Here is a 225557-nt window from a genome sequence, read left to right as displayed (position 1 = left end):
CTGGGCCTGGCCGACGTCGTGGGCCACTCCTCCGGCTGGATGGGATCGGCGTACCTCAAGGCCGTGGTCAGGCTCGACGCCCTCGTCGGCTCCGTCATGGCCACCATTCGCGACACCGACCGACTGCGCCGCTCGACCGTCGTGATCGTGACCTCCGACCACGGCGGGACGCCCGGAACGAAGTCGCACGAGGACCCGGCCAGGGTCGAGAACTACCGGATCCCGTTCGTCGTCTGGGGTGTCGGTGTGGACCATGCCGGCCTCTACACCCTCAACCCCGACTTCCGGGGACCGGGCACCCGGCGGCCGGGATTCGCCGATCCCCAGCCGATCCGCAACGGCGACCTCGCCAACCTCGCCACGCGGATCCTGGGGCTCGGCCCGGTGCCGGGCAGCGTCTGGAACCCGCGCCAGCGACTGACCTGGCACCGCTGAGATCCGTGGCGGTCAGCGCCGCAGCTCGGAGAGCGTCGGCCACGGGTTGAAACGACATCCGTTCAGTCCCTTGGACTGCTGCATCATCACGGGCGCCAGCGCGCCGCGGCGCCCGCACCCGACATGGCCGCGGCCGAGCCAGTGGCCGGTCTCGTGGTTGACCACCATGTGCCGGTAGTTGCGCAGCGAGCCCCGGGCGCGGTTCCACGCCGGCGACGCGTGCTTCCAGCGTTCGACGTTGATCACGACATTGCGCCCGACCCGGCACGACCACTGCGCGCTGCACGCCGAGGAGAAGCGGGGCAGGTGGCCCGCCTGCGAGATCCACAGCGTGAAGGCACCGCCGCTGCGGACCGGCACGAACACCACGCCACGGCCGCGCCAGCCCCGGGCGTCCTCGAAGGTCTCCTGGGCGAGAGCGCGGAACTGCCGCACGGTGGCTGCACCCACGCTGCCCTTGACGCGCACGGCGTAGCGGACGGTACGACGCGCGTCGACACGGTGGCGGATGACGGCCGTGCGGGTCAGCACCGTCGTGGTCGCGTGGCCGGGGGCGCTCACCGTCACCCGGACGGCGAGCTGGTGACCGACGTCGTTGGGACGGATCTCGTGGCGGGCCGTGGTCGCGCCGGTGATCGCACGGTCACCGCGGAACCACTGGTAGCGGGTCGCGGTGGGCGTCGGCGACCACGAGCCCGGGTCGGCGACCAGCTCGCTGCCGAACCGGCGGGTCCCATCGACGCTCGGTGCGCTGACCTGCGTCAGGACGGGGAGCTCGTCGGCGACCGCCGACGGCGTGGGGAGCGCCGGGGCTCCGAGCACCGTCGCGAGCAGGGCCACCAGGCCGAGAGTGAGGCGTCGCATGTCCCCATCCGAACACGCAGGCGCGCCTGATCCAAATGTGGATCAGGCCCAGAGCTGGCCCTCGAGCCGGTCCTCGGCCTCGTCGATGGTGCCCTCGTAGGCACCGGTCGAGAGGTACTTCCAGCCGCCGTCGCACACGACGAAGGCGATGTCCGCGACCTCGCCCGCCTTGGCGGCCTTCGCCGCCTGGCCGAGCGCGGCGTGCAGGATCGCGCCGGTGGAGATGCCGGCGAAGATCCCCTCGAGCTCGAGGAGCTCACGCACCCGCCGGACGGCGTCGCGGGGTCCCACCGAGAAGCGGCTGTCGATCAGCTCGGCGTCGTACAGCTCGGGGACGAAGCCCTCGTCGAGGTTGCGCAGGCCGTAGACGAGCTCGCCGTAGCGCGGCTCCGCCGCGACGATGCGGACGTCCGGCTTGGCCCGGCGGAAGAAGCGGCTGACACCCATCAGCGTGCCGGTGGTGCCGAGGCCGGCGACGAAGTGGGTGATGGAGGGCAGGTCCTCGAGGATCTCGGGACCGGTGCCCTCCTCGTGCGCGAGCGCGTTGGCCGCGTTGCCGTACTGGTAGAGCATCACCCAGTCGGGGTGCTCGGCGGAGATCTGCTTGGCGACGCGGACGGCCTCGTTGGAGCCGCCGGCGGCCGGGCTCGACACGATCTCGGCGCCCCACATCCGCAGCAGCTGGCGCCGCTCCTCGGAGGTGTTCTCCGGCATCACGAACACCGTGCGGTAGCCCTTGAGCTTGGCCGCCATCGCGATCGAGATCCCCGTGTTGCCCGAGGTGGGCTCGAGGATCGTGCAGCCAGGCCGGAGCAGACCGTCCTTCTCCGCCTCCTCGATCATCTTCAGGGCAGGGCGGTCCTTGATCGAGCCGGTCGGGTTCCGGTCCTCGAGCTTGGCCCAGATCCGGACCTGCGGAGCGCTGGCGTCGCTGTTGAAGGGTGCCGACAGTCGCGGCAGCCCCACCAGCGGGGTGTTGCCGACCGAGGCGAGGTGACTGTCGTAGCGAACCATCTGTTCAGCCGGATCAGCGGGCGCCGCCGGCGACCGCCGGCAGGATGACGACCTGGTCGCCGTCGGCGAGGGTCGCCTCGAGGCTGCCGATGAAGCGGACGTCCTCGTCGTTGATGTAGACGTTGACGAAGCGGCGCAGCTCGATGCCGTTGCCCTTGTCCTCGACGAGGCGGTCCTTGATGCCGGGGTGGTTGGCCTCGAGGGAGTCGATCAGCGCGGTGAGCGTCGAGCCGTCGGCGTCGACAGCCTTCTCGCCACCGGTGTAGGTGCGCAGGATGGTCGGGATCCGGACCTCGATGGCCATGTCAGCTGCTCTCCTCTGAAGGTGCGACGGCGTCCACGATCGTGACCTCTTCCTCGGTCACTGTGCCGTCGATGATTCTGTAGGACCTGAACTCCACGGGGCCGTCGTTATTCCCGTGCGCCTGCGTGCTGACCAGCACGTAGTGGGCGCCCGGCTCGCCGGCCAGGTTGATGTCGGTCACGCTGGGGTACGCCTCGGTGGCGGTGTGCGAGTGGTAGATCACGACGGGTTCCTCGTCGCGGTCGTCCATGTCGCGGTAGAGCTGCAGGAGATCGGTCGAGTCGTACTCGTAGAACGTCGGACTGCCGGCGGCGTTCACCATCTCGATGAAGCGCTCGGGTCGATCGGTCCCGATCGGGCCGACGACCATCCCGCACGCCTCCACCGGGTGGTCCCGACGGGCGTGCTCAACGATGGCGTCGTACGTCGCCTGGTCGATCTGCAACACGCGATCCAGCGTATTGCGTCCGATGCCCGAACCGGGCATCGGGTGGGCCGCTCAACCGGCGGCGACGCTCTTGGCGCGGATCCGCTCCGGGGTGGGCCACCGCACGTCGCGGACCCAGCCGAGCTTCTCCAGGAACCAGATCACCCGGGCCGAGGTGTCGAACTGGAAGCGCTTGACGCCGTGCCGGGCAGAGGTCGGGTCGGCGTGGTGCAGGTTGTGCCACGACTCGCCGCCCGACGGGATCGCCAGCCACCAGACGTTGCCGGAGAAGTCCCGCGAGGCGAACGGCCGGTCCCCCAGAGTGTGGCAGATCGAGTTGATCGACCAGGTCACGTGGTGGATCAGGCCGATCCGTACGACGGTGCCCCAGAAGAACGCGGTGAGCGCACCCTGCCACGACCAGGTCAGCAGGAAGCCGAGCAGCGGCGGCAGGAAGATCGAGGTGAGCACCCAGACCCAGAAGGTCCGCGAGATCCGGACCAGGTCACGGTCCTTGGCGAGGTCGGGGGCGTACTTCTCGATCGGCGTCTGCTCGGGATCGAACAGCCACCCGACGTGCGCCCAGACGAAGCCCTTGGTCAGGCCGCGCAGGCTGTTGCCGTAGCGCCACGGCGAGTGCGGGTCGCCGTCCCGGTCGGAGTACTTGTGGTGCTTGCGGTGGTCGGCGACCCAGCGGATGACCGGGCCCTCGACCGCCATCGAGCCGAGGATCGCGAAGGTGATCTTCACCGCCCGGTTCGGCTTGAACGACTTGTGGGTGAAGAGGCGGTGGTAGCCGACCGTGATGCCGTGCAGCGTCAGGGCGTACATCGCCACGGTGATGACGATGTCGCTCCGGCCGAGCCAGCCGCCCCAGGCGATCGGGATCGCTGCGGCGAACGCGATGAAGGGCACCGCGATGAACAGGCCCAGGGCGAAGCGCTCGGGCCACGACTGGTGGTCGCCACTCATGGTGGCGCGGAGGGGGGCGGGCTCGGGTCGTTCGTCGATCGCAGTCATCGATTGCTCCAGGTGCGCGGTCGGCCAGGCGGGCTCAGGCAAGCCTAAATCGTGGCTCGTGGCCCGTCACCGGGGGTCTCACTTGACGGCGAGGACCAGCGTCTCCTGGAGGAACCCGAGCCACTCGTAGATGTGGTGGGCCTGCCCGCGCGGGTCGTCGTCGGGCAGCGAGTACCAGTAGTCCTCGTCCCCCTCGGCGACCTCGAGCCGGGTGCCGAGAGCCAGACGCAGGTCGGTGAGCGAGCGCATCCAGGTCATCGCGTGCTCCTGGTCGAGCTCGACGTCGATCATCAGGTCCTCGCCGGTCGGCTCGGGCGGCAGTCCGGCTTCCTCCAGCACGTCGATGATCGTGCCGGCAGCTCGTGACTTGCCGTCGCGCAGCTGGCCCTCGGTGAAGCGCCGGAACTCACCGGCCGACTCGTCGTCGTCGCGGTAGGCGCTGGGGAACAGTCGGCGCAGGACCGGGTCGTCGGGCTCCGTCGTGGGACCGGAGAAGTCGAGCATCGCCTCGAGCGGGTCCCGCTCGACGGCCACGATCGCCGACTCGTTGTGCAGCAGCTCGACGAGCTGTGCCGCGAGCGAGCGCAGCAGGTCGGCCTCGAAGACCGTGAAGGTCGCAATGGCCTGCTTGGACCGGCGGTGCCGGACGAATCCCGAGGTCACTCACTCCGCCTTCGACAGGGTGGCCCAGAGGCCGTACTCGTGCATGGCCTGCACATCGCGTTCCATCTCCTCGCGCGAGCCGCTGCTGACCACCGAGCGGCCGTCCTCGTGCACCTCGATCATCAGCTTCTCGGCCTTCTTCTTGCCGTAGCCGAAGTGCTTCTGGAAGACGAAGGTGACGTACGACATGAGGTTCACGGGGTCGTTCCACACCACGGTGACCCAAGGGGTGTCGGCCACCGTGATCTCTTCGGGAGTGAGGTCCTGACGGACTCCCCGGTCAACCTTCTCGGGACTCGCGGTCGTCACGACTCCATGGTGTCACAAGGCCGCTGAGGACTCAGGAGCACCACTTGTCGGCAAGGGTCGTGACGACGTTGAAGTTGCGGTTGGTCGCGACGACGGACAGTGCCTTCTCGTTCCTGTAGGGGTCGACACCACCGGCTTCGTAGCCCGGACCGAGCAGCACGTGCGCGGCGCGACCACGCACGACCACCGAGTTCACCTCGTCGCTGCGGGCCTCGACGGCCGCCACCAGATCGGCGGCAGGCTCGTCCTTGAGCAGGTAGACGTAGTGCCGCTCCAGGTCGGGCCGGGCATCGGTGAGCTCGCGGGCATCGGCTGCGATGGCCCTCAGCTCCGCCTGGGTGAACACGATCGTCGGGACGGCGAACCCGATGTGTGCCTCGTAGGCCCTCTCCAGGGCCTCCTCCACCTTCGCCCGCGAGCGCAGCGTGGTCGACAGCCGCACGTTGCCGGTGTTGATGTGGGTGAGCACGTCGACACACCCGGCGGCCTCGGTCGCCGCGATGATGTCGGCCTTGGGGAACTTGCGGGTCGGGCCGAGGTTGATGGCCCGCAGGAAGGCGACGTAGGTCGGCATGGGACCAGTGTCGCGGACCTCAGAGGATCATGCAGGTGCTGGAGGCGTACGCGACGAGGGTGCCCTGGCCGTCGTACAGCTTCGCCTCCGCGAGGGCGGTACGACGTCCGCGCTGCAGCACGGTGCCGACGGCGCGCAGCCGGCCGGAGTCGACGGTGACCGCCTTGAGGAACTTCACGGTGAGGTCGAGGGAGGTGTAGCGCTCCCCCACGGCGAGCGTCGAGTGCACGGCGCACCCGCAGGCGGAGTCGAGCAGGGTCGCGTAGACACCGCCGTGGACGCTGCCGATCGGGTTGTAGTGGCGCAGCTCGGGATCGAGCCCGAAGATCGCGGTGCCGCGCTCCGGGACCTCGAAACCGTCGAACCCGAGGGTCTGCGCGATCGGCGCCACGGGCAGCTTCCCGTCGATGATCGCGTGCAGCTGCTCGTAACCGTCCAGCGTCGAGGGGTCGACCTGGGTCTGGATCGCGGACTCAGTCATGGGTGCCATGACACCAGTCGCAGGCTGGGTCTGTCAATGAGACCCAGGTCGCTCTATGCTGGCCCGATGACCACCACAGACGCCATCGCGGCCCCTGTGGCGCCGCCGTCGCCCACCGCGCTGTCCTGGTCGGTCGACAACTGCACGCTCGGCCGGGCGATGGCGATCCTGGGTGAGCGCTGGACCGTCGTGGTTCTGCGCGAGGTGTTCCTCGGCGTCCGGCGCTTCGACGACATCCGCCGGCACGCAGGGGTCCCCCGCCAGGTGCTGACCACCCGGCTCGCCACCCTCGTCGAGGAGGGCCTGCTCCAGCGCGTGCCCTACCGCGAGAGCGGGACCCGCACCCGTCACGAGTACCGGCTCACTGCCAAGGGCCTCGAGCTGCAGCCGATCCTGCTCGCGATCACCCAGTGGGGCGATCGTCACCTCGCCGACCCGGACGGCCCTCCGACCACCTTCGTGCACCGCGAGTGCGAGCAGCCCGTGCACGTCGAGGTCCACTGCGCCGCGGGCCACCACGTCGACGACCCGCGCCAGGTCGCCACCCGCCCCGGCCCGGGAGTGAAGGCCTTCACCGAAACCTGAGGCGTCAGGAGGTCTTGCGGATCGACCACTCGCGGATGCGGTCGATGCGCTTCTGGAGCTGCTCGCCGTTGGCCACCGCCGCTGCCGGACCGCCGCACTCCTTGCGCAGGGCGGCATGGGTGATGCCGTGGGCCTGCCCGGTGCGGTGGTTCCAGGACGCGACCAGTCCGTTGAGCTCGCGGCGCAGCACTGCGAGGTGCTCGTGCGTGGTCACGTCGGCGAGCGAGTCGGCGGGCCGCTCCTCGGCCTCCGGCCGGACGCGGGTACGACGGCGGTCCTCCTGCCGTTGACGCAGCAGCGAACGCATCTGGTCGGGCTCGAGGAGCCCGGGGATGCCGAGGAAGTCCATCTCCTCCTCGGAGCCGACATGGACCTCGCCCTCGTGCCCGAACTGCGCGCCGTCGTAGAGCGCGTGGTCGAAGCGGGCCTCGGAGCCGAGCGCCTCGAACGGCAGCGCGTCGAGGTCGTCGGAGGCGGCGTCGCCGGCATTGGCCTCGGCCAGCAGGTCGTTCTCGGCGGCGAAGATGTCGCCGTCGTCGTTGACCTTGCGCTTCAGGACGTGGTCGCGCTGCGCCTCGAGCTCGGCGGCGTAGGAGAGCAGGTTGGGCACGGAGGGAAGGAACACCGAGGCGATCTCGCCGCGGGTGCGGGCGCGCACGAAGCGGCCGACGGCCTGCGCGAAGAACAGGGGCGTGGAGGTCGTCGTGGCCCACACGCCGACCGCCAGACGCGGCACGTCGACGCCCTCCGACACCATCCGCACCGCGACCATCCAGCGCGAGCCGTCGTCGCTGAACTGCGAGATCTTCTTCGACGCGGCCTTCTCGTCGGACAGCACGACGGTCACCGACTCGCCCGAGATCTGCTTGAGCAGCTTGGCATAGGCGCGGGCGCTGTCCTGGTCGGAGGCGATGACCAGGCCACCGGCGTCCGGGACGTGGCGGCGGACCTCGGAGAGCCGCTTGTCGGCGGCGGCGAGGACCGACGGGATCCAGGACCCACTGGGGTCCAGCGCGGTGCGCAGCGCCTGCGAGGTCAGGTCCTTGGTGAGCGGCTCGCCCAGCGAGGCGGCCACCTCGTCGCCCGCCCGGGTCCGCCAGCTCATCTGGCCCGAGTAGGCCAGGAAGAGCACGGGCCGCACGACGTGGTCGGCCAGCGCCTCGGCGTACCCGTAGGTGTAGTCGGCCACCGACGTCGGGAAGCCGCCCTCGCCGGGGGCATAGGTCACGAACGGGATCGGGTTGATGTCGGAGCGGAACGGCGTCCCGGTCAGCGCGAGACGGCGGGCAGCGGGCTCGAAGGCCTCACGGACGCCCTCGCCCCAGCTGAGCGAGTCGGCTGCGTGGTGCACCTCGTCGAGGATCACCAGCGTGCGGAACCGCTCGGTGCGGATCCGCATCGCGAGCGGGTTGACGCCCACGCCGGCGTAGGTCACGGCGACGCCGACGTAGTCGCTGGCGATCTTGCCGGAGCCGGCGGAGTACGTCGGGTCGATGGGGATGCCCGCGCGCGCAGCGGCCTCGGCCCACTGCATCTTCAGGTGCTCGGTGGGCGCGACGATGACCAACCGGTCGATCACGCGGCGGCCCAGCAGCTCGGCCGCCACGGTCAACGCGAACGTGGTCTTGCCGGCGCCCGGGGTCGCGACAGCGAGGAAGTCACGCGGGTTGCGGGAGAGGTAGTCCTGGAGCGCGGCGGTCTGCCAGGCACGCAGCGATGGTGCCGTGCCCCAGGCTGCCCGCTCCGGCCATGCCGGACCGAGCGAGGTCATGCGTCGGGACCGGACCCGTCCTGGGGAATGCTCTCCCAGATCTCCTTGCAGTCCGGGCAGACCGGGAACTTCTCCGGCGCCCGGCTCGGGACCCAGACCTTCCCGCACAACGCCACCACGGGAGTGCCCATGACCATGGCCTCGGTGAGCTTGTCCTTCTCCACGTAGTGGGAGAACCGCTCGTGGTCGCCCTCGTCGGTCGGGACGGTGCGGCGGTCCTCACGGACATCCGTGTCTGTCGAGAATCCGATCGTGGTCACAGGAGCACTCTAATGGCCACCACTGACATCCACGTCCTCCGGCAGGCCGCGCCACACGATCAGCGCCACCACGAGCGTGATCAGGGCACCGGCCAGACCCACCGCCCCGAACGCATCGGCGTACGACGCGAGCGCGGCCGACTCCGCCGAGGTGCCGAGCGCTCCCGAGATCGACTCGACCGCCTCGGGCGCGGCGTCAGCAGGGAGTCCACCGCGGTAGACCAGCCCGGCCAGGCTGCCGAGGACGGCGATGCCGAGCACCCCGCCCACCTCGTAGGACATCTCCTCGACAGCAGCCGCCGATCCCGCCTGGTGGATCGGGGCCGAGCCCATGATCAACGCCGAGGCGAGCCCGAGCGCGGCCGTGCCGAAACCGACCAGGAGGAGCGCCACCGCCACACCGGCGTACGGCAGCGGCCGCGGGAGCAGCCACAGCGTCGCCAGGCCGGAGGCCAGCACGAGGAGCCCCGCGACGATCACGTTGCGGGCGCCGAGCCGGGCGGCGACCGCCGGGGCGAACGGCGGACCGATCAGGCCGCCCAGCGCCATCGGGAGCAGTGCGACCCCTGCCACGAGCGGGGTCCACCCCTGGACCAGCTGCAGCCACTGGGAACCGACGAAGAGCAGCGCGATCATCACGGTGCTGCTGACCAGCGCCGTGAGCACGCCGGCCCGGAACACCGGGTTGGCGAACAGTTCCACCGCGAGCATCGGCTCGTCCTGGCGGAGGCAGCGACGAACGAAGACGACGAGCAGCGCGACGCCGCCGACGAGGGCCACCACGCTCGTCGGGTCGATGCCCTCCTTGCCGAGGTGCTTGACGGCGTACACGGCGGCGACCATGCCGCCGACGGACAGGAGCACGCCCGTCGCGTCGACCCGGCCGGGGCGCTCGGACCGGCTCTCGGGAAGCAGCGCACGGCCGGCAAGGAAGGCGACGACCATGAGGGGGACGTTGACGAGGAAGGCCGCGTGCCAGCTGAAGGCACTGAGCAGCGCACCGCCGACGATCGGGCCGATGGCGCCACCCACGGCTGCCGTCGCGGCCCAGAGGCCCAGTGCGAAGGCGCGCTCGCGGGCGTCTGGGAAGAGCGCGCGGATGAGCGAGAGGGTCGCCGGCATGATCATCGCCCCGCCGACGCCGAGCAGCGCACGGATCGCGATGACGTCGCCCGCCGAGCGGGCACCCAGTGCGGCGAGGGAGGCGAGGGCGAAGATCACGAAGCCGGTCAGCAGCATCCGGCGACGCCCCCACCGGTCCGCGAGCGCGGCCACCGGGACGAGCAGTCCCGCCAGGACGAGCGAGTAGACGTCCACGATCCACAGCTGCGCGAGCGCTCCGGTCCGCAGGTCGGCACTCAGGTCCGGGAGCGCGACGTTGAGCACCGTCATGTCCATCACGACGACCAGCAGGCTGGCGGCGAGGACGGCCAGGCCGCCCCAGCGGCGCCTGCCGAGCACCGGCGCCGGATGGGCGTGCAGGGCGCTCATCGGGCGACCGCGCCGGTGAGGAAGGTCGAGTGGACGAGGTCCGCGGCGTCGCGGCGGGCGACGTCGCCGGCCACGAGTGCATCGCGTACCGCGACGAGCAGCCCGTGGAGCGTGTGGCCCAGCCAGCGCGCGGAGACGTCGGAGCGCAGCACCCCCGCCTCCTGCGCGGCGGCGTAGAGGGCCACCTCCTCGTCGAAGTACGCCTCGGCCCGCTCCTTGAGCGCGGGGTCGTTGATCACGGTCGGGTCGGTGAGTGCGATGCCGAAGGTCTCGGCGTCCTCGACGTACTGGCCGACCAGCTCGACGAGGCAGCTGCGGATCCGCGCAGCGTCACCGGAGGCCGCAGCCTCGGCCAGGCCCGCGATCGCCATGCCCTCGGCCCAGCGGTCGAGCGACCGCAGCCCGATCTCGCGCAGCAGGTCCTCGCGACTGGCGAAGTGCCGGTGCACGGTGGCGCGACCGACCCCGGCCGCCGTGGCGATCTGCGCCATCGAGGCAGTGGGATCCGTCGTGAGCAGCCGCTGCGCTGCACTGAGAACGGTGTCGCGGGTGTGTGCCATGCCAGCCTCCTGTTGAGACATCAATGTCTCACATGAGACTCCAATGTCTCAAAACAGCGAGTCGAGCAGCGCTGCTCAGTTCAGCTCGGGGTCACTCGGCCGGGTCGCGTGCAGCGCGAGGTCGCCCGGCTGTCGCCGCAGCACCTGCCGGCGCAGCTCCCGGGCATCACCGCCGAAGACGTCGTCGACCTCGCCCGGGACGACGTACCAGCTGCCCTCGGCCACCTCGTCCTGCAACTGCCCGGCGCCCCACCCGGCGTAGCCGGCGAAGATCCGCAGCCGGTCCACCGTGCCCTGGACGAGCTCGAGCGGGGTGTCGAGGTCGAGCAGGCCGACCCGCCCCCACAGGGCGTTGAAGCCGGCCGCATCCTCACCACCGGGCATCGCGAGCGCCACGGCCAGCGCACCGTCGGTGGCGACCGGGCCGCCCTGGAAGAGCACCTCCGGCTCCTCGACGACGTCGCCCCAGTCGCCCAGCACCTCCGAGACGGGCAGCACCGACGGGCGGTTCAGCACGACGCCCAGCGCACCCTCTTCGTTGACGTCGAGGAGCAGCACCACCGTGTCGGCGAAGTTCGGGTCGAGCAGGCCGGGAGTGGCCAGCAGCAACGTGCCGGGCGCGATCTCGCCGGACGGGAGTGCACTGGACATGAGCCCATCATCGCGCACGGAACGACCCCGGTCCCGACGCTGGGAGGGAGGGTGCGTCGGGAACGGGGCCGAGAACCGTGCCGGTGGTGCCGGGGATCAGGCAGCGATCACCGCGCGCAGGCGCTCCAGGAGCGTGCCGCGCACGGCGGGCTCCTCGTAGGCCGCCTCGGGCGTGATGACGGGGATGCCGCGGTGGAGCAGGCGGGCCCGCTCCTCGATGGCGGCACCGGTGCGCAGCGCAGCCTCCTCGCTGAGCAGGCTGGAACGACCAGCCATCACGGCGAGCAGGTAGTGCTCCTTGTCCGCGGCGGTGGCCATCGCGTTCGCCATGGCGTCGTCGAGCGGGTGGGCGCTGTAGTGGTCGATGATCATCCGCACGCCGGCGAGCTCGTGCGCGGTGTTGCTCCAGGCCACCGTGACGGCCTCGTCGAGGTCGACGGGCTGGTGAGCCAGCATCTGCTCGATCTGGCCGGACAGACGGGTGTGCCACTTCAGGGTGAGAGCGGCGAGCAGGTCGAGCTCGTCCCGGAACGTCTCGGCAACGCCGGGGACGTCCATCGGGAGCAGCCCGTCGCGGCGCACCGATGAGGTGGCGACGACGGAGCGGAGGGTCTCGCCCCGGTTGTGAAAGGCCTTCCAGGTCATGGTCAGCTTCCTTGTCTTCGTGGGCGGTTGTCGGGTCTCGGGAGGAAGATGGGGGTCCCGACATACCGCTGGTACGTACTACGAGTATGGCGCAGACTCCGGGTATGCCAAACGGAATGACACCGTGATCCCGCCCACCCGCAAGGGGTGACCGGTGTCACCCCCGAAGCGGCCGGGTGCCTATGCTGAGGCGGTGGCAAAGGCGACGGTCTCCAAGCTGGTCCCGAAGGTCCCCGGGGTCCCCGGAGCGAGCCGTCGCGCGGCCTACTCCGCCTCCACCAAGCGGGCACTGGTCGACGTCGCCGAGAAGCTCTTCGCCGAGAAGGGGTACGCCGCCACCTCGCTGGACGCCATCGTGTCGGGCGCCCGGGTGACCAAGGGCGCGCTCTACCACCACTACTCCGGCAAGCAGGCCCTGTTCGAGGCCGTCTTCGAGCGGGTCGAGCAGGAGTCCTCCAAGAGGATCCAGAAGGCGCTCCGCGCCGAGAAGGACCCGTGGCAGAAAGCACTGGACGGGCTGCGGTCCTTCCTCGACGTGGTCCAGGAGTCGCGCTACCGCCGGATCGTGATCCAGGACGGCCCGGCCGTGCTGGGCTACGAGCGCTTCCGCGAGCAGGAGGAGCGCTCGACGTACGCGAACATCGTCGAGATCGTCCGTGCCACCCTCGACGCGGGCGACTGGGAGCTGGACGAGCCCATGCTCCAGACGTTCTCGCGGATCTTCTTCGGCGCGATGTCCTCGGCCGGTGAGTCCGTCGCGACCTCGGAGGATCCCGAGGCCGCCGCGCAGCGGGTCGAGGGAGCGATCGGCTTCCTGCTCGCCGGCGTGCAGAGCCTGGTCGAGCAGGGCCTGGGCTCGCCGCACGCCTTCAACGGCATCGCGGCGAAGCAGCCCGAGGGCTGACGGGCGCGCTCGGCGCGCCCGCCCTCACCTCACTTGCCGAAGAGGACCTCGCCACCGGCGGAGTCCACCGGGACGAGCTCGATCCAGACCTTGCCCGCGGGCACGGTGAGCTCACCCTCGGCAGTGGTGAGGGTCAGCGCGGACTTGAGCTTGTCCTTGGACCACTCCCCCTCGACGACTTGGCCGTTGTGGAAGAGCTGGGCCGCGCCGCCGCCGCGGAAGCGGCTCTCGGGCACGAAGTTGCCGGCCGGGTCGCGATAGCCCGCGTCGACCACCTCGACGCGCAGGACGAGCACGCTGTCGGGCTGGAACCGGTCGCCCTCGGCGGCGTTGGAGTTGGTGTTGACGTAGCGGCCGCCGCGGAACTTCCAGTTCGTGGTGTGGCTGCCGAAGTGCGCGGAGATCGACGACGCGGGGGCGCCGGCCGGCAGGTCGGCGGCCGTGCCCCAGGGCAGGTAGTCGGCCGGACGCTCGTCCTTGCCGTCCTCGACCGCCTTGGCGACCTTCTTCAGGCTGGTGAAGAGGTTGTACGGCGCGCTCCGTCCGCTCTTGCGGTAGAAGCCGGGGCCGCCCTCCTGGAAGAACTTGATGCCGGCCTTGTTGATCCGGTCGATCGTGACGCCGGCCGCACCGCTGGTGGTGATCACGCCGCCGACGGGCGAGACGATGCCGATGTCGCTGGCCCGCATCGAGCGCACCGGACCGACGTCGCCGGGCAGCTTGGAGTAGTAGAACGCCGCGAGGCGGGTGATGCCGCCCTCGACCAGCTCCTCGACGACCAGGTCGGCCTTGCCGAGACCGACCTGCGGCGAGCTGCTCGTGGAGTTGTCGATCTTGGTGACCAGCACGGGGTGGTCGAGCGCGACCGAATCGCCGGCCGCCGCCTCGATTCCGGTGAGCGGCCAGATGGCCGGCTCCTCGGGCGTCGGGGTCGCCTCGGCGGGGGTGTCCCCGCTCTCCGGCTTGTCCTTGTCCTCGCCCCCACCGCAACCGGCGAGGACGAGGCTCAGCACGACGAGCGAGGCGGGCAGGGCAGAGCGAAGGGAGGTCACGCGCACCCGGACAGTCTGGCCCAGCGATGCCGTGGACGACGGAGCCGCCCCCGCGTGTCGCGGGAGCGGCTCGTCAGGCTTTGCCTTGCGCGGTGCGTCCGGAGGTCAGGTTCCTGACGGGTCCGGCGCGTGCGATGCCAAGGCGGCGGCGCGCAGGCGACCTTGGAGCGAAGCGGTCGTCAAGCGCCGCCAACGCAGGCAGCGTGCGTGCCGGGCGCGTCAGGTGCCGAGGGAGATCCCGCCGTCGACGTAGAGCGTCTGACCGGTGATGTAGGACGACTCGTCGGCCGCGAGGAAGGTCACCGCGGCGGCGATGTCCTCGGGGAAGCCGACCCGGCGGACCGGGTTGGCCTCGGCGTTGAGCTTGCGGAACTCCTCGACGTCCATCTTGAGACGGGCGGCGGTGGCGTCGGTCATCTCGGTCGCGATGAAGCCGGGGGCCACTGCGTTGACGTTGATGCCGAACGGGCCGAGCTCGATGCCGAGGGTCCGGGTGAAGCCCTGGATGCCCATCTTGGCGGCCGAGTAGTTGGCCTGGCCGCGGTTGCCGAGCGCGGAGATGCTCGAGATGTTCACGACCTTGCCGTACTTCTGGTCCACGAAGTGCTTCTGCGCGGCCTTGGTCATCAGGAAGGCACCCTTGAGGTGCACGCCCATGACCAGGTCCCAGTCCTCCTCGGTCATCTTGAACAGGAGGTTGTCGCGGGTGATGCCCGCGTTGTTGACCAGGACGTGGATGCCGCCCAGGTCGGCGACGATCTTCGCGATGGCGGCGTCGACCGACGCGCCGTCGGAGACGTTGGCACCGACGCCGATGGCCTTCGCGCCGTCGGCGAGGGGCAGCTTCGCTGCGGCCTCGGCTGCGGCACCCTCGTCGAGGTCGACGATCGCGATGGATGCGCCCTCCTCGGCGAAGCGGGTGGCCGTGCCGAACCCGATCCCGCGTGCTGCTCCGGTGATGACGGCGACTCGCCCGTCGAAACGACCCATGGTGCGTACCTCAGCTCTTTCAGCTCGGATCCAGTTCGGTCGGAGCCTACGACGCCAACACGGCGCGCAGTCGGGCGGCGTGCTCCGTGGACTCCCCCGCGGCGTACTTGGTGCGCGGCCAGAAGAAGCCGCGCAGCCCGTCGCCCTTGGTCCGGGGCACGACGTGCAGGTGGAGGTGCGGCACGGACTGGCTGACGATGTTGTTGATCGCGACGAAGCTGCCCTGGGCGCCGAGGCCCTCGACGACGGCGGTCGCGATCCGCTGGGCAGCGCCGAGGAAGGCGTCGCGCTGGGCCGCCGGGAGGTCGGGCAGCGTGACGACGTGGTCGCGGGGCACCAACAGGACGTGCCCCTTGAACACCGGGCGCCGGTCGAGGAAGGCGACCAGGTCGGGCTCCTCGAGCACCAGGTCGGCCTCCGCCTCACCGGCGATGATCGAGCAGAACACGCAGTCGGGCACTCCCCCAACCTAGTGACAGACCACGTCCGCGCAACCGGGGACGACGATCGGGCGGCTGCCGCGCGGCACGGCGTCGAAGTGCTGGCTGTCGTTGGTGCGATAGGTCCACCGCAGTCCGCGGGCCATCATGATCCGGACGACCTGGTGGCTCGACGTGCGCCACGCGACGCGGGCGTGGGAGTGCCCTCGCCACCACGTGTTCGGCACCCAGCCCTGGCGTGAGCGGTACGGGTTCTCCCAGGTGTTGACGTCGAGCGAGCGGCCGTAGCTGTGCGGGCTGCGCACGCCACGGCGACCGACCACCCACCGGCAGTTGAAGACCGAGGTGTTGCCTGCGGCCATCGAGGCGTGGTCGTCGGCCCCCTGCAGCCGCTTCGACCAGCCGAACCGGTCGACGCGGTACATCGACCGGATCGGGATCCCGGCGTGATAGAGGTCGGTGAGTGCGGCGGCGATCTGGCGTACGACGCTGGCCGCGGCCACCACCTCGCCCTGGCGGCGGTAGCCGCTGTAGTCCCAGTAGTTGATCCGCAGCAGGCGCAACGCCGAGCGGCCGACAGGGCAGCCCTTGTGCCAGCTGCGCCCGACCATGCTGCGCCACACCGCGTCGGAGATGGTCGAGATGCGCGGAGCCGCACCGGCGATGGTGGCGCGGGGCTGGGCGGGGAGGCTGATCCGCGGGCGGGGTGCCGCCTCCGACAGCACGACGGGCCGCCCCGGCGGAAGGTTGTCGATCTCGTGCACCCCGCTGACCGACCTCGCAGCCGTCGGGGTCCCCAGCGACAGCGCCCGCCAGCGACTGTCCGAACGGGCCCGGACGTCGATCACGACCGAGCCGTCCTCGCCGGTCGTCACGGTGTTGGTCGTGACCCAACCCTCACCCGAACGGCGCTGCAACGACACCTTGCCGACGACCGGCTCGCCCGTCGCGGTGTGCCAGGTGATCCGCAGCGGGATGCTCTGCTCGTCGACCACCCGGTCGGGTCCCGACAGCGTCGTGACGGTCGGGGTCAGCGGCTCGCCGGCGCGAGACGAGGCGGACGGGACGAGCAGCAGCCCGGCGACCAGTGCCACCACTACGGTCGACGGGAACGGACGGCGCAGGAACGAGAACAGCGGAGCGGACACAGTGCGTCCATACCCGACCCCGCCGTCGACAGTCCCTCAGCCCAGGTCGTCCACCCAGGCGTCACGGGCACGCACGACGATGCCGGGGTGGTCGGCGAAGAGCGCGTCCACGCCGGCGTCGAGGAAGGCCCGCGACTCCGCGGCGAGGTCGCCGTGGGCGTTGGGGTCGGTGCCGATGCGGAAGTTCGTCGCCATGAACTGGTTCTCGGCCCGCAGCGTCCACGTGACCACCCGGAGGCCGGCGTCGTGGGCGTCGTCGACCAGCGCCGTCGGTGCACCGGTGGCCCCGGCGGAGTCCCGGGGCAGGATCAGCGCCTTGTTCGGGGCCACCCAGTCGGCGTACGACGCGATGTCGGCAAGACCCGACGGCGTCACGAGATCGGCGTAGGTGGTGCTCGCACCGGCGGCCTTCAAGTCGTACGGCGCACCCGCGGCGTCGACGAGCTGGGCGAGCGGCACCCGGGTCATCCGATCGAGCTGGCGCAGGTTGGTGGTCTCGAAGGACTGGACCACGACGCGGGCGTTGCGGCGATCCAGGCCGTGGCGCCGCAGGGTGCGGACCAGCGGCTCCTCCAGCGAGAGGCCGATGGAGTCGAAGTACGTCGGGTGCTTGGTCTCCGGGGCGATGCCGATCCGGCGCCCGACGCGACGCGACTCGGTCCGCACCAGCGCGATCACCTCGTCCAGCGTGGGGATCTGGAAGCGACCGTCGTACGCGGTGTTGTCGGGACGCACCTGGGGCAGCCGCTCCTCGGCCCGCAGGGTCCGGAGCTCGCGCAGGGTGAAGTCCTCGGTGAACCAACCGGTGATCGGGGAGCCGTCGACGAGCTTGGTCGTGCGGCGGGCTGCGAACTCGGGGTGCTCGGCGACGTCCGTCGTGCCGCTGATCTCGTTCTCGTGGCGCGCGACGAGGACGCCGTCGCGGGTCGCGACGAGGTCGGGCTCGACGAAGTCGGCGCCCATCCGGATCGCCAGCCGGTAGGCCTCGAGCGTGTGCTCGGGGCGGTGGCCGGACGCGCCGCGGTGGGCGATGACGAGGGGCTCCGCCTGACGGTGGTGCCCTCCCGTCGAGTGGCCGTGGCCCGAGCCGTGCCCCGAGCCGTGTCCGGGGCCGGCGTGGGCGGGCACGGCGGTGGCCGCGAGGGACAGGACGACAGCGCTGGCGGTCGCGGCCACGAGGGCGCGGGCGACCGGGATCTTCCGAGAGGTCATGACGGCAGCCGACCAGCCCCGGGTGTCGGGAGGGGAAGGGCGAGGTGAACGCCGGTCGGCGGTTGCCCTCCTCCGGGGGTACGACGTCCGGGGCCGCACCCGGAGAATGGGGCGGTGTCCTACTGGCAACGCACCGCTCCGCACACCTTCACGCCCTCCGAGCACGTCGGTGGGGCGTGGGACCTCGCGACCCAGCACGTCGCACCTGCGCTGGGCGTGCTGGCGCACGAGGTCGAGCGCGACCAGGCCGAGCGGCGCAACGGCGAGCTGGTGATCAGTCGCCTCTCCTACGACATCCTCGGCACCGTGCCGATCGAGTCGGTCGAGGTGGAGGTCGAGGTGCTCCGGCCCGGCCGGACCATCGAGCTCGTGCAGGCCACCGCTCGCCACGGCGGACGCGCGGTCGTGATCCTCCGCGCCTGGCTGGCGGAGCCCTTCGACACGGCGTCCCTGGCCGGGACCGACCTGGCCCCGATCCCCGGCCCGGACGAGCTGCAGGCGTGGGACATGGCGGCCCTGTGGCCGGGTGGTTTCATCGCCTCGGTGGAGGTGCGCCGCAAGGAGATGGGGCCCGGACGCTCGACCTGCTGGGTGCGCACGCCGCACCCGCTCGTCGCGGACGAGCCGGTGAGCCGCCTGGCATCGGTGGCCGGTTTGCTCGACATCTGCAACGGCGTCGCGGTCCGTGCGGATCCGACCGAGGTCACCTTCCCGAACCTCGACCTGACCGCGCACTTCCTGCGCTCGCCCGGCGAGGGCTGGCTCGGCCTGGACACGACGGTGTCCTTCGGTGCAGGCGGCCTCGGCGTCACCAGCACGGTGATGCACGACGAGCAGGGTCCGGTCGGCACGATCGTCCAGACCCTCACCGTCCGCCCGTAGATTGGAGTCATGCGCGTAGCCATCGTCGGGGGCAACGGCCAGATCGCCCGCCTGTTGCACCCCCTCCTCCTCGCCCAGGGGCACACGCCCGTCGCACTGGTCCGCAGCGAGGGGCAGCGTCCAGCCCTCGAGGACCTCGGCGCCGAGGTGCGCCTGCTCGACATCGAGTCCGCCAGTCCCGACGACTTCGACGCCGCCTTCGCGGACTGCTCGGCGGTGGTGTTCAGCGCCGGCGGCGGTCCCGACGGCAACCTCGAGCGCAAGCGCACGGTCGACCTCGAAGGTTCACTGAAGACGGTCGATGCCGCCACCCGGCTGGGGATCCGTCGCCTGGTCCAGGTGTCCGCGATCGACGTCGACGAGCCGGTCTCCCCCGACGCGGGCGAGGTGTGGGCGGCGTACGTCGCCGCGAAGCGCGACTCGGACGCGGCGGTCCGGGCCAGCGACCTGGCCTGGACGATCGTGCGGCCCGGGCGGCTCACCGACGACGCTGCCACCGGGCTGGTCGCCCTCGGACCGGACGTGGCTCGCGGAGAGGTGACCCGCGCGGACGTGGCGGCCGTGGTCGCCGAGGTGCTGGACCGCCCGGACACGGTCGGGCAGCAGTGGAACCTCGTCGGCGGGGACCTCTCCGTCCCCGAGGCGATCGACGCAGCGGCCACCGCTGCTCGCTGAGGGGCTCAGGGGTTCAGCGGCTCGACGCTGCCGACCCGCAGCACCCTGACCTCGAGCTCGTCGACCCCCTCGACGACGATCGGCCACCGCCGCCCCGGCGTACGGGGTGGCGGTGGCCGATGGTGCGCCCGTCAGGGCGCGGTCCGAGAGGGGCAGAGCCAGGCGATCAGGTTGCCCTGCTGCGCCCGTTGAAAATGGAGACTCCTCCGGGTCCGACCAGCAGGCCGAGCACGATGAGCACGATGCCCAACACGATGCTTCCCTGGACGAGCATGACGATTCCGACGATGACGAGGACCACTGAGGCGATCCACAAGAGCGTGCCCATTGTTGTTCTTCCTTCCCTCGGCCCCGGCGTGCGGGGATGTCAGGGAGGTACCCGCATCCGCCGTCGACAGACCCCTGCGGACACGGCCGAGGACAGGCCGAGAACACCAGAGCCTCCCCGGCTGGCCGGGGAGGCTCTGGTTCAAGAGGGCTGGAGCCGACGTGAGCGCCGGCCCGGCTGTTGTGTGGAGCTGCGGGGAATCGAACCCCGGTCCTCGAGCGTCGAGCCAGGTCTTCTCCGGGTGCAGTCAGTGATGGCGTTTTCTCGGCCCCGGCGCTCGCACAGACACGTCGCCGACAGGCCCAGCCGGGTTTGAGTCCCGCGTCACCCTCCCGGCGAGAGTGACGCAGCAAGTCTCCTAGATGACGTCTGGATCCGGGACGGAGACGGATGCCCGGTCAGACGCTTCGATCACTGCTCAGGCAGCGAGAGCGAAGGAACTGCGATTGGTGTTGGCAGTTATAGGTTTCCAGCGATCGTTTACGAGATGACGCTGGCTTCTCGACCCGCTTCTCCTGGAACAAACGTCCCAAGTCGAAACCGATCAGCCCCTCTTGAGTTGTGACGACGTCAGTCTACCGGTCGGTCCCGACACGGCACCATCCAGATTCCCGCGGGGGCCTCAGAGACCGAAGCCGGCCAGCCAGGCAGCGACGACGGGGATGTCGACGCGCTGGTAGCCGTCGATGTAACGGCAGTTCGCGGTGTACCCGTACGACGTCACGCCGACGACCTTCCCGTTGAGCCACAGCGATCCGCCCGAGTCACCGAAGCAGGTGCCGCCGGTGCCGAAGGGATCCTTCTCGTTGCCGTTGGTCTGGATGATCTGCGGGGTGATCTTCTGGCCGGGCATCACGACGTAGCGACGGATCAGTGGATAGCTCTGCGGCGTCGGCTTCTGCGGGCCGGTCGGCGCCTGGCGGACCTCGGTGCCGTAGCCGACCGCGGTGAAGAGGGTCTTGCGCGGGTGCTTGATCGCGTCGGCCGCGCCCAGGTCGGCCATCGGAGCCGGCGCGATGTCGAGGATCGGCTCGTCGAGCACGATCACGCCCACGTCGTTCCAGTTGTCGATGTCGGTGAAGTCGCTGTACTGCGGGTGCGTGTGGGCCGTGCCCGAGTGGTAGCCGGCGGCCGCCAGCTCCGCGGAGGTGTAGCCGGCGGCAGGGTCGGCGGCGACGGGCAGCGGCGACGGAGGAGCCTCGGCGATCACGCTGTCGAAGGTGACCAGGGTCTGGCCGAGGGTGCCGGACGTGCAGTGCGCGGCGGTGAGCAGCACGGTCGGGCTCACCAGGGTCGCCGAGCAGCGGAACCGGCCGGTGGCGTCGTAGAACGCGATCAGGCCGACGTTGGGGTGGGTCTCGCCATCGGGAGTACCGCCGGTGCTGGCACTCGCGGGCGCGACGAGGCCGAGGGCTGCGACGACGGTCGCGGCGAGAACGAGAAGACGAGAACGCATGGGGGTTTCCTCCGAGGGTGGACGATCTGCCCAGCCCACCATGTGGATCGCCCGCGAGGAACCCCTCTTTTGTGAGGATCTTGCGGTTCGGCTCCCGATCTGCCGCAAGGCCTGCCGTCGATGCCGAGGAACGGCGTCAGTCGCGCATCCCCTTGAGACGGCGGCCGATGGCCTCCTCCTTCTCACGGTCCGCGGTGCGCTCGGCGATGGCGTGGCGCTTGTCCCACGACTTCTTGCCCTTGGCCAGGCCGATCTCGATCTTGGCGCGACCCTTGACGAAGTAGAGCGACAGCGGGATGACGGTGTGCCCCTTCTCGCTGACCTTGCGCTCGATCTTGTCGATCTCGGCACGGTTCAGGAGGAGCTTGCGCTTGCGCCGGGCGGCGTGGTTGGTCCAGGTCCCCTGGGCGTACTCGGGGATGTGGACACCGTGCAGCCACGCCTCGCCACCATCGATGTCGATGAACCCGTCGACCAGGCTGGCGCGGCCGAGCCGCAGCGACTTCACCTCGGTGCCCTGGAGGACCATGCCGGCCTCGAAGGTGTCCTCGATGTGGTAGTCGTGGCGCGCCTTCTTGTTGGACGCGACGATCTTGCGCTCGACAGCGTCCTCCTTCTTCGCACCCGACTTGTTGGCCATGTCCCCATTCTCTCAGGACCGTGCAACGGGTTTGGTCAGAGGTACTGCGCGGGGTCGACCGGTTCGCCGTTGCGCAGCACGGTGAAGTGCAGGTGGCAGCCGGTGGACCAACCGGTGCTGCCCGAGTAGCCGACGGTCTGGCCGCGACGGACCCGCGCCCCCTGCCCGACGGCGTAGCTCGTCAGGTGGTTGTAGACGAGGGTGATCGAGGCCCCGTTCACCTTGCCGATCGCGACGTACAGGCGGTTGCCGTAGACCTCGTCGTAGTAGCGGCTGATCACGGTTCCCGACTCCCCCGCGACCAGGCGCGCACCGCAGCCGGTGCCGAAGTCGATGCCGTTGTGGAGGCCGTAGTAGCCGTAGATCGGGTGGATCCGGTAGCCGAACGGCGAGGTGACCGGGCCGGGGCCCGGCTTGGCGAGCAGTCCGCCGGTGCCGCCGTTGTAGCTGCCGCCCTGCTGGCGGGAGAGGGCGAGGATCTGGCGCTTGATCCGCGACTCGCGGGCCTCCAGACGACGCAGCGCGGCGCGGTCGGCAGCACGGGCCCGCACGACGGCCGCACGGGCGCTGTTCGTGCTGGTGACCAGGGAGGCGACCCGCGCCTCGGCCGTCTCTGCCTTGGTGACCAGGCGGGCGATGGAGGCGACGTTCTGGTCCGCCTCGGTCTTGGCGGTGGCGACGTTGTCGCGGGCGGCCTCGACCTCGGCCTCACGCTCGGTCAGCAGCTGCTCGGCGAGCATGAACTCGTCGAGGGCCTGCTGCTGGCGACCGGTGATGACGTCGTTCGCGGTCTGGTTGAGCAGCACCTCCTCGATGGAGTTGCCCTCGGCGTACGACGACAGGAGGGCCAGCCGCGGGTCAGCGGTGGTGGCCATCGTGATCATCGTGTCGCGGCCCTCCCGACGCTGTCCGGCCACCTGCACCTTCGCGTCGGCGAGCTCGGCCTTGGCCACCTCGAGGGCCTGCTCGGCACTCACCAGCTTTGCGGCCAGCGCCTCGGCGCGGGTCCGGGCGTTGGCCAGATCCGTGCGCACGGCGCCGAGCCTGGTCCGGGCGGCGCTGAGCTTGCCCTGCGCGGCCTTCAGCTCCCTGGAGATCTTGGCGACCTTGGCGCTCGCCTCGTGGATCTCGTCCTTGACGCCCGAGATCTGCCCGCGGACCTGGTCCTGCCGGTCCTCGAGATCGTCCCTGTCGTCGGCCTGGGCCAGCGGCACGGCAAGGCCGGCCACGGCGACAATGACGGCGACAGCGGTCACCAGCCATTGGGGATGAGCCCACACGGGCAGCCGATCAAGGGCACGGCGGAGCCTGCGGGCGCTGGGGAAGTAGCGCACGGGTGACACCTTCAGTGTTCGGGGAAGAGAACAGCACGACCGTAACTGCCGGGAATCAGACTTTGACGTATTTCCGGGTCAGCAGGAGTGTCGGGACCAGCGTCAGGGCCGGACCGAGCAGGACGATGCCGGGCGGGAAGACCCCGATCAGGGACTGGGCGTAGTCGTCCCAGCCGACCCAGGGCAGGAAGTTCACGTGCTCGGCGAGCCCCTTCTCGATGCCCCAGTACTGGAAGGAGGCGAGCGAGCCGGCCGCGAGCGCGACACCGACGATCGCGGTCACCAGCGACTCGAGCAGGAAGGGCAGCGCGATGTAGAGCGTCGATGCTCCCACCAGCCGCATGATGCCGATCTCCCGGCGCCGCGCGAGCGCAGCCAGCCGGATGGTGTTGGTGACCTGCAGCAGGGCGGCGAGGAGCAGGAAACCCGAGCCGATCCACGATCCGTACTTGAGCACCTTCATGATGCCGAAGATCTGCCCGAGCGCCTCGCGCTCGTCCTTGATCACCGAGACGCCGTCGAGTCCCTCGAGGGCGCTGATGATGCCGTCGGCGTTCTCCGGGTTCTCCAGGGTCACCCAGTAGCCGGCGGGCCAGGTCTCCGGCGACACCACCGGGTCCGGACCGCTGGACGCGGCCTCGGAGATGATGCCGGAGTCCTTGGCGTTCTGGAAGCTGACCTCGCTGGAGAGGTACTCGAAGGACTCGACCTCCTCGTTGCGGTCGATCTCCGCCTCGATCCGCTTCTGCTGGGCCTCGGTGACCTCGCCGCTCGCGCAGTTCTGGTTGCCCTGGCGCAGCGTGGGGTCGTCGACGGTGCAGAGGTTGACCAGGATCTTGAGCTCGTCGCCGAGCTTGTTGGCGGCCAGGTCGGCCTCGCGCTGGATCAGGATCCCGACGCCCGCGAGCGACAGGGAGACGAACAGGGTCAGGATGACGGCCAGGTGGGCCGAGAGGTTGCGCCGCAGGCCGGTGCGGAGCTCGGTGAAGACATAGCGCAGCTGCATCGCTCAGCCCTCCTGGTTGTCGAGGTGCTGGAAGCCGTAGCTGCCGGCGGCCTCGTCGCGGATGACCTTGCCGTGCTCGAGCTCGATCACGCGCTTGGTGAACTGGTCCACGATGCCGTGGTCGTGCGTGGCCATCACGACGGTCGTACCGGCCTGGTTGATGTCGGCGAGGAGGTTCATGATCCCCACGGAGGTCTGCGGGTCGAGGTTGCCCGTGGGCTCGTCGGCGATGAGGATCATCGGCTTGTTGACGTAGGCGCGCGCCACCGCGACGCGCTGCTGCTCACCACCGGACAGCTCGTCGGGCATCCGGTCGGCCTTGTCCTTCAGCCCCACGAGCTCGAGGGTCTCGGGCACGACGCGGTTGATGTCGCGCTGGGACTTGCCGATCACCTGCTGGGCGAAGGCGACGTTCTCCGCGACGGTCTTGTTCGGGAGCAACCGGAAGTCCTGGAAGACGGTGCCGATCTGGCGGCGCAACCGGGGGACCTTCCAGCCCGCCATGCGGTTGATCTCCTTGCCCGCGACGTAGACACGACCCGTCGTCGGACGCAGCTCGCGCAGGACCAGCCGCAGCGCCGTCGACTTGCCGGAACCGGACGTGCCGACGAGGTAGACGAACTCTCCCTTGTCGATGTCGAGGGTGACCTGATCGAGCGCAGACTTACCCGGACCTGCATAGCGTTTGGTGACCTTTTCGAATCGAATCACTGGCCTGACGGTACGCGACGGACCTGTACGACCTGCGCAGGGCCGTGGCTCGGTGCGTCGGCCTCAGGTCCGTGATCTAAGGTGACGGACGTGTCGACGGTCCCGCGTGCGCTGGCTCTCTCAGCGCTCCTGACGCTGGTGCCGGTGGGCATCGGCGTGGCGGTGTCCGAGGACCGTACGCCGACGCGGGAGGTCGCCGCCTACGAAGGCACCGACCTCGCGGACTTCGACACCACGGCAGCGGTCGTGCAGCGCGCACCCTTCTGCGAGCTGGTGCCTGCCCAGGCGGTGTCTGCCGCACTCGGCGTCGAGGCGGAGCCCACGGCCTACGGGAACGGCGAGGAGTCCGAGGCACTGCCGAGCGGCGACGTGGCCCACGAGTACGGCTGCCTGTTCAACGCCGGACCGACGGTGGGCAACGCCCGCGCGTGGGTCTTCGCTCCCCCGGTGACCACCGCCCGCGCCGAGCAGCTGGTGACGGCCTCACAGATCGAGGGCTGCACGACCGAGACCGGGGCGCCGGCCTACGGTGCGCCCTCGCTCGCCCTGACCTGCGCGACGGGGGACCTCGTCACCGTCTCCTACCGGGGCCTGTTCGGTGACGCCTGGCTCGCCTGCAGCCTCACCCTGCCCGCCGCCGAGGCGGGCCAGGACGCAGCAGCCCGCGCGGGCCGTTGGTGCGTGGCGGTCGCCGAGGCGGCCTCCGTCCTGCCCTCCTGATCGAGCCCCCGAGGATCGGGACCGGGTCCCGCCTCAATTGGATGCCGCCGGTGCCGATCAGGCGTTCATGCTGCAGTCGCTGCGTGGGGGCCTGCTGGGCCTGACGGTCCTGGTGGTGGGAGTCGCCGGACTCGCGCTCCCTGCTGCCGCCGAGGACACCGGAGCGGCTCCCGCCGACGAACCGATCACCTTCGTGCGCGACCACTGGACGGCGCCACCCGAGACGGCCAGCACGACGTCGGCGGCGACGGTCGCGTCGGCGACCGCACTGGCGTCGTACGGCCCGGGCGAGGCGTTCTCCCTGCACAGCCGGGCCGGCGCACCTCGCACGCTCTACCTCGACTTCAACGGCGGGACCCTCCTCTCCTCGAACTCCTGGCTGCTCAACGGGCTGACCAGCCTGCTGTTCCCGGGCTGGACCATGGACGGATCGACCTCCTTCTCCGACGCCGAGCGCGCCGTCGTGATCGAGGTGTGGGCCCGGATGGCCGAGGACTTCGCGCCCTTCGACATCGACGTCACGACCCAGGAGCCCGCCTCCGGCGACCTGTGGCGCTCCGGTTCGGGCGACACGAGGTACGGCGCCCGGGTGGCCTTCACGTCCGGGAGCGGCGTGCAGGACGGCCTGTGCGGCGGCAACTGCGGCGGCGTCGCGTGGATCGGGACCTTCTCCACCGTGACCAGCGGCGAGACGCGCAGCCCCGCCTGGGTCTTCCCGAGCGCGCTGGGCAACCGGGCCAAGAGCATGGCCGAGGCGGGTTCGCACGAGGCGGGCCACAACCTCGGCCTCCAGCACGACGGCACCTCGACGTCGGGCTACTACAGCGGCACGTCCCTCTGGGGCCCGATCATGGGAAGTCCCTACTCGGCGAGCGTCAGCCAGTGGTCACGCGGGTCCTACGCCGGCGCGAACAACCAGCAGGACGACCTCTCCGTGGCGCAGTCCCACGGCCTGCCCCTGCGATCCGACGAAGCAGGGAACACGCCCGCGACGGCCGTCGACCTCTCCACGCTGCCCGGGGGCAACGGCGTCGTCAGCAGCACGGCCGACGAGGACTGGGTCAGCGTCAGCGGCTGCTCGGGCACCGTCACCGCCCAGGCCACGCCGACCGCCCTCGGACCGAACCTCGACGTCGGACTCGAGGTCCGCACCGCCTCGGGCGCCCTGCTCGCGTCGTCGGCACCGGCCACCACCCGCACCTCCTCCGGCACCAGCGGTCTCGGCGCCTCCCTCTCACTCCCCCTGACGGGCGGCCCGTTCCACGTCGTGGTCTCGGGTGTCGGGTCGGGTGCCGGCGGCACCTCCGGCTGGTCCAGCGGTGGGTACGACGACTACGCCAGCCTCGGGAGCTACCACCTCGCCGTCACGGGTTGCCCGGGCGCCGCAGAGCCACCCGTCGACCCGCCCGTCGACCCGCCCGTCGACCCGCCCGTCGACCCGCCCGTCGACCCGCCCGTCGTGACCCCGCCGGTCGTCGTACCGCCGCCCGTGACCCGGCCGGGGACCCCCGCCCCGCCGCGGGTCTCCCCCGGCACCCGCGGGGGCCGGCGCACCCTGGTCGCACGCTGGAGCCCGCCGTCCTCGACGGGCGGCGCGACGATCAACGGCTACGTCGTGGTGGCCCACCGGTTCAGCTCGACGGGCCGTGTCGTGGCCACCGTCACCTCGCGGGTGCTCGGCTCGACGGCGCGGCGCCTCGAGCTCACCCTGCCGCGCGGGCGCTGGGCGGTGCGGGTCAAGGCCCGCAACCGGATCGGCTGGAGCGCGCCCAGCAGGGCGTCGGCACGGACCTCACCCCGCTGAGCGACGATCACGAAGGCTTTACCTATCTAAGTCGATCGAGTTTACTGTCTTTGTGCAAAAGGGGCTCGACGACACCGAGGGACGCTTCACGCTCCCCCGCTGGGCATGGCGCAGCGGCGCCGTCACCATCGCGGTCGTGCTGTTCGTGACGGGCGAGTCGGTCGCCGCGATCGCGGCCGTCGTGGCGTTCTCGGTGGCCGAGGTCGTCTTCGACGCGGCGGAGCTGGAGCGGGACTAGCGCACGTCGTCCGGGGTCGCCCTCGTCGTCCTGCGACGGTCCCACCACGCCCAGCAGGCCATCACGACCACCACCAGCAGACCGCCGGCGATCTCGTCCACGACGTAGTGCTCGGCGTAGTAGACCAACGCGAACAGCATGCTGGCGGGGTAGAGCAGGACCGACCAGCGCCAGCGGCTCCGGAAGTGCGACACGACCCACCAGGCGATGAAGATCGCGAGGGCCGAGTGCAGTGACGGCATCGCTGCGACCTGGTTGCCGATGGAGGAGAGGTCCTGCTGCGTCGTCGTCTGGACGGTCGGGGTCACCGAGCGGGATGACGCCGTCAGGTCGAACCAGCCCCGTCCGGTGATCCGGGCGACGTCGTTGGTCAGGTAGCCGTCACGCGCGGCCATCCACGGCGGTGCCATCGGGTAGAGGATGTAGCCGGCGACCGAGAGCAGCATGATCGCCAGGTAGCGCCGCATGTAACCGATCCACGCAGGGCGGTTGCGCTTCCACAGCACCGCGCCGATGGCGAGGGCGGCGAAGAAGTGGGTGTAGTAGACGGTGGTCAGCACGACGTCGTACCAGCGCGGCGCCAGGGACTGCCGGCACGGCACCCCGCACAGGTGCGCCTGGAGCCACTCGGTCGGCAGGATGCCGCCGAACAGCCAGCGGTCTGCCTCGATCGGCCAGGTGAAGCTCACGCTGAGGATCCCGAGGTTGTCCGAGACGCCGCGGCTGTAGAGGTAGAGCAGCAGGACGGCGAACGGCGGCCACCAGTCCCGGAGGAACGCCAGGTGCTCCTTGACCGGACGCCGCACGTCCCAGGCGACCGTCGCGAGCCAGAGGATGATCACGACCTGGTAGCCCTGCCGCGGCAGGCCGTTGGTCTGCATGTAGGCGACCAGAGCGACCACGAAGGCCACGACTCCAGCGACGCGCGCCAGGTCGATCGAGCGCACCTCTGCCCGGGCGACCTCCGCCTCACCACCCGTCATGACGACCTCACGGGACCGAAGGGTAGCTCCCTAGTTGCCGTCGGCCTTGTCCGCTCCCCGGCGCCAGCGGATGCCGGCCTCCAGGAACCCGTCGATGTCGCCGTCGAAGACCGCCTGCGGGTTGCCGACCTCGTAGCCGGTGCGGAGGTCCTTGACGATCTGGTACGGGTTGAGGACGTAGTTGCGCATCTGGTCGCCCCAGCTCGCCTGCACGTCGCCCTTCAGGTCCTTCTTGAGCGCGGCCTCCTCGGCCTTCTTCAGCGCGAGGAGCTTGGCCTTCAGGACCACCATCGCCGAGGCCTTGTTCTGCAGCTGCGACTTCTCGTTCTGGCACGAGACCACCACGCCCGTGGGCAGGTGCGTCAGCCGGACGGCGGAGTCGGTGGTGTTGACCGACTGGCCACCGGGACCGCCCGAGCGGAAGACGTCGACCCGCAGGTCGTTCTCGTCGACGTCGATCTCGTCGGTCTGCTCCAGCACCGGGATGACCTCGACCGCGGCGAAGGAGGTCTGGCGGCGGCCCTGGTTGTCGAAGGGGCTGATCCGGACCAGGCGGTGGGTTCCGGAGTCGACCGACAGCGTGCCGTAGGCGTACGGCGCGTGGATCGCGAACTCGGCCGACTTGATGCCGGCCTCCTCGGCGTAGGAGACGTCGAAGACCTCGACGGGGTACTTGTTGCGCTCGGCCCAGCGGGTGTACATCCGCATCAGGGTCAGGGCGAAGTCCGCGGCGTCGACGCCGCCCGCGCCGGCGCGGATGGAGACGATGGCCTCGCGCTCGTCGTACTCCCCCGACAGCAGGGTGCGGACCTCGAGGCCCTCGACCGACTTCTTGACCCGCGCCAGCTCGGCGTCGGCCTCGGCGAGGACGTCGGCGTCACTCTCCTCGGCGGCGAGCTCGGCGAGGACCGCGAGGTCGTCGATGCGCTGGTGCAGCTGGCGGAACCGGTCGACCTGCCCCTGGAGACCGGACAGACGTCCGGTGACCTTGGTGGCGTTGGCCTGGTCGTCCCACAGGTCGGGGGCAGCGACCTGCTCACCGAGCTCGACGATCTCGCGCTCCATCGCTTCCAGGTCCAGGACCTGCTCGATGGTGTGCATCGTCGCAGTCAGCTGCTTGATCTCGGCGTCGTAATCGGGTCCAGCCACAAGGAGCAAGGCTACGTCCACCTACCACCGGGCGACCAACCGCGGGTCCATCGGAAAAAAGTGAACCCAATTCATGAAATCTTGGTGTGGTCTTCTTCACAGTCTGCTTGACTCCCGCTGACTCCCTCCGCCACATGGGCTCCCCCGCCCATTTCTCTCGGGTGGCATCCGACCACTGACGGGACGGATGACGCATGCTCCCTGCGCCGAACGACCACCCCCTGCCCACCCACCACCGCCACCGGGCGACCCGCGCCGCGCGCGAGTTCCGTCGCCGCATGGCCTGGCTGAGCGTTCTCGCGACCATCGTCGCGACGCTCGTCGCCTCCGGCGCCACACCTGCTCGCGCGGCCCAGGCCTCCGGCGACGAGGTCCCCACCCTGAGCACCGGGTGGTCCTGGACCTACGCCACGGTCTTCAACTACTCGGCCGACGGCACCAACGTGTCGATCAACGAGAACGTCACCTACACCGTCGCGGGGGTGGAGAACTACCAGGGACAGCCGGCCTACAAGCTGAACCTCACCGGCACGATCACCGGCGGAGGCGGCTCGGTCGCCGTCGACGGCGTCGGCAACGCGACGCTGTCGAACTTCGGTGGCACCGTCAGCGGCACGCGCTACATGCGTCGCTCGGACTTCGCGCTGCTGAAGGAGACCCAGTCGCAGGCGCTGACCGCCAAGGCGCAGGTCTCGATCATCTCCACGAACATCACCGCCAACATCAGCCTGTCGATGGACCCGCAGCGCGGATGGCGCCTGCTCCAGTTCCCGACCGAGGCCGGCAACTCCTGGACCAACGACGTCGACGTCGACTACACCGGCGGCTTCACCTATGACGCCGGCTCGCTCGGCGGCACCGGTGCCTCGGACTTCGCCGGTCTTCTCGAGTTCGACGGCACCACGACCGTCGCGAACGAGAACCTCGTCGTCCCGGCTGGCACCATCAGCACCCGCCGCGCCCTGACGCAGAGCGCGGACGGCCAGACCCGTACGACGATGTGGTACTCCCCGAACCACCGCAACGCCGCGCGTCTGCTGCTCGAGATCCCGCTCGACGGCGGGTCACTGACCCTCGACCAGAAGCTGTCGTCGGCGAGCACGCCGACGCCTGCCACCACCCTGACCAGCACCGTCACTCCGTCGCTGACCTGCGCCGGCGGTGACATCTCCATCGCCGGCAAGCTCAGCAGCGGCACGGCTGGCGTCCCGGTCACCGTCGCCCTGGACAGGTCGCCGCTCACCGCGGGCGCGACGTCCACGACCACGACGACCACCACCGCCGGTGGCAACTACACCGCCACCCTGCAGGCACCTGCCGAGGCCGACGGCTACCAGCGCTCCGGGATCCGCGGCAGCTGGGGCATCGTGACCACCGCCGGTGGCGCCTCCAGCACCTCGACCGTCGTCGTCACGCCGAAGAACTGCTCGACCATCACCTACACCGGTGACACGAGCACCCCGCAGGGCACGAACGCCACCGTGTCGGCCAAGCTCGTCGACCTGACCGGTGAGAGCGTCGCCAACAGGACGATCACCTTCGCGTTGTCCGGTGGTGCCACCACCACCGCGACGACCAACGCCGCAGGTGTCGCCGAGACCACCATCGCCGCCGCCGGTCCGCCGCGCAGCGCGACCATCACGGCGTCGTACGCCGGCGACGCCGGCCTGGAGGCCGCCTCGACCTCCACCGCCTTCACCGTCGGCACGGTCGCGACGTCCACCACCGTGGTCGCCGACCCCGCCGTCGTCACCGTCGGTGACCCGGTCCGCTTCACCGCCTCGGTCACCCCGACGCACGGCGCGACCCCGGGCGGCTCGGTCCAGTTCAAGGTCGACGGTTCCGACTTCGGTCCCGCGATCGCGCTCACCGGCGGCTCCGCCACGAGCCCGGCGCTCTCGACGCTCGGCCTCGGCGACCACCTCGTCGTCGCGGTCTACTCCGGCACCAGCGACCACGCCGGCAGCACCTCGGCCGCGGTGACCTTCCGGGTCCGCGAGCCGCTCAAGGCGACCACCACCACGTCGACGGCGAGCCCGACCACCACCGTCTACGGACAGGCGGTCCTGCTCGGCGCGACGGTCACCACCGCGACCGGAACGCCCACCGGCGAGGTCGTCTTCACCGTCAACGGCGACGAGGTCGGCCGCTCCGGCCTGGCCGCCGACGGCTCCGCGGAGGTGTCCGTGGACACCCTCGCGGTCGGCAACAACCCGGTCGTCGCCACCTACTCCGGCGACGACGTCTTCGGTCCGAGCTCGGCCTCCCCGCGCGGCGTGGCCGTCAGCAAGGCCGCGGTCGACGTGGAGCTCTCCGCAACCGACGCCAGCACGGTCACCGGTGAAGCCGTCGGCCTGACGGTCGTCGTGGCCGCCGAGGCCCCCGGCGGCGGAACGCCCGACGGAACGGTCCAGCTGCTGGTCGACGGCAACCCGAGCGGTGCTCCGGTCGCCCTCACCAACGGCTCGGCCACCTTCGCTCCGCTCACCTCGCTGACCACCGGTGCGCACACCCTTGCGGCGTCGTACTCGGGCAGCGCGCGCTACCTGACCGGCTCCGACCAGGTCGAGCAGGACGTCACCCAGGCCGACACCAGCATCGCGCTGGTGGCGAACCCGACGCCGTCCCTGCAGGACCAGGAGGTCCGCCTGACGGCGAGCGTGGCTGCGGTCAGCCCCGGCTCGGGTTCCCCGACCGGCACGGTGACCTTCTACGCCGGCACCGACGTGATCGGCTCCTCGCCGCTCGGCGGCACCGGCCCCGGCAGCACTGCGACGCTGGACGTCTCCGACCTCGCGCCGGGCGGCTACCAGCTGAGCGCCCGCTACGCCGGCGACGCCGACTACCGCTCCAGCCAGTCCGAGTCGGTCAGCCACACCGTGATCGAGGGGACGGCGGTCATCGAGACGTCGACCGTGCTGTCCTCGAGCACGAACCCCTCGACGTACGGCGAGCTGATCACCTTCACGGCCGAGGTCGAGACCGGGGACGGGAGCGCGCCGAACGGCACGGTCCAGTTCTCCGTCGACGGGTCGGACTTCGGTGACCCGGTGGCCGTGAACGGTGACGGCGTGGCGGAGAGCGCGACCCTCGCGTCCCCCGACCCCGGCGACCACCTCGTGATCGCGGCCTTCACCCCGCAGCCCGGCTTCTCCGGCAGCGGTGACCTGCTGACGCAGACCGTCGCAGCGGCCGGCGTCGACGTCGAGCTGAGCTCGTCGAACCCCGACGCCGAGGTCGGCGAGGACGTGCGGTTCTCCGTCGACGTCACCTCGCAGGTCCTGGGCACCGGGACGCCGACCGGGTTCGTGCAGTTCTCGGTCGACGGTCAGCCCGTCGGCGATGCCGTCGAGCTGGTCGACGGCTCGGCCTCCAGCGCAGTGCTCGACGACCTGGCGCCCGGTGACCACACCGTCACCGCGCTCTACTCCGGCGACCTGCACTTCCAGCCCGAGCTCGCCGAGCTGGCGCAGTCGGTGGCGAGGGTGGCGACCACCACCACCCTCACCATCTCGCCCACCACCGTCACCTACGGCGAGACCCTGCGCCTGACGGCGAAGGTCACCTCCGCCAACGGCAGCCACGGCGCGCCGACGGGTGCCGTGCGGTTCCTGGCGAACGGTGCCGAGATCGGCAGCGTGCCGCTGCTCCTGCCCATCGGGCCGAGTGACGGGCTGTCCAGCACCGCGACGCTCGAGACGGCTGCGCTCCCCGCGGGGACCTACCAGCTCCGCGCCGTGTACGCCGGCAACCCGATCTGGGACGGCAGCAGCTCCGCCAACGGCAGCATCACCGTCGCCAAGCGGGCCACGGCCGTCAAGGCAGATGCGGCCGTCGTGTCGCTGACGCCCCTGGGCCTCCCGCTCGGACTCCTCCGCGCGACGGTCACGTCCGGCGGCGGACCGCTCGCGGGTGTTCCGGTCGAGTTCAAGGTCGGCACGAAGGTCGTCTGCACGACGGCGACCAACGGCTCCGGGACGGCGTCGTGCAACGGCGCCACGCAGCTCCTGGCGCTGATCCTGAACGGCGGCTACACGGCCACCTTCCTCGGGGACGCCAACCACCTCTCCTCCACGGCGCGCGGCGCCATCCTCAAGTGAGTCCGGTCATGATGAAAGGAACTCTCGTGCGCAGACTGATCGCCGCCATCGCGGCGCTCGCGGTGGCCCTCGGCCTCCCCGTCCTGCTGGCGTCGTCGGCCGCGGCCGACATCACCGGCCCCGCCGCCAACGCCGTGCTCCGCGGCAACGCCACCATCTCCGCCGGTGGCGCCTCCGACGGCACCGCCTGCCTCGCCGGCAGCGGTCCGCAGACCACCCTGCAGCTGATCAACAGCGGTGGGACCGTGGTGTTCGAGAGCGTGCAGGGAGGGACGGGCGCCAAGACCGTCACCTTCGACACCCACGCCTACACCAACGGCGCCTACACGGCCCGGGCGATCGAGCGGAAGCGCTCCGGGTTCCTGTACTGCACGAACAGCACCACCACCACCAACCGGTCGGTCACGATCGACAACATCACCCAGCTCGCGTACTCGGGTGCCACGGAGGGTGCGCAGAACACGTCGGTCACGGTGAGCGCCACGCTCACTGACCCGAACCTCGCCGCCTCCGTACTGCCCAACCGCTCGGTGAGCTTCACGCTCGCCGGGGGTGCCACGGTCAGCGCGACGACCAACGGCAACGGCGTGGCCACCGCCTCGCTGCCCGTGTCGGGCCCGCCGCGCACCACCACGGTGACGGCAGCCTTCGCCCAGACGACCTTCTACCGTGCCTCGAGCACCACGACCGAGTTCACCGTGCAGAAGAACCCGTCGACGACGACCGTGCTCCAGCCGGCTCCGGTCGTCCACGGCGAGGCCGTCTCCTTCACCGCCCAGGTCACCCGGGTCAACGGCACCAGTGACCCGACCGGGACCGTGCAGTTCACCATCGACGGCAACGACCACGGCGCTCCCGTGGGTGTCGTCAACGGCTTGGCCACCTCGTCGTCGATCGACTCGCTGAGCACCGGCAACCACGCCATCGGTGCGCGCTACAGCGGCGACGGCAACCTGCTCACCAGCAACGCGAACACCGCTCAGCTGAGTGTCGGCAAGGCTCCGACCTCGACCGTGCTCACCAGCAGCGGCTCCCCGACCGTGAGCGGCGAGGCGGTCACCTTCACCGCCACCGTCGATGTGGTGGCACCGGGCGTCGGCAACCCCGGCGGTGCGGTCCAGTTCACGATCGACGGCGAGCCGTACGGCACCGCCGTCGCGCTCGACGGCGACCACGCCGACCTCACCATCAGCAACCTCTCGCCCGGCAACCACGACGTCGTGGCGACGTACAACGGCAACGGTGACTTCGCGGCGAGCAACTCGGCGGCGATCACCCACGGCGTGAACCGCGCGGACACCACGGTCGCACTGTCCACCTCCAACCCGGACGCCGTCGCCGGCGAGCCCCTCACCTTCACCGCCGAGGTCGACGTCGTCGGCGCCGGCGCCGGTGAGCCCACCGGCACGGTCCAGTTCTCGGCCGATGGTGACCCGATCGGTGCCCCGGTGCCGCTCAACAACGGCACCGCGGTCTCCCCGGCGACCGGTCTCGACGCGGGCGACCACGTCATCACCGCCAACTACGAGGGCGACACCCGGTTCGCCGGCGCCTCGGACACCCTCGGGCAGGAGGTCTCCGCCGCCCAGACGACGACGACGGTGAGCAGCTCGCCGAACCCGTCCGTGGTCGGCCAGCCGGTCACCGTCACCGCGACGGTGACCCCGGTCAGCCCCGCCACGGGTTCGCCGGTCGGCTTCGTCCAGTTCGAGATCGACGGTGAGTCGAGCGCGTTCGTCGAGCTCGAGAACGGTTCGGCGGAGCTCGTCACGAGCACGCTGGTCCGGGGCTCGCACCAGGTCAAGGCGCGCTACCTCAGCGCCGACCCGAACTTCGTCACCAGCACCTCCACCGTGGCCAACCACACGGTGAACAAGGCCGCGACGAAGACGACCGTCACCAGCTCCTCGCCGGTGTCGGTCACGGGCCAGCCGGTGACCTTCACGGCGACCGTCGGCGTGATCGCTCCCGGCGCGGGTTCCCCGTCGGGCACGGTGACCTTCACCAACGGCACCACGGTGCTCGGGTCGGCCCCGGTCAGCTCCAGCACCGGCGGCGTCGCATCGATCACGGTGGACAGCCTCGCGGTCGGCCAGCACGCCATCGAGGCGACGTACGACGGCGACGACAGCTTCAACGGCAGCAACGGGTCGGTCGCACAGAAGGTGCAGCGGGCGCAGACCTCCGCCGTGCTGACCTCCTCGGTCAACCCGTCGCAGTCCGGTCAGGGCGTGCGCTTCACGGCCCGGATCGCGCCCGTCGCGCCCGGCGTCGGCACTCCCACCGGAACCGTCCAGTTCACCGTCAACGGCGCGAACCTGGGTTCTCCGGTGACGCTCGTCGACGGTGAGGCCCTCAGCAACGCGTTCAGCTCGCTGTCCCCGGGCTCCTACCGGATCGGCGCGAACTACAACGGCGATGCCCGCTTCGTCGCGAGCACCGGTGTCCTCGACCAGGGCAACGGCCAGAACGTGACGAAGGGCGCGACGTCGATGACGCTCGAGTCCGCGACGCCGAGCGCTTCCCACGGCCAGACCGTGAGCTTCACCGCCACGGTCAAGGCGGTGGCCCCGGCCACCGGCAAGCCCACGGGCGTGGTCCAGTTCTGGAAGGGCGGGACGCTGCTCGGAGCGGTCAGCCTCACCCCGGCCTCGGCCGCGGTGACCAGCACCGCCTCCTTCTCCACGGCGGCACTGGCTCCCGGACAGCACGAGATCCGCGCGGTCTACCTCGGCAACTTCAACTTCGAGGGCCACGTGGCGACGACGACCCAGTCGATCGGCGCCTCGGACACCGTCACCGGCATCGACTCGGACGCCAACCCGTCGACGTACGGCGGCACGGTCACCCTGACCTCGACCGTCGCCAACGCGTCGCCCGGACTGGGTGCCCCGAGCGGCACGGTGACGTTCAGCTCCGGCGACGACGTCCTCGGCAGTGCTGACCTCGAGACCGCGGACGGCGCCACCACGGCCTCGCTCGAGGTCGAGGGGTTCGCGGCCGGCAGCCACGAGATCACCGCGTCGTACTCCGGCGACACCAGCCACTCCCCCAGCACCTCCCCGGTGCTGGTCCAGGTCGTCGAGCGGGCCCAGGCCACCCTGGTCGCGCACGACGTCGCCGACGCCCCGATCGACAACTACTCGCGGGTGGAGGCCACGCTCACCGGTCTCGACGGCGAGCCGCTGGTCGGGCAGGCGCTGGTGTTCACGACGGGACCGGTCCTCAACGGCAACGTGACGTCGGTGTGCACCGCGGTCACCAACGCGTCGGGCTACGCCAAGTGCGACGTGCCGCTGCGGACGTTCGCGCTGATGCTGCAGGGCTTCGAGGTCCGCTTCGGCGGCAATGACAGCTACGCACCTGCCGTCGCCGTCGGACTCTACGAGGACCCTGAGGACTGAGCCTCACCCTCACCGTTCCACGCACGCAACAGGCCCCGGTCGATTCGACCGGGGCCTGTTGCGTTCGGTGGGCACCACCGTGTCGGTGCCTGTCAGCGGCGGATCTTCACCGTCTGGGTGTTGCGCGTCGCGGTGGTCCACCCGGTGCGGGTGTAGGTCACCTTGACGGCGATCCGGTCACCGGCCCACCTGCGCAGGACGCGCAGCTTCGGGCCGCTGGCAGCGATCCGGCGGCCGTTGACGTACCACGCGTAGGACACCGACGGAGCCGGGCTGACGGTGCCGACCCGTACAGCGAGGACCTTGCCCACCCGCGGGGTGCCGGTCAGCCGCGGTCCGGACCGGACGGCGAACGCGGCGCGCACGACCCTGGCCGTGGCGGCCGAGGTCTTCTGCGCCGCGAGGAAGCCGTCCGCGGTCACGCTGACCCGCAGGCTGATCCGCTTGCCGACCATGCTCGGCGCGACCTTGAACCTGGTGCCGCTCGCCCCCGAGATCGCCTTGCCGTCGGCCAGCCACTGGTAGGACGTGGTCGCCGGAGTCGGCGTCCACGTGCCTGCCGAACCGCTGAGGGTCAGGCCGACCTTGGCCGTGCCGGAGATCCTCGGCGCGGCGACATTGACGACCGGTGCCGGGTCGACGACCTCGGCGCACGGGAAGGTGCCCGCCCGCAGCGAGTGCCCGTCGGTGTCACCGTCGTCGGCCCACAGGACCGTCCTGGTGCCCTCGGTGCAGGACGACTCCGGCGCGAGGGCGAAGCCCTCGTTGTTGAGGTTCGGCATCCCGACCGGACGGTCGTACGCCGCCGTCACGCCGAAGGCACCGGACTCGAGGGCCAGGGTGACCGAGACACCGTCGCAGCTGTCGTCGCAGATCGCCCAGAGCTGCTCCGCCGTCGGGTCCCACACGACGTCCATGACGCCGGGAGGACCAGCATTGGTCTTCAGCTGCGGGTCGATGGTCGCGATCAGGTGAGCGGACTCCTGGACCGCGCTGGTCTGGTCGAGCGCCACGACGTACAGCAGACCGGTGCCCTCGACGGCGACGACGTACAGGCCGGTGCCGTGGTCCGGGTAGTCGGTCGGGTCGTAGGCCTGACTGGTGCTCTGGTCGACCAGCCCGCCGCTGGTGAGGTGGCCGTCCGGGATCCAGGTGATGCCCTCGAGGCCGAGGTTGGCGCCGAGGCTGGGCAGGATCGCGTTGAGGGACCACTCGTCGGTCGCGTTCATCGACGTCTCGGGCTCGTAGCGCAGCACCGCGTTCTTGCTGACGCCGCTGACCTCGTTGTTGCGCTCGGTCGCGAGGTAGACCGCACCGTCCGGGCCGAAGGTGATGCCCTCGGAGTCCGGGGAGCCGGTGCCGTCGTTGTACTTCGGGTTGCGACCCGGCGCCCAGCCAGCGGCGGGGACGTAGGTGTCGCCGTCCTTGACCAGCTTCGTCAGCGTGCCGGCCTTGTTCTGGGAGACCCAGACGGTGTTCGCGTCGGTCGGGTCGAAGACGAGTCCGCTCGCGTCCTGGTTGAAGGTGCCGGCCAGGTCAGCGACCGTGACGGACTGCGAACCCGGCCAGGCCTGGGTGTCGAGGCCGGGGCAGTCGTTGACGGCACCGGGGGTGGGGGCGACGTTGTCGACGAACGCGCCGACACCGTCCTTGCACCGACCGTGGGTCTGGGTGGCATGGGCCGCCCAGCTGGACGAGTCGATCAGCTTGGCGCTGGGGTCGAACAGCCGCACCGCGTCGGTGCCGCCGAGACCGGCCGCCAGCGCGGTGACGACGAGGTGGCCGTTGGCCGGTACGACGGTCGCTGCCGGGAGGGTGGTCGGGTCGACCTCGGTGCTGTCCTTGATCACCCAGCCGGCGACGTCGATCGGCGCGTCGGAGAGGTTGACGAGCTCCACCCAGTCAGGCCCCGAGGCCGCGTCGTTCGACTCGATCTCGTTGACCCGGATCGGGCTGCACGCGTTGGCCGCACCCTTGGTGGCCACCGTGGTGGTCTGCCACTCGCCGGTGCCGTCGGCGCAACGGCCGTCGGTGGTCGCAGCGTGGCCGCCGGTCCAGCTGTGGGAGTCGACGACCGTCGTACCGTCGGCGCGGAAGAGGGTGACGGAGTCGTCGACGCCGAGGCCGAAGCCCGGCGGCGGGAACTCGGTGTAGAGCCAGTGGAAGCCGCCCGCGGCCAGGATCGTGTTGTCCGGGACCACCGCGAACGGGTGGTCGTCAGCGGAGTCGCGGAGCTTCCAGCCGGAGATGTTGACCGGGGCGTTGCCCGTGTTGGTGATCTCGACCCAGTCCCCGACGGCGTCGCCGTTGGACTCGATCTCGTTGAGCTTCACCGTGTTCGGGTCGGAGGCACCGCCGCAGGCGTTGGCTGCCCCCTTCGTGCCACCCTCGGTGAGGGCGAAGTCGCCCGTCCCGTCGGGGCAGCGGCCGTACGTCGTCAGCGCGTGCGCTGCCCACTGGTGGGAGTCGACGAGCGTCACGCCGTCCGGCAGGAAGAGGCGCGCCTGGTCGGCTGCGCCGAGCCCGAAGTCCGTGGAGCCGGTCGCGACGTCGGTGTCGACGGCGAGGTGGCCGCCGGCAGCGAGCGTCGTGGCGGCGGGGACGGTCGCTGCCGAGGTGTTGTCGTTGTCGCGCAGGATCCAGCCCGACACGTCGACCGGAGCGGCGCCGGTGTTGACCAGCTCGATCCAGTCGGTCGTGTCACCGTTGGACTCGACCTCGTTGATGTTGACCGCGTCGATCTCGGCCGGCAGCGGGCAGGCGTTGGCCGTACCGAACGTGCCCTCGCCGGTCGCGACCACGGCGCCGACCAGGTCGGGGCAGCGGCCGTACGTCGTCGTGGCGTGGGCCGTCCAGGTGTGCTCGGCGATCAGCGTGGTGCCGTCGGCCCGGAAGAGGCGCGCGGAGTCCGCGCCGCCGAGGCCGAAGGCCCCGACCGGACCGGTCTTGGCGGCGTTCTCCGTGACCACGGCGACCAGGCCGCCGGCCGGGACGGTCGTGGCGGCCGGGATCGTCACGGCATGCGTGTCGTCGTCGTCCTTGACGACCAGGCCCGAGACGTCGAGCGCAACGCCGGTCGGGTTGCCGATCTCGATCCAGTCACCGTTGACGGTGTCGCCGTTGGACTCCACCTCGTTGATGACCAGGTCGTCGACGGATCCGCAGTCGTTGGCCGCACCGAGGGTCTCGGTCGTGGCCTGCACGAACTCTCCGGTCCCGTCGGCGCAACGCGACCACGACGGAGCCGAGTGGCTGGGGAAGGTGTGGGCGTCGACGAGCGTCGTGCCGTCGGCGAGGAAGACCCGCGCCGCGTCACCGTTGCCGAGGCCGAAGCCGTTGGTCACCCCGTCGACCGGGATGGCGAGGAAGGAACCGGGCGCGATCGTCGTACCTCCCGCGATCGCGAGGGTACGGGCGTCGTTGTTGTCCTTCAGGATCCAGCCGGACACGTCGACCGGCTGGTCGCCGATGTTCGTGAGCTCGATCGAGTCCGGGGACGTCGCGCTGTTGGTGATGATCTCGTTGACCTTGATGTCGGTCGCGGCGGCAGAGGCCGGCGCAGCGACGAGGGTCGGGACGGCGAGGGAGATCGGGACGAGGCCGACAAGAGCGGCCAGGGCGGCACGAGTGCCGCGGTGTGGGATGCGCACGGGTAGGCGTTCCTCGGTGGGTGCGGCCGGGCCCGAGCGCCGGCGGGGGCTGGTCAGAACGCTCTGCACCCTCGCGACCCCGAACGAACCGATGGTGAACCAGCGGCCAACGCCGAGGGACTCCCCGTCGTATTCGGTGCGGCGGAGCCGCCGCCTACTTCCACTCGACGCTGGCGAGCATCGACTCGATCAACGCGTCCGCATCCGGCCAGTCGGCCGGGAAGTCGATGTCGATGTTGACCTGGTAGCCGTTGTGGAAGCCACCGAGCACGACGGAGCGGTAGCGGTCGTCCTCGCCCTCGAGGACGAAGAGCTCGACGCCCTGGATCACCCGGTTGGCGACGCGCTGGGGGCTGGTGCGCTCGATCGCCTCGTTCTCCTCGGCGATCTCCGCGTCCCGCTCGAGGTCCTCCGAGGTCGTCGCAATGCCGCTGACCCGGACCTCGAAGAGTCCGTCGTCGCTGTCGAGGGACGCGCCCATCAGGGTGCCGAGGGTGCGGACGTTCCAGTCGGGACTCGCGAACAGTCGCATCCGCAGGTTGTTCGACTCGAGCTCTGGTCCGGTGGCGGGCTCGGCCGACGGCTCGCCGGGGTCGCCGGACGGTTCACCGGTCTCCGTGCTGGCGTTCGACGACGGGTCGGACGGACCGGTTGCCGGGTCGTCGTCGCCGCACGCGACGAGGCTGGTGGCGAGGCTGGCGGACACCACTGAGGCCAGCACCAGACGAGGAACCCGAGACCACATCCGACGTACCCTTTCTCCCGATGACGCGTCGTCAGGCTAGCAAGCCGATTCGATGAGTTTGGGATCGCACCTCACGGGGGAAACGACTGGCTGGCCCCCTGTTACTCGGGAACGTGAAGGACGGATCGCATGTTCGAGTTCACCAAGCTGCTCGACCCCGTTGCCCTCGGCGCTGCCGCGGGTGCCGAGGGTGGGAGTGGCGCCTCCGGTCTCGCCATCGTCGAGGAGGAGGTCAACAAGACCATCAAGGCCCTCACCGAGGAGCTCGCCGTGATCCGCGAGAGCTCCTTCCAGCAGGAGGGCAACATCGCGACCGCCTCCTTCGGCCAGGGCAACGAGGCGAACAGCCTCGCCACCGAGCACGCCCGCGCCCACGGTGTCGTGGTGCTGTCCCTGGAAAAGGTCATGACCGACCTCGAGACCTTCCTCGAGTCGATCCAGGAGGCGAAGCGCCTGATCCGCGAGTCCGACGAGGACGCCGAGGTCCGCCTCCACAGCGTCCTGGTCCGGACCGAGGACCTCGACCTGGGCTGGACCAGCACCGACGGGAACCTCCCCGACGCCGCCAACGAGCCCGAGGGGACGGACGTCTGATGACCGGCCAGCACCTGAACGAACTGTTGCACCGCGTGACCGGCATGGCGCGCCAGGACGTGGTGACCTCGCAGACCGCGTGGAGTGACAACGCCGAGGCGCTCCTGAACGTCGCCAACCGCCTGGACCGCGCGGGCGACCGGATGAAGGACGGCTTCGGCGACACCGAGATCGCCCTGGCTGCCCGGGCGGCGTTCAAGGATGCCGCGACGAAGATCAAGAAGCGCCGTAAAGAGATGAACGACGCCGCCGGCGCCCTGACCAACGTCATCGACGCCATGCGCGAGGCCCAGTCCGCCGCGAAGGACGCGCCCCCCGAGCCCGGAGCCAAGCCCGAGATCAAGTCCACCACCGGTGACGAGAGTGACGAGATCACGGCGCTGAAGATCTATGCGGGCCAGATGAGGAACTTCAACAACCGCGTCACTGCCTACGGTGATGCCGACACCGCCGCGCAGGCCAAGGTCCGCGCGCTCATCGAGAACTACAACGAGGCCGTCACGATCCTGGGCCGGATCGAGAGCCCGGTGGACTCTCCCGGACCGCAGAACCCCGGTCCCGGCGGTCCCACCGGACCGGGCCCGAGCCCGGTGCCGACGGGGACCGGCCGCCCGCCCCGTCCGCCGCACCTCATCCCGGTCGACCCGACCGATCCCATCGACCCCATCGACCCGGTGGACCCGATCGACCCGGTGGACCCCGTCGACCCGGTGGACCCCGTCGACCCGGTGGACCCCGTCGACCCGACCCCGGTCGGACCGACCGGCCCGGTCGGTCCCACCGGCCCCGGCATCAACCCCGGTGTCATCGGCGGGCTCGCCGGTGCCGGACTGCTCGGCGGCCCCGGCCTGGTCAACGGTGTCCGCGGTCTGCTCTCACGCGGCGGCCTGGGCGCCAGCCCCGGCGCCATCGGCTCCTCGACCCGTGCAGGAGGACCCGGCTCACTGGGACGCTCCGGTGCGACCCCCGGAAGCCCGGTCTCCCGCGGTGGCGGCGGTCGTGGCGCCGGCGGTGGTGGTGGCCGAGGAGTCGCGGGCACCCCGGGTGGCCGTGGCGGTCGCGGCGGCCAGGGCGGCCGTGGCACCGCAGGCGGCGGCACCGGCGGACGCGGCGGCAGGAAGCGTGACCGCGAGGACGGCAGCGACCGCGACCTGTTCGACGACGGTCAGGACTGGATCGACGACGAGGGCGCCGCTCCGGGTCTGCTCGACTGACCAGTCAGCAGGTCAGCGCCGCGAGTGCGGTCAGCGCGCAGCGGCGCGCGCGAGCAGGCGCAGCAGCGTGTGGGCGATCGCGTTCGAGGGAACGACGCCGATGAACCCGATGACGGGGACCTCGAGCGAGACGGTGTACTCGACGCGGGTGCCGCCTGCGACCGGGCTGAGCAGGACCTCGCCGTGGTAGTTGCGGAACGGGACCCCTCCGACAGCCTTGTAGCCGAGGCGCTCCCCCGGCTCGAAGGCCGTGACGAGCTCGACGATCGCCGGCATCGGACCCGGCGCGGAGATCCGGCGTACGGCGCCGACACCGTTGCGCTCGGGGGCGCCTTCCTTGTCGAGGGTGACCGTGACGCCGGGGCCCCACGAGGACATGCCCTCGTGGTCAGCGAGCACCGACCAGACGTGGTCGACGGGCTTCTTCACGACAGTGGTGGCGGTGGCGCGCACAGGATCTCCTCGGTTCGGCAGCGCGGGTATCGGCAGCGCAGACAGTGTGGCACCGATGCGCGGGCCTACTCGGCGGGATCCACGACGGCGGATCCGACGGACCGCACGGTCGGGCTGTCCGGCGCGCCCGGCAGTCGCAGGGGCAGGTCGACAGGGGCGACCAGCTCGACGACCACCCGGTCGCCGTCGACCCGGACCACTGCGCGCAGACCGGGGTGGTCGGCGTGGGCGTCGACGGCCCAGAGGTAGGACCGGACTGCCTGCTCGGCCTCTGCGCGGGAGATCGCGAGGTCCCCGTCGGCCAGCCCGCCGTCGTACGCATCGCTGCCCTGGGCGCCGAGATCGGCACCCTGGAGGGCTGCGCCGTCGGCGAGCTCGTCGAGCCGCTGCCGGGCGAGGTAGGCCGCGCTGGCGTCGACGACGACCGCGACCAGCAGCAGGATGATCGCCATGAAGGCGAGGATCAGCGGCATCGAGCTCCCCCGCTGGCTCCTCACCGGTCGATCTCCTGGTAGCGGCCGATCGGAACCGTGTGGTCGGCGCTGAGCCGGAAGCGCGGCGTCCCGCTGCCGAGCACGTCGGGCAGCAGCGGGAGCGTGACGGCGGAGTCGATGCGCACGGTGATGACGGAGGTGCCGCTGTGGCACCGGTTCGGGTGCGGCGTGCACGAGATCGTGACGCGCACCGGCACGTCGTCCAGGCCCTGGTCCGCGAGTGCCTGACGCGCCACCGCCGCCGCCCGCTTCTCGCCGGCGGCGTCGCTGGGCGCGAGGGCATAGGCCCGGGCGGCGGCCCGGGCGGCGCCGCTGACGCCGAACGAGCCGCGCTGCACCTCGAACACCGAGAGCACGATCCACAGCAACGGGAGCAGCAGCACGATGCTCATCCAGACGATCTCGACGAGCCCGCTGCCCCGCTCGTCGCGCGGCCGACTCATCGCGGCCTCTCCTCGACGGCACGCCCGGAGACGGTGAACTCGACCGACGGACCGCCGATCCCGAGTGCCGGCACCTCGGCGTGCACGGTGATCTCCACGCCCGGCGCCCCGTCGACACTCACCCGTCGTACGACGACCTCGCGTGCATAGCGCTCCCCGACGGCGTCGATGATCTGGGCGCGGGTCCGGGCCACGCCTTCCGCAGGTCCCCGGTCCGAGGTGGCCGCCAGCCGGGCGCCCTCCGAGGCGGCGGCCGCGAGCGTCGTACGGACGTGCAGCACCAACGCGACCTGCAGGATGCCGAGCACGATCGGCAGCAGCACGACGAGCACCAACGTGAAGTCGACGAGCGCCGATCCGCGCTGGTCCCGGCGCCGCGACGGCGAGGTCACCTCACCGAGTTCAACGCCGACTGGAGGATCGACACCAGCTGCGGCTGCGCGACACCCCACAACCCGACGCCGATCGAGATGGTCATCACGGTGATCAGGACCCAGCCCGGCACGTCGCCGCGCTCGTCGCGCTGGGCTCGGCGTCGACGCAGGACGAGGCGCAGGAGCTGGAGCGGTGGGGTGTGGTGCACGGTGGATCCTTCCCGAGAGGTGCGAGGTCAGTAGCTGAGCGAGAGCCCGATGAAGCCGGGCCAGAAGGCGAACAGGACGGTCACCGGAAGGATCAGGAAGACCACCGGGATCATCATGAAGATCTCCTTGCGTGAGGCCTGTTCGATCAGTGCGCGGCGGCCGGCCTCGCGCACGTCGGCAGCCTGGGCGTGGAGCACGTCTGCGAGGGGTGTGCCCCGCTCCACGGCCACCGCGACGCCATGGGCGAAGCGCGCCACGACGGCGACACCGGTGGTCGCGGCGAGCCGGTCGAACGCGTCGGCGACGGGCTCACCGGTTCGGATCCGGGCCAGCACCTCGGCGAGCTCGCGGGACAGCTCGCCTCCGCTGCGACGGACCACGCGGTCCAGCGCAGCGACCGGGGCCTCCCCTGCGGCGACGCTGAGGGCCAACAGCTCGGCCACGGTCGGGAACTCCGCGACGATGGCCGTCTCGCGCGCCTTGACCTGCGCGCTCAGCCTGTTGTCGCGCAGGAGGACGCCGACGGCGAAGGCGCCGACGCACACGAGAAGGAGCGGGAGCGGGTTGCCCGGTCGGGTCCAGGTCCGGAGCAGTCCGTACGACGCAGCCACACCGAACCCGACAAGTCCCCACACCACCTGCTGCACACGGAACTCGTGCACGCTCACCTCGAGTCCCGCGCGGGCGAGGCGGCGGCGTACCGAGGGTGCGCCCCCGACGACCCGCTCGACCACCTCAGCACCTCGGCGCAGAGCCGGGCCGAACACGGCGACGAGCGTGGTGGCGGGGGCGAGCGGCAGCGGCGGGCGTTGCGCCGTGGCGAGATCCCGGACGTACGGGAGGACGCGCGCCTCCAGGTCAGGCCTGCGGATCGCAAGGATCCGGGCGACGACCAGCGCCACCCCGGCCGCCGTACCCAGACCCAGCAGGCCGCCCCACACCACCGGACTCATCGCAGGATCCGCCGCTCGACCGGCAGTCGGCCGAGCCGCATCATGAGGCGGTAGGCGAGGACGCAGAGGATCGCGCCGACGACGAGGACGACGGCCCCGGCAGCGGACTGGTAGCGCTCGATCACCTCGCGCTGGGTGGACATCACGAGCAGCACCACCCACGGCGCACCGGCCGCGACCCGGGCGCCGTTGACTGCCCAGGACTGGCGGGCCTCGAGCTCGGCGCGGGTGCGCTGGTCGTCGCGGAGGTAGCCGGACAGGTTGCGCAGCAGTCGACCGAGCTCGCCGCCGCCGACCTCCCGGGCGATGCGCAGGCCCTCGACCACCCGGTCGCCGACGGGGTCGGACAAGCGGTCCTTGAGCCGGTCGAGGCAGTCGCCGAAGCGACCGGAGACCTGGTAGTCCAGCGCGAAGGCGTCGAAGGCCGGGCGCAGCGCATCGGGACCGCGGACCGCGAGCGCGGCGACCGCATCAGGCAACGACATGCCGGCGCGGACGGCCGACGCCAGGTCGTCGACCGCCTCGGGCCACACCTCCGCGAACTCCCGTTGGCGGCGTCGGGCCCTGCCCCGGATGATCGCGATCGGCAAGTAGCCAGCGAGAGCGCCGAACACCGCGGCGATCGGGACAGTCCGGGTGACACCGAGGACGACCACCGCTGCTGCCAGCGCCGCACCGACACACAGCAGGGCCAGGGAGCGGGGCGCCACCTCACGCAGCCCTGCCTCGGCCAACAGGTCGCCGGTCGTGCGCCCACTCCCCCGGGCCGACGTCGGCGTCGGCGTACCCCTCGGGGAGCGGAACGCCGACCAGATCAACAGGCACCCCACGCCGAAGCCCAGGCCGATCAGCGCTCCCACGGCCGCCTCACCGGACCTCGTTGAGCAACCGGACGACGTCGATGCCGATCCGCTCGAACTGCTCGATCCGCGGAGGGAGGCCGATGCCCCGCTGCAGGCGGGAATCACGCCACTCGAAGACGGACTCGGTCTCGATGACCTCGCCCTCCATCCGCCCCGGCACCGCGACGATCTCGACGACCTTGCGGGCACCCCGCGGGTCGAGCTCGAGATGCACGACGAGGTCGATCGACGCTGCAACCGTGGGCACCACGAACCGTGCCGAGATGTTCTCGCCGGCAAGCAACGGCAACGTGCAGGCCTTGGTCAGTGCTTCGCGCGCGCTGTTGGCGTGCAGGGTGCACATCCCGGGCAGCCCGGCGTTGAGGGCGAGCAGGAGATCGAGGCACTCCTCGGCCCTGACCTCCCCCACGATCAGACGACTCGGACGCATCCGCAGCGACTCCTTGACCAGGTCACGCAGCCTGATCTCGCCCGTCCCCTCCAGACCTTCCTGGCGCGTCTGCAGGGCGACCCAGTCGGGATGCGGGAACCGCATCTCGAACACCTCCTCCGCGGAGATCACCCGCTCCCCGCCGGGGATCGCGGCCGCGAGACAGTTGAGCATCGTGGTCTTGCCGGCCTGGGTCCCGCCGGTGACGAGCACGTTGAGTCCGGCCCGCACGGAGGCCTCGAGGAACTGGGCCGCGGCCGGCGGCAGGGTCCCCAGCTCGACGAGCTCGGCGAGGCGCGTAGCACGCACGACGAACTTGCGGATGTTCACGGCGGTGAAGCCCCGGGCGATGCCCCGGAGCACGACGTGCAACCGGTGGCCGGCCGGCAACATCGCGTCCACGAACGGTCGGCTCAGGTCGATCCGACGACCGGTGGACTTCAGCATCCGTTCGACCAACTCGTTGACCTGCGTCTCGGTCAGCACGAGATTGGTCAGCTCGTGACGGCCGTGGCGGGCGATGAACACCCGGTCCGGACTGTTGATCCACACCTCCTCGACCGTCGGGTCGTCGAGGAACTGCTGCAGCGGACCGAAGCCCGCGACCCGCGCCACGAGCTCGGCCACCAACCCCTCGGCATCGGCGACCGGCGCGACCACTCCGGTGAGGCTGCGCTCGTCATGCGCACGCACCAGACCGGCCGCGATGCGTCGGACCGCGGCGACCTCGCGTTGCGGGTCGATCGCCTCGCGTCGTACGGCGACCCGGAGCTCTTCGTCCAGGCGCGCAACGACCTCGTCGGACGCAGGTGCGGACACGACAGGTTGCAACAGGGCCATGGCGACTCCCCCGAGTGAGACGTGCTGTGGCTGAGGGAACCGTAGGGCACGCCGCGGATCCTGAACAGACCCATCGCCGCGTTCCTGTGGAGAACCGGACGCACATCCGGGAACGCGGGGTGGTCGAGTTCAGGCGAGGTGGCGGCACTTGCTTGGCCGTGATCGGCCGACTGAGCGCACAAAACTGCCTCTGGGCACACGTTGTTTCGTGTGCCCAGGGGCAGTTTCACCGCCTAAGCGGTGAAACTGCCGCCGAGCGTCAGTTCAGCACCACGATCGCGACGTTGAGGGCGGTGGCGAAGGCGACCCAGGCGACGTACGGGACCAGCAACCACGCCGCGGGCGGCGAGGGGCGTCGGAAGACGGCGATCGTGGCGAGTACGGCGACCAGCAGGACGACGATGTCGACGAGTGCCCAGACGTAGAGGTCGGCAGCGAAGAAGAGCGGCGTCCAGGCCAGGTTGAGGAGCAGCTGTCCACCCCACAGTGCCAGCGCTCGCGGTCCGGCGTCGGCACGCCAGGCGAGCCAGCCGGCGACGGCGATCATGACGTACAGGACCGTCCACACCGGGCCGAACAGCCAGGACGGTGGGGCGAAGGGTGGCAGGTCGAGGGCGCGGTAGGTCTCCGAGGACGAGCTGGCGGCGAGGCCGCCCAGGACGGCGACGGCGGCGACCGCCGCGAGAAAGGGGAGGAGAGTCAGCCAGCCGGCCGGGTGTCGGGGGACGGTGGTGGTGGACATGCTTCGAGTGTGCCTCGCCTAGGGTGAGGACGTGCCAGCCGACGACGGCGCGACGCGCGCGATCCTCGATCGCTGGATCGCGTCCGGGGGTCACTGGACCGTCCTCGCGGAGAGCGGGGACCGGGTCACCGTCGGGCTGCTCACCTGTGACGGCGGCGAGGAGATGGACCGGGTCGTGCTCGGCCGCGACGAGCTCCCGCAGGGGCATCGCTGATGGCCGCCTCTGGCCGTACCGGCGCCCTCGTGCTCGCCGGTTCGAGCGGCCGGGTCGACGAGGCCCGCGTCGAGGTCCTCACCGCAGCGGGCGTGGTCGCGGAGTCGATGCGCTGGTTCGGCGGACCGGGGCAACACGCCGGGCCGTGGGAGATCCCGCTGGAGGGCTTCCTCGAGCGGGTCGCCGACCTGAAGCGCCGTTGCGATCGCGTGGTCGTGGTCGGCACGTCCTTCGGCGCCGAGGCCGCCCTGCTGACCGGCGCCCACTCCGACGACGTCGACGCCGTGGTCGCCTTCGCCCCCTCCGACCTGGTCTGGGCGGGCGTGACCGGCGGGGGCCGGGTGACGTCGCACTGGACCCTCGACGGGACGCCCCTGCCGTTCGTGCCCTTCGACGAGACCTGGGTGGCCGCCGAGGAACCGCCCGCCTTCCGCGACCTCTACGCACGCTCCCGCGAGCGGTTCGCCGACCTCGTGCCGGACGCGACCATCCCCGTCGAGCGGATCAACGACCTCCTGCTCGTCGCGGGTGGTGACGACCGGGTGTGGCCAGCGCTCGACCATGCGCGCGCGATCAGTGCACGTCGTACGACGGCAGGGCTGGTCACCACCATCGTCACCGATGCGGAGGCCGGCCACCGCACGGTCCTGCCCGGTGAGCCGGTGGTCAGCGGCGGCGTGCGGATGCAGCGCGGCGGCACCGAGATCGCCGACCGGCGGCTGGGCGAGGCGTGCTGGCCACAGGTTCTCGCCACGATGGGGAACCCGCACCACTAACCTTGGGCGGGTGTCCGACGCCACCACCAGCAGCCAGGCGTCCCTCCGGCTGCTCGGACCGATCGAGGTCCTCGACCCCGGCGGTCGCTCGGTCGACATCGGCTCGCCACGGCACCGCGAGACCCTCGCCGCCCTCGCCGTGGACGCCGGCCGGGTCGTGTCCACCGACACCCTGCTCGACCGGGTCTGGGGCGAGACCGGTCGCGGCGGCACGCTGGCCAACCTGCAGGCCGTCATCTCCCGGCTCCGCTCCCGCCTGCGGGAGGCCGACGTACCGGCCGAGATCGTCACCGCCCCGCCCGGCTACCGGCTCGAGATCACCGGCGACGTCCTCGACGTCACCCACCTGGCCAGCGGGATCGACCTCGCGCGCACCACGCTCGCGGCCGGCGACGTCACCACCGCCGAGCAGCACCTGAGCACCGCGCTCGGGTGGTGGCGCGGCGAGCCACTCGCCGACGTCCCCCAACCCTTCGCACGGGCCGAGGCGATGCGCCTCCAGGGGCTGCGGCTGACCGGAGAGGAGCTCGCCGCCGAGCTCGACCTCCGCCTCGGCCGCCCCGCGGCGGCCGTCACCCGGCTGCAGGAGCTCGCGACCCAGCACCCGCTGCGGGAGTCCGTGCGCGGCCAGCTGATGCGCGCGCTCTACCTGGCCGGCCGACAGGCCGACGCCCTGGGCGAGTACGACGCCCTGCGCACCCAGCTCGTCGAGGAGCTCGGCGTCGACCCGGCGCCAGCGGTGCAGCGGCTGCACCAGCAGATCCTCGAGCAGGACCCCGCGCTCCGCCCGACCACCGCGTCGGCTGTGGCCACCCCACGCGTGCCTGAGCCACGACGCTCCACGGTCCCCTCCACCGACCTGCTGGGCGAGCTGATCGGGCGCGAGCGCGACATCGACTACCTCGTCGACCTGCTGCGGGCACCGACCTCGCGCCTGGTCACCGTGACCGGCGTGGGCGGGTGCGGCAAGACCCGGCTCTCGCTGGCGGTCGCGACCGCAGCCGATCCGCTGTTCGTCGACGGCGCCACGCTGGTGCCGCTGGCGCCGCTGCGCGACCAGTCCGCCGTGATCCCGGCGATCGCGCGGGCCGTCGGTGTCGCCGAGGGCGGGGACCCGTTCGCCGCCCTGCTGGACCTGCTCCGCGACCGCGACCAGCTCCTCCTCCTCGACAACGCCGAGCACCTCATCGACGCCTGGCCCGAGGTCGCGACCCTGGCCGCCGCCTGTCCCGGACTGCGGATCCTGGTCACCAGCCGGATCCCGCTGCGCGTCCGCGGCGAGGTGCTCTTCCCGCTCACCCCGCTGGATGCCTCGGCTGCGGCGCAGCTGTTCGCCACCCGCGCTGCAGCCGTCGCCCCCCGCTCCCCGATCAGCGCGGACGACCCCGACGTCGGCCTGCTCTGCCACCGCCTCGGCGGCATCCCGCTGGCGATCGAGCTGGCCGCCGCCCGGACCCGGCTGCTCACCCCGGCCGCGATCCTCGCCAGGCTCGACGAGGTGATGGCAGCCGAGGGCGCGCGCGACCTGCCGCCACGACAGCGCACCATGCGGGCCGCGATCGACTGGAGCTTCGAGCTCCTGTCCCCCGCCGAGCAGGCGGCCTTCCCCCGGCTCGCGGTCTTCGTCGGCGGCTTCACGATCGATGCCGCGGCCGCCGTACTCGCCGACCTCGACGGTGCCACCAACGCGCTGGCCCTGGTCGACGCCCTCGTCGAGCAGTCGCTCGTCGTCGCCGAGCCGGGTGGCGCGAGCGGTCCGCGGTTCCGGCTGCTCGAGCCGGTCGCGCAGTATGCCCTCACCCGGCTCACCCCGGCCGCCGAACAGGCGGCACGGGATGCCCACCTGCGCCACTTCGCCGATCTCGCCGCCCACTACGAGCCGTCGCTGCGCGGCGCAGGCACCGTCGAGACACTGGCCGTCATCGAGCTCGAGCACGCCAACCTGGTCGCCGCGATGGAGTGGTCCATCGCTTCCGGGCAGGCCGACCGCGGCGGCTGGCTCGGCTGGCACCTCTGGCTGTTCTGGTGGGTGCGGGGCGCGCTGCGCGAAGGACGCCGGCTGATGGAGGCGGTGCACGCCCACGCGACCGACGACCTGGTCCGGGTCCGGGCCGGTGCCGTGTCCGCGGCGATGGCCTTCGCCCAGGGCGACCTCGACTTCGCCCGGGACACGTGGATCGCCAGCTCCGAGCTCGCCCGCTCGATCGGTGACGCCGAGGGCCTCCCCTACGCCTACGGCGGGATCGGGTTGGTCGCCCTCGCCGAGGACGACCTCACCACCGCGGCCCGGGTCAACGCCGAGACCATCGAGCTGTGCGAGGTCGCGGGGCTCGGCGGCGAATGGCTGTGGACCCTGTCCCACGTGTGGCTCGGCACCGTCGAGCTGCTGCGCGGCGACAGCGTGCGCGCCGCCAGCCTGGTCGACACGGCACTCGAGGCCGGCCGCCGTCGCCACGACCCACTGGCGGTGTACATCGCGCTCTTCACCGCCATCCAGGTCTCGCTCGCCCGCGGCGACTTCGCCCGCGCCCGCACCCAGGTCGCCGAGGGCGTCACCCTCAGCCAGCACACCGGCGACCACGCCAACCTGGCCTACCTGCTCGAGGCGCTCGCGGTGATCGAGTCGCTCGACGCCGACGGGGACCTCGCCCGGGTCGGCGTCCTGCGCGGTGCGGCCGGACATCTGCGCGCCGGGACCGGCGGCAACGTCTACGGCTACTACCGGCCCGACGAGACACTGATCGAACAGGCCGAGGTGACGGCACGCGCGAGCCGCGGGACGTCGTACGACGACGACGTGGCGACCGGGCGCGAGCTGGGCCTCGGGGCGATGCTCGACCTGGCCAGGTAGGTCCCCGGACAGCGGTCCGCAAGCCAACCCCAAGGCTCCCGCAAGCGCCCGCGGACAGGGTCGGCACATGACCACCGACCCCCGACACTGGCTGCCCGCGGACTGGGCCCACCCGACCCGGGTCGCTCTCGACGAGCGCCACCACCTCCGCCCGATGGGCCCCGCGGACGTCGACCTCGACCTGCCCGCCGTGCACAGCTCACGTGAGCGGCTCTGGTCCGTCTACGGACAGGCCTGGGGCTGGCCGCCGGTCCAGCTCACCCGCGAGGCCGACATCGACGACCTCGCCCACCACGCCGCAGAGATCGCGGCCCACGAGTCCTTCCTGTACGGGCTCTTCGACACCGGCGAGACCGTCCTGCTCGGCTGCCTGTACGTCGACCCGCCCGCCAAGGTCGGTGCCGACGCCGACATCTCGTGGTGGGTCATCGACGACCTCCTCGGCACCCCGCTCGAGGCGCGCCTCGACGCCTTCGTCCCCGGCTGGATCGCCGAGGCGTGGCCCATGGTCCAGCCCCGCTACGTCGGCCGGGACCTGAGCTGGGCCGAGTGGCTGGCGCTGCCCGACCTCGTGCAGGAGAGCGCATGAGCCCCCGGCTGCTCGCCCGCCTCGCGGGCGGTGTCCTCGCCGCCGCAGTGGGCGTCGTCCCCCTCGTGGTCGCCGCCCCGGCCGACGCCGGCCAGGTCGGCATCACCCTCAGCATCAAGGGTGCCGGCTACATCCAGGTCGTCGAGGGGTCGCTCGAGGACGGCGCGTCAATCAACTGCGACATGACCGCCAACCGGGACCACCGCGTCGCCCTCACCTGCCCGCGGATCCGCAACGAGGAGCCGTTCGAGGCCTGGGTGTGGCTGCGTCCGCTGACCGTCTACTCCCCCTCGTCCTGGGAGTTCGCAGGCTGGACCGGCTGCGACCAGACGCGGGTCCGCAACGAGCGCACGGAATGCGGCCTCGCGTCGCCGGCCTTCGGGAGCGTCGAGAAGCATCCCGTCGCCTCGTTCCGCGACGCCCAGGCGCCGACGGTCACGAACCTCGACGCCCAGCAGGACAGCGACGGCCGCTTCACCTTCACCTGGCAGTCGCAGGGACACGTGCTCTCGGAGTGCCGCATCGTCGGCCAGCCGTACGAGACGTGCTCCTCCCCGGCCCTCAGGTCCCTGCCGGAGGGCACCCACGAGTTCCAGGTCCGCGCCCAGGACGAGTCCGGCAACCTCAGCAACGCACCGATCGTCTCGGTCGCCGCAGTCGACACCGTGCTCTGGCAGAGGCCCGCCTACATCTCGCGCGAGCGATCGGCCACCTTCTCGTGGTCGACGAACAGCGCGACGTCGTACGACTGCTCGCTCGACGGGGTGAGCATCGCCTGCACGGCCGAGGGGTCGGTGCGCCTCGACCACCTCGGCGAGGGCTGGCACACGTTCATCGTCCGGGGCCGCAAGGGGGGCTGGTCGGACCCGACACCGTCGCGCTGGGACTGGAAGGTCGACAGCATCGCTCCCGACACCTCGATCGTCGGAGGGCCCGCCGAGGCCAGCAGGACGTCGTCGACCACCGCGACCTTCGAGCTCTCCGCGTCCGAGGCTGGCGTCGAACTCAGCTGCCGTCTCGACGGTGCCGCGCTCCCGTGCCCGGGGCGCTCGCTCACGATCGCCGACCTCGCGCCAGGGGCGCACACCCTGTCGGTGACCGCCACGGACAACGCGGCCAACGTCGACCCCACCCCGGCGACCCGCTCATGGACGGTCGACACGACCGCACCGGACACGACTCTCACCGGCGGTCCGGCCAACGGCTCCGTGCTCACGTCCACCTCCGCGTCGTTCCGGATCGCCAGCACGGAGGCGGGCGCCCGGACGAGCTGCACCCTCGACTCGAAGGCACGGACGTGCGTCCCCGGCCTGCTCACGCTGAGCGGACTCACGCCGGGCACGCACGACCTGCGGGCACGCTCCACCGACGTGGCGGGCAACACCGACGCGTCGGCAGCAGCCCGCTACTGGACGGTGCCCGTCCCGGCCCGGTCCCTGGTCCGGTCCTCGGGCTGGAGCCTGAGCAACCTCTCCAACGCGTACGCCGGCAAGGTGCTCACCAGCACCCGCAGGAACGCGTCGCTGACGCTCACCGTCCGCAACGCCCGCAAGATCCACCTCGTCGCCGGCGGCGGCACCAGCCACGGCTCCGTCCGCGTGTACGTCGGCAGTCGGCTGGTCAAGACCGTCTCCCTGCGCACCAGCAGGACCGTGACGAAGCGAGTCATCCCGATCACCGCCTTCAGCAAGGCCTGGACCGGCAAGGTCCGCATCGTCGTCGCCACCACGGGCCGCACGGTGCGCATCGAAGGCATTGCAGCGCCCACGCGCTGAGCACTCCCCTCCCTCCCCTGAAAGGAACACCACAGCCATGCGACGAAGCAGGCTTGCCGCGCTCGCGGCGACACTCCTCACCACCGCAGCCCTGGCCAGTGCCTCGGCCGCGCCCTCCCACGCGGCCGAGAGCGAGTGGCAGGACGGCTACTCCGACTCCGACACGATCATCAACTGCTCGACGAGCACCCCCGGTGTCGGCTTCAGCGCACAGACCGGATGGCGCTCGCCCACCGGCCAGGTGCCGAAGGTCGGCGAGAAGTTCTACCTGCGCGGCTACATCGGGCTGGTCAGCCTGCCGTGCAGCGACGTAGGTCTGACGATCCCGGAGGTCCTGGCGCCCGCCGGTGTGGAGTTCGTCGAGGAGCCCTTCATCTGGGGCATCTACAACGCCGGCTCGCCCGGCACCCTGACCTCGGGTGGCGTGGACTTCTTCAACGGCGTGAACGGCGGCGTGGCGATCACCCGGGCGGGCGACGAGCCGTTCCGCCTCAAGCGGGGCCAGATCCTGGAGTTCCAGTTCCCCGTCCGGGCGACGCGTGAGCTCAAGGGCACGGCGACCCAGGCGCCGACCTGCCTCTCCCGACGTGAGGGCGACGCTCCCTGCCCGCGCGCGCAGTCGGGCGACCACCTCCAGATCGCGTTCAACGTGGGCGGCCACGGCGGCGACAAGTACTACGTCACGCCGTACGTCCCCCTGTTCGCAGCAGCCGCCGGGTCCGGTGGGGGCGACACCACCCCGCCGCGGACGAGCATCTCCGGCGGTCCGGCGAACGGCTCGATCGTGACCTCGTCATCGGCTGTCTTCACCCTCGGCTCCACGGAGTCGGGATCGCGGATGACCTGCACCCTGGACAGCCGCGCCCGCACCTGCGCGACCGGTCGGCACGCGATCTCCGGCCTCGCGCCAGGCACCCACCTGTTCCGCGCGAAGGCCACCGACCCGGCGGGCAACGTCGACCCGACCGGCGCGAGCCGCTACTGGACCGTCCCCGTCCCGGCGAAGTCCCTCACCCGCTCCTCGGGCTGGTCCCTCGTCTCGGCCTCCAGCGCGTACGGCGGCCGGGTCCTGGCCACGACCCGCAAGAACGCCTCGGTGTCCTACAAAGTCCGCAGTGCCCGCAAGCTCGCCCTCGTCGCCAGTGGCGGGACGACCCACGGCACGGTGCGGGTCTACGCCGGCAGCCGCCTGCTCAAGACCGTGTCGCTGCGCACCAGCCGCTCGGTGACCAAGCGGGTCATCGCGATCACCACCTTCAGCTCCGCCTACTCGGGGACCGTCAAGGTGGTCGTCACGACCAGCGGCCGGGCCGTGCGGCTGGAGGGCATCGCGGCGCCGACGCGCTGACCTGCCTGGTCCGCCCGAATTGTTGCGGTTTGGTCCCAAACCGCAACAATTCGGGCCCTCGGCATGCGGTTTGTGACCAATCGAGAGCTTCCGCGCAGCGGCGGTCGTACGTCGAGGAGGTCGCCCGCGACCGTCTCGAGACGCCCGCAACCCGCGCACCCGCTCTCACCGGAGCAGTCCCTGCACCGAGGCCAGAGGTCTCGAGACGGTCGCTGCGCGACCTCCTCGACCAACGCAGCCCGATCGATCAGCCCGCGACGGTCACAACCGCGCACGTACGACGTCGCGCAACGCCTGCTCGGGATCCACACCGGCCGCGCGGGCCTCGGCCACCAGGGCCAGCAGCCGCTCCCCCACGTCCGCGGCGCCGGGATCGGGTGCGGCCGGTCGCCCGGCTCGCTCCAGCCGGTCGAGCACCTTGTCGGCGTACAACAGGGCGGGCAGTGCCGCGGGGATGCCGTCGTCCAGCGGACGGTCGGTGCGCTCGGCCTTCTCGGCAGCCTTGGCCCGCTGCCAGAGGTCGTTGACGGCCGCCGCGTCGAGGCCGCCGCCGACTCCGCCATCACCGCTGACGTCTCCGACACCGCCGAAGACGTGCGGGTTGCGCCGGCGCATCTTCGCGGTGATCCCGCGGGCGACCGTGTCGAGGTCGAAGTCGCCGCGCTCCTCGGCGATCACGGCGTGGAAGACGATCTGGAGCAGCAGGTCGCCGAGCTCCTCGGCGAGGTGGGACCAGTCCCCCGTGTCCTCGCCGCCGTCGACGGCCTCGACCGCTTCGTAGGTCTCCTCCAGCAGGTACCGGACGAGCGAGCGGTGGGTCTGCTCCTGCTTCCACGGGCACTCGGCCCGCAGCTGCCGCATCACGGCGACGAACTCGTCGACCGTCCCCATCTCAGGTGCCGGGCTCAGGAGCCCGGCTGCACCTGCGGCGCTGCGTTCACCGGCGGGCCGCAGCGCTGCGTGGCCGGCAGGGCCGCGATCTGCTCGGCCGCGAAGGGCGGGTTCTTGACGGCGTCCTTCGCCTCGCCGCTGACCGCGATCGAGAGCGAGTCACCGACGAACAGGTCGGTCTCGGTGTCCAGGTGGCCGAAGACCGGGTTGAGCTCGAGGTCGTTGTCGGCGAGCCAGGCGTCGACCTCCTGGTAGCCACGCGCGGCGGCGGTCTCCTGGTCGGCCGCCTGCCCGGTCTCCTGCTGCACGAGCTGGGCGCCGATGGCCAGGAGCGGGTCGTTGACCCGCAGCTGCACCCAGGTCAGCCACTCGAAGGAGTCGTAGGCGTCGTCCTCGATGGTGCCCAGGCTCGACCAGGCCCGCTCCACGAAGTCGCGCTCGACCTCGTCGGCCGGCAACGGGACGCCGTAGTCACCGGCGATGGCCTCGACCGCGATCGCCTGCGCCCACAGCCGGGTCAGGTCGGAGCGCACCGAGGCCTTCGGGACGGCGGAGGCATCGGGGTTGCCGGCGAGCAGGTCGCAGTAGTCGGTGACCGCGCTGTCGATGGTGCGGAGCTCGAGGGACTGTCCGTCGACCTCGGCGGCGACACCCGGGTGGGCGTCCTCCTCGGCCACACCACAACCGACAAGGGAACCGGCAAGGGACACAGCCACCGCACCTGCGATGACGGACGGCAACACTCGACGCACGTTCTACTCCTCCGGGATCGGTCAGGTCTGCGCTGGGTCGATGACCGAGTCGATCACCAGTCGCGCCCATTCAAGCAGGGCGACCCCCTCGATGGGGGTTCCCGTCTTCCCCGGGATGCCGGGACGCGGCACCAGGATCGACTCGAGCTGGTGCTTGACGATCGACTTCGGGTAGAGACGGTTGAGCCTGATCGTGCGCGACTCGGGCAGCACGACCGGGTGGAAACGGATGTTCTTGCCGACCGTCGTCACCTCCCGCACCCCGGCCGTGCGCACGCGGGCGCGGAAGCGCGCGACGAGCAGCAGGGCCGTGACCTGCTCCGGCGGGTCGCCGTAGCGGTCCTCGAGCTCGGCGATGATCTCGTCGACGTCGGCATCGGCACGGACTTCGGCGAGACGCTTGTAGATCTCCAGCCGGAGCCGTTCGCTGGGGATGTAGTCGTGGGGCAGGTGGGCCTCGACCGGGAGCTCGATGCGCACCTCCTCCAGCTGCTCGGGAGCGCCGCCGTCGTCGCGGAAGTCCCGGACCGCCTCGCCGACCAGGCGGACGTAGAGGTCGAAGCCGACGTCGGCGATGTGGCCGGACTGCTCGCCGCCGAGCAGGTTGCCCGCTCCGCGGATCTCGAGGTCCTTCATGGCGATCGCCATGCCGCCGCCGAGGTCGGAGTGCTGGGCCAGCGTCGCGAGGCGCTCGTGCGCAGTCTCGGTGAGCGGCTTCTCCGTCGGGTAGAGGAAGTAGGCGTAGGCCCGCTCGCGGGAGCGGCCGACACGACCACGGAGCTGGTGCAGCTGGCTGAGGCCGAGGGTGTCGGAGCGCTCGATGATCATCGTGTTGGCGTTGGACACGTCGATGCCGGACTCGACGATCGTGGTGCAGACCAGGACGTCGAAGCGCTTCTCCCAGAAGTCGAGCATGACCTGCTCGAGCTGGTGCTCCCCCATCTGGCCGTGCGCGGTCGCGACCCGTGCCTCGGGCACCAGCTCACGGATCCGCGCCGCGGCCTTCTCGATCGAGGTGACCCGGTTGTGGATGTAGAACACCTGGCCGTCGCGGAGCAGCTCACGGCGTACGGCGGCGACGACCTGGCGGTCGTCGTAGCCACCGACATAGGTCAGGACCGGGTGCCGCTCCTCCGGTGGGGTGGTGATCGTCGACATCTCGCGGATGCCGGTGATCGCCATCTCCAGGGTGCGCGGGATCGGCGTGGCGCTCATGGAGAGGACGTCGACGGAGGTGCGCAACCTCTTCATCGCCTCCTTGTGCTCGACGCCGAAGCGCTGCTCCTCGTCGACGATGATCAGGCCGAGGTCCTTGAAGCGGGTGTCCGCGTTGAAGAGCCGGTGGGTGCCGACGACGATGTCGACACTGCCCTCGGCGAGGCCGGCCATCGTCGCGGCCGCCTCCTTGTCGGTCTGGAACCGGCTCAGCGGCTTGAGGATGACCGGGAAGCCGCTCATCCGCTCGCTGAACGTGTCGAGGTGCTGGTTGACCAGCAGCGTCGTCGGCACCAGGACCGCGACCTGCTTGCCGTCCTGCACCGCCTTGAACGCCGCCCGGACCGCGATCTCGGTCTTGCCGTAGCCGACGTCACCGCAGACCAGTCGGTCCATCGGGACGGTGCGCTCCATGTCGGCCTTGACCTCGTCGACCGTGGTCAGCTGGTCCGGCGTCTCGTGGAACGGGAAGGCGTCCTCCAGCTCACGCTGCCACGGGCTGTCGGGACCGAACGCGTGGCCCTTGGTGGCCTGCCGCGCGGCGTACAGCTTGATCAGCTCGGCGGCGATCTCGCGGACGGCCTTGCGCGCCCTGTTCTTGCGCTTGGTCCAGTCGCCGCCCCCGAGCCGGTCGAGGCTGGGCTGCTCGCCACCGACGTAGCGGGTGACCTGGTCGAGGGTGTCGGCCGGCACGAACAGCCGGTCCGCCGGGCCGCCCCGCTTGGAGGGGCCGTACTCGAGGACGAGGTACTCGCGCACCGCGCCCTGCACCTCGCGCTGCTTCATCTCCACGAACCGGCCGACACCGTGCTGCTCGTGGACGACGAAGTCGCCGGCCTTCAGCTCGAGCGGGTCGATCTGGCGCTTGCGCCGCACCGGCATCGACCCCTTGTCGCGGGTGCTGGCCTTGGTGCCGACGATGTCCTCGCCGGTCAGCAGCACCAGTCGACGCGACTCGTCGACCAGGCCGTGCCCGAGCGCACCGCAGGTGACCGTGACGACCGCCGGGTCGATCTCGTCGCCGGGCTGCACCTCCTCGACGAAGCGGGCCGGGACGTCGTGCTCCCCGAGGGCCTCGACCATCCGGTGTGCAGGCCCGTGGCCGGCGTGGACGACGACGACCCGCATGCCTGCGGTGCGCCAACGGGCCATGTCGGCGAAGGCCTGGGCGACGTCACCGCGGTACGACGGTGCCGGCTGCGCGCTCGACTGGCCAGAGAAGTCATCGCCCTCGTCGAGGCCGAACGGGCTGAAGGTCCACCAGGCCTGCCCGCGCTCGCGGGCGTGGCTCCGGACGTCGCCGAGCGACTGGTACGACGCCGCCTGCAGGTCGATCGGGGCCTGACCGCCACTGGCCGCGGTCGCCCAGGACGCGGCGAGGAACTCCTCGCTCGTCGCGACCAGGTCGTGGGCGCGGGCCCGTGCCCGCTCGGGGTCCAGGACGAGCACCTTGGTGTCGCGCGGGAGGAGGTCGACCAGCAGCTCGAGCTCGTCGACCAGCGCCGGGATCAGCGCTTCCATGCCCTCCACGGCGATGCCCTGGGCGAGCTTGTCGGTCAGCTCCAGGAGCTGCGGGTGGGTCCGGCCCAGCTCAGCGGCACGGGCGCGGACCTCGTCGGTCAGCAGCAGCTCGCGGCACGGAGGCGCCCACAACCGCTCGACCTTGTCGATCGTGCGCTGGTCCGCCACGGCGAAGGAGCGGATCTCGTCGACCTCGTCACCGAAGAACTCCACCCGCAACGGGTGCTCCTCGGTCGGCGGGAAGACGTCGACGATCCCGCCGCGCACGGCGAACTCGCCGCGCTTCTCGACCAGGTCGACCCGGGAGTAGGCGGCGCCGGAGAGCCCGGCGACGACGTCCTCGAGCTCGGCGGCGTCACCGACGGCGAGCTCGACCGGGACCAGGTCGCCCAGGCCCTTCACCTGGGGCTGGAGCACCGAACGGACCGGCGCGACGACGACCTGCACCGGACCGCTGGCGGCGTCCGTGCCGGGATGGCACAGGCGTCGCAGCACGGCCAGGCGCCGACCGACGGTGTCGCTGCGAGGACTCAGCCGCTCGTGCGGCAGCGTCTCCCAGCTGGGGTAGTGGGCGACCGCGGAAGGATCGATCAGGTCGCCGACCTCGGCGACGAGCTGCTCCGCCTCGCGGGTGGTCGCCGTGACGACCAGCACCGAGCCGCCCGAGCGGGCGAGCCCGGCCACGAGGAACGGGCGCAGCGCCTCGGGACCCGTGAGCTCACCGGTCGGCTGTGACCCGCCGGTGGCAGCGGCGAGGGAGGTCGCGAGGGCGGGGTCGGTCAGGACGGCGTCGGCGAGGCCGGCGAGGCGCACTTCGGGCTCGATTCGGTGAGGAGGACAACACGAGCGCCCCCGGTCGGAGCTGACCGGGGGTGATGCCTCCAGCGTACGACGTCGTACCGACAGCGCCTCCGGTGGTGAGGACCGGCTCAACCGGTGGGGTCGCTCACCCGTCCGACGAAGAGCGGCGCGTGGTGCTCGAGGTCGTGGATGACGAACAGGAAGGGCCGGTCCACGACGAACGGCTCCACGATCGGAGCGCTGGTCTCGGCCATCACGACCGCCGTCGCAGCGGCCGCCTCGGTGCCCTCCTCGTCCACTGCGATGAATCCCTGGTGCAGTACCTCGGAGATGACCAGGTCCAGGTCCTCGGTGGTCATCGGGGTGAAGTCGGCCGTGCCGAAGGCGCTGGGCATGCCGAGTGCGATGAGGAGGTCCTTGAGCGAGGCCGCGGTGCGGAAGCTCCACCGCGGCAGGGTGAGGTCCACGGCCGAGGGCTGCGCGGCCAGTGCTTCGGCGGTGAACCCACCGTCGGCGACGGCGCGCTCGACGGCCTCGAAGGATCCCTCGTCGGGCAGCACCACCGTCATCGCGACCCGGCCGCCGGCGTACGGCAGGACGGCGGCACGCCAGCCCTCCCCCGATGCCAACGTCCCGGATGCCAGTGCCCCGGAGATGTCGGGACGGCGCATCATGTCGGCCTCGACACTCGTGCCGTCCGCCAGCCGGAACGAGCCCTTGGCCGTGAGCCCCTTGTCGAAGGGCTGCTCCCACGGCGCCTTGAGGTGGATCGCGTTCACCAGCACCAGCCGGGTCAGCGGGTCGAGGACGCCCTCGGGGACCAGGTCGACGATCCGGTCCCTGGTCTGCTGCTCGACCCAGTCGTTGATCAGCTGCCGGGCCTGCTCGGTGGCGCCCTCGAAGTCGACACCGAGCAGTGGGGCGCCGTACTCCTTGGCGACGTGGTCGACGAAGGCTTCTTCCCACGCGACGTCGCGCTGCCCGAAGAGCTGGTTGGCGGTGGCCACCGTCAGCTCGGCCTTCGAACCGTCCGCACGCTCGTGCTCGCCGGCGAGGCCGTCGACATGGGCGGTGAGCGCGTTCACGCCCTTGTGCCACCGGTCCCCGAGGTCGCCGGCTCCGAGCACCGCTCGCATCTCGGTGGCGGTCGTGCCGGCGGCACCGGTCAGCGTCATGCCGAGGGCGACGAGCACGGAGTACGGCGAGAGCACCATGTTGCCGGGCTCAGCGGCGACCCCGTCGTAGAGGCCGCCCGCGAGGGCGCGCAGCCCGGTCACGACGTCCGGCACCACGGACGGGTCGCCGGCGGCGCGCTTGAGGTCGGAGGAGACCCGCTGGATGTCGCCCAGGACGTCGGGGTCCGGGCCGTCCTGCACGGCGGGCTCGTCGTCGCCCGAGCAGGCGCTCAGGGTGCCGGCGCCGGTGAGTGCCGCCAGGGAGAACAGGCCGAACCGGAGCGTGTGCCGGCGATCGATCGAGGAGGTGCGCATGGTGCTGTGACGCTGGCGCGGCCCCGCCGGTTCCGTCAAGGCCGCCGGTTCCGTCAGGCCGTCGGTTCCGTCAGGAGGTCGGCGGACCCACCGCGAGCGCGAGACCGGTCAGCGCCGCGACGACCACCAGACCGGCGAGCGCACCGCGCAGCGGGTTGCGCAGCACCCACGCGACGACCTTGTCGGGCGCGGACGAACCGGCACCCTCGGGCAGGCGCCACGTGTCGCCGAGCCAGCCCTTGCGCACGGCCCACCACTCGAGCGGCACGGTCACCAGCGGGGGTACGGCGGCACCCAGGGCGAGCAGCCCCCGACCGAGGGACCAGCGACGGTCGATCCAGACGACGACCGTCGTGACGACATACGCAACGAACACGACGCCGTGCAGCATCCCGAAGATTCGGACGCCGGTCTCGTTCTCGGCCGGGCCGTACTTCAGGAACATGCCGATCAGCAGGCCGGTCCAGGTGATCGCCTCGGCGATGGCGACGGTGCGGAACAGACGGGTGGGGCTGAGGCTGCTCACTGCAGGCCTTCCTCTTGGGCGATCTCGGCCTTCCACTCGCGGAAGGCCTCCTCGGTCCGGCCCTGCTTCCAGTAGGCCGAGATGGACACGTCGGCACGCGGCACCGCGCGCTCGTTGAAGAGATACGGGCGGACGCCACGCATGACGGTCTGGCCCTCGCCGTGCACGAACGCGTGCACGCGTCCCTCGCGCCAGGGCAGTGCGCGGACCGCGTCGGCGAGGGAGGGATGGCTGGCGTCCGAGCGGTGGAGCCAGCTCAGCTCGACACCGGCCGGGCTCGCCACCTCCTGCTGGTGCGCGGGACCGTCGACCTGGAGCACGGCGTAGCCCTGCGCGTCGGCGGGCAGGTCGGCCAGGGACTGGCGGATCGCGGGGATCGCCGCCTCGTCGCCGGCGAAGAGGTGCCAGTCGGCGGCAGGGTCGGGCGCATAGGCGCCACCAGGTCCGCGTGCGGAGATCGTGTCACCGGGCTGGGCTGCGGCCGCCCACGGTCCGGCGATGCCCTGGTCGCCGTGCACGACGAAGTCGACGGCCACGGTGCCGGCTGCGACATCGGGCTCGATGGCGGTGTAGGTCCGCAGCGTCGGCCGCTCGGAGGAGCCGAAGAGGAACTTCACGTAGCGATCGGTGAAGGCGCTGCCCTCGAAGGCGGCGAGCTCGCCGGAGAAGCGGATCCGGACCATGCCGGGACTCAGCTGCTCCTTGCTCTCGACACGGAGCAGGGTGATCGGCTTCGCCGGCTTGGGGGTTGTGCTCACGAAGGCCGAGCGTACCCGTGTGACGCAGCCCACCCGCGTCGTGCTGACGGGCTCAGGAGCCGAAGCGACGCTCGCGCTGGGCGTAGGCGCGGATGGCCCGCAGGAAGTCGACACGACGGAAGTCGGGCCAGTAGGCCTCGCAGAAGTAGAACTCCGACTTCGCGCTCTGCCAGAGCAGGAATCCGCCGAGACGCTGCTCCCCGGAGGTGCGGATCACGAGGTCCGGATCCGGCTGGCCCTTCGTGTAGAGGTGCTCCTCGATGTGCTCGATGTCGATGACCTGCGCGAGCTCCTCGAGCGGGGTGCCCTTGGCCGCGTGCTCGGTCAGCAGGGAGCGCACCGCGTCCGCGATCTCGCGGCGACCGCCGTAGGCGACGGCGACGTTGACGATCATCCCGTCGACGTCGGCGGTGGCCTCGGCAGCAGCCTTGAGTCGCCTGGCCGCATCGGTGGGGAGCAGGTCGAGGGCGCCCACGGGGTGCAACCGCCACCTGCGCTGGTCTGCCAGCGAGTCGACCGCGTCCACGATGATCTCGAGCAGGGGTTCCAGCTCGCCGGCCGGGCGGTTGAGGTTGTCGGTCGAGAGCAGCCACAGGGTCACGACCTCGATGCCGACCTCGTCGCACCAGGTCAGGAGCGGCTCGATGTTGGCCGCGCCGGCACGGTGACCGTGCGCCGTGTCGCGCCCGACCGCCTTGGCCCAGCGCCGGTTGCCGTCGAGCATGACGCCGATGTGCTTGGGCAGGTCGCCGTGCAGGCGACGGAGCATGCGCGCCTCGTAAGCGGGGTAGAGCACCCGTCGCACGCCCCGCTTCCAGTCCGCCACAGGCCGATCGTAAGCCACTGCTGAGGCAACGTGGTGCACGATGAGGGGCAGCAGGTGCACCCGCACCCCACCTTCACGACGAGAGAGGCACCAACGCCATGACCGCAGCCGCTTGGCATCCGGACCCCACCGGCCGCCACGAGCTCCGCTACTGGGATGGCTCCCAGTGGACCGACCACGTGTCCGACCAGGGGGTCCAGTCGACCTCATCCGTGTCCGCCGACGGTGGAACCGCCGGCGCTGCCGGTGGTGGCACTGGCGGTGGCGCCGACCCCGCAGCCGCCAACCAGGGCTACGGCCAGGGTGGCCAGGGTGGCCAGGGTGGCCAGCCGGACCAGCAGTACGGCCAGCAGCAGTACGGCGGCCAGCAGCAGGTCCCCGCCGACGCCTTCGCCGGCATCGCCGGCGACCTCATCGACGGTCGCTTCAGCGAGATCGACGGCAACGGCCCCCAGCTGCAGAACCCCTACCTCCTGCGGGTGCGCATCACCGAGCCGTTCATGGCCCAGCAGGGCTCGATGGTGACCTACCAGGGCAACGTCAACTTCGCCTACCAGGGCGGCGGCGCCGCGAAGTTCCTCAAGAAGGCACTCACCGGTGAGGGCCTCTCGCTGATGCGCGTCGAGGGCCAGGGCGACGTGTTCCTCGCCGACACCGGCCGCAACGTCCACATCCTGCAGCTCAACAACAGCGGGCTGTCGGTCAACGGCAAGAACGTGCTGGCGTTCTCGGCCTCGCTCGAGTGGAACGTGGAGCGGGTCAAGGGCGGCAGCATCGCGGCCGGTGGCCTGTTCAACACCACCCTGCGCGGCACCGGCTGGGTGGCCATCACCACCGACGGCCCGCCGGTCGTGCTCAACCCGGCGGAGGCGCCGACGTTCGCCGACGCCAACGCACTGGTCGCCTGGTCGACGCACCTGCAGACGTCGATCAAGTCGTCGGTGTCAGCGGGCGCGCTCATCGGCCGCGGCTCGGGAGAGGCCTTCCAGGTCGCCTTCCAGGGCCCCGGCTTCGTGATCGTGCAGCCGTCGGAGGGTCCGCAGGTCCCGACCTCTGCCTGAGCAGGGCCCCGCGACCGGTCAACCTCCGATCGGTCACTCGACGGCGGCCGGACGAGCGTGAGATCACGTTCGTCCGGCCGCCGTTGCGTGTGCAACGGGCGGGTACTGTCAGCCCCATGGACCAGGCCGTCGAACCAGCACCCGACAAGGTGCGCGGACGCCTGGACACTCTCGGCGAGCAGATCACCGAGAAGGTGGTCGAGACGGTCGCCGAGCTCAAGCCCAAGCTGCGCGGCTGGTCCCACCTCGTCTCGACGCCCCTCGTCCTGGCCGCGGGCATCGTCCTGATCTGCCTGTCACCCACGCCAGCGACGCGGGTGAGTTCCTCGCTGTACGTCGCGTCCGCGCTCCTGCTCTTCGCGACCTCGGCGCTCTACCACCGCGGGACCTGGTCGCCGAAGGTGTGGACGATCCTGAACCGGCTCGACCACTCCAACATCTTCTTGTTCATCGCGGGGTCCTACACGCCGTTCGCGGTGATCCTGCTGGAAGGCACCGCCCAGGTCGTGATGCTGTCCGTGGCCTGGACCGGCGCCCTGCTCGGCATCGCCTTCAAGGTCTTCTGGCCCAGTGCGCCGCGCTGGATGTCGGCACCGGTCTACATCGCCCTCGGGTGGGCAGCCATCTTCTTCATCCCCGGTTTCTTCCAGGGCGCCACCGACCTGGGCCTCGGCATCGGGATCGCGATCTTCGTCCTGATCGCCACCGGCGGCGCGCTCTACACGCTGGGAGGCCTGGTCTACGGCTTCCAGTGGCCGAACCCCTCACCGCGGGTCTTCGGCTTCCACGAGATCTTCCACGGTTTCACCATCGCTGCCTTCGCGGCCCACTACGTCGGGGTCTCCCTGGCGACCTACTCGCTGCGCTGACGCTCCAGCAGGACCAGCACCTCGGCGTGCGGGGTCTGCGGGAACATGTCCAGCAGGCGTCCCCTGACCGGTGTGTACGACGCGAAGTCGGCCAGGTCGCGGGCCAGGGTCTCCGGGTTGCAGCTGGAGTAGAGGAGGTGGGGCACCCCGCTCTCCTCGAGGCGCCGGGCGAGCTCGTGACCGAGGCCGCGGCGCGGGGGGTTCACGACCACGAGGTCGGCCTCCGACAGCAGCTCGGCGTGGCCGGGCGCGGTGGCGTCACCGACGGCGAAGCCGATCTCGCCGGGCAGCCCGGCCTCGTCGTGGGAGCGCTCGGCGCTGGCGATCGCGTCGGCGCTGATCTCGATCCCGGTGACCGTGCGGCCCGGCGCAGCCAGGTGCAGCGCGAAACCGCCGACGCCGCAGTAGAGGTCGACCACCCGCTGGGGCGCGAGCTCGGCCGTCCAGTCGACGGCGGCCCGGTAGAGGGCCGCGGCGACCTCGGTGTTGGTCTGGAAGAAGCTGCGCGGGCGCAGGTGCAGGGTGATCGCTCCCAGGCGCATCGGGAGCGTGTCCTGCCCGGTGAGCACGATCTCCTGCTCGCCCTCGAGGACGGCGCTGTGCTCGGGCTGGACGTTGAGCGTGAGCACGCGCAGGTGCGGCAGTTCGGCCCGCAGCCACGGGAGGTGCTTGCGGATCCGGGCCTCGGTGGACCTCGAGCGCACCACGATGCGCACCATCAGCTCGCCGTCGGGTGATCCGGTCACCAGCAGGTGCTTCAGCTCGCCGCGCTGGCCGACCGGCAGGTCGCCTGCCACGTCGTAGGGCGTCAGGTCGGCACGGGCCACGAACGCGGCGAGCACCGGCAGCGCGTCGGTCACCACCGGGATGTGCAGACCGCAGTCCCGGAGGTCCACCCCGAGCCCACGTGGATCGAGGATCCCGAGCGTCGGGGCCGCCGCCGATCCGGCGACCACCATCTTCGCCTTGTTGCGGAAGGCCGCGTGGCGGCTGGTGACAGGCTCCTCCCACACCATCGCGGTGGCGCCGACCAGCGCCCGGGTCGTGGCCTGCTTCGTGGCGAGCTGGTCGTCGTACCCACGTCCGAGCCAGGTGCACGAGCGGCACTCACCCGCGTCGAAATGGGCGCAGTCGAGCACTGCGAGACCGGCATGACCCATGGCGTCATCGTAGGCTGCCGCCCGTGGCGTCCACGTTCGAGAAGGTCCAGGCTGCTCCGGTCCTCGCGACGGTGCGGCGCCTGGAGCAACGCATCGAGGCCCGCTTCCCGGGCCGCGGGTTGCACCGCGTCGTGGGCGAGCTCGCCAGCCTGGTGGAGACCGTCGCCTCCTCGACCGCGAGCGTCCGCGGCCGGCGGTCGTGGCTGCGGACCGCATCGCGGATCGGGATCGTGGTGGTCCTGGCCGCCACGACGACCCTGGTCGTCCTCGCCCTGCGGGCGGCCGCCATGGACGCCCCCGACGAGCTCGAGTGGGTGCCGCTCGTCGAGAGCGCGGTCAACGACCTCATCTTCGCCGTGTTGGCGATCTGGTTCCTCTGGTCGGTGCCCGAACGGTTGCAGCGCAACGGGCTGCTCGAGCTCCTGCACCGGCTGCGCTCGATGGCGCACATCGTCGACATGCACCAGCTCACCAAGGACCCCGAGCGGCTGCGCGCGTCCTTCGCCCCGACGCCGCAGAGCGTCGCGATGGACCTCTCCCCCACCGAGCTCGAGTACTACCTCGACTACTGCTCCGAGCTGTTGAGCCTGATCGGCAAGGCCGCCGCGCTCTGCGCCGAGGAGTCCAGCGACGCCGTCGTCCTGGAGACGGTCAGCACCGTCGAGACGCTGACCGTCTCGCTCGAGCGCAAGATCTGGCAGAAGATCGCGGTCCTCAACGCCACTCGGGACCAAGGTCCTGCCTCCTGAGCCCGAGGCCATTGAATCGTTACAACGGCGAAACGTCCGGCGCGACCTCCGGACATGCCGACTGCCTAGAAATGGGGACTCGCACATCCCCCATGAAAGGCACTGTCCTCGCATGCTTTCTCGCACCAACGGGCACCGCGCCATCCGCGTCGTCGCCCTCCCGGTCGCGGCCGTCCTGGGCGTCGGGGCCCTGGCCGTCACCGCACCGGCTTCCGCACTCTCCAGCGTCACCACGGCCAACGGCGCCACGGTCTCCATCAACGATGCCCGCAGGCCCGGCCTGGACACCGGCTCGATCCGCAACGTGAGCGGCTCCCGGATGGAGGGCTTCGGCAACGTGTTCGTGCACGTCGACGCCCCCGCCGGTGGGGCGCCGCGGATGAACGACCAGATGATGCGCGGCTACGGCCTCACCGCCGCCGCGCCGGGGTCGTACCGCTCGACGAAGTCAGTCCGGCTCGGTGACGTCCTGATGACCCGCAAGGTCCAGGTCGCCACCGGCACCAGCACGACCAGCTTCTTCGACACCTTCACCAACGCGTCCACCGAACCGGTCACCATCGAGGTCTCCTTCGGCGGCTCCCTGGGCTCCGGCCTGACCGCGACGACCTCGCCCAACAAGGCCACGGTCTCCGCGTCCAGCAGCAGCGACACGGTCGTCGACAGCACGGACACCTGGATCACGGCCACGACGCCCGGCAACACCCGCCCGACCGGCGTCGTCGTCGGCACCGGGGTCGACGGGCTCGGCGACCAGCAGTCCGACCCCTTCACCACCGAGTACGTGCCGACCGGCAGCCGCGCCAACGACCTCGGCTTCGTCCGTGAGCTCACCATCGAGCCCGGGCAGACCCAGTCGCTGATGCAGTACGTCGTCGTGGGCGCCCTCGCCGACACCAGCCAGATCGCGACCGACACCGCCGCGCTCGCGGCCACGCCGGACCTGACCAACCTCACCGTCGACGAGATCTGCACCCTGCAGAACTGGGACATCTCGGCCTTCGCCGCTGCCTGCGTCGGAGCCGAGCCGCTCCAGCTCCCGGGCGCGGACGTCGAGGTCGAGCACCGTACGGCCGTCGCCTACGACGTGACCGGCAAGACGATCGCCGACCTCCAGGCCGACATGGTCTCCGGCGAGGTCACCTCCGTCGAGATCACCAAGGCCTACCTCGACCGGATCGATGCCTACGACTCCGGCCCGCTCGGGTTCAACTCCTTCATCACCGTCGCGAAGAACGCGGTGGCGCAGGCGATGGCTGCCGACGAGGCGCGGGCCGCCGGCGAGAGCGGCGATCTCCTCGGCGTACCGATCGCCCTCAAGGACCTCTACGACACCAAGGACATGCCGACCTCCGGCGGCACCCTGGCGCTGAAGGACTGGGAGCCGGGCGCCGACGCCTGGCAGGTCGCGAAGCTCCGCGAGGCCGGCGCCGTGATCATCGGCAAGACGAACCTCTCCGAGTTCGCGAACTCCGGTTCGTGGAGCGAGAGCGGCTTCATGCAGACGTGGAACGCGCTCTACCCCTCGAAGTCCTCCTTCGGCTCCAGCGGTGGCTCCGCCACGGCGGTCCGGGCCGAGCTCGCCGCCGCCGCCATGGGCACCCAGACCGGCGTCTCCCTCTACGCCCCCTCGACCGGCGCCAGCCTGTCGACCTTCCGCGGCACCGACGGCCTCACCAGCACCAACGGCGTCATGCCGCTGACCTGGGCGACCGACTACGCCGGCCCGATGGCCAAGTCGATCACCGACATCGCCTCGCTCCTCGACGCGACGGCCACGCAGACCACGGGCAACAACCCCGACGACCTGCTGACCTCACGGGTCGACAACAGCCTGCGGCCGACCGAGTGGAAGAGCGCCCTCAAGGCGAACGCCCTCCAGGGCAAGGTGATCGGCTACGTCCCGACCGCCTTCGCCTCGACGGCGATCGTCGACGACAACGCCGGACAGGTCGCACTCGACGACGCCCGTGCGGCGATCGAGGCCGCCGGCGGCACGCTCGTCGCCCTGGCCACCGCACAGACCGCTCCTGCCGCGCCCTCCGGCAGCTTCCCGACGACCGGCAGCGCCGGCGCCGAGGGCTGGGAGCGCTACATCGCCGAGCAGCGTCCGGGCGTGTTCCCCTACACGACCGAGGAGCTCATGGAGAGCCCCAAGAACCTGCCCTACAACGTCTCCGGCAACTACACCTCGCAGCCGATGGACGACATCAGCGCAGAGAACCTGCTCGCCCGACGGGACGCCTACAAGACCACTGCTGCCGCCTGGATGGACACCGCCTTCGGTGCCGACCCGGTGGACGCCGTGATCTACCCGGGGTTCCTGACCAGCGTCGGCAACAACGACGCGACGTCGGCGGTCTTCAGCTCCGACCGCGCCTCCGGTGTGATCACGCAGACGGCCGGCCTGCCCACCGCGATCCTGCCGATCGGCAAGAACGACGAGGGTCAGTCCAACAACATCCAGCTGGTCGGCCGGGCCTGGGACGACGCCGAGGTCCTCGGCATGGGCTACGCGATCGAGCAGCAGGCAGATGCGGTCACCTCGACCGACTTCGCACCTGCCCTGGCATGGAGCGGACCGGCCACCTCGGTGACCTCCCTCCAGCTGGCCGCCACCGCCACGACGTACGGCCGCTCCACCCGGGCCACCGTCACCGTCGCCTCCGACCCCGCCGCCAGGGGCGCGGTCAGCGTGGAGGTCGCAGGCAGGACCGTCAGCGGCACCCTGTCGGCCGGCAAGGTCACGCTGACCCTGCCCTCGACGATCCCCGTGGGCACCCACCTGGTGACGGCGACCTACGCCGGCGTCACCAAGGTCGCCCGCAGCAGCGCCACGGCGACGCTGAAGGTCGCCAAGGCGGCACCGACCGTCAAGGTCGCCCTGTCGAAGTCGACGATCAAGGTGCGTCAGCGGGCGGTCCTCTCGGTGAGTGTCCTCGGCGTGAAGCCGTCCGGCGGCACCGTCCTTGTGTACGACGGCACGAAGGTCGTGCGCACCGTCAAGCTGGCCTCCACCGGCAGGGCGACGATCACCCTGCCCCGCCTCACCCGGGGCACCCACCGGATCCGCGCCTACGTGGTCGCCGGTGACGAGTACCGCGCCGCCATGAGCAGCCCGGTGACGCTCAAGGTCCGGCGCCGGTAGGGCGCTTCCCCCTGGGGCGCGTCTCCCTAGAGGCGGGCAGCACTGCGGGGGTGGTCGGCGAGCACTTCGCCGATCACCCTCGCTGCTTCGGGATAGGCCGCGGGCTCCGGGCCGGTGAAGGTCAGGCGCAGGAAGGGCCCCGACGGCTCCGCCGGGAACCACTCGTCACCACCGGACACCCACACGTTGCGGGCGGCACAGTCGCGCACCACACGGTCGACGTCGGCACCCTCGGGCAGCCGGGCCCACAGGTGCACTCCCCCGGTCGGCACGAGCTCGACCTCCAGCATCGGCGCGTAGGAGCGCAGGCTGTCGACGAGGAGGTCGCGCCGCTCCCGCAGCTGGGTGCGCAGGCGCTTCAGGTGGCTGGTCCAGCCGGGGTCGGAGACGATCTCGAGCGCGGCCTGCTGCAGGAGACCGCTGACGTACATCGACTCCGCCGCCCGGTCCGCCAGGATCCGCTCCCGCGCAGGGCCTCGGGCGATCACCGCCGCGACGCGGATCGTCGGCGAGACGCTCTTGGTGAGAGAACGGAGGTGGACGACGTGGCCGGCGTCGTCGTGGGCCGCGACGGGTCGCGACACCGCGTCGATGCCGAAGTCGTGGGCCCAGTCGTCCTCGACGAGGAACGCGCCGTGGGAGCGCACGACGTCGAGGATCGCCTCGGCGCGCTCGCCGTCCCACTGTGCTCCGGTCGGGTTGGCGAAGTTGGGTTGGGCGTAGAACGCCCGCGCCCCGGTCTCGCGGAAGGTGCGGTCGACCTCGGCGGGGTCCGGGCCGCCGGCTCCACTCGGGACGGGCACCATCGCCACCCCGGCCTGGTGGGCCGCCTGGATCGCACCCCAGTAGGTCGGCGACTCCACGAGGAGCGGCTGGCCGGCGGCGACCAGTGCCCGGAAGATCGACGAGAGCGCGCTCTGGCTGCCCGGCGCGACGATCACGTCGTTGGGCACGACCGCGGTGCGGTCGGCCGGGGTGATCGAGGCGAGCTCGGCGGCGAACCAGGCCCGCAGCTCGGGGAGTCCGGCCGACGGGGGTCGTGAGGTCGCCGCGGCACCGCGCGCCGCCCGGCCGAGCGCGGTCCGCACCAGCCGCTCGGGCAGCAGGTCCGGGCCGGGATAGCCCGCGTGCAGCTCGATCACCCCGGGCGGGGCGGTCTTCATCGGGCCGGCCAGCTGCGGGATCACCGAGCGCGGGGTGCGCAGGGCCGCGGTCTGCCAGCCGAAGTCGGCACCACGGCTGGGGCGCACGGTCCGCACGAAGGTGCCGACGCCGGGACGGGCCTCAACCAGGCCTTCGGTCGCGAGGCGGCGCAGCGCCTTCTGCACGGTGAGCGGGCTGGCGGCGTACTCGCTGACGAGGGCGCGGCTCGGCGGCAGCTGGGCACCGGCGGGGGCGTTGCGGATCCAGGCACGAAGGCCCGCGACGATCCGGGAGGTGCTATCGTCATTCATGTCAGCACAGAGTAGCGCTATCGCGCCGGAGCGCAACCCGCTATCCCCCGTCCCGGCGGGTGTCACCCGGGCCGGACTCGGCTGGGGACTCGTCGGCGTCACCGCCTTCTCCTTCACGCTCCCGCTCACCCGGATCGCCCTCGAGGGCCTGTCCCCGCTCTTCATCGGCGCCGGTCGCGCCGTGGTCGCCGGGCTCCTCGCCGCGGTCGTGCTGGCCGTGACCCGCCAGGCCGTCCCCGACCCGCGCCAGTGGGCCCGCCTGCTCGTCGTGGCCGGCGGGGTCGTGATCGGCTTCCCGCTGCTGACGTCGTACGCCCTGACCGAGGTGCCCGCCAGCCACGGTGCCGTGGTGATCGCACTGCTGCCGGCTGCGACGGCGGTCATCGCCGTGGTGCGCACCGGGGAGCGGCCCGTCCGCGCGTTCTGGGTGTTCTCGTCCTGCGGTGCCGCGGCGGCCATCGGGTTCGCGCTCGTCCAGGGCGGCGGGCTCACCCAGCTCCACCGCGCCGACGTGCTGCTGTTCGCCGGCGTGGTGCTGTGCGCGACCGGGTACGCCGAGGGCGGCCTGCTCACCCGCGAGATCGGCTCGTGGCAGACCATCTCCTGGGCGCTGGTCGCCGCGCTGCCGGTCATGGTCGTGCTGACCGCGACCAGCGTCGCGCAGGAGCCGCCGACCGGCTCGGTGCGCGACTGGGCGTGCTTCGCCTACCTCGCGACCACGAGCATGTATCTCGGGTTCTTCGCGTGGTACCGCGGCCTGGCCATCGGCCCGATGGCCCAGGTGAGCCAGGTCCAGCTGGTCCAGCCGCTGCTGAGCCTGACGTGGGCAGCCCTGCTGCTGGGCGAGGTGATCACGGCGACCACCTTCGTCGGTGGCCTCGCCGTGATCGTCCTCGCCGGAGCGGCTACTTCTTCCCGCGCCCGTACAGCCCGCGCACGACCTTCGTGAGCTGCTGCTCCTCCTTGGCCGTACGACGGAACGTGGTCAGCGCGATCGCCGGCTTGAACCGCTGACGGGCGATCGCGTGCGGGTAGGTGAACTCGCGCAGTCCGTCGGGGCCGTGGATCCGGCCGAAGCCGGAGTCGCCGACGCCACCGAAGGGAAGCGTCGGGATGCCGGCGAAGGAGATGACGCCGTTGATCGCGGTCATCCCGGCGCGCAGGCGCTCGGCGATCGCCATGCCGTGGTCCTTGGAGAACACCGTGGAGCCCAGCGCGTAGCGGGTGCCGTTGGCGCGCTCGATCGCCTCGTCCATGCTCGCGACCCGGGTGACCGTCACGGTCGGGCCGAAGGTCTCCTCCTGGATCGCGGCCGAGTCCTCGGGCACGTCGACCAGGACGGTCGGCTGGACGAAGCGGGCACCCTCGGGCACCGGGCCGCCGACGAGCGCACGCCCTCCGCGGGCGAGGGCGTCGTCGATGTGGCGGCGGATGATGTCGACCTGGGAGGGCATCGTGATCGGGCCGACCTGGCCACCCGGACCGGCCGTGATCTTGCCCGCCTCGGTGACCAGCTTGGCGAGGAACTCGTCGTACACGCTGTCGTGGACGTAGACCCGCTCGACGCCCGCGCAGGTCTGCCCCGCGTTGGCCGCGGCGCCCCACAGGGCTGCCTCGGCGGCGTCGTCGAGATCGGCGTCGTCGGCGACGATGAGCGCGTCCTTGCCGCCCGCCTCGATCACGACCGGGGTGAGCGTCTGGGCGCAGGCCGCCATGACCCGCTTGCCGGTCGCGGTCGAGCCGGTGAAGGCCACCTTGTCGACGCCCGACGTGGTGAGTGCGGCGCCCGTCTCGCCGTACCCGGTGACGACCTGGAAGACCGGTCGGCCGACGGCCTCACGGAAGGTGGCGGCCAGCCACTCGCCGACGCCGGGGGTGTACTCCGAGGGCTTGAAGACGACCGTGTTGCCGGCCGCGAGGGCGTAGGCGATCGAGCCCATCGGGGTGAAGACGGGGTAGTTCCACGGGCCGATCACACCGACGACCCCGAGCGGGCGGTACTCCACGCTCGCGGCCTGGTTGACCATCAGCAGTCCCGGGGAGACGCTGCGCCGCTTGAGGACCTTCTCGGCGTGGCCGGCGGCCCAGGCGAGGTGGTCGATCGCCAGCGCGGTCTCGAGCAGCGCATCGCCCTTGGGCTTGCCGGTCTCGCGCGACATCAGCTCCGCGAGCTCGTCCATCCGCCGTGCGATGACCTTGCGCCAGGCGACGAGCGCCTTCTTGCGACCCTCGAAGCCCAGCGCACGCCAGCGCTCGGCCTCCTTGCGGGCGCTCGCGACGGCGGCCGCGACCTGGGCGGCGTCATGGATCGGATGGGTGCCCACCACCTCACCCGTTGCGGGGTCGAGCGAGGTGAACGTCGCGGCGGCGTCGACGGACGTGGCGGCAGGGGTGTCGGTGGAGGTCACGTTCCGAACGTTACTGCTGTTCACCGATCAACGAAACGGTGTCAGGTACAAAACGACGCGGATCACATGGGCCAGGGCACAACTCCCAGCTGCGCCGGTCTCAGCTGCAGCGGCCCTCGCCGAGCCGGACCAGCCCGTTGAGGTCCCCCGGCCCGAACTCCAGCTGGCCGACGTTGTCGGCGTACATCAGCTCGTCGGCGGAGTCCACATGGTCGAGCCCGACGAGGTGGCCGAGCTCGTGCAGCAGGATCGCGCGCTGGTGCCCGCGGCCGTTGGCGCTGCGGGAGAGGTCGTCGTACACGTCCTCGTCGAGCGTCACCTGACCGGTGACGTAGCGGTACAGGCTGCCCGAGCGGTACGACTGGGCGACCGCTCCCCCGACGCCGGCGACGTCGCCCGCGAGCTCCTCGACCTCCGAGGCCTGCGCCCAGGCGATGAGCACCGGCTCTCGCCGCCCGGCGGGCACGAACCTCGACTCCCACGAGGGCCGACGGTCGGTCTCGCCGAGGAGCTCGAACTGCAGGCCGGTGATCGCGGAGACCTCGGCGACCCCGTCCGCGACGAACGCCAGCGCCTCCTCAGCATCGCCCGGCGCGCCCTCGGTGTTGACCTCGTAGCGGATCTCGCGGCAGGGATCCCACGTCACCGGGTCACCGGAGTCGCCGGGCTGTACCTGCAGGAAGGCATGGACGCCGCCCTCGGGCACGTCGGCCGGGGTGCCGAGCGGACCCTGGCCGATGCCGAGCGCGCGGCGCAGCGCCGAGAGCTCGTCGCCCGGGCCGGCGAGGACCACGCCAGCGAGGACGAGCACGCTCACCAGGAGCGCGACCCCGGACTTCCAGCGCTCGGCCACACCCCGAGTCTAGGGACGTCAGGAACCGCTCCGGATCAGGTCGGCCGCCTTCTCCCCGATCAGCATCGTCGGTGCGTGCGTGTTGCCGTGCGTCACCTTCGGCATCGCGGAGGCATCCACCACGCGCAGCCCCTCGACGCCGCGGACCCGCAGGTTCGCGTCCAGCACGCCCTCGCCCTCGACGCCCATCCGGGCCGTGCAGCTCGGGTGATAGGTGTGCTCGACCCCGCTGCGGACCGCGCCCTCCAGCTCGGCCCGGGTGCCGTACGACGCGCCGGGGTGGATCTCGTGGTTCGCCCGCCCCCGCAGGGCCTTTGCGGCCATCACCTCGCGCGCCCGCTCGATGCCGTCGAGCATCGAGCGCATGTCGTCGGGGTGCTCGAAGTAGTTGTTGCAGACCAGCGGCTTCCGCTCCGGATCGGCCGAGGCCAGCCTGACCCACCCCTCGGAACGCGCGCCGACCATCGACAGTCCGATGGCGAGCGCCTGGCCGTCGTAGGTCCCGGCACCGTGCTCCCAGAAGTAGACCGGCGCGCCGATCATCTGCATGTACGGCGCATCGTCGGCGACGCTGGTGTGGAAGAAGGCGCCGGCCTCGCCGATGTTCGAGGTCAGCATCCCCTTGCGCCCGAGCAGGTACTTCACCAGCTGCGCGGGCTTCTCGGCGAACGCCAGGTTGTCCTTGTCGCTGGTGTCCCAGTTGACCATGTACATCGGGTGGTCCATCAGGTGCGCGCCGACGTGCGCGTTGTCGACGACGGTCTCGATGCCGTGCTCGGCCAGGTGGGCGGCCGGACCGATGCCGGACAGCATCAGTAGGTGCGGGGTGTTGTAGGCGCCGGCGCTGAGCACCACGTCGCGGCGGGCCCGGATCGTCTGCAGCTCGCCGTCGATGCGCACCACGACGCCGGTTGCCCGCCCGGACTCGATCACCACCCGGTGCACGAGCGCGTTCGGGGTGATGGTGAGGTTCGGCCGCTTGCGATGCGGGGCCAGGTAGCCGTCGTACGTCGTCCAGCGCTGGCCGCGCCGCGTGAAGCGCTGGTAGAGCGAGGCGCCCTCCTGCTGGGCGCCGTTGAAGTCGTCGGTGCGGCCCATGCCGGTCTCGGCCATGGCCTCCACCAGTCGGCGCGATCCCTCCCGCGGGTCGGGTGCGTCCTCGACGTACTGCGGACCGGAGGCGCCGTGGAACTCGCTCGGGCCGCGGCTGTTGCTCTCCATCCTGCGGAAGAGGGGCAGCACCTCGTCGTAGGACCAGCCGTCGGCACCGGCCTTGGCCCAGCCGTCGTAGTCGGCACGGTTGCCGCGGATGTAGATCATCGCGTTCATCCCGCTCGTGCCGCCGAGCATCTTGCCGCGCGGCTGGTAGATCCGCCGACCGTCCAGGTGCGGCTCCGGCTCGGACTCGTAGCCCCAGTCGACCTTGGTGTGGAACAGCTTGGCGAACGCCGCCGGGATCTGGACGTTCATGTTCGGACGGCTGCGACCACCGGCCTCGAGGACCAGTACCGAGACGCCGGGGTCCTCGCTCAACCGACCGGCGAGCACCGCTCCCCCTGAACCGCTGCCCACCACGATGTGGTCGAACTCCCGCATGGCTTTCCCTTCGTCGAGACCTGGCGCCAGGCCCTGGGCGCCTGCCTGTTCCACATCCTGCGCGCGTGGGTGCGCTGCGGGCTTGTGACGGACACCACACCGCTCCCGCTCTTTTGTGCCACACTCCAAGAACCATCGGGCGACGGTGGCCTTGACTGCTGAGAGATGTCACAGAGGCCAAAGGAAGCGGGCGAGGCGGGTGCAGCAGAGCTCGTCCACCGTTGCCCAGCAGTGGCTGCACGACTTCGTCGCGGCCGCGCTCCAGGGCGGCGAGGTCAGGGCCTTCGTCCGGGCCGTCGACGACGAGATCCTCGGCGCCATCCCCGAGCTCGCCGGGGACCCGAGCCTGGTCGAGGAGCTGCACGCCTCGACGCGTGAGCACTGGCGCAACTTCCTGGTCGGCCTCTCCGACAGCCACCGGCTCGCGCTGCCTCCCGCCGCCATCGCGCTGAGCCTCTCGATCGCCCGTCGCCACCTCGACATCAGCATCCTCCTCAAGGTCTACCGGGTCGCGAACAAGGCAACGTTCCGCTACGTCATCGACCACACCAGCCCGGAGACCCTGCCCCCGACGTTGCCGCGCGACCAGGCGCTGCTCACGCTGTGGCTCCGGGCCGAGCAGTGGATCGACGAGTCCATCGAGCAGCTCATCGAGCACTACACCAGGGAACGGGCGAGTCTGGTCGAGGGCGCCCAGGCCCGACGGGGCGAGACCATCGAGGCGCTCGTCGCCGGGGCCGAACCGACCGTCGCCGCCGAGCGACTCCTGGGCCATCGCTTCGCGATGTGGCAGACCGCGCTGGTGCTCTCGGCCCCTCCGAACACCGACGAGGGTGCACCACTCTTCGACCTCGCCGTGCGCGTCTGTCACGCGCTGGGGCTCCCCCGACCCCTCACGACGCTGGCAGGGAGCCGCGAGCTGTGGGGGTGGGTCGCCACCCCGGAGGCACCCGACCTGACGACCGCCTCGATCACCGGCGTTCTCGAGGAGGCGGGCGTCCACCTCGCCCTCGGCCGACCGTGCCTGGGCGCCACGGCCTTCCGCACCAGCCACCTCCAGGCCGTCGCGGCGCAGCGGGTCGGCATGCGCGGGCCGGGTCCCGTCCACAACTACACCGACGTCGAGCTGGTCAGCCTGAGCGGCGACGGCGAGCTCGTCCGGGAGATGGTGCGCCGCGAGCTCGCCTCCCTGCTGACCGGTGCGCGCGCCGACGAGGGCCTTCGTTCGACCGCCCTCGCCTTCCTGCGCGCAGGACAGAACGTCGACCTGACCGCCGAACGCCTGTTCATCCATCCCAACACCGTGCGCTACCGGATCGCCCGCATCGAGGACCAGCTCGGCCACCGGATCGCGTCCCGCGCTGCGGCGCTCGAGCTCAGCCTGTCCTGGCTCGAGGTGTACGGCGTCGACGCACTCACCCCGAACCCGCACTGATTGGATCTGACCATGAACGTCCCGCTCCCGGCCGCTCGCCTGCTCGTCCGCCGCGCCGTGAAGCCCGTCCTCGGCACCCGGCTCACCCCCGTGCGGCAGCGCCAGATGATCAACGCCCTGATGCGGATCGCCTTCCTGCCCCGAGGGACCCTCGCCGAGCGGACGATGCTCGGTGGAGTCCCGACCGAGCGTCTGACCACCCCGGCCAGCGACCCGGCTCGCGCGCTCCTCTACCTGCACGGCGGCGCCTACCTCGTGGGGTCACCGACCACGCACCGCGCGATGGCCGCTCACCTGTCCCACGCGATCGGCGCCATCGGCCACGTCCTCGACTACCGCCTCGCGCCGGAACACCCCTACCCGGCCGCGGTCGACGACGCGATCGCCGCCTACCGCGCACTGCTGGACAAGGGCCTCGAGCCCGGCCAGGTCGTCGTCGCGGGCGACTCGGCCGGCGGTGGCCTCGCACTCGCGCTCGCCCTGCGGGCGCGGGCCGAGGGCCTCCCCCAGCCGGCGGGCCTGGGCCTGGTCTCGCCCTGGGTCGACCTCCGCCTGGGCGGCCTCGACGAGTCGATCGACGACCCACTGCTCAGCCGTGGCTGGCTCGAGCTCGGCGCCGTCTCCTACGCCGGCCAGGACGTCGTACGACCCGAGGTCTCGCCGTTGCTCGCGGACCTCACCGGCCTGGCCCCGATGTTCGTGCACGCCGCGAGCCAGGAGATGTTCGTCGACGACGTCGAGCGCTTCGTCGAGGCCGCGCGTGCTGCGGGCGTCGAGGTGACCTACGAGCGGCTCGGGGGCCACTGGCACGTGACCCACCTGTTCGCGGGCATGGTGCGCGAGGCGACGGGTGTCGTGAACCAGATGGGCGGCTGGCTCCGCGGGGCGCTCGACCGGGCCACCGACCAGCCTGGCGACCAGGCTGGCGATCAGGCCTAGCGCCCCCGCCAGACCGGGTCCCGGCGGGCGAAGAACGCCTGCACGCCCTCGGCCAGGTCCTCGGTCGCCAGCAGGCGATCGAGCGCCGCGTGGCTGGTGGCCCAGTCGTCGGTCTCGTCGCCGTTGATCTCACGCTGCGCCAGCGCGAGCGACTCCCGGACCGCGAGCGGCGCATTGCCACAGATCGTCGCCGCCAGGCCGATCGCGACATCCAGCGCGGCGCCCGGCTCGACGAGACGGTTGACGAAACCGAGGCGCTCCGCACGCTCGGCTCCGATCGGCTCGCCGGTCAGGAGCATCTCGCGGGCCACATTGGCCGGCAGCACCCGCGGCGCACGGAAGACGCCCCCGAAGTCCGGGAGCAGGCCGCGCTTGACCTCCGGGAACCCGAACGTCGCCGTGCGCGAGGCGACGACCAGGTCGCAGCACAGCACCAGCTCGAGGCCACCACCGAGCGCCGGACCCTCGACCGCGGCGACGAGCGGCTTGGGCCGCACCCGCGACATGATCCCGGCGATCCCGCCCCGCTCGGTCGGCGCACCCGGCCCCTCCGCGAGATCGGCGCCAGCGCTGAAGACCGACGGGCCACCGGCCAGCACCGCGCACCACAGCTCGTCGTCGTCCTCGAGCAGGTTGAGTGCCTCGTCGAGCCCACGGGTGACGGCTCCATTGATGGCGTTGCGCTTCGCCGGGCGGTCCAGTCCGATGATCAGGACCCGGTCGTGACGCAGGGTGCGGACAGCGATCTCGCTCACCGGGCCAACCTAGTCATCGAGTCCGTCGGGTGCCGTCAGGCGCCCGGTCGGTCGACCAGGTCGACCAGACGTTGGGGTGCCTGCAGGCAGAAGGAGTCGGTGAGCAGCTCGCCGAGCTCGTCCCAGTCGGTGTCCTCGTCGATCAGCATGCCGACGACGTTGCCGCCCCACTCGGACTTGAAGTAGGGAGCGCCGAGGTGCTGGAAGGCCATCACCTCGTCGGGCTCGGCGCGGAAGACGATCCGGTGGAGCTGGTCCTCGCCGCCGAAGACGTGGGCGACGGTGGCCGTCGTACCACCGACGCGCCAGCGGACACCGGTCCAGGCGTCCTCCTCCCGGCAGTCCGGCAGGCGCCCCAGGATCGCCCGCAGGCGGGCGACGAACTCACCGGGGACATCAGGACGTTGGGCCACGGCAGGAATCTCCCACAGGTCACCGACAACCGTCCCTGCACCCCAGCCCGTCCTGCAGTACGGAGGTGATGGGATGCGCGAGGCTGTCCCCGTGCTCAACGGGCAAGAGGAACCAACGACGGACCACCCGACGTTCGAGGGGTTCGTCGCGGCCCGGAGCCCTGCGCTCTGGCGCAGTGCGTGGCTGCTGACCGGCGACCGGCACCGGGCCGAGGACCTGGTGCAGACGGCACTGATGAAGTGCTGGCGGCGCTGGGACCGGATCGAGCCGGCCGCGGTGGAGGCCTACGTCCGCCGGACGATGGTGACGACGTACACCGACTGGTGGCGGCGACGCTGGAACGGCGAGGTGCCGACCGAGACCCTCCCCGAGGCGGCCGACACGGCCCGCGACCCGGGCGTGCGCCAGGACGTCCTCGTGGCATTGGCCGCGTTGCCACGCGGCCAACGGGCCGTCGTCGTCCTCCGCTACTTCGACGACCTGACCGAGGCGCAGGCTGCGGCGGCCCTCGGGATCAGCGCGGGCACGGTCAAGAGCCAGACCGCCCGCGCACTCCGCACGCTGCGCACATCCGGACTCCTGGAGGCGACCGATGACTGACCAGCTCCGCAACCTGCTCCACCAGGCCGTCCCCGACGACGCGCCCGCCCTCGACGCCCACCACGTGGCCGGAGCGGCTCGCCGCGCCCGCCGCCGTGTCCGCACCGCTGCGGCCGGTGGTGCGGTCGCCGTGATCCTGGCCGGTGCCGTGACGACCGCCGTCCTGACCAGCGGCGAGGAGGACCGGACGGCGAGGGACCCGGGCCTCGACCCGTACGGCGCGCCCGCATGCCCCGCCACGCTCCCCGACCTGATGGAGGCCGAGACCAGCATCGGCAGCCTCGACGGGGTGGCCAGCGTCCGGCTGTGCCCGGACTTCGCCGCCTACGGCGAAGCGCCGCCGGCCGCGGAGCAGAGCGCCCTCCTGGACTCGATGGATGCCCTGGTGGGCGACCTCGACGACTTCGCCGACCGGGTCGCCGCGACCGAGCCCTTCGACTCGATGCGCTGCGCCGCGATCAGCGTGATGCCGAGCCGGCAGTCCCTGCAGTTCACCTTCGACGACGGCCGCACCCTGCTGCTGCCGACGATGACCTGCTCGCCGATCGAGGTCGCGGGCCGGGCCGTGGACGGTCAGTACCTCGGCGAGGCCTATCTCGCGGCGCTCGGTGCCCAGCGGGAGAGCAACCCCTCGACCCGCGCGTACGACGGGCCGCTCGACTGCTCCCCCGTCTTCATGGCCACCCCGGCCCGCCCGGGCCGCGAGCAGATCGTGGCCGCGGTCGGCTGCCGGGGCGACGAACCGCCCGTCGAGCTGACCGGCGCCGCCCTCGAGCGGCTGCAGGAGGCCTGGTCGAACCCCCGGCCGGTCCAGACCTGCACGCTCATCGACTACGGCGTGCGGGTGGTGGCGGCGACCGACCGGGGCGATGTCGTCACGCTGTCGGGCAACGGCTGCCAGACCTTCGACTGGAGTGCGACGTCGCCGGAGAACTCCTTCGACGTGCCGGTGACCTACGCCGACCTCGGCCTCACACCGTGAGCTTGCCGACGTCCTCGGCGTCGCCCTGGAAGTAGGTGTCGAGCAACCACTGGGCGCGTCGACCGCCCCAGCGCCACTGACGCTCCCGACCGCCGGGCAGGTGCCGCAGCACGCGGTAGCGCACGGTGTTGAGCCCGACGAGGTAGGCGTGCGCCCACGGTGGCCGCATCGGCAGGTCGAGCTCGCGCATGCTCTCGGGGCCGAGGAAGACGGTCAGCATCGAGAGCAGCCGCTCGCGCTCGTAGCGGGCCCGCGCTCCCTGCAGCGGCGCCGGCCAGCCGGGGTAGTTGCGGTCCGCCTGGGCCGCGACCACGGCCTGGGCGAGCTGCGGGCCGGCCTCGGTGAGCGGACCCTGGGCCAGCAGCACGTGGTAGTCGATGCGGTGGCGCTCCCACTCGTCGTCGACGAGGAAGTCCTCGTGCACGCCCATCAACCAGCCGACGTACTTCCACAGGTGCATGAGGGCCCGCGACTCGCTGCCGCTGACGGGGACGCCGAGCGCCCGGGAGCCGATGATCAGCACGCCGTCGAAGAGACCGAGGGTGGAGGCCTGGTCGGCCTGGTTGATCGGCAGGCCCCAGGTGGCGGAGTCCCACTTGTCCTCGAAGGCGTGGTTGACCAGCGCGTGCATCAGCCGCACGTGGACGGTCAGCCGCCAGCCCTCGCCGGTGCCGGGGCGCAGTGAATCGGGGTCGGTGAGGCTCGCGCCCCACTTCTGGGTCTCGGCGAGCCGACGCAGGGTCTGCCCGCCGGTCAGGCCGCCCGTCGCGACGAGCAGGTCGGTGGGGCCGCCGAAGCGGTAGCCCCCCACCAGCGACAGCTGGAGCAGCACGTCCTGCGCGTTCTGGCCGAGGCGGCGGAAGACCCGGGCGCCCTCCTCCACGAGCTCGCGGTCCAGCCACTCCGGCTCGGCCTCGAGCACCGCGAAGAACTCCGCGAGTGCGGGCGGCGCGTCCGGGACGGCGGAGATGCCGTGGGCGAGCGCGGTGCGGAACTGCGCCATGTCGACCTTGCCGGGGGTGCCGGCTCGCAACCGGATCGCGTCCGCGAGGCGCCCACCGAGCTCGTCACGCTCGTTCATCGCGCGTCCGATCCGGTCCAACAGCTCCTCGTCGACGTCCTTGACCCGCCCGACGACCTTGAGCGGGCGCCCGAGGCGGCGGTTGCGGTCTCCGCCCGCCCTGAAACGGGTCGGGTACGGCGGTGCGCTGGAGGGTGCGCTGGAGGGTGCTGGGGTGGCGGTGGCCTCGGCGGTCATGCCACCATGGTGACGCGAGCATTCGCTCGCATTCAACTCGCGATCCGAGCCCGAGGTGCCCATGCGCAAGGCCCCGCAACAGGCCCGCTCCCGGGAGATGGTCGAACGGATCGTCCTCTCCGGCCGCGAGGTCCTCGTCGAGCACGGGTACGACGCCTTCAGCACCAACCGGGTCGCGACCGCTGCCGGCGTGAGTCCGGGCTCGCTCTACCAGTACTTCCCCGACAAGGCCTCCATCCTCGACGTGGTCATCGACCGCTACTGGGCCGAGGTGGCCGACAGCGTGGCGGCCTCCCTCGCCGACCGGATCGGTGACGCAGGGCCCGGGATGGTGCGCGCCACCGCCGATGCACTGGTGAGTGCCCTCGAGGCCGACCCCGTGGTGCTGCGCGTCGTCGCCGAGGAGCTGCCCCTCCACCGCAACCGCGAGCGTCGCGCCGCGCTCGAGCGACGGGTCCGGGAGCTCGCCACGACCTACCTCGCGGCCCGACCTGCCGTCAGCCGGCGTCCCTCACCCGCCGCGGCGGCCTGGGTCGTCGTCCTGGCCGTGGAGAACCTCGTCCTGCGCTGGGTGCTCGACCAGCCCGAGACGATCAGCCGGGACGACCTCCTCGACGAGATCGTGGCGCTGGTCGGCGGCTACCTGCTCACCTGAGCCGGTCCTCGCCCGCCGCACGGACCGGGACGGTCCTGCTCAGTCGTGCCGCCCGGTCACGGCCATCGCGACACCGAGGCCGATCATCGACGTACCTCCGACGGCGCCCAGCATGCTGCCCCGGCGCTCGGAGGCCACGAACCACTCACGGGCACGACCGGCGGCCAACGCCCACGTGGAGTCGCACAGGACACCCAGCGCCACCGCCACGCACCCGAGCGTGAACATCTGTGCCGGCACCGAGGCCGCGCCCGCCGTACGGTCGACGAACGGCGGCAGGATCGCGGCGAACATCATGAACCCCTTCGGGTTGCTCACGCCCACCACGAAGCCCTGCCGGAAGGCCTGCCACCCGGCGAGGGGCGCGCGCTGGCCACCGTCGCCGATCCGCATCTCGTGACGGTGCCGGAACGCCTGCACCCCGAGCCAGATCAGGAAGGCGGCGCCGGCGAGCTTGATCACCGTGAACACCACGATCGACTCCGCGACGACGGCACCGAGCCCGAGACAGACCAGGCTCATCACGAGGAAGAGACCGGCGGTGTTGCCGAGCACACTCGCGACCGCGACCCGCTGCCCGTAGGACACCGCGCGACTGACCACGAAGACCACGCTGGGCCCGGGGATCACGATCAGGACGAACGCAGCCAGACCGAACCCGACCAGCTGGTCGACCCCGATCACCACGAGCAGCTCACGAGTCGGAGTCGGTGGGGACCTGGGACTCGGTGGCCACGGGATCGCCGAAGCGGCCCTCGGACTTGGCACGGTCGGCCTTGCGCAGGTGCCGGGTCAGGCTCCAGCCGATCACGGCGACCGAGACGATCAGGAACATGAAGACGGCGAAGCCGATCCACCCCGCGACCACGTCATCGGCCTTCGGCGCCTTCTCCTCGGCGCGGACGAGGGCGGTGACGACGGTGCTGGTCAGGGCGTGCATGGCTCCATTGTCCCAGACCCCGTCCCGGACCCGGCCTCAGGCGTCCGGCGAGACCCCGGCGAACAGGTCGTCCTCGGGCAGCGAGGACGCCACGTGACTGGTCACGAGCTCGTAGTCCTCGGTCGGCCAGACCCGCTCCTGCAGCTCACGCGGGATGGCGAACCAGAAGCCGTCGGGGTCGATCTGGGTCGCATGGGCCAGCAGCGCCTGGTCGCGGACCCCGAAGTAGTCGCCGCACGGCACCAGCGTCGTGATGCGCGCATCCCAGTCCGGCTCCGGCTTCCACTCCGCGAGCCGCTCGGCCCAGGGTGACTCGAGGCCGTGCTCGACCATCGCGTCGTGCAGTGCCTGCATCCGGGGCCGGTTGAAGGAGTGGTGGTAGTACAGCTTGGCGGGCTGCCAGGGCTCGCCCGCGTCGGGGAACCGGGTCGGGTCGCCGGCCGCCTCGAAGGCCGCGACGCTCACCTCGTGGCAGCGGATGTGGTCGGGGTGCGGGTAGCCACCCCGCTCGTCGTACGTCGTGACGACATGGGGACGGAACTCACGGATCAGCCGCACCAGGGGCTCGGTCGCCTCCTCGAGCGGGACCAGGCCGAAACAACCGTCCGGCAGCGGCGGCTTGGGGTCGCCGTCGGGCCAGCCGGAGTCGACGAACCCGAGCCAGGACTGGGAGATCCCGAGGATGTCGCGGGCCCGCTCCATCTCCTGTCGACGCACCTCGGTGATGTTGTCGAGGATGTCGGGACGGTCCATCTTCGGGTTCAGGATCGACCCGCGCTCCCCACCGGTGCAGGTCACGACACGGACCTGGGCGCCCTCGGCGACGTACTTGGCCGTCGACGCGGCCCCCTTGCTCGATTCGTCGTCAGGATGGGCGTGGACGTGCATCAACCGGAGCCCGGATCGGTCGACGGCAGCGGCGGGCGTGGTGGGCATGCGACCCATCGTAGGAAAAGCGGGCATGGGAACATGAACCGGTGAGCCCGACCGACGATTCCCTGACCGGTCGGTACGGCGCCCCGTCCCGCGCAGGACGCCTCGGACTGATCGCCGTCGTCGCCGTGATCGTGGTCGCCGCCCTGGCGATGCTGACCTGGATCACGCTCTTCCACGCCAACCCGGAGATCGCCTCCGAGGAGATCGGTCACGCCATCGTGGACGACCACCTGGCCACCATCGAGGTCCGCATCCAGATCGACGACGGCCTCGACGACCCGACGTGCTCGCTGCGCGCGATCTCCCACGACAAGGCCGTGGTGGGCGAGGCGAGCTTCGTGCCCGACCCCGCCGAGGGCCCGGTCTACGAGATCGAGGTGCGCACCGAGCGACGCGCCACCACCGTCGAGTGGATCGGGTGCCGGGCGCCCGGACAGCCCCGATACCGCTGAGCTTCGCCGGTCGGCGGGTAGACTTCACCGTTCTTGCACCCGTTGGGGTGTGTGACGAGCAGTACAGGAGTTTTTCTTTCATGACGCAGACCGACCAGACCGGTGCCAGCACCGTGTGGCTGACCCAGGACGCCTTCGACAAGCTGCAGGCGGAGCTCGAGCACCTCAAGGGCCCCCGCCGCGCCGAGATCGTCGCGGAGATCAGTGCTGCGCGCGAGGAGGGCGACCTGAAGGAGAACGGCGGCTACCACGCTGCGCGCGAGGAGCAGGGCAAGAACGAGCTCCGCATCGTGCAGCTCACCGACATGCTGCGCCGCGCCGAGATCGGCGAGACCCCTCCGGACGACGGGATCGTCGAGCCCGGCATGGTCGTGACCTACAAGTTCGAGGGTGACGACGACGACGAGGCGGAGTCCTTCCTCCTCGGCGCCCGGGAGATCGAGCCCGACGGCCTGACCGTCTACTCCCCGCAGTCGCCGCTCGGCCAGGCCATCAACGGCCGCAGCAAGGGCGAGACGGTGACCTACGAGGTCAACGGCAAGACCCAGACCGTGACCATCCTGGACGCCAAGCCCTACGAGGGCTGAGCTTCCGGCTCCGAGCCGCTGGTCTCCTCCGTGGGGGCCGGCGGCTCCGGCATTTCGGCCGGCTCCGCCAGCTCGGCGAGGTGCAGCACGACCGCGTTCGCGGCCGCAGCGAGGGGTACGGCGACGAGCGCGCCCGCGATGCCCGCGACGAGCACGCCTCCGGCGATCGCCAGGATCACGCCCAGCGGGTGCAGGGAGACCAGACGGCCGAGCAGGAACGGCTGGAGCACGTGGCCCTCGAGCTGCTGGACGCCGATCACGACGGCGAGCATCAGCGCCGCGGTGACCGGCCCCTGGTCGACCAGGGCCACCAGGATCGCCACGCTGCCGGCGATCGTGGCCCCGATCATCGGGACGAAGGCACCGAGGAACACCAGCACGCCGATCGCGAGCACGAACGGCACGTCGAGCACGGCAGCACCGACGGCGATGCCCACGGCATCGACCAGCGCCACCATGACCGTGGCGCGCACGAACTGGACCAGCGAGATCCAGGCGACCCGACCGGAGCTGTCGACCCGCTCCCGGGCCGCGCGCGGGGCGATCCGGACCAGCCAGGACCAGATCCGTCCGCCGTCGGCGAGGAAGAAGTAGGTCGCGAAGACGGCGATGAAGAACCCGGCGACGACGTGTCCGAGCGCGGCACCGAACTCGGTGACCTGGCTGACCACCTCGCCGTTCTGGGAACGCTCGCGGATCATGTCCTGCGCGCTCTTGATGTAGTCGTTGATCTGCGAGTCGCTCGCGTGCAGCGGGCCCGTTCGCAGCCACTCACGGATCTCCTCGAGCCCCTTGACCGTCGAGTCGGCGAGATCGGTGGCACCGGAGGCGACCTGCTGGCCGGCGAAGGTCAGCAGAGCGCCCACCAGCGCGAAGCCGGTGAGCACGACGAGGAGCGCGGACAGTCCGCGCGGGAAGCCGATCCGGGTCAGCCCGTTCACGAACGGAGCGGCCAGTGCACTGATCAGCAGCGCGACCGCGATCGGGACGGTCACGACGGCGAAGAAGCCCACCACCCGCATCAGCAGGTAGGCCGCCGCGGTGATCAGGAGCAGCCGCCAGGCCCACCCTGCGGCGAGGTCAAGGCCGAAGGGAACCTCGGCACGGCGGAAGTTGGAGGGTCCGGTCGCGAAGCTCGGCGCAGGCCCCTCGTGACGACGTTCCTCGCGCACCTGCGCCCACTGGTGGGCGAACCGGCGGAACAGCCGCTCCTCCCGCTCCTCGAGGTCCGGACCCAACGGCGGGGCCTCGGTGTCCTCCGGCTCGAGGGCGGGCTCGGGCTCGTTCGATCCGTCGCTCGTCACCCGCTCAGGCTAGAGGAACGTGCCCAGCGGCCTCGCCCCGGTTTCCGCGCGATCCCTACTGTCGCGACGCCACGGGCCTGGCGATGATGAGGCGATCTGTCGGCTGGGGTGAGAAGTGACGACCAAGGGGGCGACCGTGCGCGGTACGAGGAGCAGGAACGGGACCGTGGTGACTGCGGTCCTGGCGACCCTTCTGACGAGTCTGGGCATCGTGACGGTGAGCGCCTTCGGCGCACCCGCTGCCCACGCCGGCCCGGTGTGCCAACGGACGTTCTCCAGCGGCCAGGTCGACGAGCCGATCACCGACTTCGGTGACGAGGCCAACCCCGATGCGCCGGGCCTGGCGGTCAGCGACATCGACGTCCCGGAGGACGGTCTCGTGGTGGCCGACCTCAACGTCACCGTCACCATCCAGCACACCTATGCCAGGGACCTGAGGCTGCGCTTGTTCGGCTTCGAGGACACGCCCGGCAATGCTCGGAGCTACGCCGTGCTCGCCGACCAGGCCGGTCCCCCGGGCGACGACGGCGACGACTACCTAGCCACCACCTTCAGCGACGAGGCCCCGACCTCGATCACGGCGGCGTCGGCGCCCTTCACCGGCACCTTCAGCCCCCAGTCGGCTCTGGACGACTTCGACGGCCACCAGGGCGGGCACTACTCGTTGCGCATCGACGACCTGGGCGCGGGCGACCGGGGCGTGCTGGTCGCGTGGTCCGTCTCCCTCACCTACGCCAGCTGTGACTTCGACCGCGACGGCGTCGAGGACCACCGCGACAAGTGCCCGGGCACGCTCGGCCGGACGGCCAGCGGCTGCCCCCTGGTCGCGCGCACCCTCACCTCGACCTACCGCCTGGGCAAGTTCCGGGGAGCACTGTCCTCGCGCGCCACCGGCTGCGAGGCGGCACGCGCCGTCACGATCTGGAAGGTGCGAACCGGCCCCGATCGCAGGATCGGGTCCGCCACCACCCGCCGCGACGGCACCTACGTCCTCACCAGGGCCCGGCGAGCCGGCGTGTACTACGCCGCGGCGCCACGCGTGGTGGTGCCCGGCGTCGCCGAGTGCGCCGCGGACGTGTCGGCGAGGTTCAGGATCCGCTGACCCCGAGCGCCCGGTCGAGGTCGGCGAGCAGGTCCTCGACCGACTCGATGCCGACGCTGAGCCGCACGAGATCGGCCGGGACCTCGAGGTCGGTGCCCGCGACACTGGCATGGGTCATCCGGCCCGGGTGCTCGATCAGGGACTCCACACCCCCGAGCGACTCCCCGAGCGTGAAGACGCTCGTGGCGGCGCAGATGGCGAGCGCCTGCTCCTCGCCGCCCCTCACCCGGAAGGACACCATCCCGCCGTACCTCTTCATCTGGCGCGACGCGACCGCGTGGCCGGGGTGCTCGGCGAGCCCGGGGTAGATCACCTGGCTGACCGAGGGGTGGCCGGACAGGAAGTCGGCGATCCGCTCCGCGTTGTCGCTGTGTCGCTCCATGCGCAGGGCGAGGGTCTTGAGACCGCGCAGCACCAACCACGCGTCGAAGGGTCCGGCGACACCGCCGATCGCGTTCTGGTGGTAGCCGATCTTCTCGGCCAGCTCGGCGTCGTCGGTGACGAGGGCGCCGCCGACGACGTCGGAGTGCCCGCCGGCGTACTTCGTGGTCGAGTGGACGACGACGTCCGCCCCCAGTGCCAACGGCTGCTGGAGGTACGACGACGCGAACGTGTTGTCGACGACGAGGAGTGCTCCGGCGTCGTGGGCCACGGCGGCCAACGCCTCGATGTCGCCGATGGACAGCAGCGGGTTGGTCGGCGTCTCCAGCCAGACGATCTTCGTCTCGCCCGGGCGGATCGCCGCGCGGACCGCATCGGGGTCGGTCACCGGCGCCGGACTGTGGGCCAGGCCCCAGTTGGTTGCGACCTTGTCGAAGAGCCGGAAGGTGCCGCCGTAGGCGTCGTTGGGCAGGACGACGTGGTCGCCCGGGCGGCACAGCGCCCGGATCAGGGTGTCCTCCGCCGCGAGTCCCGAGGCGAACGCGAAGCCGTGGGCCGCGCCCTCGAGCGCCGCAAGGGTCGACTCGAGCGCCGTGCGGGTCGGGTTCGCCGAGCGGCTGTACTCGTAGCCGCCGCGCAGCCCGCCGACGCCGTCCTGGGCATAGGTCGAGGTGGCATAGATGGGCGGGATCACCGCTCCGGTGGTCGGATCGGGTCGGTAGCCGGCGTGGATGGCCCGGGTCTCGAACCCTGCCCCGTCGAGATGCGTGTCGGTGTGCTCGTGCTGGTTGTCGCTCACCGTTCGAGCCTACTCAGGCCGACCACCGAAGCTCACCAGAGCGGTCCCGCGATCGATCACGCTCGCGATCGCGGCGACGTCGTCGAGGACGCCGGAGGCGATGTCGACGATGAGCTGGTAGGCGTCGTCCTCATCCAGGACGACGCGCTCGCCGTTGAGCCCCAGGAACGCGAAGAGCGAGGCAAAGGCCAGTCGCTTGTTGCCGTCGACCAGTGCATGGTTGCGCGCCAGCGAGTGGACCAACGCTGCCGCCTTGTTGTGCAGGAGCGGATAGGCGTCGTCGCCGAAGACGGAGGTCGCAGGGCGAGCCACTGCGGACTCGAGCAGTCCGATGTCGCGGATCTCGACGGCGCCGAGCGTCCGGCGGGCGATGTGGAGCACGTCGTCGAGCGTTAGCAGCCGCACGGCTACTGACCGAGTCGGTCGAGCACGGCGGCCCAGCGCGGCAGCTCGCTGTCGAGCACGGCGTCGAGGTCCCGGCGCTTGCGGGACCGGGCTGCCTCGTCGAGCACCAACTGACGGACGAGCGCCTGCTTCGAGACCCCGCGCTCGGTCGACAGCTCGGCCAGCGCGGCCTCGAGCGCGGCGTCCGTGCGCAGGGTGAAGGCCATGACCGCCATGCTAGCTCCTGTGGGATCAGAGTGATACCACCAGCATGGGTTGCCCCGGCGGAGCGTCAAACGCCTTTCCACAGCCCACACCCGTCACAACACGAGCACTCGCTCGTTTCCGAGGTGTGACCGTCCTCACTCCGTCCCGCAGTCTCACCCGCGTGCTGGCCGCCGCCCTCGGCGCCGTCCTCGCCGTGACCACGCTCGCCGCTCCGGCGCGCTCGGACCACGAGGGCGACCCCGACCCGCTCCGCGGGCTCCTGCTGCCCCCGGTCGACGGGCTGATCGGGCTCCTCGCGCCGCTGCCGATCCCGGCGACGCCGTACACGGGCGAGATCTGCGTGAGCGGCGAGGACGCGTGCATCGACGACGTGATCGTGCGGATGCAGGCCCGCCTGGACGGCCTGCTCGAGGACTGCTCGCACAGCTCGGTGTTCTCGCTCGCCTACCTCCGCGTCACCGAGAACGTCCGCGACGCCGTGCGCGCCGACTTCTTCGCCGACCGCGCGTGGCTCAACCGGATGGACGCCGTCTTCGCCGAGATGTACTTCGACACGACGAGCGCGTGGGAGTCCGGGAAGCGCACCGGCATCCCCGCAGCGTGGCGGATCGCACTGAAGGCCGAGGACGACCGCGCGGTCAGCGGCCTGGGCAACTTCCTGCTCGCGATGAACGCCCACATCAACAGTGACTTCCCGCGGGTGCTCGCCGCGGTCGGCCTCACCGGCCCCGACGGCAGCCACAAGGCCGACCACAACCGCTACAACAACCGCCTCGACAGCCTGTACGTACCGGTGTTCACCGAGCAGGCCGCCCGGCTGGACCCGACCTTCGACGACATCGATGCCGGCACCCTCGACGACACCGTCGTCGGCGTGATCATGCGCGGTTGGCGGGAGATGGTGTGGCGGCACGCGGAGGCCCTCGTGCTGGCGAGGACGCCCTTCCAGCGGACCCTGGTGGAGCGGGAGATCGAGCTCTACTCCACGGTGCAGGCCCAGCTCATCCGCACCGTCTTCCAGGCGAAGCCGGCCAAGCGCGACGCCTGGTGCGCCACGCACGGTTGAGGCTTGCGCGCGCGGAGACAATGGAGGCATGTTCTCCCGCCGCAAGACCGAGATGATCGACCCGGCCGACGCGTTGCCCGGCCGCACCGCCCCCGACTACACCCTTCCCGCCCAGCACGAGGTCCTGCGCACCCCGCTGGTCACCGACGAGGTCCCCGAGGGCCTCGAGGTCGCGGAGTTCGGCCTCGGCTGCTTCTGGGGGGCCGAGGAGCTCTACTGGCAGGTCCCCGGCGTCTGGTCGACCTCGGTCGGCTACGCCGGCGGCACCACGCCGAACCCGACCTACGAAGAGGTCTGCAGTGGCCGCACGGGCCACACCGAGGCCGTCCGGCTGGTCTTCGACCCCGAACAGGTCTCCTTCGCCGATCTGGTCAAGAAGTTCTTCGAGGTCCACGACCCGACCCAGGGCATGCGCCAGGGCAACGACGTCGGCTCGCAGTACCGCTCCGCGATCTACTTCCACAGCCCCGAGCAGGAGCAGACCGCACGCGAGCTGACCACGGTGTACGGCGAGGAGCTCGCCCGTCGCGGCCTCGACGAGATCACCACGGAGATCGCGTCGGCCGGTGCGTACTACTACGCCGAGCCGCACCACCAGCAGTACCTCCACAAGGTGCCGCACGGCTACCGCTGCCACGCCAACACGGGCGTGGCCTTCCCTTCCTAGGGACTCAGGCCGACAGCACCTCGCGGACGTCGACGGCGGCGTGGTTGTCCTCGATCACATCGGCGAGGGTGCGGATCTCGTCGTCGGTGAGGTCGACGCCGACCTCGTCGGCGCCGCGGCGCAACTCGTCGGCGACAGTGCCCTCGGTCGCCCCGTCCTGCCACGAGGTGACCCGATCGGCAACGGCCTGGATTGCGGTCATTCGGTCCTGATCAGTCATGCAGCGGGGGTACCCGACGGTCCGCGGGTGAACCGGTCCGCCGTTGTGTCAGGACCCCGACGGGGGCTGTGTCGGGTGGGCGACAGTGCGCGTCCCGGGCCGCAGCGAGTCTTCTCCCACCGGATCTCCCGGCCCCAGGAACGGAGAACACCATGTCACTCGCCCGCACCCTTCGCACGTCGTCCACCACCACCCGCAGCGCCACGGCGACCACCCGGAAGCGGCGCAGCGCCGTCGTCATGATGGTCGCCGTCATCGGCACCCTGCTGGGCACCCTGCTCGCCCTGGCCCCGGCAGCCAACGCCTCCCCGGTGACCGTCGGACTGCCCGCGACCCGGGCGCAGATCAACCCCGTCTGGCTCAGCGCGCCGCACCACGACTACCCGGCGGTGGACCTCCCCCTGCCGGCCGGGACCACCGCGCGAGCGCTGTTCAACGGCAAGGTCGCCTGGGTCGGCTACCAGGCAGGTGGGTGTGGCTACGGCGTCACCCTCACCGCGACCACTGCTGACGGTCGCAACCTCGAAGCGACCTACTGCCACGCCCGATCCCTGCCGGCGTTGAGCACCGGCCAGCTCGTCCGCGCCTTCGAACCGGTTCTCAGCGTCGGTTCCACCGGTGCCTCGTCGGGTCCGCACCTCCACATCCAGGTCAAGCGCAACGGCGTCAAGGTGTGCCCGCAGCCCGCCCTCCGGGCGGCGTGGGCCGGGACGACCTACGACTTCAACAACGCACCCACCAGCGGCTGCACCTACTAGGGACCAGCACACCGACGACAGCCCCGGGGTCCTCCGACCCCGGGGCTGTCAGACTGGATTCATGGCTGACCTCCCCCGCAAGGCCGCGGCACGCACGGCGCGTCTCGCCGCGCTCCCACTCGGGCACGCCGGCCGCACCATGGTCGGGTTCGGCAAGCGGCTGGGCGGAGCGCCCGCCGAGGCCGTGATGAGCGAGATCCAGCAGCGCACGGCCGAGCAGCTGTTCCGCACCCTGGGCGAGCTCAAGGGCGGCGCGATGAAGTTCGGCCAGGCGCTCTCGGTGCTGGAGTCGGCACTGCCGGAGGAGATGGCGGCGCCGTACCGGGAGCAGCTGACCAAGCTCCAGGACTCGGCACCGCCGATGCCGACCCAGACCGTGCGCGACACCCTCGCCACGGACCTCGGAGCGGACTGGAAGGAGCGGCTGGTCTGGCTCGACGGCGCTCCGACCGCCGCTGCGTCGATCGGCCAGGTCCACGAGGGCCGCTGGCACGACGGGCGCCGGGTCGCGGTGAAGGTGCAGTACCCCAACGCCGGCGAGGCGCTGATGGCCGACCTGCGCACGCTCTCGCGGGCGGCCCGCGCGATCGGCCCGCTCATCCCCGGCGTGGACATGAAGCCGCTGATCGAGGAGGTCCAGGCCCGGGCGGCCGAGGAGCTCGACTACGAGCTCGAGGCCGCGGCCCAGCGCGAGTTCGCGGCGATCTTCCGCGACGACCCCGAGATCGTCGTCCCCGACGTCGTGGCCGTCGGCCCGCGGGTGCTCGTCACCGAATGGCTCGACTCGGCCGGTTCGCTGGCCACGATCATCGCCGACGGCACGCAGGCCGAGCGCGACCACTACGGCGAGATCTTCGCCCGCTTCCTGTTCTCCGGACCCGCCCGCACCGGGCTGCTCCACGCCGATCCGCACCCCGGCAACTTCCGGGTGATCCCCGAGGAGGACGGCTCCCCCGGACGGATGGGGGTGCTGGACTACGGCGCCGTCGCCCGCCTCCCCCAGCGGGGGCTGCCCGAGCCGATGGGGCGGCTGATCACGTTGTGCGCAGCGGGCGACGGCGAGGGACTCATCAGGGTCCTGCGCGAGGAGGGCTTCCTCAAGGACCGGATCCGGATCGACCCCCAGCTGCTCATGGACTACCTCTCGCCCTTCGTCGACCCGACCCTGGTCGAGCGGTTCAGGTTCAGCCGGGAGTGGATGCGCGAGCAGTTCCAGCGGATCAACAACCCGAAGGACCCGGCGTACACCGTGAGCATCAAGCTCAACCTGCCGCCGTCCTACGTCCTCATCCACCGCACCTGGATCGGCGGGATCGGCGTGCTGAGCCAGCTCGAGGCCGAGGCGCCGTTCCGTGCGCTGCTCGAGGAGTACCTGCCGGGGTTCACCCCGCCGGCAGCGGCGACTGCTCCGTGAGGCAGTAGCTGCGACCCAGCGGGTCCACGAGCACGGTCCAGTGCGGGTGGACGGCGAGAACCCGCGCCCCGAGCGCCAGGTGCCGCTCGGTCTCCGCGGCGCGATCGGTCGTGCCCCAGTCGAGGTGGGCGCGAGCCGGGCCGTCGTCCTCACCGAGACGCTGGAGCAGCAGCCGCACCGGCAGCCCCACGGGTGGCACCAGGAAGCGGAAGTCGGCGCAGACCGACGACGCCTGCTCGGCCCAACCGGTGAGCACCTTCCAGAACGACAGCTCGGCGTCGTACGACGCCCGCGGCACGTCGATCGCGACCTGCACGACGCGCGCGGAGCTCCCGTCCGGGTGCGCTGTGGGCGCGGGCACCCGGGACGCGGGGTGGTCCACGAAGCAGAGGACGATCCCGCCGGGTGAGGACATCACGACGAACCCGCGATCGACGATCTCGATCGCCCCAGCGACGGCGGCGGCATCAGCCGCCGCCCTCGGATCGGGCACGTGCAGGTCGAGGTGGACCCGGTCGTCACCGACCCTGCGGCGCTGGACCTTGAGGTAGGAGTCCCCGTCGGGCGGGACCAGGGTCGCGAACTCCTCGGCGTCCCCTCGGGGCGCAGACAGGGCGGACCCCGTCGCGGCCTGCCAGAAGCCGACGCCGGGCTGGTGGTGGTCGGGCGCGAAGTCGAGAAACGCCGTGATCCAGGTCGGGCTCACGAGAGCGAGCCTACGACTCACCACACACCGAGGACACCGCCGCCGATCCGGACGACGAAGGCACTGACGACGAGGATGAAGAACGCCCGGACGAAGCGCGCGCCCCGCGCGACCGCGGTGCGGGCACCGACGTAGCCGCCGACCAGGTTGCAGGCGCCCATCATCAGGCCGACGTCCCACAGCACCGCACCGGTCGGGATGAAGAGGGCCAGCGCCCCGATGTTGGTGGCGAGGTTGGCCAGCTTGGCCTTGGCCGAGGCCTGGAGGAAGTCGTAGCCCATCAGGCCGACCAGGGCGAAGACGAAGAAGCTGCCGGTGCCCGGCCCCAGGATGCCGTCGTAGAGACCGATCGCGAAGCCGACCGCCATCGCGGCGACGAGGTGACGTCGGCCGGCGAACCGCAGGTCGGTCGCGGAGCCGAGGTCCGGTCGCAGGAGGACGTAGGCGCCGACCACCACGAGCGCGGCGAGGACGAGCGGCTCGAAGGCCGCCTTCGGGATCCGGGAGGCCGCGAGCGCCCCGATGAACGCGCCCGCCAGCGCGAGCGCCATCAGCGGCCCGAAGGTCCTCGGGTCGGGACGCAGCCGGCGGTAGTAGGTCACCGAGCTGGCTGCCGTGCCGCAGACGGACGCGATCTTGTTGGTGGCCAGCACCTGGACCGGGCTCGCACCCGGCAACCCCAGGAGCAGTGCAGGCAGCTGGACCAGGCCACCACCACCGACGACGGCGTCGACGAAGCCCGCCGTGAGTGCCGCCAGTGCCAGCAGGGCGATGACGGTCGGGCCGAGGTCAGCCATCGGCCCAGTCGAGGTCCTTCGTGGGCCGGTCGCCGATCTCTCGGGCGACGCCGTCGCTGGTCTCGATGCACCCGGCCGTGATGTGGACCTGGACGACGCCCGCGAAGTCGAAGCGGATCTCGAGGTCCTCGCGGGTCGCCAGCACGATGCGCTCACGCGGCTGCGGGTCGAGCTCCCAGCCGTCCCCGGTCAGCGCCTCCCCCGTGGCGGCCATGGCGTCGTCTGTGGCCATCTCGGCCGGCGCGGCGAAGCGCGCGAACACCCGGAGCTTCACTCCGCGCGGTGCATAGCTCTCGCCGCAGATGGAGGTGGCACGGGTGCCTGCCTCGAAGGCCATGTCCGTCTCGCCGGCGATGTCGTGCAGGACGCCGTCGACCACGTCCAGGGCCTCCTGCTCCAGGGCCTCGAACCTGGACCGGTCCTCCGTGTCCCCGCCGGCACTGCACCCGGCCAGGACGACCATCAGCCCGGCCAGAGGCGCTGCCGCGGTCCCAAGACGAGCCTTCACGTTCACAGGATGCCACCCAGCACGGAGTGCTCCCACAACCACTCGCCGGCCGTGCCGACGCCGTCGAGCACGCTCGCTCCGGTCGAGGCCGCGAGGAGCTCGCTCAGCGTGAGGTGGCCCCCGCCGTCCTCGCCGCGGTGCGGCTGCTCGGTCACGAGGTGGTCGTTGTCCGCGACGACGTGCGCCATGTTGTCGAGGGACTCGTCCTCGAAGTACGACGTGTGGTTGCCCAGCAGGTCCTCGATCCGCAGCGATCCGTCGCCCGTCTCGAAGCGCACACCTCCGAAGTCGTCGGCAGCTGGGTCGTGTCCCAGGGCGCCGACACCGCCTCGATCACCCGAACCGAGCAGCGACACCGGGTCGTGGTCCTTGGACCCCACCCACACGTCGGCGTCGGTCAGCGAGGCGGCGGTGCTCTCCGGCTGGCCCGGGCTGCCGATCAGGATCGCGTCGTCGACCTCGGCGCCGTCCTGCAGGCCGTGCCCGACCGCGGTCGACCCGTAGCTGTGCCCGATCGCGGTCAGATGCGCCCGGTCGCCCTCGTCGGACCCGCGCAGCCCGTCGATGAAGTCGGCGAAGCGCTCACCCCCGGCGTCGGCCTTGACGGTCAGCGCCACGCCGCCGAGGTCCGGGATCTCCCACGGCTTGATCGGATTGCCGCTCGGGGCGTCGTAGTCGAGCCAGTAGATCGAGGACACCGAGCCGTTGTCCTCGTCGAGAGCCGCTCGGTGCAGGTCGTGGGTCTTGTCGAGGTTGCCGTCGGTGCTGGACGTCTCCGAGGTGAGGCCGGGGACGTTCACGGACACGTGGTCGGCCTTGTCCGGGTCGCCGAAGGCGATGGCGACCGCACCGTCACCGGAGTGGCTGCCGGGGGCATAGACCAGCAGGTGCAGCAGCTCGCGCCCGGTGAGCGGGTCGAGCTCGGCACGGTACTCGTCGATCTGCTCCTGGATGTGGGCCGCGTTCTCCGCAGCCGACCTCTCCTCGCCACTCAGCTGCGAGTCGCCGTCACGTTGCGCCCAGTAGTCGAGGTCGCTGGTGAGCGCGGCCCGGTTGGCCTCGTCGCGGTCGCGAGCGGGGATGCCGTTGGCGTTGCCGACGCGATGCGGGATCTCGGTGCTCAGTGCGGCGCGCTGGGCACGAGTGAGCGAGAGCCACCACGCGTTGAGCCGTTCGGGATCGCCCCGCAGGGAGTCGAACCGCTCGACCAGGGGCCCGACATCGACCCGACCCGGGTCCTCGGCCGCCAGCCGTCCCTCGACGAGGGTGTCGACGCCGGCGAGGGCAGCGATGAAGTCGGCCTCGGTGTCGTCGTACCGCCTCACCCACTCCTCGATCTCGGCGATCACCGTGGTCGCGCGGGTCATGAGCCGCTCACCCCGGCGCTGGAGGACTGCGATCTCCGCCTCGGTCGCGGCGCTTCCGGACGCTGTGACGTCGGCGCGCAGGGTGGTCGCGTCGCCGTTGACGGCCCTGCGCTCCTCCTCCAGCCGGAGGCGCAGCGAGGAGAGGATCGTCAGCCGCGCCTCGAACCGGTCGGCCGCCGTGACGGCCCGGTCGAGCGCGGCCTCGGCGTTGTCGAGTCGTCGGGCGAAGCGGGTCGCCGCATGGTCGTGTGCGGCCGCGGTGTCGCCCTGCCACGCCGGGGCGGCGATCCCCTCGGCCCAGCCCTGGACGTCCTTGACGCCGACGGTGACGGCCCGCAGGTCCGTGGCGAAGGTGAGCGCACGGGCGGGGGTGGACTCCAGCGTCCGGAAGGCCGGCACGTGCGCCGGAACGAGGATGACGGTCATGGCTGCCCCGCGATCCCGGCGTCGCTGTGGGCCCAGGGCAACAGGGCCCGGACCCGCTCCGCCTGATCGGCATCGGCCAGCCACACCCGCTGGCCGAACAGCACGATCTCGTCGCTGTGGGCCTGGGCCCGCTCCCCCGCGACCTTGATCTCGTCGACCCAGGGCTCCCGGAAGGCCTCGACCGCTGCCGTCACCTCCGCGGAGAAGCCTGCGATCGACGACTTGTGCAGTCGCCGCCAGTTGCCGTCCAGCTCGTCAGCGGCCTCGTCCCACTTGATCTTGGCCGTGCGCAGCACCTCGAACGGGACGTCCAGTGTCACCGCCATGACCCGGCCTCCTCGAGCACGGCGGCCCGGTCCGGCTCGCTGACGGGCAGCACCCCGGTGGCGATCCGGAGCACGGTCGCCCCCGGCCCCGCCTCGCCCTCGAAGTCGACGAGACCGTTGGTCGCACGCAACAGCGGATGGCCCGCGCGCCGGGTCGGGGCCAGACGCCAGCCCAACCCGTCGAGCACCACTGCGGCTCGCCGCAGCAGGTCGACCCCACCCGCGTCGCCGGGGTCGACCAACGAGCGGACGATCAGGAGGGCGTGTCCATCGCCTCTCGACGCCCACCGGACGCCGGGCGGCCCGGCATCGGGAAGCAGGGGGACCAGGGCTGCCCATGCCTCGCGGGCGAGCTCGACGACCGCACGCACCGCGTCCGAACTGTCGACCGGGGGCTCGTCGGGCTGGCCGGGCTCGTCGGGCTCGTCGGACCCCGGCGGCAGCAGCACCAGGTCCACGTCAGGGTGCCGTCGGCGCACGACCGACCAGAACGGGTCGTCGTCGACGACCGAGGGGTTGACCTTGCGCAGGGGCCCGAGATCCGCGTCATCCATGCACCCTCGGCTGCCCGGTCATGGAATCCGGCAAACACCACGCGGCGGTTGTCCACAGGCGGGCGCACGGGCGTCAGCCGACCCAGAACCCCCGGGAGCCGAAGAAGTCGCCGTACGACCCCGGACCGCCGCCGGACGAACGTCCGCCGCTGCGCGAGCCGAGATAGGAACCGACCACCGCGGCGCCGAGGTCGCCCGACTCGGGAGCGATCACGGAGCCGTCGACCCGGCGCGCCATCGATTCGATGAAGCGCGCCAGACCCGGGTCCTCACCGAGGCGGAAGAAGGTCGTCTGCGCGCCCAGCCGCCGCGCGTTGTCCAGCTCGCGCACCGCGAGCGAGATCGTCATCGGGTGCGGCGGATAGTTGAAGAAGACCTCGCCGCTCGACTCCAGGTGCGAGGTCGGCTCACCGTCGGTGACGATCAGCAGCACCGGCTGCGCGTTGGGGTGCCGGCGGAAGTGGCGGTTGGCCAGGAGCAGCGCGTGGTGGAGGTTGGTGCCCTTCGCCCACCGGGCGTCGAGCGCCGTCAGCTCCTCGATCCGCATGGTCTGCGCGTGGCGGCCGAAGCCGATCAACTCGAGGTCGTCGCCCCGGAACCGAGAGCCGATGAGGGTGTGCAGCGCCAGGGCGGTCTGCTTCATCGGCACCCAGCGACCGTCCATCGCCATCGAGAACGACGTGTCGACACACAGGGCGACCGCCGCCTGGGTGCGTGCCTCGGTCTCCGCGACGTCGACGTCGTCGATGGTCAGGAGCGGCCCGCCGGGCTGACCCGCCCGACGGAGTACGCCGTTGAGGATGGTCTGCGGCAGGTCCCACGGCTCGGTGTCGCCGAACTCCCGGGGCCGGGTGGCACCGGACAGGTCGCCCGCGGCACCGGCCTGGCGCAGCTCGCGCTGACCCTGACGGCCCGACATCCGCTGGGCCACGTCACGCAGCAGCGCCTTGCCGAGCTGGCGCATCGCCTTCGGTGTCAGGCGCAGCTCGCCGTCGAATCCACGCTCCATGGCCCCCGAGTCGCGCAGCGCCTGCTCGAGCTCACGCAGCTTGCGCGCGTCGACCGCCGCCTCGTTGCCGAGCTGGCGGGCGAGCCTGTCGAGGTCGATGTCGTCCAGACGTGCGCCGCCGTAGGACTGGGCGATCTGATCAGCGAGCGCATCGAGGTCCGCGAGGTCCTGCAGCACGCCGGTGCCGTCACCGAGGCCGAGTCCTTCGCCCCCACCGAACTGCTCCGAACCACCCCAGTCCTCCCCTGGCCGCAGCCCCATGAGGTTCTGGTCGAGCCGGTCGAGCTGGTCCATCAACGCCGGGGAACCGAAGGCCTGCGCGGACAGCTCCATCAGCTCGGCGCGCTGCTCGGGCGTCATCGAGTTCAGCATCCGCTGCGCTGCGGCTGATCGCTGGGCCAGCGCGTCGAGGAGCTCGTCGATGTCCTGCGGGTCCTCCGGGAAGTGCTGGCCGTGCTTGCCCATGAACTCCTGGAAGTCCTCCGGGGTGTCCTCGTTGCGGCCGTGCTTCTCCAGCAGGTCGTTGAGGTCGGAGAGCATCTCGCTGATCGCCTCGCGATCGGCCTCGGTGGCCCCCTCCATCGCCTGCTTCATGCCCGCGAAGCGCTGGTCCAGGAGCTCTCGACCGAGCAGGTCCTTGATCTGCTCGAAGGCCTCCCGGGCCTCGCTGGACTGCCAGTCGTAGTCACCGAGCTCGGTGACCGCGGCCGCCGGGGAGTCCGGCAGGTTCTGCATCCGCATCTCGCGGAACGCCCGGTCGGCGTCGTCCATCAGCGCGTCACGGGCCAGCTGCTTGCGCTCCTCGAGCACGGCCTTCTCCAACAGCTCGCGGACCTCGGCGAGGGTGCCGTCGAGGTTGTGCTGCTGGAGCAGCTCACGGCGCCGCTCGGCGACGCGTCGTCCGAGGTCGTCGAGTCCGGCCTGGTCCTCGCCACCGCGCCGCAGGAACTCCCGCATCGCCCGCTCCGGGCTGTAGCCCGCCATGACGTCCTGACCGATGGCGTCGAGCGCCTCGGCGATGTCGACGGGCGGGGCGAGGGGGTCGCCCCCGTCGTACCTGCGGTAGCGACTCATCCGTAGACCGTCTCCGTGCCGGTGGTCCCGGACTGCTGGTCCTTGCCGATCTTGCGGGCGAGGAACAGGCCCTCCAGTGCGAGCTCGATGGCGGCGGCCCGTTCGCCGTCGGTGCGGCCGCCACCCGCTCCGTTGACCCGCTCGCAGACCTGGTCGTAGAGATCCGACTCCCCCAGGACCGGGAGGCCGGCGAGGACGTCGCGGGCGGTGACCGAGCCGCCGGTGATGACGGTGGCGCCCTCCTCGACCGACTCGACGAGCAGCGCGAAGTCCAGGCCGCGGAACCTCTCGCGGACGGTCTCGGCGGTCGCCGTACGCAGCAGGTGGGTGAGGATCTCGCCCTCGCGTCCCTCCTCGCCCGACTCGAACTCGATCTTGCCGCCGAGCACCTCGACGGCCGTCTCCAGGTCGACGACCCGGGCGACCGCGCGGTCCTCGCCCTGGACGGTCGCCCGTCGCAGGGCGGCGGCGGCGATGGTCTCCGCGCCGGCGATCGCGAACCGGGCCGAGACGCCGGAGCGCTGGTCCACGGCGCTGGACTCACGCAGGTTGCGGGTGAAGCGCGCGAGGATCTCGACCAGGAAGTCGGGCACGTCCACGAGGTCCGGCAGCAGGTCGGCCTCCTGTCGTACGACGGCGATCTCCGCCGCGAGGGCCTTCGGGTAGTGCGTGCGGATCTCGGCGCCGAAGCGGTCCTTGAGCGGCGTGATGATCCGGCCACGGTTGGTGTAGTCCTCGGGGTTCGCCGAGGCGACCACGAACACGTCGAGCGGCAGGCGCAGGACGTAGCCGCGGATCTGGATGTCGCGCTCCTCCATCACGTTGAGCATCGCCACCTGGATCCGCTCGGCGAGGTCGGGCAGCTCGTTGATGGCCACGATGCCGCGGTGGGAACGGGGGATCAGGCCGAAGTGGATCGTCTCCGGGTCACCGAGGGAGCGTCCCTCGGCCACCTTCATCGGGTCGACGTCACCGATCAGGTCGGCGACCGAGGTGTCCGGGGTCGCCAGCTTCTCGGCGTACCTCTCGCCCCGGTGACGCCAGGCGACCGGCAGCTCGTCGCCGAGCTCGGCCGCTCGACGACGCGACGCGACGGTGATCGGCTCGAACGGGTGCTCGCCGAGCTCGGAGCCGTCGATCACGGGCGTCCACTCGTCCAGCAGGCCCACGAGCGTGCGCAGGAGGCGGGTCTTGCCCTGGCCGCGTTCGCCGAGCAGGACGACGTCGTGGCCCGCGATGATCGCGCGCTCGAGCTGCGGGATGACGGTGTCCTCGAATCCGTGCAGGCCCGGCCACGGGTCCTCCTTGCGGCCGAGCCGGTCGAGGAGATTGCCGCGGAGCTCGGCACGCAGGGTGCGCTGCTCGTGGCCAGAGGCCCGCAGCGCGCCGACGGTGGAGATGGTGGGTGCCGACGCGGGATCAGTTGTGGTCACGATCTCACGCTACTGCGGGCATGCAACGCCTGCCGGGGTCCTGACGAAGCCCTAGGCTTCGGTCGTGGTCATCGTCCTCGGCGTGCTGTGCGTGCTGTGCGTGCTGCTCGTCGGCACCGTCGTCCTGTTCGCCCGCGATCGGGCACGGCTCCAGCAGGAACTGGTCGACGTCCGTGCGCACCTCGCGCAGATCGAGTCAGACCTCGATGCCGCCCTCCGGCCGGCTCCCCCGAGCAACTCCGCGGAGCGCGCCATGCGCCGGATGATCCGCACGGCGTCGAAGGTCCGCTCCCATGGCATCAGCGGCCTGATCCAGAGCACCGTGGAGGACCTGCAGACCTGGGCGAGCGAGGACGAGCGCGCCGACATCCTCAACATGGCCGCCTCCGACGGCACGGTGACGCTGTTCTTCTCCGACATCGAGAACTCCACCCCCCTCAACGACCGGCTCGGCGACGACACCTGGGTCAAGGTGCTCGCCGCGCACGACCGGGTGCTGCGCACCCGCATCGAGAGGTACCGCGGGCAGGTCGTGAAGACCGCCGGCGACGGCTTCATGGTCGCCTTCCGCGACGCCGAGGCCGCCTGTCGTGCCGCCCTCGGCATCCAGCGCGACCTCCCCCGCGAGGTGACCCTGCGCCGCCACGGTCCGATTCTGGTCCGGATCGGCATCCACACCGGGCAGGTCGTGGCGCGCGACGGCGACTACTTCGGGCGCAACGTCGCCATGGCGGCCCGGGTCGCCGATCTCGCCGCCGGCGGAGAGATCCTGGTCAGCGACGCCGTACGGGAAGCCCTGGACGACGACGCCGCCGTGATCCTCGTGGAGCGCGACACCGTCGAGCTCAAGGGCCTCGCCGGGGAGCACGTCGTGTGGGAGATCCTGCCGCCGGCTCCGTGAGGTGCGCGAAGTGCGCGGTTCTCTCTGCCGAAGTGTCTGGTTTTCTCCATCGAGGTGCGCCCACAGGGGTCACCTCGATGGAGAAACCCACGCACTTCGGCGGAGAATGAGGCGCACTTCGCGGGTCAGCGGGCGAGGATGACCGAGGAGCCGTGGCCGAACAGGCCCTGGTTGGCCGTGATGCCGACGCGGGCGCCCTCGACCTGGCGGCCCGTGGCCTGACCGCGCAGCTGCCAGGTGAGCTCGCAGACCTGGGCGATCGCCTGGGCGGGGACCGCCTCGCCGAAGCAGGCGAGTCCACCGGACGGGTTGACGGGGATCCGGCCGCCGATGGTGGTGTCGCCGGCACGCAGCAGGACCTCGGCCTCGCCGGGCTTGCAGAGCTGGAGGTCCTCGATCCAGTCGAGCTCGAGGGCGGTGGACAGGTCGTAGACCTCGGCCACGTCGACGTCCTCGGGACCGATCCCGGCCTCGTCGTACGCCGCCTGGGCCAGGGACTCCTTGAAGGTGTGGTCCGGGATCCCGGTCAGCGCCGAGGAGTCCGTGGAGAGCAGGGGCATGTCGATGACGGTGTTGGGGAAGGTCGGCGTGACGGTCGAGACCGCTGCGACCCGCACCGGGTCCACGATGCCGTGCTTCTTCGCGTACTCCATGCTGGTCAGCACCACCGCCGCGGCGCCGTCGGAGGTCGCACAGATGTCGAGCAGGTGCAGCGGGTCGGAGACGACCGGGGAGGCCAGCACGTCGGCGACCGTCGACTCCTTGCGGAAGCGGGCGTACGGGTTCTCCAGACCGTGCCGGGCGTTCTTGACCTTGACCTGCGCGAAGTCCTCGCTGGTCGCGCCGTACAGGTCCATCCGGCGGCGCGCGTAGAGCGCGAAGTACGCCGGGTTGGTCATGCCGAGCAGCCGGAAGCGCAGCCAGTCGGGGTCGTTCCACCGCTCGCCCGCGTTCGGGGCGAGGAAGCCCTTCGGCGTGGTGTCCGCGCCGACGACCAGGGCGACCTCGCACAGGCCGGCCATGATCCGGGCACGGGCGGTGTCGATCGCCTGCGCACCAGTCGCGCACGCGGCGTACGACGTCGCGATCCGGGCGCCGTTCCAGCCGAGCGCCTGGGCGAAGGTCGATCCGGCGACGTAGCCGGCGTAGCCGTTGCGGACCGTCTCGCCACCGACGACGAGGTCGACGTCGGCCCACGCGATGCCTGAGTCCTTCAGCGCCGCACGGGCCGCGTGGACGCCGTACTCGGTGAAGTTGCGGCCCCACTTGCCCCATGCGTGCATGCCGACGCCGGCGATGGCGACCTGGTTCGTGCTGCTCATGCGGACACCGGCTTCCAGCGGTAGGTGGTGCGCTCGCCGGACTCGTCGGCATGGAGCGTCTCGATCACGAGCTCGACCTCGGCGCCGACCTTCAGGTCAGCGACGCCGAAACCGTCGGCCACCTGGCCCAGCACGACCAGGCCCTCGGGCAGCTCGACGGCGGCCAGCGCGAACGGCTGGTACGGGTCGGAGGCGGGGACGTACGGCGCCGGGGGCTGGTACTGCGCATCGGTGTAGGACCACACGGTCCCGCGCCGCGAGAGCTCCACGGACTCGTGGGCCTCGCCGTCGCAGGCGGGGTTGCGGCAGTAGAACGCGGCAGCTCCGGCATCGGAGGACACCGGCGGGAACACCACGTTGCGGCAGGTGGTGCACCGCGACGCGAGGAGGTGCGGCTCGTCGCCGGTGGTGAACCAACCGTCGATGACGGGAGTGGCGGTCAAGACAGCCTCCTGAACTAGAACGTGTTCTCATTCTAGCAAGGAACCGGGATCAGCCCTCGTCGGGATCCTGCTCGGGCGGCGGGCCCGGCTTCTTGCACACCACGGAGTCGGCCGGCGTGTAGACGGTGTGGAACTTCTCGGTGTGGTCCACGGCCGACTGGCCGTGCTTGCGGAAGATCCGGGTGACGTCGATCTGGAAGCCGGAGTAGCCCGTGAACGACTCGCAGTCGGCGGTGGTCAGCGTGCGGGTCGCCGGGGGCACGTAGGCGTAGCGGTTCGACGTGCGCGAGTCGATGTCCCAGACCTTGGTGGACCACATCTGCACGGTCACGGTGCCCTGGCGCGAGAAGTTGCTCGGCTCCACCCAGGCGCGGACGAGGACGCCGTACTCGCTGTCGTTCTCGAAGCGCAGGTCGACCGTCGGCCATGCGACGGTGGCCTCGCGCCCGACCGGGTAGCGGTCGATGTAGAACGAGTGCGGCTTGTGCTGGATGTCCTTGAGGCCCGCGAAGAACATCGCGTTGAAGGTCGTCGTCGCCATCTGCGAGACGCCGCCGCCGAGATCCTTCTTCAGGATGCCGTTGGAGATGACGTAGCCCTCGGTGAAGCCGTTCTCGGCGGTGCGCTCCCCCACGATGCCGTTGAGGGAGAACTCCTCACCGGGCTTGAGGAGCGTGCCGTCGACGAGCTTGGCCGCCCGACCGATGTTGATGTTGCGGTAGTCGGCGTGGGGATAGCGCGTCGTGAACTCGGAGATCTTCTCGACGATCTTGAGGTCGCGGGCGTCCTGGGTCGTGAAGTCCGCCTCGGTGACCTCGGCGTCGACCTTGCCGCTGCGCTCGCCCTCGTCGCCGGTCAGCAGACCGGTGAAGACCTCTGCCACCTGGGCGGGGTCGAACTCGACGCCCGGCTTGGCAGGAACGATGCGGGGCTTGCCCTTGGCGATGCGGACGGTTGCGTCGACGGGCTCGCCGTCGGTGGTGACGCCCTTGACGAGCGTGGTCAGCACGGCCTCGTCGACGACAGGGACGAGGACCCCGTCCTCGGGCTCCATCGAGAGGGCCTTGGCGAACTGGCGCGGGGACAGGCTCACGTCGCTGTCGCCGAAGACCAGCGTCACCGGGTGGGCCATCGCCGGGTCCGCGAACTCCTCGACGGCCCTGGCGACGTCGGCTGCGTCGATGTCGGGGTCGGACTTGACGACCTCGAGCGAGACGGCGTCGTCCTCGGTGAGGAAGGCCTCGGTCAGGGCCTCGCGGGCAGCGTCGCGGTCCACCGCGTCGCCGCGGACCGGGTCGACAGTCCTCACTCCGTCGGCACTGAAGGTGACCTGGCCGTCCTTGGGGGCGGTGCCCAGGCCCTTCGAGAGCTCGTCGAGCCTGGTGTCGAGCAGTGACTCGTCGACGTCGACGACGGCATCGACGTCACCGCCACCGGCGAAGTAGTCCCACTGGCGACCGGGACTCCAGCTGGAACCGGCGCCTGCGGCGTCGACCGAGGCCGGGTAGTCGACCGAGAGGCCGAGCTCGGAGGGCTTCAGCGCGGAGCCGTTGGCCTCGCTCCCGGCGAGGGATGCCTTGACCGTCACGTCGATCGGCTGGGTCTCGCGGGACTCGAAGGCCTCCTCGAGCGTGCTGATCGCGGCCGAGCGGGACAGGCCGCCGACATCGACGCCGGAAATGGTGGTGCCCCGCGGGACCTTGTCACCGGCGAGGGCGTGGGCGGCGACGTAACCGCCACCCACCAGGACCAGCAGCACGGCGACGACCACCACGACGGCCTTGCCGCCGGGGCGCTCACGCTTCTCGTCCGGAGCGGGGTCCCAGGTGGTCACGGCAGCCATCCTAGGGAGCGGTACCGACTCCGCCGGAATCGCCGTCGGGAACCCGGCGCCCGACCAGGCCTGTGAATCCGCCCGCGAGGACGACCAGGCCGAACCCGAGCAGGACATAGCCGTTGGCGTCCGAGGAGACGAGGTAGTCGCCCTCGGGACGCTCCGTGGTGGCCCGCCAGAGGACGGCCACCCAGCCGATGGCGAAGCCGAGGCGGGCCGCGCCACCCGGCAGCGCCACCATCACGGCGAGCGTCGTCGCGACCCCGAGCAGCAGCCCCCAGAGGTGGTCGTGGAGCAGGACGGAGCACAGTCCGACCGCAGCGCCGACGACGAGGCCCCCCAGGGCGGCCACGCAGCGCCGGAGGACTGTCACGGCCCCGGGACGACGCCGGAGAAGAGGTCCGTCTCCCAGCCGTTGTCACCGGACGCGTCGCCGGGGGTGCCCCGGACGAGCCGGTACTGCTCGCGCCCGAAGGCCTCCGCGCCGGAGTTGTTGGAGAGCGCGAAGAACGGGCCGTCCGTGGTGATCTGGGTGGCGTGGGCCCGCAGCGCGTCCAGCTTTCGCTCGACGAACTCGCTGGCGTCGACCTCACAGCTGATGTCCGCGTCGGGCCGGAACATCGCCGGCAGGTCGCCGTCGGGGTCCATGCCCTCGAAGGTGGTCGTGTCACCGGCCTCGCGCAACCGGCGCAGGCCCTCGCGGATGCGGCTCTCCGAGATCGCGCCCCAGTAGATCTTGGGGATGTCCCAGGCATCGCCCAGGTCGCGGCGGTACGACGGCGCGGCGGCCAGCTGGGCGGCGTACATCGCGACGCGGTGGGCCTGGATGTGGTCCGGGTGGCCGTAGCCGCCGAACTCGTCGTAGGTGACGAGCACCTGCGGACGGACCTCGCGGATCACAGCGACCAGGTGGGTGGCCGCCTCGGTGAGGTCGGCGTGCCAGAAGGTGTTCTCGTGACCGGTGCCGTCTTCTGGCAGATCGGCGGCGACGGCGTGGCCGTCCTCGTGCCACTTCATGCCCGAGTCGCGGTAGGTGCCGAAGCCACCAAGGAAGCGGTGGTCGGTGACACCCAGCTCGGCCATCGCGGCGTCGAGCTCGCCCTTGCGGTGGAGACCGAGGCCGTCCTCCTTGTCAGCGGCGAGGTGCTCGAGGGCGGGAACGAGGATCTCGCCCATCTCGCCCGCCGTGCAGGTCACCAGCGTGACCCCGTGCCCCTCGGCGACGTACTTCGCCATCGTCGCGCCCTGGCCGATCGACTCGTCGTCGGGGTGAGCGTGGACGAGCAGCAGCCGGTGGGCCGGGGTTTCACTCATGGAGCCGAGCGTAATGATGGGTCCCATGACCCACGCGTTCGGGCGGCAGGCTGCCGCCGTGGCGACCCTGTCGCTGCTCGCCTCCGGCCTGTCGGGATGCGGCCTGCTCGATGGGAGCTCCCGGGTCGAGGAGGCGCTGGAGTACCTCCCCCAGGACTCCGCGACCGTCACCTTCGTGGACCGCACGGCGATCGCTGAACGCATCAGCGAGGGCGACAGCACGCCCGGCACCGGCGACGACGAGGCCTACGGCACCGAGCTGACCCGCTGGGTCGCCGTCATGCAGGAGGCGGGCTTCAGCGACTTCGACGTCGAGTGGGAGGCCTCGGCCACCGGGGCCGACGTCGGGCTCGTCCGGGTCTGGAAACTGACCGACGAGGCCGACTTCGGTGCCATCGCCGACGACCTCGTGGACGCCGGCTACGACCGCTCCGGCAGCGCGGACGTCGAACGCTTCGACATCGAGCTCTCCTCGGCCGATGCCTCGGGGACGTACGGCGGCCGCTACCCCGCGTTCCTGAGCTCGCTCGCCCTGGTGCCGGACGAGCGGCTGGTCCTCTCCGGCAGCGTCGACCTGGCCGTGGACGTCGCCACCGACGACGAGGACTCGCTGGCCGATGCCGGCTCCTTCGACGAGCTGCTCGGGCTCGCCGCGGACGACGACGCGCTCGAGTACGCCGTCCTCACGCTCGAGCCGTCCTGCGGCGCCGGCGGTCGGATGAGTTCCGAGCAGGTCGCCCAGCAGCTCGAGGGCCTGGCCTACCCGGACCGCGGCATGGCGCTCCTCGCCGACCCCGACGAGGGGCTGCGGGCCGTCCGGCTCTTCGGCGAGGAGGACGACCCGGAGAGCGACGCCGAGGGCCTCGATGCGTACCTCTCCGACCGTGCGCCCGCCACGGGTTTCGACGTCGACCTGGACGTCCGCGCCGACGGCGACGCGGTGGTGGCCGAGGCCGACTTCGACGACCGCCGCCAGCTCGTCCGGGCATGGAGCCGGGTCGAGGGGCCGTTCGCCTGCCCGCCGGGCAGGTGACTACACCTCCGGGCGCTTGACCCGCTTCGGCTGGTCGGGGAGCGGCAGGGCGAACCCGGCCTTCGTGGCCGGCACCGCAGGAGCATCGTCCGGCTCGTCGTCGTCGAGCCAGCCGTCGTACATCTCGACGAGCATGTCGAGCTGGATCTCCGGCGCGTCGGTGAGGACCGCCCAGGGGTGGTCCTCGTCGTCGTCCTCGCCGGCGAGCCGCTCGCGCACGACCTCCGCCTCGTAGCCCCCGCGCACGAGCGCCAGAGCCGCGGACCGCGCGTGCTCCTCGTCGAAGAAGATGCCCCTCACGGCTCCATGATGACGCAAGCCCGCTGCGGGCTTCGGCTACGGTGTGCGCCGTGTCCGGACTGCACCTGACGCGCACGGCTGAGAACGGCGCGGAGATCGACGCCCTCGCTGCTGCGCTCGCCCGCGACGGGGGCGGCCGGGTCGGGATCGACGGCCTCATGCCCGACCTCCACGCACGGATGCGCCGTACGTGGGCGCCCCATCCCCGGCTGCTCGGGCTGAAGGTCACCCGCGCACTCACCTGGGAGGCCCACGACCGTCGTGACCACGAGTGGTGGCCGCAGGGCATCACGACCTCGGCGCACACCGGACTCGACGAGCGCCACGGCCGCGACGTCCTCGCGACGTCCTGGTACGCCAAGGGCGACGCCGGGTCGCGGATCAGCATCGTCGACGTCGAGCGCGGCCGTTACGGACACGTCCTGCTCGTGACGCCGACCCTCGTCGACGGACGCCCCGGCATCGCGCCCCTCAAGGTGCACGCCGGCGGCATCGTGTGGCACGGCGACTACCTCCACGTCGCGGCCACCGGCCGGGGATTCGTGAGCTGCCGGATGGACGACCTGATGCGGGTCCCTGCCGGCTCGGACCACGAGACCTTCGGTCACCGCTACGTCCTGCCGGTGCGCTTCTCCCACAAGGGGCACAGCGCCGAGGGCATCGGCAAGCTCCGGTTCTCCTTCTTCACGGTCGACCGGTCCGGGACGGATCCGGCCCTAGTGGTGGGCGAGTACGGCAACAGGAAGCAGACCCGGCGCGTGGCGCGGTTCGCGCTCGACCCCACGACGAAGCTGCCGATCGGCGACGCCGAAGGCTTCGTGCGACCCGAGGTCGACGACCGCGGCGAGCCCCGGATGCAGGGCGTCTCCGTCGTCGACGGCACCTACTACGCCACCCGGTCGCGCAGCCCCTACCGCTTCGGCTCGATGTACGTCGGGCAGCCGGGTGCGTTCCGTGAGCACCGGTGGGCGACGCCGATCGGCCCGGAGGACCTGGTCTTCTGGCCGGAGAACGACTCCTTCTGGTCGGTCACCGAGCATCCCCGCCGGCGCTGGGTCTACGCGATGGACCGCGCGGGCCTGCGGCGCTGAAACGAAACACGCGCGACCCACGACGCGCCTAGGCTGCGGCCGTGATCCTGCAACCCGGCACCGGACCGATCCGCGCGGCGTCGTACCTGCCGGCGGAGCCGGACACCGTGCTGTGGGGCCGCCTCCCCTGCGCCGGTGACGACCCGGTGCTGGTCGTCGAGCCGGGCACCGAGGTCACCTTCGACACCATCAGCCACGAGGGCATCCTCGAGGACCAGGGCCGCGACCCGCTCGCCTTCTTCGCGCGCCACGGCGTGGCCGGGGACGGCGTGCTCGAGGACGCGGTGGCGCTGGCGGCCTCGGCGATCGAGCGCACCTTCGGCGTCGACGGACCCCACGTGGTCTCGCACCCGGTCCGGGTCAGTGGCGCCCGTCCGGGCGACCTCCTGGCCATGACGGTCGTGGAGATGCTGCCCCGGGTGCCGTACGGCGTCGTGTCGAACCGGCACGGCCGCGGCGCGCTGCCCGGGGAGATGCCGGCGGACGGAGAGACCGTGTCGGTCTTCGCGTCGGTCTCCGACGACGGCACCCACGGCCGACTCCCGCTCGTCGACGGCGGCGAGCCGGTGGTGTCCTTCCCGCTCGCGCCCTTCCTCGGGGTGATGGGCGTGGCGACGGCGGAGCGCGAGCGTCCGCACTCCGTGCCGCCCGGGGCCTTCGGCGGCAACCTCGACATCAACCTGCTGACCGTGGGCGCCACGCTCTACCTGCCGGTCCAGGTCCACGGGGCGCTCGCGTACGTCGGCGACCCGCACTTCGCGCAGGGCGACGGCGAGGTGTCGCTGACGGCGATGGAGGCGTCGTTGCGGGCGACGGTGCGCCTCGACGTCGTGGCCCGCGAGGACGCACTGCGTCAGTTCGGCGAGCTCGCCGGTCCGCTCGCGGAGACCGCAGAGCACCTGGTGCCGACCGGGCTCGACCCGGACCTCGACGTCGCCGTCCAGAACTGTGTCCGGGCCGCCATCGCGCTGCTCGGCGCCCGTCACGGGATGGCGCCACACCTGGCCTACGCCTACCTCAGCGCCGCCACGGACTTCGACATCTCCCAGGTGGTCGACGTCGTCAAGGGCGTCCACGCCCGGATCCGCAAGAGCGACTTCCCGGCGCTGCCATGAGCATGTGGGACGAGCGGATCTGGGCGCTGCGCGGCGATCCCCTCCTGCACGGTGCCGACCGTGGTCCGCTGGTCGGCGAGAGCCTCGCGGTCAAGGACCTGTACGACGTCGCCGGGCTCTCCGTCGGTGCCGGCAACCCGACGCGCCTCGCCGCTGCGGACCCGGCCGACACGGACGCGGAGGTCGTCGCAGCCCTCGTGGCCGCGGGCGCATCGATCCGCGGGATCACCCAGACCGACGAGTTCGCCTACTCGCTCGCCGGCACCAACGCCCACTACGGGACCCCGCCGAATCCTGCGGCCCCCGGCCGGATCAGCGGCGGCTCCTCGTCGGGATCGGCATCGGCCGTCGCGCTGGGCGAGGCGTCGATCGGCCTGGGCACCGACACCGGCGGCTCGATCAGGGTGCCGTCGTCGTACCAGGGCCTGTTCGGGATCCGCACGACCCACGGCGCCCTGAGTCGGGACGGCCTGCTCCCGCTGGCGCCGAGCTTCGACGCCGTCGGCTGGATGACGCGCGATGCGTCCCTGCTGGCGCGGGTCGGCGACGTCCTGCTGCCGGGCACCACCACCGATGCCGACCGCCGGCTGGTCACCGTGCCTGCCCTGCTGTCCCTGGCGGATGCCGACGTGGCCGCTGCCGTCGCGGGCTGGGAGCCGGAGTGGGGCCTGCGGCTCCCGGAGGCCTGGCCGCTCGAGGACCTCCCGGCGTGGCGCGACGCCTTCGTCGTGCTGCAGGCGTGGGAGGCCTGGCAGGCGCACGGCTCCTGGCTCGGGGACCGGCTCGACACCCTCGGCCCGGACGTGCGAGCACGGTTCGAGCGGGCTCGCGGCACCACCGCGGACGAGGTGGAGGCAGCACGGGACACGGTCGAGGACGCCCGCGCCACCATCCGCGAGCTCCTCGGCGACCGGATCCTGGTCCTGCCCGCCGCACCGACGGTGGCGCCGGCCCTCGGCCCCGGTCTCGCGGACCGGTTGCAGGCGACCCGCGAGGCGACCCTCACGTTGACCTGCCTGGCCGGCATCGGCGGGCTGCCCGCCGTGACGGTGCCCCTGCGCACCGCCGCGGGCCTCCCCTGCGGCGCCTGCCTGGTCGCCGCACCCGGTCGCGACCGGGACCTGCTCGACCTGCTCATGAATTGACCTGCCTGAAACGATTGTTTCGCTCGCCCTTCACAGGGAGGATCTAGTTTCAGGTCCGAGAGGAGGCAGGTTGCTGATCGAGGAGTTCAACGCATTGCCCGACGCCGAGGTGGCCGCGGCCCTGCGGACCTGTGTCGCGATCGAGTCGTGGGTGGCCGACCTGGCCGCCGGTCGACCCTTCGCCGACGCGGCAGCGCTGCTCGACGCCGGTCGCGCCCAGATCGTGGGGTGGGCGTCGGCCGACGTCGAGACAGCGCTCGCCGACCACCCGAGGATCGGCGAACGACCGACCGGGGCCGGCGACGCAGCTGCCCACTCCCGGCGCGAGCAGTCCGGCCTGGACCCCGCCGATGTCGCACTCGCCGAACGACTGCGTGAGGGAAACGCCCGCTACGAGGAACGCTTCGGCCGGATCTACCTGGTCCGTGCCAAGGGACGCAGCGGTCCCGAGCTGCTCGGCCTGCTCGAGGAGCGGCTCGGCAACGACCCCGTGACCGAGCTCGAGGTCACCCGGCAGCAGCTCGGCGAGATCGCACTGCTGCGCCTGGCCGACCTGGTCGAACCCGAGGAGAACCGATGAGCACCTGCTCCACCCATGTCCTGGACGCCGTCCTGGGCCGGCCCGCGGTGGGTGTCGCGGTCGCGCTCAGCTCGGCCGACGGCACCACCCTCGCCGAGGCGAGGACGGACGACGACGGACGGGTGCGCTTCGAGGAAGACCTCGACGCAGGTCTGGACGCCGGGCTGCACCGCCTCGTCTTCGCGACCGGCGCCTGGTTCGCCGCCCAGGACCGGGCGAGCTTCCACCCGGAGGTCACCGTGGCCTTCACCGTCGAGCACGGCGAGCACCACCACGTGGCCCTCCTGCTCAGTCCCTTCTCCTACACGACCTACCGGGGATCCTGATGGGCGACTACGTGCTCTCCGACCTGCAGCACGGCAAGGCCGAGTGCCGGCTGGTGAAGGTCGACCGGTCCTCCGACACGCACGTCCTGCACGACCTGAACGTGACCACGCAGCTGCGCGGGGACTTCGAGACGGCGTACACACAGGGCGACAACAGCCACGTGCACGCCACCGACACCCAGAAGAACACCGTCTTCGCGCTGGCCCGCCAGCACGGCGTCACGAGCCCGGAGGACTTCCTGCTCGCGCTCGCCGGGCACTGGCGGAGCCAGGAGTGGATCACCGGCACGTGGTTCCACGCCGAGCAGTTCGACTGGGAGCGGCTCCCCGCCAACGGTCACTCGTTCGTGCGGACCGGCGCAGCGACGCGGACGGCCTGGGTGCAGACCTGGGGCGAGGACACCTTCGTGCTCGGCGGGCTGTCCGACCTGGTCGTGCTGAAGAGCACCGGCAGCGAGTTCAACGGCTTCCCGCGGGACAGGTTCACCACGCTCGCCGAGACCGAGGACCGGGTGCTCGCGACGAGCGTGAGCGCGACGTGGCGGTACGTCGGGACCGACGTGGACTGGGATGTCGCCCATGCCACCGTGCAGTCCGCCCTGACCGGTGCCTTCGCGACCACCCACAGCCTCGCGTTGCAGCAGACGATCCATGCGATGGGCGAGGCGGCGCTCGACGCCTGTCCCGACATCGCGGAGATCCGCATCTCCTGCCCCAACAAGCACCACTTCCTGGTGGACCTGGCGCCCTTCGGGCTCGAGAACCCGGGCGAGGTGTTCATGGCCGCCGACCGCCCCTACGGCCTGATCTCGGCGACCCTCAGCCGCGCCACCGCCGACGAGCCCCGGGCCTGGGCCGGGGTCCCCGGATGACCTCCTCGACGACGTACGACGCCGTGGTGGCCCGCAACGTGCTGGTGGACGGCGCGTTCCGACCGGCGACGGTCCTCATCAGCGACGGGCGGATCACCGCCGTCGAGGAGTACGACGCCCGCCGCTCCGGCGCCGTCCTGCACCTCCCCGACACGGCGTCGGTCCTGCCGGGGATCGTCGACACGCACGTGCACGTCAACGAGCCCGGTCGCACCGAGTGGGAGGGCTTCGCGACGGCCACCCGCGCCGCAGCCCTCGGCGGCGTGACGACGCTGGTCGACATGCCACTGAACTCCGTGCCGCCGACGACGACCCTCGAGGCGCTGGACCTCAAGAGGTCGATCGCCGCCGATCAGGCAGCAGTGGACGTCGGCTTCTGGGGCGGTGCTATCCCCGACAGCCTCGGGTCCCTGGAGGCGATGTGGGACGCGGGGGTCTTCGGTTTCAAGTGCTTCCTCGCGCCGAGCGGGGTCGAGGAGTTCCCCGCGCTGGACGCAGCCGGGCTGCGCACCGCACTGTCCGAGATCGCTTCCTTCGACGGCCTGCTGATCGTGCACGCGGAGGACGCAGCCGTCCTCGACGCGGCACCGCACCCGCCGAGCCGCGCCTACGCCGACTTCCTCCTGAGCCGCCCCGACGAGGCCGAGACGGCCGCGATCCGCGGACTGCTGAAGGGCGCCCGCGACACGGGTTGCCGGGTGCACGTGCTGCACCTGTCGAGCGCCCGGGCGCTGGACCTGCTCGCGGACGCCCGCGCCGACGGCGTACCCGTCACCGTGGAGACCTGCCCGCACTACCTCTGCCTGGCCGCCGAACAGATCCCCGACGCGGCCCCGGAGTTCAAGTGCTGCCCGCCGATCCGCGACGAGGGCAACCGGGCAGCCCTGTGGGACGCGCTCGCGGAGGGGCTGATCGACATCGTCGTGAGCGACCACTCCCCCGCGACGGCGGCGATGAAGTGCGCCGGCGACGGCGACCTCCAGCAGGCCTGGGGCGGGATCTCGGGCCTGCAGGTCGGCTTCACGGCCGTCGCCGACGAGGCGCTGCGCCGAGGCATCGGGCTGGAGCGGGTGGCCGGCTGGATGGCGACCGGTACCGCCGACCTCGTCGGACTGTCCGCCAAGGGGCGGATCGCGGTCGGGGCGGACGCGGACCTCGCCGTCCTCGACAGCGCCGTCCCGCTCGCGGTCGACGTACGACAGCTCGCCCACCGCAACCCCATCTCTGCCTACGACGGGCGGGAGCTCGCCGCCTCGGTGACCCACACGCTGCTCGGCGGCGTGCTGGTCCCCGATCGACACGACGGTGCGCGACGAGGCGCACTGCTGGAGAGGAACCGTTGAGATGAGCCACCAGGAGATCGCACCCCCGCCCCGCCTGCTGATGGGCCCGGGTCCGATCAGCGCGGACCCCCGCGTCCTGCGGGCGATGGCCGCGCCGCTGGTGGGCCAGTTCGACCCGTTCATGACGACGACGATGAACGAGGTGATGGGGCTCTACCGGACGGTCTTCGACACCGCCAACGAGCAGACCTTCCTCGTCGACGGCACGTCCCGGGCCGGGATCGAGGCCGCGCTGGTGTCCCTGGTCGAACCCGGCGACCGCGTGCTGGTGCCGGTCTTCGGACGGTTCGGCCACCTGCTCGCCGAGATCGCCGGTCGCTGCGGCGCCGAGGTCCACACGATCGAGGTCCCGTGGGGCCAGGTGTTCGCGCCGGAGGCGATCGAGGACGCCGTACGCGCCGTCCGGCCGAAGGTCCTCGCCTGTGTGCAGGGCGACACCTCGACCACGATGTGCCAGCCGCTCGCCGAGATCGGCGCGATCTGCCGCGAGCACGACGTGCTGCTCTACTGCGACGCCACCGCGTCGCTCGGCGGCAACGAGTTCCGCACCGACGCGTGGGGCATCGACATCGCGACCGCCGGACTCCAGAAGTGCCTCGGCGGACCGTCCGGGTCGGCGCCGATCACGATCTCGCCGCGGGCGGTCGAGATGATCGGTGCGCGCCGCCACGTCGAGGCAGGTCTGCGTGAGATTCCGGGGGGCGAGGACGTGGACGCCGCGCGCGGCCGGGTCATCGCGAGCAACTACTTCGACCTGGCCATGGTGATGGACTACTGGGGCCCGCGCCGCCTCAACCACCACACCGAGGCCACCTCGATGCTGTACGCCGCCCGGGAGTCCGCCCGCCTGCTCGTCACCGAGGGCGTGGACACCGCCGTGGCCCGCCACGAGCGGCACGGACGCGCGATGCTCGACGGAGTCCGCGGTCTCGGGCTCGGGGTCTTCGGCGACGTCGCCCACAAGATGAGCAACGTCGTGGCCGTCGAGATCCCCGAGGCCCTGGGCGCAGCCGGTGGCGACGCCGTGCGCGGCAGCCTGCTCGACGACTTCGGCATCGAGATCGGGACGTCCTTCGGACCGCTCCACGGGAAGGTCTGGCGGATCGGGACGATGGGCTTCAACGCCCGCAAGGACGCCGTCCTGACGACGCTCGCAGCACTCGAGCAGGTGCTCCGCGCCCATGGCGTCGCGGTCCCGCCCGGGGGCGGGGTCGCGGCCGCGCAGGAGGTCTACGCATGACCACCGCCGAGCTCGTCCTCGCCCGGTGCAGCGAGCTGGACGCCATCTCCGCCTCGGAGACCTGGCTGGAGCGCACGCACCTCACCCCGGAGCACCGGGTCGCCAACGCGCTCGCCGGCAACTGGATGCGCGAGGCGGGCCTGCAGGTCCACCAGGACGCCGCCGGCAACATCTGCGGACGCCGGGAGGGCTCCACCCCCGGTCTTCCCGCACTGCTGCTCGGCTCCCACCTCGACACCGTCCCCGACGCGGGCAGCTTCGACGGGATGCTCGGGGTCCTGATGGCGATCGCCGTCGCCGAGCGGCTGCGGGACACGCCCCTGCCCTTCGCGCTCGAGGTGATCGGCTTCAGCGACGAGGAGGGCAGCCGGTTCGGCAAGGCCCTGCTCGGCAGCCAGGCGGTCGCCGGGACGTGGGACGAGGACTGGTGGGACCTGCGCGACCGCGACGGGATCACGTTGCACCAGGCGTTCCTCGAGTTCGGGCTCGATCCACGCCGGGTCGGCGAGGCCGCCCGGCGACCCGAAGACCTGGTGGGCTACCTGGAGGCCCACATCGAGCAGGGCCCCTACCTGGAGGCGGCCGACGCCTCCCTCGGCTACGTCACGACCATCGCCGGCGCGCGCAGGTTCCGGCTGTCGGTGACCGGCGAGGCGAGGCATGCCGGCGGGACGCCGTACGAACGCCGGCGCGACGCGCTCGTCGGGGCCAGCGAGATGATCGTCGCCGTCGAGCGCCTCGCGAAGGCAGCCGGTACCATCGCCACGGTCGGGCGGATCGAGGTCCAGCCCGGTGCGGTCAACGTGATCCCCGGGAGGGCCGACCTCAGCCTGGACCTGCGCGCGGCCACCGACGACGAGCGCGACCGCTCCTGGCAGGAGATCGAGCGCGAGCTCCTACGGATCTGTGAGGAACGCGACCTCCGGCTCGACGCGGTCGAGACGCACAACGCGCCGGCGGCGCCGTGCGCCAGGTGGCTGACCGAGGCGATCATCGAGGGCATCCACGTCTTCGCCGACGACGAGCCGATGGGGCTGTGGAGCCGAGCGGGCCACGACGCGATGGCCGTCGCGGCCGTCACCGACATCGCGATGCTGTTCGTCCGGTGCCACGACGGGATCAGCCACCACCCCGACGAGGCCGTGCGCGAGGTCGACGTCGAGAACGGGATCGATGCCTTCGAGCACGCGGTGCTGGCCGTCGCCTCCGCGCACCTGGCGAGGCTCGGATGAGGATCGACGAGCGGATCACCGCCCACCACGACGAGCTGACCCCGCAGGAGCGACGGGCCGCCGCCACCCTCCTCGAGCACCTCGACGACCTGGCGACCTACCGTGCCGCCGAGCTCGCGGAGCTCGCCGGGGTCTCGCGGGCGACGATGAGTCGCCTGTTCCGCAGCCTGGGCTTCGAGGACTTCGACGAGGTCCGTGAGCACCTGCGCGGGCTCCGCGGCGCCGGGGAGCCGCGACGCATCGACGGCGCACCGGACCTCGTGACGATGGCCGCTGCCGAGCAGGCGGCGATCCTGCGCGCCATCGAGCACCCGCGCCTGCTCGAGGTCGCGGGACAGCTCGCCCTCGCCGACCGGGTCCTGGTCGTGGGGTGGCGCAACAGCTATCCCGTGGCCCTCCACCTGCGCGAGCAGCTCGCCCAGGCCCGTGACGACGTACGCATCGCACCGGTGCCCGGCCAGACCACGGGCGAGGAGCTGGTCGGCCTCGGTGCCTCCGACGTCGTGCTCGTCGTCGGCTTCCGGCGGCGACCGCAGTTCGTCGGCGACTTCATCGCCGCCGCCCGTGACACCGGTGCGACGGTCGTGCTGATCGGCGATCCGAGTGCCGTCGCGCACGCCTCCCAGGCCTCGGTGTGGCTGGAGTGCCCGTTGCAGCACACCCTCGCCTTCGACAGCTATGCCGCCCCGATGGCCCTGGTGAGCGTCCTGGCGGACGCCGTCCTGGCTGCCTGCCGACGTCGCGGACCCGCCCGGGTCCGGGCGATCAGCGAGACCTACGAACGACTGGGAGAAGTCGAGTGACCGACCACACCGCCTGGCTGGCCCGCGCCGTCGACCTGGCCGTCGACAACGTCGCCTCCGGAGGAGGTCCGTTCGGCGCCGTGATCGTCCGCGACGGCGTCGTGCTCGCCACCGGCCAGAACCGGGTCACCCGCGACCTCGACCCGACCGCCCACGCCGAGGTCGTCGCGATCCGTGCCGCCTGCACGTCCGTCGGCGACTTCAGCCTCGCCGGCGCCACGCTCTACACGTCGTGCGAGCCGTGCCCGTTGTGCCTGTCGGCAGCGTTGTGGGCACGACTGGACCAGGTCCTGTACGCCGCCGACCGCGACGACGCCGCACGGGGCGGGTTCGACGACCGGGAGTTCTACGAGCTGTTCGAGAAGCCACGCGAGCAGTGGCCGATGGGGATCACCGGGCTGCGCCCCGACAACGCCTCCGCGCCCTTCGACTCATGGCTGGCCCACGAGCACCGCACCGCCTACTGACTGGCCGAGCTCCACCCCTCAGCGGGTCGCGTACTGGCTGAGGTACGCGTCGGACATCCACGAGTCCCGCTCGGAGCGCAGGGCGCTCCCCGTGAACTGACCGTCGCGGATCATCAGGTACCTCGTGCCCGACGAGGAGCTCCACCGGCCGCCCGGGTCGTTCCAGGTCACGTCCACCGCGCGCCAGCTGTCGCCGATCCTCACCTTGTTCCACGCGTGCCCGCCTCCGTCGGCGAGGTCGCCGGACACGACGACCGACTCGAGGCCGGCCTCCTCCGCGAGCACCTGGAAGGCATACGAGTAGCTCATGCACACACCGAGGCTCTCCAGCAGGATGCCGTCGGTCCACGCGTAGTGGAGCCGGTCCGGGATGCCCGAGCGGGTCTTGCTCTTCACGGCCAGGGCAGCGTGGTCGTAGTCGGCGTCGTCGACGAGGTGGCGGTTGATGGCACTCACCTTGTCGGCAGTGCTCATGCCCGTGGTGATCTCGCTGGCCACGAACGCCTCGGCCGCGTCGGCCATCCGCTCCTGTCGCGACCGCTTCTCGGCCGGCGAGTACGCCGGCTCGACGTGGATCACCGAGCCGTCGACGGAGAACCCGTCGAAGTACGCCAGGGCGTACGGGTTCTGGTAGACGGCCTCGTCCAGCGCGTCCACCAGGCCCGGCAGGCCCGGTCGGGCGTCGTACTCGGAGACGTCGATCGCCGTGGAGCCCGCGATCAGCTGCCCGGCGATGAACCTCGTCAGCTCGTTGCTGCCGAACACCGGGTAGTCCGGTGGGGGCAGCTCGGGGCTCGGCTCCTGGGGAGCATCGACGTCGATCACGATCTTCGTGTCGAGCAGCCCGGTGGGCGGGTAGTCGCGCTCGGCGCGCTCGTTGAACGCCGCGACCGCGGCGTCGATGTCCTCGACAGCGCGGATCGGGATCTCCACGGGGTCCACCAGCCGGGTTCCCTGTCCCCGCAGCGGGACCACCCAGCGCGACCCCTTGCGCCGCACCTCCGCACGGTCGACGAACGCACCAGTCGCTCGGGTCGAGCCGTCGATCGAGACGAACAGGAAGCGACTCGGCAACGCCGCCAGGCCACGACCCGCCACGTCGGCGCCCTGGTCCCAGGTCCGGTCGGACCGGACGGGCAGGGTCTCCAGCCCGGCGAGGTCGACCGGGGCCATCACCGATGCCTGACGGTCCACGACCGCGATGACGCCGAGTCGGGCGTCGATCGTCTCCGAGGTCAGCTCGGGCAACGAGGCCATGAGGGAGGCGTCGACCGTGGTCAGCTTCATCACGTCGTTCTGGGTGCACGCCCTGCGGACGCACCGCTTCGTCTCCGCGGAGGACCAGGTCGGTTCCGTCGTGCGCCCGACGACGCGGACCGTGTCCTCGAGGTCCTTCTTCCGCTGCTGCAGGACGACGAGGTACTCGCTCGCCCCGTCGACCGGAGCCCACTCCAGCAGCGCGTCCCCGTCCGGGGTCACCGATGACACGACCTGGCTGGGCGCCGGCGTCTCGGCCTCGAAGTCGACCTGGGTGACCAGGGGGCGTGGCCGCGGGGCGCCGTCCGGGGTGAGGTACTGGACGACGTACACGTGCGGACTGAGGTTCCAGTACGTGCCGAGGTCGGCCAGGGTGCCCGTCGCCTGTCCGTCCTGGCGGGTGATGTGCGTGCGACGCACCTTCACCGGCGTGATCGCCAGGTGCGGGTCCGAGCCCGACGACGTCAGGTCCGGCAGGATCGCGATCGGCACCGGCTGGGTGAGCGCCGCGTCGGCGTACACCTCGATCTTCCCCGCAGCGCCCTGCCACGGGTCGGTGACGTCGGCGTCGTAGGTGGCGGGAAGGATCAGGTCGGCGTCGGTGCCGACACCCGTGACGACCGTGGAGTAGTCGTGGCCCGGCACGGCGTCCTCGGCCTCCGCCACGGTGGGGAGCTCCGCCTGGGTGTCGCTGACCAGCCGCTCCCGCAGCTCATCGGCCCTGCTCCGTCGATCCTTCGAGTCGTCGCCGTCCTCGCCACCCCCGTCGAGGACCAGGACGACGGCGACGCCGACCACCAGGACCACGGCCAGCGCCAGACTTCCCAGGACTGCCAACCACGGAAACCGCCGCTGGGAACCCGCCATCACTCGCCACCCAGTGGGCCCGGGGACGGGGACTCCAGGGTGGGCGCGGTGATGCTCGGCGCGGGGTCGTCCAGGCGACCGGGCAGGTCGTCCCCGCACGCCTCGGCGACGGCACCCTGCGCCCGGGTGAGCTCACCGCGCTGGTCGGAGATCTCGGCCGGGATGGCCGACTCGGGGTACTCGCCGCGGGCGAGGGCCTCGTCGACGGACTGCTTCCACTCCTCGAGGTCCCGGTAGTAGGACACGACGACCGTGGCCTCCTCCCCCACCACTGTCGCGATCTCGTCGTCGGTGATGTCGGCGAGGGCTGCGTCGTACATCTCCTGGAGCTTGTCCGGGTCGAACTCGGTCGCCGCCCAGAGCTCGCTGCTCATCACCACGTCCGCATAGACCTCGCACGACGTCGCGCGGGCACTGTCGTCGCCGCCGTCACCGCCGCTCCCCGGGCCGTCGTCGCCGCGGACCACGAGGGCGACGACTGCGATGACGCCCAGGACCACCACGAGACCGACCGCCAGCAGGACCAGCGTCAGACCGGTACGACGACGCGGCGGCGTCGGGCCCGCCGGCGGCGGCCACCCCGGCGCGTAGGGCGGTGGCGGGGGCCCGGGAGGGGGCTGGTTCATCAGTGCAGGTCCTCACGATCGACGAGTCCGCCCGCATTTGGCGAGCCCTCTCACCCGACCAACCTAACCACCGATCACCCGTTCAAACGTGTGCCCGAGCGGCTGTGAGCAGGTCCACAGCGACCGCCAGTGCGATGCGCGCGGGCTCCTTGCCGGTGACCGCCGGGTCGCCGATCGGCGTCCGCACCCGCGCGATGTCCGCCTCGGTGTGGCCGAGCTCGGCGAGCCGGGCCCGGAAGCGGAGCCACTTCGCCGAGGAACCGATCAGGCCGATCGATCCAGGGAGGCCGGACCTCAGCAACGCGTCGACCAGGGCGAGGTCCTCGGCATGGTCGTGCGTCAGCACGAGCGCCTCCACCCCCGCGGGAAGCAGCGCGATCGCGAGCTCGGGCAGCAACGGTTCGCGGTGCACGCGGACCACGGCCGGGCCGTCCTGCAGCGGTGCCAGGCGCTCCTGGTCGAGCTGGTCGGCGCGGGAGTCGACCAGGTGCAGGTCGAGGTCGTGCCGGCTCAGGAGCAGCGCCAGCTCGTAGCCCACGTGGCCCATCCCGAACAGCGCGATCGCGGGCCGGACCGGCATCGGCTCGTAGAGGAGCGAGACCTGGCCACCGCAGCACTGCACGCCGTGCTCCGCCGGGGCCTTGTCGCTGAGGTCGTGGCGCTCGGTCACCGGGCCGGTGTCGCCGCCGGCCAGCAGGTCCCGGGCGCGTCGGATCGCGGCCTCCTCCATGTTGCCGCCGCCCACGCTCCCCCACGTCCCCCCGGCGCTGACCACGAGCTTGGCGCCGGCCTCGCGCGGGGCGTGGCCGCGGACCTCCGCCACCGTCACCACGACGCAGGGGGTACGGGTGTCGCGGAGGTGCTGGAGCGCGCGCAGCCAGTCCACGTCAGCCGCCGTTCGATCGTGCGGCGTCGATCGCCCAGAAGACCGCCTCGGGTGTCGCCGGCGACGCGAGGTCGACCGGGCAGCCGTGACCGAAGGCCGCCACGGCGTCGCGGAGCGCCTCTCGCACCGAGAAGGCCAACATCAGCGGCGGTTCGCCGACCGCCTTGGACCCGTAGACCGCGCCGTCCTCCGTGGCGTGGTCGAGCAGCGTGACGCGGAGGTCGGCCGGCATCTCCGAGAGGCTCGGCAGCTTGTACGTCGACGCGGTCTGCGTCGCGAGACGACCGCGGTGCGGTCCCTCGGAGGTGTCCCAGCGCAGGTCCTCGAGGGTGAGCCAGCCGACTCCCTGGACGAAGCCGCCCTCGATCTGGCCGATGTCGACGAGCGGCGAGAGGCTGTCGCCGACGTCGTGGACGATGTCGACACGGGTCACCTCGTAGGCGCCGGTGAAGCCGTCGACCTCCACCTCGGCGGCGGCGACGCCGTAGGCGAAGTACTTGAACGGGCTCCCGCGCATCGCGCTCGCATCCCAGCTCAGCCCCTCGGTCCGGTAGAAGCCCGCGGCCCACAGCTGGACCCGGTCGAGGTAGGCGCGACGGACCAGGTCCGGCCATGCGGGCGCGGCGCTGGTCTCCTCCTGCAGCGTCTTCCGGACCGGCACGAGCCGCTCGAGGATCTGTTCGCAGGCGTCCTTGACCGCCGCCCCGTTGAGGTCCGTGCCCGAGCTCGCCGCCGTGGCGGAGGTGTTCGGCACCTTGTCGGTGCGGGTGGGCGCGAGCCGGACCATCTCGATCGGCAGCCCCAGCGCCGTCGCAGCCACCTGCAGCATCTTGGTGTGCAGTCCCTGGCCCATCTCCGTGCCGCCGTGGTTGATCAGCACCGAGCCGTCCTTGTAGACGTGCACCAGCGCCCCGGCCTGGTTGAAGGACGTGAAGTTGAACGAGATGCCGAACTTGACCGGTGTGATCGCCAGACCCCTCTTGCAATGGGGGTTCTGGGCGTTGTGCGCGGCGATCGCCGTACGCCGCGCAGCGAAGTCGCTCGTGTCGAGGACTGCCTGCCAGGCGCGGTCGAGCCGGTCCGCGTGCCGCACCGGCTGGCCGTACGGCGTCGCCTGCCCCTCGACGTAGAAGTTGCGCCGCCGCAGGTCCTCCGGAGCGACGCCGAGCTCCGGCGCGCAGCGACCCAGGATGTCCTCGATGACGAGCATCCCCTGCGGGCCCCCGAAGCCGCGGAACGCCGTCTGCGACGTCTTGTGCGTCCGGGCGATCCGGCCGTCCACGCGCAGGTGCGGGATCCAGTAGGCGTTGTCGACGTGGCACAGCGCCCGGGACAGCACCGGCTCGGAGAGGTCGAGGCTCCAGCCGCCGTCGGAGGTCAGCGTGGCGTCGAGTGCCTGGATCCGGCCGTCGTGGTCGAACCCGACCTTCCACGTGGCGTGGAAGCCGTGCCTCTTGCCGCTCATCGTCATGTCCTGCTGCCGGGTGAGCCGCACCCGGACCGGCCGGCCGGTGAGCGTCGCCCCCAGGGCCGCAATCGCCGCGAAGCCGTGCGGCTGCATCTCCTTGCCGCCGAACCCGCCGCCCATCCGCAGGCACTGCACGGTGACCTGGTGGCTGGCGAGCCCGAGGACGTGGGCGACGATCTCCTGCGTCTCGGTGGGGTGCTGGGTGCTGCACTGCACGAAGACCTGGCCGTCGTCCTCGATCTGCGCGACCGAGGCGTGGGTCTCGAGATAGAAGTGCTCCTGACCCGCGAACTCGAACTCCCCCTCGAAGACCCGGCTGCTCGCGGCGAAGCCCTCTGCCACGTCGCCGCGCTCGAGCGAGGGACGCGCACCCTGGAAGCTCTGCGCGGCGATCGCCTCACCGAGGGTGATCACCGACGGGAGCTCCTCGAGATCGACCCGGACCGCGGCCGCCCCGAGCCGGGCTGCCTCCAGGGTCTCGCCCAGCACCCAGGCCAGCGCGTGTCCGTGGAACATCGCCTCGTCGGGGAACAGCGGCTCGTCGTGCTTGACGCCGGCGTCGTTGACACCGGGCACGTCGGCAGCGGTGAGGACGCGCACGACCCCCGGGACGTCGTACGCCGGCCGGGGGTCCAGCCCGAGGACCCGGGCGTGCGCGTGCGGCGAGGTCACCGGGTGTGCGTGGAGCAGTCCGGGCAGGCGCAGCGCCACGTCGTCGGTGTAGAGGGCGCGCCCGGTGACGTGCAGCGCGGCGGACTCGTGCGGCCGGGAGACGCCGATCATGACGAGGCCACCAGACGCCGCAGGGACTGGCCGAGCATCGCGCGGCGGTAGGCGGCACTGGCGCGGTGGTCGTCGATCGGGGTGCCGGCATCGGCGAGGGCATCGGCAGCGGCCGCGACCCCCTCCGGCGACCAGGACGCGCCGACGAGCAGTCGCTCCGCCTCGCTCGCGCGGATCGGTGTCGCGGCGACACCCCCGAGGCCGATCGCCGCACGGCTGACCGTGCCTTCCCGGACCTCGATGGCGTGGGCGACGGCGACGGACGAGATGTCGTCGAACCGACGCTTGGCGATCTTGTGGAAGGCGACGTCCGGGGCCAACGGGCGCGGGATCCGCACCAGCGCGATCAGCTCGTCGGATCGACGCACGCTCTGCCGGTAGCCGGTGAAGTAGTCGGCGAGGACGACCGTGCGCTCGCCCTCGGCGGACACCAGCACGACCGAGGCATCGAGGGCCAGCAACGCCGGGGCCAGGTCGCCGATCGGCGAGCCGGTGCCGAGGTTGCCCCCGATCGTGGCGCCGTTGCGGATCAGGCGGGACGCGAACTGCGGGAACACCTCGGCCAGCAGCGGGACCCGGCCCGCGAGGAGGCGCTCGACCTCGGACAGCGTCAGGGCCGCACCGATCTGGACGGACTCCTCGCCCACGACCAGTCCCCGGAGCTCGTCGAGCCGGTCGATCGCGACCCGCAGCGCAGGGCGATGGCCCCGCAGGTTGGCCTCGACCCCGAGGTCGGTCGACCCGGCGACGGCGACCGCGCCGGGCTCGGCCAGCGCCTCCAGCGCCTCGGCCAGGTGCGCTGGGCGGATCCACCCCTCGGCGCGGGTCGGGCTCGCAGCCGGCGCCGCGGACGTCGTACGACGCAGGAGGGGGTCGGCCTGGTCAGGGGCGCCGAGCGCCTCGGCGGCCTCCACGATCGGGCGGTACCCCGTGCACCGGCACAGGTTGCCGGACAGGGCGTGGTGGTCGAAGTCCTCGCGACCGGGGCGGTAGAACTCGGCGGCCATCGAGCAGACGAAGCCGGGGGTGCAGTAGCCGCACTGCGACCCACCACGAACCGCGAGCTCGGACTGGACCGGGTGCAGGTCGGCGGGTGTTCCCAGACCCTCGGAGGTCACGACCTCCTGGCCGGCGAGGGACGCGGCGGGCAGGAGGCAGGAGTTGAGCGCGACCCATTCGGTCTCCGCCTCGATCCCGGGCCGGGCGAGGAGCACGGAGCACGCGCCGCACTCCCCCTCGGCGCACCCCTCCTTCGCGCCGGTGAGACCGATGGCGCGCAGCCAGTCGAGCGCGTTCGACTCCGGGCGCGCGGCGGCCAGGGATCGGGGCGTCCCGTTCACGGTGACGACGTCGTCGGTGCTCATCACCGCCACCGTAGGCCGCTGCCCCGCCCTTCCGGGAGCGTCTGGGAGGAATTAACGAGGCCGAAACCAGCCGACCCGGGACTGAAACGCGCATCTCATAGCGTCACCGTTCAGCAACTGCTGTTGCGTCTCGGAGGTTCGTTGCCAGCCCAACCAGGAGACCACATGACCCACTCGTCACCCCGTTCGCACCGACGCCGCGGCCTCCGCCTCGTCGCTGCCTCGCTGGCCGCCGGCCTCGGAATGCTCACCCTCGCCGCCTGTGGCAGCGACGACGCCGGTGGAAGCGGCGTCGAGGGCGAGGACCACGGCGAGATCAGCGTCCAGTACTCCTGGATCAAGAACGAGGAGTTCGCGGGCGAGTTCTACGCCTACGACAAGGGCTACTACACCGAGAGCGGGTTCTCCGAGGTCAACGGCATCTCCGGCCCCGACACCGGTGTCGCGAAGCTGCTGAGCGGCACCGTCCAGGTCGCGCTCAGCGACGCCGCGTCGATCGGCGCGGCGATCGCCAACGAGGACGCCCCGCTGAAGATCATCGGCGCGACCTTCCAGAAGAACCCGTTCACGATCCTGTCCCTCGCTGACGGTGCGGACATCACCACGCCCGAGGACCTCAAGGGCAAGAAGATCGGCGTCCAGGACTCCAACGCCAGCGTGTTCGAGGCCATCCTCAACGCCAACGGCATCGGCAAGGACGAGGTCGAGGTCGTTCCGGTCGACTTCGACCCGACGCCGCTGATGGAGGGCAAGGTCGACGGCTTCATGGCCTACCTGACCAACGAGGCGCTCACGGTCGAGCTCGCGGGCTTCGAGGTCACCAACCTGCCGTACGCCGACAACGGCGTCCCCTACGTCGCCGAGACCTTCTCGGTCACCGACCAGTACCTCGAGGAGAACCGCGGGCTGCTCAAGGACTTCCTGATCGCCGAGATCAAGGGCTGGACCGACGTCTTCAAGAACTCCACCGAGGACACCGTCGCGCTGATCACCGAGTTCTACAACCAGGCCGCCTCCGACAACGCCGAAGGACTCGAGGCGGTGTTCGGGGCGCTCGACCCCGAGAAGACCGGGCTCGGGCTGGATGCCGAGAAGCTGCTGATCTCGACCGAGGACACCGAGGCCAACGGCCTGTTCACGATCACCGACGAGCTCAAGGAGCAGACCGTCGCCTCCCTCGAGGCCGCCGGCTGGGAGGTCAGCATCGACGAGCTCTTCGACACCGGGATCATCGACGAGATCTACGAGGAGAACCCCGAGCTCAAGGACTACCTCCCCTGATCATGAGTGACTTCATCACGGATGCCGGTGCCCCGCCCACGGTCTCGGGGCAGGGCACCGGCATCCAGATCACCGGGCTCGGCAAGACCTTCCGCACCGGCCGCAACCGGACCGTCACCGCCCTGGAGGACACCGACCTCCACACGGAGCAGGGTTCGTTCCTCGCGCTGCTCGGTCCCTCGGGCTGCGGGAAGTCGACGATCCTGCGGATCCTCGCCGACCTCGAGCACCCGTCGACCGGCACCGCGCTGGTCGACGGGCGCACGCCCGCCGAGCTGCGGCGCGGGAGCGAGCTCGGGATCGCCTTCCAGGACCACGCGTTGCTCCCGTGGCGCAGCGTCACGAAGAACATCCGGCTGCCCTTCGAGGTCGCCGGACGCGACGTCGACAAGGCGTACGTCGCCGAGCTGATCGCGCTCGTCGGCCTGACCGGCTTCGAGGACGCCAAGCCCGCGCAGCTCTCCGGCGGCATGAGGCAACGGGTCTCGATCGCCCGGGCCCTGGCCCTCAAGCCGTCGGTGCTGCTGCTGGACGAGCCCTTCGGCGCCCTGGACGACATGACCCGGCAGAACCTCAACCTCGAGCTGCTCCGGATCTGGACGGAGAAGCCAGCGACGACCCTGCTCGTCACCCACGGGATCTCGGAAGCGATCTTCCTGTCCGACCAGGTCGCGGTGATGTCGCCCCGGCCCGGACGGATCAAGGCGATCATCGACGTCGACCTGCCCCGGCCCCGGACGCCGGACATGATGCGGACACCGGAGTTCCACGCGCTCGTCGACCAGGCCTCGGAGCTGCTCTTCGGCGCCGACGGGCGCGCGGACGCCGAGTCGTGAACGGCACCACGTGAACGGGGCACGCGGCATCCCCGGCTGGGTGGCGAACATCCTCGGCATCGTCGGGCTCGGACTGGGCTGGTGGCTGTTCTCGGTCCTCGCCTTCCGGCCGGACCCCGGCACGACGTACGACCCGGTGCCCTCGCCGCTCGCGGTGGGCCGGCAGATCCTCGACGACGGGTTCTCCGCCTACTGGGACTTCTTCTCGGTGACCATCAACGAGGCCGCCGTCGGCTTCCTCTGGGGCAACGGGCTGGCGCTGCTGCTGGCCGCCACGGTGCTCCTCGTGCCGCGCCTGGAGCCGGTGGTGGTGCAGGTCGCCGTGGTGACGTACTGCCTGCCGATCGTGGCGGTCGGCGGCATCGCGATCGTGGCGCTCGGCGGCGCGAACACCCCCGGTGACCCGTCGAAGACGGCGATCTTCCTCGCCGCCCTCTCGGTCTTCTTCACCACGGTCGTCGGCGCGCTGCTCGGCTTCAAGGCGGCCGACCGGGCCAGCCTCGACGTCGTCCGCGTGTTCGGCGGCGGCCGTCTGCGCCAGCTCGTCAAGGTCCGCCTGGTGGCGGCGCTGCCCGCGATCCTCAACGCCCTGCAGGTGGCCGTGCCGACCTCTCTGCTCGGCGCCGTGCTGGGCGAGTACATGGGCGCCACAGACCGCAGCGTGGGCATCACCCTGATCAGGCTGCAGGGCCAGCTGGACTCCGTGCGGGTCTGGGCCGTGTTCCTGCTGTGCGCCCTGGTCGCGCTCGTCGGCTACGCCGTCTTCGGACTGCTCGCCCGCCTCGCGACGCCGTGGGTGTCGGGACGGGGCACCGCATGAGTCGCGCCATCGCCCGCTCGTTGCTCAACGCCCTGATGACCCTCGTGGTCGTCCTCGGTCTCTGGCAGGCCGTGGTGAGCTTCGCCGGCGTCTCGCCGTACGTCGCCAAGGGGCCCCTGGACGTCTTCCGGTACCTCTTCGTCGACGAGGTCGGCGCCGCACCCGGCCGGCTCGCCGCCGACCACCGCGAAGCCCTCCGGCCGCTGACCGTGCAGACGCTGCAGGACGCGTCGCTGGGCTTCGGCGCCGGCATGGTGATCGCGATCGTCCTCGCCGTGGCGTTCTCCCTGTCGAAGACCGTCGAGGCAGGGGTGCTGCCACTGGCGCTGCTGCTGCGCAGCGTGCCGCTCGTCTCGATCTCCCCCGTCATCATCCTGATCACCGGACGTGGAACAACCGCCTCGGTCGCGGTCATCGGCACGATCGTGGTGCTGTTCCCGGCGCTCGCGTCCGCGCTGTTCGGACTCGGCCGAGCCAGCCCCGAGAGCCTCGACCTCGTGCGTGTGTACGGCGGCGGGAACGCCACGGCGTTGCGCAAGGTCGCGATCCCGGGCGCGCTGCCCTCGTTGTTCGCCGCCGCCCGGGTCTCGGTGCCGGGCGCCGTGACCGGCGCTCTGCTCGCCGAGTGGCTCTCGACCGGCAAGGGGATCGGCGGGTCGATCCAGAAGTTCAACGCATCGGCACGCTTCGACGACCTGTGGGCGTCCGTCGCGATCATCACCGCGATCACGCTGGTGCTCTACAACCTCGTCCAGCTGATGGAGAACGTCGTGCTGGCCCGGATGGGCATGAGCCAGCAGCAGCCCTGAGCGGCGGCCGAACAATGGGTGCTGGTCAGTGGTTGTTGGTGGTGACCAGCGCGGCGCCGAGGCCGACCATCATCACGCCGCCCGCGGCGCCGAGCCCGTCGAGGCGCTCCGGCTTGCGCGCGAACCAGTCCCGCGCACGGCCGGCGAGCAGCGCCCAGCAGGCGTCCGAGCAGACCGCCATCGCGCCGAACAGCACACCGAGCAGCACGAGCTGCGGAGCGGCGGGAGCACCCGCGTCGACGAACTGCGGCAGGAAGGCGACGAAGAAGACGATGGTCTTCGGGTTCGTCGCGCCGACCACGAACCCGGTGCGGACCGAGGCCCAGCTGGTGGACGGGAGCTGCGCCCCGAGGGCCGAGGCCTCCATCGCTGCGCGGGCGTCCGCGCGGTGCCGGATCGCCTGGACCCCGAGGTAGATCACGTAGGCCGCGCCGACCAGCTTGACGGCGGTGAAGGCCGTCGCCGAGGCCGCGACGACGGCGCCGAGACCGATCGCGACCAGGAGCACCTGGGCGATCAGGCCGATCGCGTTGCCGACGACCGAGAGCAGGGCGTCACGGCGCCCGACGGTCAGCGCACGCCCGATGGTGAAGAGCAGGCTCGGGCCGGGAACCTGGATGAACAGGATCGAGGCCACGGCGAAGGCGGCGAGCTGGCTGGACGAAGGCATGCTCGAAGTATCCGTCCTGCGGGCCTGCGACGCGAGCTGATTGACGCCCTCAGCCCGGCAGCGGCATCCCGGTGGCCCCGACGACGTGCTCGACGAGTCGCGCGACCGCTGCCCGGTCGGGCTCGCTCTGGCCGGGGAACACGACCGGGCGCTGGGCGCGGTCGTGCCAGAAGTGCGGGGAGGTCGACGCCGGTCGGGTCGCCACGAGCCACACCGCCGTGTCGGCCGCGTCCTGCGGCGTGCGGAGGAACGGACGGGTGAGCTTCTCGAAACGTGGCAGGTGCTGCTTGACACCAGGGGTCCCGGACCAGCCCGGGTGCATGCTCTCCACCTCGACGCCGGTACCCGCCAGCGCACGGGACCACTGGTCCGCGAGGACCACCTGCATCCGCTTGGTGCGCGCATAGGCGCGGACCCCGTCGTACTCGCCCCGCCGGAACTCGATGTCGTCGGCGTCGTCGGCCTCCAGCTTCGCGCTGTACATCCCGCCCGAGCTCATCCACACGACACTCGCACCCCCGGCTGCGGCGCCCGCCTCGAGGGGAGCGCGGAGCAGACCGGTGATCAGGTGCGGGCCGAGGACGTGGACGGCGAGGGACAGCTCGTGGTCCTGGACGCTGGTCACCCGCTCCTGTCCCGTCATCGTCCCGGCGTTGTGCAGCAGACCCGCCAGCTCCGGCACCCGGGAGGTGAAGTCGGCGGCCCAGCGTCGTACGTCGTCCAGGTCGCCGACGTCGCACACCTCACCGACCACACGGGCAGGGTCGGAGGTTGCCGCCACGGCGGCCTCGACCTTGGCGGCGTTGCGGCCGAGCAGGTGCACGGTCGCACCGAGCGCGAGGTAGCCCTCGATCGCCGCCTCCCCGATGCCGGACGTCGCACCGGTGACGAGGACCCGGCGCCCCGCCAGCGCGTCCGGAGCCGGGTCGCCCGGCCACCACCGCGACCTCAGACCGCTGCCGACACGCGTGTAGCCGAGCACCACGGTGCGGTCCAGGACCGTGTCCGCCGCGCGGCTGAGTGATTGTGCGATCCCCATGCCCCGACCCTAGGTCGCCTCAACAACCGCGCCGGCCTGCCGATCGGAGATCCATGACCACCGACCACGACAGCGAGGACGTCATGGCGTTGGTCGAGTGCCCCGACTGGTGTCGGACACCAGCAGCGGAGCACGCCCAGGACGACCCCGACGAGTGGATGCACGAGGGGCCTCTCTTCGGCCTCGTGCAGACCTGGCTGCTCGACGGCCCCGACCCCGTGTTCACCACCACCATCGTCGAGACCCCCTCCGGCGAGCTCACCCCCGACGAGCTCCGCCAGCTCGCCACCGATGCCCTCGACGCCGCCATGTGGATCGACCGCCAGCGCCGCACCCTCCCCCAGGTCCACGGTCTCTCCGTCGTCGAGCTCGTCCGCCAGGCGCATGCCCACTCCTCCCGCTCCGCCTGAGGTTCTCCGCCCGCTGGTCGAGGAGGCCGCCCGCGACCGTCTCGAGACCACCCGCCACGGTGCACCCAACTGCTCGTGGACAAGCACCGGCACCGGGTTGCCAGGTCTCGAGACGGTCGCTGCGCGACCTCCTCGACCACCGGGGTGATCACCGGTCCCGCCGTTGGTCGAGGAGGCCGCCCGCGGCCGTCTCGAGACCACTCGCCCCGGTGCACCCAACTGCTCGTGGACAAGCACCGGCACCGGGTTGCCAGGTCTCGAGACGGTCGCTGCGCGACCTCCTCGACTAACGCCACTTCGTGTCCACAACCCCGTACTTTCGGGGTCTTCTCCACAGGCGGTGGTGAGGCGCTTGGTTGTGTCGGTGGGTCGTGATCCAATATGGGTATGGATCTCGGGACCGCATCCACCGCACTGATCGGCCGCTACGACGGTTGTTCGGTCGGTGAGCTGTTGACCGAGCTCAGCGCCGAATCCAAGGGCCGCCTGGCCTCCGAGGTCCGCGAATGGGTCGGCATCGTGGCGTGGGCGGACCAGAACGTCGTCGAGACCGTCGAGGGCGCCGCCACTGTCCTCGCCGGTGTGGTCGACACCGGTGTTCCGATCGCCGGCCCCGGCGCCCCACTGGTCAGCGAGTTCGAGCTGATGGAGCTGATCGCGGTCCTGGGCCGCACCCCTGACGGGGGTCGGATGCACGTCGGTCGGATCATCGAGTGCGCCTGGCGACTCCCGTCGGTCTACACCTCCGTGATCGCGGGCCGGATCCCGCCGTACAAGGCCCACCGGATCGCCGACCAGACCCGTCCCCTGACGCCAGACGCGGCAGCGTTCGTGGATCGTCAGCTCGCAGCCATCGCCAACGTGAGCTGGGCACAGCTCGACCGACTCATCGCCGAAGCGATCCTCCGGTTCGACCCCGAACGTGCCGAGGCAGAGCGCCAGAAGGCGAGTGAGCACCGGTTCTGCGAGGTCTCCGAGGTCGATGAGCACGGCAACGCCGTCATCACCGCCGTCGTCGATGTCGCGGACGGTCACGACTTCAACCAGGCCATCGCCCGCGAAGCAGAAGTACGCGGCCGCCTCGGTGACGAGGGGTCCCTCGACGCCCGCCGAGCGCAGGCGGTCGGTGCGATCGCCCGTCGTGACCTGGCCCTGGACCTCCTCAGCACCGACGAGGACACCGGTGAGGTCACTGTCCGTTCCGCCGGGCGGAAGGTCGTNGTCGGTGCGATCGCCCGTCGTGACCTGGCCCTGGACCTCCTCAGCACCGACGAGGACACCGGTGAGGTCACTGTCCGTTCCGCCGGGCGGAAGGTCGTGATGGACCTCCACATCACCGACGGCACGCTGCGAGGTGAGAACCCCGTCGGCAGGTGGGGAGACAAGCCGGTCACCACCGCACAGATCAAGCAATGGCTCCGCTCCCGCGAGACCACCAGCATCATCGTCAGGCCCGTCATCAACCTGGCCGACTGCATCCCGGTCGACTCCTACGAGATCCCCGACCGCCACAAGCACCGCGTCCGCTCACTTCGCCACACCTGCAGCTTCCCGAACTGCACCACACCCGCCGTGAAGTGCGACATCGACCACGAGATCCCACATCGCNACAAGCACCGCGTCCGCTCACTTCGCCACACCTGCAGCTTCCCGAACTGCACCACACCCGCCGTGAAGTGCGACATCGACCACGAGATCCCACATCGCAAGGGCGGACCCACCTGCCCCTGCAACCTCCACCCACTCTGCCGCAGGCACCACCGCGCCAAGACCTTCAGCGAGTGGCGCTACCTCGCCCTCACACCCGGCCACTTCCTCTGGACCAGCCCCCACGGCAGACACTTCCTCGTCGGCCCCGGCGGCACCCGAGCCGTCGACCCACCCCGATCACGCGAGCCCTGACAACCGCTGCACCCCGCCGAGCGAGCACCATCGGCGGGGTACAGGCACGCACCGACCGCTCAGCCGGTGGTCGAGGAGGCCGCCCGCGGCCGTCTCGAGACCCCTGGCCACGATGCACCCACCTGTCCGCGCCCGGGTTCCGGCACCGGGTCACCGGGTTTCGAGACGGTCGCTGCGCGACCTCCTCAACCACCGTTGGTCGAGGAGGCCGCCCGCGGCCGTCTCGAGACCACCCGCCCCGGTGCACCCACCTGCCCGTGGACAAGACCCGGCACCAACCCACCAGGTCTCGAGACGGTCGCTGCGCGACCTCCTCGACCAACGCACGACCCCCGCCCACCAGGTCTCGAGACCACCCGCCACGATGCACCCGCTGCTCAGGCCCCGGCACCAACCCACCAGATCTCGAGACGGTCGCTGCGCGACCTCAACCCACGATGGGGAGGGTCTGCTCGAGCCGACGAGACGGCGGTAGCGTGCCCCCATGCTGGAGCTCCGCCCGGGTTGCGAGTGCTGCGACCGCGACCTCGCCGTGGACGACACCGACGTGTGGATCTGCACCTTCGAGTGCACGTGGTGCGGTGACTGTGCCCGCGACGTGCTCGCCATGGTGTGCCCGAACTGCTCGGGCAACCTCTGCCCACGCCCGATCCGGCCAGCGGCGGCCCTCGCCCGGCACCCGGCTTCGACGCTCAGGGTGCACAACCCCGACTGCGGGAGCAGTCAGTCCAGCGGTCCGCCACCGAGCCCGATCTCGTTCCCGTCCGGGTCTCGGTAGGTCACCTTGCGGACCCCGTTCTCGTAGGTCTCCCGTGTCACGGGTTCCAGACCACGCTCTGCGATCCCGGCAACCCATTCCTCGAGATCACCGAGGAACACGGTGTGCCGGGCGTGCCCTGCATGGTCGGGCAGCACCTCGGTGAAGAGGTAGCGGTGCTCCGCCAGCTCCCAGACCGCCTCGACATCGTTGGGGTGGAAGGACGGAGGCCGACCGAGCAGCTGGGCGTACCACTCGACGGCGCGGTCGTGGTCACTGACAGGGACTCCGGCGAACAGGTCGATGTCCATCGGACGACGATACGCCGTCAGGTGGTGTCGAGGCGCTCGCGGAGCGTCGCCAGCCCGGGTCCGGACAGTCGGTCCAGGGCGACAGCGCGGCCGCACGAGGCGAGCAACAGCTCCAGCGCGGGACCCTCGACGGATGGGCCGTCGCCGTGGACCAGCTCCGCGTCGGTCGCCGACAGCCGGAGGTCGGCGAGCAGCGTCTTCGCCCCACCCATCGAGGCCGAGGTGCGCGCCTGACAGCGGAAGGCCTCGACGACGGCGTCGGTGTCATAGGCGTGTCGCAGGGCCAGCGGTCGGCGGATGTCCTCGCCGTGCACGATGGCCTCGACGAGTCGGGTGGCGAGCGGGGCAGGTGGCGTCAACCGCAGGTCGACGCTCGCCCGCAGCCGATCAAGCGTCTCCCCCGGCGCCGCGCCACGTGCACGCTCCATGCCGACCTGGTTCTGCTGGTCGAAGTCGAACCGCGCGCGCACCATGTCGCGGACGAATCGGAGCCGTGACGTCAGCGCCGTGTCGACCACGTGGCCGACCACATCGTGCACCGTCCATCCTCCGCACAGCGAGGGCGTGGCCCACTGCGTTGCACTCAACGATTCAAGATCGGCGACCAGTGCGCGTCGCTCGGTCCTGACCACGGTCCAGACATCCACCATGGGAACTTCCTACCTGTTCCGACCGACAAGGCTCTCCGCCGCCCGCCGTACGTCGTCGGTCAACTGCGCGAGGCCGGGGCTGTCGAGGCGCCACCGCTGCCAGTGCAGGGGTACGTCGAGCGGACGGCCGCCAGGCAGCCGGACCAGTGTGCCGGCCGCCACCTCTGCCCCGAGGTGGGGAGCGGGAATCATCCCCCAGCCCAGGCCGCAGCGGACGGCCTCGTGGAAGTCGGCCGTGCTCGGCACCCGGTGCACCACCACAGGGCGCGCAGCGCCGCGGGCGGCGAGCAGGTCGTCCTGGAGGTGGTCCTTCTCGTTGAAGACGACCATCGGGAGCGAGGACCAGTCCACGCCCCGTCCGTGGCGGTGGCGCTCGACGAGCCACGGGGCGGCAGCCGGCGTGTAGCGCAGGGCACCGAGCGGCTCGACGACACATCCCTGGACCGGGACCGGATCGGCCGTGACCGCCGCGACGACCTCGCCGCGACGGAGCAGGTCGTCGGAGTAGCCCTGGTCCTCGACATGGAGGCGCAACACCACGTCGGCGCGGCGGGCGACCGCACCCAGCACCGGGCGGAACCAGGTCGCGAGCGAGTCGGCATTCACCGCGACGGCCAGCTCGACCGGATGCCCGACCCCCAGCGCCGCACCGGCCTCGGCATCCAGCAGCCGGAGCTGGCGGGCCAGCCGCAGCAGCGGCTCGCCGGCCGGCGTCGCACCGGCCGGCGTCGTACGACGCACCAGCACCTGACCTGCCATGCGCTCCAGGGCGCGGACCCGTTGGCTGACCGCGCTGGGCGTGACGTGAAGTCGGCGTGCGGCAGCCTCGAAGGTCCCCTCCTCGGTGATCACCAGCAGGGTCTCGAGCTGCTCCGCATCGAACTGCACGTCTTCATGGTAAGCAGTTCTTCACGAACTGAAGAAACAGTCGCTGGCCTTCACCGAGACCAGCCCCTAGCGTCGGTCCGTGATCACCCCTGCCCTGGCCGGTCTGCTGACCGGACTCACGCTGATCGTCGCGATCGGAGCGCAGAACGCCTTCGTGCTGCGCCAGGGCGTCCTCCGCTCCCACGTGGCGCCGGTCGTGCTGGTGTGCGCGCTGTCCGACGCGTTGCTGATCGTCGCAGGCGTCGGCGGCATCGGAGCCCTCGTCGACCACGCCTCCTGGGTGATCGAGGTCGTCCGGTGGCTCGGTGTCGCCTTCCTGCTCTGGTACGCCGTCGCCTCGCTCCGCCGGGCGTTCCACCCCGAGTCCCTGGCAGCGAACGGCGGCTCCGACAGTGCGCCGGAGTCGCGGCGCCGTGTGGTCGCCAAGGCGGTGGCCCTGACCTGGCTGAACCCGCACGTCTACCTCGACACCGTGCTCCTCCTCGGGTCCATCGCGGCCACCCACGACGTCGGCGAGCCGGGAGGCCGGTGGTGGTTCGCCGCCGGGGCCGTCGCAGCAAGCGGACTGTGGTTCAGCGGGCTCGGGTTCGGCGCCCGCCTGCTCGCTCCCCTGCTGGCTCGACCGCGAGCGTGGCAGGTGCTCGAGGTCCTGATCGCGGCGACGATGGTGTTCGTCGCCGCGAGGCTCGCGTTCAGCTGACGCGGACGTGAGGCGAGATCAGTGCCGTCCGCACCGACATGCCGAGCTCGCGGGTGCGCAACGTCGTGATCCGCCGACCGGGCTGGACGGCGTCCTTGACCGGACCGGTGCGCTCCCCGAGGAAGGCACTCGTCACGTCGATGTCGGCGACCGTGTGGGTGAGGCCCCACAGACTGGCCGGGCCGTCAGTCGCGTTGTCCGGCGAGCCGACGACCTCGAGGATCACCTCGCCCATCCGGTAGAACACCTGCCGCATCGGAGCACCTCCGAGCTCGCCGTCGCGCTCGCGCCGCGGGTCGAGCCCGATCGCGGCCAGGGCCGCCACCGTACGACCGAGGTCGGGCGCGAGCAGCACCACGTGATCGATCAGCGTCACCCCGTTGGGGTGCTCGCCGGGCTCGGCGGGAAGGGCGTCCGAGGCCGTCGTCGGCAGGCCGTCGATGTCACCGAGGCCCGCCGGGACGCCACTCAGCGACCAGCCCATGATGCCCTTGCCCGCGTCCCGGCCGACCAAGCGCACCAGGACCGTCCCGATCCGGCACCCGCCGTCCTCGTCGACAGCGAAGCCCGCGTCACGCCAGGCGGCGGGCGGGTCGGCGACGAGGATCTCGACAACGCTCACGGACACGACGCAGGAGCCTACCCGCCGACGGAGCCCTCAGGCCGAGGCGATGTCGGCGTGCTCGTCGCGCAACTGCCTCTTGAGGATCTTCCCGCTGGGGTTCTTCGGCAGCGACGCCGCCACGACGACGTACTTGGGCGCCTTGTAGCCGGCGAGCACCGAGCGCGCGTGCGCGAAAACAGCCTCGGCAGTGAGCTCCGCGTCGGGCCGCGGGACCACGACCGCCATGACCGCCTCGACCCAGCGCGGGTGCGAGACACCGAAGACGGCGACCTCGGCGACGTCGGGGTGCGTGTAGATCGCCTCCTCGACCTCGCGGCTGGCGACGTTCTCGCCGCCGGTCTTGATCATGTCCTTCTTGCGGTCCACGACCCACAGGTGGCCGCCCTCGTCCAGGTAACCCAGGTCGCCGGAGTGGAACCACCCGCCGCGGAAGGCGTCCGCCGTCTTCTCCTCGTCGTGGTGGTAGCCGAGCGTCGCGTGCGGCGAGCGGTGCACGATCTCACCGACCTCGCCAGTGGGCAGCGGCTGGTCGTCGTCACCGACGATGCGGGTCTCGACGTTGAGCGCCGGGCGTCCCGCCGATCCGGCGTGGGACAGCTGCTCGTCGGGGCCGAGGATCGTGGCCAGGGGCGACATCTCGGTCTGCCCGTAGAAGTTCCACAGGCTCACGCCGGGCAGTCGCTCGCGCATCTCGCGCAACACCTCGACCGGCATCGGCGAGGCGCCGTAGTACCCCTTGCGCAGCGAGGACAGGTCGGTCGAGTCGAACGCCGGTGAGCGGAGCAGAGCGATCCAGACCGTCGGCGGCGCGAAGAACTTCGTGACTCCGTGGGACTGGATCGCGGCGAGGATCGCCGCCGGATCCGGCCCCGGGAGGATGACCGAGGTCGCACCGAGGTAGACGTCGACGCCGAGGAAGCAGTCGAGCTGCGCGCAGTGGTAGAGCGGCAGGGTGTGCAGCTCGACGTCGTCGGCGCTCATCGAGCCGTCGACGGTGCACGAGACGTACTGCCACATCAGCGCCCGGCTGGTGAGCAGCGCGCCCTTCGGACGCGACTCGGTACCCGAGGTGAACATCATCCGGACCGGGTCGTCGTCGTCGACCTGGACGTCGGGTGCCGCGCCCTCGTGGTCGCACCACTCCTGCACGTCGACCCACCCGGCGGCCACCTCGCCCGCACTGCGGGGCGGACGGATCACCGCGCGGACGCCGACCTCGTGCTCGACGCGTCCAAGGGCGTCCTCGGCCACGTCCAGCAGGGCCTCCTCGACCACGAACGCCGAGGCGCCAGCGTGGGTCAGGATGAAGGCGATCTCCTCGGCGTTGAGCATGAAGTTGATCGGCACCAGGACGACGCCGACCCGCGCCGTCGCGAAGTCGAGGACCGCGAACTGCCAGCAGTTGTGGCTCAACAGCGCGAGCCGGTCGCCCTTGCCCAGCCCGGCCTCGACGAGCGCCGCCGCGGCCCGGTCCACGACTGCGTCGAACTCGGCGAAGGTCAGGGTCGTCGCGCCGTCGATGACGGCGATCTTGTCCGGGACCCGCGCCGCCGTACGACGGGGCAGGTCACCGAGAGCGTGGCGTCGGGCACGCTGGACCTCGGCCTCGGGCTGGTGGTCATGACTCACGGGCGGGCTCCCTCACGATGCGAACGCTGGCGCTCACCACCGTGTCACAGCCGGGTACCGGCCGGGAGGCTGCCGCGTCAGGACGCAAGCAGGTCGTCGATCTGGTTGATCGCGGACGTGGCGCCCTCGACGACACCCATGTCGAGCACCTTCTGCAGCCCCTCCGCCGTCGCGTACGTCGACACGAACGTCGCGCGGGTGCCGCCGGCCTCGGCAGCGAAGGCGTAGGAGTTCTGGCTCACCGGGAGGCTCTCGACGACGTTGAAGTCCTCGTCGGCGAAGGCGTCCTCGAAGGTGAAGGACGCGGGCTCGTCGACGGTCTTCAAGTCCCAGATGCCGCAGTACTTCTCCCCCTCCGGTCCGGTCATGAAGTACGTCGAGCGCGCACCGGGCGCGAGCTTGTGCTCGACGAACGTGGCGGGGTGGGAGGGCGGGCCGAAGACGCGCTCGAGCTGGCGCGGGTCGGCGTACACGTCCCAGACCCGCTCCACGGGTGCCGCGAAGTCGGCAACGATGGTCAGGGTCAGGGCGTCGAGGTCGTGCTTCACATCGGTGACAGGCATGGTTCTCATTCCTTCGTGGGGTGGGATTCTGCGAGGAGCTCGTCGATGCGGGCGATTCGCCCACGCCAGACCGACTCCAGCTCGAGGAGCATCGAGCTCACCGAGCGCACTGCTTCCAGCTCGCCGCTCGCGAGCGCCTCACGGCCCACGCGTCGCTTGGAGACGAGGCCGGCTCGTTCGAGGACGGCGACGTGCTTCTGCACGGCAGCGAACGACATGTCGTAGCTCGCGGCAAGTGCACTGACCGAGTGCTCCCCCGCCAGGACCCGGCGCAGGATGTCACGTCGGGTCCGGTCGGCGAGCGCGTGGAACAGGGCGTCGGCCCGGTCCTCGTTCTGCTCGTCGCGCTCGGTCATGACCCAAACATACAACCATCTGGTTGTATGTCAAGGCTCGCGCCACTGCGGTCCCCCGATCGCGTGCTCCGCCGCGACATACTCGGCGCGTGAAGCAGAGCCGTGCCGCGACGTACGCCCGACGGCGCCAGCGACGGATGGCCAAGGTCGAGCACGACCTGACCGACGAGCAGTGGCACGCGCTGATGGCGGCATGGGGCGGCTGCGCCTACTGCCGAGCCGACGAGCCAGCGCTCCAGAAGGACTGCATCCTGCCGATCTCCCGCGGCGGTCGCTACACGCTGACCAACGTCGTCCCGGCCTGCCGTTCGTGCAACGCGAGCAAGTGCAACCTCGAGGTCACCGGCTGGATGCGGCGCAAGAAGCTCGACGAGCGAAGCTTCCTGGTACGACAGGGCGAGATTCTGCAGTCGATGGCCCTCACCGGCTGAGTCGGCGCCGACCGCTGCCCTTCGGCCAGAAGCGGTCCAGCAACGACGAGAGCAGCCGCGAGAGCAGGGCAGCCGCCAGCAGGTAGGCCGCGGCCAGCGCCGCGCCCGCCCCAGCACCGATCGCCGCCCAACGCCGGACGTCGCCGGACGACGTGACGGGGTCGACGTACACGTCGTAGTCGTCGCCCTCGGCCACCCTGACCACCGGGTGGCGCTCCCCCACCTCGACACTGTCGTCGCAGCTCGGCGAACCGACGAACTCTCGCGGCATTCCGTCGGCCGGATCCGCCACGCGCCAGCCGACGACGACGCGGTCTCCACCGCCCTTGCCGCACTCGAACCAGCCGGTCTCCACCTCCGCCACGCTCAGGACCTCGGCCTGTTCGGTGGGATGGCCGCGCACCGCCTGGTACTCGTCGAACATCTCGACCCCGAACGCCACGCTGAACCCGGCCGCCCAGGCCGCGATCACCACGGCGACGCGGAGCAGGGGGTGGTCGGCCGCGAAACGCGACCACCGGCGGCTCATCGTCCCGACCGGGTTCCGGTCGTCTCCCGCCATGGGCCGAGAATAGTCACGTGAGATCTCGGCGAACGAACAACCTGCCGATCGTCCTCGACGCGCTCGCCCTCCCAGAGGACGATCCGGCGACCCGCCGATTGGCCGATGCCTTCGGCGGTCAGCCGGCAGCCGTCACCGAACGACGGGTCGGCGTGCCCACCCGTCGTTCCCGACACCTGCAGTTCGCCTCCGGCGGGGAGATCTGGCTGCACGACGACACCGTCGTCGCCGTCGTCCTCCGCCTCGAGCCGACGCCGGTCGCGCCGCGCGGCATCGACCTGTCCGACTGGCTGGGGATCGACGACCGCGCCACCCTCGAGCAGCTCGGGACGGTCATGGGAACGCGGCCCAGGTTCGCCGGCTTCGGCACGCCGTACTTCACGATCGACGGCGGGTTCGCGCGCGCCACCTTCCGCGACGACCGCGGCTGGAAGGAACCCGGCAACCTCCTGTCCCTCGCCTTCACGGTGGAGCAACCCGGGTTGGCGATCCGGCCGGAGGACGACGACTGTCCCACCTGCAGCGACCTCCTCGCGCGCGGCGATGACGACGAGCAGGTCGACGTGGACGCCACCACCGCCGCCCTCGCGGACGCCGTCGCGGCCGGCCTGCTCACCGAGGACACCCACTGGGTCCGGCTCGCCGACCTGCGACCACTCCACGCCTCGGGACTCATGGAGCGTGCGGAGAGCCAGCTGACCTGCACGACCTGCCGACGGATCATCTGCTTCACCCTGCTCCGCAACGCCTCCCCCACCTTCGGGTTCCACGTCCTGGACGACGCCCGGCGGCGACCGCTCGGGGAGATCCCGCCCGTCGACCAGTGGGGCGATGCCGCACGCATCGAGCAGGAGCGCGACGCGATGCAGTATGTCGACCACGAGCCCGCGGCATGGTTCCTCGTTCAGCAGCGCGGTGTCCTCCACCTGCAGGCGAGATACACCCGCAGCGCGATGGTCGACGACTCGGTCCTGGTCCGCCTCGACGAGTCCGAGCTCACGGCCTACCGCACCGGCGGCCACGACTACCTCTCAGCGCTGGCCCGCGCCATCCATGACAGTGCTCCCTACGACGAGGCCTCCGCGTACCACGCAAGGAACCTCTACCGGCAGCCCGGCGCCAAGGAGCTCCGCGCCACGGTCGGCGCTGCGATCGTCAACCACACCTGGCTCGCGCAGCAGCGTCGATGAAGGGGGCGTTCGAGGAGCAAGCCGATCGACTCGAACGCGCTGCCTGGGCCCCGCCCCGTGCGCGAGGCGGCACCAGAGCATCGTGAGCCCGAGACGAAGAACTTCTTCTGGACCACCGGGCCCACCACGGCACCGAACCTGTCGGTCAAGCCCCGGTGGTGGGTCACACGTTGAAGCGGAACTCCACCACGTCACCATCAGCCATGACGTAGTCCTTGCCCTCCATGCGGACCTTGCCGGCTTCCTTGGCCTTGGCCATGGAGCCCGTCAAGGTGAGGTCGTCGAAGGAGACGATCTCGGCCTTGATGAAGCCCTTCTCGAAGTCGGTGTGAATCACACCGGCCGCCTGGGGTGCGGTGTCGCCCTTGCGGATCGTCCACGCACGCGACTCCTTGGGGCCGGCGGTGAGGTAGGTCTGCAGGCCGAGGGTGTCGAAGCCGACTCGCGCCAGGATCTCGAGGCCGGGCTCGGTGACGCCGGACTCGGCGAGGAACTCGGCCGCCTCCTCCTCGTCGAGGTCGATCAGCTCGGACTCGAACTTCGCGTCGAGGAAGATCGCCTCGGCGGGCGCGACGAGCGCACTCATCTTCGCCTTGAGCTCGTCGTCCTGCAGCTCGTCGGCGTCGCAGTTGAAGACGTAGATGAACGGCTTCGCGGTGAGCAGGGACAGCTCGCGCAGCAGCTCGCGGTCGATCGAGGTCGCGATGATCGGGGTGCCCGACTCCAGCGCCTCCTTGGCGGCCTTCGCGGCATCCAGGTTGGCGACGAGCTCCTTGATCTTGCGCGACTCCTTCTCCAGGCGCTGGATCGACCGGTCGACCGTCTCCAGGTCGGCGAAGATCAGCTCGGTCTGGATGGTGGAGATGTCGTTGCCGGGGTTGACCTCACCGTCGACGTGGGTGACGTCCTCGTCGCGGAAGACCCGGGTCACCTGGCAGATCGCAGCCGACTCGCGGATGTGGGCGAGGAACTTGTTGCCCAGGCCCTCTCCCTGCGAGGCGCCGCGCACGATGCCGGCGATGTCGACGAACTCGACGGTCGCGGGGAGGATCCGCTCGGATCCGAAGATCTCCGCGAGCCGCTCCAGGCGCTGGTCGGGCACGCCCACCACGCCGACATTGGGCTCGATGGTGGCGAACGGATAGTTCGCCGCGAGGACGTCGTTCTTGGTCAACGCGTTGAAGAGCGTCGACTTGCCTGCGTTGGGGAGACCGACGATGCCGATGGTGAGTGCCACGGGCGGCGAGTCTACGGCCGTCCGTGCCGGGCGCTCACATCGACGCGGGAGACGGGAAGGAGCACCGTCCGGTCATCCCGGACGGTGCTCCTCGCAGCAATGCTCTGATCAGCTCCCGTAGAGCGCCCGGATGCCCGCGGCGTCGGAGGCCTGGAACTCCAGGTCGGCCGAGCTGCCGTTGCACTGCGGGTAGTGCATGATCGACGCCGAGTCGTACGCCGTCAGCGGGCGCCAGTTGTTGTCCTCGAAGCAGGTACCGGCCTCGGGCCGGGTGTGCTCGTGACGGAAGCCCAGCGCGTGGCCGAGCTCGTGAGCCAGGATGTCGCCCGGCTCCCAGTTGCCCGAGCTCCAGATCGAGTCGTCGATCAGCACGTTGCGCTGGCTCTTGGACGTGCTCGGGAAGAACGCCCGGGCGATGTACTGCGAGGTGTTGACCGGCTCCACCGAGAACAGCACGTTGTTGTTGCGGGTGGTGCAGCTGCTGTTCTGCGAGGAGACGTAGACGAAGTTGACCTTCGACGTCGCCGACTCCCACAGTGCCGCGCCCGCATTCATCGCCGAGATGACCGAGGCCTGGCGGGTGCCGAACCGGGTGCTGACGCAGTAGGTGAGGTTCACCGCCTGCGACGCGCTCCACTTGTCGTCACGTCCGCTGACCGTGTTGACCACGAGATCGGCGTCGTGGGTGTCGCGGTCGTGGTTGCCGAAGGGCAGCCCGACCATCGTGTTGTAGAACTTGCGGAGGTCGGCCTTCGTGGAGATGACCTCGTCGCCGTTGACGACGAAGGCGCCGTCCACGTCGACGTACGTCGCTGCTTCGAACTGTGCGTACGTCGGCGTGGCCGCTCCACTGTCGCCGTCGGCGACCGCGGCCTGGACCGTGGCGCCGGCGAACGCCGCCGCCAAGCAGGCGATGCCCGCGGAAATCCTGCTGATTCGCGATGAGAACATCCAAGAACCTTCTTTCCGAGATTGGATTCACCTCATCGAACCCCGCCAGAGGGGTGTCCGACAAGATTTCTTGCGGGTCAGAAAGGCGCAGGGCCCCGGTCTGCACGAATGTGAGCCACGCACTAGCCTCGACCTTCGTGCGGATCGCCACCTGGAACGTCAACTCACTGCGCTCACGGATCGACCGCGTCGAGGCCTTCCTCGAACGCCACGAGATCGACGTCCTCGCGCTGCAGGAGATCAAGGCCCGTGAGGACCAGCTGCCCCTGATGGGCCTGCAGGCGCGCGGGTACGACGTCGCCGCGCACGGCCTCGACCAGTGGAACGGTGTCGCGATCATCAGCCGGGTCGGGCTCGAGGACGTCACCGCCGGCTTCCCCGGCCAACCCGGCTGGGGAGATCCCGCGGTCGTCGAGGCACGGGCGCTCGGGGCCACCTGTGGCGGCGTACGCATCTGGAGCCTCTACATCCCCAACGGCCGCAAGCCCGACGACCCGCACTACGCCTACAAGCTGGACTGGCTGGCGCGGCTCGGCGAGGCCGCCGGCGAGTGGCACGGCCAACCGACCGCGCTGGTCGGCGACTGGAACGTCTGCCCCACCGACGACGACGTCTTCGACGTCAAGCAGTTCAGGAACTCCACCCACGTGACGCCGCCCGAGCGGGCGGCCTTCCAGTCGTTCCTCGACAACGGCTGGGCCGAGGTGACCCGGGAGCACGCGCCGGGCTACACCTACTGGGACTACTACCGCCAGCGCTTCGAGCGCGACCGCGGCCTCAAGATCGACTTCGTCCTGGGCTCCCCCGGCTTCGCCGAGCGGGTCACCGGCGCGTTCATCGACCGCGACGAGCGCGACCCCGCCCAGGGCACCGGCAGCCCGTCGGACCACGCGCCGGTGGTCGTCGACCTCGCCGGCTGAGTCCTGCTCCCCGGCTGCTCAGCCGCCACGGGTCTCCACGCCACGACACGGGTGCACACGCTCCTCCACAAATCGACACGCTCCGGCACCGGTCGGACACAGCGCACCCCGATCGCGTCGTGTCCTCGCGCGATCACGCAATACTCGCCGCGACGCCCCCGAGGGAAGGCCCCATCCGTTGCTTCGCGCCACCATCGCTACCACCGCCGTCCTGGCAGGTATCGCGCTCACCCCCACCCCCGCTCACGCCGAGGAGATCCCGATCCCGGGATCTGCCACCGCCGACACCCGCTCGACGGCATCGGTCGAGGTGCCCGTTCCGGCAGGAGTGCGCCCGACCTCGATCACCGGCCAGCTCCGGCTGGACGACGACCTCGACGGCACCGTCGCGCTCGTCGTCAACGGACGCCTCGCGCTGCGTGTCCCCGCCCGCGCCGAGAGCCGCGTCGACATCCCGGTCACCGCGGCCGACGTCGTCGACGACCGGATCCAGGTCCAGCTCCGCGTCGACGGACGCGCCGCCGACACCGCCTGCGCGACCCTCGACAGCTCCCAGGCCACCCTCGACGACGTACGGCTGCAGTTCGCCGGCCGCGAGCGGACCCCGAGCTCCCTCGCCGACTTCTTCCCGGCGTACGCCTCCGGCGTCGACGTGGTCGTCGCTGCTGACGCCGACGACGCCACGATCGAGGCCGGCCTCGCCGCCGTCGCCGCGATCAGCGGCCGCTACTCCGTCGACACCACCGTGCGCCTGACCACGCCCGACGACCTCGCGACCAGCACCACCGCCGGCCACCGAGTGGTGCAGATCGAGGCAGGCTCGGGCGCCGCCACCACCGCGATCGAGGCGGACGCCGCTGTCGCGACGCTGTCCGTCACGGGTGGTGCCGAGGAGCTCGTGGACGCCGCGCGCGCCCTCGGTTCGGACGGCCTGGGCCTCGCTGACGACGCCGTCACCGAAGGCCTTGCCGCCAAGCCCGGCGAGGTGGCGCGCACCGACGAGATGACGCTGGCCGACCTCGGTGTCGAGCGCGCCGTGCTCAGTGGCTACGGCCGCGTCGAGCAGTACGTCGGCATCCGCCAGGACGCGTTCGGTGGCCCGGTCGGCTCGATCCGGGTCAACCTGCTCGGCACGCACACCGCGGTGCCCGAAGGCGCCCAGGCCCAGCTCGACGTCTACTTCAACGACCGCCTGGTCGACTCGACCCAGCTCGACGCCGACCCCGTCCTGGACCGTGAGGTGGAGATCCCCGCCAGCCAGGTCCGCGGCGACAACGGCCTCGTGCTGGTGCTGAGCGCGATCCCCTCCCCCGAGTCCTGCGTCGCGACCGGACGCCAGCTCCCGATGGAGGTTGACCTCGACACGGTGGCCACCACCGTCCACGCCGACCGCGAGGGCGCCGCGAACACCGGCTTCGCCGCCTTCCCCCAGGCCCTCGGCGGGATCCTGCCCGTGGCCATCTCCGCCCACGCCGAGGACCGCGTCGCCGCGGCGATCGACGCCAGCCACATCGTTGCGGCGCTGCAGCGTCGCTCCTCCCGTGACCTCGACGTCCGTCTGGTCGAGCCCGGCACCATCCTCGACGGCGACGCCTCGGGTCTGCTCGTCGGCGCCGGCGAGGAGGACAGCACCGCCCTGAAGGCACCGCTGCGCCTGTCGGGCATGCGCCTGCTCGACTACGCCGAGGCGACCTTCGAGGTCGGCACGGACAAGCCCTACGCCGCGTTCGAGGCCATCCGCCACGACGGCCACGACGTGCTCCTGCTCGGCTCGTGGGCTCCCTCGGGCGACGGCTCGGAGCTCCAGCGCACTGCATCCGAGTTCATCGGTGAGAACGGCTGGGAGGCGTTGAGCGCCGACCTGCTGATCCAGACCGGCAGCGCCGAGGCGTTCACGCTCGACTCGAACGCGATCGTGCCGCAGGACGAGCGGCTCGAGGAGGCGCGCAGCTTCGGCTGGTGGTTCGCCGGCGGCATCGGCCTCCTGCTCCTGCTCCTCGCCCTCCGTCTGGTCCTCGCCCGGCGCCGCCGCAGTTCGATCACCCGCATCGTCGACGCCCAGGCCGCTGCCCACACCGATCAGGGGCGCACCGATGGTGACCATCGCGGCTGAACCGGAGACCCGGACCGACCCGTCGCCCGTTCATGAGGCGACGCGACGGGGCGGTCGTCAGGTCCCCGGCACCCTCTGGGTGTTCGTGCTCGGCTGCGCGATCGGCGCCGTGGCGTCGTTCCACACCGTGCGCACCGGGACCAATCTGGACTACGGCGACGCGATGGCGCACCTCACCATCTCCCGTCGCATCCTCGACGGCCAGACGCCCGGGCTCCAGCAGCTCGGCACCGTGTGGCTGCCGCTTCCGCACCTGCTCCTCATGCCGCTCGTGCAGAACATGTTCCTCTTCGAGACCGGCATCGCGGCCTCCATCCTCGGCACGCTGTGCCTGGGGATCTCGGCCGCGGCGCTGTGGCGGATCATGGCGCGGCTCGACCTCGGCACCACCGCCCGGGTCGTCGGTCTGGCCGTGCTTCTGGCCAACCCGAGCCTGCTCTACGCCTACACCACCGCGCTGACCGAGCCCGTGCTGATCGCCGCGATCCTCGCCTGCATCGCGGGACTCGCCGGCTGGGCGTTCAGCGGTCGCAAGCTCAGCGGTGGCGAGCTGGCGGTGTTCGCCGGTGTGCCGGCCGCCTGCGGCGTGCTCACCCGCTACGAGGGCTGGGCGCTGGTCGTCAGCGGCTCGGTGTTCGTCCTGTTCGTCGTGGTCCGCCGCGGCGACGGCGTACGTCGTGCCCTGACCCTGGCCGCGTCCTTCGCCTCCGTGCCGTTGGCCGCCATCGCCTGGTGGCTGGCCTACAACACCGCGTGGTACGGCAACCCGGTCGAGTTCCTCACCGGCCCGTACTCCGCCGCCGCGTTCACCCAGGTCTTCATCGAGCAGGGCCAGCTGACCACCAAGGGGAACTTCGGCCTGTCCTTCAAGGTGCTCGGCTGGGCGATCATCGAGTCGATCGGCCTGATCCAGGTCGTGGCGGCCGGCCTCGGCCTGGCCGTCCTCACCTGGCGCCGCGGCATCGACGACAAGGCGCTGACCATCTGGCTCGCCGGGACGTCGAGCGCCTTCCTGCTGTTCAGCCTGACGACCGGCCAGCACATCATGGTCAACGACGTCTCGCTCCCCTCCGGTGCCTACAACAACCGCTACGTCCTCTCGGCCGCTCCGTGGGCCGCCCTCCTGTGCGCCTACCTCGTCCAGCAGCTCGTCAGCCGGAGCTCCTTCGCCGCCCCGCGACCGCGCGCTGTCGTGGCCGCAGTGGCCCTGACCGCCTGCGCTGCCGGCCTGATCGGCCAGAACCTGTGGTGGGCCGGGGACCCCGGTGAGCGGATGACGGTCATCGAGGAGGGCAAGCTCGGCGAGCAGAACTTCGCCGAGGTGAAGGAGATGGCACGCTGGCTGCACGACAACTACGACGGCGGCGGACTGCTGATGGACGAGAGTGCGGACAAACTGGCCGTGGCCCCCGTGATCGCGATCGACTTCGACGAGGTCTACAACCGGGCGGCCGGCGAGGCGTTCGAGGACGCCCTGGCGGCCCCGCAGCGCTCGGTGCGCTGGGTCGTCATGCACCGCACCCAGGTGACGACGTACGCCACAAAGGCAGCGCTGGACCTGGTCACCGAGGCCTTGGCGACCGACCAGCAGTTCCTCGCTGACTACGCCCTCGTCCACTCCGTTGCCGACCTCGGCGTCTACCGAAGGATCGGCGGCTGACGTGCAGATCGGAGAACACCTCGTCGCGACCGGCCGGGTCACCCGCGCCGAGCTCGACACCGCCCTCGCCCAGCAACGTGACGAGGGCGGTCAGCTCGGTCAGCAGCTGCTGCTCTCGGGTGCACTGGACCGACGTGCGCTGTACGACGCGCTCGCCGAGCTGTGGGAGACGCGGTCCCGCGACCTGATCGCCGACCCACCCGATCCGACCGTCGCCGGACGGATCGAGCTCCACGACATCAGCTCGCTGGGCTGGGTGCCGTGCGAGCTCGAGGCCGACGGCACCCTGGTCGTCGCCACGTCGGTGCGCCCCACCCCGGAACTCATCGACGACGTCCGCGAGCGTTTCGGGACCGACCAGGTCGAGTTCGTCGCGAGCACGCACTGGGATGTCTTCCGGGCCACCGAGGACGCCAACCGCGGCAAGCTGCAGTACCTCGCCGAGGACGAGCTCGCCGAGCAGAGCCCCCAGCACTCCGCGCGCCCCGGACTCACCCGGATCCAGCTCTACGCACCACTCGTCCTGCTCGCCGCCTTCATCGCGTTCGCGGTGCTGGAGCCCCGCAAGGGCTTCGTCGTGCTCCTGTCGGCGACCAATGTGGTGTTCCTGCTGAGCATCCTGTTCAAGGTCGGCTCCAGCATCCGGTCGCCGATCGTGCGCGCCCACCGCGAGCGACGCCGGCTGGCCGAGATGGAGGAGCGGGATCGTCGCGGCCTGCCGCCGGTGTGGGAGCCGCACGGCTCGGACGCCGACCTCCCGGTCTACACGATCCTGATCCCGGCCTTCCGCGAGTCCAACATCATCCCCAAGCTGATCTCCAACCTGGGTGCACTGGACTACCCGCGCTCCAAGCTGGACGTCATCGTGCTGATGGAGGAGAGCGACCCGGAGACGGTGGAGGCGGCCCGCAGGGTCTCGCCGCCCGACTACGTGCGCCTGCTCGTCGTCCCCGCCGGACACCCGCAGACCAAGCCCCGTGCCTGCAACTACGGCCTGGCCTTCGCCCGCGGCAAGTACGTCGTCATCTACGACGCCGAGGACAAGCCCGAGCCGTTGCAGCTGCGCAAGGCCGTGGCCGCCTTCGAGCGCGATGCGTTCGAGCACGAGCACCTCGGTTCGACACGGCCGCGACTCGCCTGCGTGCAGGCTGCACTGCACTACTTCAACGCCGACTACAACGTGTTGACCCGCATGTTCGCCATCGAGTACGCACACTGGTTCGAGTCGATGCTGCCCGGCATCGAGGGCAGCGGTGTCCCGCTCCCCCTCGGAGGTACGTCGAACCACTTCGACACCGTGGTGCTCAAGGAGCTCGGCGCGTGGGATCCGTACAACGTCACCGAGGACGCCGACCTGGGGCTGCGCGCCTCCGTGCAGGGCTACCGTGTCGACGTGCTCGACTCCAGCACCGGCGAGGAGGCGTGCGCGGCCGTCTCGGCCTGGATCCCGCAGCGCACGCGCTGGATCAAGGGCTACATGATCACGGCGGCCGTGAACCTGCGGCACCCGATCCAGTTCCTGCGACGGGTCGGCCCGCTCGGGATGGTCGGGATGATCGGCCTGATCCTCGGGACGCCGCTGACCTTCCTCGCCTATCCGCTCGTCCTCGGGTTCACCCTGATCACCTATGTCGGCGTGCAGTTCATCGGCCTGGACCTACCGAGCTGGGTGGTCGTGAGCAGCCTGGTCACCGCGGTGGCCGGCAACGGACTGATGATCCTGGTGTCGGGTCTGGTCGCCGCCCAGCGCTACAACTGGCGGATCGGGATCTTCGCTGTCCTGAACCCGCTCTACTGGTGCCTGCACTCCTGGGCCGCGTGGCGGGCGCTCTTCCAGACGATCTTCAGCCCGCACCACTGGGAGAAGACGCCGCACGGGATCTCCGAGGACTACGAGAGCACCGCGCATGTCTGAGCCCTCCGGACGACGGGCGCTGCGGCGCAGCGTGAGTGCCCTGGACGTCGGGCTCCTCGTCGCGGCCCTGGCCGTGATCGTCGGCACCGCCGCGAAGCACGACTTCTCCCTCCCGGACTGGAACACCTTCAGCATCGTCGCGCTGGCCAGCGTGCCGGTGCTGATCCGCTACGGGATGGTGATCGAGTCCGCCGCCGGGGCGCTGCGCGCCAGCACGGCGCCAGCGGTCCTGTTCGCCTACGACTTGGACCACCCGCTCGTGTTCCTGCCGGTCTGGGCGGTCGTCGTGCTGCTCAGCCACCTGGTGCTCTTCGACACCGGGCGCAGCATCGGCCGCGGCAGCATCGAGGTGCTCGGCGGCGCCACCATGGTCGCGGTCTCGCGCTCGATCGACACCGTCCTCTGGCCGGTCGACCGTGCCGTCACGGCCGCCGTCGTCTACACCCTCACCCTGGTCACGCTGGAGCTCCTGCGCGTCGGGGTGCGCCACATCGACCGGGTCGTCGGCGGCGTACGACGCGCTGACGCCGGGCTCGCGTTCGGCGGACTCGTCCTGGCCTGCTGCGTCGTGGCGATGCTGCGCGAGGCCTACACCCACGACCCGCACCTCATCACGGGCTTGCTCGGAGCCGCCTGCCTGGCCACCTTCGTGGTCGGACAGATCCTGCTCGCCCGGCTCCAGGCGAGCGTGCGGGGCGTCGATGCGCTGGCGGCCGCCGGCCAGGCCATGCCGTGGCCCGCCGACCAGATCGAGAACACCCTCGCCGGATTCGCGAGGTCCGCGATCCGGGCGCAGGACGCACGGACCCAGCCCTCCAGCGGAAGCGGGCCGGGCCAGCTCAGCATCGCTCTCCACGAGCACGGCTACCTCGTGGTCGAACGGGTGCGCGGCGACCTCCCCTTCACCCGGGCCGATGCCCGGCTGCTCAGCGCCCTCGCAGGACTCTCCGACACCTCCCGCGCCCACGCACTGAAGGAGGAGCAGCTGCGCCACCAGGCGACCACCGACGACCTGACCGGGCTGCCGACGTACCCCCACTTCCGCCAGCGGGTCGAGCGTCTCGGCAATGCCCGCGGCGGCCAGCGCCGCATCGTGGTGGTCTTCCTCGACCTCGACGGGCTCGAGCCACTCGACACCGAGCTGGGTCACCTCGACACCGACCTCGTGCTCAGCGCCCTCGGCACACGGTTGCGGACCGGACTCCCCGAGAACGTCGAGATGTGCCGCTTCGGTGGCGACGAGTTCATCCTGCTCACCGTGCTCGACAGCGACGCGGCCGTCGAGGAGCTCGACGCCCGGGTCCGCAGTCTCGTCGAGGAGCCCCAGGCGATCGGTGACCAGGTGATGCAGGTGAGCGCCTCGCTCGGTGTGGCCGCCTCCCGTGATCCGCACGAGCTCATCGACGCCGTGATCCGCCGGGCCGAGTCCGCGATGCGCGCGGCCAGGGACGCCCGGCCGCGCGTCCAGGCCGAGGCCCAGTCGGAAGTGATCGCCCGGCTCCTCTCCGACGACGGATTCGCCGTGGTCCTCCAGCCGCTGGTCGCCGCGAAGAGCGGTGAGCTCGAGGCCGTGGAGGCCCTGGTCCGGGTCGAGGACCAGGTCTTCGGACGCCTGTCCCCCGTGCTGGTGGTCGGCTCCGCCCAACGCTCCAGCCTGCTCGACGAGGTCACCGAGGTCGTCGCACGGCGGGCCATCGACGCCGTCCGGCAGGTCGAGGCGCTCGTCGGCCGACGGATCACGTTGCTGGTCAACATCGAGTTCGCCCAGCTCCGCTCCGACAGCGGCCTGCTCGCCACCCTGCGCGAGCTGGTGCGGATCCACGGCATCGAGCTCGTCCTGGAGGTCTCCGAGCGCGCCTTCGAGGACTGGACCGACGATCACCGCGCCACCGCCGAGGAGCTGCGCGACGCAGGGATCGGGCTGGCCATCGACGACTACGGCGCCGGCTACGCCACCTACTCGCTGCTCACCCAGTGGCCGTGGGACCTGGTGAAGATCGACCGGGACATCGTCGCCACCGACACCCCCGCCGGACGTCGTCTGCTGGTGCACGTCACCGACCTGCTGGTCGACCTCGGCTTCCCCGTCGTCGCCGAGGGGGTCGAGGACGCCGAGCAGCGCGCCTTCGCCAGCGGCTCCGGTGTCTGGCTGCTGCAGGGGTGGGCCGTCGCCCGTCCCCTCACCTCCGAAGCGCTCCTCGAGCGGCTGCGCGCCGGTACGTCGTTCTGAGCACGGCACCACGACACGGCACCCAGGTCGCCGGATCCGGGGACCTGCCGCACTAACGTGGAGAACGTGTCCAGTGCCGTCGTACGTCCACGGCCGCGCACGCTGTGGGAGCAGGGCGTCCGCCCCGCACGCGACGCGGTCCCGCTGGGCATCGCCCTGCTGGTGACAGCGATGGTCCTGGACCTGATGCTCTCCGAGGGCCTCGGCCTGTTCTACGACCTGGTGTTCGTGACGCTCAGCGTCGCCGCCGCGCTGACCATCCGCCACGAGGACTTCTTCGCGGTCGGGGTGGCACCACCGCTCGCGATGTTCACGGTCGTCCTCCTGCTCGCCGTCAGCGAGCCGGGGGCCATCGCCCAGGCGGGCGACGGCGCGGTCCAGGCCACGGTCTCAGGGCTGTCGGCCCACGCCCTCGCGCTCGCCGGTGGGTACGGCGCCTGCCTGGCCCTGCTGCTCGTGCGGCGTCAGTACGCCGAACGTCACCCACGCTGACGCAGCGTGCTCAGAATCGATCGGGGTCGCCGGCACCGCGACGGATGATCTCCGGGGCGCCGTCGGACCAGTCCACGACGGTGGTCGGCTCGGCCGGGGTCTCTCCCGCCTCGACGACGATGTCGACCACGTGGTCGAGGTCTTCCTTGATCTCCCAGCCCATCGTCCGCGGCTCGGTCTCGCCGGGCAGGATCAGTGAGCTGGACAGCAGGGGCTCGCCGAGCAGGTCCAGGATCTCGCGCACCACGACGTGGTCGGGGATGCGGACGCCGACGGTGCGCTTCTTGGGGTGGAGCAACCGACGCGGGACCTCGGGCATGCCGGGCAGGATGAACGTGTAGGGCCCGGGCGTCGCGGAGCGGATCGCCCGGAAGGCAGCGTTGTCGACGTGGACGAGCTGCCCGAGCTGGCTGAAGTCGCGACACACCAGGGTGAAGTGGTGCCGGTCGTCGAGGCCGCGGATCTTGAGGATCCGGTCCCGCCCGTCGCGGTTGCCGACCCGGCAGCCCAGGGCGTAGCCGGAGTCGGTCGGGTAGGCGATCAGGGCATCGTCGTGCAGCGCGTCGACGATCTGCTGGAGCATCCGCGGCTGCGGATTCTCGGGGTGGACGTCCAGGTAGCGAGCCATCAGAGCCGTACGGCGGTCTTGGTGCTGCGTCCTGCGGCCTTGAGGTCGCGGTGCAGCTCCTTGGGCAGCGAGAAGGCCAAGGTCTCCTCGGCCGTCTGGACCGCCCGGGCGTCGGGGTAGCCGCGCTCGGCGAGGTAGGCCAGGACCTCGGTCACGAGGTGGTCGGGCACCGACGCACCGGAGGTGACGCTGACCGTGGCGGCACCCTCCAGCCAGGCCTCGTCCAGCTCGGACACGTCGTCGATGCGGTACGACGCCTTCGCGCCGACCTCGAGGGCGACCTCGACCAGGCGCACGGAGTTGGAGGAGTTGGCAGAGCCGACCACGATCACCAGGTCGGCGGTGGCGCCGATCTCCTTGACGGCGACCTGGCGGTTCTGGGTGGCGTAGCAGATGTCGTCGCTGGGCGGGTCCTCGAGCTGGGGGAACTTCGCGCGCAGCCGCCGGACCGTCTCCATCGTCTCGTCGACGCTCAGGGTCGTCTGCGAGAGCCAGGCCAGCTTGGCGTCCGCAGGGAACTCCAGGCGGTCCACGTCGTCGGGGTGCTCGACGAGCACGGTCTGATCGGGGGCCTCGCCGGCGGTGCCCTCGACCTCCTCGTGACCGGCGTGTCCGATCAGCAGGATGGTGTAGCCGTCGGCCGCGAATCGAACGGCCTCCCGGTGCACCTTCGTGACCAGCGGGCACGTCGCGTCGATGGTCTTCAGCTCCCGCTCGGCCGCTTCGTTGACGACGGCGGGCGAGACACCGTGCGCGGAGAAGACCACGGTGGCGCCAGCAGGGACCTCGTCGAGCTCCTCGACGAAGATCGCGCCGCGCGCCTCGAGGTTGGCCACCACGTGCTTGTTGTGGACGATCTGCTTGCGCACGTAGACGGGCGAGCCGTAGAGGTCGAGCGCCTGCTCGACGGTCACGACCGCGCGGTCGACGCCGGCGCAGTAGCCCCGCGGGGCCGCCAGCAGCACCTCACGCTGGCCGTCCTCGATCAGGCGAGGGGTCCCCAGGTCGATCGTCATGGCTCCAGTCTACGGACCTTCGCGAGCCAGCAGAAAAGCACGAGGGCCCGCCACCCTCGCGGGTGGCGGGCCTTCGGTTGAGCAGGGCTCAGGCCTTGTCGGCGTCCTCGGCGGACTCCTCGGCGGGAGCCTCCTCGGTGGCCTCGACCTCAGCGGCCTCGGTCTCCTCGACCTCGGTGGCCTCGACCTCGGCGGCCACGGGGGCCTCCTCGACCTCAGCCGGAGCAGCCTCGACGACCGGCTCGGCCTTGGGGGCCTTCGGCGCGGACGGCGTGAACGCCTCGGTCACCAGCTCGATGACGGCCATGGGGGCGTTGTCGCCCGCACGGGGACCGATCTTCGTGATCCGGGTGTAGCCACCCGGACGCTCGGAGAACGTCGGCGCGATGTCGGCGAAGAGCGTGTGGACCACGCCCTTGTCGCGGATGTCCTTGAGGACCTCGCGACGCTGGTGCAGCGGGTTCTCGCCCGCGTGCGCCTTCTTCGCCTTGGTGATCAGCTTCTCGGCGTACGGACGCAGCGTGCGCGCCTTGGCCTCGGTCGTGGTGATCCGGCCGTGCTCGAAGAGCGCGGTGGCCAGGTTCGACAGGATGAGGCGCTGGTGCGCGGCGCTCCCGCCGTGGCGGGGCCCCTTCTTGGGCTTGGGCATTGCTCTCTCGTTTCTCCCCGGCCGTGTGAGGTACCGGGGGTGGATCCGGCCGTGTGAGGTACCGGAGATTCAGGTGAAGGTGCTGCTGCGAACTGCGGTGGTACTGGTGAGATTCACCCGCGGCCGTCTTGCCGCCAGACCAAGGCTGGTCCTACGGAAGCCAACCGCGGCGTGGCAGCGTGTCGCCCGCGGCGAAGCCGCGTCGACGAGGTCCCGCGGGCCGAGCGCAGCGAGCGCCCGTGCGGTCCTCGTCGACTGGCGACACGCTCACGCCATCAACTCAGAACTGCTCGTCCTCGACGAAGCTCTCGTCCTCGTCCTCGTCCTCGCTGTAGTTCGCGAGGGCGGCGGACGGGTCGAAGCCCGGAGCGCTGTCCTTGAGGGACAGGCCCATCTCGTGGAGCTTGGCCTTGACCTCGTCGATGGACTTCGCACCGAAGTTGCGGATGTCCAGCAGGTCCTGCTCCGAGCGGCTGAGGAGCTCACCCACGGTGTGGATGCCCTCGCGCTTGAGGCAGTTGTAGGACCGGACGGTCAGCTGCAGGTCCTCGACCGGGAGGGCGAGGTCGGCGGCGAGCTGCTCGTCGACGGGCGAGGGGCCGATGTCGATGCCCTCGGCCTCGACGTTGAGCTCACGGGCCAGGCCGAAGAGCTCGACCAGCGTCTTACCGGCCGACGCGATGGCGTCGCGGGGCAGGATGGACGGCTTGGTCTCGACGTCGATGACGAGCTTGTCGAAGTCGGTGCGCTGCTCGACTCGGGTGGCCTCGACCTTGTAGGTCACCTTCAGCACGGGGCTGTAGATGGAGTCGACCGGGATCCGGCCGATCTCGTTGTCGGCACCCTTGTTCTGGACGGCGGAGACGTAGCCGCGGCCACGCTCGACGACGAGCTCGAGCTCGACCTTGCCGTTGTCGCCCAGGGTGGCGAGCTTGAGGTCGGGGTTGTGGACCTCGACGCCGGCGGGCGGCGCGATGTCGGCACCCGTGACGTCACCGGCACCGGACTTGCGCAGGTACATCGTGACGGGCTCGTCGTGCTCGGAGGAGACGACCAGACCCTTCAGGTTGAGGATGATCTCGGTCAGGTCTTCCTTGACGCCCTCGATGGTCGAGAACTCGTGGAGGACGCCGTCGACCTTGATGCTCGTGACCGAGGCACCGGGGATCGAGGAGAGGAGGGTACGACGCAGCGAGTTGCCGAGCGTGTAGCCGAAGCCGGGCTCGAGGGGCTCGATGACGAAGCGCGACCGGAACTGGTCGACGGTCTCCTCCGACAGGGTGGGGCGCTGTGCGATGAGCACTTTTTTCTTTCCTTTCCGGATCGACCGCTATATGAGGATCCAGATGTGGTGCGAATAGGAGAAGAGAGGGTGCAGTCGGGGACGTTGCCGCCCCCGACCGCCTCGAGAACTACTTCTTGGAGTAGTACTCCACGATGAGCTGCTCCTGGATGGGCAGGTCGATCTGCGCGCGAACCGGCACCGAGTGCACCAGGATCCGCATGCGGGTCGGGACTGCCTCGAGCCAGGCCGGGACGACCCGCTCGCCGTGGGTCTCACGGGCGACGATGAACGGCGTCATCTCGAGCGACTTCTCGCGCACGTCGATGATGTCGTACTGCGTGACCTGGAAGGACGGGATGTCGACCTTCTTGCCGTTGACCAGGAAGTGTCCGTGGGACACGAGCTGGCGAGCAGCGCGGCGCGTGCGGGCGAAGCCGGCACGGTAGACCACGTTGTCGAGGCGGCACTCCAGGAGCTGGAGCAGGTTGTCGCCGGTCTTGCCCTGGCGGCGAGCAGCCTCCACGTAGTACTTGTGGAACTGGCGCTCGAGGATGCCGTAGGTGTAACGCGCCTTCTGCTTCTCCTGCAGCTGGTTGCGGTACTCGCTCTCCTTGATCCGCGCGCGGCCGTGCTGTCCGGGCGGGTAGGGGCGCTTCTCGAAGGCAGCGTCGCCGCCGACGAGGTCGACGCCGAGACGGCGCGACTTCTTGGTGATAGGTCCGGTGTAACGGGCCATGGTGGTATCTCCTCTAAGTCCTGGTCAGACGCTCAGACGCGCCGGCGCTTCGGCGGGCGGCAGCCGTTGTGCGGGGCGGGGGTCACGTCCTGGATGGTGCCGACCTCGAGGCCGATCGCACCCAGCGAACGAATCGCCGTCTCGCGGCCCGAACCCGGGCCCTTGACGAAGACGTCGATCTTCTTCATTCCGTGATCCATCGCCCGACGACCAGCTGCCTCGGCAGCCATCTGTGCGGCGTACGGGGTGGACTTGCGGGAGCCCTTGAAGCCGACGGTGCCGGCGGAGGCCCACGAGATCACTGCCCCGGTGGGGTCGGTGATCGTGACGATCGTGTTGTTGAACGTGCTCTTGATGTGGGCTTCGCCCTGAGCAACGTTCTTCTTTTCCTTGCGGCGGACCTTCTTGGCGCCCGCGCGAGCCTTGGGAGGCATGCGTTATCTCCTTGAGAAAGCTGGTCGTGAGGCAGTGATGAGCCGGAGGCTCAGATCACTTGGCCTTCTTCTTGCCGGCAACCGTGCGCTTCGGGCCCTTGCGGGTACGAGCGTTGGTCTTGGTGCGCTGTCCGCGGACCGGAAGGCCCATGCGGTGACGGCGACCCTGGTAGCTGCCGATCTCGATCTTGCGACGGATGTCGGCCTGGACCTCACGACGGAGGTCACCTTCGATCTTGATGCCCGCGGCGTCGATGGCGTCGCGGAGCTTGACCAGCTCTTCATCTCCGAGCTCGTGCACCCGGAGGTTGGGGCTGACGCCCGTGACCTCCAGCAGCTGCTGGGAGCGGGTACGGCCGATGCCGTAGATGTAGGTGAGTGCGATCTCGATGCGCTTGTCGCGCGGGAGGTCAACTCCGACGAGGCGTGCCATGAAAGGCGTCTCCTTGGAATTCACGGTGGTCTGGTCGTGATGCGTCCGGGCACTGGGTCCCAGCTCCGGCCATCCGCTCCGGAGGTGATTCGCTGCCGTTGCGGGCAGCTAAGCGATCACGTTGATGGGTTGATGTTCAGTTGTGGTCGAACGACAGGGCTTCAGCCCTGGCGCTGCTTGTGGCGCGGGTTCTCGCAGATCACCATGACGCGGCCGTGGCGACGGATCACCTTGCACTTGTCACAGATCTTCTTCACGCTCGGGTTGACCTTCATGTCAGCCCTTTCTAGCTAGTGGCGACAGCAGTGAGCCGGTGGCTCACTTGTAGCGGTAGACGATCCGCCCACGGGAGAGGTCGTACGGGGAGAGCTCCACCACCACGCGGTCCTCGGGGAGGATCCGGATGTAGTGCTGACGCATCTTGCCGCTGATGTGAGCGAGGACCTTGTGGCCGTTGCTCAGCTCCACGCGGAACATGGCGTTCGGAAGGGCCTCCACGACGGAGCCCTCCATCTCGATGACGCCTTCCTTCTTTGCCATGTCTCACAATCTTGTAGGGGATGTTGTCTACCGGTGGTCCGGGAACCTCCGGGGCCTGCCGATGAGGGCGGGGACGCGGTGGACCTCGCGAACTCGTGCACCACACACGAAATCCACGTTGGACCGACACGCCAGTCTATGTGGACCCGTCGGCGAAGTCCCAATCGACGAGCGGCTGCCCTTCGCCTCCGGTCAGCCTGCGAGGAGCTCCAGGGTCTGCTCACGGGCAGGCGAGGTGGCCGCAGCGGTGCCGACGAGGGCGCCGCCGACCGGGTTGACCATGACCTCGTCGACGCCGTACGTCGTGGCGAGCTCCGCGATCCGGGCGCGCGCACCCGCGGCGTTCCCGATCACCCAGCGGGTCCGCATGGCCTCGATCAGCGACTCGTGGCCCTCGGGCAGTCCGGCGTCGACGATGGTCTCGGCGTCCTCGACGGTGCGCTGGGCGACGAGCGGTGCCCCGGTGCGCAGCGCCAGCATCTGGAGGAGCTGCGGGAGCGCGAGCCGGGCGGCCTGCTCCTCGCTCTCGGCGACCGAGGCGTTGACAGTGAGGAAGGTGCGCGGCTGGTCCAGCTCGGGTGAGGGCTGGAAGGTCGAGCGGTAGAGCGCGAGCGCCTCCGCGGTCCCGGTGCCGGAGAAGTGGTGGGCGAAGACGTAGGGCATGCCCTTGGCCGCAGCGAGCCGGGCGGAGTAGTCCGAGGAGCCCAGCAGCCAGATCTGCGGCACCGAGCGCGCGACCGGGGTGGCCTTGAGGAGGTGCTGGCCACCGCGCACGGCCAGGCCGACGCCGGCCGGCTCCATCATCGCGAGCACGTTGTCGACGTACTCCGGGAAACGGGTGACTGCGTCGTCGTCCACTCCCCCGGCGCCGTGGCGCAGTGCCCAGCTGGTCACCGGGTCGCTGCCGGGGGCGCGGCCGATGCCCAGGTCGATCCGTCCGGGGAAGGCGGCCTCGAGGAGCGCGAACTGCTCGGCGACGACCAGCGGCGCGTGGTTGGGGAGCATGACGCCCCCGGATCCGAGCCGGATCCGCTCGGTCACCGAGGCGAGCAGGCCGATCAGGACCGGCGGGTTGGTCGCGGCGACGGCCGGCATGTTGTGGTGCTCGGCCACCCAGAAGCGCTCGTAGCCGAGCCGGTCGGCGCTGCGCGCGAGGTCCAGGGACGCGGCGATGGCGTCCCCGCTCGTCTGGTCGCTGCGGACGGGGACGAGGTCCAGGACGGAGAGGCGGGGCAGATCGGCGGAAGTCATCACTGGGTCCAAGGCGCGGGGCGACGGGGGCATTCCCGCACCGTGACTAGTGTGACTGGGTGAACGCGCGCCGCCTGCTCCGCGAGCGGGTCCTCGCCTTCTTCGCGGTCGAGGACGACTGGGCCCGGCCGACGGGGCTGGGGCCCGTGGACGTCGTGGTCGGGCTGGTCACCTTCGCCTCGAGCGTGACGATGGTCGAGCTGCTCCGCTCGATGAACGCGTTCGAGCACACCCCCGGTCACTGGTGGGTGCACTGGGCAGTGATCGCCAGCGGCTGTCTGCTGCTGGTCTTCCGCCGGCGCTGGCCGCTCACCGTGCTGGTCCTCGCGGGGATCCACATGTTCCTGACGGGGGTGCTGCTGCCCGGCCTGATGGGCGCGATCCCCTTGCAGATCGTCTACTTCGCTGCGTTCTTCTCCGGCGCCGCCTGGGCACGGAGCCGCCGGCAGATGCTCGTGGTGGTCAGCGTGGTGCTCTTCGGCATGGCGGTGTGGATCGCCTGGCAGCTCTCGCTCAGCAATGCCTACGAGAACCTCATGGACGACCTCGGGCTGGAGGCCGACGAGCAGGTCGGACTGGTCGGCCCGGTCGTCGCTGCGGTCCTGACCACGGCGCTGGTCAACGCGCTGTACTTCGGAGGCGCCGTCATCGGCGGACAGGTGGCCTGGCGCAGCGCGCGTCAGCGCGGCCGGCTGGCCGAGCAGGCGGAGACGATCGCCCGCCAGGCCACCGAGCTGCGGGAGCGGGCCGTCCTCGACGAGCGGATCCGGATCGCACGGGAGCTGCACGACGTGGTCGCGCACCACGTGTCGGTGATCGGCATCCAGGCCGCCGCCGGCCGCCGGGTGCTGGGTCGCGACGACGCCGCCGTCGCGAGTGCGCTGTCGCAGGTCGAGCACTCCTCCCGCGACGCCGTGACCGAGATGCGGCGCCTCGTCGGCACGCTGCGGGCACCGAGCGGGCCGGCGGACGGTCCCGCCGACCGGGCGCCCGAGCCCGCCGTGGACCAGCTGCCCTCCCTGGCCGAGCATGCCGCTGGTCCGGGCCTGCAGGTCGGCTACGACCTGGTCGAGAACCCGGTCGGCGCCGCCGACTCGCTCCCCGGGCCGCTGGGAACCTCGTTGTACCGGATCGCCCAGGAGGCGCTCACCAACGTCCGTCGCCACTCGACCGCCGGCACCGCGCACCTCGCGCTGCGCGTCGACCGGGTCGCCACCCCTCCCTATGCCGAGATCGAGGTGACCGACGACGGTCGACCCCGCCAGGGCACGTCCGGGAGCGGGCTCGGCCTGCTCGGCGTACGCGAACGCGCCACGGCTCGCGGGGCCACCGTCGATGTCGGACCGCGGGCGGTCGGCGGGTACCGGGTCCGCGTGCGCTTCCCGCTGGAGGAGACGTGAGCACGCCGGTGCGGGTGCTGCTGGTCGACGACCAGCAGCTGGTGCGCTCGGGCTTCCGGCTCATCCTGTCCGTCGAGGACGACATGGAGGTCGTCGGTGAGGCGGCCGACGGCGCAGCTGCCGTCGCCCGGGCCCGCGCCCTGCGGCCGGACGTCGTGCTGATGGACGTGCAGATGCCCGGCACCGACGGGATCGAGGCCACCCGCCAGCTGGTCGCCGAGGGGCTGGGACCGGTCGTCATGCTGACCACGTTCGACCGCGACGACTACCTCTTCGACGCCCTGGACGCCGGCGCCACCGGGTTCCTGCTCAAGAACTCCGATCCCGACGCCCTGGTGGCCGCCGTCCGCGCCGCCGCCTCGGGCCACGCCCTGCTCGCCCCCGAGGTGACCCTGCGGGTGATCGAGCGGATGACCACGGCCGCGCCCGCCGACGACCCGGCGCGGCTCCCTCCCCCCGAGCTGGCACGGCTGACCGACCGTGAGCGCGAGGTGCTGCTCCTGCTCGGGCAGGGACTGAGCAACGCCGAGATCGCCGAGCGGCTCGTGCTCGGCGAAGCCACCGTGAAGACCTACGTGTCCGGGTGCCTGGCCAAGCTGCACCTGCGCGACCGGGTCCGCGCAGTGGTCTGGGTCCACCAGCACCACCTCCTCCCTGCGGAGGAGGACGGGACCGGCCGGGTTCCGCCCTCCGGCTGATCCGCGCGACCCGTCGTGGCCCCTAGCGTGGGGCCATGCTCGAGATCAGAGGACTGACCCGACGCTTCGGCGACCTCGTCGCCGTCGACGACGTCTCCTTCACCGTGCCCGCCGGCGGACTCACCGGCTTCGTCGGCGGCAACGGCGCAGGCAAGACGACCACCATGAGGATGGCGATGGGGGTCCTGGCCCACCACGCCGGAGAGGTCCGGTGGCAGGGGCGTCCCGTCGACGCCGCCGACCGGCGCCGTTTCGGGTACATGCCCGAGGAGCGCGGCCTCTACCCGAAGCAGCCGATCCTCGAACAGCTCGTCTACCTCGCCCGGCTGCGCGGCCTCCAGCCCGCCGCCGCACGTGGGGAGATCATCGAGCTGCTCGAACGCTTCGGCCTGGGCGAGCGGACCAAGGAGCCCCTGCAGAAGCTCTCCCTGGGCAACCAGCAGCGGGTCCAGATCGTGGCGGCGCTGGTCCCCCGACCCGACATGCTCATCCTCGACGAGCCCTTCTCCGGTCTCGACCCCCTCGCGATCGATGCGATGACCGACCTGCTCCGCGAGCGTGCCGCGAGCGGCGTCCCGGTGGTCTTCTCCTCCCACCAGCTGGACCTGGTGGACCAGCTCTGCGACCGGCTGGTCGTGATGGCCCGCGGCCGGGTGGTCGCCGAGGGCACCGCCGACGAGCTGCGGGCCGGCGCCCCGCTGCGCTACCGCATCCGGCTGGGAGCCGACGCCGGCTGGGTGCGCGAGCTGTCCGGGCTCCAGGTGGTCGACGTGTCCGGTCCCGAAGCCGTGCTCGACGTGCTGAGCGACGGTGCCGAGCAACAGCTCCTCGGACAGGCCGCTGCACGCGGACCGGTCCACGACTTCAGCCGGGTCGTCCCCCGGCTCAGCGAGATCTACCGCGAGGTGACGGCATGAGTGGCGAGACGACGAACCAGCAGACCCAGAAGCCTGAGAGGACCAGCCCGATCTGGGCGGTGGTCGCCGGTCGCGAGATCGGCGTGAAGCTCCGCGACCGCTCCTTCATCATCGGCTCCCTGATGACCCTGGCGATCCTGGTCGGCCTGATCGGTCTCCAGGCGTGGCTGGACAGCAGGACGAGCTCGTACGACGTCGTCACCAGCAGTCCCCAGGCCGCCGCGCTGGTCGAGCGGCTCGTGGAGGACGCGCCCGGGATCGACGAGGACGTCGAGATCACCGCCCTCACCGAGGACGACGACGCCGCAGCCCGCGCCGCCGTCGACGACGAGTCGGCCGACGCGTGGGTCACCCAGGACGCCGAGGGCATCTGGACCCTGGTCACCCGCGAGTCCGCTCCGGACGCGTTGCGCTCGGTGGTGGAGACGACGGTGCAGGCCGAGGTGCTGGCCAGGAATGCCGACGCGGCGGGGACGAGTGTCGATGAGCTGACCGCAGGCACCGAACTCGCGGTGCGTCAGCTCGACGGCGACGAACAGCTCTCCGAGCTGCGCGACTTCCTCGGGTTCGCCCTCGCCTTCATGTTCTACCTCGCCTCGATCATCTTCGGCATGACGTTGGCCCAGAGCGTCACCGAGGAGAAGCAGTCCCGGATCGTGGAGATGATCGCGGCCGCCGTACCCCTGCGACAGCTGCTGGCCGGCAAGGTCATCGGCAACACCGCACTGGCGGTCGGGCAGCTGACGGTGTACGTCGCCGTCGGGATGCTCGGGCTGAGCCTGACCGACTACGGCTCGTTCATCCCCGGCCTCACCGGTGACCTGGTGTGGTTCCTGGCCTTCTTCCTGGTCGGCTTCCTCGCCCTGGCCTGCCTGTGGGCCGTGGCCGGCGCGCTCGCCAGCCGCAACGAGGACCTCCAGTCCACCGCCACCCCGGTGACGATGCTGCTGCTCGCCGTCTTCCTCGGCTCGGCCTTCCTCGAGGGACGGGCCGAGACGATCGGATCGTTCGTCCCGCCCCTGTCAGCGGTGGCGATGCCGGTGCGACTGATCAACGGCGAGGCCCAGTGGTGGGAGGCCGTGGTCGCACTGGGCCTGCTCCTCGCCCTTGCCGCAGCCCTGGTCCTCGTGGCCGAACGGATCTACCGCCGGGCGCTCATGCAGAGCGGTGGCCAGCTCTCGATGCGGCAGGCCTGGCGTCTCGAGGAGTGACCAGGGACGCGCCTCAGCTGTCGGAGGTCGCGCTGCGTCGCACGAGCAGGAGCCCGAGTCCGAAGGCGAGCACACCGAGCAGGCCGAGCGCCATCAGGTCCATGACGTAGTGCGCGCCACCGCTCTCGGCGATCCAGTCCGCCTTGTCGGTGTCGGCGAAGCCGTCGGCGAGCTGGATCGCCGAGGCCGAGGCGGCATAGCCCCAGCGTGACGGGGAGAGCCAGGCGATCTGCTCCAGACCGACCCGGCCGGCGATCTCGAACAGCGCGCCCGAGAGCACCAGCTGCAGCATCACCAGGCCGACCAGGGCGGGCATCGTCTGCTCGCTGCTCGTGACGAGGGCCGAGAGCGCGAGCCCGATCACGACCATGGTGAAGGACAACAGGGCGATGGCGATGGCGACGCGGAACGTGCCGAGCTGGCCGTCCGCACCGGGCAGTCCGACCGTCGCGAGGAAGGTGACGACCAGGCCCTGCACGAAGGCGGCGCTGCCGAGGACCAGCACCTTGCTCGTGAAGTAGACGCCGGGCGAGAGGCCGACGGCGTACTCACGCTGGAAGATCGGTCTCTCGCCGACGAGCTCACGGATCGCCAGGGCCGTGCCCATCAGGCAGGCGGCCACGATGAGGACCGTCACACGTTGCTGCGCCTCCCCGACCCGGCCGGCCGCCTCGGCGACCGAGATGCCGGCGCTGCCGGGCACGACCCGGCTCAGCCCGCCCAGGATCAGGGGCAGCAGGACGAGCATGCCGAGCAGGAGTCGGTCGGCCAGGACGACCGCGAGGTTGCGCTTCACCAGCGTGGACAGCTGGCGCGAGACCGACTGGCGCGGGGGCGCCGGCACCGCGGCGCCGTAGGACTGCTGCGGCAGCTGCCCGGTCGAGGACGCGTGCTGGGGCGCCGGGATGCGCTGCCACAGGTCGGCGTCGTCCAGCAGGTCGAAGACCTCGGGGTAGTTGGTCTTGCCGAAGTGCGCCAGCACGTTGTCCGGAGGGCCGAAGTAGGCGATCTTGCCGCCCGGGGCCAGCACGAGCACGTTGTCGCAGACGTCGAGAGCGAGGACCGAGTGGGTCACCACCATCACCACCCGGCCGTCGTCGGCGAGGCTTCGCAGCTGGCGCATGACCTCGAGGTCGAGGCCGGGGTCGAGGCCGGACGTCGGCTCGTCGAGGAACAGCAGCGGCGGTGCGGTGAGCAGCTCGGTCGCGATCGAGACACGCTTGCGCTGGCCGCCGGAGAGCTGGGTGCCGATCCGGTTCTCCATGCGCTCGGTGAGCTGGAGCTGGTTGGCGACGTGGTTGACGCGGGCGTCCCACTCCTGCGCCGTGGTGTCCGGGGGCAGACGCAGCTGGGCGGCGAAACGCAGCCCCTGCTTGACCTTCAGCTGCGGGTGCAGGATGTCCTGCTGCGGGACGAGACCGATCTGGAAGCGCAGCTGGTCGTAGTGCTGGTAGAGGTCGTGGCCCTGCCAGATCACGCGGCCGTGGCTGGCCGGCTTGAGCCCGGTGAGCGCGCCGAGCAGGGTCGACTTGCCTGCGCCCGAGGGCCCGATGACGGCCGTCAGGCTGCGCGGCTCGAGCTTGAAGGAGATGTTCTCGATCAGACGCTTGCCGCCACCGACCACCTGGGTGAGGCCGTCGGCGTACAACGTGAACTCGTGGGCGGTGGAGGAGGCGACGAGCTGGTGGCCGTCCCAGCGGAAGGTCTGGTTGCCGAAGATGATCTCGGAGCCCACCGGCAGCTGGACAGCGCCCTGCACCCGGTGGCCGTTGACGAAGGTGCCGTTGAAGGAGCCGAGGTCGTGGAGGACGGCGAGGCTGGTCGCCGTGGGTGGGTCGAGGCGCGCGTGCCGACGGCTGACCAGTGCGTCGTCGAGCACGATGTCGTTGTCGTGGTCGCGACCGATGCCGAGCGAGCGGCCGGACTGCACCTGCTGCGGGAGCACCACCGAGTGGCCGTGCGGCAACTGGCCCGGCGGCAGCACCCCGACCGGACGCCAGGCGTCGGCCGGTGCGCCGCTGGCGGGCAGCTGCGGCGGCGGCAGGTTCTTCCAGAACTCGCCGCCGAGGGGCGCCTGGGGCTGAGGCGGCTGGGGGGCCGGGACCGGCCGGGACGAGTGGGGCGCTGCCTGCGGGCGCGGGGGCGCTGCCGGCACTCCCCCGCCGGGACCCTGGGCGGCGAGCACCGTCACGACGACGGCCTCGCCGGTCGGGCCACCGAGGTGGAGGCTGACAGGCGCTCCGGTCAGCGGGAGGCGGGTGATCCGCTGCCCGGCGACGAAGGTCCCGTTGCTGCTGGCATCCACGACCACCCACATGCCGTCCTCGACCTGGAGGAAGGCGTGGTGCCGCGACGCACGGGCATCGGCGACGGGGACGTCACAGTCGAGCTCACGTCCCACGACGACGCGAGGACCTTCGAACGTCCGGGTCGTTCCTGACCACTGCACCTGGAGTCGGTCCACGACGCGAAACCCTAGTCGATGCTCGCTCAGCGGCGCCTGAGGACCACGACCGTGGTGGTCATGCTCGACACGAGCAGGCAGCCGATCAGGACGTAGAGCCCGATCCACGGCACCGACGTCATGTCCGCGCTCTCGACCGGTGCGGCGCTCGGCGCGGCCACCAGCGTCGCCTGCGGCTCCGCGGCGGGGGCGGCCCCCTCAGCGCCCTGGGCCGGGGCCTCGCGCGGCCCGGCCGCCAGGGTGCCGGTGGTCGTGTCCTGTGCTCCCGGCGTGACCGCGCCGGTGGCACCGGTGGTGGTGCCGGCGCCGACCTGGCCGCCACTCGAGGAGCCCGAGCCCGATCCGGTCGACCCCGAGCCCGTCGAGCCCGAGCCCATGCTGGCCGCGGTCACGGTGAATCCGGGGCTCTTGCGGGTGAAGCCCTTGAGCCCGGCATCGGTCTGCTCGGAGGCCAGGAACCGGAGGTGGTGCGGTCCGGGCGCCAGGCCCGCCGGCAGGGTGAAGGAACCGCTGACCGACCCGTTGGCCCCGATCTTCTGCTGGTGGTAGACGCACGCACCGAACGGCGGCGAGGCGCAGAACTTCTCGTCGTCGATCTTGATGAAGAGGGTCTCCCCTGCCGGGAAGCCACCGACCTGGAACCGGATGGTCCCGCCGACCGGCACCGACGGAGTCGGGATCGACGAGGAGGTGCCGGGCGTGTTCGGGCTGGCGCCGCCGCCCGGGATGGCCGACGCGGTCGCGCCGAGACCGATCACGAGCAGGAGCAGGGCGCCGAGAGCCAGCAGGACGCTGGTACGACGGGGCTTCGTGGACATCAAGGAGCGACCTTTCGGGAGGGACGGCCCGCGCCGAGCGCAGCGGCCGTGCCGAGGAGCGAGAGCACTCCGACGCCGGAGAGCCCGAAGTTGAGCAGGGTGGTGGCGCCGATTCCCTCGTCGCTCACCCGGGGGGACGCAGCAGGCGCACCGGAGGCCCCGGCCGGAACAGCAGCGGTGGGCGTGTCCGCGCCGGCACCCGTCCAGCCGATGAGCGCTCCGTCCGCGCCCTGGAGGGCGAGCTTGAACCGGGCGGTGCCGAGAGCACTCACGTCGACCCGGAACTGTCCACTGGCGTCGAGCTGGGCCCAGCCGAGGGCGACGTCACCGGCGGCGTCGTACAGACGGACGTGGACCCACTCACCGAGGCCACCGCCCGGCACGGTGATGAGCAGCTCGGTGCCCTCGAGCACGCTGCTCACCTCGCCTGCGTTGTCGGAGTGCAGTTCCTCCATCGAGGCGACCGGAGCGGCAGGTGTCGTCGGCGGCGCCGTCGCGGCAGCAGGAGCCGGGACACCGGCGGCCACCGGCGTGAACCCGCTGGAGGTGGTGCCGCCCGATCCGGACGAGCCGCCGGACGAGCCCGTCGATCCGGTGCCCGATCCGGAGGACCCGGTGGCCGTGACGACCAGCGGTGCCCAGCCGAGCAGTCGACCGACCTCACCCTGGTTGCCGGACTGGACGGTCAGCTTGTTGGAGCCGACAGGGAGTGTGATGCCCGCGAGCGGGGCGGTGACGACTCCGCCGGCGCCCACCCGGAACCACTTCGTGCCGCCCCACAGCGCCCGCGGCGCGCCGCTGGAGTAGACGTCGAGGTGCACCCAGTCGCCCCTGACCGTGCCGGGCACGGTGACGGCGAGGGAGGTCGCGCTGCGGACGACCTCGACGCCGCCCTTCGTGGCGGCGGTGAGCTCGTCGTCGCCCAGGGGCGTCGGTGCGCCGCTCGGCGAGTAGGCGCCGACCGTGAAGTCGACGCGCAGGCTCCGACCGACGTCACCGGGCTTGAGGCTCCCGGTCAGGAGGTTGAGCCAGTGGCCGCCCTCTCCGAAGGCCTTGCCGGCCTCGTCCCTGGACGTGGCGAGAGTGCCGTCGGGCAGCGTGATCTCGGTGTCGAAGGAGCCCGTTGCCGGGTCCGGGTCGATGATCGCCCAGATCGTCGCGTTGTCGCCGAGGATCCCGGCGACACGTGAGTGCGCGCCCTGGTCGAGCTTGATCGCGATCCTCGACGCACCCTCGGAGGGGTGGCACCAACCGGTGCCGGTGAGGCGGACCTTGCCACCCAGCTCGGCCGTCGGTGAACCGATCTCGACCGTGGCGTTGGTGTCGGCGCACGTGTTGGACGGCTCGCTCACCGAGAACTCGACGACGACGGACCGCGGGGTGTCCCCGCTCCTGAGTCCGCCGCTGAGCAGGCGGACCAGGTGGGTCTCCCCCGGGAGCCAGTCGGTCGAGGAGTTCAGCAGGCTCGGGAACGGGATGTCGATGCGCCAGTCGCCGGAGGCGTTGGCCAGCACCGCGCCCTGCACGGTCTTGTCGGCGAAGCTGCCGCCGTTGACCGGGTCGGCGACGACCCGGTTGGTCTGGACGCCAGGGTTGCCCGGAGCAGCGTCGAGCTTCGCCACGACACCCGACCCCGAGCCGTCGGGGTGCTTCCAGCCCGTCCCCTCGACCCGGATGGTGCTGCCGAAGACGACCGCCGTCGGGCCGGAGTAGCCGGCGCCGTCCGGTGTCGTGTGGTCGGCGGCGTACGCCGGGGAGCCCAGCGCGAGCAGGGCCGAGGGCAGCAGGAGCAGCGAGGCCACCAGCCCCCTGCCACACGTGCGGGACGTGCGGGACGTGCGGGACGCGTGCGTGGTCCGGATCATCGGGCGAGCTCTCTTTCGATGTTCTCGACGAGACGACGCATCAGCAACGGCCCGCCGGTCGAGGTCCACAGCGAACCGTCGACGGGGATGATCGCGTCGTCCTGGTAGGCCGTGAGTGAGGTGAAGCCGGGCACCTTGACCGCTTCGGCCAGTGCCTGGCGGGCAGCGTCCAGTCCGGTGCCGCCACCCGCGGAGGGGTTGCTGACGCTGGATCCACCGAGGGTCCCGAAGAACATCCGGTCGGCGTCGATGTCGGCGAGGTTCTCCAGCGAGATCGGGCTGGAGTGGCCGCGACCGCGCTTGTCCTGGCTCGGCGGACGTGCCAGACCGAGGTCCTCCAGCGCGACGCCGGCGGGGAGCTCCTTGAGGATCAGCGACGGCGCGCCACCCTGCCACCGCACGACGGAGAAGGTGTCGTTCGCGACATCGGTCAGCGCTGCCTTGACCCGGGTCACCTCGGCGTCGTACTCCGCGATGACCTCCCGACCCTTCTCCGCGAGGTTGAGCGCGTCGGCCGTGAGCGCGAGGTTCTCACGCCAGTCACCTCCGGCGTGGCCGGTGACGACCAACGGCGCGATCCGTTCGAGTGCCTCGATCGCCGGCGGGTTGTTGTTGATGCTCGTCTCGTCGACGAGGATGAGGTCCGGCCGCGCGTCCCCGATCTCCTCGAAGTTCGGCTGTGCGACACCACCGAGCAACGGGATGTCGCCCGCGAGATCGACCAGGTAGCCGGGAGCTCCGGCCTGGCCACGACCGCTGACCGTGCCCACCGGCGTGACGCCGAGCGCGAGTGCTCCGTCGAGGGTGGGCTCGCTGAGGGTGACGACGCGCTCGGGCGTCACGGGGATCTCGACCGTCTCGCCGCGGACATCGGTGATCGACCGGGTGGGCCCGTCGATCGCTGCACGATCCGAGCCGCACGCGGAGAGAAGGGTGCCCAGGAGCGCGGCTACGGCCAGCGCCGCCGCGCCCCTGGACAGCTGCTTCGAGCTCACGAGGTCACTTGACCTTCTTCGCCGCAGCGGTGGAGCTGGCCGTGGTGTAGCCGGTCCGGCTGACGGTGACCTTGACCGAGACGCTGCGCGACCTGTCCGCCCTCACGAGCTTGTAGCTCGCCTTGGTCGCACCCTTGATCGCCTTGCCGTTGCGCAGCCACTGGTACTTCACGGTCAGGCCCGCGACAGACCACCGGCCTGCGGTGGTCTTGACGGTCCTGCCGACCTTGAAGGTGCCGGACGTGGCCGCCCGGGTCTTGTTGCTGATCACGCCGAGAGCGACGGTCCGGGCCACCGACGTCGCCTGGACGACGTCCTCACCCAGGGTCGCGGTGACCCGCACCGACAGGGTCTTCTTCGCGTCGGCGGCGGTCGCGACATAGCTCGAGGACTTCGCGTTGGTGATCGCGACGCCGCTGCGCAGCCACTGGTAGGTCAGCGTGACGCCCGGCTTGTTGGCCGTCACGGACGAGGTGCTGCGCACCCCCACGCGGGGTGTGCCGGCGTAGGTCGGAGCCTTCGAGAACGCGAGCGGCTGCTCGACGACGGTGAACGGCAGAGCGATCGAACGCGACGGCGCCTCGGGGATGCCCGAGCCGCAGGCCGTACCGGCCAGGACGTTGAGCGTGTGCGCACCGGTGCTGAGGCCGGCCGGCAGGTTGACGGTCGCGGTGCCGTCGCCGGCGACGCTGGTCACGACGCACGGCTCGATCGTCGGGCTCGAGGAGTAGTTCGGGAACGGCGCAGCGTCGAGCAGCAGCGCGACCTTCTGGCCACCGCCGGCCTTGGTGTAGCCCGCCAGGTCCACCGACAGCGTGCCGCCGGCGACGTGGGTGGTGCTGCTGATCGTCGCGGTCGCGACCTTGAACGGCGCCGGGAAGTTGCCTGCCCAGCCGCCGACCGGGAAGCCCGGGTCGGACGGGAGGACCGCGCCGCAGTCGGTACCGACCAGCGCATTGAGGGTGTGGCCGCCGGCAGTGAGGCTGTCGACCTGCGTCGGCAGCTGGATCACGAAGTCACCGTCGCCCTCGGCGTCGGTCTGCTTGCACTGGAGGTCCGCGACGCCGTCGACGACGATGTCGGCCGAGTCGATCTTGAACGCGATCTTCTGGGCGCCACCGCCGTTGCGCTTGAAGTTGCGCACCTTGACGGCCAGGGACTTGTTGTTGTTCGAGCCCGGCGTGTGCGCGATCGAGGTGACCTCGATGAAGCGCTCGTCAGGTCGCAGGACCGTGACGGAGGGCTGGATGCCGATGGGCGTGAGCACCTTGCCCGGGCTGGTGGTGCTCAGCGAGCCGCCCAGGAAGTTCAGCACGACGGTGCCCGGGTTGTCGGCGTTCCAGCTGGCCGGGATGGTCAGGGTGCCGTCGAACTCGCCGTTCACGATCTCGAAGGCGGCGTAGCCGCCCGAGCCGCCGCTGGTGGGCAGGGTGGAGGGGTCGATGTTGGACGGGCCGCCGGCCACCCAGGGGAACCCGGTGGCGGCGAAGTCGTCACCGTTGACCTTGACGGCCAGCACGGGGTTGCCCGGAAGCGCCGCCGTACCCGGGTCGGTCGCGAAGCCCTCCCCCGAGATGGTGATGGTGTCGCCCGGGTGGAAGTGGTCGTCACTGAGGGTGATCTTCGCGTTCACCCCGCCGTTGGTGACCACGGGCGTGACGAGCGCCTGGGCAGGGGGCGACAACGGCACCAGGGCCGCTGCGGCGAGGGCGACGCCGAGCGCCGCCCCGATCAGTCCGCGTGTGCGGGCAGGCCTGTACTGGATGGTCATGGGTCTTCCTCGATCCGACTCGTCGCGTGGTCCACGTCGCCAGGGCCGTCCCGAGTCCCCGTGTCGCAGTGCAGGTAAGGCTACCCTGCTCTTCATCAGATGAATAACTTGCGTCCAGCCCAAGGATCGGCTTAAGGTCTGATAAAGATTAGGCTTACCTAATCATCATCTGCTGAATCGGGCAACCAGTCCGCGGCAGGACAGCCGGCACGATTCCGAGCGTGCCGACGAGGAAAGGGACGAAATGAAGGTCAACTCAACGGCCACGACGCGGTGGAGGCACCGCGGCCTGACCGCTGTCACCGGCTTCGCGCTGGTTGCCGCGCCTCTCGCGCTGGCCCCGCAGCCGGCCCAGGCCGAGGGCGAGGAGGAGTCGGGCTGGAGCTACCAGGTCGAGTCCGTCGACACCCCGATCTCGCAGGGCTACCAGTCCGCCTTCGACCCGGTGAACCGGAAGTTCTACCGGACCGACGCCCAGGCGCGCAGCGACGTCCGCTTCCGCGAGACCGTCTACGACAGCAACGAGCAGGAGATCGGCTGGAAGTGGGGCTACTCCACCACCGGCGGTGCCGCCAAGCTGGTCGAGGTCGACGCGAAGACCAAGACGGTCAGCAAGCAGTTCGACTACACCAACCTGACCCGCCTCAACGGTGGCCGCGAGAACCAGGCCCAGAGCTGGGCCGGCATCGCCTGGTCCCCCAACGGCCAGGGCCAGCAGTCGCAGAGCTCGCTGCGGACCCACTTCTCCCCCAACGGTCTGGCGATCGACCCGAGCGCCGACCCGACGTTCGTCTCGGTGCACGTGCGCCAGCAGATGACCGGCAACGACATCACCCAGACCAACGGCGGCGCCAACTACGGCTACGGCGGCGGCATCGTGATCTTCAACAAGTCGCAGGGTGCGCCGACCGACGCCGACCGCCTCTGGAAGCTGGCCGACGGCAGCCCGATCCTCGACAACGCCCGCCAGGTCGCGGTCAACACCGTCACCAACAAGGCGTACGTCGCCTCGATGGGCGCCAAGAACGGCAACGCCAACCGTCCCGGGCACCTCACCGTGATCGACCTGGCCACCAAGACCGTCGAGGCCCGGATCGCGCTCCCGCTGCGTGACGGTGCGTTCAACCAGGTCAGCGGCGACCTCACGGCCGGCCAGAACTACGGCGCGCTCGACGTCACCATCGACGAGGAGAACGAGATCGCCTACACCGGCCTGATCGTCTCCAACGGCGGCGGCGGCACCTTCAAGGTCCCGGTCATCGCGGTCGACGTCTCGGACGCCAACCTGGTCAAGGACGGCGGCGCGGACCTGCACGCCAACGACGCCAAGGTCGACGTGCTCCCCGCGACCGTCACCCACAACGCCCGCCCGGTGTTCGACGCCGACACCAAGCGCATCTACGTCGCGTCGTACTCCAACCAGACGGTCGAGGGCCAGGCCAACGGCCAGATCTCGGTCGTGGACGGCGACACCTCCTCGGCCACCTACGGCACCGTGATCGACAGCGTCCAGGCGAACTACATCAACTCGGTCGCCGTCGACTCCGAGCGTGGCATCGTCTACGCCGCCGACAACTCGGCCAACGTCGTGCGTGCCTACGACGCCGACACCCTCGAGCCGCTCATCGCCGTCCCCGGAAGCGGTCGCGTCAACGACGTCGCCGTCGACGAGGTCACCGGTGAGGTCTGGGTCGGCATGTTCTCCTTCTCCGGCACCTCGGCCGCGACGACCGACGTGTTCCGGATCTTCGAGCCCGGTGTCGAGCCGCACGGCAACGATGCGGTCGAGTTCGAGGTCGCCAACACCACCTCCTCCTACGGAACCGCGGGCAGGACCACGGTCCTGGTCACCGACGAGGACGGCCGCGAGGCCACCGGCAACCTGACCATCAGCGGCGCAGGTGCTGCGCAGACGGTCAAGCTCAAGCGCGGCGAGGCGACCTTCACCCTGCCGTCCACGCTGGCGGCGAAGGCCTACGCGTTGACCTTCAGCTACGGCGGCAACAGCCAGCTCACCGCGGCGGGAACGACGGCGACCCACACGGTCGCCAAGGCGGCGACGAGGACGACCGTCAAGGTCGCCACCGTCCCGACCTCCAAGAAGGCCGGCAAGGTCACGGTCACCACCTCGCCGAAGGCGAGCGGCAAGATCACGATCGTGCTCACCAAGGGCTCGAGCAGGAAGACCATCATCTCCGCGCTGCCGTCCGCCGGCACGCGATCGGTGGCCGTGCCCAAGCTCGCCAAGGGCACCTGGAAGATCACGGTGACCTACGCCGGAGGCGCCAACCACAAGGCATCCACCGGCACCACCACGGTGAAGGTCGTCAAGTGACCTGAGCTGTGTCGTCGCGGCGGGCCCCTCCTCGAGGAGGGGCCCGTCGTGCATTTCTAGTGAACCAGTGTGGTCACGCACCACCTCCGGGCTGCGGTTTGGTCCCAAACCGCAGCAATTCCTGCAGTTTCCGCCCAAACGACGAAACGAAGGCAGGGACTACGTCCGGCTGTCCGAGCTGCTCCCGAAGGCCCATCCGACGGCGTCCGCGACGGCGCCACGCCACCAGGCGTAGTCATGGCCGCCGTTGTGGTCGACCTCGGCGAGGTCGACGCCCACCGCGCGCAGCCGTACCGCCAGCTCACGGTGAGGCGGCGCCAGGACCCACTCCTGACGCCCGTGGGCCAGGTGGATCCGCGGCGGGGTGCGCTCCCCCGGCCGTCCGCCCGGGAGGTCGCCGGTCAGGTCAGCGGTCAGGTCGTCGAGCCAGAGCGAGGCGGACTGGCTCAGCGCGATCCCGCACAGCTCGGGGTGGCGCAGCGCCATCCGCAGTGCGGTGAGGCCGCCGAGGCTCTGCCCGACGATGGCCACCCGGTCCGGCGAGGGCAGCCAGCCACGGGCGGCGAGGTCCGGCGCCAGGTGCTCGGCCAGGTAGGTGACGGCGGCGTCCGCTCCGTCGCCGGCACCGAGGTCGGCCCACCGCGCGTCCCGGCCGCCGGAGGGCAGGAACACCGCCCGGAGCGGGGGCACGACGCCATCGGCGACCAGGTTGTCGAGGGTCACCGACAGCGACTGGACCGACGTCCAGACCTCACCGTCGGGCACCAGCAGCAGCGGGGCCGGGCCACTCACCCCCGGCGACTCGTAGGTCAGCAACGTCCGATCGAGCGGGCCGGTCGTGGTCGTCACGATTCCGGCAGGCACGTGGGGTCGTTCCTCCAGCCAGGGTTGACCGGGCGCCTGCGGCAGTGCCGCCACGGACTGCACGACACCCGCCCGGTTGCGACACGTCTGCGGGTTGCGCGGATCGGGATGCCCGTGGTCGAGCGCCGTGCGGATCGAGACCTGGTCGCCCTCCTGCTCCCACGGGGGCCGGAGGTCGTCGCGGCCCTGCACCAGCAAGGAGTACGACGCCCGCCAGTCCGGTTCCATCAGGTAGCCCACGTGCCACAGGTTCGTGCCGGGAACCCGCTCGAGGAGGCTGTCCTGCAGCCGGGTCTCGTCAGTGAGCCGGTTGGCGAAGAGCAGGACCTGTCGGGCGTCGGGGTCGCGCCAGCAGAAGGTGACGAGCAGTCGCCCGCCGACGCCGACGTCCTCCACCAGCGGCAGCTGCACCCCGGACCACCACTGGTCGACGGCGACCGCCGGGTCCGCTGCCGCGCGGATCCGCGCGATCGTCGGCGACTCACCCCGCTCGACGGGCTCGGGCCGCGGGACCTTCGGCGGCTGGCGGCGCGACGTCATGGGGTCCGCCCTGACCGATGGGTCACGACCGCCGGGATCACCAGGGGCGTGCCGCTGAGCGGATCCTCGAGGATCTGGCACGGGAGGTCGTAGACGGACTCGATCAGCTCGGCGGTGACGATGGTCCGGGGGTCGCCCTCGGCGACGATCGCGCCCTTCGACATGACGACCAGGTGGTCGGCGTACCGGAAGGCGAGGTTGAGCTCGTGGAGCACCGTGACCACGGTGCGCCCGGACCTGCTGAGCCGGCGGGCGAGCTCGAGGACCTCGACCTGGTGGGCGATGTCGAGGTAGGTCGTCGGCTCGTCGAGGAGCAGCAGCCCGGTCTCCTGGGCCAGCACCATGGCCAACCAGACCCGCTGCCGCTGACCTCCGGACAGCTCGTTGACGTCACGGTCGGCGAGCTCGCCGACGTCAGCGGCGGCCATCGCCGAGGCGACGGCGACCTCGTCGGCCCTCGACCACTGCCGCAGCAGGCTCTGGTGCGGGTAGCGGCCGCGGGCGACCAGGTCGGCCACGCTCAGGCCGTCGGGCACGGTCGGCGACTGCGGCAGGAGTCCGAGCTGGCGAGCCAGCTCCTTGGCGCCGTAGGCGGACAGGGGACGGTCGTCGAGCAGGACCGTGCCGGCCGACTCCGGGGTCAGCCGGGCGAGCGCGCGCAGCAGGGTGGACTTCCCACAGGCGTTCGGGCCGACGATCACCGTCATCTGCTGGTCCGGGATCCGTACGTCGAGCCCGTCGATCACCGACCGGTCGCCGTACCTGACCGCGATGCCGTCTGCCCGCAGGCGGGCGTGGACCTCAGCCATGTTGCTTCCTCCACTCCCCTGCCAGCAGCAGGACCAGGTAGATGCCGCCGACCGCACCGGTCACGACGCCGACCGCGAGCTCGGTCGGGGCGAAGAGCTGTTGACCCACCAGGTCACTGGTGACGACGAGCAGTGCGCCCACCAGCCCCGAGGACGCCATGCCCGGGGTGGCCAGACCGCCGAGCCGCCGCGCCACCTGGGGGGCCGCGAGCGCGACGAAGGCCAGTGGACCGGTGACGGCGATCGCGACCGAGACGAGGGCCACCGCCACCACCACGGATCCGTTGCGCACCCGCCGGACCCGGACGCCGGCGCCTGAGGCGAGGTCGTCACCGAGCGCGAGCATGCCGAGCGGGCGGGCCAGCAGCGCCGCCGGGACGAGCAGCAGCGCCACGAAGATCGCGAGCAGGACCGTGCGCGGCCAGAGCACGGCGTTGAGGGAGCCGGCAGTCCACTGCGCTGCGGTCTGCGCGGCGCTCAGGGAGGCACGCACGATCAGCAACGAGTTGACGGCGGCGAGCACGGCACCGACCCCGATGCCGACCAGGACCAGCCGGTTGCCGGTCAGGCCGGACCTGCGGGTCAGGCCGAGCACCACGGCCGCCGTACCGAAGCCGCCGACGAGGGCGCCCAGCGAGACCGCGTCCGTGTCACCGCCCAGCAGCAGGATCTGGACGAGCGCGCCGGTGGCGGCGCCGGTCGTGAAGCCGATGATGTCGGGGCTGCCCAGCGGGTTGCCCGTGACGTTCTGGAAGATCGAGCCGGCCACCCCCAGGGCGATGCCGACCAGGATCGCCGCCGTCACACGAGGGGCGCGCATCTCCTGGACGTAGTAGATGCCGAGGCCGTCGTCGCCGCGACCGACCACGGCGGCGAGCGTGTCTCCCAGCGTCATCGTGTAGTCGCCGATCAGCAGGCTGCACGTCGAGACGACGAGCAGCACCACGACGACGACGGTGCTCGCCACCACGGCCCGCGCCGGGATCCGGAGCAGCACCGGGCCGCGACCCACCAGCAGGTGCTTCACAGGGCCGCCACCTTGCGGCGCGACACCATGACGACGAAGACCGGGGCACCGATCAGGGCGGCGACGATGCCGACCTCGATCTCGGCCTCGGGCAGCACGACCCGGGCGAGGGTGTCGGCCGACATCAGCCAGGCCGGTCCGAGCAGCAGGCACAGTCCGGTGATCCACCGCTGGTCCGGTCCGACCAGGGCGCGGGCGATCAGCGGGACGCCGAGGCCGACGAAGCCGATCGGTCCGACCGCCGCCGTGGCAGCACCGGCCAGCAGGGTGACCGCGATCATGGCGCCGGCGCGGGCGCGGGCGATCCGGACCCCGAGGCCCTGCGCCGTCTCGTCGCCGAGGGCCAGGGCGTTGAGTGCCGGCCCGAGCAGGAGCGCCAGCAGCACGCCGATCGCCAGGAACGGTCCGACGGCACTCAGTACCGACCAGCCGCGCCCCTGCAGGGAGCCGACAACCCAGAAACGCAGCTCGTTGAAGACCACCTGGTCCAGCAGCATGACCGTCTGCACGATCGCGGTGAGGGCGGCGCTGACGGCGATCCCGGCGAGTGCCAGCCGCGCGGGACTGGCCCGGGCGCGTCCCGTCCCGGCCAGCACGTAGACCGACACGGCGGCGATCGCGGCGCCGGCGAAGGCAAACCAGAGGTAGAACCAGATCCCGGAGACCCCGGCGACCGCGACGGCGACGACCACGGCGAGGGTGGCCCCGGCGTTGATCCCGAGGATCCCGGGGTCGGCGAGCGGGTTGCGGGTCAGCGACTGCATCAGCGCTCCCGCGAGGCCGAGCGCGGCACCGACGATGCCCGCGACGACGGTGCGGGGAACCCGCTGGTCGTGGACGACGCCGGACTCGATGCTGCCGTCGGGGTGGAGCAGGTGGTGCCAGACCCGGTCCAGCGCGATGTCGTTGGAGCCGAAGGAGATGCTCAGCAGGACCGCGAGGACCAGAGCCAGCAGACTGACGAGGAGCGCAAGGGCCGGGCGCCGCTGGGCGGCGCGCTCGACAGGGGCAGGTGACGACACATTCGGCTTTCCGGAACGGGGTGCAGGACCACCGTCGGACCGCTGCGAACCAAGCACACCCTAACATTCATCGGATGATGTGCCGCGGTGAGGTCGGGCGAGATCAGCCGTCGGTGAGGCTGAGGTCCCGGCACGCGTGCGCGGCCGCCAGCCGGCCCGCCTCGTCCCGCTCGCCGTCGCGGATCGCGGCGAGCAGGCCGGCGTGCTCCTCGTGCCGCTGGTCGGCCCCCTGACCGATCCGCAATGCTCCCTGGTCGATGCCCTGGCGCAGTGCCGACATCAGCCCCGAGTAGAGCTCGGCGAGCAACAGGTTGCCCGCGAGGTCGACGAGCACCGCGTGGAACTGCCCGGGCGTCCGGCCGCGCTCGGCGTCATCGGTCCCGGCCAGGTCGGCCTCGTGGGCCGCCTGCAGGCGGGAGACCCCGTCGGCGTCCGCCCGCACTGACGCGAGCTGGGCCGCCTCGATCTCCAACGCCCGGCGTACGTCGAGGATGTCCTCCCACGCGTGGTCCGCGGCGAAGTCGGCCACCACGCCACGCACCGGATTGAGGGAGCGCACGAAGGTGCCGCGTCCGGGTGCCGGCTCGAGCATCCCGAGGTGGGCCAGGCTGCGGACGGCCTCGCGCACCGTGCTGCGTCCGACGCCCAGCTCCTGGGCGAGCTCGACCTCGGTGGGGATCCGGCCGTTGACCGGCCAGCGCCCCGAGGTGATGTCAGCCTGCAGCCGTCGCACCGTCTCGCGCGCACGCTCGCTTCCCATCGACACCGGGCAAGTGTAGGGATCCGCGACCGATCACTGCAGCAGGGACGCGAGCGTGGCGCCGACCACCTCGACGCCCGGACTCCGGACGAGGTCCCCGTGGGCGGCGGCAACGGGATGGGCGCGCACCTCCCCCTTCGTGTACGACGACCAGCCGGTCGCGTCGAGCCAGGTCTCCGCACGCGGGGCGGTGGCCACCACCACGTCGACGTCGCCGTCCAGGACCGGGTGCTGCGAGCTCCGCACCAGCCTCGACGCGGCGACGACACTGGCGATGCACCCGGTGAGCACCTCCGGGGGGAGCTCCGCGAGCGCCGATCCCCCGGCCCGCAGCGTCTGGGCCACCACCTCACGGTCGATCGGTGTGCCCTCGGGCAGGAGTCCCTCGACTCCGCCCAGCCGCAGGATCCCGCGGAGAGCCTCCTCCTCGGTGGGGGTGGCGAGGTGCTGCCACTGGTCGGAGGGGTAGGCGTCGATGAGCAGCACGGCACCGACGTCCTGGCCCTCACTGCGGGCGAGGGCGGCGACCGCGTGGGCGGCCATCCCGCCGAGCGACCAGCCCGCGACGTGGAACCGGCCGCGACCGACGCGTTCCCGGATCACGGCGAGCTGACGCGCCGCGAGCGCGACGAGGTCGGCGTCGAGGACGGGCGTGCCGCCGTCGATGCCCGGGACCTGGAGGGCATGGACCTCCTGGTCGGTCGGCAGCGAGCGGAGCAGCCCGGCGTAGCACCAGCCGAGCCCACCGGCGGGCGGGAGCAGGAAGAGCGGGGCGCGGTCGGTGCCGCGCGCCCGGCGCAGGGTCAGCACCGGCTCGAGGCCGGTGGTCACGGGGCCGCCGCTCGTCAGCGCTGCGGCGAGCCCGGCCGGTGTGGGCGCCTCGAAGACGGTCGCGAGACCGACCTCGGAGCCGAGGTCGTCGTCGATCCGGGCGAGGAGGCGCAGGACGCCGAGGGAGTCACCGCCGTGGGCGAAGAAGTCGGCCTCGGGGCCGACCCGATCGACTCCCAGCACCTCCCCGAACAGCACGCACAGCCGCTCCTCCAGCAGGCTGCCGGGAGCCTCGGCGTCGGCGTCGGTCAGGGTCAGCGGCGCGATCCGCGCCAGCCGCGCCCGGTCGGTCTTGCCACTGGCGCCGAGGGGCATCTGGTCGACCGGCAGGACGTGGCTCGGCAGCCACGAGTCCGGCAGGTGCTCGGCCGCGCGACGGCGCAGTCGTTCCGCGCCCGTGCGGTCGTCGACACCGTCGTCGGGGACGAACCACACGACCAGGCGGCCGTCGACCACTCCGGCGGCGACGGCCGCGACGCCCTCCGTCCCGGCCACGACGGCCTCGATCTCGCCCAGCTCGATCCGTTGCCCACGGACCTTGACCTGGTCGTCCGTGCGACCGAGGTACCGCAGCGCTCCGTCGGTGCGCCACGCGACGAGGTCTCCGGTCCGGTACAGCCGCCGGCGGCCCCCGGGAAGGTCGAGCTCGACGAACCGCTCGGCGGTGAGGTCCGGCCTGCCGACGTAGCAGTCGGCCAGCTGGACGCCGCCGAGCCACAGCTCGCCGACGACACCGATCGGGACGGGACGACCCGCGGGGTCGAGCACGTGGCAGGTGGTGTTGTCGATCGGCCGGCCGATCGGCACCGGACCGGTGTCGTCGGCCGCACACTCCCACACGGTGACGTCCACCGCGGCCTCGGTCGGACCGTAGAGATTGGTCGGCGTCACGCCGAACCACCTCACGCACCCGTCCACGAGGTCGGGCGTCAGTGCTTCCCCGCTGCAGACGACGGCGCGCACCTGCGCGCCGCGCACCCGCTCCCGGCTGACCCGGTCCGCGAGGAAGGCCCGCAGCATCGAGGGAACGAAGTGCAGGACGTCGACACCGCCGTCGACGACCAGGTCGGCCAGCTGACGGGGGTCCCGGTGGGCTCCCGGATCGGCAATCACCACACACCCACCAACCTGCAGCGGCCAGAACAGCTCCCACACGGAGACGTCGAAGGAGATCGGCGTCTTGTGGAGGACCCGCTCCCCCGGCCGGAGGTCGAAGTGCCGCTGCATCCACGCCAGCCGGTTGTCGATCGCCGCGTGGCCGACCTGCACGCCCTTGGGGCGACCCGTTGAGCCCGAGGTGAACAGGAGGTACGCCGCACCCGAGGGGTCGTCGTGGACGCTCGTGTCCTGCGGATCGACCGGCTCCACCAGGGCGTCCGGGTCGTCGACCACCACGCGCACCTCGGCGTCCTCGAGCATCATCGCGGTCCGCTGGGCGGGAAGGTCGGGGTCGAGCGGCAGGTAGACCGCACCGAGGAGCTGCACCGCGTGGACCGTCTCGTAGAGGCCGAGGCCGCGCGGCAGCGCGACGCCCACCACGTCGCCGACACCGACACCCCGGGCGCGGAGGCCGGCAGCGATCTGCCGGGCCCGGGTCAGGAGCTCGCCGTAGGTGCGGGTCTGCTCGCCGTGGATCAGCGCCGGCGCGTCCGGCATCAGCCGGGCCAGGTCGACGAAGCGTCGGCCCAGCGTGTGCGGGACGTGCTCGCGGGCGGTGCGGTTGAAGCCTTCCAGCACCGCCCGCTCGGTCGGTGTGACCAGCGGCAGGTCCGCGATCCGGCTGTCCGGGTCCGCACCGGCCACGGTCACCAGCCACGCGGTGAGGCGCGCGGCGTGCGCCGAGATCTCCCCGGCGTCGTACAGCTGCGGGTGGGCGTCGATCTCGAGACGTACGGCGCGGCCGCGCCCCGGTGCGCCTCGCAGCCCGATCGTCATGTCCTCGACCGGTCCGGCGGTGAGGTTGCGGATCGTGCCGCGGACTCCTCCCAGCGCCAGCTCGAGGTCGAACGGGATGACGTTGAGCTGAGCACCGAACAGCTGGGTGCCGGGCCGGGACCGGGCCAGGCTGCGCTGGAGTCGCTCCTGCCGGAGGAAGGGGTGGGCTCGGATGGCGCGCTGCTCCTCCGATGTCGCCCGCAGGGTGTCGGCCAGGGATCCGTCGGCGGGAACCGTCACCGGCAGCACGTTCATCGCGGTGCACACCGTGCGTGCCGCGGCGAGCTGCCCGACGCCCGGCAGGGCACGGTTCATCAGCGGCAGTCCGATCCGCGTCGCCGGGAGCCCGGCCATCCGTGCGAGGTAGGCCCCGATGGCTGCGGTGACCAGGTCGGGCCAGGCGACCCCGAGCCGGCGCGCGCCCCGGACGATCGCGGCCTGCACCTCCTCGTCGAGCACGGCGACCTCCCGCAGGGCGCGCGCCGCGGGGGCGGCCTGCCTGCCGGCGAGGGCGACTGCGCCGGCGGGCGTGGACAGGTCAGCCAGTCGCGCGTCCCAGGCAGCGAGGGCCGCTGTGTCGTCGCGGGCGCGGTCCTCGGCCACCACCTCCGCGAGGGAGGCGATCTCCTCGGCCGACGCCACCTCACCGAGGAGGACGGCGTCGTGGTGCGCGGCGATCCGGCGCAGCAGCTGCTGGGCACCGAAACCGTCGGCGATCACGTGGTGCGCCGCGTGGTACCACCAGCAGCGCCCGTCCGGAAGCCTCAGCAGCGCCGACCTGACCAGCCCCGCAGCCGCCCGGTCAGTCGCCTGGTCGCCGATCAGCGTGAACGGCACCGCGACGTCGGCGTCCAGCCACGCCTGCGCGGCGGCGTCGTCGGCGACGTCCACGACCGGCAGGGGTACGGCGGGCGCAGGCCCCACCCGCTGCCGGGGTCCCTCGGGGGTGAGTGCCAGCTCGACGCGGACCTGCTCGAACTCGGCGTAGGCACGCTCGTGGGCCGTGCGGAGCGCTCCGGCATCGATGGGCCCGACCAGCTCGACGACCTCCGCGGTCGTGCAGCAGGGGTTGTCCGGCGCGAGCTGGTGGGCGAAGAGCAGTCCCTCCTGCGCAGCCGCGAGGGGCAGCCACTCCTCGCCGGGCGTGGGCGTCGGCCCGACCATCAGTGGGCGACGGCGAGCGCCTGCTCGCGGAGGAACCCGATCGTCGGTCGGCGGGTGAACGCACCGAAGTCGACGTCGACACCCGCATCGGCGAGCACGTCGAGGACCTCGAAGGCACGCAGGGAGTCGAGGCCGAGCGTGAACAGGTCGGTCTCGGCGTCCGTGAACGTCAGGGCAGCCATCTCCTCGCCGAGGTGGAGGACCAGCTCGGCCCGGACCAGGTCGTCGATGCCTGTGCCGACTCCGGTGTCGGGGCCTCGGCGGCTCCCGACCGTGGCCGCCTCGAAGACGCTCACGACGGCATCGGCGCCGACGACCACCCCGCAGCAGCTGGCGATCTGGCGCAACGCCAGGGCGTGCTCCTCGGGACCGAAGTCCGCCACCGCATCGCCGACGACGAACGGGTGGACCTCGCGCTGGAAGGCCTCCATGGCCGTGGCCGCGATGCCGATGTGGGCGTAGACGCCGGTGATCACGAGCTGGTCGCGGCCCTGGGCGGCGAGCTCGGCTGCCAGCTCGTTGCCCGCGAAGGCGCTGTAGCGGTGCTTGACGAGGACCCGCTCGCCCGGCGCCGGCGCGACCGCCTCGATGATGTCGGTGTGCTCGGGGACCGCCTGCATGCCCGGCCCCCAGAGGTCGCGCTGGAGTCCGCGCGCCTGCTGGTCCTGGTTGCCCCGCTGGGCCGTGTAGTAGACCGGGATCCCCGCGCCGCGGGCTGCCCGCAGGATCTGCGCCGTACGCCGGACGGTCTGCAGGAAGGCAGCGCAGTCCGGGGCGTAGGGCCGCGTGAAGTAGAGCTGGAGGTCGTGCACCAGCACCGCTGCCCGGTCGGGCGACAGCTCCCAGCCGGCACGGCTGGCCGGGAAGTCGGCCAGGTCGGGGGTGGCGTAGTCGATCGACGGGGGCAGGGACATCTCAGCTCTCCTGGAGGCGGGTGACGAGCAGCTGGCGCAGCTCTCGGCGGCTGTTCTTGCCGACGGGAGTGACCGGGAAGGTGTCGAGGAACTCGAACTGGTCCGGCAGCTTGTAGGTGGCCAGACCGGCGGCACGGAGGTGGTCGGCGAGCTCGCGGGCGAGCTCCTGGCCGGCCCGCTCCTCGCGCTCGGTCCGGACCACCACGCAGATCCGCTCGCCGAGGTAGGGATCGGGCAGGCCGAGGGCGACCGCGTCGAGCACCTCGGGGTGCGCGAGCAGCGGCCCCTCGATCTCCTCGGTGGCGACCTTCTCGCCACCCCGGTTGATCTGGTCCTTCACGCGGCCGGTGACCACCAGGTGCCCGGTCGGCAGTCGTCGTACGAGGTCGCCGGTGCGGTAGAAGCCGTCGGCGGTGAAGGCATCGGTCTCGACGCCGTAGTAGCCGCGGATCGTGTACGGCCCCCGGGTCAGCAGCGCGCCCTCGGCGCCGGGCGCGACCTCGGCCTCGTCGGGACTGTCCGGGTCGACCACGCGGATCTCGTCGTCGGGGCTGATCGGTCGGCCCTGGGTGGTGAGCGCGAGCTCGTCCGGGTCGTCGAGGCGGGTGTAGTTGACCAGGCCCTCGGCCATGCCGAACACCTGCTGCACGCGGGCGCCCAGCACCGGACCGATCTCGGTGGCGACCGCATCGGAGAGCCGTGCCCCACCGACCTGGATCACCTCGAGGCTGGACAGGTCCGGCATCCGGCGGCGTGCGGAGGAGATCCACGCCTGGGCGAGCGGCGGCACCAGCGACGTCAGCGTCACCCGCTCGTCGGCGATCAGCCGGAACGAGGTCCGCGGGCTCGGATCGCGCGCCAGCACGACGGTGCCGCCGGTGTGCAGCGCACCGAGGATCCCGGGCGAGCTCATCGCGAAGTTGTGGGCGGCCGGGAGCACCACCAGCAGGACGGACTCCTCGTCCAGTCCGCAGATCTCCGCCGAGGCACGCACGGAGTAGAGGTAGTCGGCGTGGGTGCGCGGGATCAGCTTGGCCACGCCGGTCGTGCCCCCGGACAGCTGGAGGAGCGCGACCGATCCGGCGCCGGCGCTGGTGCGGACCTGCCCGCCCGGCGTGTCCGGCGGGCCCGGCGATCCGGACCAGCCCTGCACGTCGATCACGGCAGGCGGGACCAGCCCGCGACCGCGCAGGTCCGCCGCCACCCGCTCCACCAGCGCGAGCTGGTCGTGCCCGTCGGTGTCCCCGCTGACCACCACCGCCGCGGCGTCGGCGATCGCGCAGAACTGGGACAGCTCGTGCTCGCGGTGGGCCGGCTGCGCGAAGACCGGCACGACTCCCATCCGGAAGCAACCGAGCACGACGACGACGAGCTCGATCACGTTCGGGAGGGCGAGCACCACCCGGTCGCCGGGTACGACGCCCGCCGCACCGAGTCGCGCCGATGCCACGCTCGCGGCGTCGGCCAGCGCCGCGTAGGTCAGGCGGTGCGGACGGCCGTGGGCGTCGACGCCGACCAGAGCCGTGCGTCCGGCGAAACGGGTCGTGCGATCGGCAACGAAGTCTGCGAAGGTCTCGTCGATCCAGTAGCCCTGCGCCCGATAGTGCGCAGCAAGGTCCTCGGGGGGAGCGGCCACAGGTGCGAGTGGTGACCGCGCAGACGCGCGGTTCACCCCGAGGCCGACCCGGGTGGGGTGAAGCCGGTGACGCGGGCCATCGTGGCGAGCTTGGCGCCGGTCTCACGGACCTCGGAGGCGGGGTCGGAACCGGCGACGATGCCCGCCCCGGCGAACAGGCGCAGCTTGGGGCCGTCGAGCACGGCAGCACGGATCGTCACCGCGAACTCGCCGTCCCCGTTGGCGTCGACCCAGCCCACGCAGCCGGCGAACCAGTCGCGGAGGTCTCCCTCGAGGTCGGCGATCACGGCGTTGGCCGCCGCGGTCGGAACGCCGCCGACCGCAGGGGTCGGGTGCAGGATCTGGGCCAGCCGCAGGGCACTCGGGCCGTCGGCGACGTCGGCGAGCCGGGCGTGGATGGGGGTGGCGAGGTGCCAGACCGTGTCGGTCGACATCAGCTCCGGGGTGGCGGGGTACTCGATCTCGACGCACACGTCCTTCAACGCGTGCACGATGGCCTCCACCACGAAGGCGTGCTCGGCGAGGTCCTTGGCCGAGTTCTGCAGACCCGCAGCCCGACGCGCGTCCTCAGCGGGGTCCTCGGAGCGGGGCACCGAACCCGCCAGCGGCGTGCAGGCGATCTCGAGACCGTCGCGACGCACGAGCAGCTCCGGGCTGGCACCGACAAGGATCGCGCCGTCGAGCGGGAGGCCGTCCTCGTTGGCGTCGTCGCCCGGGACCAGCGGGAGACTGAACACGTAGCGACCCGGACGGGTCGTCAGGAGTCGGTCGATGATCTCGGCCGGCACCAGGGCCGGCGTGCTCACGACGTCGAGGCAGCGGCCGAGCACGACCTTGTGGAGCGAGCCGTCGGCGATCTTCGCCAGGGCGACCTCGACCATGGCGGCGTACTCAGTGGCGGTCGGGAAGGCGGTCACGTCGTAGTGCCGCTCGATCGTCAGGTCCTGCTCCGGGCGGAGCAGTGCGCGCTCGGCGCCGATCACGCGGTGCGCGATGCCGGGCGCACCCGAGGCGAAGGACAGCGCACACATGGCCCGCTCCCCCGGCTCCAGCGCAGCGATGACGTCCTCGGCCCACGCAGGATCGGCCCCGTCAGGGGTCTGGAGGGTCCGGACGATCCGACTGGCGACGTACGCGTCCTGGCCGGAGGCGAACAGCAGCGGGCGGGCGGTCAGGGCCGCCGGGGTGATCGGGGTCCTGCTCACCAGGGCGGGGTCGTGGTCGGTCACAGGGAAGCTCCTCCGTCGACGAACATCTGTTGCAGCGTCACATGCCGCGCAGCGTCCGACAACAGGAACCCCACCACGGCAGCCACGTCCTCGGGCGCGGCGATGCGCCCCAACGGGATGCCGATCCGGAACTGCTCGGGGTCACCGAGCACGGCACGTGATGCTCCCACGTCCGGGTCAGTCCAGAGATCACGCTGCATCGGGGTGTCGGTCGACCCCGGCTCGACGATGTTGCAACGGATGCCGCGGGCGGCCAGCTCGAGCCCGGCCGAGCGCGCTGCAGCCGCCGCTGCCGCCTTGGATGCGGCGTAGGCCACCATCCCGGTCCGAGGCACCCGAGCGGCGTTGGAGCCGACGACGACCACGGCCCCACCACTGCGCAGGTGCTGCGATGCGCCGCGAAGGCAGTGCATCACTCCGCCGGCATTGACGGCGAGGTGGCGGTGCCAGGAGTCCTCGGTGACCTCGTCGATCCCGCCGGTCTCGAGGATGCCGGCCGCCGAGACGACGCCACCCAGCTGCCCGAGCGACGCCTCGGCGCCGACGAAGGCCTCCCGCACGGCTGCCGGGTCACTCACGTCGACCACGAAGGTCTCCAGCCGTGCGCGCCCGGTGGCGCCGTCCACCCGACGGGCGTGATCGGCGAGGTCGGCGAGCCCGTCGACGGATCGGTCCAGCGCGGCGACGGGAATGTCGCTGCGAACCAGCAGCTCGACCACCGCGCGGCCGATGCCGGAAGCGGCGCCGGTCACCAGGACCGCGCCCCCCACGGCCGCGCGAGCAATCATGTGATGATGATAAGGCTTACCTTATTCATCGACGCAAGTCCGCTCAGCAGGTGATCAGGGACCGCCGAACGCGACACCGAGCGCCTCGAGCCGTTCCCGACCGCCGTCCTCGGCGGTCAGGACCCACACGCCGCGCTCGGTGAGGGCGAAGGTGTGCTCGAAGTGAGCCGCCCAGGAGCCGTCGGTGGTCACGACGGTCCACTCGTCGGCGGCGATGCGCGAGTCATCGGTGCCGAGCGTGATCATCGGCTCGACGGCGAGTGCCATGCCCTCCTTGAGCCGAGGGCCACGACCGGGCCGGCCACTGTTCGGGACGTCGGGATCCATGTGCATCTGCGAACCGATGCCGTGCCCGGTGTAGCCGTCGGTGATGCCGTACTCGCCCTGCGACTCCACCCAGGACTGGACGGCGTGCGAGATGTCACCGACGCGACCACCGACCCGGGCAGCAGCCAGACCGCGCCACAGCGACTCCTCGGTCACGCGCAGCAGCTCACTGACGTCGGGGGGGATCTCCCCCACCGGCACCGTGATGGCGGCGTCGCCGTGCCACCCGTCGACGATGGCGCCGCAGTCGATGGAGATCACGTCACCCTCGGCGAGCTCGCGAGCTCCCGGGATGCCGTGCACGACCTCGTCGTTGACCGAGGCGCAGATGCTCGCGGGGAACGGCGGCACGCCGTACCCGAGGAAGGACGGAACTGCGCCCTGCTCGCGGATGGTCTGCTCGGCGAGGGCGTCCAGGTCACCGGTCCGGACACCCGGACGTACGGCGTCGCGGAGCAACGCCAGGGTCCGGGCGACCACCAGACCAGCCGCACGCATCGCGTGCACCTCGTCGGGGGTCTTGACCTCGATCCGCTGGTTGAACAACGTCCGGTCCGGCGGGAGCCGGTTCAGCTCTCGGGAACGTCGTCCAGAGCGGCGAAGATCCGCTGCTGGACGTCGGCGATCTCGCCCATGCCGTCGACCGAGACGACCAGGCCGCGACCACCGTAGACGGCGATCAGGGGCTCGGTCTCCGCGGCGTAGACCTCGAGGCGGCGCCGGATGACGTCCTCGGTGTCATCGGCGCGACCCTCGATCTCGGCCCGCTTGAGCAGGCGAGTGACGACGGCCTCCTGGTCGACGGTGAGGACGAGGACGGCGTCGAGCTGGTGACCGGTGGCCTGGATCATCGAGTCGAGCTCGGTGACCTGGGCCAGGGTGCGGGGGTAGCCGTCGAGGAGGAACCCCGCGCCGGCGTCCGACTCCGCGATCCGGCTGCGGACCATGTTGTTGGTGACCTCGTCCGGGACGTACTCGCCAGCGTCCATGTAGCGCTTGGCCTCGACGCCCAGCGGCGTGCCCTGGCCGACGTTGGCCCGGAAGATGTCACCGGTGGAGATGGCCGGGATGCCGAAGTGCTCGGCAACAGCCGTGGCCTGGGTGCCCTTGCCGGCGCCCGGGGGGCCCATGATCAAAAGCCTCAACGCAAGAATCCTTCATAGTTGCGCTGCTGGAGCTGGCTCTCGATCTGCTTCACCGTGTCGAGCGCGACGCCCACCATGATCAGGATGGAGGTGCCACCGAACGGGAAGTTCTGGTTGGCATCGATCAGCACGAACGCGATCAGCGGTACGAGCGAGATCAGACCCAGGTAGAGAGCGCCCGGCAACGTGATGCGGGACAGGACGTAGGACAGGTAGTCCTGGGTCGGCTTGCCCGCCCGGATTCCGGGGATGAAGCCGCCGTACTTCTTCATGTTGTCGGCCACCTCTTGCGGGTTGAAGGTGATCGACACGTAGAAGTAGGTGAAGAAGATGATGAGCAGGAAGTACGCGGCCATGTGGATCGGGTGACCCTGGTCGACGAGGTACTCGTTGACCCACCGGATGATCTGGTTCGGATCCTCCTGGTTGAACTGCACCGCCATGGCGGGCAGGTACAGCAAGGAGCTGGCGAAGATGACCGGGATGATGCCGGCCTGGTTCACCTTGAGCGGGATGTAGGTCGAGCTGCCGCCGAACATCTTGCGGCCGACCATGCGTCGGGCGTACTGCACCGGGATCCGGCGCTGCGCCTGCTCGATGAAGATGACCGCTGCGACCAGCACCAGTCCGATCACGACCACGACGCCGAAGGTCCACCAGCCCTGGCTGATCTTGACCTGCCACAACGACGCAGGGAAGGTCGCCACGACCTGGGTGAAGATCAGGATCGACATGCCGTTGCCGACGCCGCGCTCGGTGATCAGCTCGCCGAGCCACATGATCACGGCGGTTCCCGCGGTCATGGTCACGACCATCACCAGGAAGGTCGAGGTCCCGTTGTCGTGCAACAACGGATAGAGCGTGTTGTCACAGCCCTGCAGGAGATTGCCGGTGCGGGCCAGCGCGACGATGCCGGTGGCCTGCAGCACGGCGAGGCCGAGCGTGAGGTAGCGGGTGTACTGCGTGATCTTGGTCTGACCGGCCTGCCCCTCCTTCTTGAGGGTCTCCAGGCGCGGGATCACCACGACGAGCAGCTGCAGGATGATGCTCGCGGTGATGTACGGCATGATGCCGAGCGCGAAGATCGTCAGCTGCAGCAGCGCTCCACCTGAGAACAGGTTCACCAGGCTGTAGAGACTGGCGTTGCTGCCTTCCTGGACGACGTCGATGCACTTCTCGACGTTGGAGACGTGCACCCCGGGGGCGGGGATCTGCGAGCCGGCCCGGAAGATCACGATGACCAGGAGGACGAACAGCAGCTTGCGCCGCAGGTCCGGGGTCCGGAAGGCGTTCACGAACGCGCTGAGCACTCAGGTCCTCTTCTCTTGCTACTGGCCTTGTGACCAGCGGGAAGCCTAACAGGGGGGTCCCCACGCCATCACAGGACCGTGACAGGGCATGGGGATACGCAAGGGGCGCGGCGACCTGGCGAGGTCACCGCGCCCCTTGCGGCGCATCACAGAACCGTGACGGTCCCGCCAGCGCCTTCGATCTTTTCCTTGGCCGAGGCCGAGAACGCGTCCGCGCTCACCGAGACCTTGACCGTCAGGTCACCCTGGCCGAGCACCTTGACGGGGTGGCCCTTGCGGACCGCACCCTTGGCGACCAGCGTCTCCGGGGTGACGTCGCCACCCTCGGGGAACAGCGAGCTGATCCGGTCGAGGTTGACGACCTGGAAGGTCACCTTGAAGGGGTTCCGGAAGCCCTTGAGCTTCGGCAGCCGCATGTGCAGCGGCATCTGGCCACCCTCGAACGCGACCGGGACCTGGTACCGGGCCTTGGTGCCCTTGGTACCACGACCGGAGGTCTTGCCCTTGGATCCCTCACCACGACCAACGCGGGTCTTGGCGGTCTTGGCACCCGGCGCGGGGCGCAGGTGGTGCAGCTTGAGCGTCATTTCACTTGCCTCCGACGACCTCGACCGTCACCAGGTGACGGACGGTGTGGACCATGCCCCGGATCTCGGGACGGTCCTCCTTGATCACGACGTCGCCGATCCGCTTCAGGCCCAGGCTGCGAAGAGTCTCGCGCTGGTTGGCCTTCGTGCCGATCTTCGACTTGGTCTGCTTGACCTTCAGCTGTGCCATCAGGCCGTCACCGACTCGGTCGTTCCCGACTTCGCGGCAACCGCAGCGGCCTCGCCCTCGGCCTGAGCCTTGAGCAGTGCCGCCGGGGCGACGTGCTCGACGGGCAGACCACGACGGGCAGCAACGGTCTCGGGCATCTCCAGCATGCGGAGGGCCTCGACCGTGGCGTGCACGATGTTGATCTGGTTCGACGAGCCCAGCGACTTGCTGAGCACGTCGTGGATGCCGGCGCACTCCAGGACGGCGCGCACCGGACCACCGGCGATCACACCGGTACCGGGGGCGGCGGGGCGCAGGAACACCACGCCGGCAGCCTTCTCACCCTGGACCGGGTGCGGGATGGTGCCCTGGATGCGGGGGACGCGGAAGAAGTTCTTCTTCGCCTCCTCGACACCCTTGGCAATCGCCGCGGGAACTTCCTTGGCCTTGCCGTAGCCGACGCCGACCAGGCCGTCGCCGTCACCGACGATCACGAGGGCGGTGAAGCTGAAGCGACGACCACCCTTCACGACCTTGGCGACACGGTTGATCGCAACGACGCGCTCGACGTACTGGCTCTTCTCGGCGCCGCCGCGGCCACCGTCGCGGCCACCACGGCCACCACGATCGCCGCCCGAACGCTGTCCGCGCTGGGGTCCGCTCATGATTTCTCCTCAGTCCTGTTCGCGTCAGAAGGTCAGGCCGCCCTCGCGGGCGCCATCTGCCAGGGCCGCGATGCGACCGTGATACTTGTTGCCGGACCGGTCGAACACGACCGTCTCGACACCTTGGTCCTTGGCACGGGCGGCCACGAGCTCGCCGACCTTCTTGGCCTTGGCGGTCTTGTCGCCGTCGAAGGCGCGCAGGTCGCCCTCGAGGGTCGAGGCAGACACCAGGGTCTTTCCGATCAGGTCGTCGACGACCTGAGCGGTGATGTGCTTCGTCGACCGGGTGACCACCAGGCGCGGGCGCGCGGCGGTTCCGGAGATCTTCTTGCGTCCACGGATCTGGCGGCGCAGCTTGGAGCTGGCGCGAGCCGAGAGGTTCCGCTTGTGCTTCAGGGTGATCGCCATGGTCACTTACCAGCCTTTCCGACCTTGCGGCGGACATGTTCGCCGGCGTACCGGACGCCCTTGCCCTTGTAGGGCTCAGGCTTGCGAAGCTTGCGAATGTTCGCCGCGACCTCGCCGACCAGCTGCTTGTCGATGCCGATGACACCGAGCTTGGTCGGGCTCTCGACGGCGAAGGTGATGCCCTCGGGTGCGTCGAAGATGATCACGTGCGAGTAACCGAGCTGGAACTCCAGCTGGGTCGGGCCCTTGGACAGGACGCGGTAACCCACGCCCACGATCTCGAGCTTCTTCTCGTAGCCCTCGGTCACACCCACGACCATGTTGTTGATCAGGGTGCGGCTGAGGCCGTGGAGCGACTTGGAGATCCGGTGGTCGTCGGGACGAAGGACGTCCAGGACGCCTTCACCCTTCTCCACCGTGATCGGGGAGACCACGGAGTGGCTCAGGGTTCCCTTGGGACCCTTGACCGTGACCACGGGGCCCTCGAGCTGGACGTCAACGCCCGCGGGGACCGGGACGGGGAGCTTGCCGATGCGCGACATGTTCTTCTCTCTCCTTCCCTAACTCACCAGACGTAGGCGAGGACTTCCCCACCCACGCCCTTCTGGTTGGCCTGGCGGTCGGTCAGCAGGCCCTGGCTCGTCGAGATGATCGCGACGCCGAGGCCGCCGAGCACCTTCGGGAGACCGGTGTGCTTGGCGTAGACGCGCAGGCCGGGCTTGCTGATCCGGCGGACGCCGGCAATGGAACGCTCGCGGTTGCGGCCGTACTTGAGGGTGACGGTCAGCAGCTTGCCGACGCCGTTCTCGTTGTCGGCAACCCCGAAGGAGGTGATGTAGCCCTCCTGCTTCAGGATCTCGGCCACACCCTCCTTGAGCTTGCTGTACGGCATGGTCACCGCATCGTGGTACGCCTGGTTGGCGTTGCGCAGACGCGTGAGCATGTCTGCGATCGGGTCAGTCATCGTCATGATGTGTGTTCTTTCTCGAAGTGGTTTCGCAACGCGCTGTGGCGAGGCGACCTGCTACGTGTTGGGTTACCAGCTCGACTTGGTCACACCGGGCAGTTCGCCACGGTGCGCCATCTCGCGCAGGCAGATCCGGCAGAGGCCGAACTTGCGGTAGACGGACTTGGGACGTCCACAGCGCTGGCAGCGGGTGTAGCCGCGCACCGCGAACTTCGGCTTGCGAGCAGCCTTGACCTTCAGAGCGGTCTTCGCCATGTCAGTTCTCCTTGAACGGGAAGCCGAGCTGCTTCAACAGCGCGCGCCCCTGCTCGTCATTGGTCGCCGTGGTGACGATGGTGATGTCCATGCCCCGCTGGCGGTCGACCTTGTCCTGGTCGATCTCGTGGAACATGACCTGCTCGGTCAGACCGAAGGTGTAGTTGCCGCGGCCGTCGAACTGCTTGGGCGAGAGACCACGGAAGTCACGGATACGCGGAAGCGCCAGCGACAGCAGGCGGTCGAGGAACTCCCACATGCGGTCGCCACGCAGCGTGACGTGCGTGCCGATCGGCATGCCCTCGCGGAGCTTGAACTGCGCGATGGACTTGCGAGCCTTGGTCACCGACGGCTTCTGGCCGGTGATCGCGGTGAGGTCGCGGATCGCGCCCTCGATCAGCTTGGAGTCGCGAGCTGCCTCGCCGACACCCATGTTGACCACGATCTTGACCAGACCGGGGACCTGCATGACGTTCGGGATCTCGAACTCGGTCTTGAGAGCCGGGAGGATCTCCTCGCGGTACCTCGTCTTGAGACGCGGGGTCACCTTCTCGGCGACCGCGGTGTCGGTGGACTCAGTCATCAGATTTCCTTCCCGGTCTTGCGGGAGACACGGACGCTGCGCGTCGAGGCGTACTCCGAGCCGTCGGGGCGACGCTTGGTGACGTCGACCCGCTTGTGGCCGACGCGGGTGACGCCGTCACCCTCGACCAGCATCACGTTGGACACGTGGATGGGGGCCTCGGTGGTGATGATGCCGCCCGTGTTTCCCGCACGCCCACCCTGGTCGACGACCTTGGTGTGCTTCTTGATGCGGTTGACACCCTCGACGATCACGCGGTGGTCCTCACGGATCACCTTGATGATCTTGCCCTCGGCGCCCTTGTCCTTGCCGGCGATGACCTTGACGGTGTCGCCCTTCTTGACATGCAGGTTGGGCTTCTTGCGGTCCTGCTCCGCCTTCTTGCGGGTACCCATCACAGCACCTCCGGCGCGAGCGAAATGATCTTCATGAACTTCTTGTCCCGCAGCTCGCGGCCCACCGGGCCGAAGATGCGGGTTCCACGGGGCTCGCCGTCGTTCTTGAGGATCACTGCCGCGTTCTCGTCGAAGCGGATGTAGGAACCGTCAGGCCGACGGCGCTCCTTGACGGTGCGCACGATGACGGCCTTGACGACGTCACCCTTCTTCACGTTGCCACCGGGGATGGCGTCCTTGACGGTGGCGACGATGACGTCGCCGATCCCGGCGTACCGACGACCCGAGCCGCCGAGCACGCGGATGCAAAGGATCTCCTTCGCACCGGTGTTGTCGGCGACCTTGAGTCGCGACTCCTGCTGAATCATCGATTTCTCCTGGTTGTCGTGCCGGTTCTCGCCCGCTCATGTGGCGGTCGAGCCTGGCCGAACGGATTTACTTCGCGCGCTCGAGGATCTCCACCACGCGCCAGCGCTTGGTGGCAGACAGCGGGCGGGTCTCCATGATGAGGACACGGTCACCGACGCCGCAGTCGTTCTGCTCGTCGTGGGCCTTGAGCCGCGTGTTGCGACGCAGCACCTTGCCGTACAGGGCGTGCTTGACGCGGTCCTCGACGGACACGACGACGGTCTTGTCCATCTTGTCGCTCACGACCAGACCCTCACGGGTCTTGCGGGCGTGGCGCTCGACGGACTGCGCACCGGTCTCGTTCGACTCGCTCATCAGTTCTCCTCCTCAGCGCCCGGGGCGGTCCGGATGCCGAGCTCGCGCTCACGCACCACGGTGTAGATCCGGGCGATGTCCTTCTTGACCGTGCGGAGCCGGCCGTGGCTCTCCAGCTGGCCGGTGGCCGCCTGGAACCGCAGGTTGAACAGCTCCTCCTTGGCCTCGCGCAGCTTGGCCTCGAGGTCGACGTCGTTGAGCTCGTCCAGTTCGTGGGCACGCGTGACGTTGACAGCCATCAGAACTCACCAGCCTCTCGCGTGATGAAACGGCACTTCATGGGGAGCTTGTGGATCGCACGGCGCATGGCCTCGCGGGCCACGTCCTCCGGGACACCCGACAGCTCGAACATGACGCGACCGGGCTTGACGTTGGCGACCCACCACTCGGGGGAACCCTTACCGGAACCCATGCGGGTCTCGGCAGGCTTCTTGGTCAGCGGGCGGTCGGGGTAGATGTTGATCCACACCTTTCCACCACGCTTGATGTGACGGGTCATCGCGATACGCGCGGACTCGATCTGGCGGTTGGTCACGTAGTGACCCTCGATCGCCTGGATACCGAAGTCACCGAACGCGAGCGACGTACCACCCTTGGCAGCACCCCGACGCTTCGGGTGGTGCTGCTTGCGGTGCTTGACGCGACGCGGCATCAACATGGTTCAGGACTCCGTTCCGGTGGTCGGCTCCACCGCAGCAGCCTCGGGGTTGGACTCCGCAGCGGGAGCGTCCGAGGTGCGGTCGGAGCGGGTCGGGCGGTCTCCGCGCGACCCACGGGTCGGGCGCTCGCCACCACGGGTCGGGCGGCCAGCACCGCCGCGGCCGGGAACACCCGCACGCGCAGCAGCCTGGGCCTGGCGCTCGGCACGCGTGCCGGCAACCTCGCCCTTGTAGATCCAGACCTTCACGCCGATGCGGCCGAAGGTCGTCTTGGCCTCGTAGAAGCCGTAGTCGATGTCGGCACGCAGCGTGTGCAGCGGAACGCGACCCTCGCGGTAGAACTCGGTACGCGACATCTCCGCGCCGTTGAGACGACCCGAGCACTGGATCCGGATGCCCTTGGCACCCGAGCGCATCGAGGTCTGCATGGCCTTCTTCATCGCGCGACGGAACTGCACGCGACCGGAGAGCTGCTCGGCAACTCCCTGGGCGACGAGCTGGGCGTCGATCTCGGGGTTCTTGACCTCGAGGATGTTCAGCTGGACCTGCTTGCCGGTGAGCTTCTCCAGCTCGCCACGGATCCGGTCCGCCTCGGCGCCGCGGCGACCGATGACGATGCCCGGGCGGGCGGTGTGGATGTCGACGCGGACCCGGTCACGGGTGCGCTCGATCTCGACCTTGGAGATGCCGGCCCGCTCCATGCCCTTGCTGAGCAGCTTGCGGATGGCGACGTCCTCGCCGACGTAGGCCTTGTACAGCTTGTCGGCGTACCAGCGCGACTTGTGGTCGGTGGAGATGCCGAGGCGGAAGCCGTTCGGGTTGATCTTCTGACCCATTACTTCTTGCCCTTCTTCGCGACGACATCGGCCGGCTGGACGGCGATGGTGATGTGGCTGGTGCGCTTGTTGATCCGGGTGGCCCGGCCCTGCGCACGCGGACGCCAACGCTTCATCGTCGGACCCTCGTCGACCCGAGCGACCGAGACGACCAGGTCGCCCGTGGGCAGACCCTCCGTGGTCTCGGCGTTCGCGACGGCGCTGGCCAGCACCTTGTAGACCGTCTCGGACGCGGTCTGCGGAGCGAACTCCAGCAGGGTCAGCGCCTCTTCCACGGGCATGCCGCGGACGAGGTCGATGACGCGACGCGCCTTCATCGGGGTGATCCGCACGAAGCGCGCGGAGGCGTAGGCGCCGGGCTCGTCGCCCAGGAGCGACTCGCGACGGGCGCTGGTGCGGTGACGCTCAGTGGTGCTCATCGACGGCGTCCCTTCCGGTCTTCCTTGACGTGGCCGCGGTAGGTGCGCGTCGGAGCGAACTCACCGAGCTTGTGGCCGACCATCGAGTCGGAGATGAAGACCGGGACGTGCTTGCGTCCGTCGTGGACGGCGATCGTGTGGCCGATCATCGACGGGATGATCATCGATCGGCGCGACCAGGTCTTGATGACGTTGTGAGTGCCCTTGTCGTTCTCGGCGTCCACCTTCTTGAGGAGGTGGCCGTCGATGAAGGGGCCCTTCTTCAGGCTGCGAGGCATCGTCTAGTTCCTTCAGCGCTTGTTCTTGCCGGACTTGCGGCGGCGGATGATCTGGGAGTCGCTGGCCTTGCGCTTGCGCGTACGGCCCTCGGGCTTGCCCCACGGCGAGACCGGGTGGCGACCACCGGAGGTCTTGCCCTCGCCACCACCGTGCGGGTGGTCGACCGGGTTCATGACGACACCGCGGACGGTCGGGCGCTTGCCCTTCCAGCGCATGCGGCCGGCCTTGCCCCAGTTGATGTTGGACTGCTCGGCGTTGCCGACCTCACCGATCGTGGCGCGGCAGCGAACGTCGACGAAGCGCATCTCGCCGGAGGGCAGACGCAGCGTGGCGCGGCTTCCCTCACGGGCGACCAGTTGGGCGCTGTTGCCAGCGGAGCGGGCCATCTTGGCACCGCCACCGGGACGAAGCTCCACGCAGTGGATCGTCGTACCGACGGGGATGTTGCGCAGCGGCAGGTTGTTGCCCGGCTTGATGTCGGCGCCGACGCCGGACTCGACCCGAGTGCCCTGGGTGAGGTCCTTCGGCGCCACGATGTAGCGCTTCTCGCCGTCGGCGTAGTGCAGCAGCGCGATGCGCGCGGTGCGGTTCGGGTCGTACTCGATGTGAGCGACCTTGGCCGGAACGCCGTCCTTGTCGTAGCGACGGAAGTCGATGACCCGGTAGGCGCGCTTGTGACCGCCACCCTGGTGCCGGGTGGTGATCCGGCCCTGGTTGTTGCGGCCGCCCTTCTTGGGCAGCGGACGGGTCAGAGACTTCTCCGGCGTGGTGCGGGTGATCTCTGCGAAGTCGGCCACCGAGGAGCCACGACGGCCCGGGGTGGTCGGCTTGTACTTGCGGATCGCCATCAGGCCTGACCTCCGAAGATGTCGATGCGGTGACCCTCGGCCAGGCTGACGATGGCGCGCTTGGTGTCCTTGCGCTTGCCCAGACCGTGCTTGGTCCGACGGACCTTGCCCGTCCGGTTCATCGTGTTGACCGAGGTGACCTTGACGCCGAAGACCTTCTCGACCGCGATCTTGATCTCGGTCTTGTTGGCGTCGGGGCGCACCAGGAACGTGTACTTGTTGTTGTCGAGGAGGCTGTAGCTCTTCTCCGACACGACCGGCGCGATCAGGATGTCGCGGTGGTCCTTGTGCAGCGTGCTCACTTGTCGCCCTCCTCGGACTTCTTCTCGACGACGACCTTCTTGGCCTTCGGCGCGACGTCGGTCGCACCGCCGGACACGAGCAGGTCGAAGGCGGCCTTGCTGAAGACCAGGTCGTCGCAGTTCAACACGTCGTAGGTGTTGAGCTGGTCGACGGCGACGATGTGCACCTCGGGCGCGTTGCGCAGCGAGAGCCAGGTCTGGCTGTCGGTGCGCTCGAGCACGACGAGGAACTTGCGGCGCGCGGTCAGCTCGAAGAGCGAGGCCAGCGCGGCCTTGGTCGACGGCTTGTCACCGGAGACCAGGGCGTCGACGACGTGGATGCGCTCGTTGCGGGCCCGGTCGGTGAGGGCTCCGCGCAGGGCGGCGGCCTTCATCTTCTTGGGCGTGCGCTGGCTGTAGTCGCGCGGCTGCGGGCCGTGGACGATGCCACCACCGGCGAACTGCGGCGCACGGGTCGAGCCCTGGCGGGCGCGGCCGGTGCCCTTCTGCTTGTAGGGCTTGCGACCGCCACCGCGGACCTCGCCGCGACGCTTGGTCGAGTGGGTGCCCTGGCGAGCAGCGGCCTGCTGCGCGACGACGACCTGGTGGATCAGCGGGATGCTGACCTCCACGTCGAAGATCGCGGCGGGGAACTCGACGGAAACATTCTTGGCCATCTGGATCAGCCCTTCTTCGCTGCCGTGCGCAGGACGACGAGGCCGCCCTTGGGGCCGGGAACGGCGCCCTTGAGCAGGACCAGGCCCTTCTCGACGTCGACGGCGTGGACGGTGACGTTCTGGGTGGTGACGGTGTCGCTACCCATCCGGCCGGCCATCCGCATGCCCTTGAAGACACGACCGGGCGTGGCGCACGCGCCGATGGAGCCCGGCTTGCGGTGGTTGCGGTGGGCACCGTGCGAGGCGCCGACGCCGTGGAAGCCGTGACGCTTCATGACACCGGCGAAGCCCTTGCCCTTGCTGGTGCCGGTCACGTCGATGGCCTCGCCGGCCTCGAACGTGTCGACGGCCAGCTCCTGGCCGATGGTGTAGTCAGCAGCGTCCGCGGTGCGGATCTCGACCACGTGGCGACGCGGCGTGGTGCCCGCCTTCGCGAAGTGGCCGGCCTGCGGCTTGTTGACCTTGCGGCCCTCGATCTCGCCGAAGCCGATCTGGATGGCGTTGTAGCCGTCCGGCTCGGGCTGGCGGACCTGCGTGATGATGTTGGTGCCTGCGGCGACCACCGTCACCGGGACGACGCGGTTGTTCTCGTCCCACAGCTGGGTCATGCCGAGCTTGGTGCCCAGCAGACCCTTCACGTTGCGTTCGAAAGTCATCTCGTGATCCTCAGAGCTTGATCTCGATGTCGACACCGGCCGGGAGGTCGAGACGCATGAGGCTGTCAACCGTCTTCGGCGTGGGGTCGATGATGTCGATGAGGCGCTTGTGCGTGCGCATCTCGAAGTGCTCGCGCGAGTCCTTGTACTTGTGCGGCGAGCGAATGACGCAGAAGACGTTCTTCTCCGTCGGCAGCGGCACCGGACCGGCGACCTTCGCACCCGTACGGGTGACCGTGTCAACGATCTTGCGCGCCGAGGTGTCGATCACCTCGTGGTCATAGGCCTTGAGCCTGATGCGGATCTTCTGTCCCGCCATAGGTCTCTCTCGTCCTTACTCGTCGTACGACTCGGGCATGGGTCGCAATGTCCTGGCCAGCTCCGACCCCCGAGGTCGGGCGTGTCGCACTTCCCACCAATGAAACCCGGGAGGCACGCACGTCTCCCTTGCGGGGGAAGTGGAGCTGCTGTTCTCGCTGCATCGAGTCTCGGCACGGTGCGACCATCGTCGACCACCGGGCACGCTCACCGCGGTGCTGGCCGACACCCGTGAACGGGGGCCGCCTGCTCCGCGTGGGAGACACGATTCAGTAGTCAAGATTGTGCGCACCCCGACGATTCTTCTCGGGGCAACCGGAACATCTTGGCACTGTTCACGGCGCTCGCCAAATCCAGAGCGGTCCGTCCCGAGTGCACGCTCCGGTGCCGGGCCGGGTGCAAGGATGGGCCGACCCCCACCGCCGGCCGACCACCCAGGAGAGCGATGACCGACGGGCCGCAGCACTTCCCCCCGCCGGGTGCGCCCCCACCGGAGGAGTCACGCTCCCCCCTGCCCGCCGCCGCCTCCCCGGGGCCGGGCCAGGCGCCGCCGCCGGGTGCCTGGGCGCCGTACGCCGGCACGGGAGGTCCTTCCCGTGGACTCGCCCTCGGCGCAGCCCACAAGCCGGGCGCCTTCCCGTTGCGCCCGCTCAACCTGGGTGCGATCTACGACGGGGCGTTCCGCATCATCCGGTTCAACCCGAAGGCGACCGTCGGCGCGGCCGTCCTCGTGACCGCCGTCGCGATGGTGATCCCGGTCCTGCTGACGACGGTGCTGACCTTCACGGTCGGGCTGGGCGTCAGCTCCTCGGGCGACATCGACACCGACGCCAGCACTGCCGAGCTGGTCGGGGCCCTGGCGGCGTACGGATCGCTCCTGCTCTCGGTCCTGCTCTCCCAGGTCGGCGTGGTCCTGGTGACCGGCATGATCGCGCACGTGACCCGGGCCGCCGCCGTGGGACGACGCCTCGACCTGCGCCAGGCCTGGGACGCCACCCGGGGACAGCGCTGGCGGTTGATCGGCCTGACGGTCGTCATCAACCTGATGTTCCTGGTCCTCATCACCGTCTACGTCCTGCTCTGGGTGGTCGTGGTCGTCGTGTCCCCCAGTGCCCTGCTCGTCGTCGGCTGGGCGCTGGTCACGGTGCCGGCCTTCATCTGCCTCTGCTGCTGGATGTGGATCCGGCTCTACTACCTGCCCGTTCCGGCGTTGATGCTCGAGGGCACCACGGTGTTCGGCGCGATCGGGCGCGGCTGGACCCTGACCTCGCAGCAGTTCTGGCGCACCTTCGGCATCGGCCTCCTCACCGTCGTGATGGGCCAGATTGCGGGTGGCACCCTTGCCGCCCCGGTCACCATCGGCGGCCAGGTGGGGGGCTTGGCGTTCCCGGAGTACGCCGCCCTCGTCCTCGTGGTGACCCAGGCCGCCGCACTGGTCATCCAGAACGCCTTCATCGCCCCCTTCCTCGCCAGCGTCGCCTCCATCCAGTACGTCGACCTGCGCATCCGCAAGGAAGCACTCGACGTCGAGCTGATGCGTGAGGCGGGGATCCTGTCCTGATGTCCCTGCTCGCGCTCCTCCCCCGCCTCGACCCGCCGCTCGACCCGAGCGGCGACGAGGCGCGCGGCCTGCTGCGGCGCGAGCTCGCCGACCCGAAGTACTACGACGCCAACCTGCTCGAGCGGGTCTCGAACTGGCTGGACCGGCTGATCTCGGACAGCATCAACGGGGCGTCCGGCTCGCCGCCGGTGACCGCGGCGATCGCGGTGCTCGTCGCCGTCCTGCTGGCCGTGGCGGTGATGCTCATCGTGTCCCGCGCCCGTCGTACCGCGCGCGGCGACGGCACCGCCACCCCGGCACTGACCGACGAGGTGATCACCGCCGACGAGCTGCGGGCCCGCGCCGAGGCCGCCCTCGCCGCCGGGGACGCCTCGAGTGCGCTGGTCGACGCGTTCCGCGCGATGGCCGTGCGTCAGGTCGAGCGCCACCGCATCGAAGAGGTGCCGCAGGCCACCGCACACGAGCTGGCCCGGGTCCTGGCCGCGGAGTTCCCGGCCCACGCGGTCGCGGTCCACCACGGCGCGGACCTCTTCGACCTCACGTTGTACGGCGAGCGGGCGGCCCACCGTGAACAGGCGGTCGAGCTGCTGCAGCTCGACGACCTCCTCACCGGCCGGGCGGTGCGCCGATGAGTGGACCCCGTCCGGTCCGCGGCTGGCTGCTGATCGGGATCGCGCTGCTCCTCGCCCTCGGGGTGGCGGTGTGGACGACGAACGGTTCCGAGCGGTACCCCACCCCCCTGGACCCCCGCAATCCCGGTCCGGAGGGCGCGCAGGCGCTCGCCGAGGTGCTGGAGGACGAGGGCGTCGACGTCGAGGTCGTCCGCTCGGCCGAGGTGTTCGACGAGACGGCGATCGACGACCGCACGACGGTCCTCGTGACGGCGACCGATGGTCTGTCCCCCAGCACCCTGGAGCGGATGCGCAACAGTGCGACGGCGGGCCGGATCGTGCTGGTCGACCCCGCCTACGCCCTCGTCCGCGAGATCAACAAGGACCTGCAGGCGATCACCGTGTTCCCCGACGCGCTCGACGCCGAGTGCACCGGGAGCCCGGGGCTCGACGGGTTCGACGGGCTCGACGGGCTGCGCCTCGAGGTCGACCAGCTGACCGTCCTCAGCGACGACGGTGCGGGCGGACCGCTCGACGGCGCCGCCTGCTTCGCGGCATCGGGCGGCAGCGCCCTCGCCGAGGTGAGCGGCGAGAACCTGGTGCTCTTCGGGGCCGGCGACGCCCTCGGCAACGACCAGGTCACCCGCGCCGACAACGCCGCGATCGCGCTGCGGCTCGCGGGCGGCACCGATCGCCTCGTGTGGTACGTCCCGGACCCCACCGACGCCGAGGCCGACGAGGCCGTGGCCATCTCCTCCCTGCTGCCCCGCTGGATCGGCCCGGGCCTGTGGCTCACGGCCCTCGCGCTCGTCGCGCTCGTGCTGTGGCGTGCCCGCCGGCTGGGCCCGCTGTCGACCGAGCCGCTCCCGGTCGTCGTACGTGCCGTCGAGACCGCCCGGAGCCGCGGCCGGATGTATCGCCGCAGCGGGGACCGCGAGCACGTCGCGCGCTCCCTGCGCCGTGCCGCACGCAACGACCTCGCAGCCCGGCTGCGGCTCGACCGCCGCGCCGAGCCGGCCGCCGTCGTCGAGGCCGCCGCCCGCCACCTGGGGGTCGCCGCCGAGCCGCTCGACACCCTGCTCAACGACCACCGCCCACCGGCGAGCGACCAGGACCTGGTCCGGCTCGCCGAGGAGCTCGCCCGACTCAGGAGAGAGGTACGACGAGGATGACCACCGACCAGATCGACTGGAGCAAGACGCCCGACGACAGGGAGCTGCGCGAGCGGCTGCTCGCCGTACGACAGGAGGTCGCGAAGGCCGTCGTCGGCCAGGACGCCGCTGTCTCCGGACTGATCGTCGCCCTGCTCTGCGGCGGCCACGTGCTGATGGAGGGGGTCCCCGGCACCGCCAAGACCCTGCTCGTGCGTACCCTCGCCGCGAGCCTCTCGGTCGAGACCCGGCGCGTGCAGTTCACGCCGGACCTCATGCCGGGCGACATCACCGGCTCGCTCGTGATCGACGGGACCCGCGCCGGAGAGCTCAGCTTCCGGGAGGGCCCGATCTTCACCAACCTCCTGCTGGCCGACGAGATCAACCGGACGCCCCCGAAGACGCAGTCCGCGCTGCTCGAGGCCATGGAGGAGGGGCAGGTGTCCGCCGATGGCGTGACCCGCCCGCTGCCGCGCCCGTTCCTCGTCGCCGCCACGCAGAACCCGGTCGAGTTCGAGGGGACCTACCCGCTGCCCGAGGCGCAGCTGGACCGGTTCCTGCTCAAGGTGGTCCTGCCGATCCCGCCGCGCGAGGACGAGGTCACCATCCTGTCCCGCCACGCGTCCGGGTTCGACCCGCGCGACGTCGCGGGCGCCGGTGTCCGGGCCGTGGCGAGCGGCGCCGACCTCGAGGCCGGGCAGGCGGCGGTCAAGCGGGTCCAGGTCGCGCCCGAGGTGGCGGCGTACATCGTCGACATCGCCCGCGCGACGCGACAGTCCCCCAGTCTCTCGCTCGGCGTCAGTCCGCGTGGTGCCACCGCACTGCTGCGGGCCGCCCGCGCGTGGGCCTGGCTGTCCGGCCGGGACTTCGTGACCCCCGACGACGTCAAGGCATTGGCCCAGGCCGCGCTGGTCCACCGGCTCGGGCTGCGGCCCGAGGCCGAGCTCGAGGGCGTCGACGTGGCCCAGGTGCTGGCCTCGGCCATCGCCTCCGTCCCCGTCCCCCGCTGACACCGCCCGGTCCCCGATGGTCATCTCCGGTCGCGTTCCACTGCTGCTCCTGCTGGGGCTCGCAGCGGTGGTGCTGCGCCCGCAACCGGGCACGGTGCTGCTCTGGCTGCTCGGCGTCGTCCTGGTCATCGGCGCCGACCTGCTGCTGACCCCGCGTCCGGCCACCCTGCGGACCAGCCGTCGCGAGCCGGGCACGGTCCGCCTCGGTGACCCCGCGACCGCGAGCCTGCTCGTCGCCAACGAGGGCACCCGCGGCGTCCGGGTCCAGGTCCGCGACGCATGGCAGCCCTCGGCAGGTGCCACCGCCAACCGGCACCGGCTCCGGCTCCCCGCCGGGGAGCAGCGCCGCCTGACGACTCCCCTGCTCCCCCGTCGACGCGGCGACCTGCACGCCGCCGGCGTGACGGTCCGCTCGTGGGGACCGCTCGGACTGGCCGGCCTCCAGCGGACGTACGACGTCCCGGGCACCGTGCGCGCGCTGCCACCGTTCGAGTCCCGCAAGCACCTGCCCTCCCGGCTGGCGAGGCTGCGCGACCTCGACGGCCGCGCGGCGGTCCGGGTCCGCGGGCAGGGCACCGAGTTCGACTCACTGCGGGAGTACGTCCGCGGCGACGACGTCCGCTCCATCGACTGGCGCGCGTCGGCCCGCACCGCGCACGTGGTGGTGCGCACCTGGCAGCCCGAGCGCGACCGCCGGGTGGTGATCGTCCTCGACACCTCCCGCACCTCGGCCGGCCGGGTGGCCCGCGCCGTCGGTGAGGACGCGGCCGACGGCATGCCGCGCCTCGACGCCGCCATGGACGCCGCCCTGCTGCTCGGGGCGCTCGCGTCGCGCGCCGGGGACCGCATCGACTTCCTCGCCGGCGACCGCCGGGTCCGGGCCCGCCAGCGGGTCCACGGCGTGCGCGACGTCGCCGCCCGCCTGCAGGAGCAGATGGCCGACCTCGACCCCGTGCTCGTCGAGGCGGACTGGGACGCCCTGGCCGGCGCGGTCCAGGGGCTGGGCCGCCAGCGAGCCCTCGTCGTCCTGCTGACGGCGCTCGAGCCGTCCGCGATCGCCGACGGACTGCTCCCGGTCCTGCCGACCCTGACCCGGCACCACCGGGTGGTGCTCGCCTCGGTGCGCGACCCCGAGCTGGGCCGCCTCAGCGACCTCGGTTCGGTGGCACGACCCACCGCCGATGACGTGTACGACGCCGCAGCGGCCCAGCACGAGCTGGAGCGCCGTTCGCGGATGCGCGAGGTGCTGGCCGGCCTGGGTGTCGACGTCGTCGACGCCGATGCGGCCCAGCTGCCGCCGGCCCTGGCCGACCACTACCTGCACCTGAAGGCGCAGGGACTGCTGTAGACCCTCAGGCCTGGGTCGCGACCCGGTCCTCGAGGAGCTCGGCGCCGATGTCGCCGGTCGCGCCGCGGGCCACCGCGGCCCGGCCGAGCACGAACACGTAGGCCAGGAAGGCGACCTCGGCCAGGATGCCGATGGCGATGCGCGCCCAGGTGGGCAGGGGTGAGGGCGTCACGAACGCCTCGACGATGCCGCTGATCAGCAGCACCACGCCGAGGCCGAGGGCGACGGTGACCGCTGTGCGGCCGGCCCGTGCGAGTGCTGCGGCGCGACTGAGCTGACCTGGTTCGATCCACGACCAGAACATGCGGAGGCCGACGCCGCCGGCGACGAAGACGCAGGTGAGCTCGAGCAGGCCGTGCGGGATGATCAGGCCCCAGAACAGCTCGCCGCGGTCGTGGCGCACCATGATCGAGCCGACGATCGCGAGGTTGGCGACGTTCTGGAAAAGCAGCCAGATCACCGGCGCACCGAGGATCCCGAGCGCGATGCAGAGCGCCGAGACCCACGTGTTGTTGAGCCACACGCGGGTGGCGAAGGCACCGGCGGCGTTCTCGCTGTAGTAGCTCTCGAAGTCGTTGTTGACCAGCTGGTCGATCTCCTGCGGCGAGACCATGTTCTGCTCGACCTCGGGGTGGCGCGCGAGCCAGATCATCATGATCGCGATCGCGACGACGTTGCCCGCCAGGCAGCCGAGCCACCAGTACCGCATCCGGTAGAGCGCGGCCGGGAACCGGTCGGTGAAGAAGTGCAGCACCCCGCGCCAGCTGGGGACCCGGGCGGTGAGCATCGCGATCCGGGCCCGGCCCAGCAGCGAGGAGAGGTAGGCGACCAGCTCGCCGTCGGGCGCCGAGGTCCGCACCACGGACAGGTGGGTCGCGACCTGCTGGTAGCGGTCGACCAGCTCGTCGGACTCCGCGCCGCTGCGCCGCCGCTGGCGCACGAGCTGCTCGAGGCGCGCCCACGAGTAGGAATGGGCGGCCACGTAGGCATCGAGGTCGAGGCGCGGCACGCCGTCAGGGTACGGGACCACCGTAGGCTGCTCCCGATGTCCCAGCCCGTGCGTCCTTCCGACTTCGCGACCGTCACCTCCGATGACCTCGTCACCGGGGAGGGGGTCGCGCTCGACCTGCCCGCCGCCTCGCTCGGACTGCGGCTGGCCAGCGGCATCCTGGACGTCCTGGTCACGATCATCTCGTTCGTGGTGCTCTACATCGTCCTGGCGATCGCCACGATCCCCTTCGGCGACGAGGCACTGTTCCTCGCCGCGACCGTGCTCGCCTCGATCCTGACCTTCCTCGCCATCCCGGCGACGGTCGAGACGCTGAGCCGCGGACGCTCGGTCGGCAAGATCGCGCTGGGCCTGCGCACCGTGCGCGACGACGGCGGGCCGATCAGCTTCCACCACGCACTGGTACGGGCCCTGATCGGCTTCGTCGAGATCTACGCCCTCAGCGGTGCGCCCGCCTTCTTCTCGATCATGCTGAGCTCGCGGGGCAAGCGACTGGGCGACTACGCCGCAGGAACCTACGTCGTGCGCGACCGTGTCCCGCTGCGACTCCCGATGCCGCCGACCATGCCTCCCCAGCTGCACGCCTGGGCACGGCGTACGGACCTCGCGGCGCTGCCGACCGGGACTGCGCTCGCCGTACGCCAGTTCCTCGGTCGGCTCCCCACCCTCGACCCGGTGTCGCGCGAGCGGGTCGGCCAGGCCCTGCTCGCGGACGTGCTCCCGCACGTCGCGCCGCCGCCTCCGGCAGGGGCACCGCCGGAGCTCGTCCTCGCTGCGATCGTCGCCGAACGCCGGGAACGCGACCTGGCCCGGCTGCGTCGCGACGACGCCCTGAGAAACCGTCTGCTCGCACGAGGGTGAGGTTGCCGAGCGCTGGGTAGGTTGGCGCCATGACCGCCACCGTGCGCCGCGCGCCCGCCGACTCCGACGGCCCCCTGACGGCCGATGAACTCGAGCGGGCGACGGACTCGATCAGCCGGATCTCCGAGGCCTTCTCGAGCCGCGTGGTCGGCCAGCACCGCGTCCGCACCGCTCTCCTGGTGACGTTGCTCGCCGAGGGGCACGTGCTCCTCGAGAGCGTGCCCGGCCTGGCCAAGACGCTCGCGTCCGCGACACTGGCGCAGGCGATCGACGCCCGGTTCGCGCGGATCCAGTGCACGCCCGACCTGCTGCCCAGCGACATCATCGGCACCCAGGTCTACGACCCCCGCAACCACGAGTTCGAGACCCAGCTCGGTCCGGTGCATGCGAACTTCGTGCTCCTCGACGAGATCAACCGCGCGAGCGCCAAGACGCAGTCCGCGCTGCTGGAGGCGATGCAGGAGCGGCAGACCTCGATCGCCGGGACGATCCACCCGTTGCCCGACCCCTTCATGGTGCTCGCGACGCAGAACCCGATCGAGGAGGAGGGCACCTACGTCCTCCCGCACGCGCAGATGGACCGCTTCCTGCTCAAGGAGATCGTCGACTACCCCGGCGAGGACGACGAGCTGATGGTGCTCGAGCGGATCGACGACGGCACGCTCGGCCAGCACATGACCGGCATCGACGCCGTCGCGAGCACCGCCGAGGTCGCCGAGCTCCAGGACCTGGTCCGACGTGTGTACGTCGACCCGGCGATCCGCCGTTACGTCGTCTCCCTCGTGCGGGCCACCCGCAACGTCGGCGAGGTCCTCGGCCCCGAGCTGGGCAACTACGTCGAGATCGGCGCGAGCCCCCGTGGCTCGATCGCCTTCTTCCAGGCCGCGCGAGCGATGGCCGTGGTCCAGGGCCGTCACTACGTCATCCCCGAGGACGTCCGCGAGCTGCGGCACAGCGTCCTGCGCCACCGGATCCACCTCAGCTTCGAGGCGCTGGCCGACCGGGTGCGCCCGGAGACGGTGATCGACGCCGTGTTCCGGGCGGTCCCGACGCCATGACCCACCCCGCGCGGACGGCCCACCTGGCGAGGATCAAGTCGCGCCTGTCGATCCACGCCCACCGCAAGGTCCGCGGCCTCCTGGAGGGCGACTACGCCGCGATCCACGTGGGGCGCGGCATCGACTTCAACGACCTGCGGGAGTACGTCCGCGGTGACGACGTGAAGGACATCGACTGGAAGGCGTCCGCGCGCAGCCGCCAGGTCCTGGTCCGTCGTTACGTCGCAGAGCGCAAGCACACCGTGCAGCTGTGCATCTCCACCGGGCGGAGCATGGCGGCGATGAACGACGCGTCGGTCTCCAAGCGGGACCTCGCCGTCTTCGTGGCCGGCGTGATGGGACTGCTGGCCGTGCAGCACGGCGACCTGGTCAGCCTCGTCCACGGCGACGCCGAGCGCCACCACGCCACTCCGGCGAAGGGTGGCGAGGTCCACCTCGAGCGGCTGCTGATGGCCGCCCACGAGGCCATCACCCCTGAGGGGCCTGCCGCGGACCTCGCCGGACTGCTGCGCCACGTCGTGCGCACGGTCCGCCGCCGCACCATCCTGGTGGTCATCTCCGACGAGACGTCGATCTCCGCCGCGAGCGCCGACCTGCTGCGTCGCCTCACCGTCCAGCACGAGGTCCTCTTCCTGACCATCGGCGACATCGACCCCACCCAGCCCGCCGTCGCCGACCGGCGCCTGGTCGACGTCGACACGAGCGCCGAGGTGCCCGGCTGGTTGCGCCACGACAAGGCCCTGCGCCGCGAGCTCGCCGTCCTGGTCGGCGAGGAGGTGCAGCAGCTGCAGCGTCGCCTCGACCAGCTCGGCGTGGTGCACGAGCGGGTCCGCGACACCGACTCCGCGATCACTGCCGTCCACCGGCTGTTGGAGAGGCACCGGCATGCGCGGCGCCGCTGATGCCGAGGGCCTCGATGGCGAGGTCCCCGGCATGCCGGAGGAGTTCACCGGGCCCGTCGCCTACGACGACCGGTGGCTGTGGATCGCCGTCGCGCTGCTCGTCCTGGTCGTCCTCTACTACCTGGCCTCGTGGTGGTTCACCCGGCCGCGCCGGGTCCGGATCGTCGCAGGACCCCCGGTCGACGTACCGGACGCGCGTGCGGAGCACCTCGCCCGGATCGACGAGCTCGTCGCCCGGGTGCAGGACGGCCGGACGAGCGCACGCGGCGGCCACCAGCAGCTGAGCGAGATCGTCCGGTCCTGGGTCGCCACCGTCACCACGCTCCCGGCCCGCACCATGGCGCTGGCCGACTTCCGTGACCGGGCGCCGCAGGAGCTCGTCGAGGCGATCGAGCTGATGTACCCGCCCGAGTTCGCGCCCGACGTCGACGCGGCGCCGACCTTCGAGGACGCGGTGCAGCGCGCGCGGAGGCTGGTGGGCTCGTGGACCTGACCTGGAACGGTGGGGAGACCGGGTTCCGGTGGCCGTGGCTGCTGCCGGTCCTGGTGCTCGCCGTCATCGCCCTCCTCGTGTGGTGGGCCCGGTCCCCCGGACGACGTACGACCGCCGGGGCGTCGTACGTCGCCCACGCGGCACGCCTGCGGGCCCTGCCCCGCTACCAGGCACTCGTGCGGCGCCAGGTGGCGATCGGTGCCTGCCTGTCGGCCGCGGCGCTCGTGGCCTGCGCCGGCGCGATCGTGCTCGCCGGCCGGGTCGAGGAACGCCAGACGATGGAGCAGAACGACCGCACCCGCGACATCGTGCTGTGCCTGGACGCGTCCGGGTCGATGGCCGAGGTCGACGCGCAGGTGCTCTCCGAGTTCCGCCGGATCGTCACCGGGCTGCAGGGCGAGCGGGTGGGCCTGACCATCTGGAGCGGTGTCGCGATCACGGTGTTCCCGCTGACCGACGACTACGACTTCGTCCTCGACCAGCTCAGCGAGGCCGAGACCGCCTTCGGTGCGGGCGGCATCTACAGCGACGCCTACGCGCACTTCACGGCCGGCACCGTCATCGACTGGGAGGTCCAGTCGCAGCTCGGCGACGGACTCGCGTCGTGCGTGCAGCGCTTCGACCGACGCGACGAGGACCGCAGCCGGGCGATCGTGCTCGCCTCGGACAACGAGCCGATCGGCGAGGGCATCTTCGACCTGTCGGCGGCGGCAGACTTCGCCAGCGACGAGGACGTCGTGGTGCACGGCATCGCGGCCCCGATGACCGCCGACCGGCCGAGCGCCGCGCGGGAGTTCGAGGACGCCGTGCAGCAGACCGGAGGCACCTTCTCGCTCCTCGGCGAGGACGGCAGTGCGGCGACCGTCATCGAGGCCATCGGCGAGCTGGAGGCCAAGGAGATCGACCGGCCGCCGCTGGTCCAGGTCCTCGACCGGCCCCGGCTCGGCACGATCGTGACCGGCATCGGCCTCGGCGCCATGTCCCTGATCTGGGCCGGCCAGGGTGTGCTGGCACTCCGGGATCGCCGAGAGGAGGACTCGCCATGAGCCCGACGCGGTCCTGGACCCTCCTCGTCGCACGCCGGATCGGCATCGCTGTCGCGTTCGTCATCGTGCTCCTGCGACCGGGCATCGGCCAGGCCGACGTCGCGACCCAGCTCGCCGACGTCGACGTCCTCGTCGTGCTCGACCGCACCCGATCGATGGCCGCCCTGGACCACGACGGCCGCCAGCCCCGGATCACCGGCGTGCAGGCCGACCTCGACGAGCTCTCCGCGGAGCTGCCCGGCGCCCGGTTCGCGCTGCTGACCTTCGGCGCGGAGGCCCGGCTGACGCTGCCGTTCACCACCGACGTCGCCGCCTTCGGCACCGCGGTGGAGACCATCGACCTCGAACGGCCCAACGAGGGCGATGGCTCGAGCGCGACCCGCGCTGTCACCGAAGCAGTCGCGGTCCTGGAACGCGCCGCGGAGCAACGTCCCGAGCGGCGCCGGATCATCGTCGTCGTGGGTGACGGCGAGGACACCACCTCCGCCGACGGCGACCAGTCCTTCTCCGAGGTCGCCGACCTCGTCGTCGGTGGGGCGGTCCTGGGCTACGGCACCACCGAGGGCGCCTCGATGCCCGCCTCGGACGACCTCGACGACGACCTCGGCTACGTCGAGGACCCCGACACCGGCGGCACCGCCGTCTCCCGCGCCGACCCCGACAACCTCGAGGAGATCGCCGACCAGCTCGACGTCCGGTTCCTGCAGCGGAGCGCCCCGGGCGGGATCGACGAGGTCGTCGACTCCTTCGGCACGTCGTACGTCGACGGCGAGCGCGGCGCAGGCCGTCCCGCGGCGCACGAGCTGACCTGGTTGTTCGGGCTGGTCCTGCTCGGCCTGGTCCTGCTGGAGCTGCGGGCCGGGTGGCGCGCCCTGTGGCGCTCGCAGGACGCGCTCCTGCCTGCCGGCGCCCGGAGCGGGGAGGACGAGTCATGAGCATCCGACCCCGGTCCCGCAGCCGGCTCCGACTGGTCCTGATGGTGGCGGGCGTGCTGCCGGCGCTGCTCGTGCTCGCGTTCGGCCTCAAGGTGACGCTGCTCCTGCAGGACAACGCGTCCGGCCGTGATGCCTTCGAACGCGGCGACTACGACGGCGCTGCCGCCGACTTCTTCGACACCCGTTCCCTCAACCTGTTCGAGCGGTGGATCGCGCCGTTCGACGAGGGCGCCGCGCACCACGCGGAGGGCTTGTACGACGAGGCGATCGCTTCCTACGAGGACTCCCTGGACGTCGTACCCGACCGGGAGGAGTGCACGGTCCGGATCAACCTGTCGCTGGTCCACGAGGCGATCGGCGACGAACGCCAGGAGCGTCAGGACGCCGAGGGTGCGATCGAGTCCTGGCAGGCCGGGATCGACGTGCTGGCGGCGGGCGAGTGCCCGACCGATGCCGGCCGGGGCCAGGCGCAGTCCGAGGACGCAGGCGCGGTCGACGAGCGGCTGCGCTCGAAGATCGAGCAGAGCGAGCAGCAGCAACCGCAGGAGCAACCCCAGGAGCAGCCGCAGGACCCGGGTGAGCAGGACGAGGGCGAGCAGGACCCGCGCCGCGAGCGGCTCGAGCGCAACAACGAGCGGGGCGAGGAGCGACGCGGCGGGGAGCAGGACCTCTACGAGGACCAGGACTACACCCGCCCCGACTCCTGGTGAGGCCCGTCAGCGCCGATGGTCAGCGCCGAAGTCGACGCACCACCTTCACGACGCCGAGCAGCGCGACCAGCGCGATCGCGGCCTTCTTGCCATAGCTCTTGAGCAGCACGGGCAGGACCGCTGAGCCGAGGTCCAGTGCGTCGTCGGCCTGGGCGGCGGGCGACGCGACCGGCGCCGGGCGGGGCGCCGCGGCCGGTGCCGCGGCCGACTCGCCCGGCTCGGTCGGTGTGGTCTCGACCGGGTCCGCCGGCGCGTCCGCGACGGGTGCGGTGTCCGCGGCGAGGCGCTGCTCGAGGCAGGTGACGAACTGTCCGAGCAGCTTGTCGGACACGTCCTGCATCACGCCGCGCCCGAACTGGGCCGGCTTGCCGGTGATGGCCAGGTCGGTGACCACCTCGACGAGCGTCGCGTCGCCGGCCGATCCCATGGAGACGGTGACCTTGGCGCCGGCGGTGCCGTTGCCCCGCTTGTCCCGGCCCTTCGCGTCCACGACGAACCGGTGCGCAGCCTCGTCGCGTTCGACGAAGCTGCCCGCCCCGGCGTAGACCAGGGCGATCGGCCCGAGCTTGACCTTGCAGGTGCCCTCGAACGTCGGCGCCCCCTCCGCGTCCTCCCCCACGGCCGTCACCTGGGCCCCCGGGAAGCACTCAGCGAGTGCGCCGATGTCCTGGAAGTGGGCCCAGGTGTCGTCCAGCGAGGTCGGCACCGAGAAGGTGTGGGTCAGGTCCACGCTCAGCCCCTGCCCGCTGCTGCCAGGACCGCGCGCCGGGTGAAGACGGTCGCGACGTGACGGCGGTACTCCGCGGTGCCGTTGAGGTCGGTGGGCGGGTTGGTCCCCTCGACGACCAGCGCGGCTGCGGCGGCCACCCCCTCCTCGGTGGCCGGCTGGCCCACCAGTGCCTGCTCCGCGGCGCTCGCGCGCAGCGGGGTCGAGCCCATGTTGGTCAGCCCGATCCGGGCCTCGGCGATGGTGTCGCCCTCCATCCGCAGGGTCGCCGCCACCGCCACGATCGGCCACTGGTGGGCGATCCGGACGAACTTCTCGTACGACGCCACCCACCCGTCGTGCTTGGGCACCCGCACCTCGACCAGGATCTCGTCGTCGGAGATCGCCGTCTCGAAGAGGTCGACGAAGAAGTCGCCGGCGGCGACCTCACGGGTGCCGCCCGGTCCCTGGACCACGAAGGTCGAGCCGAGTGCCAGCGCTGGTGCCCCCAGATCGCCACCGGGGTCGGCGTGGGCCAGGGACCCGCCGAAGGTGCCGCGGTGCCGCACCTGGGCGTCGGCGAGATGGGTGATCGCCTTGGAGACGAGCAGGGCGTGCTCGTGGACGAGTGGGTCCTGACCGACGTCGTGGTGGGTGGTCATGGCGCCGATGACCAGGTGGTCACCGCCGTCACGCACACCACGCAGGCTCTCGATCCGACCGAGGTCGATCACCCACTCGGGGGCGTTGAGACGCATCCGGAGCACCGGCAGCAGGCTCTGCCCGCCGGCGATGATCTTGGCCTCGTCACCGTGCTCGGCGAGGGCGGCCAGTGCCTCCTCGACGGTGGTCGGGGCGACGTACTCGAAGGCTGCGGGAATCACTGGACATCTCCTTCCGCGGAGTCGAAGTGGGGCATCGCTGCCTCCGGTGTCTCGCCACCCGAGGAGCCGTCGTTGATGGCCCGCCAGACCCGTTCCGGTGTGCAGGGCATGGTGATGTCGTTGACGCCGAGGTGGCGGACCGCGTCGACCACGGCATTGACGACGGCCGGGGTGGAGGCGATGGTGCCGGCCTCCCCGACGCCCTTGGTGCCCAGCGAGTTGGTGGTGGCGGGTGAGGTGGTGTGGTCGATCTCGAAGCTGATCGTGTCGGCGGCCGTGGGCAGCAGGTAGTCGACGAACGACCCACTCACCAAGGTGCCGTTCTCGTCGTACACCGCCTCCTCCCACAGCGCCTGCGCGATGCCCTGGACGAGTCCGCCGTGCACCTGCCCGGCGACGATCAGCGGATTGATGACGACCCCGATGTCGTCGCAGCAGACGTACTTGCGCAGCTTGATCTGACCAGTCTCGGTGTCGACCTCCACCGCGCACAGGTGCGTGCCGTGGGGGTAGTTGAAGTTCACCGGGTCGTAGGTCGCCTCGGAGTCGATCGACGGCTCCACCCCGTCGGGCAGGTTGTGGGCGGCGAAGACGGCGGTGGCGATCTCGGTGATCGCCATCGCGGCGTCGGTCCCCTTGACGGAGAACTGGCCGTGCTTGAACTCGAGGTCGTCGGCGGAGGCCTCGAGCAGGTGGGCCGCGATCGGCCGGGCCTTCTCGATGACCTTGTCCACGGCCCGCACCAGGGCCTCACCGCCGACGACCAGGCTGCGGGACCCGTAGGTGTCCAGGCCCTTGTGGGAGATCTGGGTGTCGCCGTGCAGCACCTCGACGTCCTCGAACGGGACGCCGAGCCGGTCCGCGACGATCTGGCTGAAGGCCGTCTCGTGACCCTGCCCGTGGGCGGAGGCACCGGTGATGACCTCCACCTTGCCGGTCGCGAGCATCCGCACCTCGGCGTGCTCCCAGCCGCCGGCCCCGTAGTTGAGCGAGCCGAGCACCCGCGAGGGCGCGAGGCCGCACATCTCGGTGAACGTCGAGACACCGAGCCCGAGCTGCACCCGGTCACCGGCCGCCCGCCGCTCGGCCTGCTCGGCCCGGAGCGCGTCGTACCCGAACATCTCCTTGGCCCGCGCGGTCGCGGCCTCGTAGTTGCCGGAGTCGTACTCCAGACCGGCCACCGTGGTGAAGGGGAACTCCTCGTGGGTGATCCAGTTCTTCTCCCGGATCTCCAGCGGGTCCACCCCGACCTCGGCCGCGAGCTCGTCCATCAACCGCTCGATGGCGTAGGTCGCCTCGGGTCGGCCGGCGCCTCGGTAGGCGTCGGTCCAGGTCTTGTTGGTGAGCACGTTGGTGGTCTGGAACTGGTACGCCGGGAACTTGTAGATCGCGTTGAACATGAAGGCCCCGAGCACCGGGACGCCCCCGCCGACGATGGCGACGTAGGCGCCGAGGTCGGCGAGCAGGTCGACCTTGAGACCGGTCACCCGGCCGTCGCTGGTGGCGGCGAGGGTGAGTCGCTGCCACTGGTCGCGGCCGTGGTGCGCGGTCAGCAGCGACTCGCTCCGGGTCTCGGTGAACTTCACCGGCTTGCCGAGCCGGCGGGCGACCGCGAACGCGATCATCTCCTCCGGCGTCTGCTGGAGCTTGCCGCCGAAGCCGCCACCCACGTCGGGGGCGATCACCCGGATCTTGGACTCCGGCACCCCCGTCGTGGCCGCCAGCGCGAACCGCAGGATGTGCGGGATCTGGGTGGCCGACCACACGGTGATCTGTTCACCGGTCGGGTCGACCACGACGCTGCGCGGCTCCATGAACGCCGGGATCAACCGCTGCTGGCGGTACTCCCGCTCGATCAGGATGCCGCCGGCACGGGCCTCGGTGATCGCGGCCTCGACGTCGCCGCCGGTGCCGGCCTCGGCCGAGTCGAAGCGCCACACGGCGCTGACGTTGGTGCCCAGGTCGGGGTGCGCGATCACGCCGCCGTTCTCGTGCGCGGCGGCGGCCTCCTTCAGGTCCAGGGCTGCGGGCAGCTCCTCGTAGTCGACCTCGACGAGCTCGGCCGCATCACGCGCCTCCGCGGCACTGCGGGCGACCACCACCGCGACCGTCTCGCCGGCGAAGGCGACCCGGTCCGTCGGCATCGGCAGGTGCGCTGGCGTGACCTGGTCGGTGGTCACCGGCCAGGCATTGATGCAGGCGCCCTGGCCCTCGCCGAGGTCAGCGCCGGTCAGGACCGCCACGACATTGGTGCTGGCCTTGGCCGCACTCGTCTCGATGCCGGTGATCCGGGCGTGGGCATAGGGGCTGCGCACCATCGCGAGGTGCAGCATCCCCGGGAGCGTGATGTTGTCGGTCCAGCGGGTCCGGCCGGTGATCAGCCGCTGGTCCTCCTTGCGCCGGCGATCGCGGCCGATCTCAGCCTGCCGGGTGGGTTCCTGGGTCGCGGTCATGCGGATGCACCTGCCTCGGAGGACGTCTCCGTCGTCGTACCAGCGGCGTGCTGAACTGCCCGCACGATGTTGTGGTAGCCCGTGCAGCGGCAGAGGTTGCCCTCGAGGCCGAGCCGGATCGCCTCCTCGGACGGGCTGGGGTTCTCGGCCAGCAGGTCGACGGTCTGCATGATCATCCCGGGCGTGCAGAAGCCGCACTGGAGGCCGTGGCACTCACGGAAGGACTCCTGCACCGGGTGCAGGGTGCCGTCCTCGGCAGCCAGCCCCTCGATCGTGGTGACCTCCGCGCCGTCGACCTGGACGGCCAGGACGTTGCAGGACTTCACGCTGCGACCGTTGAGGTGGACCGTGCAGGCACCACAGTTGCTGGTGTCGCAACCGATGACCGTTCCGGTCTTGCCGAGCTGCTCTCGCAGGTACTGGACGAGCAGTGTGCGGGGTTCGACGTCGTCAGCAACCTGCTGACCATCGACGGTGAGGTTGATCCGGGCCATGACTCTCCCTTGAGCGCTGGAACCTGTGACCTGGCTCACGCTAGGGAGGGAAGGTTGGTCGACGGTTGCGGCCACGGCGCGGCCCGATCCCGCCTACGGTTCACCATCATGGAGTGGTCTCGGTGCGTGGTGCACCCGTTGCTCGTCGGCGCAGCAGCACTGCTCACCGGTTGCGGTGACCAGGAGGCGCCGTCCTCGTCGCCGTCCTCGGCTGCGCCCGCTGCGATGGGAGAGGAACAGGTCGTCGCCGACGGGCTCGTGATCAGTGTGTCCATGGAATCCATCGGCGGTGACGGCGAGCGAGCATGGCTGAACGTGATGGTCAATCACGACAACCGCACCGACGCGGAGTTGCCGCTCGATGCACCAGAACTGCGCTGCGCGCAGGCAGGCGAACCCGGACGGGCGCTCTCCACCGATGACGCGGTCGAGGGCTCCGGAGGCCGAAGCGTCGAGATCCTGTTCCCCCTCGATGCCGACGGCACAGAACTCAGACACTGTCAGTCGCCGGCGTACGTCGAGATCGGCACGGCTCGCTGGGAGCTCGGCCCCGATGAGCTGTCCTACGTCAATGCCGAGCTTGCCCGCGATCCCGGACGCGCCTACAGCTGGGTGGCCACCGACGGCCGCTACTCGTCGGGCTATCAGGTGGTGTTCGTCCCCGGCCTGACCACGGACGAAGCGGTGCGCATCCTCGATCCGGCGCGCGGAGCACCCTCGGAGGACGACTTCGACCGCGTGGTCGTGGCCGAGCATGAGGACGGTGTTGTCCTGTTCACCTACGGGTACCTGCCTGACCTCCATGTTCGTGCGTTGAGCCGGAACGGTCTCGCGGCGTCGTACGGCAACACCGTGAATGGCGACGACCATGTCCTCGTCGCCCGCGACGGGAAGATCGTGCGCAGCTTCGATCCGTTCCTGGCCTACGACCACCTGCCGTCGCGAGCGCTGCCCGAGGAGATGGGACTGGATCTGGAGGAGGACACCGGCCCCGCGTCATGGACGTTGCTGGAGCGACTGACGGACATGCACGTCACGCAGGAGTGGCTCGAGTCGGCGCATCCGGCGTACTTGATGAAGGACTGAGAGCGACTGATGACTCGGCTGCGCTTCCGGCCGTTCGGCCCGTTCGGCTCCTTCGCCGAGATCATGGTCGGGATCTGGTTGCTCCGGACGTTCACCGCCGAGGACCCCGGCGAGCCCGGCGCAGCGACGATCACCGTCTGGGCCCTGGGAGGGCTGGTCATCGCGACCGGGGTCGTCGGCCTGGTCGTCCACCTACGACGCTGGGTGGTCCGCTCGACCTGATCGCGACCTGGCCACCGTCAGGCGAGTGTCCGCACGTGCGGCACGATCATCCGCCGCTGACCTGTCCACTCATCGAGCTCGCCCTCGACGTGCTCCACCGGGAGGACAGCCAGCCACCACCCCTCGGCGTCGGCAACCACGACCGACTGCTCACCGAACCACTCGACCTCAACTCGTCCCCCTGCGCGAGTTCGTCCGATGACCCAGCAGACTTCCCCGCCCCAGCCGTGGTGCGGCGGCCCGTCCGCAAAGGGAAGGTCGACGTCATCCTGGCCTCCCCAGTGCTTCCAACGCCCGGCCTCCCACTTGTGCACGCCGAGCTCGACCTCGCGCCCGTCACCGTTCATGTCGTCGAGCACCGCGGCGTACTCGCCGTCGACCAGCACGGCGAGCACCCGGCCGTAGGTGGGAATGGTCGACACCCAGAGCGGCGCGAGCTGATCACTGGTGGCCATGAACTCATCATCGACGGATGACACGGCCGCTGCACGCCCTTTACCCCGTCCGTGCAGGTCGACGGACGGGGTTCGGGGTGGTGGAGTCAGGAGCCGGGCCCGAGCTCGGATGACCGGGGTGGGTCGAGGGCTCTGGTGCCGCCGGGTCCGACGAGGAAGAGCCTGCCGTGGGGGCTGGTCCAGAGGAAGTGCCCGGGTGTGAGGCTCAGGTAGCGCCACTCGCTGAAGGTCTTGGCGCGGTGNGCGTGCCTGTCCCCCGCCGATGGTGCTCACTCGGCGGGGTGCAGCGGTTGTCAGGGCTCGCGTGATCGGGGTGGGTCGAGTGCTCTGGTGCCGCCGGGTCCGACGAGGAAGAGCCTGCCGTGGGGGCTGGTCCAGAGGAAGTGCCCGGGTGTGAGGCTCAGGTAGCGCCACTCGCTGAAGGTCTTGGCGCGGTGATGTCGTCTGCAGAGCGGGTGGAGATTGCACGGACACGTCGGTCCGCCCTCGGCATGTGGGATCTCGTGGTCGATGTCGCACTTCACTGCGGGGGTGGTGCAGTTGGGGAAGCTGCACGTGTGACGCCGTGAGCGGACCCGGTGCTTGTGCCGGTCGGGGATCTCGTAGGAGTCCACCGGGATGCAGTCCGCCAGGTTGATCACCGGGCGGACGACGATCGAGGTGGTCTCCCGTGAGCGGAGCCACTGCTTGATCTGTGCGGTGGTGACGGGCTTGTCGCCCCACCTGCCGACCGGGTTCTCACCTCGCAGCGTGCCGTCGGTGATGTGGAGGTCCATCACGACCTTGCGACCGGCGGAGCGGACGGTGACCTCACCGGTGTCCTCGTCGGTGGTCANATCACGACCTTGCGACCGGCGGAGCGGACGGTGACCTCACCGGTGTCCTCGTCGGTGGTCAGCAGGTCCAGGGCCAGGTCACGACGCGCGATCGCACCGACTGCTTGCGCTCGTCGGGCGTCGAGGGAGCCCTCATCACCGAGCCGGCCCCGTACTTCTGCTTCGCGTGCGACAGCAGCGTTGAAGTCGTGACCGTCGGCAACGTCGACCACGGCGGTGATGAGCGCGTTGCCGTGCTCGTCAACGTCGGAGACTTCGCAGAACCGGTGCTCCTGGGCTTTCTTGTGCTCGGCCTCGGCTCGTTCGGGGTCGAACCGGATGATCGCTTCGGTGATGAGTCGGTCGAGCTGCGC

At 71.0% G+C, this 225557-nt stretch carries 230 protein-coding genes and 1 other RNA gene (1 of these 231 running past the window's edge); 82 read left to right on the top strand and 149 right to left on the bottom strand.

Features of this window, described 5'->3' with window-relative positions:
• A protein-coding gene (locus ASE01_RS10815; protein WP_056750913.1) for an alkaline phosphatase family protein crosses the window boundary here: on the top strand, positions 1–435 show its end. It extends 636 nt beyond the left edge of the window; the window shows 435 of its 1071 coding nt (coding positions 637–1071); its start codon lies off the left edge, out of view; the stop codon is at positions 433–435.
• Between the two features lie 12 nt (positions 436–447).
• Here the strand turns inward: ASE01_RS10815 and ASE01_RS10810 are convergent, their stop codons facing one another.
• From ASE01_RS10810 to ASE01_RS10770, 9 genes are all read right to left on the bottom strand, one after another.
• Positions 448–1299 (bottom strand): DUF3152 domain-containing protein, encoded by an 852-nt coding sequence (locus ASE01_RS10810; RefSeq protein WP_056750909.1) that lies wholly within the window; start codon positions 1297–1299, stop codon positions 448–450.
• A 42-nt stretch (positions 1300–1341) separates the two neighbouring features.
• Positions 1342–2313: a PLP-dependent cysteine synthase family protein gene (locus ASE01_RS10805; RefSeq protein WP_056750906.1), complete on the bottom strand. Its 972-nt coding sequence runs from the start codon at positions 2311–2313 to the stop codon at positions 1342–1344.
• 13 nt (positions 2314–2326) lie between these two features.
• Positions 2327–2617: a MoaD/ThiS family protein gene (locus tag ASE01_RS10800; RefSeq protein WP_056750903.1), complete on the bottom strand. Its 291-nt coding sequence runs from the start codon at positions 2615–2617 to the stop codon at positions 2327–2329.
• Position 2618: 1 nt separating this feature from the next.
• The gene (locus ASE01_RS10795; RefSeq protein WP_056750900.1) at positions 2619–3065 is read right to left on the bottom strand and encodes a Mov34/MPN/PAD-1 family protein; all 447 of its coding nucleotides are present in this window, start codon (positions 3063–3065) and stop codon (positions 2619–2621) included.
• 51 nt (positions 3066–3116) lie between these two features.
• Entirely contained in the window at positions 3117–4064 is a 948-nt protein-coding gene (locus tag ASE01_RS10790; protein ID WP_056750898.1) for an acyl-CoA desaturase, read from the bottom strand.
• Positions 4065–4142: 78 nt separating this feature from the next.
• On the bottom strand, positions 4143–4727 hold the full coding sequence (locus tag ASE01_RS10785; RefSeq protein ID WP_056750895.1) for a DUF2017 domain-containing protein: 585 nt from the start codon (positions 4725–4727) through the stop codon (positions 4143–4145).
• A complete protein-coding gene (clpS, locus tag ASE01_RS10780; RefSeq protein WP_235535973.1) occupies positions 4728–4973 on the bottom strand; it encodes an ATP-dependent Clp protease adapter ClpS in 246 nt (81 codons plus the stop codon). It lies immediately after the preceding gene.
• Between the two features lie 94 nt (positions 4974–5067).
• Positions 5068–5610, bottom strand: coding sequence for a DUF1697 domain-containing protein (locus tag ASE01_RS10775; RefSeq protein ID WP_056750890.1), 543 nt, complete (start codon positions 5608–5610; stop codon positions 5068–5070).
• Between the two features lie 19 nt (positions 5611–5629).
• On the bottom strand, positions 5630–6091 hold the full coding sequence (locus ASE01_RS10770; protein WP_200958813.1) for a PaaI family thioesterase: 462 nt from the start codon (positions 6089–6091) through the stop codon (positions 5630–5632).
• A gap of 66 nt (positions 6092–6157) precedes the next feature.
• On the opposite strand from ASE01_RS10770, the gene ASE01_RS10765 reads away from it, so the two are divergent.
• A complete protein-coding gene (locus ASE01_RS10765; RefSeq protein ID WP_056750884.1) occupies positions 6158–6676 on the top strand; it encodes a winged helix-turn-helix transcriptional regulator in 519 nt (172 codons plus the stop codon).
• 4 nt (positions 6677–6680) lie between these two features.
• On the opposite strand, the gene ASE01_RS10760 is transcribed toward ASE01_RS10765, so the two are convergent.
• The 6 genes from ASE01_RS10760 to ASE01_RS10735 form a co-directional block, all read right to left on the bottom strand.
• Positions 6681–8447, bottom strand: a complete 1767-nt coding sequence (locus ASE01_RS10760; protein ID WP_056750881.1) for a DEAD/DEAH box helicase — start codon at positions 8445–8447, stop codon at positions 6681–6683.
• The gene (locus ASE01_RS10755) at positions 8444–8698 is read right to left on the bottom strand and encodes a DUF3039 domain-containing protein (protein WP_056752118.1); all 255 of its coding nucleotides are present in this window, start codon (positions 8696–8698) and stop codon (positions 8444–8446) included. The genes ASE01_RS10760 and ASE01_RS10755 overlap by 4 nt, the downstream gene beginning before the upstream one ends.
• An 18-nt stretch (positions 8699–8716) precedes the next feature.
• Positions 8717–10198 (bottom strand): MFS transporter, encoded by a 1482-nt coding sequence (locus tag ASE01_RS10750; protein WP_056750879.1) that lies wholly within the window; start codon positions 10196–10198, stop codon positions 8717–8719.
• A complete protein-coding gene (locus ASE01_RS10745; RefSeq protein ID WP_056750876.1) occupies positions 10195–10758 on the bottom strand; it encodes a TetR/AcrR family transcriptional regulator in 564 nt (187 codons plus the stop codon). The genes ASE01_RS10750 and ASE01_RS10745 overlap by 4 nt, the downstream gene beginning before the upstream one ends.
• A gap of 75 nt (positions 10759–10833) precedes the next feature.
• Positions 10834–11409: a YqgE/AlgH family protein gene (locus tag ASE01_RS10740; protein WP_056750873.1), complete on the bottom strand. Its 576-nt coding sequence runs from the start codon at positions 11407–11409 to the stop codon at positions 10834–10836.
• Positions 11410–11505: 96 nt separating this feature from the next.
• Positions 11506–12054: a hypothetical protein gene (locus tag ASE01_RS10735; RefSeq protein ID WP_056750870.1), complete on the bottom strand. Its 549-nt coding sequence runs from the start codon at positions 12052–12054 to the stop codon at positions 11506–11508.
• Positions 12055–12247: 193 nt separating this feature from the next.
• Between ASE01_RS10735 and ASE01_RS10730 the strand changes: the two genes are divergently transcribed.
• Positions 12248–12958 (top strand): TetR/AcrR family transcriptional regulator, encoded by a 711-nt coding sequence (locus ASE01_RS10730; protein WP_056752114.1) that lies wholly within the window; start codon positions 12248–12250, stop codon positions 12956–12958.
• A 29-nt stretch (positions 12959–12987) separates the two neighbouring features.
• On the opposite strand, the gene ASE01_RS10725 is transcribed toward ASE01_RS10730, so the two are convergent.
• From ASE01_RS10725 to ASE01_RS10705, 5 genes are all read right to left on the bottom strand, one after another.
• Positions 12988–14016, bottom strand: coding sequence for a DUF3048 domain-containing protein (locus ASE01_RS10725; protein WP_056750867.1), 1029 nt, complete (start codon positions 14014–14016; stop codon positions 12988–12990).
• Between the two features lie 213 nt (positions 14017–14229).
• Positions 14230–15000: an SDR family NAD(P)-dependent oxidoreductase gene (locus ASE01_RS10720; protein ID WP_056750864.1), complete on the bottom strand. Its 771-nt coding sequence runs from the start codon at positions 14998–15000 to the stop codon at positions 14230–14232.
• Positions 15001–15046: 46 nt separating this feature from the next.
• Positions 15047–15460, bottom strand: a complete 414-nt coding sequence (locus tag ASE01_RS10715) for an HIT family protein (RefSeq protein ID WP_056750858.1) — start codon at positions 15458–15460, stop codon at positions 15047–15049.
• Positions 15461–15469: 9 nt separating this feature from the next.
• A complete protein-coding gene (locus ASE01_RS10710) occupies positions 15470–16588 on the bottom strand; it encodes a M15 family metallopeptidase (RefSeq protein WP_056750854.1) in 1119 nt (372 codons plus the stop codon).
• A gap of 36 nt (positions 16589–16624) precedes the next feature.
• Complete coding sequence (locus ASE01_RS10705; RefSeq protein WP_056750853.1) at positions 16625–17800, bottom strand: glycerophosphodiester phosphodiesterase; 1176 nt, start codon at positions 17798–17800, stop codon at positions 16625–16627.
• Between the two features lie 114 nt (positions 17801–17914).
• Between ASE01_RS10705 and ASE01_RS10700 the strand changes: the two genes are divergently transcribed.
• Positions 17915–18682 carry a thioesterase family protein gene (locus tag ASE01_RS10700; protein ID WP_056750850.1) on the top strand — a complete coding sequence of 256 codons (768 nt, stop codon included), beginning with the start codon at positions 17915–17917 and terminating at the stop codon, positions 18680–18682.
• Positions 18683–18691: 9 nt separating this feature from the next.
• On the top strand, positions 18692–19357 hold the full coding sequence (locus ASE01_RS10695; RefSeq protein ID WP_056750847.1) for an SDR family oxidoreductase: 666 nt from the start codon (positions 18692–18694) through the stop codon (positions 19355–19357).
• Positions 19358–19523: 166 nt separating this feature from the next.
• On the opposite strand, the gene ASE01_RS24975 is transcribed toward ASE01_RS10695, so the two are convergent.
• From ASE01_RS24975 to ftsE, 7 genes are all read right to left on the bottom strand, one after another.
• Positions 19524–19685: a GPGG-motif small membrane protein gene (locus tag ASE01_RS24975; protein WP_200958811.1), complete on the bottom strand. Its 162-nt coding sequence runs from the start codon at positions 19683–19685 to the stop codon at positions 19524–19526.
• A gap of 182 nt (positions 19686–19867) precedes the next feature.
• Positions 19868–20237, bottom strand: a transfer-messenger RNA (tmRNA) gene (gene ssrA, locus ASE01_RS24000).
• 70 nt (positions 20238–20307) lie between these two features.
• Positions 20308–21141, bottom strand: a complete 834-nt coding sequence (locus ASE01_RS10690) for a trypsin-like serine protease (RefSeq protein WP_056750845.1) — start codon at positions 21139–21141, stop codon at positions 20308–20310.
• A gap of 136 nt (positions 21142–21277) precedes the next feature.
• On the bottom strand, positions 21278–21781 hold the full coding sequence (gene smpB, locus ASE01_RS10685) for an SsrA-binding protein SmpB (protein WP_056750842.1): 504 nt from the start codon (positions 21779–21781) through the stop codon (positions 21278–21280).
• A gap of 35 nt (positions 21782–21816) precedes the next feature.
• Positions 21817–23115, bottom strand: coding sequence for a M23 family metallopeptidase (locus ASE01_RS10680; protein WP_157537265.1), 1299 nt, complete (start codon positions 23113–23115; stop codon positions 21817–21819).
• A gap of 55 nt (positions 23116–23170) precedes the next feature.
• Positions 23171–24121, bottom strand: a complete 951-nt coding sequence (gene ftsX, locus ASE01_RS10675) for a permease-like cell division protein FtsX (RefSeq protein ID WP_056750837.1) — start codon at positions 24119–24121, stop codon at positions 23171–23173.
• A gap of 3 nt (positions 24122–24124) precedes the next feature.
• Entirely contained in the window at positions 24125–24832 is a 708-nt protein-coding gene (gene ftsE / locus ASE01_RS10670; RefSeq protein ID WP_056750834.1) for a cell division ATP-binding protein FtsE, read from the bottom strand.
• 90 nt (positions 24833–24922) lie between these two features.
• Here ftsE and ASE01_RS10665 point away from each other — a divergent pair, with 90 nt between their 5' ends.
• From ASE01_RS10665 to ASE01_RS10655, 3 genes are all read left to right on the top strand, one after another.
• Positions 24923–25552, top strand: coding sequence for a hypothetical protein (locus tag ASE01_RS10665; RefSeq protein WP_157537263.1), 630 nt, complete (start codon positions 24923–24925; stop codon positions 25550–25552).
• Between the two features lie 67 nt (positions 25553–25619).
• Positions 25620–27356, top strand: coding sequence for a hypothetical protein (locus ASE01_RS10660; protein ID WP_157537261.1), 1737 nt, complete (start codon positions 25620–25622; stop codon positions 27354–27356).
• Positions 27357–27408: 52 nt separating this feature from the next.
• Positions 27409–27594 carry a hypothetical protein gene (locus tag ASE01_RS10655; RefSeq protein WP_056750825.1) on the top strand — a complete coding sequence of 62 codons (186 nt, stop codon included), beginning with the start codon at positions 27409–27411 and terminating at the stop codon, positions 27592–27594.
• On the opposite strand, the gene ASE01_RS10650 is transcribed toward ASE01_RS10655, so the two are convergent.
• Positions 27591–28577 (bottom strand): phosphatase PAP2 family protein, encoded by a 987-nt coding sequence (locus tag ASE01_RS10650; protein ID WP_056750822.1) that lies wholly within the window; start codon positions 28575–28577, stop codon positions 27591–27593. The two genes, ASE01_RS10655 and ASE01_RS10650, sit on opposite strands and share 4 nt — an antisense overlap.
• 30 nt (positions 28578–28607) lie before the next feature.
• Positions 28608–29726 carry a peptide chain release factor 2 gene (prfB, locus tag ASE01_RS10645; RefSeq protein WP_056750819.1) on the bottom strand — a complete coding sequence of 373 codons (1119 nt, stop codon included), beginning with the start codon at positions 29724–29726 and terminating at the stop codon, positions 28608–28610.
• Between the two features lie 194 nt (positions 29727–29920).
• Between prfB and ASE01_RS10640 the strand changes: the two genes are divergently transcribed.
• On the top strand, positions 29921–33826 hold the full coding sequence (locus ASE01_RS10640; protein WP_056750816.1) for an Ig-like domain-containing protein: 3906 nt from the start codon (positions 29921–29923) through the stop codon (positions 33824–33826).
• A gap of 26 nt (positions 33827–33852) precedes the next feature.
• Positions 33853–37230, top strand: a complete 3378-nt coding sequence (locus tag ASE01_RS10635; RefSeq protein WP_056750812.1) for a beta strand repeat-containing protein — start codon at positions 33853–33855, stop codon at positions 37228–37230.
• Between the two features lie 92 nt (positions 37231–37322).
• Here ASE01_RS10635 and ASE01_RS24970 read toward each other — a convergent pair whose 3' ends face one another.
• Both ASE01_RS24970 and ASE01_RS10625 read right to left on the bottom strand, forming a co-directional pair.
• On the bottom strand, positions 37323–40880 hold the full coding sequence (locus tag ASE01_RS24970; protein WP_056750809.1) for a lamin tail domain-containing protein: 3558 nt from the start codon (positions 40878–40880) through the stop codon (positions 37323–37325).
• A 154-nt stretch (positions 40881–41034) separates the two neighbouring features.
• Positions 41035–41625 (bottom strand): hypothetical protein, encoded by a 591-nt coding sequence (locus tag ASE01_RS10625; RefSeq protein ID WP_235535948.1) that lies wholly within the window; start codon positions 41623–41625, stop codon positions 41035–41037.
• A 129-nt stretch (positions 41626–41754) separates the two neighbouring features.
• On the opposite strand from ASE01_RS10625, the gene ASE01_RS10620 reads away from it, so the two are divergent.
• Together ASE01_RS10620 and ASE01_RS25420 are read left to right on the top strand one after the other, a co-directional pair.
• On the top strand, positions 41755–42219 hold the full coding sequence (locus ASE01_RS10620) for a hypothetical protein (RefSeq protein ID WP_056750803.1): 465 nt from the start codon (positions 41755–41757) through the stop codon (positions 42217–42219).
• Positions 42219–43433, top strand: coding sequence for a hypothetical protein (locus ASE01_RS25420; protein ID WP_200958810.1), 1215 nt, complete (start codon positions 42219–42221; stop codon positions 43431–43433). The genes ASE01_RS10620 and ASE01_RS25420 overlap by 1 nt, the downstream gene beginning before the upstream one ends.
• Before the next feature lie 30 nt (positions 43434–43463).
• Here ASE01_RS25420 and ASE01_RS10610 read toward each other — a convergent pair whose 3' ends face one another.
• The 9 genes from ASE01_RS10610 to ASE01_RS10570 form a co-directional block, all read right to left on the bottom strand.
• Positions 43464–43886, bottom strand: coding sequence for an SRPBCC family protein (locus tag ASE01_RS10610; protein ID WP_056750800.1), 423 nt, complete (start codon positions 43884–43886; stop codon positions 43464–43466).
• 65 nt (positions 43887–43951) lie between these two features.
• Positions 43952–44383: a pilus assembly protein TadG-related protein gene (locus ASE01_RS10605; protein ID WP_235535947.1), complete on the bottom strand. Its 432-nt coding sequence runs from the start codon at positions 44381–44383 to the stop codon at positions 43952–43954.
• Entirely contained in the window at positions 44380–44823 is a 444-nt protein-coding gene (locus ASE01_RS10600) for a hypothetical protein (RefSeq protein WP_056750794.1), read from the bottom strand. Before ASE01_RS10600 ends, ASE01_RS10605 begins: the two co-directional genes overlap by 4 nt.
• A complete protein-coding gene (locus ASE01_RS10595) occupies positions 44820–45215 on the bottom strand; it encodes a TadE/TadG family type IV pilus assembly protein (protein ID WP_056750792.1) in 396 nt (131 codons plus the stop codon). Before ASE01_RS10595 ends, ASE01_RS10600 begins: the two co-directional genes overlap by 4 nt.
• The gene (locus tag ASE01_RS10590) at positions 45212–45406 is read right to left on the bottom strand and encodes a hypothetical protein (protein WP_056750789.1); all 195 of its coding nucleotides are present in this window, start codon (positions 45404–45406) and stop codon (positions 45212–45214) included. Before ASE01_RS10590 ends, ASE01_RS10595 begins: the two co-directional genes overlap by 4 nt.
• A gap of 27 nt (positions 45407–45433) precedes the next feature.
• Positions 45434–46360 carry a type II secretion system F family protein gene (locus ASE01_RS10585; RefSeq protein WP_056750786.1) on the bottom strand — a complete coding sequence of 309 codons (927 nt, stop codon included), beginning with the start codon at positions 46358–46360 and terminating at the stop codon, positions 45434–45436.
• Positions 46357–47220, bottom strand: coding sequence for a type II secretion system F family protein (locus ASE01_RS10580; protein WP_056750783.1), 864 nt, complete (start codon positions 47218–47220; stop codon positions 46357–46359). Before ASE01_RS10580 ends, ASE01_RS10585 begins: the two co-directional genes overlap by 4 nt.
• 7 nt (positions 47221–47227) lie before the next feature.
• Positions 47228–48472, bottom strand: coding sequence for a CpaF family protein (locus tag ASE01_RS10575; protein WP_235535946.1), 1245 nt, complete (start codon positions 48470–48472; stop codon positions 47228–47230).
• Between the two features lie 280 nt (positions 48473–48752).
• Positions 48753–49235: a TspO/MBR family protein gene (locus ASE01_RS10570; RefSeq protein WP_056750777.1), complete on the bottom strand. Its 483-nt coding sequence runs from the start codon at positions 49233–49235 to the stop codon at positions 48753–48755.
• Positions 49236–49266: 31 nt separating this feature from the next.
• Here ASE01_RS10570 and ASE01_RS10565 point away from each other — a divergent pair, with 31 nt between their 5' ends.
• From ASE01_RS10565 to ASE01_RS10540, 6 genes are all read left to right on the top strand, one after another.
• A complete protein-coding gene (locus ASE01_RS10565; protein WP_056750773.1) occupies positions 49267–49449 on the top strand; it encodes a hypothetical protein in 183 nt (60 codons plus the stop codon).
• The gene (locus ASE01_RS10560) at positions 49449–50225 is read left to right on the top strand and encodes an alpha/beta fold hydrolase (RefSeq protein WP_056750771.1); all 777 of its coding nucleotides are present in this window, start codon (positions 49449–49451) and stop codon (positions 50223–50225) included. Before ASE01_RS10565 ends, ASE01_RS10560 begins: the two co-directional genes overlap by 1 nt.
• Positions 50226–50235: 10 nt before the next feature.
• Positions 50236–53076 carry a BTAD domain-containing putative transcriptional regulator gene (locus tag ASE01_RS10555; protein WP_056750768.1) on the top strand — a complete coding sequence of 947 codons (2841 nt, stop codon included), beginning with the start codon at positions 50236–50238 and terminating at the stop codon, positions 53074–53076.
• Between the two features lie 67 nt (positions 53077–53143).
• Positions 53144–53665, top strand: coding sequence for a hypothetical protein (locus tag ASE01_RS10550; RefSeq protein WP_056750765.1), 522 nt, complete (start codon positions 53144–53146; stop codon positions 53663–53665).
• The gene (locus ASE01_RS10545; protein WP_056750761.1) at positions 53662–55440 is read left to right on the top strand and encodes a hypothetical protein; all 1779 of its coding nucleotides are present in this window, start codon (positions 53662–53664) and stop codon (positions 55438–55440) included. The genes ASE01_RS10550 and ASE01_RS10545 overlap by 4 nt, the downstream gene beginning before the upstream one ends.
• Before the next feature lie 37 nt (positions 55441–55477).
• Positions 55478–56788: a hypothetical protein gene (locus tag ASE01_RS10540; RefSeq protein WP_056750760.1), complete on the top strand. Its 1311-nt coding sequence runs from the start codon at positions 55478–55480 to the stop codon at positions 56786–56788.
• Positions 56789–57049: 261 nt separating this feature from the next.
• On the opposite strand, the gene ASE01_RS10535 is transcribed toward ASE01_RS10540, so the two are convergent.
• The 7 genes from ASE01_RS10535 to ASE01_RS10505 form a co-directional block, all read right to left on the bottom strand.
• The gene (locus tag ASE01_RS10535) at positions 57050–57679 is read right to left on the bottom strand and encodes a MazG nucleotide pyrophosphohydrolase domain-containing protein (protein ID WP_056750757.1); all 630 of its coding nucleotides are present in this window, start codon (positions 57677–57679) and stop codon (positions 57050–57052) included.
• Between the two features lie 14 nt (positions 57680–57693).
• Positions 57694–58431 (bottom strand): hypothetical protein, encoded by a 738-nt coding sequence (locus ASE01_RS10530; protein ID WP_157537259.1) that lies wholly within the window; start codon positions 58429–58431, stop codon positions 57694–57696.
• A 21-nt stretch (positions 58432–58452) separates the two neighbouring features.
• Positions 58453–61980, bottom strand: a complete 3528-nt coding sequence (mfd, locus tag ASE01_RS10525) for a transcription-repair coupling factor (RefSeq protein ID WP_056750751.1) — start codon at positions 61978–61980, stop codon at positions 58453–58455.
• 116 nt (positions 61981–62096) lie between these two features.
• Positions 62097–63458: a serpin family protein gene (locus ASE01_RS10520; protein ID WP_056750748.1), complete on the bottom strand. Its 1362-nt coding sequence runs from the start codon at positions 63456–63458 to the stop codon at positions 62097–62099.
• 70 nt (positions 63459–63528) lie between these two features.
• Entirely contained in the window at positions 63529–63984 is a 456-nt protein-coding gene (locus ASE01_RS10515; RefSeq protein ID WP_056750745.1) for a DUF3817 domain-containing protein, read from the bottom strand.
• Complete coding sequence (locus ASE01_RS10510; protein ID WP_235535945.1) at positions 63981–64742, bottom strand: siderophore-interacting protein; 762 nt, start codon at positions 64740–64742, stop codon at positions 63981–63983. The genes ASE01_RS10515 and ASE01_RS10510 overlap by 4 nt, the downstream gene beginning before the upstream one ends.
• 52 nt (positions 64743–64794) lie before the next feature.
• Positions 64795–65568 carry an isoprenyl transferase gene (locus ASE01_RS10505; protein WP_082605982.1) on the bottom strand — a complete coding sequence of 258 codons (774 nt, stop codon included), beginning with the start codon at positions 65566–65568 and terminating at the stop codon, positions 64795–64797.
• Between the two features lie 98 nt (positions 65569–65666).
• Between ASE01_RS10505 and ASE01_RS10500 the strand changes: the two genes are divergently transcribed.
• Complete coding sequence (locus tag ASE01_RS10500) at positions 65667–66629, top strand: AIM24 family protein (RefSeq protein WP_056750741.1); 963 nt, start codon at positions 65667–65669, stop codon at positions 66627–66629.
• Between the two features lie 116 nt (positions 66630–66745).
• Positions 66746–67498 (top strand): PAQR family membrane homeostasis protein TrhA, encoded by a 753-nt coding sequence (trhA, locus tag ASE01_RS10495; protein WP_056750738.1) that lies wholly within the window; start codon positions 66746–66748, stop codon positions 67496–67498.
• Here trhA and rlmC read toward each other — a convergent pair.
• Complete coding sequence (gene rlmC, locus ASE01_RS10490; RefSeq protein WP_056750736.1) at positions 67483–68658, bottom strand: 23S rRNA (uracil(747)-C(5))-methyltransferase RlmC; 1176 nt, start codon at positions 68656–68658, stop codon at positions 67483–67485. The two genes, trhA and rlmC, sit on opposite strands and share 16 nt — an antisense overlap.
• A gap of 23 nt (positions 68659–68681) precedes the next feature.
• Here rlmC and ASE01_RS10485 point away from each other — a divergent pair, with 23 nt between their 5' ends.
• A complete protein-coding gene (locus ASE01_RS10485) occupies positions 68682–69407 on the top strand; it encodes a hypothetical protein (protein WP_056750733.1) in 726 nt (241 codons plus the stop codon).
• Positions 69408–69519: 112 nt separating this feature from the next.
• Positions 69520–72555, top strand: a complete 3036-nt coding sequence (locus tag ASE01_RS10480; protein ID WP_056750731.1) for an amidase family protein — start codon at positions 69520–69522, stop codon at positions 72553–72555.
• Positions 72556–72581: 26 nt separating this feature from the next.
• Here the strand turns inward: ASE01_RS10480 and ASE01_RS10475 are convergent, their stop codons facing one another.
• Entirely contained in the window at positions 72582–74009 is a 1428-nt protein-coding gene (locus ASE01_RS10475) for a PLP-dependent aminotransferase family protein (RefSeq protein WP_056750728.1), read from the bottom strand.
• Between ASE01_RS10475 and ASE01_RS10470 the strand changes: the two genes are divergently transcribed.
• Entirely contained in the window at positions 74008–74958 is a 951-nt protein-coding gene (locus tag ASE01_RS10470) for a DMT family transporter (protein WP_056750724.1), read from the top strand. The two genes, ASE01_RS10475 and ASE01_RS10470, sit on opposite strands and share 2 nt — an antisense overlap.
• On the opposite strand, the gene ASE01_RS10465 is transcribed toward ASE01_RS10470, so the two are convergent.
• The 3 genes from ASE01_RS10465 to ASE01_RS10455 form a co-directional block, all read right to left on the bottom strand.
• Entirely contained in the window at positions 74915–76417 is a 1503-nt protein-coding gene (locus ASE01_RS10465) for an aldehyde dehydrogenase family protein (RefSeq protein ID WP_056750719.1), read from the bottom strand. The two genes, ASE01_RS10470 and ASE01_RS10465, sit on opposite strands and share 44 nt — an antisense overlap.
• A gap of 100 nt (positions 76418–76517) precedes the next feature.
• A complete protein-coding gene (locus tag ASE01_RS10460; protein ID WP_056750716.1) occupies positions 76518–77270 on the bottom strand; it encodes a matrixin family metalloprotease in 753 nt (250 codons plus the stop codon).
• Between the two features lie 18 nt (positions 77271–77288).
• Positions 77289–78866, bottom strand: coding sequence for a GMC family oxidoreductase (locus ASE01_RS10455; protein ID WP_056750713.1), 1578 nt, complete (start codon positions 78864–78866; stop codon positions 77289–77291).
• A 199-nt stretch (positions 78867–79065) separates the two neighbouring features.
• On the opposite strand from ASE01_RS10455, the gene ASE01_RS10450 reads away from it, so the two are divergent.
• Together ASE01_RS10450 and ASE01_RS10445 are read left to right on the top strand one after the other, a co-directional pair.
• Entirely contained in the window at positions 79066–80301 is a 1236-nt protein-coding gene (locus ASE01_RS10450) for a PucR family transcriptional regulator (RefSeq protein ID WP_056750710.1), read from the top strand.
• Between the two features lie 12 nt (positions 80302–80313).
• Complete coding sequence (locus tag ASE01_RS10445; protein ID WP_056750706.1) at positions 80314–81240, top strand: alpha/beta hydrolase; 927 nt, start codon at positions 80314–80316, stop codon at positions 81238–81240.
• Here ASE01_RS10445 and ASE01_RS10440 read toward each other — a convergent pair.
• Both ASE01_RS10440 and ASE01_RS10435 read right to left on the bottom strand, forming a co-directional pair.
• A complete protein-coding gene (locus ASE01_RS10440; RefSeq protein WP_200958809.1) occupies positions 81237–81995 on the bottom strand; it encodes an enoyl-CoA hydratase-related protein in 759 nt (252 codons plus the stop codon). The two genes, ASE01_RS10445 and ASE01_RS10440, sit on opposite strands and share 4 nt — an antisense overlap.
• Before the next feature lie 35 nt (positions 81996–82030).
• Positions 82031–82408: an MmcQ/YjbR family DNA-binding protein gene (locus tag ASE01_RS10435; protein WP_056750702.1), complete on the bottom strand. Its 378-nt coding sequence runs from the start codon at positions 82406–82408 to the stop codon at positions 82031–82033.
• 73 nt (positions 82409–82481) lie between these two features.
• On the opposite strand from ASE01_RS10435, the gene ASE01_RS10430 reads away from it, so the two are divergent.
• Positions 82482–83009 (top strand): SigE family RNA polymerase sigma factor, encoded by a 528-nt coding sequence (locus ASE01_RS10430; RefSeq protein ID WP_056750698.1) that lies wholly within the window; start codon positions 82482–82484, stop codon positions 83007–83009.
• Positions 83002–83991 carry a hypothetical protein gene (locus ASE01_RS10425; protein ID WP_056750695.1) on the top strand — a complete coding sequence of 330 codons (990 nt, stop codon included), beginning with the start codon at positions 83002–83004 and terminating at the stop codon, positions 83989–83991. The genes ASE01_RS10430 and ASE01_RS10425 overlap by 8 nt, the downstream gene beginning before the upstream one ends.
• Here ASE01_RS10425 and ASE01_RS10420 read toward each other — a convergent pair.
• Entirely contained in the window at positions 83981–85249 is a 1269-nt protein-coding gene (locus ASE01_RS10420) for an oxygenase MpaB family protein (RefSeq protein ID WP_056750690.1), read from the bottom strand. The two genes, ASE01_RS10425 and ASE01_RS10420, sit on opposite strands and share 11 nt — an antisense overlap.
• 61 nt (positions 85250–85310) lie before the next feature.
• Between ASE01_RS10420 and ASE01_RS10415 the strand changes: the two genes are divergently transcribed.
• The gene (locus ASE01_RS10415) at positions 85311–85904 is read left to right on the top strand and encodes a TetR/AcrR family transcriptional regulator (RefSeq protein ID WP_200958808.1); all 594 of its coding nucleotides are present in this window, start codon (positions 85311–85313) and stop codon (positions 85902–85904) included.
• 39 nt (positions 85905–85943) lie between these two features.
• Here ASE01_RS10415 and ASE01_RS10410 read toward each other — a convergent pair whose 3' ends face one another.
• The 3 genes from ASE01_RS10410 to mca are packed head-to-tail and all read right to left on the bottom strand — an operon-like array spanning position 85944 to position 87789.
• Positions 85944–86588, bottom strand: a complete 645-nt coding sequence (locus ASE01_RS10410) for a LysE family translocator (protein ID WP_056752097.1) — start codon at positions 86586–86588, stop codon at positions 85944–85946.
• A gap of 10 nt (positions 86589–86598) precedes the next feature.
• The gene (locus tag ASE01_RS10405) at positions 86599–86844 is read right to left on the bottom strand and encodes a hypothetical protein (protein WP_056750687.1); all 246 of its coding nucleotides are present in this window, start codon (positions 86842–86844) and stop codon (positions 86599–86601) included.
• A 36-nt stretch (positions 86845–86880) separates the two neighbouring features.
• Positions 86881–87789, bottom strand: coding sequence for a mycothiol conjugate amidase Mca (mca, locus tag ASE01_RS10400; RefSeq protein ID WP_056750684.1), 909 nt, complete (start codon positions 87787–87789; stop codon positions 86881–86883).
• A gap of 32 nt (positions 87790–87821) precedes the next feature.
• On the opposite strand from mca, the gene ASE01_RS10395 reads away from it, so the two are divergent.
• On the top strand, positions 87822–88232 hold the full coding sequence (locus ASE01_RS10395; protein ID WP_056750681.1) for a DUF4307 domain-containing protein: 411 nt from the start codon (positions 87822–87824) through the stop codon (positions 88230–88232).
• Between the two features lie 80 nt (positions 88233–88312).
• Complete coding sequence (gene greA, locus ASE01_RS10390; RefSeq protein ID WP_056750678.1) at positions 88313–88819, top strand: transcription elongation factor GreA; 507 nt, start codon at positions 88313–88315, stop codon at positions 88817–88819.
• On the opposite strand, the gene ASE01_RS10385 is transcribed toward greA, so the two are convergent.
• Complete coding sequence (locus tag ASE01_RS10385) at positions 88807–90123, bottom strand: AI-2E family transporter (RefSeq protein ID WP_082605981.1); 1317 nt, start codon at positions 90121–90123, stop codon at positions 88807–88809. The two genes, greA and ASE01_RS10385, sit on opposite strands and share 13 nt — an antisense overlap.
• Positions 90124–90289: 166 nt before the next feature.
• Here ASE01_RS10385 and ASE01_RS10380 point away from each other — a divergent pair, with 166 nt between their 5' ends.
• Positions 90290–91225, top strand: coding sequence for a hypothetical protein (locus ASE01_RS10380; RefSeq protein ID WP_056750674.1), 936 nt, complete (start codon positions 90290–90292; stop codon positions 91223–91225).
• Here ASE01_RS10380 and ASE01_RS10375 read toward each other — a convergent pair.
• From ASE01_RS10375 to ASE01_RS10365, 3 genes are read right to left on the bottom strand one after another with little or no spacing between them, the layout of a single operon-like run.
• Positions 91212–92405, bottom strand: a complete 1194-nt coding sequence (locus tag ASE01_RS10375; protein ID WP_056750669.1) for a cystathionine gamma-synthase — start codon at positions 92403–92405, stop codon at positions 91212–91214. The genes ASE01_RS10380 and ASE01_RS10375 overlap by 14 nt on opposite strands.
• 9 nt (positions 92406–92414) lie before the next feature.
• Positions 92415–92810, bottom strand: a complete 396-nt coding sequence (locus tag ASE01_RS10370; RefSeq protein WP_056750667.1) for a type II toxin-antitoxin system death-on-curing family toxin — start codon at positions 92808–92810, stop codon at positions 92415–92417.
• Between the two features lie 2 nt (positions 92811–92812).
• Positions 92813–93016, bottom strand: coding sequence for a CopG family transcriptional regulator (locus ASE01_RS10365; RefSeq protein WP_157537255.1), 204 nt, complete (start codon positions 93014–93016; stop codon positions 92813–92815).
• 125 nt (positions 93017–93141) lie between these two features.
• On the opposite strand from ASE01_RS10365, the gene ASE01_RS10360 reads away from it, so the two are divergent.
• Positions 93142–94083, top strand: a complete 942-nt coding sequence (locus tag ASE01_RS10360; protein WP_056750661.1) for a DUF5995 family protein — start codon at positions 93142–93144, stop codon at positions 94081–94083.
• A gap of 28 nt (positions 94084–94111) precedes the next feature.
• Positions 94112–94750, top strand: coding sequence for a peptide-methionine (S)-S-oxide reductase MsrA (gene msrA, locus ASE01_RS10355; protein ID WP_056750657.1), 639 nt, complete (start codon positions 94112–94114; stop codon positions 94748–94750).
• A gap of 4 nt (positions 94751–94754) precedes the next feature.
• On the opposite strand, the gene ASE01_RS10350 is transcribed toward msrA, so the two are convergent.
• Entirely contained in the window at positions 94755–94952 is a 198-nt protein-coding gene (locus ASE01_RS10350; protein WP_235535944.1) for a hypothetical protein, read from the bottom strand.
• Positions 94953–95122: 170 nt separating this feature from the next.
• On the opposite strand from ASE01_RS10350, the gene ASE01_RS10345 reads away from it, so the two are divergent.
• Positions 95123–95728, top strand: coding sequence for a M23 family metallopeptidase (locus tag ASE01_RS10345; RefSeq protein WP_056750651.1), 606 nt, complete (start codon positions 95123–95125; stop codon positions 95726–95728).
• A gap of 61 nt (positions 95729–95789) precedes the next feature.
• On the top strand, positions 95790–97142 hold the full coding sequence (locus ASE01_RS10340; protein WP_056750647.1) for an ABC1 kinase family protein: 1353 nt from the start codon (positions 95790–95792) through the stop codon (positions 97140–97142).
• On the opposite strand, the gene ASE01_RS10335 is transcribed toward ASE01_RS10340, so the two are convergent.
• From ASE01_RS10335 to ASE01_RS10300, 8 genes are all read right to left on the bottom strand, one after another.
• On the bottom strand, positions 97111–97848 hold the full coding sequence (locus ASE01_RS10335; protein ID WP_082605980.1) for a VOC family protein: 738 nt from the start codon (positions 97846–97848) through the stop codon (positions 97111–97113). The two genes, ASE01_RS10340 and ASE01_RS10335, sit on opposite strands and share 32 nt — an antisense overlap.
• A gap of 17 nt (positions 97849–97865) precedes the next feature.
• Positions 97866–98645 carry a TSUP family transporter gene (locus tag ASE01_RS10330; protein WP_056750641.1) on the bottom strand — a complete coding sequence of 260 codons (780 nt, stop codon included), beginning with the start codon at positions 98643–98645 and terminating at the stop codon, positions 97866–97868.
• A complete protein-coding gene (locus ASE01_RS10325) occupies positions 98638–99153 on the bottom strand; it encodes a hypothetical protein (protein ID WP_157537253.1) in 516 nt (171 codons plus the stop codon). Before ASE01_RS10325 ends, ASE01_RS10330 begins: the two co-directional genes overlap by 8 nt.
• A 2-nt stretch (positions 99154–99155) precedes the next feature.
• Positions 99156–100946: an alpha/beta hydrolase gene (locus ASE01_RS10320; protein ID WP_056750635.1), complete on the bottom strand. Its 1791-nt coding sequence runs from the start codon at positions 100944–100946 to the stop codon at positions 99156–99158.
• On the bottom strand, positions 100943–101272 hold the full coding sequence (locus ASE01_RS10315) for a hypothetical protein (protein WP_056750632.1): 330 nt from the start codon (positions 101270–101272) through the stop codon (positions 100943–100945). Before ASE01_RS10315 ends, ASE01_RS10320 begins: the two co-directional genes overlap by 4 nt.
• The gene (locus ASE01_RS10310; RefSeq protein WP_056750629.1) at positions 101263–101826 is read right to left on the bottom strand and encodes a hypothetical protein; all 564 of its coding nucleotides are present in this window, start codon (positions 101824–101826) and stop codon (positions 101263–101265) included. The genes ASE01_RS10315 and ASE01_RS10310 overlap by 10 nt, the downstream gene beginning before the upstream one ends.
• A 73-nt stretch (positions 101827–101899) precedes the next feature.
• Positions 101900–103909 (bottom strand): vWA domain-containing protein, encoded by a 2010-nt coding sequence (locus ASE01_RS10305; RefSeq protein WP_056750627.1) that lies wholly within the window; start codon positions 103907–103909, stop codon positions 101900–101902.
• On the bottom strand, positions 103906–105342 hold the full coding sequence (locus ASE01_RS10300) for an AAA family ATPase (protein ID WP_200958807.1): 1437 nt from the start codon (positions 105340–105342) through the stop codon (positions 103906–103908). The genes ASE01_RS10305 and ASE01_RS10300 overlap by 4 nt, the downstream gene beginning before the upstream one ends.
• A 64-nt stretch (positions 105343–105406) precedes the next feature.
• Between ASE01_RS10300 and ASE01_RS10295 the strand changes: the two genes are divergently transcribed.
• On the top strand, positions 105407–106243 hold the full coding sequence (locus ASE01_RS10295; RefSeq protein WP_056750624.1) for an adenylate/guanylate cyclase domain-containing protein: 837 nt from the start codon (positions 105407–105409) through the stop codon (positions 106241–106243).
• A gap of 125 nt (positions 106244–106368) precedes the next feature.
• On the opposite strand, the gene ASE01_RS10290 is transcribed toward ASE01_RS10295, so the two are convergent.
• The 5 genes from ASE01_RS10290 to mshB are packed head-to-tail and all read right to left on the bottom strand — an operon-like array spanning position 106369 to position 111156.
• Positions 106369–107565 (bottom strand): lipid-transfer protein, encoded by a 1197-nt coding sequence (locus ASE01_RS10290; protein WP_056750617.1) that lies wholly within the window; start codon positions 107563–107565, stop codon positions 106369–106371.
• Entirely contained in the window at positions 107562–108008 is a 447-nt protein-coding gene (locus ASE01_RS10285) for a Zn-ribbon domain-containing OB-fold protein (protein WP_056750615.1), read from the bottom strand. The genes ASE01_RS10290 and ASE01_RS10285 overlap by 4 nt, the downstream gene beginning before the upstream one ends.
• A 49-nt stretch (positions 108009–108057) precedes the next feature.
• Positions 108058–109842 (bottom strand): VanW family protein, encoded by a 1785-nt coding sequence (locus ASE01_RS10280; RefSeq protein ID WP_162260288.1) that lies wholly within the window; start codon positions 109840–109842, stop codon positions 108058–108060.
• Between the two features lie 10 nt (positions 109843–109852).
• Positions 109853–110194 carry a hypothetical protein gene (locus ASE01_RS10275; protein WP_056750610.1) on the bottom strand — a complete coding sequence of 114 codons (342 nt, stop codon included), beginning with the start codon at positions 110192–110194 and terminating at the stop codon, positions 109853–109855.
• Between the two features lie 17 nt (positions 110195–110211).
• A complete protein-coding gene (gene mshB / locus ASE01_RS10270; RefSeq protein WP_056750607.1) occupies positions 110212–111156 on the bottom strand; it encodes an N-acetyl-1-D-myo-inositol-2-amino-2-deoxy-alpha-D-glucopyranoside deacetylase in 945 nt (314 codons plus the stop codon).
• Positions 111157–111181: 25 nt separating this feature from the next.
• On the opposite strand from mshB, the gene ASE01_RS10265 reads away from it, so the two are divergent.
• Complete coding sequence (locus ASE01_RS10265; RefSeq protein WP_056750604.1) at positions 111182–112189, top strand: hypothetical protein; 1008 nt, start codon at positions 111182–111184, stop codon at positions 112187–112189.
• Here ASE01_RS10265 and ASE01_RS10260 read toward each other — a convergent pair whose 3' ends face one another.
• A complete protein-coding gene (locus ASE01_RS10260) occupies positions 112190–112489 on the bottom strand; it encodes a hypothetical protein (protein ID WP_056750603.1) in 300 nt (99 codons plus the stop codon).
• 50 nt (positions 112490–112539) lie between these two features.
• Here ASE01_RS10260 and ASE01_RS10255 point away from each other — a divergent pair, with 50 nt between their 5' ends.
• The 11 genes from ASE01_RS10255 (at position 112540) to ASE01_RS10205 (ending at position 122703) form a co-directional block, all read left to right on the top strand.
• Positions 112540–113580 (top strand): hypothetical protein, encoded by a 1041-nt coding sequence (locus tag ASE01_RS10255; RefSeq protein ID WP_157537251.1) that lies wholly within the window; start codon positions 112540–112542, stop codon positions 113578–113580.
• Between the two features lie 41 nt (positions 113581–113621).
• Entirely contained in the window at positions 113622–114695 is a 1074-nt protein-coding gene (locus ASE01_RS10250; RefSeq protein ID WP_056750598.1) for an acetamidase/formamidase family protein, read from the top strand.
• Positions 114692–115840, top strand: a complete 1149-nt coding sequence (locus tag ASE01_RS10245) for an amidase (RefSeq protein WP_056750595.1) — start codon at positions 114692–114694, stop codon at positions 115838–115840. The genes ASE01_RS10250 and ASE01_RS10245 overlap by 4 nt, the downstream gene beginning before the upstream one ends.
• Positions 115841–115910: 70 nt before the next feature.
• Positions 115911–116420 (top strand): 2-oxo-4-hydroxy-4-carboxy-5-ureidoimidazoline decarboxylase, encoded by a 510-nt coding sequence (gene uraD / locus ASE01_RS10240; protein ID WP_056750593.1) that lies wholly within the window; start codon positions 115911–115913, stop codon positions 116418–116420.
• The gene (gene uraH / locus ASE01_RS10235; protein ID WP_056750589.1) at positions 116417–116746 is read left to right on the top strand and encodes a hydroxyisourate hydrolase; all 330 of its coding nucleotides are present in this window, start codon (positions 116417–116419) and stop codon (positions 116744–116746) included. Before uraD ends, uraH begins: the two co-directional genes overlap by 4 nt.
• A complete protein-coding gene (gene pucL, locus ASE01_RS10230) occupies positions 116746–117618 on the top strand; it encodes a factor-independent urate hydroxylase (protein ID WP_056750584.1) in 873 nt (290 codons plus the stop codon). The genes uraH and pucL overlap by 1 nt, the downstream gene beginning before the upstream one ends.
• Positions 117615–118961: an allantoinase AllB gene (allB, locus tag ASE01_RS10225; protein ID WP_056750580.1), complete on the top strand. Its 1347-nt coding sequence runs from the start codon at positions 117615–117617 to the stop codon at positions 118959–118961. The genes pucL and allB overlap by 4 nt, the downstream gene beginning before the upstream one ends.
• Position 118962: 1 nt before the next feature.
• Positions 118963–120201, top strand: a complete 1239-nt coding sequence (locus ASE01_RS10220) for a pyridoxal-phosphate-dependent aminotransferase family protein (protein ID WP_056750577.1) — start codon at positions 118963–118965, stop codon at positions 120199–120201.
• Positions 120198–121433, top strand: a complete 1236-nt coding sequence (locus tag ASE01_RS10215; protein WP_056750573.1) for an allantoate amidohydrolase — start codon at positions 120198–120200, stop codon at positions 121431–121433. Before ASE01_RS10220 ends, ASE01_RS10215 begins: the two co-directional genes overlap by 4 nt.
• On the top strand, positions 121430–122236 hold the full coding sequence (locus ASE01_RS10210; protein WP_056750569.1) for a MurR/RpiR family transcriptional regulator: 807 nt from the start codon (positions 121430–121432) through the stop codon (positions 122234–122236). Before ASE01_RS10215 ends, ASE01_RS10210 begins: the two co-directional genes overlap by 4 nt.
• Positions 122233–122703: a nucleoside deaminase gene (locus tag ASE01_RS10205; protein WP_056750566.1), complete on the top strand. Its 471-nt coding sequence runs from the start codon at positions 122233–122235 to the stop codon at positions 122701–122703. Before ASE01_RS10210 ends, ASE01_RS10205 begins: the two co-directional genes overlap by 4 nt.
• Before the next feature lie 18 nt (positions 122704–122721).
• Here ASE01_RS10205 and ASE01_RS10200 read toward each other — a convergent pair whose 3' ends face one another.
• From ASE01_RS10200 to ASE01_RS10180, 5 genes are all read right to left on the bottom strand, one after another.
• Complete coding sequence (locus ASE01_RS10200; RefSeq protein ID WP_157537249.1) at positions 122722–124797, bottom strand: transglutaminase domain-containing protein; 2076 nt, start codon at positions 124795–124797, stop codon at positions 122722–122724.
• Positions 124798–124826: 29 nt separating this feature from the next.
• Complete coding sequence (locus ASE01_RS10195; RefSeq protein WP_056750560.1) at positions 124827–125453, bottom strand: hypothetical protein; 627 nt, start codon at positions 125451–125453, stop codon at positions 124827–124829.
• 82 nt (positions 125454–125535) lie between these two features.
• Entirely contained in the window at positions 125536–126339 is an 804-nt protein-coding gene (xdhC, locus tag ASE01_RS10190; protein WP_056750557.1) for a xanthine dehydrogenase accessory protein XdhC, read from the bottom strand.
• A 1-nt stretch (position 126340) separates the two neighbouring features.
• The gene (xdhB, locus tag ASE01_RS10185) at positions 126341–128590 is read right to left on the bottom strand and encodes a xanthine dehydrogenase molybdopterin binding subunit (RefSeq protein ID WP_056750554.1); all 2250 of its coding nucleotides are present in this window, start codon (positions 128588–128590) and stop codon (positions 126341–126343) included.
• Positions 128587–129954 carry a xanthine dehydrogenase small subunit gene (locus tag ASE01_RS10180; protein WP_056750551.1) on the bottom strand — a complete coding sequence of 456 codons (1368 nt, stop codon included), beginning with the start codon at positions 129952–129954 and terminating at the stop codon, positions 128587–128589. The genes xdhB and ASE01_RS10180 overlap by 4 nt, the downstream gene beginning before the upstream one ends.
• A 165-nt stretch (positions 129955–130119) precedes the next feature.
• Between ASE01_RS10180 and ASE01_RS10175 the strand changes: the two genes are divergently transcribed.
• The 4 genes from ASE01_RS10175 to ASE01_RS10160 are packed head-to-tail and all read left to right on the top strand — an operon-like array spanning position 130120 to position 133700.
• Positions 130120–131235, top strand: coding sequence for an ABC transporter substrate-binding protein (locus ASE01_RS10175; protein ID WP_056750547.1), 1116 nt, complete (start codon positions 130120–130122; stop codon positions 131233–131235).
• Positions 131236–131237: 2 nt separating this feature from the next.
• Complete coding sequence (locus tag ASE01_RS10170; protein WP_056750544.1) at positions 131238–132071, top strand: ABC transporter ATP-binding protein; 834 nt, start codon at positions 131238–131240, stop codon at positions 132069–132071.
• Positions 132072–132081: 10 nt separating this feature from the next.
• Complete coding sequence (locus ASE01_RS10165) at positions 132082–132891, top strand: ABC transporter permease (protein ID WP_056750540.1); 810 nt, start codon at positions 132082–132084, stop codon at positions 132889–132891.
• Positions 132888–133700, top strand: coding sequence for an ABC transporter permease (locus ASE01_RS10160; RefSeq protein WP_056750537.1), 813 nt, complete (start codon positions 132888–132890; stop codon positions 133698–133700). The genes ASE01_RS10165 and ASE01_RS10160 overlap by 4 nt, the downstream gene beginning before the upstream one ends.
• Positions 133701–133725: 25 nt before the next feature.
• Here the strand turns inward: ASE01_RS10160 and ASE01_RS10155 are convergent, their stop codons facing one another.
• Entirely contained in the window at positions 133726–134370 is a 645-nt protein-coding gene (locus tag ASE01_RS10155; protein WP_056750532.1) for a LysE family translocator, read from the bottom strand.
• A 49-nt stretch (positions 134371–134419) separates the two neighbouring features.
• Positions 134420–135409 carry an SDR family NAD(P)-dependent oxidoreductase gene (locus tag ASE01_RS10150; protein WP_056750529.1) on the bottom strand — a complete coding sequence of 330 codons (990 nt, stop codon included), beginning with the start codon at positions 135407–135409 and terminating at the stop codon, positions 134420–134422.
• A gap of 53 nt (positions 135410–135462) precedes the next feature.
• On the opposite strand from ASE01_RS10150, the gene ASE01_RS10145 reads away from it, so the two are divergent.
• Positions 135463–135819: a hypothetical protein gene (locus tag ASE01_RS10145; protein ID WP_056750525.1), complete on the top strand. Its 357-nt coding sequence runs from the start codon at positions 135463–135465 to the stop codon at positions 135817–135819.
• A 2386-nt stretch (positions 135820–138205) separates the two neighbouring features.
• Positions 138206–138499: a DUF1272 domain-containing protein gene (locus ASE01_RS25565; protein ID WP_082605978.1), complete on the top strand. Its 294-nt coding sequence runs from the start codon at positions 138206–138208 to the stop codon at positions 138497–138499.
• Here the strand turns inward: ASE01_RS25565 and ASE01_RS10135 are convergent.
• From ASE01_RS10135 to ASE01_RS10125, 3 genes are read right to left on the bottom strand one after another with little or no spacing between them, the layout of a single operon-like run.
• Positions 138445–138789 carry a VOC family protein gene (locus ASE01_RS10135; RefSeq protein WP_056750518.1) on the bottom strand — a complete coding sequence of 115 codons (345 nt, stop codon included), beginning with the start codon at positions 138787–138789 and terminating at the stop codon, positions 138445–138447. The genes ASE01_RS25565 and ASE01_RS10135 overlap by 55 nt on opposite strands.
• 17 nt (positions 138790–138806) lie before the next feature.
• A complete protein-coding gene (locus ASE01_RS10130; protein WP_056750515.1) occupies positions 138807–139439 on the bottom strand; it encodes a maleylpyruvate isomerase family mycothiol-dependent enzyme in 633 nt (210 codons plus the stop codon).
• A 9-nt stretch (positions 139440–139448) separates the two neighbouring features.
• Complete coding sequence (locus tag ASE01_RS10125) at positions 139449–140327, bottom strand: ArgP/LysG family DNA-binding transcriptional regulator (protein WP_056750510.1); 879 nt, start codon at positions 140325–140327, stop codon at positions 139449–139451.
• A 79-nt stretch (positions 140328–140406) separates the two neighbouring features.
• Here ASE01_RS10125 and ASE01_RS10120 point away from each other — a divergent pair, with 79 nt between their 5' ends.
• Positions 140407–141027, top strand: a complete 621-nt coding sequence (locus tag ASE01_RS10120; RefSeq protein ID WP_056750507.1) for a LysE/ArgO family amino acid transporter — start codon at positions 140407–140409, stop codon at positions 141025–141027.
• Here ASE01_RS10120 and ASE01_RS10115 read toward each other — a convergent pair.
• The 4 genes from ASE01_RS10115 to ASE01_RS10100 form a co-directional block, all read right to left on the bottom strand.
• Complete coding sequence (locus ASE01_RS10115) at positions 141020–141655, bottom strand: hypothetical protein (RefSeq protein WP_056750503.1); 636 nt, start codon at positions 141653–141655, stop codon at positions 141020–141022. The two genes, ASE01_RS10120 and ASE01_RS10115, sit on opposite strands and share 8 nt — an antisense overlap.
• 30 nt (positions 141656–141685) lie before the next feature.
• Positions 141686–143281 carry a fatty acyl-CoA synthetase gene (locus ASE01_RS10110; RefSeq protein WP_056750499.1) on the bottom strand — a complete coding sequence of 532 codons (1596 nt, stop codon included), beginning with the start codon at positions 143279–143281 and terminating at the stop codon, positions 141686–141688.
• A gap of 77 nt (positions 143282–143358) precedes the next feature.
• A complete protein-coding gene (locus ASE01_RS10105; protein ID WP_056750495.1) occupies positions 143359–143844 on the bottom strand; it encodes an SRPBCC family protein in 486 nt (161 codons plus the stop codon).
• Positions 143845–143849: 5 nt separating this feature from the next.
• Positions 143850–144200, bottom strand: a complete 351-nt coding sequence (locus tag ASE01_RS10100; protein WP_056750490.1) for an ArsR/SmtB family transcription factor — start codon at positions 144198–144200, stop codon at positions 143850–143852.
• Between the two features lie 89 nt (positions 144201–144289).
• Here ASE01_RS10100 and ASE01_RS10095 point away from each other — a divergent pair, with 89 nt between their 5' ends.
• Positions 144290–144631 carry an HNH endonuclease gene (locus ASE01_RS10095; RefSeq protein WP_235535943.1) on the top strand — a complete coding sequence of 114 codons (342 nt, stop codon included), beginning with the start codon at positions 144290–144292 and terminating at the stop codon, positions 144629–144631.
• Here the strand turns inward: ASE01_RS10095 and ASE01_RS10090 are convergent.
• The gene (locus ASE01_RS10090; RefSeq protein ID WP_056750483.1) at positions 144621–145193 is read right to left on the bottom strand and encodes a hypothetical protein; all 573 of its coding nucleotides are present in this window, start codon (positions 145191–145193) and stop codon (positions 144621–144623) included. The genes ASE01_RS10095 and ASE01_RS10090 overlap by 11 nt on opposite strands.
• A gap of 17 nt (positions 145194–145210) precedes the next feature.
• On the opposite strand from ASE01_RS10090, the gene ASE01_RS10085 reads away from it, so the two are divergent.
• Complete coding sequence (locus tag ASE01_RS10085) at positions 145211–146383, top strand: hypothetical protein (protein WP_157537247.1); 1173 nt, start codon at positions 145211–145213, stop codon at positions 146381–146383.
• A gap of 163 nt (positions 146384–146546) precedes the next feature.
• Here ASE01_RS10085 and ychF read toward each other — a convergent pair whose 3' ends face one another.
• Together ychF and ASE01_RS10075 are read right to left on the bottom strand one after the other, a co-directional pair.
• A complete protein-coding gene (gene ychF / locus ASE01_RS10080; protein WP_056750478.1) occupies positions 146547–147620 on the bottom strand; it encodes a redox-regulated ATPase YchF in 1074 nt (357 codons plus the stop codon).
• Between the two features lie 108 nt (positions 147621–147728).
• Positions 147729–148571 (bottom strand): M57 family metalloprotease, encoded by an 843-nt coding sequence (locus ASE01_RS10075; RefSeq protein WP_082605977.1) that lies wholly within the window; start codon positions 148569–148571, stop codon positions 147729–147731.
• A 137-nt stretch (positions 148572–148708) separates the two neighbouring features.
• Here ASE01_RS10075 and ASE01_RS10070 point away from each other — a divergent pair, with 137 nt between their 5' ends.
• The 6 genes from ASE01_RS10070 (at position 148709) to ASE01_RS10045 (ending at position 157901) form a co-directional block, all read left to right on the top strand.
• On the top strand, positions 148709–149491 hold the full coding sequence (locus ASE01_RS10070) for an exodeoxyribonuclease III (RefSeq protein WP_056750472.1): 783 nt from the start codon (positions 148709–148711) through the stop codon (positions 149489–149491).
• Positions 149492–149669: 178 nt separating this feature from the next.
• Positions 149670–151604, top strand: coding sequence for a cellulose biosynthesis cyclic di-GMP-binding regulatory protein BcsB (locus tag ASE01_RS10065; protein WP_056750468.1), 1935 nt, complete (start codon positions 149670–149672; stop codon positions 151602–151604).
• Positions 151585–153264 carry a hypothetical protein gene (locus ASE01_RS10060; protein WP_056750466.1) on the top strand — a complete coding sequence of 560 codons (1680 nt, stop codon included), beginning with the start codon at positions 151585–151587 and terminating at the stop codon, positions 153262–153264. Before ASE01_RS10065 ends, ASE01_RS10060 begins: the two co-directional genes overlap by 20 nt.
• A 1-nt stretch (position 153265) precedes the next feature.
• The gene (locus ASE01_RS10055; RefSeq protein WP_200958806.1) at positions 153266–155179 is read left to right on the top strand and encodes a glycosyltransferase; all 1914 of its coding nucleotides are present in this window, start codon (positions 153266–153268) and stop codon (positions 155177–155179) included.
• Positions 155172–157409, top strand: coding sequence for a bifunctional diguanylate cyclase/phosphodiesterase (locus ASE01_RS10050; protein ID WP_082605976.1), 2238 nt, complete (start codon positions 155172–155174; stop codon positions 157407–157409). The genes ASE01_RS10055 and ASE01_RS10050 overlap by 8 nt, the downstream gene beginning before the upstream one ends.
• 66 nt (positions 157410–157475) lie before the next feature.
• Entirely contained in the window at positions 157476–157901 is a 426-nt protein-coding gene (locus ASE01_RS10045; protein WP_157537245.1) for a DUF6542 domain-containing protein, read from the top strand.
• Positions 157902–157911: 10 nt separating this feature from the next.
• Here the strand turns inward: ASE01_RS10045 and ASE01_RS10040 are convergent, their stop codons facing one another.
• From ASE01_RS10040 to ASE01_RS09995, 10 genes are all read right to left on the bottom strand, one after another.
• Positions 157912–158529 carry an L-threonylcarbamoyladenylate synthase gene (locus ASE01_RS10040; RefSeq protein WP_056750453.1) on the bottom strand — a complete coding sequence of 206 codons (618 nt, stop codon included), beginning with the start codon at positions 158527–158529 and terminating at the stop codon, positions 157912–157914.
• Positions 158529–159545, bottom strand: coding sequence for a 4-hydroxy-3-methylbut-2-enyl diphosphate reductase (locus tag ASE01_RS10035; RefSeq protein ID WP_200958805.1), 1017 nt, complete (start codon positions 159543–159545; stop codon positions 158529–158531). Before ASE01_RS10035 ends, ASE01_RS10040 begins: the two co-directional genes overlap by 1 nt.
• An 88-nt stretch (positions 159546–159633) precedes the next feature.
• A complete protein-coding gene (rplQ, locus tag ASE01_RS10030; protein ID WP_056750450.1) occupies positions 159634–160194 on the bottom strand; it encodes a 50S ribosomal protein L17 in 561 nt (186 codons plus the stop codon).
• 280 nt (positions 160195–160474) lie between these two features.
• Positions 160475–161497, bottom strand: coding sequence for a DNA-directed RNA polymerase subunit alpha (locus tag ASE01_RS10025; RefSeq protein ID WP_056750447.1), 1023 nt, complete (start codon positions 161495–161497; stop codon positions 160475–160477).
• A gap of 109 nt (positions 161498–161606) precedes the next feature.
• Positions 161607–162215 (bottom strand): 30S ribosomal protein S4, encoded by a 609-nt coding sequence (rpsD, locus tag ASE01_RS10020; RefSeq protein WP_056750444.1) that lies wholly within the window; start codon positions 162213–162215, stop codon positions 161607–161609.
• Between the two features lie 32 nt (positions 162216–162247).
• Positions 162248–162649 carry a 30S ribosomal protein S11 gene (rpsK, locus tag ASE01_RS10015; RefSeq protein WP_056750442.1) on the bottom strand — a complete coding sequence of 134 codons (402 nt, stop codon included), beginning with the start codon at positions 162647–162649 and terminating at the stop codon, positions 162248–162250.
• 55 nt (positions 162650–162704) lie between these two features.
• A complete protein-coding gene (gene rpsM, locus ASE01_RS10010) occupies positions 162705–163082 on the bottom strand; it encodes a 30S ribosomal protein S13 (RefSeq protein ID WP_056707962.1) in 378 nt (125 codons plus the stop codon).
• 161 nt (positions 163083–163243) lie between these two features.
• On the bottom strand, positions 163244–163357 hold the full coding sequence (gene rpmJ, locus ASE01_RS10005; RefSeq protein ID WP_008361054.1) for a 50S ribosomal protein L36: 114 nt from the start codon (positions 163355–163357) through the stop codon (positions 163244–163246).
• A gap of 43 nt (positions 163358–163400) precedes the next feature.
• Entirely contained in the window at positions 163401–163622 is a 222-nt protein-coding gene (infA, locus tag ASE01_RS10000) for a translation initiation factor IF-1 (RefSeq protein ID WP_028656368.1), read from the bottom strand.
• A gap of 192 nt (positions 163623–163814) precedes the next feature.
• Complete coding sequence (locus tag ASE01_RS09995) at positions 163815–164873, bottom strand: LLM class flavin-dependent oxidoreductase (RefSeq protein ID WP_056750440.1); 1059 nt, start codon at positions 164871–164873, stop codon at positions 163815–163817.
• 59 nt (positions 164874–164932) lie between these two features.
• Here ASE01_RS09995 and ASE01_RS09990 point away from each other — a divergent pair, with 59 nt between their 5' ends.
• Genes ASE01_RS09990 through ASE01_RS09975 form a run of 4 tightly spaced genes read left to right on the top strand, consistent with a single transcriptional unit; the run spans position 164933 to position 169099 of the window.
• Entirely contained in the window at positions 164933–166273 is a 1341-nt protein-coding gene (locus ASE01_RS09990; RefSeq protein WP_056750437.1) for a sensor histidine kinase, read from the top strand.
• Positions 166270–166971: a response regulator gene (locus ASE01_RS09985; protein WP_056750434.1), complete on the top strand. Its 702-nt coding sequence runs from the start codon at positions 166270–166272 to the stop codon at positions 166969–166971. Before ASE01_RS09990 ends, ASE01_RS09985 begins: the two co-directional genes overlap by 4 nt.
• Before the next feature lie 35 nt (positions 166972–167006).
• Positions 167007–167888 (top strand): ABC transporter ATP-binding protein, encoded by an 882-nt coding sequence (locus tag ASE01_RS09980; RefSeq protein WP_056750432.1) that lies wholly within the window; start codon positions 167007–167009, stop codon positions 167886–167888.
• Positions 167885–169099, top strand: coding sequence for an ABC transporter permease (locus tag ASE01_RS09975; protein WP_056750429.1), 1215 nt, complete (start codon positions 167885–167887; stop codon positions 169097–169099). The genes ASE01_RS09980 and ASE01_RS09975 overlap by 4 nt, the downstream gene beginning before the upstream one ends.
• 13 nt (positions 169100–169112) lie before the next feature.
• Here the strand turns inward: ASE01_RS09975 and ASE01_RS09970 are convergent, their stop codons facing one another.
• Genes ASE01_RS09970 through ASE01_RS09950 form a run of 5 tightly spaced genes read right to left on the bottom strand, consistent with a single transcriptional unit; the run spans position 169113 to position 177012 of the window.
• Positions 169113–171563, bottom strand: coding sequence for an FHA domain-containing protein (locus ASE01_RS09970; protein ID WP_056750428.1), 2451 nt, complete (start codon positions 171561–171563; stop codon positions 169113–169115).
• A 26-nt stretch (positions 171564–171589) separates the two neighbouring features.
• Entirely contained in the window at positions 171590–172381 is a 792-nt protein-coding gene (locus ASE01_RS09965; protein WP_056750426.1) for a hypothetical protein, read from the bottom strand.
• Positions 172381–174183 (bottom strand): hypothetical protein, encoded by a 1803-nt coding sequence (locus ASE01_RS09960; RefSeq protein ID WP_056750423.1) that lies wholly within the window; start codon positions 174181–174183, stop codon positions 172381–172383. The genes ASE01_RS09965 and ASE01_RS09960 overlap by 1 nt, the downstream gene beginning before the upstream one ends.
• A 59-nt stretch (positions 174184–174242) precedes the next feature.
• Positions 174243–175241, bottom strand: coding sequence for an iron-siderophore ABC transporter substrate-binding protein (locus ASE01_RS09955; protein WP_056750418.1), 999 nt, complete (start codon positions 175239–175241; stop codon positions 174243–174245).
• A gap of 4 nt (positions 175242–175245) precedes the next feature.
• On the bottom strand, positions 175246–177012 hold the full coding sequence (locus ASE01_RS09950) for a hypothetical protein (RefSeq protein ID WP_056750415.1): 1767 nt from the start codon (positions 177010–177012) through the stop codon (positions 175246–175248).
• Between the two features lie 244 nt (positions 177013–177256).
• Here ASE01_RS09950 and ASE01_RS09945 point away from each other — a divergent pair, with 244 nt between their 5' ends.
• Positions 177257–179347 (top strand): hypothetical protein, encoded by a 2091-nt coding sequence (locus tag ASE01_RS09945; RefSeq protein ID WP_056750412.1) that lies wholly within the window; start codon positions 177257–177259, stop codon positions 179345–179347.
• A gap of 159 nt (positions 179348–179506) precedes the next feature.
• Here ASE01_RS09945 and ASE01_RS09940 read toward each other — a convergent pair whose 3' ends face one another.
• The 34 genes from ASE01_RS09940 to rpsJ all read right to left on the bottom strand — a co-directional run bounded on the left by ASE01_RS09940 (position 179507) and on the right by rpsJ (position 205374).
• On the bottom strand, positions 179507–180751 hold the full coding sequence (locus ASE01_RS09940; protein WP_056750409.1) for an enterochelin esterase domain-containing protein: 1245 nt from the start codon (positions 180749–180751) through the stop codon (positions 179507–179509).
• Positions 180748–181560 carry an ABC transporter ATP-binding protein gene (locus ASE01_RS09935; RefSeq protein WP_056750406.1) on the bottom strand — a complete coding sequence of 271 codons (813 nt, stop codon included), beginning with the start codon at positions 181558–181560 and terminating at the stop codon, positions 180748–180750. Before ASE01_RS09935 ends, ASE01_RS09940 begins: the two co-directional genes overlap by 4 nt.
• Positions 181553–182587, bottom strand: coding sequence for a FecCD family ABC transporter permease (locus ASE01_RS09930; protein WP_082605974.1), 1035 nt, complete (start codon positions 182585–182587; stop codon positions 181553–181555). The genes ASE01_RS09935 and ASE01_RS09930 overlap by 8 nt, the downstream gene beginning before the upstream one ends.
• A complete protein-coding gene (locus ASE01_RS09925; RefSeq protein ID WP_056750403.1) occupies positions 182584–183609 on the bottom strand; it encodes a FecCD family ABC transporter permease in 1026 nt (341 codons plus the stop codon). The genes ASE01_RS09930 and ASE01_RS09925 overlap by 4 nt, the downstream gene beginning before the upstream one ends.
• Positions 183610–183712: 103 nt before the next feature.
• Positions 183713–184369: a FadR/GntR family transcriptional regulator gene (locus tag ASE01_RS09920; RefSeq protein ID WP_235535972.1), complete on the bottom strand. Its 657-nt coding sequence runs from the start codon at positions 184367–184369 to the stop codon at positions 183713–183715.
• A 33-nt stretch (positions 184370–184402) separates the two neighbouring features.
• Positions 184403–188299, bottom strand: a complete 3897-nt coding sequence (locus ASE01_RS09915) for a non-ribosomal peptide synthetase (RefSeq protein WP_056750393.1) — start codon at positions 188297–188299, stop codon at positions 184403–184405.
• A complete protein-coding gene (locus ASE01_RS09910) occupies positions 188299–189213 on the bottom strand; it encodes an isochorismatase family protein (RefSeq protein WP_157537243.1) in 915 nt (304 codons plus the stop codon). Before ASE01_RS09910 ends, ASE01_RS09915 begins: the two co-directional genes overlap by 1 nt.
• Position 189214: 1 nt before the next feature.
• On the bottom strand, positions 189215–190849 hold the full coding sequence (locus ASE01_RS09905) for a (2,3-dihydroxybenzoyl)adenylate synthase (RefSeq protein ID WP_235535942.1): 1635 nt from the start codon (positions 190847–190849) through the stop codon (positions 189215–189217).
• Between the two features lie 32 nt (positions 190850–190881).
• Positions 190882–192078, bottom strand: a complete 1197-nt coding sequence (locus tag ASE01_RS09900; protein ID WP_056750387.1) for an isochorismate synthase MenF — start codon at positions 192076–192078, stop codon at positions 190882–190884.
• Positions 192075–192866, bottom strand: a complete 792-nt coding sequence (locus ASE01_RS09895) for a 2,3-dihydro-2,3-dihydroxybenzoate dehydrogenase (RefSeq protein WP_056750385.1) — start codon at positions 192864–192866, stop codon at positions 192075–192077. The genes ASE01_RS09900 and ASE01_RS09895 overlap by 4 nt, the downstream gene beginning before the upstream one ends.
• A 54-nt stretch (positions 192867–192920) precedes the next feature.
• Positions 192921–193739, bottom strand: a complete 819-nt coding sequence (map, locus tag ASE01_RS09890) for a type I methionyl aminopeptidase (protein WP_082605973.1) — start codon at positions 193737–193739, stop codon at positions 192921–192923.
• A 23-nt stretch (positions 193740–193762) separates the two neighbouring features.
• Positions 193763–194338 carry an adenylate kinase gene (locus tag ASE01_RS09885; protein ID WP_200958804.1) on the bottom strand — a complete coding sequence of 192 codons (576 nt, stop codon included), beginning with the start codon at positions 194336–194338 and terminating at the stop codon, positions 193763–193765.
• Positions 194335–195648 (bottom strand): preprotein translocase subunit SecY, encoded by a 1314-nt coding sequence (gene secY / locus ASE01_RS09880; RefSeq protein ID WP_056750378.1) that lies wholly within the window; start codon positions 195646–195648, stop codon positions 194335–194337. The genes ASE01_RS09885 and secY overlap by 4 nt, the downstream gene beginning before the upstream one ends.
• Before the next feature lie 146 nt (positions 195649–195794).
• The gene (rplO, locus tag ASE01_RS09875; protein ID WP_056750374.1) at positions 195795–196235 is read right to left on the bottom strand and encodes a 50S ribosomal protein L15; all 441 of its coding nucleotides are present in this window, start codon (positions 196233–196235) and stop codon (positions 195795–195797) included.
• Position 196236: 1 nt separating this feature from the next.
• Positions 196237–196425, bottom strand: a complete 189-nt coding sequence (rpmD, locus tag ASE01_RS09870) for a 50S ribosomal protein L30 (RefSeq protein WP_056750370.1) — start codon at positions 196423–196425, stop codon at positions 196237–196239.
• Positions 196425–197069, bottom strand: a complete 645-nt coding sequence (gene rpsE, locus ASE01_RS09865; RefSeq protein ID WP_056750367.1) for a 30S ribosomal protein S5 — start codon at positions 197067–197069, stop codon at positions 196425–196427. Before rpsE ends, rpmD begins: the two co-directional genes overlap by 1 nt.
• Positions 197070–197093: 24 nt before the next feature.
• Positions 197094–197477, bottom strand: a complete 384-nt coding sequence (gene rplR / locus ASE01_RS09860) for a 50S ribosomal protein L18 (protein ID WP_056750363.1) — start codon at positions 197475–197477, stop codon at positions 197094–197096.
• A gap of 2 nt (positions 197478–197479) precedes the next feature.
• On the bottom strand, positions 197480–198019 hold the full coding sequence (gene rplF, locus ASE01_RS09855; protein WP_056750358.1) for a 50S ribosomal protein L6: 540 nt from the start codon (positions 198017–198019) through the stop codon (positions 197480–197482).
• Between the two features lie 23 nt (positions 198020–198042).
• Positions 198043–198447 carry a 30S ribosomal protein S8 gene (gene rpsH / locus ASE01_RS09850; RefSeq protein ID WP_056750355.1) on the bottom strand — a complete coding sequence of 135 codons (405 nt, stop codon included), beginning with the start codon at positions 198445–198447 and terminating at the stop codon, positions 198043–198045.
• A gap of 66 nt (positions 198448–198513) precedes the next feature.
• Positions 198514–198699 (bottom strand): type Z 30S ribosomal protein S14, encoded by a 186-nt coding sequence (locus ASE01_RS09845; protein WP_056151931.1) that lies wholly within the window; start codon positions 198697–198699, stop codon positions 198514–198516.
• Between the two features lies 1 nt (position 198700).
• Positions 198701–199282, bottom strand: coding sequence for a 50S ribosomal protein L5 (gene rplE / locus ASE01_RS09840; RefSeq protein ID WP_056750351.1), 582 nt, complete (start codon positions 199280–199282; stop codon positions 198701–198703).
• Positions 199282–199677: a 50S ribosomal protein L24 gene (rplX, locus tag ASE01_RS09835; RefSeq protein WP_056750347.1), complete on the bottom strand. Its 396-nt coding sequence runs from the start codon at positions 199675–199677 to the stop codon at positions 199282–199284. The genes rplE and rplX overlap by 1 nt, the downstream gene beginning before the upstream one ends.
• The gene (rplN, locus tag ASE01_RS09830) at positions 199677–200045 is read right to left on the bottom strand and encodes a 50S ribosomal protein L14 (RefSeq protein WP_056750343.1); all 369 of its coding nucleotides are present in this window, start codon (positions 200043–200045) and stop codon (positions 199677–199679) included. The genes rplX and rplN overlap by 1 nt, the downstream gene beginning before the upstream one ends.
• Before the next feature lie 67 nt (positions 200046–200112).
• Positions 200113–200400, bottom strand: a complete 288-nt coding sequence (gene rpsQ, locus ASE01_RS09825; protein ID WP_056750340.1) for a 30S ribosomal protein S17 — start codon at positions 200398–200400, stop codon at positions 200113–200115.
• On the bottom strand, positions 200400–200639 hold the full coding sequence (rpmC, locus tag ASE01_RS09820) for a 50S ribosomal protein L29 (RefSeq protein ID WP_056750336.1): 240 nt from the start codon (positions 200637–200639) through the stop codon (positions 200400–200402). Before rpmC ends, rpsQ begins: the two co-directional genes overlap by 1 nt.
• On the bottom strand, positions 200639–201058 hold the full coding sequence (rplP, locus tag ASE01_RS09815; RefSeq protein WP_056750333.1) for a 50S ribosomal protein L16: 420 nt from the start codon (positions 201056–201058) through the stop codon (positions 200639–200641). The genes rpmC and rplP overlap by 1 nt, the downstream gene beginning before the upstream one ends.
• A gap of 3 nt (positions 201059–201061) precedes the next feature.
• Complete coding sequence (gene rpsC, locus ASE01_RS09810) at positions 201062–201895, bottom strand: 30S ribosomal protein S3 (RefSeq protein ID WP_056750330.1); 834 nt, start codon at positions 201893–201895, stop codon at positions 201062–201064.
• Entirely contained in the window at positions 201895–202314 is a 420-nt protein-coding gene (gene rplV / locus ASE01_RS09805; protein ID WP_056750327.1) for a 50S ribosomal protein L22, read from the bottom strand. Before rplV ends, rpsC begins: the two co-directional genes overlap by 1 nt.
• A complete protein-coding gene (rpsS, locus tag ASE01_RS09800; protein ID WP_056750322.1) occupies positions 202311–202592 on the bottom strand; it encodes a 30S ribosomal protein S19 in 282 nt (93 codons plus the stop codon). The genes rplV and rpsS overlap by 4 nt, the downstream gene beginning before the upstream one ends.
• Positions 202593–202604: 12 nt before the next feature.
• Positions 202605–203441, bottom strand: a complete 837-nt coding sequence (gene rplB, locus ASE01_RS09795) for a 50S ribosomal protein L2 (RefSeq protein ID WP_056750315.1) — start codon at positions 203439–203441, stop codon at positions 202605–202607.
• On the bottom strand, positions 203441–203743 hold the full coding sequence (gene rplW / locus ASE01_RS09790; RefSeq protein WP_056750310.1) for a 50S ribosomal protein L23: 303 nt from the start codon (positions 203741–203743) through the stop codon (positions 203441–203443). Before rplW ends, rplB begins: the two co-directional genes overlap by 1 nt.
• The gene (gene rplD, locus ASE01_RS09785; protein ID WP_056750307.1) at positions 203740–204399 is read right to left on the bottom strand and encodes a 50S ribosomal protein L4; all 660 of its coding nucleotides are present in this window, start codon (positions 204397–204399) and stop codon (positions 203740–203742) included. The genes rplW and rplD overlap by 4 nt, the downstream gene beginning before the upstream one ends.
• A gap of 5 nt (positions 204400–204404) precedes the next feature.
• A complete protein-coding gene (rplC, locus tag ASE01_RS09780) occupies positions 204405–205055 on the bottom strand; it encodes a 50S ribosomal protein L3 (protein WP_056750303.1) in 651 nt (216 codons plus the stop codon).
• Between the two features lie 10 nt (positions 205056–205065).
• The gene (rpsJ, locus tag ASE01_RS09775) at positions 205066–205374 is read right to left on the bottom strand and encodes a 30S ribosomal protein S10 (RefSeq protein WP_007078637.1); all 309 of its coding nucleotides are present in this window, start codon (positions 205372–205374) and stop codon (positions 205066–205068) included.
• A 444-nt stretch (positions 205375–205818) separates the two neighbouring features.
• Between rpsJ and ASE01_RS09770 the strand changes: the two genes are divergently transcribed.
• Genes ASE01_RS09770 through ASE01_RS09750 form a run of 5 tightly spaced genes read left to right on the top strand, consistent with a single transcriptional unit; the run spans position 205819 to position 211054 of the window.
• A complete protein-coding gene (locus tag ASE01_RS09770) occupies positions 205819–206934 on the top strand; it encodes a hypothetical protein (RefSeq protein ID WP_056750301.1) in 1116 nt (371 codons plus the stop codon).
• The gene (locus tag ASE01_RS09765) at positions 206934–207566 is read left to right on the top strand and encodes a DUF4129 domain-containing protein (RefSeq protein WP_056750297.1); all 633 of its coding nucleotides are present in this window, start codon (positions 206934–206936) and stop codon (positions 207564–207566) included. Before ASE01_RS09770 ends, ASE01_RS09765 begins: the two co-directional genes overlap by 1 nt.
• Entirely contained in the window at positions 207563–208717 is a 1155-nt protein-coding gene (locus tag ASE01_RS09760) for a DUF4350 domain-containing protein (RefSeq protein WP_056750294.1), read from the top strand. Before ASE01_RS09765 ends, ASE01_RS09760 begins: the two co-directional genes overlap by 4 nt.
• On the top strand, positions 208714–209706 hold the full coding sequence (locus ASE01_RS09755) for an AAA family ATPase (RefSeq protein ID WP_056750291.1): 993 nt from the start codon (positions 208714–208716) through the stop codon (positions 209704–209706). Before ASE01_RS09760 ends, ASE01_RS09755 begins: the two co-directional genes overlap by 4 nt.
• Positions 209707–209722: 16 nt before the next feature.
• Positions 209723–211054: a DUF58 domain-containing protein gene (locus tag ASE01_RS09750; RefSeq protein WP_056750289.1), complete on the top strand. Its 1332-nt coding sequence runs from the start codon at positions 209723–209725 to the stop codon at positions 211052–211054.
• A gap of 4 nt (positions 211055–211058) precedes the next feature.
• Here the strand turns inward: ASE01_RS09750 and ASE01_RS09745 are convergent, their stop codons facing one another.
• The gene (locus tag ASE01_RS09745) at positions 211059–212063 is read right to left on the bottom strand and encodes a stage II sporulation protein M (protein ID WP_056752076.1); all 1005 of its coding nucleotides are present in this window, start codon (positions 212061–212063) and stop codon (positions 211059–211061) included.
• A 36-nt stretch (positions 212064–212099) separates the two neighbouring features.
• Between ASE01_RS09745 and ASE01_RS09740 the strand changes: the two genes are divergently transcribed.
• From ASE01_RS09740 to ASE01_RS09710, 7 genes are read left to right on the top strand one after another with little or no spacing between them, the layout of a single operon-like run.
• On the top strand, positions 212100–212924 hold the full coding sequence (locus ASE01_RS09740) for an RDD family protein (protein ID WP_056752073.1): 825 nt from the start codon (positions 212100–212102) through the stop codon (positions 212922–212924).
• 29 nt (positions 212925–212953) lie between these two features.
• On the top strand, positions 212954–213982 hold the full coding sequence (locus tag ASE01_RS09735) for an AAA family ATPase (RefSeq protein WP_056750286.1): 1029 nt from the start codon (positions 212954–212956) through the stop codon (positions 213980–213982).
• Positions 213979–214884 (top strand): DUF58 domain-containing protein, encoded by a 906-nt coding sequence (locus ASE01_RS09730; protein WP_082605972.1) that lies wholly within the window; start codon positions 213979–213981, stop codon positions 214882–214884. The genes ASE01_RS09735 and ASE01_RS09730 overlap by 4 nt, the downstream gene beginning before the upstream one ends.
• Positions 214868–215377 carry a hypothetical protein gene (locus ASE01_RS09725; protein WP_056750283.1) on the top strand — a complete coding sequence of 170 codons (510 nt, stop codon included), beginning with the start codon at positions 214868–214870 and terminating at the stop codon, positions 215375–215377. The genes ASE01_RS09730 and ASE01_RS09725 overlap by 17 nt, the downstream gene beginning before the upstream one ends.
• Entirely contained in the window at positions 215368–216423 is a 1056-nt protein-coding gene (locus ASE01_RS09720) for a VWA domain-containing protein (protein WP_056750281.1), read from the top strand. Before ASE01_RS09725 ends, ASE01_RS09720 begins: the two co-directional genes overlap by 10 nt.
• On the top strand, positions 216420–217358 hold the full coding sequence (locus tag ASE01_RS09715) for a vWA domain-containing protein (RefSeq protein ID WP_056750278.1): 939 nt from the start codon (positions 216420–216422) through the stop codon (positions 217356–217358). The genes ASE01_RS09720 and ASE01_RS09715 overlap by 4 nt, the downstream gene beginning before the upstream one ends.
• Positions 217355–218068 carry a hypothetical protein gene (locus ASE01_RS09710; RefSeq protein ID WP_056750277.1) on the top strand — a complete coding sequence of 238 codons (714 nt, stop codon included), beginning with the start codon at positions 217355–217357 and terminating at the stop codon, positions 218066–218068. The genes ASE01_RS09715 and ASE01_RS09710 overlap by 4 nt, the downstream gene beginning before the upstream one ends.
• A gap of 19 nt (positions 218069–218087) precedes the next feature.
• On the opposite strand, the gene ASE01_RS09705 is transcribed toward ASE01_RS09710, so the two are convergent.
• The 4 genes from ASE01_RS09705 to ASE01_RS09690 are packed head-to-tail and all read right to left on the bottom strand — an operon-like array spanning position 218088 to position 222605.
• Positions 218088–218798 (bottom strand): SRPBCC family protein, encoded by a 711-nt coding sequence (locus ASE01_RS09705; RefSeq protein WP_056750275.1) that lies wholly within the window; start codon positions 218796–218798, stop codon positions 218088–218090.
• A gap of 2 nt (positions 218799–218800) precedes the next feature.
• Positions 218801–219658, bottom strand: a complete 858-nt coding sequence (locus tag ASE01_RS09700; RefSeq protein WP_056750272.1) for an FAD binding domain-containing protein — start codon at positions 219656–219658, stop codon at positions 218801–218803.
• The gene (locus tag ASE01_RS09695; RefSeq protein ID WP_056750270.1) at positions 219655–222111 is read right to left on the bottom strand and encodes a xanthine dehydrogenase family protein molybdopterin-binding subunit; all 2457 of its coding nucleotides are present in this window, start codon (positions 222109–222111) and stop codon (positions 219655–219657) included. The genes ASE01_RS09700 and ASE01_RS09695 overlap by 4 nt, the downstream gene beginning before the upstream one ends.
• On the bottom strand, positions 222108–222605 hold the full coding sequence (locus ASE01_RS09690; RefSeq protein WP_056750267.1) for a (2Fe-2S)-binding protein: 498 nt from the start codon (positions 222603–222605) through the stop codon (positions 222108–222110). Before ASE01_RS09690 ends, ASE01_RS09695 begins: the two co-directional genes overlap by 4 nt.
• Positions 222606–222743: 138 nt before the next feature.
• Between ASE01_RS09690 and ASE01_RS09685 the strand changes: the two genes are divergently transcribed.
• Together ASE01_RS09685 and ASE01_RS09680 are read left to right on the top strand one after the other, a co-directional pair.
• Complete coding sequence (locus ASE01_RS09685; protein WP_157537241.1) at positions 222744–223691, top strand: DUF6461 domain-containing protein; 948 nt, start codon at positions 222744–222746, stop codon at positions 223689–223691.
• 9 nt (positions 223692–223700) lie between these two features.
• Positions 223701–223913, top strand: coding sequence for a hypothetical protein (locus ASE01_RS09680; protein ID WP_056750259.1), 213 nt, complete (start codon positions 223701–223703; stop codon positions 223911–223913).
• A 17-nt stretch (positions 223914–223930) separates the two neighbouring features.
• Here ASE01_RS09680 and ASE01_RS09675 read toward each other — a convergent pair whose 3' ends face one another.
• Positions 223931–224368: a hypothetical protein gene (locus tag ASE01_RS09675; protein ID WP_056750254.1), complete on the bottom strand. Its 438-nt coding sequence runs from the start codon at positions 224366–224368 to the stop codon at positions 223931–223933.
• Positions 224369–225557: the final 1189 nt, after the last annotated feature.

The sequence above is a fragment of the Nocardioides sp. Root190 genome, from assembly GCF_001428565.1.
Taxonomy (GTDB): domain Bacteria; phylum Actinomycetota; class Actinomycetes; order Propionibacteriales; family Nocardioidaceae; genus Nocardioides.
The sequence above is the reverse complement of the archived record's forward strand: the minus strand, read 5'-3'. Positions and strand labels throughout refer to the sequence as shown.

Bases quoted from the DNA above. Each gene is read 5' to 3' on its own strand.
- ASE01_RS10810 (WP_056750909.1), bottom strand. From the start codon at position 1,299: ATGCGACGCCTCACTCTCGGCCTGGTGGCCCTGCTCGCGACGGTGCTC.
- ASE01_RS10805 (WP_056750906.1), bottom strand. From the start codon at position 2,313: ATGGTTCGCTACGACAGTCACCTCGCCTCGGTCGGCAACACCCCGCTG.
- ASE01_RS10800 (WP_056750903.1), bottom strand. From the start codon at position 2,617: ATGGCCATCGAGGTCCGGATCCCGACCATCCTGCGCACCTACACCGGT.
- ASE01_RS10790 (WP_056750898.1), bottom strand. From the start codon at position 4,064: ATGACTGCGATCGACGAACGACCCGAGCCCGCCCCCCTCCGCGCCACC.
- ASE01_RS10775 (WP_056750890.1), bottom strand. From the start codon at position 5,610: ATGCCGACCTACGTCGCCTTCCTGCGGGCCATCAACCTCGGCCCGACC.
- ASE01_RS10770 (WP_200958813.1), bottom strand. From the start codon at position 6,091: ATGACTGAGTCCGCGATCCAGACCCAGGTCGACCCCTCGACGCTGGAC.
- ASE01_RS10765 (WP_056750884.1), top strand. From the start codon at position 6,158: ATGACCACCACAGACGCCATCGCGGCCCCTGTGGCGCCGCCGTCGCCC.
- ASE01_RS10760 (WP_056750881.1), bottom strand. From the start codon at position 8,447: ATGACCTCGCTCGGTCCGGCATGGCCGGAGCGGGCAGCCTGGGGCACG.
- ASE01_RS10750 (WP_056750879.1), bottom strand. From the start codon at position 10,198: ATGAGCGCCCTGCACGCCCATCCGGCGCCGGTGCTCGGCAGGCGCCGC.
- ASE01_RS10745 (WP_056750876.1), bottom strand. From the start codon at position 10,758: ATGGCACACACCCGCGACACCGTTCTCAGTGCAGCGCAGCGGCTGCTC.
- ASE01_RS10740 (WP_056750873.1), bottom strand. From the start codon at position 11,409: ATGTCCAGTGCACTCCCGTCCGGCGAGATCGCGCCCGGCACGTTGCTG.
- ASE01_RS10735 (WP_056750870.1), bottom strand. From the start codon at position 12,054: ATGACCTGGAAGGCCTTTCACAACCGGGGCGAGACCCTCCGCTCCGTC.
- ASE01_RS10720 (WP_056750864.1), bottom strand. From the start codon at position 15,000: ATGGGTCGTTTCGACGGGCGAGTCGCCGTCATCACCGGAGCAGCACGC.
- ASE01_RS10705 (WP_056750853.1), bottom strand. From the start codon at position 17,800: ATGACCTCTCGGAAGATCCCGGTCGCCCGCGCCCTCGTGGCCGCGACC.
- ASE01_RS10695 (WP_056750847.1), top strand. From the start codon at position 18,692: ATGCGCGTAGCCATCGTCGGGGGCAACGGCCAGATCGCCCGCCTGTTG.
- ASE01_RS24975 (WP_200958811.1), bottom strand. From the start codon at position 19,685: ATGGGCACGCTCTTGTGGATCGCCTCAGTGGTCCTCGTCATCGTCGGA.
- ASE01_RS10690 (WP_056750845.1), bottom strand. From the start codon at position 21,141: ATGCGTTCTCGTCTTCTCGTTCTCGCCGCGACCGTCGTCGCAGCCCTC.
- smpB (WP_056750842.1), bottom strand. From the start codon at position 21,781: ATGGCCAACAAGTCGGGTGCGAAGAAGGAGGACGCTGTCGAGCGCAAG.
- ftsX (WP_056750837.1), bottom strand. From the start codon at position 24,121: ATGCAGCTGCGCTATGTCTTCACCGAGCTCCGCACCGGCCTGCGGCGC.
- ASE01_RS10660 (WP_157537261.1), top strand. From the start codon at position 25,620: ATGCTGCAGTCGCTGCGTGGGGGCCTGCTGGGCCTGACGGTCCTGGTG.
- ASE01_RS10650 (WP_056750822.1), bottom strand. From the start codon at position 28,577: ATGACGGGTGGTGAGGCGGAGGTCGCCCGGGCAGAGGTGCGCTCGATC.
- ASE01_RS10640 (WP_056750816.1), top strand. From the start codon at position 29,921: ATGCTCCCTGCGCCGAACGACCACCCCCTGCCCACCCACCACCGCCAC.
- ASE01_RS10625 (WP_235535948.1), bottom strand. From the start codon at position 41,625: ATGTGGTCTCGGGTTCCTCGTCTGGTGCTGGCCTCAGTGGTGTCCGCC.
- ASE01_RS10620 (WP_056750803.1), top strand. From the start codon at position 41,755: ATGTTCGAGTTCACCAAGCTGCTCGACCCCGTTGCCCTCGGCGCTGCC.
- ASE01_RS25420 (WP_200958810.1), top strand. From the start codon at position 42,219: ATGACCGGCCAGCACCTGAACGAACTGTTGCACCGCGTGACCGGCATG.
- ASE01_RS10600 (WP_056750794.1), bottom strand. From the start codon at position 44,823: ATGAGTCGGCCGCGCGACGAGCGGGGCAGCGGGCTCGTCGAGATCGTC.
- ASE01_RS10585 (WP_056750786.1), bottom strand. From the start codon at position 46,360: ATGAGTCCGGTGGTGTGGGGCGGCCTGCTGGGTCTGGGTACGGCGGCC.
- ASE01_RS10570 (WP_056750777.1), bottom strand. From the start codon at position 49,235: ATGTCCACCACCACCGTCCCCCGACACCCGGCCGGCTGGCTGACTCTC.
- ASE01_RS10560 (WP_056750771.1), top strand. From the start codon at position 49,449: ATGGCCGCCTCTGGCCGTACCGGCGCCCTCGTGCTCGCCGGTTCGAGC.
- ASE01_RS10550 (WP_056750765.1), top strand. From the start codon at position 53,144: ATGACCACCGACCCCCGACACTGGCTGCCCGCGGACTGGGCCCACCCG.
- ASE01_RS10545 (WP_056750761.1), top strand. From the start codon at position 53,662: ATGAGCCCCCGGCTGCTCGCCCGCCTCGCGGGCGGTGTCCTCGCCGCC.
- ASE01_RS10540 (WP_056750760.1), top strand. From the start codon at position 55,478: ATGCGACGAAGCAGGCTTGCCGCGCTCGCGGCGACACTCCTCACCACC.
- ASE01_RS10535 (WP_056750757.1), bottom strand. From the start codon at position 57,679: ATGGGGACGGTCGACGAGTTCGTCGCCGTGATGCGGCAGCTGCGGGCC.
- ASE01_RS10520 (WP_056750748.1), bottom strand. From the start codon at position 63,458: ATGCGCACCTCCTCGATCGATCGCCGGCACACGCTCCGGTTCGGCCTG.
- ASE01_RS10500 (WP_056750741.1), top strand. From the start codon at position 65,667: ATGACCGCAGCCGCTTGGCATCCGGACCCCACCGGCCGCCACGAGCTC.
- trhA (WP_056750738.1), top strand. From the start codon at position 66,746: ATGGACCAGGCCGTCGAACCAGCACCCGACAAGGTGCGCGGACGCCTG.
- rlmC (WP_056750736.1), bottom strand. From the start codon at position 68,658: ATGGGTCATGCCGGTCTCGCAGTGCTCGACTGCGCCCATTTCGACGCG.
- ASE01_RS10480 (WP_056750731.1), top strand. From the start codon at position 69,520: ATGCTTTCTCGCACCAACGGGCACCGCGCCATCCGCGTCGTCGCCCTC.
- ASE01_RS10470 (WP_056750724.1), top strand. From the start codon at position 74,008: ATGTCAGCACAGAGTAGCGCTATCGCGCCGGAGCGCAACCCGCTATCC.
- ASE01_RS10475 (WP_056750728.1), bottom strand. From the start codon at position 74,009: ATGAATGACGATAGCACCTCCCGGATCGTCGCGGGCCTTCGTGCCTGG.
- ASE01_RS10455 (WP_056750713.1), bottom strand. From the start codon at position 78,866: ATGCGGGAGTTCGACCACATCGTGGTGGGCAGCGGTTCAGGGGGAGCG.
- ASE01_RS10445 (WP_056750706.1), top strand. From the start codon at position 80,314: ATGAACGTCCCGCTCCCGGCCGCTCGCCTGCTCGTCCGCCGCGCCGTG.
- ASE01_RS10430 (WP_056750698.1), top strand. From the start codon at position 82,482: ATGCGCGAGGCTGTCCCCGTGCTCAACGGGCAAGAGGAACCAACGACG.
- ASE01_RS10425 (WP_056750695.1), top strand. From the start codon at position 83,002: ATGACTGACCAGCTCCGCAACCTGCTCCACCAGGCCGTCCCCGACGAC.
- ASE01_RS10420 (WP_056750690.1), bottom strand. From the start codon at position 85,249: ATGACCGCCGAGGCCACCGCCACCCCAGCACCCTCCAGCGCACCCTCC.
- ASE01_RS10415 (WP_200958808.1), top strand. From the start codon at position 85,311: ATGCGCAAGGCCCCGCAACAGGCCCGCTCCCGGGAGATGGTCGAACGG.
- ASE01_RS10405 (WP_056750687.1), bottom strand. From the start codon at position 86,844: ATGCACGCCCTGACCAGCACCGTCGTCACCGCCCTCGTCCGCGCCGAG.
- mca (WP_056750684.1), bottom strand. From the start codon at position 87,789: ATGGGTCGCATGCCCACCACGCCCGCCGCTGCCGTCGACCGATCCGGG.
- greA (WP_056750678.1), top strand. From the start codon at position 88,313: ATGACGCAGACCGACCAGACCGGTGCCAGCACCGTGTGGCTGACCCAG.
- ASE01_RS10365 (WP_157537255.1), bottom strand. From the start codon at position 93,016: ATGGCCTTCACCCTGCGCACGGACGCCGCGCTCGAGGCCGCGCTGGCC.
- msrA (WP_056750657.1), top strand. From the start codon at position 94,112: ATGTTCTCCCGCCGCAAGACCGAGATGATCGACCCGGCCGACGCGTTG.
- ASE01_RS10350 (WP_235535944.1), bottom strand. From the start codon at position 94,952: ATGACCGCAATCCAGGCCGTTGCCGATCGGGTCACCTCGTGGCAGGAC.
- ASE01_RS10345 (WP_056750651.1), top strand. From the start codon at position 95,123: ATGTCACTCGCCCGCACCCTTCGCACGTCGTCCACCACCACCCGCAGC.
- ASE01_RS10340 (WP_056750647.1), top strand. From the start codon at position 95,790: ATGGCTGACCTCCCCCGCAAGGCCGCGGCACGCACGGCGCGTCTCGCC.
- ASE01_RS10330 (WP_056750641.1), bottom strand. From the start codon at position 98,645: ATGGCTGACCTCGGCCCGACCGTCATCGCCCTGCTGGCACTGGCGGCA.
- ASE01_RS10320 (WP_056750635.1), bottom strand. From the start codon at position 100,946: ATGACCGTCATCCTCGTTCCGGCGCACGTGCCGGCCTTCCGGACGCTG.
- ASE01_RS10315 (WP_056750632.1), bottom strand. From the start codon at position 101,272: ATGGCGGTGACACTGGACGTCCCGTTCGAGGTGCTGCGCACGGCCAAG.
- ASE01_RS10310 (WP_056750629.1), bottom strand. From the start codon at position 101,826: ATGGATGACGCGGATCTCGGGCCCCTGCGCAAGGTCAACCCCTCGGTC.
- ASE01_RS10305 (WP_056750627.1), bottom strand. From the start codon at position 103,909: ATGAGTCGCTACCGCAGGTACGACGGGGGCGACCCCCTCGCCCCGCCC.
- ASE01_RS10290 (WP_056750617.1), bottom strand. From the start codon at position 107,565: ATGAGCAGCACGAACCAGGTCGCCATCGCCGGCGTCGGCATGCACGCA.
- mshB (WP_056750607.1), bottom strand. From the start codon at position 111,156: ATGAGTGAAACCCCGGCCCACCGGCTGCTGCTCGTCCACGCTCACCCC.
- ASE01_RS10265 (WP_056750604.1), top strand. From the start codon at position 111,182: ATGACCCACGCGTTCGGGCGGCAGGCTGCCGCCGTGGCGACCCTGTCG.
- ASE01_RS10245 (WP_056750595.1), top strand. From the start codon at position 114,692: ATGAGCATGTGGGACGAGCGGATCTGGGCGCTGCGCGGCGATCCCCTC.
- uraH (WP_056750589.1), top strand. From the start codon at position 116,417: ATGAGCACCTGCTCCACCCATGTCCTGGACGCCGTCCTGGGCCGGCCC.
- pucL (WP_056750584.1), top strand. From the start codon at position 116,746: ATGGGCGACTACGTGCTCTCCGACCTGCAGCACGGCAAGGCCGAGTGC.
- allB (WP_056750580.1), top strand. From the start codon at position 117,615: ATGACCTCCTCGACGACGTACGACGCCGTGGTGGCCCGCAACGTGCTG.
- ASE01_RS10220 (WP_056750577.1), top strand. From the start codon at position 118,963: ATGAGCCACCAGGAGATCGCACCCCCGCCCCGCCTGCTGATGGGCCCG.
- ASE01_RS10215 (WP_056750573.1), top strand. From the start codon at position 120,198: ATGACCACCGCCGAGCTCGTCCTCGCCCGGTGCAGCGAGCTGGACGCC.
- ASE01_RS10210 (WP_056750569.1), top strand. From the start codon at position 121,430: ATGAGGATCGACGAGCGGATCACCGCCCACCACGACGAGCTGACCCCG.
- ASE01_RS10195 (WP_056750560.1), bottom strand. From the start codon at position 125,453: ATGAACCAGCCCCCTCCCGGGCCCCCGCCACCGCCCTACGCGCCGGGG.
- xdhB (WP_056750554.1), bottom strand. From the start codon at position 128,590: ATGATCGGCGTCTCCCGGCCGCACGAGTCCGCCGCGCTGCACGTCACC.
- ASE01_RS10180 (WP_056750551.1), bottom strand. From the start codon at position 129,954: ATGAGCACCGACGACGTCGTCACCGTGAACGGGACGCCCCGATCCCTG.
- ASE01_RS10175 (WP_056750547.1), top strand. From the start codon at position 130,120: ATGACCCACTCGTCACCCCGTTCGCACCGACGCCGCGGCCTCCGCCTC.
- ASE01_RS10170 (WP_056750544.1), top strand. From the start codon at position 131,238: ATGAGTGACTTCATCACGGATGCCGGTGCCCCGCCCACGGTCTCGGGG.
- ASE01_RS10160 (WP_056750537.1), top strand. From the start codon at position 132,888: ATGAGTCGCGCCATCGCCCGCTCGTTGCTCAACGCCCTGATGACCCTC.
- ASE01_RS10155 (WP_056750532.1), bottom strand. From the start codon at position 134,370: ATGCCTTCGTCCAGCCAGCTCGCCGCCTTCGCCGTGGCCTCGATCCTG.
- ASE01_RS10150 (WP_056750529.1), bottom strand. From the start codon at position 135,409: ATGGGGATCGCACAATCACTCAGCCGCGCGGCGGACACGGTCCTGGAC.
- ASE01_RS10145 (WP_056750525.1), top strand. From the start codon at position 135,463: ATGACCACCGACCACGACAGCGAGGACGTCATGGCGTTGGTCGAGTGC.
- ASE01_RS25565 (WP_082605978.1), top strand. From the start codon at position 138,206: ATGCTGGAGCTCCGCCCGGGTTGCGAGTGCTGCGACCGCGACCTCGCC.
- ASE01_RS10135 (WP_056750518.1), bottom strand. From the start codon at position 138,789: ATGGACATCGACCTGTTCGCCGGAGTCCCTGTCAGTGACCACGACCGC.
- ASE01_RS10130 (WP_056750515.1), bottom strand. From the start codon at position 139,439: ATGGTGGATGTCTGGACCGTGGTCAGGACCGAGCGACGCGCACTGGTC.
- ASE01_RS10105 (WP_056750495.1), bottom strand. From the start codon at position 143,844: ATGCCTGTCACCGATGTGAAGCACGACCTCGACGCCCTGACCCTGACC.
- ASE01_RS10100 (WP_056750490.1), bottom strand. From the start codon at position 144,200: ATGACCGAGCGCGACGAGCAGAACGAGGACCGGGCCGACGCCCTGTTC.
- ASE01_RS10090 (WP_056750483.1), bottom strand. From the start codon at position 145,193: ATGGCGGGAGACGACCGGAACCCGGTCGGGACGATGAGCCGCCGGTGG.
- ASE01_RS10075 (WP_082605977.1), bottom strand. From the start codon at position 148,571: ATGTTCTCATCGCGAATCAGCAGGATTTCCGCGGGCATCGCCTGCTTG.
- ASE01_RS10060 (WP_056750466.1), top strand. From the start codon at position 151,585: ATGGTGACCATCGCGGCTGAACCGGAGACCCGGACCGACCCGTCGCCC.
- ASE01_RS10050 (WP_082605976.1), top strand. From the start codon at position 155,172: ATGTCTGAGCCCTCCGGACGACGGGCGCTGCGGCGCAGCGTGAGTGCC.
- ASE01_RS10040 (WP_056750453.1), bottom strand. From the start codon at position 158,529: ATGGCTCGCTACCTGGACGTCCACCCCGAGAATCCGCAGCCGCGGATG.
- ASE01_RS10035 (WP_200958805.1), bottom strand. From the start codon at position 159,545: ATGACGATCGACCTGGGGACCCCTCGCCTGATCGAGGACGGCCAGCGT.
- rplQ (WP_056750450.1), bottom strand. From the start codon at position 160,194: ATGCCCAAGCCCAAGAAGGGGCCCCGCCACGGCGGGAGCGCCGCGCAC.
- rpsD (WP_056750444.1), bottom strand. From the start codon at position 162,215: ATGGCCCGTTACACCGGACCTATCACCAAGAAGTCGCGCCGTCTCGGC.
- rpsK (WP_056750442.1), bottom strand. From the start codon at position 162,649: ATGCCTCCCAAGGCTCGCGCGGGCGCCAAGAAGGTCCGCCGCAAGGAA.
- rpsM (WP_056707962.1), bottom strand. From the start codon at position 163,082: ATGGCACGCCTCGTCGGAGTTGACCTCCCGCGCGACAAGCGCATCGAG.
- rpmJ (WP_008361054.1), bottom strand. From the start codon at position 163,357: ATGAAGGTCAACCCGAGCGTGAAGAAGATCTGTGACAAGTGCAAGGTG.
- infA (WP_028656368.1), bottom strand. From the start codon at position 163,622: ATGGCAAAGAAGGAAGGCGTCATCGAGATGGAGGGCTCCGTCGTGGAG.
- ASE01_RS09995 (WP_056750440.1), bottom strand. From the start codon at position 164,873: ATGACTTCCGCCGATCTGCCCCGCCTCTCCGTCCTGGACCTCGTCCCC.
- ASE01_RS09980 (WP_056750432.1), top strand. From the start codon at position 167,007: ATGCTCGAGATCAGAGGACTGACCCGACGCTTCGGCGACCTCGTCGCC.
- ASE01_RS09975 (WP_056750429.1), top strand. From the start codon at position 167,885: ATGAGTGGCGAGACGACGAACCAGCAGACCCAGAAGCCTGAGAGGACC.
- ASE01_RS09965 (WP_056750426.1), bottom strand. From the start codon at position 172,381: ATGTCCACGAAGCCCCGTCGTACCAGCGTCCTGCTGGCTCTCGGCGCC.
- ASE01_RS09950 (WP_056750415.1), bottom strand. From the start codon at position 177,012: ATGACCATCCAGTACAGGCCTGCCCGCACACGCGGACTGATCGGGGCG.
- ASE01_RS09945 (WP_056750412.1), top strand. From the start codon at position 177,257: ATGAAGGTCAACTCAACGGCCACGACGCGGTGGAGGCACCGCGGCCTG.
- ASE01_RS09940 (WP_056750409.1), bottom strand. From the start codon at position 180,751: ATGACGTCGCGCCGCCAGCCGCCGAAGGTCCCGCGGCCCGAGCCCGTC.
- ASE01_RS09935 (WP_056750406.1), bottom strand. From the start codon at position 181,560: ATGGCTGAGGTCCACGCCCGCCTGCGGGCAGACGGCATCGCGGTCAGG.
- ASE01_RS09920 (WP_235535972.1), bottom strand. From the start codon at position 184,369: ATGGGAAGCGAGCGTGCGCGCGAGACGGTGCGACGGCTGCAGGCTGAC.
- ASE01_RS09915 (WP_056750393.1), bottom strand. From the start codon at position 188,299: ATGGTCGGGCCGACGCCCACGCCCGGCGAGGAGTGGCTGCCCCTCGCG.
- ASE01_RS09910 (WP_157537243.1), bottom strand. From the start codon at position 189,213: ATGTCCCTGCCCCCGTCGATCGACTACGCCACCCCCGACCTGGCCGAC.
- ASE01_RS09895 (WP_056750385.1), bottom strand. From the start codon at position 192,866: ATGATTGCTCGCGCGGCCGTGGGGGGCGCGGTCCTGGTGACCGGCGCC.
- rplO (WP_056750374.1), bottom strand. From the start codon at position 196,235: ATGACGCTCAAGCTGCACCACCTGCGCCCCGCGCCGGGTGCCAAGACC.
- rpmD (WP_056750370.1), bottom strand. From the start codon at position 196,425: ATGGCACAGCTGAAGGTCAAGCAGACCAAGTCGAAGATCGGCACGAAG.
- rpsE (WP_056750367.1), bottom strand. From the start codon at position 197,069: ATGAGCGGACCCCAGCGCGGACAGCGTTCGGGCGGCGATCGTGGTGGC.
- rplR (WP_056750363.1), bottom strand. From the start codon at position 197,477: ATGGCGATCACCCTGAAGCACAAGCGGAACCTCTCGGCTCGCGCCAGC.
- rplF (WP_056750358.1), bottom strand. From the start codon at position 198,019: ATGTCGCGCATCGGCAAGCTCCCCGTCCCGGTCCCCGCGGGCGTTGAC.
- rpsH (WP_056750355.1), bottom strand. From the start codon at position 198,447: ATGACGATGACTGACCCGATCGCAGACATGCTCACGCGTCTGCGCAAC.
- ASE01_RS09845 (WP_056151931.1), bottom strand. From the start codon at position 198,699: ATGGCGAAGACCGCTCTGAAGGTCAAGGCTGCTCGCAAGCCGAAGTTC.
- rplE (WP_056750351.1), bottom strand. From the start codon at position 199,282: ATGACTGAGTCCACCGACACCGCGGTCGCCGAGAAGGTGACCCCGCGT.
- rplX (WP_056750347.1), bottom strand. From the start codon at position 199,677: ATGGGTACCCGCAAGAAGGCGGAGCAGGACCGCAAGAAGCCCAACCTG.
- rplN (WP_056750343.1), bottom strand. From the start codon at position 200,045: ATGATTCAGCAGGAGTCGCGACTCAAGGTCGCCGACAACACCGGTGCG.
- rpsQ (WP_056750340.1), bottom strand. From the start codon at position 200,400: ATGAGCGAGTCGAACGAGACCGGTGCGCAGTCCGTCGAGCGCCACGCC.
- rpmC (WP_056750336.1), bottom strand. From the start codon at position 200,639: ATGGCTGTCAACGTCACGCGTGCCCACGAACTGGACGAGCTCAACGAC.
- rplP (WP_056750333.1), bottom strand. From the start codon at position 201,058: ATGTTGATGCCGCGTCGCGTCAAGCACCGCAAGCAGCACCACCCGAAG.
- rpsC (WP_056750330.1), bottom strand. From the start codon at position 201,895: ATGGGTCAGAAGATCAACCCGAACGGCTTCCGCCTCGGCATCTCCACC.
- rplV (WP_056750327.1), bottom strand. From the start codon at position 202,314: ATGAGCACCACTGAGCGTCACCGCACCAGCGCCCGTCGCGAGTCGCTC.
- rpsS (WP_056750322.1), bottom strand. From the start codon at position 202,592: ATGCCTCGCAGCCTGAAGAAGGGCCCCTTCATCGACGGCCACCTCCTC.
- rplB (WP_056750315.1), bottom strand. From the start codon at position 203,441: ATGGCGATCCGCAAGTACAAGCCGACCACCCCGGGCCGTCGTGGCTCC.
- rplD (WP_056750307.1), bottom strand. From the start codon at position 204,399: ATGGCCAAGAATGTTTCCGTCGAGTTCCCCGCCGCGATCTTCGACGTG.
- rplC (WP_056750303.1), bottom strand. From the start codon at position 205,055: ATGACTTTCGAACGCAACGTGAAGGGTCTGCTGGGCACCAAGCTCGGC.
- rpsJ (WP_007078637.1), bottom strand. From the start codon at position 205,374: ATGGCGGGACAGAAGATCCGCATCAGGCTCAAGGCCTATGACCACGAG.
- ASE01_RS09770 (WP_056750301.1), top strand. From the start codon at position 205,819: ATGACCGACGGGCCGCAGCACTTCCCCCCGCCGGGTGCGCCCCCACCG.
- ASE01_RS09765 (WP_056750297.1), top strand. From the start codon at position 206,934: ATGTCCCTGCTCGCGCTCCTCCCCCGCCTCGACCCGCCGCTCGACCCG.
- ASE01_RS09760 (WP_056750294.1), top strand. From the start codon at position 207,563: ATGAGTGGACCCCGTCCGGTCCGCGGCTGGCTGCTGATCGGGATCGCG.
- ASE01_RS09755 (WP_056750291.1), top strand. From the start codon at position 208,714: ATGACCACCGACCAGATCGACTGGAGCAAGACGCCCGACGACAGGGAG.
- ASE01_RS09750 (WP_056750289.1), top strand. From the start codon at position 209,723: ATGGTCATCTCCGGTCGCGTTCCACTGCTGCTCCTGCTGGGGCTCGCA.
- ASE01_RS09740 (WP_056752073.1), top strand. From the start codon at position 212,100: ATGTCCCAGCCCGTGCGTCCTTCCGACTTCGCGACCGTCACCTCCGAT.
- ASE01_RS09735 (WP_056750286.1), top strand. From the start codon at position 212,954: ATGACCGCCACCGTGCGCCGCGCGCCCGCCGACTCCGACGGCCCCCTG.
- ASE01_RS09730 (WP_082605972.1), top strand. From the start codon at position 213,979: ATGACCCACCCCGCGCGGACGGCCCACCTGGCGAGGATCAAGTCGCGC.
- ASE01_RS09725 (WP_056750283.1), top strand. From the start codon at position 214,868: ATGCGCGGCGCCGCTGATGCCGAGGGCCTCGATGGCGAGGTCCCCGGC.
- ASE01_RS09715 (WP_056750278.1), top strand. From the start codon at position 216,420: ATGAGCCCGACGCGGTCCTGGACCCTCCTCGTCGCACGCCGGATCGGC.
- ASE01_RS09710 (WP_056750277.1), top strand. From the start codon at position 217,355: ATGAGCATCCGACCCCGGTCCCGCAGCCGGCTCCGACTGGTCCTGATG.
- ASE01_RS09695 (WP_056750270.1), bottom strand. From the start codon at position 222,111: ATGACCGCGACCCAGGAACCCACCCGGCAGGCTGAGATCGGCCGCGAT.
- ASE01_RS09690 (WP_056750267.1), bottom strand. From the start codon at position 222,605: ATGGCCCGGATCAACCTCACCGTCGATGGTCAGCAGGTTGCTGACGAC.
- ASE01_RS09680 (WP_056750259.1), top strand. From the start codon at position 223,701: ATGACTCGGCTGCGCTTCCGGCCGTTCGGCCCGTTCGGCTCCTTCGCC.
- ASE01_RS09675 (WP_056750254.1), bottom strand. From the start codon at position 224,368: ATGGCCACCAGTGATCAGCTCGCGCCGCTCTGGGTGTCGACCATTCCC.